The following is a 226588-nucleotide window of genomic DNA, read 5'->3' on the forward strand; positions in this document are numbered from 1 at the left end:
GTTACGGCGGTTATGGCGGGGAGGAAACACCCGGTTACATTCCGAACCCGGAAGTTAAGCTTCTCAGCGCCGATGGTACTGCACTCGGGAGGGTGTGGGAGAGTAGGTCGCCGCCGGACAATCTTTGTGAGGGGGTTCGACACCTTGAGGGTGTCGGACCCCCTCTTTTTTGTTTCCGTTAGAGGTTCTGCAGAAGGGGCTCTATGCGGAAGGGGATCTGGGTGGACAGGGCGATCGTGGTGTCGGTGCGCTGTACCGCCGGGGACGTCAGGATGTGGGCGATGATCTCCTGGAGGTGCTCGGTGGTGCGGGCCACCACTCGGCACAGCAGGTCGTGTTGACCGCTCGTGCCGTGGACCTCCAGGATCTGGGGAACGGCGTTCAGGGCGTCGACCGCCTCCGCGAGCCGGCCCTGGGCGATCTGCAGCCAGACGAAGGCCAGGATGGGGTGGCCGGCGTGGGCGGGGGAGACCGTTGGGCCGAAATTCTCGATCACGCCCCTGGTCGTCAGTTTCTCCACGCGGGCCTGGACGGTGCCCCTGGCCACGCCGAGGAGGCGGGCCAGCTCGGTCAGGCCGATGCGAGGGTGGGCGCGCATGGTCACGAGGAGGCGGGCATCGAGGTCGTCCATCCGAGGTCACTCCGAAGGCTGTGCGATTCGTCCAGAAAATAGCTGTTTGGGAGTACGGAAGCTAGCGTATCGCGCAGTTGAACTGGCCGCTCTTGCCAGAAAAAGCCGCGTTTGGTGTCATTTGAGGCATGTTTGAGGAAGCCCAGTACTTCGCCCCGGTCGCTGCCCAGGAGGATGGGTCGGTGGTGGTGGAGTTGGCCGCGTCCCATCCGGGGTTCGCTGATCCGGTGTACCGGGAGCGGCGGAACGCCATCGCGCAGTTGGCGCTGGACTACGAGCCGGGGACGCCTATCCCCTCGGCCGAGTACAGCGAGCAGGAGCATGCGGTGTGGGAGATGGTCGCCAGGGAGCTGGGGGTCAAGCACCAGACGTACGCCACCGGTGAATACCTTGACGGCGCGGCTCGGCTGGGGCTGCCTCAGGACCGGGTCCCGCAGCTGGAGGAGGTGTCCAAGCTGCTGGAGCCGCTGACCGGGTTCCGGTATCGGCCGGCGGCGGGGCTGGTGCCGTTGCGGGAGTTCTACGGGGTGCTGGCGGACGGGTTCTTCCATTCGACGCAGTACGTCAGGCACCACTCCGTGCCCTTCTACACGCCCGAGCCCGACGTCATCCACGAGGTGATCGGGCACGCCAACGCCCTGGCGCACCCCCGGTACGCCGCCCTCTACCGCCTGGCCGGGCAGGCCGCGCGGCGGGTCGAGGGGGAGGAGGCGCTGGAGTTCGTGTCGAAGGTGTTCTGGTTCACCATGGAGTTCGGGGTGATGGCGGAGGGGCGCGATCTCAAGGCGTACGGGGCGGGGATCCTGTCGTCGTACGGGGAGATCGAGGAGTTCCGTGGCATGGACATCCGGCCGCTGGAGCTGGGGGCCATGGGGGCGACCGAGTACGACATCACGAAATATCAGGATGTGCTGTTCAGAGCCGAGTCGCTGCAGCACCTGGAGGATGTCGTGGGTGGCTTCTGGGACTCGTGTGACGACGATGCAGTCGCGAGACTCCTGGCTACTGGAGTCTAGCGATGTGTCTGGATTTTTCGTGATAATGCTTGGGTGATCGGGGGCTGGGGACGGGCGATACCACGGTTGGTCATCGCGATCGCCCTGGCCCTGCCGCTCATTACGCCGCCCCGGGACGTCTCAGAGGGGTCGCAGGCGGCCGCTTCCGTGCCAGGTGACCTGACACGCATGGCGAAGGTGTCCGGGGCTCAGGAGGCGCTCCTGGGGAAGCTCGAGGAGACCGCGGGGGTGGAGAATCTCCGCCCGGTCCCGGTCAAGGAGATCGACAGGCGACTGAACCGCTATCTGGCGGGCCGGCCGGGGCCGGTCAGCGCGATGGTCAAGGATCTGGCGACCGGGCGGGTCTATCGGTACCACGCGGGTGAGAGCATGATCACGGCGAGTTCGGCCAAGGTGCAGATCCTGCTGGCGCTGTTGCTCAAGACGCCGTGGGAGAAGCTGTCCGGGGATGTCAGGCGCGATGCCGAGCTGATGATCCGCCACAGCGACAATCAGGCGGCCGACCGGCTCTGGCTCCGGATCGGAGGTGCCGCCGGGTTCACCGAGGCGGGCAGGCGGTTCGGACTCAAGCACACGCAGGGCGTGCCCGGCGACTGCGTGGACCTGTATTGCTGGGGCATCACCCGTACGTCCGCGGAAGACCAGGTCCGCCTCATGCAGGCCCTCGTGTCCGGGAAAGGCCCGCTCCGGAGGAAGGAGCGCGACCAGGTGCTCAGGCTCATGGGCGCGGTCGTCGACGGGCAGGACTGGGGCGTCAGCGTCGCGGCGTGCGAGGGCGACCGGGTGGCGCTGAAGAACGGCTGGCTCAAGCGGGTGTCGAACAAGCTCTGGGCGACGATCAGCGTGGGCCTGGTCCGAGGCGAGGGGCGCGACTACGCCATTGCCGTACTCACTGAGGGTAGTCCCGAGGTTGGGTACGGCATGGCGACCGTCGAAGGCGTAGTGCGGAGGATTATGCAGTCGTTCCGGAAATGCTCGGCGTGACGAGACGGTAGCCCACCCCGCGTACGGTCTGGATGAGCTGGTCGTCCTCGTCGCCCAGCCGCGCGCGCAGGCGTTTGACGTGGACGGCGATCGTGTTCGTCGAGGTGGTCGCCGCCGCGTGCCACACGTGGCGCATGATCTGCTCCCGGGTGACCGTACGGTCGGCGTTGCGCATCAGATACTGCAGCAGTTCGAACTCCCGCAGCGGGAGGTGCACGGTCCGGCCGCCGACGCGCACCTGGTAGGCCTGCACGTCCAGCTCGACCCCGCCGACGGCGAGGACCTTGCGGGACTCGGGCGAGGCCGCCTGGATGAACGGCAGCAACTCGGCGACCCGGTAGGGCCGGGCCACGCAGGCCGCCGCACCCGCGGCGAGCGCGCGTACGGCCTGCTCGGCATGGCCCTCGCCGACGCCGAGCAGGACCGGTACGGCTCTGGCCAGGCGCACCGCGCGGACGAACTCCACCGAGTCGATGACCGGAAGCGCGGCCGAGACGAGCACCACGTCCGGTTGCATGGCGCCCGCCTGCAGCAGCCCTTGGGCTCCGTCGGGCACGCCGGTGACGGCCACCCCCTCGCGTTCGAGGGCGGTGGCCAACTCCTCCACCACGGCGCCATCGGGATCGGCGATGAGCAGTACGGGCTTTGTCCTCGTGTCCCCGTTCATCGTGGATGCCGCCTGCTGTTGGGTCATCAGCCGAAGCGCCCCGTGATGTAGTCCTCCGTCGCCTTCTGAGATGGATTGGTAAACATGCGGGACGTTTCGTCCATCTCGATGACCTTGCCGGGCTTGCCCTGCTCGGCCAGGTTGAAGAACGCCGTCCGGTCACTGACCCGAGCGGCCTGCTGCATGTTGTGCGTCACGATGACGATCGTGTACTGGTCCTTCAGCTTGGCCATGAGGTCCTCGATGGCCAGCGTGGAGATCGGGTCGAGCGCTGAGCAGGGCTCGTCCATCAGCAGGACCTGCGGCTTGACCGCGATGGCCCGGGCGATGCAGAGCCGCTGCTGCTGACCGCCGGACAGGCCCGCGCCGGGCTTGTTGAGGCGGTCCTTGACCTCGTTCCATAGGTTGGCGCCCTGCAGCGACTCCTCCACGATCGTGTCGAGCTTCGACTTGCTGATGCGGCCGTTGAGCCGGAGCCCGGCGGCCACGTTCTCGTAGATCGACATCGTGGGGAACGGGTTGGGGCGCTGGAAGACCATGCCGATCAGGCGGCGGACGGAGACGGGCTCCACGGTGGGGCCGTACAGGTCCTCGCCGTCGAGCAGCACCTTGCCATCCACGCGAGCACCAGGGATCACCTCGTGCATGCGGTTGAGCGTGCGCAGGAACGTCGACTTACCGCATCCGGACGGGCCGATGAACGCGGTGATCGAGCGAGGCTCGATGGTCATCGACACGTCCTCGATCGCCTTGTGCGACCCGTAGTACGCGTCGAGACCCGAGACCTGGATCTGCTTGGACATTGTGGCGGTTACCCCCTATCGGCCCCTGGCAGGTGCGCGCCACCAGGCGATCAGGCGCGCTACCAGGTTGAGCAGCATGACGATCAAGATGAGCGTGAGCGCGCCGGTCCACGCCCGGTCGATGGCGGTGTCGTTGGGGCGGGCCGCCTGGTCGAAGACGAAGAGCGGCAGGCCCATCTGCGGCCCCGTGAACGGGTCGTTGTTGATGGAGTTGGTGAAGAACACCGTCATCAGCAGCGGTGCCGTCTCGCCGGCTACCCTGGCGACGGCCAGCATGATACCGGTGACGATGCCGGTGAACGCCGTCGGCAGCACGACCTTGACGATGGTGCGCCACTTGGACACGCCCAGCGCGTATGAGGCCTCGCGCAGGTCGTTGGGCACCAGCCGGAGCATTTCCTCGGCCGATCTGACCACGGTCGGCATCATCAGGATGGACAGCGCGAGCGCGCCCGCCCAGCCGGAGAACTGGAAGCCCAGGAACAGGATCCAGAACGCGAAGACGAACAGGCCGGCAACGACGGAAGGGACGCCGGTCATGACGTCCACGAAGAAGCTGATGGCGCGGCTCAGCCGACCGCCCTCGCCGTATTCGACCAGGTAGATCGCGGTGAGCAGGCCGATCGGGACCGAGATGACGGACGCGAGCAGGACCTGTTCCAGGGTGCCGATGATCGCGTGGTAGGCACCGCCGCCGATGTCCCTGGCGCCGATGCCGCGCATGGAGTGGGTCAGGAACTCCATGTCGAAGCGGGCCAGGCCGTTGGAGATGACCAGCCAGAGCACCGACACGAGCGGCACCACGGCCAGCACGAAGGCGAGGTAGACCAGGCCCTTGACGAAGCGGTCCTTGAACCTGCGGCCCGCCGAGATGTGCCGGATCCCTGTCATTGTCGTCGTCATGCGCCTGCCCTCGCGTATTCCTTGCGGCGGTTGATGATCAGACGGGCGCCCGTGTTGACCAGCAACGTGATGACGAACAGCACCAGGCCGGAGGCGATGAGGGCGCCGCGCCCGACCTCGTTGGCCTCGCCGAAGCCGTTGGCGATGTTGGCGGCGATGCTGTTGGCGTGCGGGGTGAGGATCTGGAAGGAGATGTCGAAGGTCGCGGGGAAGATCAGCGCGACCGCGATGGTCTCGCCCATGGCCCGGCCGAGGCCGAGCATCGCGGCGCTGATGACGCCCGGGCGGCCGAAGGGCAGGACCGCCATCCTGATCATCTCCCAGCGGGTGGCGCCGAGTGCCAGGGCGGCTTCCTCGTTCATTTTCGGCGCCTGCAGGAAGACCTCGCGGGAGATGGCCGCGATGATCGGCAGGATCATGATCGCCAGGACGACCGCGCCCGCGAGCATGGTCTTGCCCCCGATGATGCCCTCGCCGCCGAACAGCGGGAACCAGCCGAGGTTCTCGTTCAGCCACTGTGACGGCGTGCGCAGCAGCGGCACCAGGAACGTCACGCCCCACAGGCCGTAGACCACGCTGGGGACGGCGGCGAGCAGGTCGATCAGGTAGCCGAGCGGCGCGGCCAGCCGGCGGGGGGCGTAGTGGGAGATGAACAGCGCGACGCCGACCGCGATGGGGGTGGCGATGACCAGGGCGAGCGCGGAGCTGAGCACGGTGCCGAAGGCCAGGGCGCCGATGCCGAACACCTTGCTGCTGTTGGGCTCCCAGATCAGGTCGCCGAAGAAGCTGCCCTCGTTCGCCTGCAGGGCGGGGATGGCCTCGCTGATGAGGAACACGGCGATGGCCGCCATGATCGCCAGCAGGACGACGCCCGCCGCGGTGGAGAGGAACCGGAACAGTCCTTCACCGTGGGTGCGCCGCGAGGCGGACCGGCCCATGGCCGGCCCGCCGTCACGGGTTTTGGTGTTGGTCGCCATCGGTCGTTAGGAGATCGCCTCGACCGCGGAACGGACCTTGGTGAGCAGGGTGCCGGCCAGCGGGGCGTAGCCCAGCTCCTTCAGGGCGGCCTGGCCCTCGTCACTGGCGGTGTAGGTGAGGAAGCCCTTCACCAGCTTCGACTCCTCGGCCGACAGGCCCTTCTCGCAGGTGATCTCGTAGGTCACCAGGACGATCGGGTAGGCGCCCGCGGTCTTGGTGGCGTAGTCGATCGACAGGGCCAGGTCGTTGCCGGTGCCCTTGATCTCGGCCGTCTCGACGGTCTTGGCCGCGCTCTCGGCGGTCAGCTCGACGAACTCGCCGGCGCCGTTGGCGACCTTGGCCTTCTGCAGCGAGGAGTTCTCGGCGTAGGAGAGCTCGACGTAGCTGACCGCGCCCTCGGTGTCCTTCACCGAGGCGGCGATCTGGTCGGAGCCCTTGGCACCCTGACCCTTGGCCTCGGCGGGCCACGCCTTGGCGGGCTCGTAGGGCCACTCGGCGGTGGCCTTGAGGAACTTGGTGAAGTTGTCGCTGGTGCCCGACTCGTCAGAGCGGTGGAACGCCTGGATCGGGACGGACGGCAGCGTCGCGTTCGGGTTGTCGGCCTTGATCGCGGCGTCGTCCCACTTGGTGATCGTGCTGTTGAAGATGCCGGCGAGCGTCTTGGGGGACAGCTGCAGGCCGTCGACGCCGGGCAGGTTGTAGACGACCGCGACCGGGCCGGTCACCATCGGGATGTTGATCGCCTTGCCGGTCTTGCACCGGGCGTCGGCCTGGGCGGGCTCGTCGTCCTTGAGCGCCGAGTCGGAGCCGGCGAAGGCGACGGTGCCCTGGATGAACGACTGCACGCCCGCGCCGGAGCCGCTGGGCTGGTAGTTAAGAGTGACGCCCGGGTTGGTGGCCGTGAAGTTCTTCGTCCACTCGGTGATCGCGTTGGCCTGGGCAGAGGAGCCCGCGGCGTTGATCGTGCCACTCAGACCAGCGTCGCTGCCCGCGGAGGCGGTGGCGGAGGTCGTGGTGCCGCTGCCTGCGGGCGTGTTGTCATCAGTGCCGCACGCAGCGAGCGAGAGCGCGCCGACAACGGCGACGGCGGCGAGCCGGCTTGCATACTTCACGGTTGGGTCCTCCCACTTGGTCCTTAGTCGCCATGAAGTTATGCAGCCAAGGTGACCCAGACCCCCTACCCAGGGTGAACGTTCGGTGAACGCGCCAGGTCGCCGCCATGATGGGTGCTATGACGTATCGCGTATGCCTGGTGTGCATGGGAAACATCTGCCGGTCACCGATGGCGGAGATCGTTCTCCGCCACACGCTCAATGAACGTGGCCTGGGCGAACGGGTCACCGTCGAGAGCGCGGGGACGGGCGGCTGGCACGTGGGAGACCCCATGGACGAGCGTGCGCTGGCCATCCTCGCCCAACATGGTTACGACGGAACGGTGCACCGGGCCCGGCAGTTCACCAGGGATTGGTTCGCCCGTTACGATCTGGTTCTCGCGATGGACCGAGACAACCAGGTCACCCTGCGCCGGCTGGCGCCCCCGGACGTGGAGGTGCGGCTGTTCCGCTCGTTCGATCCGGCGGCGCCGCCCGAGGCCGAGGTGCCCGATCCGTACTACGGGGGGCGTGAGGGGTTCGAGGAGGTGCTCGCCCTGGTCGAGGCGGCTTCCGAGGGGGTGGCCAAGCACATTGCCGATGAGATCGGTTAGCGACCTGGGCGCCTCGCACGGGTGGCGGCTCCAGCGGGGGCTGCTCGACGACGGGCGCGAGGTGTTCGCGAAGACGGGGGCGGCATCCGAGGTGTTCGCGTCGGAGGCGGCCGGGCTGCGGTGGCTGGGCGAGGCGATCGCGGTGCCCGAGGTGGTGGAGGTCGGCGCGGACCGGCTCGTCCTGTCCTGGGTACGCCAGGAGCCGCCGTCCCCGGGGGCCGCCGAGCGGTTCGGGCGTGCGCTGGCCGCCATGCACCGGGCCGGGGCGGCGCGTTTCGGGGCGCCGTGGCCGGGGTTCATCGCCGAGTTGCCGATGGACAACTCGGCCGCGCCCGACTGGCCCGCGTTCTACGGCTCGCGGCGGGTGCTGCCGTTCCTGCGGATCGCCCGGTTGCCCGCGGCGGACGTCGCCCTGGTCGAGCGGGCCGTGGAGCGCTTCGCCGAGGTCGCGGGGCCGGCCGAGCCGCCCGCCCGGATCCACGGGGATCTGTGGAGCGGGAACGTGTTGTGGTCCGGGGGGTCGGGGGTGCTGATCGATCCCGCCGCGCACGGGGGGCATCGAGAGACGGATCTGGCCATGCTGGAGCTGTTCGGGTTGCCATACCTGGATCGGGTGCTGGGGGCCTATCGGGAGGAGTGGCCGCCGGCGGAGGGGTGGGTGGAGCGGGTGCCGCTACATCAGCTGCATCCGCTGCTCGTGCACGTGGTTCTGTTCGGCGGAGGCTATCGGGATGCCTTGATGAACGCCGTGCGGCGGGTGCTGGCGCTCTAGCGTGTGCGGTGCCTGGCTCTAGCGTGTGCGGCGTCTGTAGGCGCGCTGGCGGCAGGCCCGGGAGCAGTAGACGCGGGGGCGGCCCGTGGGGGTGGGGTCCAAGGGGCGGCCGCATTCCTGGCAGATTTCGTCACGCTTTTCGTCACGTTCTTGGATGAGGGCTTCGATGCCGTCGAGGAGGCGGCGCAGGCCGAACTCGAAGGAGTCCTCCGGGTGGTGCCAGCCGCCCGACCTCCACAGGCTGCTGAGGGTGGGGTAGCGGTCGAGGTGGGCGTAAAGGGAGTCGCGGGCGCCCCACCACTCCTGCTCGGAGACACCGCTGCGGCGCTCCTCGCGCTGGGTCTCGACCAGGGTCAGCGCCTCGGCGTCCACGAAGCGGCCGACCAGGCCGACGGCGGCGATCACCTCGGACGGCTTGAGTGCGGTGTCGGTCAGGGTGCTGAGCAGGTAGTCGTAGTGGGCGACGGCGTTGGGTCCGGGGAGGTGGCGGGTGCCGCGAATCTCGGCCAGCCAGGGGTGTCTCTTGCGGATCTGCCAGGCTTGATGGACGGCGGTGGCCAGCCGGTCCCGCCAGGTCTCCGTCGCGGGCTTTCCGGCCGTCTGCTCGGTTAGGTCGGTTGTTGGGGTGGTTCGGGCCTCTTCCTCGGTGGTTCGGTCGGGTGTTGGGGTGGCCAGGGCCTCTTCCTCGATGGTTCGGTCGGCTGTTTGCGTGGTTCGGGCCTCTTCCCGGGCGGTTCGCACGGTTGGGTGCTCACCGAGGACGTGGTCGCGCATCAGCTCCACGAGCTGGTCGCGGCCGGGTACGTGGCGGTAGAGCGACATGGTCGTGAAGCCGAGGCGGTCGGCGACCTTGCGCATCGACAGGCCGTCCAGACCCTCGGCGTCGGCCAGTTCGACGGCGGCGCGCACGATCCTGGCCAGGCTCAGGCCGGGGCGCGGCTCGTGCTCCCGCGCCCGCCACAGCAGCTCCACCCTGCGGTCGGGATCGTCCCCGCCCGTTGTCATGTGCGTCCTCCTTGTTTATGGTGTACTACTACGTGTACGGCATAAACTGCAAAGGAGGACGCAGATGTTCCGGTTCCACGTCGCGCCCGACGGCAGCGATTCCTGGCCCGGCTCACTCGACCGCCCGTTCGCCAGCCTCGAACGTGCCCAGGCGGCGGCTCGCGCGGTGGGTGGTGACGCCGTCGTCCAGCTCCGGGGCGGCACCCACCTGCTGACCCGGCCGCTGGAGCTCACCGAGGCGGACTCCGGGGTCGTCTTCCAGGCCCACGGCTACGGGACCGCCGAGCAGGAGGAGCCCACGGTGAGCGGCGGCCGCCCGATCGGCGGGTGGGAGGAGCGGGACGGAGTGTGGACGGCCGAGGTCGGTGGGCTCGACACCCGGCAGCTCTACGTGGACGGGGAGCGGGTTCCGCGGGCCTCCATCTCCGGGCTGCCCGGCTCTCCGAGCACGAATGAGACGGGTTACGTCACGCAGGCGCTCGGATGGCGGAATCCGGAGGACGTCGAGTTCGTCTACCGCGAGGTTTATCCCTGGACCGAGGCGCGATGCGGGGTGGCCGGGGTCGCGGAGGACGGGGAATCGGCCGTGGTGACCATGGCGCAGCCTGGGTTTCGGTGGGCGTACGAGCTGTACAACGCCACCTGGGACGGCAACACCTCTCGCGGGCCGGGGCTGCCGACCCGGATCGAGAACGACGCGAGTTTCCTCACCTCGCCGGGGGCCTTCGTGCTCGATCGTTCGCGTGGCGTGCTGCTCTACCGGCCTCGGCCGGGGGAGGACCCCGTGCGTACGCGGGTGGTGACGCCGGTCCTGGAGACCCTGGTGAGGGTCGCGGGGGCGCGGGATGTGGCGTTCAAGGGGCTGGTGTTCGCCGAGGCCACCTGGACGCGTCCGAGCCGTGCGGAGGGGTTCCTGCACTATCACGGCAGCGGCTACTACGAGGGCGGCGGTGTCGAGACGGCCCACCTGGGCGAGGGGGCGTCGGTGACGTATCCGGTGGCGTCGGCCGTCATCCCCGCCTGCGTGCGGGTCGAGGACGCGGCGGGGGTGCTGGTCGAGGGGTGCCGGTTCACCCGGCTGGGGGCGTCCGGGCTGGGGATCTCCGGTGGGGACGGGGTCGTGGTGCGGGGATGCGACTTCGACTCCTTGTCCGCCTCGGCCATCACGGTGTCCGGAGGGCGGGGGACGGTGGTGGAGGACAACTGGGTTCACCACGTGGCGGTCGAATACAGCGGATCACCGGCGATCACCGTGTCAGGGGTGTCGGGATGTCGCGTGGTGAACAACGAGATCAACGACGTTCCGCACTGTGGCATCGTCGTCGGGCCCGGTGAGGGGGCGCACATCTTGCGCAACCTGACCGTGGACACCATGCAGGTGCTGGCCGACGGGGGTGGGATCTATCTGTCCGGGACCCAAGGGGACTCGTGGGACAACGGGGCCGTAGTGCGGGGGAACGTCATCAAGGACACGCGGACGCCGTACAACTTCGCGCTTTACACCGACTACGGGGCCTCATGGGTGACCGTCGAGGGGAACGTGGTCATGCGGGGCGACAACACCGCCGTTCTGACGGTCGCGCCGCCGCTGCGGAACGTGATCTATCGGGGGAACGCCTGGGACGCCGATCCGGTGGGTCACGACAGCCCGCCGGACGGGGTCACGTACGAGGGGAATGTGACGTACAAGGATGAACGGGAGATGAACGCCGCGACCGCTGCCATCCAGTCCGAGGCCGGGTTGCGGCGGACGCGCGGGCGTTAGCGAACGGTGCCGTTGAGGCGGCCGAGGACCTCGTCGTGCAGGGTGCCGTTGGTGCAGATGAGGCTGCCGCCTTCCAGGCCCCGTACGCCGGCGAGGTCGCTCCACACGCCGCCGGCCTCCTCGACGATCACGGTGAGCGCCGCCATGTCCCACGGCGACAGCTCGGGCTCGGCCGACAGGTCCACCGAGCCCTCGGCGACCATCATGTGGGACCAGAAGTCGCCGTAAGCCCTGGTGCGCCAGCAGGCGCGGCTGAGGTCGAGGAAGTTGTCCAGCCTGCCGGTCTTCTCCCAGCCGCCGAAGCTGGAGTAGGAGAACGACGCGTCCTCCAGGGTGGACACGGAGGACACCTGCATGCGGGAGGCCTTGGTCAGGCTCTTGCCCGTCCACGCGCCGCCCTCGGCCGCCGCCCACCAGCGCCGGCCGAGCGCGGGGGCCGAGACCAGGCCCACGACGACCTTGCCGTACTCCATGAGGGCGATCAGGGTGGCCCAGACGGGGACGCCGCGTACGTAGTTCTTGGTGCCGTCGATGGGATCGATGATCCACGACCTGGCGCCCCAGCCGGTCTTGCCGAACTCCTCGCCCACGACGGCGTCGCGCGGCCGGGCTCGGCGCAGCGTGCCGCGGATGGCCTCCTCCACGGTGCGGTCGGCGTCGCTGACCGGGGTCAGGTCGGGCTTGGTGTCGACCTTGAGATCGACCGCCTTGAACCGTCGCATGGTCAGGTCGTCGGCGGCGTCCGCCATGACGTGGGCCAAGCGGAGATCATCGTTATAACCCTGCACGATGGCCCACGCTACCGTGTCGGGTATACCGAACATCAGTCACCAACGGCCCCTTTCTGGTAACTCTCGTCCCAGTTACTCGTCGGTAGCATGTCGCGTATGTCACTTGATGTCGGAGCTTTGCTGCTGGAAATGGTCCCGTTTGCTAGGACTTTGGGTATTGCGTGGGATTCGGTGGGGGATGGGCGGGCCATTTGCCGGCTGCCCGATCGGGAGGAATTGCACAATCACGTGGCCGGGCCGCACGCGGGCGCACTCTTCACCCTTGCCGAGACGGCGTCGGGGGCCGCGATGCTGTCGGTCTTCGGGGATCAGCTCGAGCGGGCGGTGCCGCTGGCCACGTCCGCGCGGGTCGAATACCGGAAAGTGGCCAAGGGGGAGGTGCGGGCCGAGGCTCGGGTGCTGAGGGCTCGGGAGGGCGTCGTAGGGGCGCTGGATGCGGGGGAGCGGCCGGAGTTCGACGTGGCGGTGGATGTACGGAACGGGGATGGGGAAGTGGTCTGCGTCCTGAACGTGACGTGGACACTGCGCCCCAACCGAGGCTGACCGGGGCGCCCAGGTCTGGGCCCCGGCCCGGCTCCGGTGCCCGGGCCTGGACCGCGGTGCCCAGGTCCGAACTTCGGCCCGACCGGGTGTCCAGGTCCGGGTGTCCAGGTCCGGGTGTCCAGGTCCGGGTGTCCAGGTCCGGGGGTCCAGGTCCGGGGGTCCGGCGTACGGAGTCCGGCCGGGGGCCGGGGGCCGGGGTCAATTCTGGTCTGGGAGTTCGGGCTGGGCCGGGCCTTGGGGTCGGGGAGTGTCGTCGGGGGTGCCTTCGCGGCTGGCCAGGAGGCGGCGGAGGGACTCCAGGCGGGCAGGGTCGGCGTTGCCGGCGGCCACCCAGGCTTCCAGGGCGCAGTCCTCGTCCAGGTGGGTGCAGCCCTTGGGGCACTTGACGGTGCCCTCGATGAGGTCGGGGAACGCGGCCAGGACCGTCTCCACCGACACGTGCGCCAGGCCGAAGCTGCGGACGCCGGGCGTGTCGATGATCCAGCCGCCGTCCGGCAGTTCCAGGGCCACGGCCGAGGTGGAGGTGTGGCGGCCGCGGCCGGTCACGGCGTTGACCTGGGAGACGGCACGGTTGGCGGCCGGCACCAGGGCGTTGACCAGGGTGGACTTGCCGACGCCCGAGTGGCCGACCAGGACGCTGGTGCGGCCGGTCAGTTGGTCGCGAAGCTCCTCCAGTGAGCCGCCTTTCCGCACGACGACATGCGGGACGCCGAGGGGCTCGTACAGGGCCACCAGCTCGTTAGGCGGGGCCAGGTCGGACTTGGTGAGGCACAGCAGCGTGTCGATCTCGGCGTCGAACGCCGCCACCAGGATCCGGTCGATCATGCGGGGCCGGGGCGGCGGGTCCGCCAGGGCGGTCACGATGACGAGCTGGTCGGCGTTGGCCACGACCGGGCGTTCGATGCCGTCGGTGTCTTCGGTGTCGTCGGCCGAGCGGCGCAACATCGAGCTGCGGGGCTCCACGCGTACGACCCTGGCCAGGGTGTCGGGCCGGCCCGACACGTCGCCGACCAGGGCGACCCGGTCGCCCACCACGATGCCCTTGCGGCCCAGCTCGCGCGCCTTCATCGCGACCACCAGGCGTCGCTGCGGCGGCTTGCGCTTCTGGGCCGAACCCCTCGGGCGCTCCGGCTCGACCAGGGTCGTGTAGCGGCCCCGGTCCACGGCCACCACGAAACCCTCGACGGCGTCCTCGTGCGCAGGACGGATCCGCGTCCGTGGCCTGGAGCCCTTGCTCGGCCTGACCCGTACGTCGTCCTCGTCGTATTCCCGCTTCCTCAGCGGTCTGCTCCCATGCGCTCGCGTTCCTTTCATCGGGCTGTGGATGCTGCTCATCGGGGGAAGGGGCTGCGTTCGCCCTGGCGTCATCGGTAGGTTGCGGGAACGAACCGCCCGGAATCGCCTGACCGAGACGGCTCGCCGCCGTGAGCGGCTGGCGCCGCCGGTGGTGATGCTAATGGTGGCCGGTGGTGGAGCCGGTGGAGCCGGTGGTTCGCCACCCGGTGGCGGGTGGTGTTGTCCTGTTGAACGTTTTCGCCCTGCAGAACGTTTCCGTCCCGCTTTACGGTTTCGCCCTGCTCGGCGTGCTCGCTCTGTCGAGGGGGCCTGCCCTGTCGAGGGTGCTTGCCCTGGTAGACATGCCCGTTCTTCGGGGCGTGCCTGCTCTGCGGAGCGTATTTGCTCTGCTGGGTGTGCTTGCTCAGCGGGGGGTTGGTGTCCTGCTGGGCGTGCTCGCTCTGCTGAACGTTGGTGTCCAGCCGAGCGTTCGCGCCCTGAACGTCTTTGTCGCCATGTGGCCGGCGGCTTGTCAGCACAAGCACGCGCCGCCCATTTCCGAAGTGCCCGGCGCTTCCCCTGCGAAACCAGACGGGGCCGCCCGGCAAGCGGGCTCGGTCATCGGGATTCCAGCATCGCCGCCCACATTTGGGTGAACTCCGGGAGGGTCTTGGCGGTGGTCGCGATGTTTTCCACCGCCAGGCCGGGCACCGTCAGGCCGATCACGGCGCCCGCCGTGGCCATGCGGTGGTCGTCGTAGCTGTGGAACACGCCGCCGTGCAGCGGGCGCGGGCGGATGATCAGGCCGTCGTCGGTCTCCTCCGCGTCGCCGCCCAGCTGGTTGATCTCCGTGACCAGCGCCGCCAGGCGGTCGGTCTCGTGGCCGCGCAGATGGCTCACGCCCCGGATGCGGCTCGGTGTGGTGGCGAGCGCGGCCAGGGCGGCGATCGTCGGGGTCAGCTCGCCCACGTCGTGCAGATCGGCATCGATGCCGGAGATCTCACCCGTGCCGGTGACCACGAGGTCGGTGGCGCCGGTGGGGGCGTCGCGGCGGGCGACTGTGGCGCCCATCATCGTCAGTAGGTTGCGCAGGGCGTCGCCCGGCTGGGTGGTCCGCAGGGGCCAGGCGGGGATCGTGACCGAACCGCCGGTCACCAGGGCGGCGGCCAGGAACGGGGCGGCGTTGGACAGGTCGGGCTCCACCGTCGTGTCCCTGGCCGTGATCGGGCCGGGCTCGACCCGCCACACGTCGCGCTCGCTGTCGTCCACCCTGACGCCCACTGCCCTGAGCATCTGCACGGTCATCTCGATGTGCGGCTGTGAGGGCACCGGCGGGCCCACGTGGCGGATCGTGACGCCCTTCTCGAAACGTGCCGCCGTGAGCAGCAACCCCGACACGAACTGCGACGATCCCGACGCGTCCAGGGTGACCTCGCCGCCCGTCAGCGGGCCACTGATCGTGAACGGCAGCGCGTCGTTGTCGATCCGCGCCCCCAGCGAACGCAGGGCGTCGAGGATCGGACCCATCGGACGCTTGCGGGCGTGCGGGTCGCCGTCGAAGGACACCGGCCCGTCGGCCAGGGCGGCCACCGGCGGGACGAAACGCATGACCGTGCCCGCCAGCCCGGCGTCGATGTGCGCGCCGCCGCGGATCGGGCCCGGGGTCACCTGCCAGTCGACCGCCGCGCTCGTCTCGTTGGACGCCACCAGGGTCGTGCCCAGTGCCCTCAGCGCGGACGCCATCAGGTCCGCGTCTCGGCTGCGCAGCGCCCGGCGGACGACTCCGGGGCCGTCGGCGAGGGCGGCGAGCAGGAGCGCGCGGTTGGTCACCGACTTGGAGCCGGGCAACGGGACGGTGGCGGTGACCGGGGCGGTCGCCGTGGGTGCTGGCCAGTGCGGAGCGGGCATGGTCAAAGACTACTGGCCCTGGTGGGGGTGGGTCACAGCCTGTGGATGACGGCCCTGTGGCGCTGGGGGCTTGTGGATGACGAAGCCGATGACGACTCTGCGGGATCGTCGGAAGCCGGAGGAGGAGCAGGAAGCCAGGGGGTGATTTTTAGCGATCCGATGACTTCTGTGGGCGTGCTGGGGAGTTGGGAATTCGGCGGTGCTGGAGGGGCTTCGGCGGTGTCGTAGGGATGAGGGCGGGGGTTTCGGTGCTGAGGGTTCGCTGGAGGTGAGGGACGAGCTCGGGGCATGTCGTGGCTGCGGGGTTCTGGACACCGGGGGTGCGGGGGAGACGACGTCTCCGGGGCCGGAGGGTGGGGGCTTCTGTGGGGAGGCGGAGTGTGTGGGCTGGAACTGGATATGCGGGCGGAACTTCGACGTGGCAATGTGGGGACATGTGCGGTAGATACGCCTCGGCGCGAAAGAAGCATGAGCTGCTGGAGGAGTTCGAGGTCGAGCTCGACGGCGATCCGGAAACGGAACTTGGCGCCGACTACAATGTCGCGCCCACCAAGAATGTCTACGCCGTGCTGAGCCGCGTCCCCAAAGAGGCCCCCAAAGCGGCCGAACGAGCGATACGCCAGCTCAGGACCGTGAAATGGGGCCTGGTGCCCGCCTGGGCAAAAGATCCGTCGATCGGGTCCAGGCTGATCAACGCCAGGATCGAGACGGTGGCGGAGAAGCCGTCGTTCCGTCAGGCGTTCGCCAGGCGCAGGTGCCTGCTCCCGGCCGACGGCTACTTCGAATGGATGCCGGTCGAGGGCGAGAAGAAGAAGCAGCCGTACTTCATCCACCCCGAAGACGGCGGGGTGCTGGCCATGGCCGGGCTGTACGAGTTCTGGAAGGACCCCTCGCGCGACGACGACGACCCGCTCAAGTGGCTGGTCACGTGCACCGTCATCACCACCCAGGCCGAGGACGAGATCGGCCGCATCCATGACCGGATGCCCATGATGATCGAACGCGACCGCTGGGCCGAATGGCTCGATCCCAAGCTGACCGACATCGAGCGGGCCTCGGGACTGCTGGTGCCCGCCGATCAGGGGAGGCTCACCGCGTATCCGGTCTCGACGGACGTCAACAATGTCCGGAACAACGGCCCAGACCTCATCAAACCTCTGATGGACGACGGGGAAACAGCGCTCTTCTAAAGGTGTAAGAAGCGCGGTAATTGGGCATCCGGTGAGGAAAGCGATGCATCCGTTCACTCGGTTTCACCGCCAAAAAAATCCCCCAATTGCACCGGGCGGGACAACCGGGGAGTCCACGCTGCGGGTTGCCCTCATTTCACCCGGAGGTGCGGATTCGTGGACGTCACGACCGCTCGTGAGCGGCTGGAAGACATGCTCGCGGAATTGGACCGCTCGATCGGGGTCCTGCAGGGAGACCCTGTCGCCGTACGCGAGCATTCCGCAGCCGACGCGGGCTCAGACCTGACAGACGCCGATCGCGCGCAGGCCATGCTCACCGTGGCCACCGCACAGCGGCGCGCGGTCATCGAGGCGCTGAAACGCGTCGAAGAAGGCACGTACGGCCAGTGTGTCGACTGCCACAGGCCGGTCCCGGAGGGCCGGCTCGAAGCGCGCCCGGAGGCGGCGCGCTGCGTGCAGTGCCAGGGCAAGAGAGAGCGCCGCCGCTAGTCGCCGAACAGGCCGCCGGCCACGAAGAACGGCGGCTCCGGCAGCGGCGGCTCAACTTTTTGCGCCGAACGGCCAGCCCTCGCGGGCGCCCGTCGTCAGGACGCCTGCCGTCAAGGGCGCCCGCCGTTCAGAGCGCCTGCCATCAAGAGCGCCCGCGGTCAGGCGCTTTTGCGGGCGCTGGCCACCAGGTGGATGCCGACTGTGTCGTCGTCGTCCGGATGGGCCTCGAGTTCGGTGCGGACCAGCCAGGTCAGTGACCGGGTGTCCGACCCGAGCACGTGGTCGACCGTGGACGGCGACAGCACCGTACGCGGCCGCACCCACTCCACTTCCAGCCCGGCGCCCATCAGCAGCTCGCGCAACTGGCCGCTGCTGAAGCACCGGGTGATGCTGCCGTCCGGCCACGGCACCAGCATGACCTCGCCCGTCTGGCGCAGGTGCTGCCACTGCTCCTGCTCGGCCAGGATGGCCATGCCCAGCACCAGCGAGTCGACGCACACCAGCGCCCGCCCGCCCGGCCGCAGCACCCTGGCCACGTCGTTCATCGCCGACTCCGCCATGAGCTCGATCGACATGGCGCGCTCCTCGGCCAGCACCGCGTCCACGCTCGCGTCCGGCAGGAAGGCCAGGTCGTCGGCGCGTATGTGACGCACCCGGTCGGCGTCCCGCAGGCGGGACTGCGCGTCCACCGTCCTGCGGAAGTCAAGCACCTCGATCACGCGGTGCCCCGCCCTGGAGGCCTGGCCGGACCATCGCCCGCGGCCGCCGGAGAGATCGAGGATCACGGAGGGCTCACCGGGGAGCCAGCGGTTCAGTTGCTCGGCGGCGACGGCGCGGTAGAAGGTCCAGTACGGCCCGAGCGTCCCTGAGCCGTTCAGTTCCTCGGCCGGAATGGGCAGCACACGCGACTCCTGAGTTCCGGAAAAAGGGCTACCAGCCGGTACGTATGGACGTTCCCCGCACCGGGTCCTTCGTACCTTCTATCTTGCGGGAACAGACAAGGGCGCGGGTGTGTTGCGACGAGCATGCTCACATTGCTCAGACCCCAGCCCGCCGAACACCAGGTCGGCGGCCAGCGGGTATCCTCCCCTGAGTACGGTGTTCCGCCACAGCCGGCCACCGGTGATCTTAGGGGGGTGGGTCCGGTGCCCGCGACAGGCGCGGAGACGCTGGAGCAGCGAAGCGAGCGATTCGAGCGCGACGTCATGCCGTATCTCGATCAGCTCTACTCCGCGGCGCTCCGGATGACCCGGAATCCCGCGGACGCGGAGGACCTGCTGCAGGAGACCTTCGCCAAGGCGTTCGCGTCCTTCCACCAGTTCCAGCAGGGCACCAACCTCAAGGCGTGGCTCTACCGGATCCTGACCAACACTTTCATCAACAGTTACCGCAAGAAGCAGCGCGAGCCGAAGCAGTCGGGCACCGAGGAGATCGAGGACTGGCAGCTCGCGCGGGCCGAGTCCCACACCTCGAGCGGCCTGAAGTCCGCCGAGGTGGAGGCGCTGGAGCACCTGCCTGACGGGGACATCAAGCAGGCGCTCGCCGTGCTGCCCGAGGAGTTCAGGATCGCGGTCTACCTGGCCGACGTCGAAGGCTTCCCCTACAAGGAGATCGCCGACATCATGAACACTCCGATCGGCACGGTGATGTCGAGGCTGCACAGAGGACGCAGGCAGCTCCGGGGCCTCCTTGAGGATTACGCTCGCGAGCGCGGTCTGGTCCCGGCGGAGGGATCGAAATGAGCTGTGGCAACCCGCACGACACGGACTGTCGCGAGGTGCTCGACAAGGTCTACGCCTATCTCGACGGTGAGCTGACCGAGGGCGATGTGGTCGAGATCCGCGTGCACCTCGACGAGTGCGGCCCGTGCCTGCAGGAATATGACCTGGACAAGGCGATCAAGGCGCTCGTGGCCAAGCACTGCGGTTGCGATCCGGTGCCCGCCGACCTCCGTTCCAAGGTGCTGGCGCGTATCGCGCGGGTGAGGGCCGAGCTGGCGGACTAGGATTCTGCCCATGCGCGTGTTGATCACCGGGGGCGCCGGGTTCATCGGTTCGAATCTTGTCGATCGCCTACTGGCCGACGGCCATGAGGTCGATGTGGTGGACGACCTCTCCACAGGGAGCAGGGACAACCTGGAGCAGGCGGTGGCCGACGACCGGTTCAGGCTGCACGCGCTCGACATCCGCGATCCCGCGCTGGGCGGCCTGTTCGCCGAGCGGCAGCCGGAGGTCGTCTGCCACCTGGCCGCGCAGATCAGCGTGCGAAAGAGTGTCAGCGACCCGGTGCACGACGCCAGGATCAACGTGGAGGGCACCGTGGCCGTGCTGGCCGCCGCCCGGGCGGGGCACACGCGCAAGGTGGTGTTCGCCTCCTCCGTGGCCGTCTACGGCCGGTCGGTGACCATCCCCGTGCCGGGTGACGCCGTGCCCGAGCCGCGATCCCCGTACGCCGCGTCCAAGCTGAGCGGCGAGACCTACCTTGCCACGTTCCGCGCCCTCTACGGCATCGAATACACCACGCTGGTGCTCTCCAACGTCTACGGCCCGCGGCAGTCGCCCGAGGGCGAGGCGGGAGTGGTGGCGATCTTCGCCGACTCCCTGCTCAACGGCACGCCCACGGTCCTCTACGGCGACGGCACGCAGACCCGCGACTACGTCTTCGTCGATGACGTCGTGGACGGCTTCGTCCGGGCGTGCGGCGGCCGGGGCGACGGCCGCCGCTTCAACCTCGGCACCGGCATCCAGACCACCGACCGGCGGCTGCACTCGCTCATCGCCGACGTCGCGGGCGCCCAGGACAAGCCGGGGTTCGCGCCGCCGCGCGTGGGCGACCTGCCTGCGATGGCGGTGGATCCGGTGCCCGCCCACGACGGGCTCGGCTGGGAGCCGCGCACCGACCTGCCGACCGGGTTGAAGAAGACCGTCGAATGGACCAGGAGCCGTCGCGCCAGGTAGTTGCTTGATTACGCTTTGCTTGCGATTTCCCACTCGGCCCATACGACCACCTCGTCTTCTGTAGCGTGAACCCCAGAAATCGACGTGGAGGCATGTGGATGTTGAAGGTTACGGCCGCCCGGGTGCCCGCCGCCATCGCGCTGATCGGCGGAGCGGCGCCTCGCGGGGTGTCCTGGACCTGAACACCGTAGGGGGCCGCAATGCGTGATCTGCCGTGGCCTGCGAGGGTCTATCTGGTCGTCGTGATCGGGGTGGCGACCGCGCTCATCGTAGGCAACGTGATCACTTCCGGCGCGCCCGTGGCGCCGTCGGATCTTGACGTGCTGCTGGTGCTCGCCCTGCTGTTCCTGGTGTGCGAGTCGATGCCGACGCTGCTCAACGTGGAGCAGTTCGCGGTGTCGGTGAGCTTCTCCGCCTCGCTCGCCGCCGTGGTGCTGATCGGCCCCGACGGCGCCGCGCTGGTGGGGCTCACCGCGGTGCTGAGCGTGCGCCCGGGGCTGCCGCTGATCAAACGGCTGTTCAACGGCGCCCAGTTCGCCATCTGCGGCTACGCGGCCGGCTGGGTCTACCAGGCGCTCGACGGCAAGGTCGGAGTGCCGCAGGTCAACGCCTTCGACGACCTCATCGGCCCGTACGCCGCGGCCACCGGCGTCTTCGTGCCGCTCAACATCGTGCTCACGCTGACCATGGTCGCGCTGGCCACCCGGGTCGGGGCGACCGACGTGCCACTGCGCGGGATGGTGCAGTTCCTGCTGTCCTACCTCGGCTACGGCACGTTCGGGCTGCTGGTGGCCGGGCTCTGGGCGACCGTGCAGTCGATCTCGGCGGTGCTGGTGCTGCTGCCGCTGTTCGTGGCCCGGTGGGCGTTCGGCCAGTATCACGCGCAGCAGCGCTCCTACGACGCCACCATCGCCGCGCTCTGCCAGGCCGTGGAGACCAAGGACTACTACACCAGGGGCCACTGCACGCGCGTCTCGCTCGCCTCCTCCATGATCGCCCAGGAGATCGGCATGGGCCTGGAGCGGGTGCGGGCCATCCGCTACGCGGGCATGCTGCACGACGTGGGCAAGCTCGGTGTGCCCACCAAGGTGCTGCAGAAGAACGGGCCGCTCACCGAGGAGGAGTTCGCCGCGATCCAGCTCCATCCGATGCGCGGCCTGGAGATCGTGCGTGGCATCGGCTTCCTCGACGAGGCGTACGCCGGGATCATGCACCACCACGAGCGCCACGACGGCACCGGCTACCCGATGGGGCTCGCCGGTGACGAGATCCCCGAGTTCGCCAAGGTCATCGCCGTGGCCGACGCGTTCGACTCGATGACCTCCGACCGCTCCTACCGTGGTGCCAGGCCCGTCGGCGAGGCGGTGGACGAGCTGCGCAAGAGCGCCGGCACCCACTTCGACCCGGTCATGGTCGCCGCCTTCATCCGAGCGCTCGATCGCGAGCCATGGCAGCCCCCGCGCCGCGTCGACCCGCCGCCGCCGGACGCCGCCGAGGCGCCGATCAAGGACCACGACGACCCGACGATGCCCATCGAGGTCGTGAGCGGGCCATGATCACCACAGAGCGCGTCAGGCGTCCCGAACGCTCGCTGAACACGGTCCTGCGCCGGCTCGACTCCGGCCAGTTGCTGCTCATCTGCGCGGCCGGGCTGGTCGCCGTGGCGGGGATCGCGCACACGACCGCCGTCGGGCTCGACCGCCCGGAGATCGCCGTCGGGTTCGGGGCGCTCATCGCGATCGGCGAGCTGGCCAGGCTGACCATGCCGGGCAACAGGGAGGTCGCGCCCATCGGCGCCGCCGCCGCGCTCGGCTACACGCTGTTGCTCGACCTCAGCCAGAACCAGCTCCACCACACCGCGCTGCAGGTCGTCGCCGTGATCGCGGTCGGCATGCTGGCGGGGGCGCTCCCGCACCTGGCCGTGGGCCGGCCGCCGCGCCTGGACGCGATGGCCCGGCGGCTGCTCACCGGCGCGTTGCTGGCCTTCGCCTTCCGGCCGCTGGCCGATCCGCTCTACAAGCTCACCATGCCGCCGACCAGCACCTGGTGGCCCGCGCTCGCGGTGATGGTCACGCTCATCGCGATCACCTTGCTGATCGACGTGCTGATCGCCGCGCTGCTGCGGGCCGAGCAGGTGCGCACCGCGTTCCGGGTGGCGGTGCGCGACGAGATCAACATGGCGTTCCCGCTGGGCGCCGCCGTGGCCTCCTCCGGCGTGCTGCTCGCGCTGGCCACGCACAGCATGGACCTGGTCGCGCTGCTGGTGTTCGCCGCGCCGCTGCTCGTCACGCAGGTGGCCTTCCGCAAATACGCCGGGATCCGCGCCACCTACCTGCAGACCGTACGCGCCCTGTCGCGGGTCACGGAGGTCGGCGGCTACGTCGAGCCCGGCCACTCGCGCCGGGTGAGCCGCCTGGCCGTGGCCATCGGCAGGGAGCTGGGCATGGCCGAGCCCGAGCTGCTGGAGCTCGAATACGCCGCGCTGATGCACGACATCGGCCAGCTCTCGCTGCGCGACCCGATCCCCGGCGGCGCGACCGTGCTCGCCGAGCCGGAGCAGGCCCGGCGCATCGCCGAGCTGGGTGCCGAGGTGATCAGGCAGACCGGGGTGCTGGACCGGGTGGCCGAGGTGGTCAGGCGGCAGTGCGACCCGATCACCGACGACCCGCCGCTGTCGAGCCGGATCATCAAGGTGGCCAATGCCTACGACGACCTGGTGGGGCCGTCGACCGACCGTGACCGGGCCGGGGCGGCGCTGGAGCGCATCCGGCTGTCCAGCGGCGGCGCGTACGATCCCCATGCGATCGAGGCGCTCACCCGGGTGGTCGACCGCGGCCGCGTCTGAGGGGTACAAGCCGGTTCTCCGGCGACGCGCTCGACGGGCCCGCCGTGCTGGTCGAGCGCTACATCGAGCGGGCCCGCCACGTCGAGGTACAGATACTCGGCCTGCCCGACGGCCGGGTCCTGGCGGTGGGCGAGCGCGGCTGCTCGGTGCGGCGGCGCCACCAGAAGGTCGTCGAGGAGTCGCCGTCCCCCGGCATCACCCCCGAGCTGCGCGAGCGCCTGCTGGCCGCGGCCGTACGCGCCGGCGAGGCCGTCGGCTACCTCGGCGCGGGCACCGTCGAGTGCCTGGTCGACGTCGGCGAGCAGGACTTCGTGTTCCTGGAGATGAACAGGGCAACACGGTCACCCCGTTCTACGACCCGCTGCTGGCCAAGCTCTGCGGCCTCGGGGAGAGCAGGGCCGAGGCGCTGGACGGGGCGGTCGAGGCGGTCGCCGGGTTCAGCGTGGCGGGACCCGAGAGCAATCTGCCATTCTGTGCGGAGCCGCTGGAGAACGCGGAGTTTCGCGGCGGCGACTACGACACGGTCCTGGTCGCGCGGATGCGCTCCTAGGCGGATCGTTGGAACACGGGAAGAGGAGAGCCCTCGATGGCCGAGGTACGCGCGGAGATGGTGGCGAACGTGTGGCAGGTCGTCGTCCGCGAGGGCGACACCGTGTCCGACGGCGACACGCTGGTCATCCTCGAGTCGATGAAGATGGAGATCCCGGTGATCGTCGAGGAGGACGGGGTGGTGGCGCAGCTCAAGGTGACCGAGGGGGACGTGATCAAGGAGGGCGACCTGATCGCCGTCATCGAGTGACGGACGGCGCCCGGGTCGTCAGCGGGTGGCGCGGGCGAGGAACGTGGCACGGTCGACCACCACCCGTTCGATGGTGCCCTTGCCGACGACGGTGCGCCGGTCATGGGCCTCGAAGGCGAAGATCAGCCGTCGGCCGTCCACCTCGGTCAGCTCCACACCCACCTGGACGTGGGTGCCCAGCGGGCTGGCGGCCAGGTGATCGAGCTCGACCCGGGTGCCGACGGAGGTCTGGCCTGGCTCGAGGTGACGCTCGACGGCCCGGACGGTGGCCGTCTCGGCCAGCGCGAGCAACCGGGGCGTGGCGAGGACGGGAACGTCTCCGCTGCCGATCTTCTTCGCGGTGTCCTCCATTTCGACCATGATGAGCAACTGGGCGCGGAGCCCCGGAACGAGCGTCATGGGGATCAGCCTACTAACGCCAGGCTGAGTTCCTGGAAACGCGGACAAGTGCTGAAGGAAGGCCCCAGGATAGGGTGTATACGGCTTGAGGCTTTTGAGTGGCATGTGAGACTAGTGAGTCGTACACTCTCTGGGTTCCGTGACCACTGTGTTACCTCACCGCGACAAAAGTTCGCTTTGTTGGAGAATCGCGGGGTGGGAGAGGTTATCGAGATAGGGGGGTAGCGGGGGAGTCATGGTGGCCCAAGGGACGACGCTGGCGGGGCGGTATCGGCTGGATACCCGCATCGGCGCCGGTGGCATGGGTGAGGTGTGGCGCGGCGAGGACATCGTGCTGGCGCGCACCGTCGCCGTGAAAGTGCTTCTTCCCGGCCGTATGGAGGACCCCGGGTTCGTCGCTCGCTTTCAGGGGGAAGCCAGGGCGATGGCCACGATCAATCACTCCGGCGTCGTCGACGTTTATGACTACGGCGTAAGCGGCGACACCGTCTACCTGGTGATGAAGTTCGTGGACGGCGAACCGCTCGACCGGCTGCTGGCCCGGCTGGGCAGGATCCCGCCGCAGGCCGCCATGGAGTTGATCGCGCAGGCCGCGTCGGCGCTGCAGGCCGTACACGACCGGGGAATCGTGCACCGGGACGTCAAGCCGGGCAACCTGCTCGTGCAGCGCGACGGCACGCTGGTGCTGACCGACTTCGGCATCGCGCGCTCCGACATGGCCAACCGGCTGACCGACGCCGGCATGGTGCTCGGCACCGCGGCGTACTGCGCGCCCGAGCAGGCCGAGGGCGCGCCTGTGACGCCCGCGGTGGACATCTACGCGCTCGGCGTGGTCGCGTACGAGTGCCTGGTGGGTCAGCGGCCCTTCGACGGCGACAGCGCGGTCACGATCGCGCTCAAGCACATCCGTGAGGCTCCGCCGCCGCTGCCCGCCGAGATCCCGCCGGCGGTCCGTACGCTGGTGGAGATCGCGCTGTCGAAGGATCCGGCGCGGCGATACCCGACGGCCAAGGCCATGAGCGAGGCGGCCAGGGCCATCGCCAACGGCCAGGAGGTGCCCGCTCCGCAGATGATGCCCACCACGGGGGCCACGATGGCGCCGCCGGCGGAGGCGTACCGGACGGGGGCGCACCAGCAGCAACGTCCGTCGGAGGAGACCACGGCGGTGGTCGACCGGCGTGGCGGCGGGCGGCGCGGCACCAAGGCGCCGCGCAGGACCGGGCTGGTCGCGGGCATCGCCGCGGTGGTGGTGCTCGGAGTGGGTGCCGGGGCTGTCGCGCTGACGGGCATGACGCCCGCCGCCCCGCCGACGCCCTCGCCCACGGACAAACCCCCCGTGGTCAAGACGACCGAGTCCAAACCCCCGCCCAGGGAGACCGAAGAGCCGACGGTCGAGCCCACGACGCCTGATCCCGAGCCGGCGACCACCAGGCCGCCGCGGCCCAAGCCGACGGAGGAGGACGAGCCGGACAAGCCGGATAAGACGGCCTCCCCATCGCCGACGGTCACGAAGCCCACCAGGACGCCCACCCCCACGGTCACGCCGACCGTCAAGAAGGTGCAGGTGCCCGCGGTGGTCGGAATGCCGTTCCTGGACGGGCAGGACAAGGTCGCGGCGGTCGAGCTCCAGCCGGAGCCCGTCGACCAGACCAGCACCACCAACGGCCTCTCCTGCGGCAAGATCCTGGAGACGGTGCCGGCCGCGGGGAAGTGGTTGGCGAAGGGCTCGACGGTGAAGCTGATCGTCATCGACGGGATGTGCCCCTCGGACACGCCGCCCTCGGACGACCCCACCCCGACCGTTTCGTCCAGGTAATAGGTCAGACCCCCGTCGTGTTGCGGGGGTAGGCGATCTGCGGGTCGGTGGCGATGTTCACCATGTACGGGATGCCGGAGTCGAACGCCCTGCGCAACGCGGGGCCGATCTCCGACGGCTTGGTGACCAGCTCGCCGCCGCCCCCCAGCGCGGTCACGACCTGGTCGTAGCGGCACTGCGGTTGCAGCTCCGCGGCCACGTCGTAGCCGTACAGGAGCTGCATGGGGTGCTTCTCCAGGCCCCAGATGCCGTTGTTGCCGCAGATCATGACGACGGGGAGCCGGTGGCGTACGAGGGTGTCGACGTCCATCAGCGAGAACCCGGCGGCGCCGTCGCCGAGCAGCAGCACCACCTGCGAGGAGGGCCGGGCCAGGCGGGCGGCGACGGAGTAGCCGAGGCCGGTGCCGAGGCAGCCGTACGGGCCCGGGTCGAGCCAGTTGCCCGGCTGCTTCGGCTCGACGTATTTGCCCGCGTAGGAGACGAAGTCTCCGCCGTCGCCGATCACCACGGCGTCGTCGGACAGCACCTTGGCCAGCTCGCCGTAGACGCGCATGGGGTGGATCGGGTCGGAGTCAGCGGCCAGCAGCCCGGCGTCGCCCGCGATGGCCGCCGCGGCCGTCTCGGCGAGCTTCGACACCCACGAGGCGTGTCTCTCCGGCTTGACCCCCGCCTCCCCGCAGGCCGTGCCGAGGCTCCAGAACACCACCGACAGGTCGCCCGCCGCCGACGCGGCCGGCTGCATGTGCGTGGTGAGCTGCGACGGCGCGTCGGCGATGTGCACCACCCGGGCGAGCGGCGCGTCGTCCTTGCCACCGAACCAGCCGTAGCCGAGCCGGAAGTCCAGCGGCGTGCCCACCACGATCACCAGGTCGGCCTGGGCGAAGGCGAGGCCGCGGGCGCGGGTGACCAGCAGCTCGTGTCCCGAGGGCAGGATGCCGCGGCCCTGGCCGTTGGGGATGACCGGCAACCGCCACGTTTCGGCGAAGTCGCGGGCGGCCTCCTCGGCGCGGTCCATCCACACGTCGGAGCCGTAGACCAGCACCGGGCGCTCGGCCTCGGCCAGCAGCCGCGCGATGGCGGCCAGGTCGTCGGGGTCGGGCTCCAGCGGCGAGGGCGTCTGCGTACGCGCCTCGTGCGACGGCGACGGGGCGAACAAGTGGTCCATGTAGAAGTCGAGGAAGACCGGGCCGCGGTGCGGCGCGATGGCCGTGCGGAAGGCCAGCTCCACGTCCTGGCCGATCGAGTCGGCGCCGGTGGCGGTGAACGCCAGCTTGGTGATCGGTTCGAGCAGCGGCGGGTGGTCCAGCTCCTGCAGGGCGCCGCTGCCCCAGCGCGACCTGGGCGCCCGGCCGCCCATGACGACCACCGGCGAGCCGTTGAAGTGCGCCGTGGCCACGCCGCTGACGCCGTTGGTGATGCCCGGGCCCGCGGTCAGCACGGCCAGCCCGGGCCTCCTGGTCAACCTGGCCGTCGCCTCGGCGGCGAAGACCGCGCTCTGCTCGTGGCGTACGTCGAGGATGCGCATGCTCTCGTGCACCGCACCGTCGTAGAGGGGGAAGACATGCCCCCCCGACAGGGTGAACATGGTCTCGACGCCATAGGCCTTGGACACGGTGACGGCGGCGTCACCGGCGTGCTTCGCAGACTCCATGCCGGGAACTTACCAACCGGTCACAAGAGTAAACAGATTTCAAGGGCGGGGTCCCGCGCTCACCGTGACCAGGCCCCTGGGGGCCGCCGCGGTGATCTTCCGGGCCGACCGGCTGTCCCTGTTGACGTCGACGGTGCCGTTGGCGGCCGCCACCGCCACGTCGTAGGGGAGGTCCGGCACGGTCACGTCGACGTTGCCCGACGTCCTGACCACCGCCCTGACCTCCATCGGCGGCTGCCGGAACCGCAACCGCACGTTTCCCGAGCCGACCTCCACGTCGGCCTGGTAGCCGTTGAGCCCCTCGGCCGTGACGTCACCGGTGCCGTTTCTGGCCCAGACGGCGCCGGCGACGTCATGGACGTAGATGTCGCCGGAGAGGGAGGTCAGGCGCAGGCCGCCGAAGAGGCGGTTGACGTTGAGCGCGCCGGAGGTCGTGGCGGCCTCGACGCGGGTCTCCGGCGGCACGAACAACGTGTAGTCGGCCACGCAGAGAGGGCCGTCCGGCTGGTCGGAGTGGTGGCAGACCGCTTCGAGCCGCAGGGTCCCGCTGTGCTCCTCCCAGGTCTCCGTGATCGTCGGCCGGTCCGCCGACCAGCGCAGCGCCCGGAAGACGAGCATCTCACCGGCCTCGCCCGGCTCGACGAACAGATTGACCTGGCCCTGGCCCACCTGGATCCGCACCTCGTCCCTGGTGAAGGGGATGATCCGCCCCCGCCGGTCCACCGGCGGGGTGCCGTCGGCGAACAGGCTCCAGAGCAAGCCCGTGGACAGCACCAGCGCGACCACCGTCGCCACGGCGCCGCCCGCCAGCCACGCGGCCCTCATGGCAGGCTCCTGATCTTGAGGAACTGCAGCACCGCCAGCACCCGCCGGTGATCGCCCTCCGCGGGGGACAGGTCGAGCTTGGCGAAGATGTTGCCGATGTGCTTGCCCACCGCCCCCTCGCTGAGCACGAGTGCCTGGCCGATGCCGGCGTTGGAGCGGCCCTCCGCCATCAGCTTGAGCACCTCGTGCTCGCGGGGGGTCAGGCGTTCGAGCGGGTCGCTGTTGCCGCGCAGCAGGAGCTGGGCGACCACCTCCGGGTCGAGCGCGGTGCCGCCCGAGGCCACCCGGCGCAGCGCGTCGATGAACTCGGCCACGTCCGCCACCCGGTCCTTGAGCAGGTAGCCGACGCCACCGGTCGCGGCGGAGGCCAGGAGCTGGGCCGCGTAGCGCTCCTCGACGTATTGGGAGAGCACCAGGACCGCCAGCGTCGGCTGACGGCGGCGCAGCACGAGCGCGGCCCGCAGGCCCTCGTCGGTGTGCGTGGGCGGCATCCTGACGTCCGTGACGACCAACTCGGGACCGTGCACCTCGACCGCCCGCAGCAGCCCCTCGGCCTCGTCCACGGCCGCCACCACCTCCATGCCGGCCGCGTCCAGGAGCCGGACCAGGCCCTCGCGCAGCAGCACCGAGTCTTCGGCGAGCACTACTCGCACGGCAGCTCCACCTCGATCGTCGTGGGCCCGCCGAGCGGGCTGGACAGCTTGAGCGACCCGTCCACCGAGTCGATGCGCTGGACCAGGCCGCGCAGGCCGGTGCCGCCGTCCAGCCGGGCGCCGCCGCGGCCGTCGTCGTGGACGAGCAAGTGCAGGCGGTCTCGCTCGCGCCGCACGTTCACCTCGGCCCGGCCGGCGGCGGCGTGCTTGGCGATGTTGGTCAGTGCTTCGGACACGATGAAGAACGCCACCGCCTCGATGGTCGGGCTGGCACGCCGCTCCATGTCGACGCGCAGCTTGACGGGAAAGGGGGCCCGGGCGGCGACGCCGGAGAGCGCCGCGTCCAGGCCCTGGTCGTTGAGCACGGCCGGATGCAGCCCGCGTACGAAGTCGCGCAGCTCCTTGAGCGCCTGCTTCGCCTCCTCGTGCGCCTGCTCGATCGCCTCGCGGGCCGGCTCCGGCAGGTCGGTCAGGGTGGCCCTGGCCAGGCCGAGGTTCATGGCGAGGGAGACGAGCCGCTGCTGGGCGCCGTCGTGCAGGTCGCGCTCGATCCTGCGGCGCTCGGCGTCGGCCGCGTCGATCACGCCCGCCCGGCTCTCGGTCAGGGTCTCGATCCGCTGGCCCAGCTCGGAACGGCTGGGCCCGAGCAGTGTGCGGGCCACCGACAGGTCCAGCGCCGCCATGCCGCGGGCCAGGACCGGCGCGAGCATCAGCAGCGCCGCACCGATCACGACGTAGGCGGTCACTATTTTGTTGTTCCGCAGATCGAACATGAACTCCAGCGGCGGCGGCTGGAGCTTCGGCGCCAGGAACGCCAGCAGCCCCACCACCGCCCCGCCCCACGACACCGCCACCAGGAAAGCCCCCACCGCGCTCACCAGCGGGGACAGCAGGTGGTAGCCGATCTGCCGCCACGTGGCCGCCCTGCGCCAGTGGCTCGGGGAGAGCACGGGCGGGATGCGTGCCCCGAGGAACGCCTCGAACCTCGACCGCTGCACCCTGGTGAAGCGCGGCACGCCGCGCCGCAGCAGGGGCGGCGCCACGGCCAGGACGAGCGTCAGCCCGCCGAGCAGCACGGCGACCGGCAGCCCGATCATCAGGTGGGCCGTGTCGAGCCAGGCGCGTGCCGACCACGGGCGGGGGACCCTCATGCTTCAACGGTATTGAGCGGCACGGAGGACGCGAAATGGGTTTGGCGTGCTGATCGGTGGTAGGGCTAGCCCCACCGTCACAGCGCCGCCTTGAACCGGGCGGCATCGAACGCGCCCCCCAGCACGGCCCCCAGCCCCTGGTGCGCCACCTCGGCGAACGCGTCCCTGCCGAGCCCGACCGCCCCCTCGGGCATGACACCGGCCAGCGGTCGCGCGGCCAGCATCTCAAGATCGCACACGCAGCTCCGCTCGACGACGCCGGGCTCGCGGGGCCAGCGTCCGATGACGATCCCCGCCGGCTCCAGCCCTCGGTTCGCCAGCGCCTCAAGGGTGAGCGCGGTGTGATTGACCGTCCCCCGCCCGGCCCCGACCACGACGAGCACCTGTGCACCCAGCGACCGGGCGAGATCGCCGATGGTCCCGCCATCCTCGTCGAACCGTTCCAGCAGCCCGCCGGTCCCCTCCACGACCACCAGCCGGTTGCTCTCGGCCAGCTCCGCCACGAACCGGGCCACCTCGGCCAGGGACACCGGTGGCACCCCGGCGACCCGCGCGGCCGCGGCGGGGGGAAGACCCTCCGCGAACCGGCGCACCTCGAATGTCGTGGTGACGCCGGACAGCCGGATCACCTGGTCCACATCCCCGGCCTCACCGGGCGCCACCCCGGTCTGCGCGGGCTTGACCACGGCGACGCTGGACCCACGCCCCAGGGCCAGCGTGGCGAGCGCCGCCGTCACCACGGTCTTGCCCACCCCGGCATCGGTGCCGGTGACAACGAGGACGCTCATGATCTCAGCCTAGGTCCGCGACGCTCGTGATCTCACTTGAGGCCCGCTCACCCGGCGGAGGTCGCGGTGCCGGCGTCCACGCGGTTCAGCTCCATGCGGATGACCTCGGCCTGCCCGCCGATCGACGTGTGCGCCCGGATCATCGCGATCGGTATGGCCGAGCCGAGCCGGGCCGGTCGGCGCGCGCTACGGCCTGCGCAGGCGGGTGACGAACTTGTAGCGGTCGCCCCGGTAGAGGGACTGGGCCCACTCGACGGGGTTCCCGTCGGCGTCGAAGGCGTGCCGGGTGAGCAGCAGCATCGGCAGGCCGACGTCCACGCCGAGGGCTTTGGCGTCGTACGGGGTGGCGAGGACCGTCTCGATGATCTCCTCGGCGTCCGTGAGCCGCACGTTGTAGGCGTTGTGCAGCGTCTCGTACAGCGACGCGTGCACCTCCAGCTCCCGCCGCAACCGCGGGAAGCGGCGCGCGGACAGGTGGGTGGTGTCGATCGAGACCGGCTCCCCGTTGGCCAGCCGCAGGCGGTGGATGCGCAGCACCCGCCCGCCGGGGTTGATGGCCAGGCGGCGCGCCAGCGCCTCGTCGGCGGTGATGTAGCCGATCTCCAGGATCTTGGTGTCCGGCTCCAGCCCGGCGGTGCGCAGGTCCCCGATGTACGAGGTGAGCTGCAGCACCTGCGCCACCTTCGGCTGGGCCACGAAGGTGCCCTTGCCCTGGATGCGCAGCAGCCGCCCCTCCACCACCAGCTCCGTCAGCGCCTGTCTGACGGTGGTGCGGGAGGTCTCGAAACGTACGGCCAGCGTGCGCTCCGGCGGCAGCGCGGTGCCCGGAGCGAGGGTCTTGGTGAGCTCGAGCACGCTGCGTTTGACGTCGTAGTACTTCGGTACGCGGGGGTTGTCGTCGGTCACGCGCTCACCTTCACTTCTGCCACGGCGGTGAGGGCGTGTCTGATCACCGCGAGATCATCGGAACTCACTTTGGCCCGAGCGGTCAACCGCGGACCCGGGCGAACGGCCGGCACCGAGCGCGTGCGGCCCCTGGCACGCGTGGGTCCGGGCAGCTCAGGTTGATTGTGAAGGATATCGACAGCAGCGCACCCGATCACAACCGAGGCCCCAACGCGCACCGTGTCGCCCGTATGGATCACCTCCGGACTGCCCGGCACAGTCGTACCCGCGGATCTGAGCGCATTCGACTGTGTGATGGTTCTCACAATATGAGATCTCGGGAAAAGACCAGTTGGGCGGACGATGACAAATCCGGCTTCACTGCGCGCCCGCGCGGACGCCCGGCACGTCCGCGCGGGCGCGGGCCGGTTTGGATGTCACGGGGGTAAGCACGCATGATGCAGTCGTGCCGACTCTCAGCGACCTGGTCGCCCGCCACACCGCACTCGACGAAGCCGACCTCGACTGGCTGCACTCGCTCGTCTCCGACTGGCAGCTGCTGGCCGACCTGTCCTTCGCCGATCTCATCCTGTGGGCACCGCTGCTGGGGGAGAACGGCTGGATCGCCATCGCCCAGATGCGTCCGACGACGGGCCCCACGGTCTACCACGACGACATCGTCGGCAGCATCGCCGCCAAGGGCGAGCGCCAGCTCATCGACACCGCGTGGCACGAGCGCCGCATCTGCCGTGAGGGCGACCCCGACTGGTCCACCGGCGTGCCGGTGCGCGAGGAGACGATCCCGGTGCGCCGGGCCGTGGAGGGCGGCGAGGGGCGCTTCCTGGCCGTGATCCAGCGCTCCACCAACCTCTCCTCCGCGCGTACGCCCTCCCGCCTGGAGCTGACCTACCTGCAGAGCGCCTCCGACCTGGCGCAGATGGTGGCCGAGGGCCGCTTCCCGTTCTCCGGTGAGGAGCCGATCCTGGTCCGCTCGCCGCGCGTCGGCGACGGCCTGCTCAGGCTCGACCGGGCCGGTCGCGTCACGTACGCCTCCCCCAACGCCCTGTCCGCCTACCGCAGGCTCGGCCTGCACGCCGACCTGGTGGGGGCCGAGCTGGGCCGGGTCACCGCGACGCTGTGCTATTCCGACGAGCCGATCAACGAAGATCTCATGATCGTGGCCAGCGGCCGGGCGGCCAAGGAGACCGAGGTCGAGTCCGGCGGCACGACCGTGCAGCTCAGGGCCATCCCGCTGATCGTCGGCGGCGGGCGCATCGGCGCGCTGGTGCTCATCAGGGACGTGACGGAGCTGCGCAGGCGCGAGCGCGAGCTGATGACCAAGGACGCCACCATCCGCGAGATCCACCACCGGGTGAAGAACAACCTGCAGACCGTGGCCGCCCTGCTCAGGCTGCAGGCCAGGCGGTTGCAGGTGCCCGAGGGACGGGAGGCGCTGGAGGAGGCGGTACGCCGGGTGGGGTCGATCGCGATCGTGCACGAGACCCTCTCTCATGCACCGGAGGAGTTCGTGGACTTCGACGAGATCGCCGACCGGGTCATCGCGATGGCCGGCGAGGTGTCGGCGGCCGAGGCGGCCGTCATGCCGCGGCGGGTCGGGGAGTTCGGCGTGCTGCCCTCGCTCATCGCCACGCCGCTGGCCATGGCACTGACCGAGCTGCTGCAGAACGCGCTGCAACACGGGCGGCCCAAGCACCTGGAGGTGCTGGTCGAATCGGCGCTCGACCGGCTGAAGGTCATCGTCAGGGACGACGGCCGTGGCCTGCCCCACGGCTTCGACCTCGACAGCTCCACCAGCCTGGGACTGCAGATCGTCCGTACGCTGGTGGAAGGGGAATTGTCCGGCCGGCTGTCCATCGAGCCGCGCCTGGAGGGCGGCACGGAGGTCACCCTGTCGATCCCGCTTCCGCTCCCGGCGACCTGACCAGGCCGGTCGCTCCGGTGGGGTCAGGCAGTGGCGCGGGCTCGGGCACGGGCGGAGCGACGCTTGAGCGCGCGGCGCTCGTCCTCACTCAGGCCGCCCCACACACCGGCGTCCTGGCCGGACTCCAGCGCCCACTTCAGGCACGCCTCGATGGCCGAGCAGGAACGGCAGACCTGCTTGGCCTCCTCGATCTGCATGAGCGCGGGGCCGGAGTTGCCTATCGGGAAGAACAGCTCGGGGTCCACGTCACGGCAGGCAGCTCTGTGGCGCCAGTCCATGCGTCCACTCCTTAGTAGATGGAGCCTCTGGTCGGCTCCGTGCGGCTACTACTTTGTGAAGACTTTCACTAACCTGTGCGAACAAGAACCCGGATCCTGTAAGGACCGGGCCTCCCCGCTGACGTCTGGAGGGACCCTTGGGGTTGTTAAAGGTCCTACGTTCCGACGTCAGTGTTGAGCCTGTCAGCCACGCTGAGTGCACGCAAGAGGGTTGACGGGAAGTTTTGGCTGTTATGGCTGTCGGATGCGTCACACAATGACCGAATGTAACTACCTAGACCAAAACTTGTAATGCGTTCGGTGTAGACCGGAATGTTACGGTTTCGCGTTCGCCCAGGTAGTCGCCGTCCAGTTGGAAGGCCACCGGCCGGTCGGCGGTGAGCGTGAATTCGGCCTCGTCGTGGAGCTGGACCAGGTGCCGGCCGGACGGAAGGGCATCACTCTGCGTGAGAATGTGCCGGATGACCGAAGCGACCTGGATCGCACCCATGCGCCGCAGCCCCAGCAGATCGAGCCCGGTCTCGAAACTGGCCCACGGGGTCGGGGTCACCGGCTTGGTCCCCACATAAGTCCACGGGGATGTGTTGGTGATGATCGCCATGAACACCCCGTCGGCGGCCGGGATCCCCGGGCCCGTCAGGCGCATCGCAGGATGCCGCTTGTCCGTGGCCAGATAGTGCCGTAGAGCGGTGTTCACATACCGCGTGGGGGTAGCCTTACGCCCGCTGCCCCGCAGGCCCTCCACGGCCCGTACGACCTCGGCGTCGTATCCCATTCCCGAGCAGAACGTGAAATAGCGGCTCTCCCCCTCCCAGAGGGCCTGCCCCAGGCCCACGGTCCTGCGCCGGCCCTCCCTGATCGCCTCCAGGACGGCCCCCGTGGACTCCACCGGGTCGTTCGGCAACCCCAGCGCGCGGGCGAAGACGTTGGCGCTGCCACCGGGGATCACGACGAGCGCGGGCCGGCCGGCGCTCGGGTCGTCGCCCGGCGGCGGGGCCTCGCCGCCGTCGACCGGGTTGAGCAGCCCGTTGACGGTCTCGTTGATCGTCCCGTCGCCACCGAGCACCGCGACCACGTCGTATCCCTTGGCGCGCGCGGTGGCGGCCAGCGCCGCCGCGTGGCCCCGGTAGCGGGTCTCCTCGACGGAGAGGTCCACGGCCGCGCCGAGCGCGCGGATCAGCACGTCGCGCGTACGGCCGTTCGTGGTGGTGGCCGTGGGATTGACCAGCAGCATTGCGCGCATAACGCCAGCGTAGCCAATGATCGTTGTCGGCTTATCGGCCGAACGTCCTATTTCCCGCTTCCCGCGCCGAGCGCAGTAGGGTACGGGGCGTGAACCATCGTCCGCTGACTCTGGTCATCGCCGCCGCCGTCGTCGCCCTGGAGGGCCTGACCGCGCTCGGGCTCGGCCTCTTCGTCGGGGTCGAGTCCCTGATGGGATCCCCGGCCGATCTGATGACCGCCCTCGCGGAGGCGGTGTTCGGGATGCTGATCGGCGCCGGACTGCTCTGGGTGGCCCTCGGCGGGCTGTTCAGGGTGGAGCGGTGGGGGAGGTCGCCCGCCGTGCTGGCCCAGATCTTCATGCTGCCCGTCGCCGTCACGCTCATCAACTCGGGCCAGCCACAGCTCGGCATCCCGCTGATCGTGGTCGCCGTGGCCGGCCTGGCGGCCCTGCTGGCGCCCCCCACCACCCACGCCCTCTACGGCGACGGATAGCCGTCCGGCCGCCTCGCTAGTCGTCCGCGGTCAGGCCCTCGCGCAGCTGGGCAAGGGTGCGGGCGAGCAGGCGCGAGACGTGCATCTGCGAGATGCCGAGCTCGGTGGCGATCTGCGACTGCGTCATGTTGCCGAAGAAACGCAGCAACAGGATGCGCTTCTCGCGCGGCGGCAGGCGCTCCAGCAGAGGCTTGAGCGACTCGCGGTATTCGACGCCCTCGAGCGACTCGTCCACGATGCCGAGCGAGTCGGACACCGCGGGGGCGTCGTCGTCGCCGGAGTCGGGCGCGTCGAGCGAGACGGTCGAGTAGGCGTTGGCCGACTCCAGCCCCTCCAGCACCTCCTCCTCGGTCATCTTGAGGTAGGAGGCCAGCTCGGCCACGGTCGGCGCCCGGCCCTCGCGCTGCGACAGATCGCTTATCGCCTTGGTCAGCGAGAGCTTGAGCTCCTGGAGCCGGCGCGGCACGCGCACGGCCCAGCCCTTGTCGCGGAAGTGGCGCTTGATCTCGCCGACGATGGTGGGCGTGGCATAGGTGGAGAACTCCACGCCGCGGTTGAGGTCGAACCGGTCGATGGACTTGATCAGCCCGATGGTGGCGACCTGGGTCAGGTCGTCGAGCCACTCACCCCGGTTGCGAAAGCGGCGGGCCAGATATTCGACCAGGGGAAGGTGGAGCTCGACCAGCTCGTCCCTGATGCGCTGGCGACGCGGCTCCTCGGGGCCCAGCTCGGCCAGCTCGGCGAAGAGCATCCGGGCCCGCACCCGGTCGGGCACGGCGTGTTCGCTGGTGGCCATGGCTCCAGTCCTTTCCGTCACGCCGGCCTCGCCGCGCCTCGGCGCTTACGCAGGACGATCGCCATCGTGTCGGGGGAGCCGGGCGAGGGCGCCACCGCGTCCACCTCATCCGCCAGGGCGGTGAGCACCATCCAGGCGAAGTCGTCTCGCTTGGGCGCGGAACTGCCGACCGTCGCCACCTCCACGCTGACCTGCATCTCGTGCCCGGTCAGCTCGAACTCGGCGGTCAGGTCGGTGCCGGGCACCGCTTCGCTCAGCAGCATGGCGCACGCCTCGTCGACCGCGATCCGCAGATCCTCGATCTCGTCGAGCGTGAAGTCCAGCCGCGCCGCCAGCCCGGCGGTGGCCGTACGCAGCACAGACAGGTAAGCGCTTGCGGCGGGGAGCCTGATGCTCACCACGTCGCGGATGCCCGCCACGCCCTCCGCGCGCGTCTCGGTTTCCTCGGTCACGTTCCTCCTCGCGGTATCCGACGCCAACTGCAACTTACCGCCCCTGAGCGGTGGTTGGACGAATCAGACTCGCCAACAACGGAAAAGGCTCTGTGCGGTCCCTGACCGCACAGAGCCTTTTGTGCCGATTTAGGCGGCCTTGGTCTCCCAGAAGATCTTCGAGATCTCGTCGATCTTGCCCAGCAGATCCTCCGCCTTGGCGACGTCGACCGTGCCCTTGGCGCCCGCGGCGCCGGCGAGCTTTGTGGCGTCCCAGAAGAGCTGGTGGAGCTGCGGGTACTGCTCGAGGTGCGGCGGCTTGAAGTAGTCGGTCCACAGCACCCACAGGTGGTGCTTGACCAGCTCGGCCCGCTCCTCCTTGATGGTCAGCGCGCGGGCGCGGAAGACCGGGTCCTCGTTGCCGGCGTACTTCTCCATGATCGCCTTGACCGACTCCGCCTCGATGCGGGCCTGGGCGGGGTCGTAAACCCCACAGGGCAGGTCGCAGTGTGCGGAAGCGACATGCTTGGGTCGTAGCAGTCGTGCGAGCATCAGAAAGTCCTTCCTTGATGCTGATTCAGCTTGGTCCACAACCGACCTTACTCGGGTCCGAACACCTGCGGAGTGGGGGGTCACAGCCCATGAGAGTGCGTGTCGAGGGCGATTCCATGCGTCCCGCACTGGTTCCGGGGGACTGGCTGCTGGTACGGCGGGGAGCCGTCGTGCATCCGGGCGACCTCGTGGTGGCCCGGCTCCCCGGAGATCCCGATCGGCTCATCGTGAAACGGGCGCAATGGCACGGTGCGGACGGATGGTGGCTGGAGAGCGACAACCAGCGGGCCAGCGGGCGGCGCGACAGCTGGGATTTCGGCCCGGTCCACGACATCGTGGGGCGTGTGGTCCTGCGCTACTGGCCCCTGCTGCGCCGGCGGCGGCGCAAGAACCGGGGCTAGGCGCCCTCGCGCCGGCGGGCGCGGTAGGCGGCGACGTTGGCACGGCTGGCGCAGCGGGCCGAGCAGTAGCGGCGCGAGCGGTTGGAGGAGGTGTCCAGGAAGGCCTGCCCGCAGTGCGGCTCCCGGCACCGGCCCAGCCGGTCCGCGCCCAGCTCGGCGACGACCGCGGCCAGGCCCATCACGGCGCCGGCGGCGACGTCCTCGGCCAGGTGCAGGTGCCAGTGGCCGTCGTGGTCCGTGAGCTGGGGGCGTACGGGATAGAGCACGAGGAGGGCGTTGAGGAGCCCGGCCACGGCCTGGCCGGAGCCGGCCGCGTCGAACACCGCGGCCAGTTCGTCACGCAGCCGCCTGAGCTCGGGCGGCGGGTCGGGATCGTTGGCCAGCCGGACCGCCCACTCGGCGTAAGAGGTCAGGTCCATGCGGATCTATTACACCAGAACGGCGGGGCCGGGGGGTGTCGCGGCGTCGCGGCACGGAGGGGCGGCCCGGCCGAGGCGGGGACGGCTGGTTTTGCGATGGAAGGGCAGCCCCCGCCGAGGCGGGGAGGGCGGCGGCGAGGGCGGCGGCGGGGGCGGCGGCGGGGGTGGTGGCCGGGGCGTGGCCCCCGCCGCCGTGCGGCTATCCCTCGGGGTGGAGGACGCGGTGCAGGAACGCGCGGGTGCGTTCCTGCCGCGGGTCGCCGATCACCTGGTCCGCGTTGCCGTCCTCGACGACGACGCCGCCGTCCATGAACACCACCCGTTCGGCCACCTCGCGGGCGAAGCCCATCTCATGGGTGACCACGAGCATGGTCATCCCCTCCTCGGCCAGCTTGCGCATGACGGCGAGCACGTCGCCGACCAGCTCGGGGTCGAGCGCCGAGGTGGGCTCGTCGAACAGCATCAGGTCCGGGTTCATGGCCAGCGCCCTGGCGATGGCCACCCGCTGCTGCTGACCGCCCGAGAGCTGCCCGGGCAGGGAGTGGCACTTTTCGCCGACGCCGACCTTGTCCAGATTTTCCCTGGCGATGGTCTCGGCTTCGCCCTTGCTCCGCTTCAGCACCCGCTGCTGCGCGATCATCACGTTCTGCAGCGCGCTCATGTGCGGGAACAGGTTGAACTGCTGGAACACCATGCCGATGTGCCGGCGTACGGCGTCGATGTCCACGTCGGGGTGCGTGACCTCGACGCCCTTGACGTAGACCCGGCCCCTGGTGGGTCTCTCCAGCATGTTCACGCAGCGCAGCAGCGTGGACTTGCCCGAGCCCGACGGGCCGATGACGCAGACCACCTGGCCCGGGTCGACCGTCAGGTCGATGCCCCTGAGCACCTCGTTCTTGCCGAAGTGCTTGTGCAGGTCCTGCAGTTCTATCGCGTGCGTCATCATCCGACCCTCCGCTTGCGTCCCTCCAGCCGGGAGGCAAGGTATCCCAGCGGAATCGTGACGATCAGGTACGTCACGCCGGCGACCATGATGGGCGTGGCGTTGGCGTACTGGGAGGCCAGGTCGTTGCCGAACTTGGCCAGCTCGACGTACTCGCCCGAGACGCCGAGGAACAGCACCAGCGAGGAGTCCTTGAGCAGGGCGACGAACTGGTTGGTGGTCGGCGGGATGACCATCCGTACGGCCTGCGGGATCACCACGGTGACCTGGGCCCGGGTGGCGGACATGCCGAGCGACCTGGCCGCCTCGGTCTGCCCCTTGGGCACCGCCTGCAGCCCGGCGCGGAAGACCTCCGCCTGGTAGGCCGCCCCGACCAGGCCCAGCCCCAGGATGCCCTGGCCGTACGTGCCGCCGGGCACCTGGAACCCGGGCAGCGCCAGGGGCAGGAACGTGATCATCAGGAAGATCAGCAGCGCCGGCAGGCCGCGGAAGATCTCGACGTAGACGATCGCGACCCAGCGGTAGGGCCGGACCTGCGAGAGCCGCATGAGAGCGAGCAGCAGGCCCAGCACGAACGAGAAGGCGAACCCGCCGACCGCGTAGATGACCGTGTTCCGCAGTGCGATCGTGAACAGGTCGGGCAGCGCCGCCGAGGCCACGTCGGGCTTGGCGAAGTTCTGCGCCAGGCTGCCCCAGTCGGCGTACAGCACGAGCGCGATGAGCGCGACGGCCAGGACGACGTACTGGACGCCCCGGCTGATCTGCTGCTTCTTCCGAGGGCTGAGCCCGCTGCGGGCGGGCTCGGCCGTCTTCGGCTGGTCGGCCATGGATCAGCCCAGCTCGCCGGGCTTCTTGTCGAACCACTTCATGAAGATCTTCTCGTAGGTGCCGTCGGACTTGGCCTTGGTGATCTCGTCGTTGATCGTCTTGAGCAGCACCGGGTCGGCGCCCTTCTTGAGGCCGATGCCGTACTGCTCGCCGGTGTCCAGGCTGGCGATCATCTCGAACTTGGCTGCGACATCGGGCTTCTTCAGCCAGGTCAGGACGACGGGCAGGTCCTGGACGATCACGTCGGCCTGCCCGGCCTGCAGGGCCAGCAGCTCCTTGGCCGAGTCGGCGTACTCGGTGGGGTCGAAGCCGTTGTCCTGGGCGTACTTCAGGCCGGTGGTGCTGGCCTGGGCCCCGAACTTGAGGTTCTTGGCCTTCACGTCCGCCAGCGACTTGGCGCCCGTGCCCTTCTTGGCCAGCAGGGCCTGCGTGGCGTCGAAGTAGGGGACGGAGAAGTCGATGTTCTGCTGGCGCTCGGGAGTGATGGTCATGCCGGCGGCGGCCACGTCGCACTTGCCCGCGGCCATGGCCGCACCGCTCTTGATCACCGCGAAGTCGATGTCGACGATGTTCTGGGTCACGCCGAGCTTCTTCGCCGCCAGGTCCACGATGTCCACGTCGAACCCGACGATCTTGCCGCTCTGGTCCTTGAACTGGAACGGCTCGTAAGGGATGTTCGTGCAGACCGTGAGCTTGCCGGGCTGGACCAGCTTGACGCCGCCACCGGCCGCGGAGGTGTCGGCACTGGTGGTGCCGGAGCTCGAGCCGGTTTCGCTGCCGCACGCGGTGAGCGTGAGAGCAACGGTCAGGGCGAGCGCGCCGGCGGCGTAGCCACGGCGGCCCTTGGGGCTGAGGGCCATGTACGGCCTCCTCGTTGTGAAAAGCCATGAAACTTGCGTTTTGTGCAGTTTAAATGGGGTTTTGCTCCGGTCCGTCATCGGACATTTAACGATGCGTCAACGGAACGGCGTCGGAGGCGAGACCGACACCATCTCACCATGTGGCAAGATGGCTGGACGGGTGACCCCCGATCCCCCCTCAGAGACGACCGACGAGGGGATCCTGGCAGCTACCGAAGCCAGCCCACTCGCCGCGCTCGTCCCGCCGAAGGTTTCCTACGCTCCCGATGACTACAGGGGTCGCTGTGGCTGCCAAGCCCGCATCTGCTTCCGTCGATTCACTGGATCTCGACCCGGCCTTCGCACTGCACCGTGGCGGCAAGATCGAGATTCGGTCCACCGTTCCCGTCCGCGATGCGGACGATCTCTCACTCGCATACACGCCCGGTGTCGCCCGGGTCTGCACCGCCATAGCCGACAAGCCCGCGCTGGCCCGGGACTACACCTGGGTCTCCAACGTGGTCGCCGTGGTCACCGACGGCACCGCGGTGCTCGGCCTCGGTGACATCGGCCCCGCGGCCGCCATGCCGGTCATGGAGGGCAAGGCACTGCTGTTCAAGGAGTTCGCCAACGTCGACGCCGTGCCCATCTGCCTCGACTGCACCGACGTGGACGCGCTCGTCGAGACCGTCGTGCGCCTCGCGCCGTCGTTCGGCGGCGTCAACCTGGAGGACATCAGCGCCCCGCGCTGCTTCGAGGTCGAGGTCCGGCTGCGCGAGCTGCTCGACATCCCCGTCTTCCACGACGACCAGCACGGCACGGCCATCGTGACGCTCGCCGCCCTGCAGAACGCCGCCCGGCTGATCGGCCGCCCGCTCGGCGACCTGCGCGCCGTCGTGGCCGGCGCCGGCGCGTCGGGCGTCGCGGTCACCCGCATCCTGCTGGAGGCCGGCATCGGCGACATCGCGGTCTCCGACTCCAAGGGCATGATCCACCAGGGCCGGGAGGACCTCAACCCGGTCAAGGCGGCCCTCGCCCGCGACACCAACCGCGCGGGCCACACCGGCTCCACGGAGGAGGCCCTGGCGGGCGCCGACGTGTTCGTGGGGCTGTCCGGATCCACCGTGTCGGAGGAGGCCATCGCCTCCATGGCGCCGGACGCCATCGTGTTCGCGCTGTCCAACCCGACGCCGGAGGTGCACCCCGAGGCGGCCGGCAAGCACGCCAGGGTGGTGGCCACCGGGCGCTCCGACTTCCCCAACCAGATCAACAACGTGCTGGCCTTCCCCGCGGTGTTCCGGGGTGCGCTGGACGTGCGGGCCACCACGATCACCGAGAACATGAAGGTGGCCGCGGCCACCGCGCTGGCGGGCGTGGTCGGTGACGACCTCTCGGCGACCTACATCATCCCCAGCCCGTTCGACGAGCGGGTCGTGCCCGCCGTGACCCGCGCCGTGGCCGACCAGGCCAGGGCGGACGGCGTCGCCCGCGCCTGACTCGCGGTCTCCCGTCGGAGCGAGGGCCCTTTCGGCCCTCGCTCCCCTTTTTTGTGCCCTCCCACCCCAGTCCGGCGCCGCTTTCCGCGTGCCGGAGGGGCCCGGCGTAGGTGAGCTCCCCGTCTTGGACAAGGGGCCGGGCTGATCGTGGCGCAGGCCGGGTGGGGCCGTGGGACGGAGTTGGGATGACCTTTGGGAACTGCCATAAATCCTTTACGCAAGGTGCTATAACTGTAGCTCTCTGTAATGATATAGGCACCGGCTCCTGTGACGAGGAGAGCGATGGAACGCGAGCCTAATCGACTGCTGCAGCAGCTCATCGCGGAGGCGGGGTTTTCCCACAAGGGACTGGCCAGGCGCCTCAACGATCTGGGTGCCGCCCGCGGCACGCCCGGTCTCAAGTACGACCACAGCTCGGTCCTGCGCTGGATCGGTGGTCAGCGGCCGCGTGACCCGGTGCCCTGCCTGCTCACGGAGATCTTCGCGCTGCGCCTGGGCCGACGGGTGACCTCGGAAGATCTCGGCATGCCGGCGATCACCACACCCCTGGATCTCGGACAGGAGTTCACGCACACCTGGCAGGAGGGGGTCTCGACTGTGACGGCGCTGTGGCGGGCCGACGTGGAGAGACGGAGGTTCCTGATCGACTCCACGTTCGCGATAGGAGCAGGCTCCATTGGAGCCGTACGCTGGTTGACGTCCCCGGCTGAGGGACGCACGAGCGGCACGGGCACGCGGCGGGTGGGCCGCGCGGACATCGCCGCTATCCATGAGGTCACCCGCTCGTTCGGCGAGCTCGACAACCGCTTCGGCAGCGGCCGGGTTCGCTCGTCGGTGGTCAAATACCTCGACACCGCCGTTTCACCCCTGCTCAAGGACGGCTCGTACGGCGAGTCCACCGGCCGGCAACTCGCCGCCGCGGCCGCCGAGCTGACCCGCCTGGCTGGGTGGATGGCCTACGACATGGAGCAGCACGGGCTCGCCCAGCGCTACCTGATCCAGGCCCTGCGCCTGGCCAGGGGCGCGGACGACCACACCCTGGGCGGCGAGATCCTGGCCGGCATGGCACACCAGGCCGTCTACATGGGCCAGCCGGCCCACGCCCTCGACCTGGCCAGGGCCGCCCAGTTGGCGGCCCGCCGCGCCGGGGTCCACACCCTGCTGGCCTCCGCGCGCGTCCTGGAGGCCCACGCACACGCGGGACTGGGTGACGGCCGCTCCTGCCATGCCTCCCTGCTGGCGGCCGAGCGGGCCTTCGAGGTCCGCAGGCCCGCCGATGAGCCCAGGTGGCTGAGCTACTTCGACGAGGCCTACCTGTCGGCCAAGTTCGCACACTGTTTCCGGGATCTGGGCGAGGGCGAGCAGGCCGTCCGCATGGCGCGGCGCTCGCTCGACATGGACTCCCGTTACGTCCGCGGGCGCATGTTCAACCTGTCTCTGCTGGCCGCCGGGCTGCTGCAGAGCGGGGAGCTGGAGGAGGCCTGTGTGGCGGCGGGCAGCGCCTTCACGCTGGCCGGTGAGCTGCAGTCGGCCCGGTCGCGGTCCTACGCGGCCGAGCTGCGCCGGCGGCTGGAGCCGTACAAGAACGAGCGCCACGTGCGGGCGCTGCGCGAACGTACGCGGGAGCTCAGCAGCGCGTAAGGCCCGGAGGGCGCGCGAAAGGCCCGGAAGACTCGGTTTCGAGCCTTCCGGGCCGTTTCAGTTGTCCGGAGTTACTGCTGGTACAGCTCGCCGTTGGAGCTCACGATCGACTTCGTGGCGGCGTACTGCGCCTTGCTGTAGACGTCGGCCACCTCTCCGTCGAAGATGGCGGAGCTGATGGTGTCGATCCGGTTGTTCTCGTCGGTGTCGGCGACGATGCTCGTCACGCCGTTGACGTAACCGGTGCGCTTGTTGTTGTCGTACTTCATGAGCCAGGGGCCACCCTCGGAGCCGCCGGTCATGGTGCACTTGAGCGTCTGGTGGGTCTCGACCTTGAACGTGTTGATCTGGGTCGACTTGGTGCCGGTCTTGCCCGCGCACCACTTGGGCGTGAGGCCGGTGAACGCCTTGTCGCCGTCCGGGTGCGGGTCGGCCGGGTAGCCGAAGGCCACCACCTGCTGGCCCAGGGGCTGGTTCCAGGCCACGCCCTGGCCGCCGACGACGTCACCGAGACGGCCGCGGTCCTTGGCGACGCCGATGTAGAAGTCGGCCATGAAGTACTTGCGGGAGTTGCCGGGCTTGACCCACTTCTGCGTGTAGTAGTGGGTGATGGTGTAATTGCCCCGCCTGTCGGGGCCACTGCCCTTCTCGCCGAGGCCCTTGTACGCATTCCACTGCGCCTGGGTGACCTGCTGCACTTCCGGCACGCCGAACTTGAAGCCCTGGCCCTTGCCGAGCTTGGCCGCGTTGTACGTGCTCTTGCCGACCTCCACCTTCTCCAGGACGGCGTCGGGGTGGTCGGGGCCGACCAGGTCAGCCGGCGTGTCCCTACCCTCGGACCAGCACTCGCCGAGGTTCAGCTGGCACCTGCGGAAGGCCGCGGCCGAAATCTCGCGGGGCTTGATCCACTTGTCGCCGCCCCAGGCCTTGAACTCCTTGGGCGACACCCGCTTGTCGTTCTCCAGGGAGAAGCCGTTGTGCACGGCGACGAAGGCGAAGTCGCCGTCGTAGTCGTCGTAGGTGTCGAGGTCGTAGGCGGTGAAGGCGTAGGCGCCGACGTACACGCCCCACGGGGCCCGGCCCTGGTAGTAGCCGGGGACGAAGACCCACTTGTCGTACACGTCGTCCTTGCCGTTGGCGAAGACGCAGTGGCCCGCCGTGGAGACCAGGTTGCGGTTCCTGGACTGGATGGACGTGGCCGAGCACCAGCGGTATCTACCGTCGGGGTCGAGGAAGAAGACCTTGCCGATGGTCTTGGGCAGGTTGATGTTCTTGGAGGCGACCGGCTTGGGGTTGGTGGTGGGGCCTGTCATGCCGGGCTTCCCGTCAGGAGTCCCCTTGCCTCCCGTGCTCACCAGCTTGGGCACGTTCTTGGTGTCCAAGGTGTAGTGCGTGGCCTTGCGCAGCGCGGCTCCGTTGGAGTCGAGCCAGAAGTAGGCGGCGCTGTAGGCGTCGGAGGGCTTGGGGACGAGGTCGTCCTTGGCCCAGCTCGGTGCGGCGGTGGCGGGCTGGGCGAGTACGGCGGCGCTCAGGCCGACGACGGCTAGGGGGATGAGCAGGCGCTTCACTGGAGGCTCCACAGTTGTCAAAACGGGCGTAAAAAACCCTATCGACACTTCAGTCACTCTGGTAACTGAAAGGTATAAATTCCCACTAAAAAAGCCGAATGGGCCCGGCTGGATGCCGAGCCCATCGGATGTAGCTGTCGCTACCGGATCACCACCGGTCGTTGTCCCCTACTAGAAAAGCTTGGGGGACCACGAAGCAGCAGCGGCCTTGTAGACGGTGTTCGTCTCGCCGTCGAAGTACGGCGAGGAGATGTAGTCCACGCGACCGTTCTTGTCCTGGTCGTTGAAGGTGCTGGTGACACCGTTCACGTAACCGAGACGCTTGCTGTTGCTGTAGTTGTACAGCCACGGACCACCGTCGGCGCCCTCGGTCATGGCGCACTTGAGAGCGAGGTGCTCCTCGATCTTCTTCGCGGCCGAGCCGACGAGCTTGGCGGAGGTCTTGCCGTAGCACCACTTCGGCGTGACACCGGTGTAGGCCTTGTTGCCGTCGGGGTGCGGCGCGGCCGGGTAACCGAACACGCGCACGTACTTACCGGTCGGCTGGTTCCACGCGAAGCCCTGACCACCAACGTTGTCGCCCAGGCGGCCCGCGTCCTTCACGGCGCCATCGACGATGAAGAAGACGGTCTTGAAGTACTTCGAGTCCGAGCCGGGCTTGAACCACTGCTGCACGTAGTAGTGCGTGATGGTGGAGTTGCCCCGCCGGTCGAGCTTGACCGTGCCGGGGTACTGCCGGGGGTTCTGACGCTGCTTCTGGAGGTAGTCCCAGGCGTCGTTGTAGGTCACGTTCTCGGTCTCAGGCTCACCGAACTTGCGACCGTTGCCCTGGCCCATCCTGGCGGCCTTCCACACGGCCTCGGCGACCTCAACCTTGGTCACCTCGGCACCGGGGAAGTCCGGGCCGGAGGCCTCAGCGGCCTCGCCCTTCTCCCGCCAGTAGTAGTCAGCCGTCTTGGGGTCGAGCTTGCCCTTGCGGTACTCCTCGCGGCTGACCTCGACGTCCTTGGCGTCCTTGATGCCCTTGTACGCGTCGAACTCGGCCTTGGTGACCCTCTTGGCGGTGCCACCGCCCAGGGCGAGGCCGTTGTACACGGTCACGAACGCGTAGTCGCGGTCGAAGTCCTCGTACACGTCGAAGTCGTAGTGGGTGAACGCCTGGTAACCCACGTAGATGCCCCAAGGCGCGCGGCCCTGGTAGTAGCCCGGGACGAAGACCCACTTGTCCATGACGTCCTTGCCGGCCTCGGTGTCGTAGACACAGTGACCAGCGGTGGAAACCAGGTTGCGGTGGGTCGACTGGATCGAAGTGGCGGAGCACCACTTCTTCTCGCCCTTGCTGTTGACGAAGAACACCTTGCCGATGGTCTTCGGCATGTTGACGTTCTGGACCTTGGCCTCGGTCTTGGTCTCTTCGCCGATCGGAGCGGTGCTGCCCGGCTTGGTGTCCGAGCTGTAGCCGCCCTTGCTCTGCATCTGAGAGACGTCGGTCTTGGTCCAGATGTCAGACGCGGTGGCAGCCTTGAGGGCCGCACCGTTCGTCTTGGCCCAGAAGTCGACGACCGCCTTGGCGATCGCCGCGTCCTTGGCCAGCGTCTTGGTCGCGTGGCCGGGGTCGGCCTGAGCGGTGGTAGCCAGGCCGGCGGCCAGCAGACCGGTGGCCAGCAGGGCACCACCGGCGGGAATGAGGATGCGCTTCACAGTAACTCCTTGCGCTGTCGTGGAACGCCTCTTGCGTCCCATGCGTCAGTAAAGGGATGGCAGGAACATACAGCTTCGATCTTGATCCGGGGTAGCCGCTTTGAAAGGAAATGGGGCGACTCGTCGGCCGTGATCGTTCTGTGATGTTTAAGAGGCTGTTGCGCAGGAGGCGAGGGAGGCTTGCCTCGTCACCGTTTGCCCAGATCAACATAAAGGTGGGATAAGGGTGATCAGGGCGGCTGGGGCATCGGCTGGATCACATCGAGCAAGGTAAATGTGATGCAGATCACATAGGGTTCATGGCACCAGTCGGGCGCGCCGTGCGTCCAACCGCTTCACTTTTTGGCACAGAAAGGCCGAAGGGCCCGGCTGGATGCCGGGCCCTTCGGTTGGAACGCTTGCTCGATCGGCTTGCGGCCGTTCGACCTCGCTACTAGAGGATCTTGCCGGAGTACGTAGCAGCAGCGGCCTTGTAGACGGTGTTCGTCTCGCCGTCGAAGTACGGCGAGGAGATGTAGTCCACGCGACCGTTCTTGTCCTGGTCGTTGAAGGTGCTGGTGACACCGTTCACGTAACCGAGACGCTTGCTGTTGCTGTAGTTGTACAGCCACGGACCACCGTCGGCGCCCTCGGTCATGGCGCACTTGAGGGCGACGTGCTCCTCGATCTTCTTCGCGGCAGAACCAACGAGCTTGGCGGAGGTCTTGCCGTAGCACCACTTCGGCGTAACGCCGGTGTAGGCCTTGTTGCCGTCGGGGTGCGGCGCGGCCGGGTAACCGAACACGCGCACGTACTTACCGGTCGGCTGGTTCCACGCGAAGCCCTGACCACCAACGTTGTCACCGAGGCGGCCCGCGTCCTTCACGGCGCCATCGATGATGAAGAAGACGGTCTTGTAGTACTCCGCGTCGGAGCCGGGCTTGACCCACTGCTGCACGTAGTAGTGCGTGATCGTGGAGTTGCCACGCTTGTCGAGCTTGACCGTGGCGGGAGCCGCGTCGGTCGCGGGCGGGAACGCGTCCCCGACCTTCCAGTCCGGCTTCTGCTTGAGGATGTAGGCGATGGCCTCGTTGTAGGTCACGTTCTCGGTGACAGGGACACCGAACTTGCGCAGGTTGCCCTTGCCCGCCGGAGCGGCCTGGTACTTGGCCTGAGTGACCTCAAGCTTCTCGACCTCGGCGCCGGGGTAGTCCGGGCCGGCCGCCTCGGAGGCGGAGCCCTTCTTACGCCAGTACGAGTCGGCCGTGTTCGGGTCGAGGCGGCCCTTGCGGTACTCCTCGCGGCTGACCCTGACGTCCTTGGCATCCTTGATGCCCTGGTAGGCGTCGAACTCAGACTTGGAGACCTGCTTGGCCTCGCCGCCACCCAGGCTGACACCGTTGTACACGGTCACGAACGCGTAGTCGCGGTCGTAGTCCTCGTACACGTCGAAGTCGTAGTGGGTGAAGGCCTGCTTGCCCACGTAGATGCCCCACGGGGCACGACCCTGGTAGTAGCCAGGAACGAAGACCCACTTGTCCATGAGGTCCGAGTTGGTCGCCGTGTCGTAGACGCAGTGACCAGCGGTCGAAACCAGGTTGCGGTGGGTCGACTGGATCGAAGTGGCGGAGCACCACTTCTTCTCGCCCTTGCTGTTGACGAAGAACACCTTGCCGATGGTCTTCGGCATGTTGACGTTCTGGACCTTGGACTCGGTCTTGGTCTCTTCGCCGATCGGAGCGGTGGAACCCGGCTTGGTGTCCGAGGTGTAGCCGCCCTTGCTCTGCATCTGAGAGACGTCGGTCTTGGTCCAGACGTCGGACTGGGTGGCGGCCTTGAGGGCCGCACCGTTCGTCCTCGCCCAGAAGTTGGCGATCGCCTTGGCAACGGCAGCGTCCTTCGCCATCGCCTTGCTGGCGTAGACGCTGTCAGCCTGAGCGGTGGTAGCCAGGCCGGCAGCCAGGAGGCCGGTGGCCAGGAGGGCACCACCAGCCGGGATGAGGATGCGCTTCAAGGGAACTGCTCCTTGCTCTGTCGTGGGACGCATCTTGCGTCCCATGCGTCAGTAAAGGGATGGCAAGGAACATAGCGTGAGGATCTCTGCAGGTGGAACCCGCTCGGAGGAATCTGGTCGCCGCCATTACCGCCGTTACCTTTCCGTTACCAGTCAAGGTTCGCTGCTGGGAGTAAGGGGAAAGTCACATTTCCGCAGTATGCGGCGGGGTTGTTACTGCTGGGACTTAAGTGCCGTTAGTGGCTCGTCACGAACCGTAGTCGGTCAAACGTGATCTACATCACAGGAACCGGATGAAGGGTTGTTCCGTCTAATCTGCCCGGATCCTCACAGGTGATCTTCAGGTTCGGGGCTGTGACGTTCAGGTTTCACAGATTGCGCTGGATCTGGAACTCCATGAGAGCGGGCGGGAGCCCTGGTGGGGTGGGGATTCCAGGCGGAATCGGGGGGTGGCTGCTTCGTTGCCAGGGTTCGGGTGGTGGGGGAAGCGGAATGCCGGCCCTGTGGGTCGCGTGCGGTTCACCGGGTGTCCACGGGTGCTTCCGGTCCTGGACACGGCACTGCCTGTGGGTGTCCGCCCGGGCAACTGTCCGGAGTGTCGCCCTTTCCTTATATATAGACGTCAATGTCGGCATAGATAGGCCGTCAATCTCCGTCTCGTGGCGGGCGGCGCCCGCTGTCGGGGCGGAGGGCCGCCTGGCGGGGCCGGAGGTGGCCCGCGGGCACCGGCGGGCGTCCTGGGCGCGAGCTCGGGCCCCGCGGCCCTACTGGAGGCGCGCGTGGGGCCGCACGGCCCGGCCGGGCGTCCCGGCTGTCGGCCCGGTGCCGGGGGTGGCGGCTTGGAGTGCGGTCAGCAGTAGCTCCCACGTGCCGTCGGCCGCCCAGCGGCGGTGGTGCCGGTAGATGGCCACCCAGCAGCCGAAGCGGTGGGGGAGGTGGCGCCAGCGCGAACCGGTGCGGGCTTGGTAGAGAGCTCCGTTGATGACCATGCGGTGGTCCTCCCGCCGGCGCCCGCGCACGCGGGCCGGGGGAAGCAGCGGAGCGAGCCGTTTCCACTCGGCGTTCGTCAGATCGCCACGATGCATGCGCTTATCGTGACAAGGCAAACACTCTGTGTCAGGGGAACCAATAAAGATCTCCACAGAGAGCGGAGGGAGGGTGCTGTGCGGGGCCGAGGCCGCGCCTGGGGAGCCGCCGGGCGATGATCACTGTCGAGGACGATCATGATCTCGTGGGCGCTTCCGTGCCCCCTGTGAACGGACAAGGCGAGGGCCCCGGCTCGCGCCGGGGCCCTCGCCTTCCCCTGGTCGGGCTCTACCTGTACAACTCGCCGTTCGGGCCGACGATCTTGTCGGTCCACACGTTCTTGGCGCGGTCGTACACGGCCTCGGTCTCGCCGTCGAAGTACGGGGACGTGATGTAGTCGACGCGGCCGTTCCCGTCCTGGTCGGCGAACGTGCTGGTGGTGCCGTTCACGTAGCCGAGGCGCTTGGAGTTGTCGTAGTTCAGGAGCCAGGGGCCGCCGTCGAAACCGGGGGTCACGGCGCACTTGAGGCCGATGTGCTCCTCGATCTTCAGCCAGGCGGCGCCCAGGGCCTTGGCGGTGGTCCTGCCATAGCAGTGCTTCGGGGTCACGCCGCTGTAGGGCTTGTCGCCGTCGGGGTGCGGGGCCGCCGGGTAGCCGAAGGTGCGTACGTACCTGCCGGTGGGCTGGTTCCAGGCGAAGCCCTGGCCGCCGACGTTGTCGCCGAGGCGGCCCGCGTCCTTCGACAGCAGGAGGTAGTTGCGGCCGCCCCAGGAGCGCTTCGGGCCGGTGAAACGCTGGTAGTCGCCGCGGTTCACCTGCTTGGCGCCGGTCAGGTGGATGCCGTTGTAGACGGTGACGAACGCGTAGTCGCGGTCGTAGTCCTCGTACGCCTCGAAGTCGTAGTGGGTGAACGCCTGCTCGCCCACGTAGATGCCCCAGGGCGCGCGGCCCTGGTAGTAGCCGGGGACGAAGACCCACTTGTCCATGACGGACCGGTCGTTGCTCGTGTCGTACACGCAGTGGCCGGCGGTGGAGACCAGGTTGCGGTAGTTCGACTGGATGGAGGTGCCCGAGCACCAGCGGAACTTGCCGGAGCCGTCGACGAAGAAGACCTTGCCGACGGTCTTGGGAAGGTTCACGTTCTGGGTCGCGGTGGCGGGGGGCCTGGAGTCGCCGATCGGGGCCGTGGTGCCGGGGGCGCCGTCCGCGTTGTGTCCGCCCTTGGAAACGACCTTCCTGATCTCCTTGGCGTCCCACCCGTACTGGGTCGCGGAGCGCAGGGCGGCCCCGTTCGACGCGAGCCAGAAGGAGGCGACCGACACCGCGTCGGCCGTGCGGCGGGCCATGGAGTCCTGGGAGATGTCACCGTCGGCCCGCGCGGTGCCGCTGAGACCGGCGGCGAGCAGGCCGGTCGCCAGGACGGCGGCGCCGGCGGGAAGGAGGATTCGGTTCAAGGTGGCTCCTGGTTGCCCCGACGTGAGGCGCCTCTCGCACCTCCAGAACTCAGCAGATGGACAGCCCGGAACCTACAGCCTTGACTTGGGGAGTGTGTATTTCAGGGAGATCTTGTCAGCCGTTTCACGGCTTGCCGTGACCGTACCGAGATGGGGGTTTCACCTGATCGCTCACGGCGGCCGGACGGCTGCGATGATCTACGTCACATTCGACGGTGTCGTCTGGGAGGCGGCGCGCTGGTAGACCTCTCCGGTGGTGGTGTCGAAGTACGGTGACGACACCGCGTCGTACCAGCCGTTGAGGTCCCTGTCCCAGGTCAGGCTGTTGACGCCGGTCAGGTTGCCGAGCGCGCGGTTCTTGTCGTAGCCGGTGGCCCAGGGGCCGCCGCTCGCGCCGGGGCTGAAGTCGCACCGCTGCAACTGCACGCCCTTCTGCAGATCGAGGTTGGGGGCCGCGGTCCAGCGCGTCACGGTGCCCACGCACATCCGCAGCGACTTGCCGTCGAACGGCCGGGCGTTGCCCGGCTGCGGGCCCGCCGGATAGCCGAGCGCGGTGGCCTGGTAGGTGAGCTGCTTGTTGTTCAGCTCCAGCCCCAGCCCGCCCGCGTTGTCCTGGAGCCGGCCGACGTCCTTCATCACCCAGGCGTTGTTCTTGGCCGTCCAGACGAAGCCCCGGTGCACGGTCACGAACGCGTAGTCGTAGTCGTAGTCGCCCTTGCCCGTCCAGTCCTCGTGCATGCTGATCGAGGCCCCCACGTAGATGCCGTCGGGCGTCTGGCCGTCGGGCCCGGGGTTGGGCACGAAGACCCAGTTCTCGGCGGCCTTGGCCTGGCGCGGGTCGTATACGCAGTGCCCGGCGGTGGCGACCACGCTGCGGTTCTGGGCCGCGACGGAGCTGGCGGAGCACCAGAACTCCTTGCCTCCGAGCGTGAAGAAGACCTTGCCCGTGGTCCTGGCCATCGAGCCCGTACGCGGCATCGTCGGCGTCGGGAGGTGCGTGAGGGCCGGCCGCTTGGTCTGGGCGACGGGCCCGCCGGGGGCCGTGGCGGAGGAGGTGGGGGCGGACTGCGCGCCGGGTGTGGCCGGGATGTAGCTGTCGGTCCGCTGCAGCCGGTCGGGCCGCCAGTATTCGGCCACTCGCTGTACGTCGGCCACGGTCCTCGCCAGTGGCACGGCGTAGACCCGGCTGGAGGGGGCCGCATTCGCGATCCCCGTGAAGGCAGGCAGCACCAGCAGCGCGCTGCTGAGCGCAGCCGCCACCAGTTGCCTGGCCCGGGGGATCATGAAATACCTTTCTTTGGGGTCGTAAGGGTGGATTTTTCCAGATGGACGGACTCTATTGCAGCCAGGATAGAGATTCGTTACCTGATCTAGCATGTACTGTGCACTATAAGGACGCTGTCAGACAGTCTCCACGCAAACCCCTAAATGATCATTAATTCGCTGCTTCTCCGCAGGTCAGCAGGGGTGTTCCGAGCGGGCCACGCGCGCGTAATTTCGCCGCTTTCGGCGCCGCATTCGTGACCGCCACAGTGGCGCACGCCACCCTCATATGCGTTCGCAAGGCCCCGGATCCCCATGCGAGGACCCGGGGCCAGGCGGCCAACTCGTCACGGCATGTTGCCGCTCCACCGGTTGGCGGCGGTCTTGTAGACCTTGTAGGTGTCGCCGTTGAAGTACGGCGACGAGATGTGGTCGTAGCGGTCGTTGCCGTCGGTGTCCCACGCCACGCTGTTGACTCCGGCCAGATAGCCGGTGCGCGACGCGCTCCTGTAGTTGAAGAGGAACGGGCCGCCGCTCGCGCCGGCCGTGAAGGAGCACTTGAGGCCGATGTGCTCCTGCAGGTTGTACTTCGCGGCCTCGGGCATCGGCTTGGTCCTGCCGTAGCAGAACTTCATCGTGCGGCCGGTGAACGCCCTGTCGCCGTCGGGGTGCTCGCCCGCCGGGTAGCCGAAGGCGAACGCGTTGAGCCTCGGGCTCCGGTTCCAGGTGAAGCCCTGGCCGCCGACGTTGTCACCCAGCCGGCCGGCGTCGGTGACCTTCCACCGCCACCTGCCGTGGACCTTCTCCCACCGGACCTCGATGCCGTTGTAGACGTCGACGAACGCGTAGTCCTCCCTCACCACGAAGTCGTCGTGCGCGTTGAACGTCTTGGCGGCGTAAATGCCGTAGGGCGCCTTGCCGTCCCAGACTCCTTTGCCGTCCCAGTACGACGGAATGAAAATCCAGTTGTCGTAGAAAGTGTTCTTCCTGACGTCGTAGACGCAGTGGGCGGAGGTCGCCACGAGGTTGCGGTACTTGCCCTGCACCGAACTCGCCGAGCAGTAACGCCAGTTTCTCGGGTTGCGCGGGTCGGTCCTGGGCAGCGTGAAGAACACGCGGCCGACCGTGTTCGGCAGATTGACGTGCCTGCTCTTTTTGGCGCCGGCCTTCTCCTGGCCGATCGGTGGCACGGATCCGGGCGGGCCGTCGGGGGTGTCGGCGCTGCCCTTGACGCCCTTGGCGGACACGCTGTCGTCATGGTCGGTGGCCTGCTGGATGCGGTCCGGCGTCCAGAACTGGATCGCCTGCTCGGCGGGGATGACCGAGTTTCTCGCCACGACGTCGGGGGGTGCGGTCGCGCTCACGGCGGGACAGCCGGCCGGTCCGATGGCCACCACCCCGGCGAGCGGGATCAAGACGCGCCTTGCTCGGCGAAACATGGAGCTCCTCTCGGCTTTCGGCGGCCCAGCGCGGGGTGCGGCGCCCCGATGGGCCAGGAAAACGATCGGACCGTTAATGAACGGCCTCGACCGGCGGCCAGGTGGCGACCAGAAAAGCATGAGCCGGTTCCGTTCTGTTATGCGGATATCGAATCCGCATGTCTGGCGAATGGGCATCTCCGCAGGTGGCGATGGTTGCTTTATTTCACCGGCAACACCGGTAACGCTGATTGTCAGACGCCACTGCTTATCCACCGAATGTTGTTCTGGTTGAATGGGCGTATGGCTCCTCGCACCCCTTGCCTCATCGGCATCGCGCAACTCACGATTCGCTCGCAGCCAGGTCCTGAGCCGGTGGAGTTGTGGGAGCGGGTGGCGCGGGCGGCCGCCGACGACGCCCGCCTGCCGGTCGGGCGGCTCGACTCGATCCAGATCGTGCACACCGACTCCTGGCAGTACGATTCGCCGGTCGGCCGCCTTGCCGAGCGCCTGGGCGCCGCGCCCCGGCACCGGGCCTACTCCAAGGTCTCCGGCACGGCACCGCAACTGCTCATCGGCGCGGCGGCGGGCCTGATCGCCTCGGGTGAGGTGGACTCCGCGCTGGTCGTGGGGGGTGAGGCGCTGGCGACGCGGCGGGCGTACCGGCTGGCGGGCGAGCACGCGCCGTGGAGTCATCCCGCCGACCCCAAGCCGCCCTACGGGTGGGAGCGCCCGCCGCATCCCGCCGAGCTGGCGCACGGGCTGTTCCTGCCGGTGCACACCTACGCGATCATGGAGACGGCGCGCCGGGCGGCTCTGGGGCTCACGATCGAGGAGGAGATGCGGGACCGGGGCCGGCTGCTGGCGCCGATGACCGAGGTGGCCGCCGCGAACCCGTACGCCTGGCGCAGGACCGCCCGCACCGCCGCCGAGCTCGCGAACGGCGGCCGCTTCGTGGGCTGGCCCTACACCAGGGACACGGTGGCCGTGCTGGAGGTGGATCAGGCGGCGGCCGTCGTGCTGGCCAGCGCGCGGCTGGCCGACCGGCTCGGGGTGCCCGCCGCGGGGCGGGTCCACCTGCGCGGGTGGGCGTACGCGGAGGACACCTGGGAGGTGGCCGCGCGGCCCGCGCTCGGCTCCTCGCAGGCCGTCGGGCACGCCGCGGCGGCCGCCTTCCGGCGGGCGGGGCTGGGGCTCGGCGACATGCACGCGCTGGACCTGTACAGCTGCTTCGCCATCGCGCTGCGGCAGGCGTGCGACGCCATCGGGCTCGACCCGCTGGACCGGCGCGGGCTCACGGTCACCGGCGGGCTGCCGTACGCGGGCGGGCCGGCCAGCGACTATGTGCTGCACTCGACCGCGACCATGGCGGGCCTGTTGCGGGCGCAGCCGGGGCACGGGCTGGTGACGGGGGTGGGGATGCACCTGACGAAGCACACGTACGCGGTGTGGTCGAGCGAGCCCGGCGGGCGGCTGGGGGAGGCGGCGCCGGTGTTCGTGGCGGCTGGGGTGCCGGTCGTGGGGCTCTATGAGGGGCCGGCCGTGGTCGCGGGATACACGGTGGCGCACGGGCGCGACGGCGCCGCGGAGCGGGGGATCCTCGTGGTGGACCTGCCCGGCGGCGGGCGGGCACACGCGGTGGCGGAGCGGGCGGACCTGCTGGCGGACGCCGAGTCCCGGGAGCTGGTGGGCCGGCCGGTGCGGCTCGCGCCCGAGGGTGACAGGAACGTGGCCACCTGGTGATTCGCTAAAGTGTGTGCAAAATCTGTGACCGCGTGATTACATTCCGCTGTTGACATTTTGATGTCAGCAGCGGACGCTGGAGTCATGCGGAGGACTACGGTGCGCATCGACGAGACACTCCTCAACGAGGCGAAGGCGTACGCGGCACGAAACGGACGCAGTCTCAACTCAGTGATGGAGGATGCCTTGAGGCAACTACTCAACCGCTCCACGGAAACGGCCGAGCGGCCGCGTGTGGAGCTGATCACCTCTGGAAGCCGGCTCAAGCCGGGGATCGAGCTCACGCCGGAGTTCATCTACAGCCTGATCGAGCAGGACGACATCGAGCGATACGGGAAGGCGCAGGCCGATGCTGCTCAGTGACATCAACGTCCTCATCAACGCGTTCCGCAGGGAGGCCCCTGATCACGTCGCTTGCCACAAGTTGGTGGATGAGCTGATCAACGGCGACTCTGCCTACGCGGTCACCGATTACGTGATCAACGGTGTCGTCAGAGTTCTCAGCATCAAGGCGCTCCACGATGACCCTCCGGCCATGGAGGAAATCCTCAACTACGTCGACCAGGTCCGCAACCAGCCGCATGCCGTGGTCGTCAATCCGGGGGGCCGGCACTGGGAGATCTTCCGGAGACTCTGCCGTGAGACGAACGCCCGAAGAAAACTCATCCCTGACGCTTACCTCGCCGCGCTCGCCATCGAGCACGGATGTGAATTCGTGACCTGCGACAAGGATTTCGCCCGGTTCCAGGGCTTGCGCTGGAGGTCGCCGCTCAACTGAACTGAGGGCAAGGGCGCAAGCCGCCACCACTCGGCTAGGAACGTCGTGGCTGGACAGTTCGACGTCATCGAGTCAGAAGGGCGCGGCCGTCGCCGCTGGGTCGGGCCGGCGGTGGTCGTGGGGTTGCTGCTGATCCCCGTCGTCGGGCTGCTCACCAGTCGGGAGCCCGAGCCGGAGGCGGCGGTGCCCACGTCGGCGCCCGAGCCCATCCGCTCGCTGAGGCGGGTGGACAATCCGTCCAACGTGCTGAGCGTCCCCTCCACCGCCAAGGGGGACGACGAGGTCATCCAGGTCGTGTTCCCCGACGGGCTGCGGGCCGAGGTGCGTTATCCGGCCGAGCTGGACCTCGACAAGATGGGGTCGCGGCCGTTCCAGGGGCTCACGATCGAGGGCAGGGCCCGGCAGCTCTCCGCCCCGTACAGCGTGATCGGGGTCACCCGCGGTGCGCTGCCGCTCAGAAACTACGCGGACAACGTCACCCTCTGGCCGAGCCAGGCCGGGAGCGGGACCCACGGGCAGGTGCTGCTGTTCGAGTTCGGGAATTGGCGCATGGCGTTGCGCGACCTGGGGACGGGGCTGACGTTCGAGCAGCGGACCGCCCTCGCGCAGGCCGTGCGAGGGAAGGTGACGAAGGAGGGCTATCTGGTCCTGTCGGCGAGCGGGGCGGTGCGGCTGGCCAAACCGGGGGAAACCGTGCGGGGGGAGCCGGTGGGGCCGCAGCTCTGGTTCGGCGGGAGCGCGGGGGCCATGGTGGTGCTCACGCCGACGCCCGGTTGCGACCGGAACGCGCGGGTGCCGGGGGTGATCGACGGGCGGGGGCGGCCCGTCGAGTCGGTGTGCCGGGGGGACGTCCAGGTGGCCGTCATCGGGCCGCCGCCGTTCCGCGAGGCGGCCGTCGAGGGGATCAGGGTCAAGGTGAAGTAAGGCCCGGACTTTCGGGATGTGACGGACGGGCGGTCCGGAGGAACGGGATCACGCTGAAGTAGGGTGCGGCCATGTTCGCCGTAACCGCCACACAGACCGATCCCGACAACCCGCTCGCCGGGCTCACGCTGGGCGAGCGTCCCGAGCCGAAGGTCCCGGACGGATGGACGACCGTATCCGTGCGGGCGGCCGCCCTCAACCACCACGACCTGTGGACGCTCAAAGGCGTCGGCATCAGGCAGGATCGGCTGCCGATCGTGCTCGGCTGCGACGCCGCAGGAGTCGACGAGGACGGCAACGAGGTCATCGTGCACTCCGTGATCGGCACGGGTGCCGACGAGACACTCGATCCCAAGCGGTCGCTCCTGTCGGAGACCTACGACGGCACCTTCGCCGAACGGGTGGCCGTGCCGCGGCGCAACCTCGTGCCCAAGCCGTCCACGCTGAGCTTCGAGCACGCCGCGTGCCTGCCGACGGCGTGGCTGACCGCGTACCGGATGCTGTTCGACAAGGCCGGGCTGCAGCCCGGCTCCACCGTGCTGGTGCAGGGAGCGGGCGGGGGCGTGGCCACCGCGCTGATCGCGCTCGGCCGGGCCGGCGGCTACCGGATCTGGGCGACCAGCCGGTCCGAGAAGAAGCGCGAGCGTGCCCGGGAGCTTGGCGCCGAGCAGGTGTTCGAGCCAGGTGCGCGCCTGCCCGAGCGGGTGGACGCGGTCATGGAGACCGTCGGCCAGGCCACCTGGGAGCACTCGCTCAAGTCGCTCAAGCCGGGCGGGCGCATCGTCGTGTCCGGCGCCACCAGCGGGGCCGTGCCGCCCGCCGACCTGAACCGGGTCTTCTTCCTGCAGCTTTCCGTGGTCGGATCCACGATGGGGACGCGGGAGCAGCTCCGGCGGCTGGCGATCTTCCTGGAGCAGACCGGGGTGCGGCCGGTCGTGGACCGGGTGCTGCCGCTGGCGGAGGCGCGGGACGGGTTCGCCGCCATGGCGGCGGGAGAGCTCTTCGGGAAGATCGTCTTCACCCGGGAATAAGTGACGGGTTACTTGGCGGCATTCCGGGTGATACAAGGGTTTAAGGGTTGTATCACCCGGGAGGCCGCCATGGACGTGGAGCCGTTCGGCCCAGGTTCGATGCACTGGGACACGGCGGGGGAATACCGCAACCTGCTCGTGGCCGGCAGCGCGCTGGTCCTCCAGACGATGCATCCGGCGGTGGGGGCGGGCGCGGGGGAGTGCAACCACTTCGTGACCGTCGGGACGCTGCCGCCGGCGGTGCGGGCGAAGCTGGGGCTGCGGTGGACGGCTCGGGATGAGCGGCGGCTGCGGCGGCTCGGGCACGCGGTGGCGATGTTGACGCCGCGCCTGCCCGAACGCCTGCGCTTCATGCCCATCGCCTACGACGCCCGCAAGGGCGCCCGCGCGGCTCACACCACCTCGAACGGCATCCCCGCTCCGCGTAGCCCCCTTCCTCGGTAGGTGGCGGCTGACGGGCGGCTCAGGGGCGCAGGATGTCGTGGATGCGGTGGCTCGCCTCGGTGATCGCCGTACGGAGGTCGGCCAGCTTTTCCGGTGTCAGGCTGGCCTCCGAGGCGTCCTCGCGGGCCTTGGCGACGAAATCGGCCAGCAGTTCGCCCAACTCGGCGTCGAGGTCGGCCCGGTGCGGCGGCGGGCCGCCCAGGGTGGCCCAGACCTCGGACCAGATCCTGCGCCACTCCCTGCTGATCCGCTCACCCTCGCCCTGCCAGCGGTAGGTGTGCTCCATCCACTGCCGTTTCTGCTGCTCCTTGAGCCGCCGGAAGTCCTCCCGCTGCCTGTCGCGCATCCGGCCGGCGTCCTCGCGGGTCCCGGTGTGCACGTCCCTGGCCATCCGGGTCAGCTCGTCCCGCAGCGACTTGACCGTGTCGCGTACGTCCTCCTTGACCTCGCGGGCGATGTCGCGCACGGAGGCCGAGATCTCCTGCTCCAGGTCGTCGAGTTCGTCGAGCCGGGCGTTCAGCTCCTCGCGGCCCTTGTCGGTGATCGAGAACACCTTCTTGCCCTCGACCACCTCGTGCGTCACCAGCCCCTCCTCCTCCAGACGGGCCAGGCGCGGGTAGATCGTGCCGGGGGAGGGCGAGTAGACGCCCAGGAAGCGGTCCTGGAGCAGCCGGATGACCTCGTAACCGTGGCGCGGACTCTCTTCCAGCAGCTTGAGCAGGTACAGCCGGAGCCGGCCGTGACCGAAGACAGGGCTCATTCCTTCTCCCCCTTGAGCAGCGTGACCTCGCCGGAGACCGTCGTCGCCGACAGTGCGGCCATGCCGCCACCCAGCCGCCCCGACATCGACTTCGAACCGGGGCCGTTCCTGTTGGACAATTTCTCGAACGTGCTGACCAACCTGCCCGAGGTGGACCTGACAGTGACGTCGGCCTCCACGTTTTCCGGCAGTCTGACCAGGATGTCACCGGAGACGCTGTTCAGCGTCACGTGACCCGTGGGTCGCAGCGCGAGATCCGCGGTGATACGGCCGGACACGCTGGACGCCTTCAGCCGCCGGGGGGTGCCGTGAGCCACGGTCAGGTCTCCCGAGACGCTGTTGAACGTCATGTCGCCCTCCAGGGCCCGGCTCTCGACGGCTCCCGAGACGGTCGTGGCCACCACGTCGCCGCTCACGCCGTCCAGCACGATCTCCCCGGACACGCTCTTGACATGCGTGTTCTGCTCGAACCCGGCCACCACGGCGGGCGCCGACACCACACCGGCGCTGACCTGGCAGGTCTTGGGCACGGCGATGGACAGGACCGTCCTGCGCCGGTCTGGCCGCAGCCAGCCGAGGAGGCCGTCCCAGGTGAGGTCCTTGTACGCGATGACGAGCGCCCTGGCGTCCTCGTCGTAGGTCACTATGAGGGGCGACTGCGAGTCGATCTCGGACACCTCGAGCGTGGGCGGGCCGTCACTGGCGAGCACGGCCAGTCGTCCGGCCACGATGCGTACGTCGAGCGAGTCCACCGGACCGAACGTGAGCTGTTCGGGTTCTTCGATCGTCCACCTCTGCATGATCTCGCCCTTCTTGATTACACGTCCCAACACAAAACACGATATGTCGCGTATCTCGAAATCTCAAGATGTATCGCGTCTGGTTCTGGATTGCCCTGGACGTGAGAATCCTGCCGGGCGGGGTGTTGTCCATGTGGATGGAGGTGACCGGAGCGCTCGTGTGACGGGCCGGCTCGTGCGACCGGGCCGGCTCGTGCGACCGGGCGCTCGGATGACGGGCTAGTCGTCCTCGTCGTCGAGTCTGGCCAGCCAGGTGGCCAGGCGCTCGATCGGGGTCTCGAACTCGGGGTTGAGGTCGACGAACTCGCGCAGCCGTTCGCCGAGCCAGAGCAGGCTGACCTCCTCCTCGCCCCGCCGCTCGACCAGCTCCTCGATCCCCCGATCGGTGAAGTACATCGTCGTCCCCTTCTGGTGCCAGGCAAACCGTGAGCCCCCGGCCGCGGCCGGGGGCTCACCATGTGTGCGTCGATCAGCCGAACAGCTCGTGGAGAATTTCCTCGAGCTCCGTGTCGTGCGAGTTGTGCGAGCCCGTCGCCGGCGAGCTGTTGGGCGTGCGCGACACGCGGCGCAGCTCACGGCCGCCCAGCGTCTGCGGCTCCTCGGCCATTCTGAGCGTCAGGTAGGGCCACGGGCCCATGTTGACCGGCTCGTCCTGGGTCCAGATCAGCTCCGCCTGCGTGCCGTAGCGCACCAGCTCGGCCTGCAGCTCCTCCGCCGGGAACGGGTAGAGGCGCTCCAGCCGGACGATGGCCACGTCGTCGCGGCCCGACTTGTCGCGCCGCGCGGCCAGGTCGTAGTAGAGCTTGCCGGAGGTCAGCACGATCTTGGTGACCTTGGCCGGGTCCACGGTCGTGTCGCCGAGGACCGGCTGGAAGGTGCCCGTGGTGAAGTCGGCCGCCTTGGACGTGGCCGCCTTGTGGCGCAGCAGCGACTTGGGCGTGAAGACCACCAGCGGCCGGTGCCGCTCCGACTCCACCTGCCAGCGCAGCAGGTGGAAGTAGTTGGCCGGGGTGCTCGGCTGCGCGACCGTCATGTTGTCGAGCGCGCAGACCTGCAGGAACCGCTCGATGCGGGCCGAGGAGTGGTCGGGGCCCTGGCCCTCGTAGCCGTGCGGCAGCAGCAGCACGACCGAGGACTTCTGCCCCCACTTCTGCTCGCCCGACGAGATGAACTCGTCGATGATCGTCTGGGCGCCGTTGACGAAGTCGCCGAACTGCGCCTCCCAGGCGACCAGGGCGTCGGGCCGGACCACGCTGTAGCCGTATTCGAAGCCGAGCGCCGCGAACTCGCTGAGCAGCGAGTCGTAGACGTAGAACTTCGTGGTGCCCTGGTTGAAGGACTTGAGCGGCGTGTGGTCGGCGCCGGTCATCCGGTCCACCAGGACGGCGTGGCGCTGCGTGAACGTGCCGCGCCGCGAGTCCTGACCGACCAGGCGCACCGGGTGGCCGTCGATGAGCAGCGAGCCGAACGCCAGCGTCTCGCCCATCGACCAGTCGATCGCGTCCTGCTCGACCATCTGACCGCGGCGCTGCAGCACCGGCGCCAGGCGCGGGTGCGGCGTGAAGCCCTCGGGCAGGTTGAGCTGGGTGTCGACGATGCGCTTGAGCGTCTCGTCGGTGATCGCGGTCGGCGTGTCGTCGTGCGACCACTTGACGACCTCGGTCGGCGGCACCCGCATGGCGCCCGCCTCCAGCGGCTTCTTCGAGGCCTCGCGGGTCTCGGTGAACGCCTGCTCCAGCTTGGCCTGGTAGTCGCGCAGGGCCTGCTCGGCCTCCTCGACGGTGATGTCGCCCCGGCCGATCAGCGCCTCGGTGTAGAGCTTGCGGGTCGAGCGCTTGGCGTCGATCAGGTCGTACATCAGCGGCTGGGTGAAGGCCGGGTTGTCGCCCTCGTTGTGGCCGCGGCGGCGGTAGCAGATGAGGTCGATCACGACGTCCTTGCGGAACGCCTGGCGGTATTCGTAGGCCAGTTCGCCCACGCGCACCACGGCCTCGGGGTCGTCGCCGTTGACGTGGAAGATCGGCGCCTGGATCATCCGGGCGACGTCGGTGGCGTAGACCGACGAACGGGACGAGGCGGGCGAGGTGGTGAAGCCGACCTGGTTGTTGACCACCACGTGCACGGTGCCGCCGGTGCGGTAGCCGCGCAGTTGCGACAGGTTGAGCGTCTCGGCCACCACGCCCTGGCCCGCGAAGGCCGCGTCGCCGTGGATGAGGACGGGCAGCACGGTGAAGCCCTCCTCACCGCGCTCCAGGAGGTCCTGCTTGGCGCGGACGACGCCTTCGGTCACGGGGTCGACCGCCTCCAGGTGGGAGGGGTTGGCCACCACGGACGCGGTGATCGTCTTGCCGCTGGGCGCGGTGAACGTGCCGGAGGCGCCCAGATGGTATTTCACGTCGCCGGAACCGTGCGCGGTGCGCGGGTCGATGTTGCCCTCGAACTCGCCGAAGATCTGCGCGTAGGACTTGCCCACGATGTTGGCCAGCACGTTGAGGCGGCCGCGGTGGGCCATGCCGATGACGACCTCGTCGAGGCCCTCGTCGGCGGCGTCGCTGATCACCGAGTCGAGCAGCGGGATCAGGGACTCGCCGCCCTCCAGCGAGAAGCGCTTCTGGCCGACGAACTTCGTCTGCAGGAACGTCTCGAACGCCTCGGCGGTGTTGAGCCTGCTCAGGATGTTGAGCTGCTCGTCGCGGGCGGGGGAGGCGTGCGGCTTCTCCACCCGAGCCTGGATCCAGGCCCGCTCCTCGGGGTTCTGGATGTGCATGTACTCGATGCCGACCGTGCGGCAGTAGGAGTCGCGCAGCACGCCCAGGATCTCGCGCAGCTTCATCAGGGCGCGGCCGCCGAAACCGCCGGTGGCGAACTCGCGCTCCAGGTCCCACAGCGTCAGGCCGTGCGACTGGATGTCCAGGTCGGGGTGCTTGCGCTGCTTGTATTCCAGCGGGTCGGTCTCGGCCATGAGGTGGCCGCGCACGCGGTAGGCGTGGATCAGCTCGATCACCCGGGCGGACTTGGCCACGTCGTCGTCGTGGGAGGCCGAGATGTCCTGGATCCAGCGGACCGGCTCGTACGGAATCCGCAGCGCCTCGAAGATCTCGTCGTAGAAGCCGTCCTCGCCCAGCAGCAGCCGGTGGATCTGGCGCAGGAAGTCGCCCGACTGGGCGCCCTGGATGATCCGGTGGTCGTAGGTGCTGGTCAGCGTCATGACCTTGGAGACGGCCAGGCGCGAGAGCGTGTCCGGGGCGGCGCCCTGGTATTCGGCCGGGTATTCCATCGCGCCCACGCCGATGATCGTGCCCTGGCCGGGCATCAGGCGCGGCACGGAGTGCACGGTGCCGATGGTGCCGGGGTTGGTCAGCGAGATGGTGGTGCCGGCGAAGTCGTCGACGCCCAGCTTGCCCGCCCGCGCCTTGCGGACGACGTCCTCGTAGGCCATCCAGAACTGCCGGAAGTCCATCTCCTCGGCGCCCTTGATCGAGGGCACGAGAAGCTGGCGCTCGCCGTTGCTCTTCTGCACGTCGATCGCCAGGCCGAAGCCCACGTGCTCGGGCTTGACCAGGGTCGGCTTGCCGTCGACCTCCGTGTAGGAGTAGTTCATCTCCGGCATGGCCTTCAGCGCCTTGACGATCGCGAACCCGATCAGGTGCGTGAAGGAGACCTTGCCGCCGCGGCCCCGCTTGAGGTGATTGTTGATCACGATGCGGTTGTCGATGAGCAGCTTGGCCGGGATGGCGCGCACGCTCGTGGCCGTCGGGACCGCCAGCGACAGGTCCATGTTGGCGGCCGTACGGGCGGCGGCACCGCGCAGCTTGATCTCCTCGGCGCCCTTGGGCACCGGGGCGGCGGGCTGCTTCGGCTTCTCGGCCGCGGGCGGCGCCTCAGGGGTTGCCTTTGGCGGCGCCTGCGGGGGTGCGGGGGCGGTCACAGTGCCGTTCGCCGCCTCCCTGGCCGGGGCACGCCCCGGTCCGTAGTCAGGGTTGTAGTCAGCGAAGAAGTTCCACCAGGCCTTGTCTACAGACTCGGGATCTTGGAGGTACTTCTGGTACAGCTCGTCGACAAGCCACTCGTTCTGACCAAAGCTTGCCAGCGGGTTTGTCCGCGACGACTCAGACGACACGGCGGAAATCGCCCTCTTCCGCAGATCGGCGTTGATGTTAAGAGAACCTGTCCAAGGCTACTCGCCCGGACTGGCGGCGCGCGCACAAGAGGGCGTGCCGCCTCGAACGATCCTCTCAGGACCGCGTGAAGAGGTCACGCCTCCCTTGTCAATCCGGGTGGTGCCGCATTTATTACTCTTTGGTATCAACGTCGCGACGGGAGGTTTATTTCCCGTTGATCAGCAATCTGCTACTGATCCGTACCTCTGGGGATATCTCGGACAGGAGCTCCGCCAGCTCCTCACCCGCCTCCTTGAGCTCCTCCAGGCTCATCGGCTCCAGCCGCTCCAGGAGGAAGATCGCGTTGGTGGTCGCCTCGGTGAGCCGGGTGCGCACCCCCTGGCGCCAGTTCCACCGGCGGCACGTGACGCCGATGTCGTCGCGCCAGATGACCTCGCCGGCCTCCGGCTGTCCCAGCGCCTCCTCGGACGTCTCGTCGCCGCCCGCCCTGACCAGCCGGGCGGGGCCCTGGTAGTGGTCGAGGTCCTCGCCGCCGATCGGCAGCGCGTGCTTCACGCTGATCGTGTTGTACGCGTCCACCGCCTGGTTGATCTCCGGCAGCGGCATCCGCCGGGTCAGGGCGTCGACCGACGGCCTGGTCCGCTGCGGCTTGGCCCCGAACGCGCGGTAGGCGTCCTTCCAGGCGTCGATCTTCCCGGTCTGGATCTCCGACTCGGACGCCGCCGCCAGCCACTGCCGTGACCGCTCGTCCGTGGGCCCGTTGCGCAGCCCGTGCGCCGTCATGACCAGCACCGCGAAGTCGGGCCGAAGCGCGTAGACGGAGTCGTCCACCCAGATGTCGTCAAGCATCCGGACAGTCTATGGGCGCCCTCTGAGCGGAAAACCGCAAAAATATATTTGCAAAATCATCTTTGCGGTCTATCGTGAGCCACATGGAGGACCGCTACAAGATCAGTGACCCGCAGGTGCTCAAGGTGGTCGCGCACCCACTGCGGGCCCGCCTGCTCGGCCTGCTGCGCGCCGAGGGTCCCGGCACGGCCAGCGAGCTGGGCCGCAAGGTGAGCGAGAGTTCCGGCTCGACCAGCTACCACCTGCGCGAGCTGTTCAAGCACGGCTTCATCGAGGAGGACCCCGAGCGCCGCGACGGCCGCGAGCGCCGCTGGCGGGCCCGCCACCGCTACACCTCGTGGAACAACCGCGAGCTGGCCGACACGCCCGAGGGCCGGGAGACCGTCAGGGCCATGCGGTTGCTGCAGGCCGGGCTCCTCGCCCAGATCGCCGAGGGCTTCGACGAGTCCGAGTGGTCCCCCGCGTGGGTGGAGGCGGCCGGCCTCAGCGACCACATCTTCGAGCTGTCGCCCGAGGCGCTGCGCGAGTTCGCGGCACGTACCGAGGAGCTGCTGGAGGAGCTGGCCGCGCGGGACGCGGGCGCCCCCGGCGCGCGCCAGGTCCACCTCTGGGTCGGGGGCTTTCCCCGGGTGAGCGCCCCGTGACCGCCCGTTCCGCCTTACGGCGCTACATGCTCGTCAGCTTCCTGACCTGGCTGCCCGTGGGGCTCATGGCGGCCACCATGGTGCTGCTCATGACCGAGCGCGGCCTCGGCCTGGCCCAGATCGGACTGTGCACGACCGTGTTCTCGATCGTCACCGTCGGCCTCGAACTGCCCACCGGCGGGCTGGCCGACGTCCTGGGGCGGCGGGTGGTGCTGGCGCTCTCCGCCGCGTTCACCGTGGTGGCGCTGGCGATGATGAGCGTGTCCACCACGTTCTGGATGTTCGTGGCGAGCGGCGTGCTGAAGGGCGTGGCCAGGGCGCTGTCCAGCGGCCCCGCCGCCTCCTGGTACGTCGACACGCTGCACCAGATCGAGGGCCTCGACGCGGACCTCAAGCCGGGCCTGGCCAGGGGCGGCACGATGGAGTCGGTGGCCCTGTGCGCCGGGGTGCTCGTGGGCGGGGGCCTGCCGCTGCTGGTGCCGCCGGGCCTGATGTTCCCGCTGGCGGCGCCGCCCCTGCTGGGCTCGCTGGCGGCGGCGGTCCTGCTGGTCGTGGTGGTGTTCGCGATGCCCGAGCCGGACCACGCCCGCCGCTCACTGGCCGGTGTGCTGCGCGAGGTGCCCGCCACGGTCGTCTCCGGCGTACGGCTGGCGACCGGCCGCGCGGTGCTACGCCGCCTGATGCTGGCCGCGGCGAGCTCCGGCATGGTGCTCATGACCATCGAACTGCTCACGCCGGGGCGGCTGGCCGAGCTGGTGGGCAGCCCGGAGGAGGGCAGCCTGGTCTACGCCGTCGTCGCGGCCCTGGGGTTCGCGGGCAGCGCGGCGGGCAGCGCGCTCGCGCCCTCCGCGGCCAGGTGGGCGGGCGGCTCGGCCAGGGGCGCCATCGCCGGGACGGCGCTGACCGCGCTGTCCGTCGGGGCGCTCGCCGCCACGGCCGGGCTCGGCGGCGCGGCGGGGCTGGTGAGCGCGGGGCTGGCCTACGTGATGCTGTTCGTCGGCCTCTCCGTGACGGGCCTGCTGTGCCTGGAGCTGACCCACAGGGCAGTGACCGCCGCCGAGCGCACCACCGTCGCCTCGACCTCCTCGCTCTTCCTGCAGTCCGGCGGGGTCGTGGCCAACCTGACGCTCGGCTCCCTGGCCGCCCGGGCGGGCGTGGCGCCCGCCTGGACCGTCGCCGCGACGGTGATGGTCGCCTCGGCCCTGCTGTTCGTCCGGATGCCCGGAGCCGTGGACAGGGCTAGAGGCTCCAGTCCAGTTCAGGCCCCACAGGCACGATCCCTGTCGGATTGATGTTGGTCTGGGTGATGTAGTAATGACGCTTGATCTGGTCGAAGTCGGTGGTTTCGCCGAAGGCCGGGATCGCGTGCAGCCTGCGCGCGTACGCCCACAGCGCCGGATAGTCGGTCAGCCGCCGGACCGAGCACTTGAAGTGCGCATAGTAGACCGCGTCGAACCTGGCCAGGGTCGTGTAGAGGCGCACGTCGCTGTCGGTGAGCGTGTCGAAGAGGTGGTCCGACTCGGCCAGGCGCACCTCCAGGAAGTCGAGCGTGGCGAAGACCCGCGCCACCGCCTCCTCGTACGCCTGCTGGTCACGGGCGAAGCCGGCCTCGTAGACCGCGTTGTTGAGGCCGTGGTACAGGCGGTCGTTCATGATGTCGATGTCGGGACGCAGGCGCTCCGGATAGAGGTCGGGGGCGGTGGCCCATGACGTCTCCAGGTCGAGGGTGATCCGGGGGAAATCGTTGGTGACGATCCGCCGGTCCCTGGCGTCCCAGACGCAGGGGACGGTGTAGCGGCCCGTGTAGCCGGGGTCGGTGGCGTGGTAGAGCTCCGAGAGGTATTCCGGGTCGCCGCCGGGGACGCGCCAGCCCCTCTCGTCGCGGATGGGGTCGACGATCGTGACGTCCAGCAGATCCTCCAGGCCGAGGAGCGCCCGGACGATCAGCACGCGCTGGGCCCACGGGCACGCGTAGGAGGCGTAGAGCCGGTAGCGGCCGGGCTCAGGAGGGCCGAGCGGGTCCGTGAAACGGTTCGCCTGCCGGACGAAGCGGCCATCGTCCGAGATCTCGCGGCTCAGCTTCATGACCCCAGTAGAACATGATTCGGATCCAGAACTATATTCGGGTATATGGCGAAATTCGTGGTGACCCCGGCCAGCGTGGCACAGCGGGACGCGTGGGCCGGCGGGGCCATCCCCGAGGTCGAGAGGGTACGCCCGGGTCTGTGGTCCGTCCCGGTGCCGATCCCGGTCAACCCCCTGCGGTACGTGCTGGTCTACGTCCTGGAGCTGCCCGACGGCGTGGCCATCGTGGACGCCGGGTGGAACACCGACGAGGCGTACGACGCGCTCGTCGCCGGGCTGGGCGTGGCCGGGTACACGATCGCCGACGTCAAGGGCGTGCTCGTCACCCACATCCACCCCGACCACTACGGGCTGGCCGGGCGCGTCCGCGAGATGTCGGGCGCCTGGATCGCGCTGCACCCGGCCGACGCCCGGCTGGTCCGCGAGCGCTACGACGACGACGTGATCGACACCCTCGTACGCCGGGAACGCGCGCTGCTGGCCCGCTGCGGGGTGCCGGCCGCGACGCTCGACGAGCTGGCCGGGGCGTCGATGATGATCAGGCACGTGGTCTCCATGGCCAGGCCCGACCGGCTGGTCGAGGACGGCGACGAACTCGGCCTGCCCGGCTGGGACCTGCGGGCGGTGTGGACCCCCGGGCACTCGCCCGGCCACCTGTGCTTCCTCTCGCCCGCGCGCCGGCTGCTGTTCTCCGGCGACCACGTGCTGGCCAAGATCACCCCGATCGTGGCCGTGCACCCCCAGTCCGGGCCTAATCCGCTGGCCGACTACCTCGACTCGCTGGCCGCCGTGCGCAAGCTGGACGTGGAGGAGGTGCTGCCGGCGCACGAATACCGGTTCATGGAGCTGGCCGGGCGCGTGGACTACGTGATGGCGCACCACGACGAGCGACTGGCCGAGGTCGAGCGGGTCGTCGGCGCCTCCGACGGGGTGACCTGCTGGGCCGTGGCCACCCGGCTGACCTGGTCGCGGCCGTGGGAGACGATCCCGTCGTACATGCGGAGGGCGGCCAACAACGAGACGCTGGCGCATCTGGCCTGGCTGGAGGCCAGGGGGCGGGTGCTGCGCGTGGCCGGCGAGCCGGACCTGTGGCGCCTGCCCTGACGGCGATCCGTGATCCTGGCTCCGGGGCGGGTTATCGTACTCGGTACTAGAACGATGTTCTCCTGCGTGGGAGGTCAGATGCTTCGGTTCGATGACAGGGTCGCGATCATCACGGGGGCCGGGCACGGTCTCGGCAGGTCGCACGCGCTGCTGCTGGCGGAGCGGGGGGCCAAGGTCGTGGTCAACGACCTCGGCGGCGCGCTCGACGGCACCGGCGCGTCCGAGGGGCCCGCCGCCGGGGTGGCCGACCTCATCAAGCAGAACGGCGGCCAGGCCGTGGCCAGCACCGACGACATCTCCACACCGGAGGGCGCCAGGGCGGTGGTGCAGGCGGCCGTGGACGCGTTCGGCAAGGTCGACATCGTCGTCAACAACGCCGGGATCCTGCGGGACAAGTCGTTCGGCAAGATGTCGGTCGAGGAGTTCGACAAGGTGCTGGCCGTGCATGTGCGCGGCTCCTACCTGGTCAGCCAGGCCGCCTACCCGCTGATGAAGGGCGCCGGCTACGGGCGCGTGGTCAACACCTCCAGCCCGGCGGGGCTGTTCGGCAACTTCGGCCAGGCCAACTACTCCACCGCCAAGATGGGGCTGGTCGGGCTGACGAAGACGATCGCGATCGAGGGCGCGCGCAACGGCATCACGGCCAACGCCATCGCGCCCATCGCGTGGACCCGGATGACGGAGGCGCTGCTGCCGGCCGAGTTCGAGGCCAAGTTCACGCCGGAGCGGGTGAGCGCGCTGGTGGCCTACCTGGTGCACGAGTCGTGTGAGGTGAGCGGCGAGGTGTTCACCGTCGGGGGCGGCCGGGTGGCGCGGGTGTTCGTGGCCGAGGGGCCCGGCTGGCGCACCGACGACCTCACGCCGGAGGCCATCGCGGGCAACTGGGACGCGGTGATGGCCGAGCAGCCGTACGTGCTGACGGCGGCCGACTCGATGAAGGCGATGCTCTGAGTCCCGGGGCCTGAGTCCCGGGGTTTGAGCGGCGAGGTTTGAGTCGCGGGGTTTGAGTCGCGGGGTTCGGGTCCTGAGGGCTGGGGGTCCTCGTTGCCGCGTGCGTGCTGCGTGCCGGTGGCGGGGGCCCTCCTCGTTCGGGTGGCGCGTCGCCGGAAGGGTGCGGCGCCGACATGAGCCGAAATGTCGGGAATTTTGGTAACAAACAGGTCTTTGTTCGATCTTCGGCGGAAGTATTGGGGGTTTGGTCGATTCCTACTCTTGATTTGCCGCATCGGTGATCTTATTGTCTCGGCATGACCCCCCACCAGGGCTCGGCCGGTGACGTGCTGACGCTGATCAGCGCGGGCTCGGCCACCACCCGTTCCGATCTCGCGAGGCTCACGGGCCTGGCCAGATCCACGATCTCCCAGCGGGTGGACGCGCTGATCGAGCGTGGCCTGGTCGAGGAGACCGAGAGCGGCGAGTCCACCGGCGGCCGGCCGCCGCGCCAGCTTCGCCTGCACACCGAGGACCACGCCTTCGCGGGTGTGGACCTCGGCGCCACGCACTGCCGGGTCGCGCTGATGGACATCACGGGCAACGTGCTCGCCGAGTGCGAGGACTCGCTGCTCATCGGCGAGGGCCCGGAGAAGGTGCTCGCCCACGTCGACCAGCGGCTCGACAGCCTGCTGGGCGGGGTGGGGCGGCCCAGGGCGGTGCTGCGCGCGGTGGGCATCGGGGTGCCGGGACCGGTGGAGTTCGCCACCGGCCGGCCGAACAACCCGCCGATCATGCCGGGCTGGAACGACTACCCCGTCCCGGAGTTCTTCGGCGACGTCGAGGTGCTGGTCGACAACGACGTCAACGTGATGGCGCTGGGCGAGCACCGCAACGCCTTCCCCGGGACGAGCCACCTGCTGTTCGTCAAGGTCGGCACCGGCATCGGCTGCGGCATCATGGCCGAGGGCAAGCTGCACCGGGGCGCGCAGGGCTCGGCGGGGGACATCGGGCACATCCGGGTCAGCGGCCACGAGGACGCCGGCTGCCGCTGCGGCAACAGCGCCTGCCTGGAGGCCGTGGCCGGCGGGGCCGCGATCGCGCGGCGGCTGACCGAGCTGGGCCTCGCGGCCGAGTCGGGAGCCGACGTGGTGGCGCTCGTACAGGCGGGCAACACGCAGGCGCTGCGCCTGGTCAGGGAGGCCGGCCGGCTCATCGGTGAGGTGCTGGCGAGCCTGGTCAACTTCTTCAACCCCGAGGTCATCGTGATCGGCGGCGCGCTGTCGCGGGTGCACGAGCACCTGCTCGCCGGGATCAGGGAGGCGGTCTACCGCCGCTCGCTCCCGCTGGCCACCCACCACCTGTCCATCACGCCGAGCCGTACCGGGATCAACGCGGCGGCCCTCGGCGCCGGAATTCTCGCCATCGAGCACTATCTGTCACCCGACAACATCAACCGCATCGTCAACGCCTAAATACGAACGCCTAGAACGTACGCACAGAAGAGCGCTGAAAGGGACCTCCCGATGCTGGTCATGAAGGGCATCGTCAAGCAGTTCCCCGGCGTGCGCGCGCTGGACGGGGTTGACCTGGACGTGCGGGCGGGCGAGGTGCACTGCCTGCTCGGCCAGAACGGCGCCGGCAAGTCCACCCTGATCAAGGTGCTGGCCGGCGCACACCAGCCCGACGAGGGCACGATCGTCTTCAACGGCAAAGAAGTGCGCCCCGGCAGCCCGATCGACGCCATCAGGCTCGGCTTCGCCACCATCTACCAGGAACTGGACCTGGTCGACGGGCTCAGCGTGGCCGAGAACATCTACCTCGGCCACGAGCACTCCAGATTCGGCTTCGTGAACAGGGCCGCCGTCCGGGCCGCCGCCCGCGGGGTGCTGGAGCGGCTGGGCCACCCCGAGATCCGCCCGTCCGTCGAGGTCGGGCGGCTGTCGCCGGCGGCCAAGCAGGTCGTGTCGATGGCCCGGGCGCTCTCGCACGACGCCCGCCTGATCATCATGGACGAGCCGTCGGCCGCCCTGGCACACGACGAGGTGGCCAACCTCTTCCGCATCATCCGCGAGCTCACCGCCCAGGGCGTGGCCGTGGTCTACATCTCCCACCGGCTGGAGGAGATCCGCGAGATCGGTGACCGGGTCACCGTGCTGAAGGACGGCCGTACGGTCGCCGTCGGCCTGCCCGCCAGGGAGACCCCCACGGGGCAGATCGTCTCGCTCATGACGGGCCGCAACGTCGAATACGTCTTCCCACCCAGGACCGGCCGCTCGATGGGGGCGGAGGTGCTCAAGGTCGAGAACCTGACCGCGCCGGGCGTCTTCTCCGACGTCTCGTTCTCCGTCCGGGCGGGCGAGATCGTCGGCCTGGCGGGGCTGGTCGGCTCGGGGCGTTCGGAGATCCTGGAAGCGATCTACGGCGCGCGCCCCGCGTCCGGCCGCGTCCTGCTCGACGGCACCCCCGTACGGCGCGGCGTCGTCAGCACCGTACGGCGCGGCATGGGCCTGGCCCCCGAGGAGCGCAAGGCCCAGGCGCTGCTGCTCGACCAGAGCGTCACCGCCAACATCACGCTGGGCAGCCTGCCGGGGTTCGCCAGGTTCGGCTGGCTGGACCGCAAGCGCGAGCGGAGCGAGGCCCGGCGGCTGGCCGAGATGCTGGACATCAGGCCACCCGATCCCGAACGCCCGATCAGGACGTTGTCGGGCGGCAACCAGCAGAAGGCCGTGCTCGCCCGCTGGCTGCTCGGCGGCCGCAAGCTGCTGCTGCTCGACGAGCCGACCAGGGGCGTGGACGTGGGCGCCAGGGCCGAGCTGTACGCCGTGATCCACGATCTGGCCAAGCAGGGCATCGGGGTGCTCCTGGTCTCCAGCGAGGTGCCCGAGGTGCTCGGCCTGGCGGACCGGGTGCTGGTGCTGCGCGAGGGCACGGTCATCCACCAGGGCGAGGCGGCGGAGCTGGACGAGCACCGCGTACTCGACATGATCATGAATGGGAGGGCGGCCTGATGAGCGAGCCCACAACGGACAGGCCCGCGGCCAGGACGGTCGCGCCCGCTCTGTCGATGCGGGGCTTCGGGGAGATGCGCCATCTCGGCCTGCTCGGAGCTCTCGCGATCCTGGTCGTGGTGGGCCTGGTCACCAGACCCGACAACTTCGCCACGGCCTCCAACCTGGTCAGCATCCTGTCGCTGGCCGCCACGATCGGCGTCATCACGGTCGGGGCCACCTTCGTCATCATCGGCGGCGGCATCGACCTGTCGGTGGGCGCGGTGATGGCGCTGGCCAGCGTGTGGGCGACGACGGTGGCCACGCAGGAGTTCGGGCCGGTGGTGATGGCGATCTGCGCCATCCTGGTCGGCACCGGCGCCGGGCTGGTGAACGGATTACTCATCTCCTACGGGCGGATGGTGCCGTTCATCGCGACGCTGGCCATGCTGGTGGCCGCCCGCGGCCTGGCGCAGCGCATGTCCGATCGCAAGACCCAGCTCATCTCGCAGGACAACTCCGCGATCGTGGACCTGTCGACCAGCCGGCTGCTCGGGATCCCGCTGCTGGTCTACATCTTCGCCCTGGTGGTGGTGCTGGGGTGGATCCTGCTCAATCGCACGACGTTCGGGCGGCGGACGTACGCGGTCGGGGGCAACCCCGAGGCGGCCAGGCTCGCCGGGATCAACGTACGCAGGCACACGATGCTGCTCTACGCCCTGTCCGGGCTGTGCTGCGGCATCGCGGCCATTCTGATCATGGCCCGCACCACCACAGGCTCCTCCACCCACGGCGACCTGTACGAGCTCGACGCGATCGCCGCCGTGATCATCGGTGGCACTCTGCTCACCGGCGGCAGGGGCACCATCGTGGGCTCGATCCTGGGCCTGCTGATCTTCACCCTGATTACCAACCTGTTCATCCTCAACGGCCTCAACACCAGCGACCAGCTGATCGCCAAGGGCCTGATCATCGTCGTCGCCGTCCTTCTCCAGCGGCGGAACCTGAAGGAGAGAGCACCATGAGTGAGAACGTCGCGCGCCGGGGATTCCTCATCGGCGGTCTCGGCGGAGCCGCCCTGTTAGCGGCCGGCTGCACCAGCAACGAGCCCGCCGCCGCGCCGACCAGCGCCGCGCCCGCCGCCACCGCCGCCCCGACCGGCGGCAACGACCAGCCGGGCGACAAGGTCGTCATCGGCTTCTCCGCGCCGGCGGCCGACCACGGCTGGATCGCCGCCATCGCCAAGAACGCCGAGGCCACCGCCAAGCAGTACACCGACATCGAGTTCAGGCCGGTCGAGCCGACCAACGACATCAACCAGCAGATCTCGGCGGTCGAGTCGCTGATCGCCGCCAAGGTGAACGCGCTGGTCATCCTGCCCAACGACGGCCAGCAACTGAACCAGATCGCGTTGCAGGCCACCGAGGCGGGCATCCCGGTCATCAACCTGGACCGGGTCTTCCCCGACAAGCTGGCCTACCGGACCTGGATCGGCGGCGACAACTACGGCATGGGCGTGGCCGCCGGGCACTACATCGGCGAGGCGCTCAAGGCCAAGAACGTCTCCAACCCGGTCATCGTGGAGATCCAGGGCATCGCCACGCTGCCACTGACGCAGGACCGCAGCAAGGGGTTCGCCGATGCGCTGAAGTCCTTCGGGTTCAGCGTCACGGCCAAGCAGGACGCCCAGTTCACCGTGGAGACCGGCAACGAGGTGGCCACGTCACTGCTGCAGGCGCACTCCAAGATCGACGCGCTCTGGAACCACGACGACGACCAGGGCGTCGGCGTGCTGGCCGCCATCAAGGAGGCCAACCGCAGCGAGTTCGTCATGGTCGGCGGCGCCGGCTCGGCCAACGCGATGCGCGAAATCCAGTCAGGCTCCTCGGTGTTGCAGGCCACCGTCACCTACAGCCCCACCATGGCCTCCTCGGCCATCAAACTGGCCCGGTTGATCGCCCAGGGCAAGGGCATGAGCGATCTGGTGGAGAACCAGGTGCCGCAGTCCATCACGCTCGCATCCGAGACCATTACCAAGGATAACGTCGGGCAGTACCTTGAGCTCGGCTTCGAATCCTGATCGGGGGTTGCATTGTCAGACAAGACCACCATCGGCGTGGGCATGGTCGGTTATGCCTTCATGGGCCGCGTCCACTCCCAGGCCTGGCGGAGCGTGGGGGCCTTCTTCGACCTGCCGCTGGCGCCGCGGATGGCGGTGCTCGCCGGCAGGTCGAAGGAGCGCACCGAGGCCGCGGCCGCGCAGCTCGGCTGGGCCGACGTGGAGACGGACTGGAGAGAGCTGGTCCGGCGGGACGACGTGCAGATCGTCGACATCTGCACGCCCGGTGACTCCCACGCCGAGATCGCCATCGCCGCGCTTGAGGCCGGCAAGCACGTGATCTGCGAGAAACCGCTGGCCAACACGGTCGCCGAGGCCGAGGCCATGGTCCGGGCCGCGGCCGCCGCGCCGGGCAAGAGCATGGTGGCCTTCAACTACCGGCGGGTGCCCGCGGTCGCGCTCGCCCGCCGGTACGTCGAGGAGGGCCGGATCGGCGAGGTCAGGCACGTACGGGCGGCGTATCTGCAGGACTGGATCGTCGATCCGGAGTTCCCGCTCGTCTGGCGGCTGCAGAAGGACAAGGCCGGGGCCGGCGCGCTCGGCGACATCGGCTCGCACATCGTGGACGCCGCCCAGTTCATCACCGGGGAGCTGGTGATGGGCGTGTCGGCGCTGACGGAGACGTTCATCAAGGAGCGGCCGCTGGCCTCGGACTCGGCGGGGCTGGAGGCCACCGGGTCCGCCACCAAGGGCCCGGTCACCGTGGACGACGCGGCCCTGTTCATCGGGCGGCTGTCCGGCGGCGGGCTGGCCTCGTTCGAGGCCACCCGGTTCGCCAACGGGCGCAAGAACGCGATGCGCATGGAGATCTTCGGCTCGCGCGGCAGCCTGGCCTTCGACTTCGAGGCGATGAACGAGCTGTGGGTCAGCTCCGGCGGCGGCGGGTTCGAGCGGATCCTGGTCACCGAGCCAGACCACCCCTACGCGGGTGCCTGGTGGCCGCCCGGTCACGGGCTCGGCTACGAGCACACCTTCACCCACGAGGTCAGGGACTTCCTGGAGGCGGTCGCCACCGGTGCCGACCCCACGCCGTCGTTCGCCGACGGGCTGCGGGTGCAGCGGGTGCTGGCGGCCGTCGAGCAGAGCGCGGCTGAAGGCAGCCGCTACACGAACGTGGAGGACTGAAACCCATGCGACCAGTCACGCTGTTCACGGGACAGTGGGCCGACCTGCCGTTCGAGGAGGTGTGCCGGCTGGCGGCGGAGTGGGGTTACGACGGCCTGGAGATCGCCTGCTCGGGTGACCACTTCGACGTGGCCCAGGCCGTGAGCGACCCCTCCTACGTCGAGCAGAAGCGCGCCCAGCTCGACAAGCACGGCCTGAAGGTGTGGACCATCTCCAACCACCTCGTCGGCCAGGCCGTCTGCGACCATCCCATCGACGAGCGGCACAAGGCGATCCTGCCGGCCCGCATCTGGGGCTCGGGTGACCCGGAGTCCGTCCGCCAGGCAGCGGCCCAGGAGATGAAGGACACCGCCAGGGCCGCCTCCCTGCTCGGCGTGGACACGGTGGTGGGCTTCACGGGGTCGTCGATCTGGCACATGGTGGCCATGTTCCCGCCCGCCTCCGCCGCCATGATCGAGGCCGGATACCAGGACTTCGCCGACCGCTGGAATCCCATCCTCGACGTCTTCGACGAGGTCGGCGTGCGGTTCGCGCACGAGGTCCACCCGAGCGAGATCGCCTACGACTACCACACGACGGTACGGACCCTGGAGGCCATCGGCCACCGCCCGGCGTTCGGCCTGAACTGGGACCCCTCGCACATGGTCTGGCAGGACCTGGACCCGGTCGGGTTCATCCTGGACTTCAAGGACCGGATCTACCACGTCGACTGCAAGGACACGCGCATGCGCGTCGGCGACGGCCGCCGGGGCCGCCTGTCCTCGCACCTGCCGTGGGCGGACATGCGGCGGGGCTGGGACTTCGTCTCGACCGGCCGGGGCGACGTGCCGTGGGAGGACTGCTTCCGGGCGCTCAACTCGATCGGTTACCAGGGCCCGATCTCCATCGAGTGGGAGGACGCGGGCATGGACCGGCTGGACGGGGCGCGGGAGGCACTCACCTACATCCGCACCCTCAACTCCATCACCCCGCCCTCCACCGCCTTCGACGCCGCCTTCTCCACCACCTGAGGCCGCCGCGGCTGTGTGGGGGCCTCGCCGCTTCCACACAGCCCCGATGTGCTTTTCGATCGTGGCCAGTCGTGGGGCGGTCGCGACGGCGGGTGGCGGTGCGTTCGGCGCAGGTAGCCGTGAAGGCCGGGCACGGGCGGGATCCTTACACGGGAGCTCTGGGGATGTAAGGATACGTCTTATCCTTACATCGAACGGGGGAGCGTGAAAGGATAAGTGGCGCGGTCCCTGGAGGCATCGTGGCCTGCGGCGTGGGACGCCCCGAGCAGGCGGGACAGACGCGGTGGCGTCTTCCGTCCTTATGTGCCCGACCACACGACAAGCCCTGGAGGAGCTTGCGGGGGCCCGCATCCTGTACCCCAAGCAGGTTGAGAGGAACACCACGGGATATCTCGCTCGTGAGGTCTTCGATTTGCTCACGCTGACTGAGCGCCGCTTGGCGAGCACGCGCTGGGACACCCGGGAATCACCGCCCGGACGAATCGTGCCGGCTCGTCCTCAGCGTTGAAGGCTGCCTCGCCGGGCGACCGTCGCTGCTGGGCCACCTATAGAAAGATCATCGGTATATATTGATCAGATGAAGGCCATGCAAGAGCCGACTTTTCTGATCCTCACCGCGCTCGCCTCCGGTCCGCAGCACGGGTACGGCGTCATCGCCGACGTGCACCGCATCTCCGACGGACAGGTACAGCTGCGCGCCGGCACCCTCTAGGCCGCCCTGGACCGCCTGCAGGCGGAAGGTCTCATCGCCCTCGGCGATCTGGGGGATCTGCCGTTCGTGCCCACCTCCACGGCCCTGGCGCAACTCGGCTGCACGGCCCTGGCCTTCGCCACCGGGGTGGCACTGACCCGGCGCCGCCCCGTTCCGACTGCGTGATCATCCTTACCGGGCCCGCCGGGGCGCTGAGGACCATGCCCCGGCGGGTCACCGGCCTGACGGCCTCTCAGTCCATGAGGACGATCTGGCGGAGCACCTCGCCGCGTCGCAGGGCCTCGACCGCGTCGTTGAGGTCGGCCAGGCGGATGCGGCCGCTGATCATCGATTCCAGGTCCAGCTGGCCGGACTTGTGGAGCTTGGCGAAGTAGGGGAAGTCACGGCGTACGTCGGCCTCGCCGTACAGGCTGGACAGGAGTCGCTTGCCCTCGAACAGCAGGCTGAACGCCGAGATCGAGACCATGTCGTCCAGCGCGCCCGCCCCGACCACGATGACGTCACCGCCCGACCGGGTGATCTGCCAGGCGCTCTTGATCGTGGCCGACTTGCCGACCACCTCGAAGCCGTAGTCGAAGCCCGCGCCGCCGGTGAGCTGGTTGAGGGCCTCGGGGACCTGCTCCGGCGTCACCGCGTGCGTCGCGCCGACCTTCTTGGCCAGCTCGTGCTTGGACTCCAGCGGGTCGACCGCGAGGATCGTACGCGCGCCGGAGACGCGGGCGCCCTGGATGACCGACAGGCCCACGCCGCCGCAGCCGATCACCGCGACCGTGGAGCCGGGGCGCACCTTCGCGGTGTTGAGCGCCGCGCCCACGCCCGTCGTGATGCCGCAGCCGATCAGGGCCGCCGCCTCCCACGGCAGCTCCTCGTCGATCTTGATCGCGCCCTGCTGGGGGATGACGATCTCCTCGGCCCAGGTGCCGCAGCCCGCCATCCCGAACGCCGTCGCCCCGTCGCCGCCGAACCGGAAGTTGCCCTTGCTGAAGGACTCGATGATGTATTTCACGCACAGGTATGGCTGGCCGCCCAGGCACAGGTCGCAGGTCTGGCACGCGGGGCGCCAGCTGATCACCACGTGGTCGCCGGGCTTGACGGAGTCGACGTGGTCGCCCACCTCGACCACCTCGCCCGCGCCCTCGTGCCCGGGGACGAGCGGGACGGGCTGCGGCAGCACGCCGGACATGGCCGACAGGTCCGAGTGGCACACCCCGGTCGCCCGGATCCGTACGCGCACGTCCGTCGGGCCGACCGGGGTCAGGGTGACGTCGTCACGGATGTCGAGCTTGTCGTTGCCGACGGCGTGCAGGATGGCGGCGCGCATTGAGGTTCCTCCTCCTCGTGGTCCCTTGGGGGCTAGTCCTCAAGGGATAGGGCGGCCTTGGGGCACGAGCGGACCGCGTGGCGGACGCGGTCGAGCAACTCGGGGGGTGGTTCCGGAAGAAGGATGTGCAACTGGTCGTCGTCGTCCACCTCGAACACCTCGGGCGCCAGCCCCATGCACACGGCGTTGGCCTCGCAGACCAGCTCGTCCACTTTGACTTTCATGTCAGCCTCCTGTGGTCCCATGAGACCACTTTGCTGCGCTCCACCACATAGGCGACCCGTTTGAGCCCGGTCTTCTCCACGTAAGGGCGCAACAGCTCGTCCGGCACGCCTGGCGTCATCCTACGGGCGATCATCATGCCGATGGCCATGACGCGATCCCGGTCGGTCACGAGCTCGGCCCTGCCGTAGACCAGGACGCCGCGCAGCTCGCCGTAGTCCTCGCCGGCCTCGACCAGGCAGCTCACCCGGGGGTCGCGGTCGAGGTTGCGGGCCTTCTGCGCTTTCGCGTAGGTCCAGAAGGCGATCCGCCCCTCGTCCAGAGCGTAGAACATGGTCACCAGATGCGGCATCCCGTCCGGGTTGATGGTCGCGAGCTGCAGCTTGCGCGAGCCCTCCAGGAACGCGGTGACGTCGTCGTCCGGCATCGCGATGCGAGCGCGCTGATTCACGCTGCCAAGTAGAACAGGTTCCAGAAGGGGCCTGCAAGGGCCTCTGGAACGTTATTCGGTTCGGTTAGGGTGCATCTCTATGACTATGTCATCCGATCTGGTCTACGCGGCCAAGCACGCCAAGGGGTTCATGCCGCACGAGGAGGGTTCGGCCCTGTTCGAGGCGGCCTGCCGGTACGGCAAGCTCGGGCCGATCTGCGAGATCGGTACCTACTGTGGCAAGTCCGCCATCTACCTCGGCGCGGCGGCCAGGCACGCCGGGTCCGTGGTCATCACCGTGGACCACCACCGCGGGTCGGAGGAGATCCAGCCGGGATGGGCGCACCACGACCCGACGCTGGTGGACCCGAGGTTCGGGAAGATGGACTCGCTGCAGACGTTCAGGAACACGATCGCGGCCGCCGGGCTGGAGGAAGAGGTGATCGCGATCGTCGGCAGGTCCGAGCGGGTCGCCGAGCTCTGGCGGGCGCCGCTGGGCATGCTGTTCATCGACGGCGGTCACTCGGAGGAGCCGGTGACCCGCGACTACGAGGGCTGGGCGCCGCACGTCGTGGAGGGCGGGGCGCTGGTGTTCCACGACGTCTATCCCGATCCCGCCGCCGGCGGGCAGGCGCCGTACCGGGTCTATCGGCGGGCGCTGGAGTCCGGGGCGTTCGCCGAGGTGTCGGCGCTGGGCTCGGTCCGGGTGCTGGAGCGTGTCGGGCCGGGCATCTGAGCCGGCCCGGCCCTCAACGGCGGTGGCGGCGGGTCCAGGAGCGGCGGGTCTGGGACTGCCAGGTCCGGAAGTCCTCGTGCGTGTGCGCCTGGTGCCCGAGCGCGATGAGGGCCCGGTCCGTCCACGCCGCCGCCTCCTCGGGCTCGGTCCCCGCCAGGATCGGTACGGCCCGCGCCACGTGCTCCGGCAGCGCCCCGGACGGCAGCCGGGCGGCCACGGCGAAGGCGCACCCCTGCGCGAGGTGAGCCCGGAACCCGTCGGACCCCGCGTGCTCGGCCAGCCACCACAGCTCGTCGGCCTCGGCCCCGCCCGCGTAGGTCGCGGCGAACCCGATCCCGCTCCACAGATCGGCGCGCCGCCCGGCCGGATAGCCACTGATCCTGGCCGCGACCTCGTCGGGCGAGGCGGAGTCGTGATACCAGAGCAGCCGGCCCAGCCCCTGGTCGAACACGGCACAGTGGGCCCGGGACAGCAGGTCCGGCATCGTACGCTCGCCGATCATGCGATCGGCCCTGCTCAGGCTCCACTGGAACCCGAACCCGTCCACCGCCAGCCACCTCAGCAGCGGATGGGCCCGCCGCGCGCCCCGGACCGGCCGCAGCCGCACGAGTGCGTAGCCACGGCCGGCGCCGAGGTAGGCGGCGTGGCGGTGATGTTGGGCGGGGCCGGTGAGTAGCTCGTGAAGGCGCCGGCCCCGGGTCAGGGTGAGAAGGTCGAGCACGGTGCAGGCGGCGGCCGCCCCTTCGTAGCCGAAGGTCCGGTGCTCAGCCGTGATTTCCTCGATTTTCTCGACTTCTCGTGACATCACCGCGTTGTAGCCGAATACGTAGGCTTTTTCGGCGTTGATGAAGGCTGTGCGAGAGGTTCCCGCCCTGAGCCGGAACCTTCGCCGACTCAGATCGGACTCCAGCGGATCCTTGGCCAGGAACTTCCGCAGCCCCCTCACCGGAGAGAGCGCCGGATGGATCCCGACCTGATCCATGAACGATGTTGTGCCCGTGTCGCCCACGCTTCCCCCGAAGACGTCTCGTACCGGCCACTCAGAAGCTAGTTAGCCCATTGCGCCTTTCGTCGGCGGCGCACCGGATTTCACCGGCAAAGAACCCGCAAAAGCCCTTGCGGGCGACCAGGTCGGTCAGGCCAGGGCAGGCCAGGTCGGTCAGGCCAGGGCAGGCCAGGTCGGTCAGACGAGGGCAGGTCAGGTAGGTCAACCGAGGGCAGGCCGGGTCAGAGGCCCTCTTCGGCGGCCTGGGGAGGGACGCGCAGTCCCGTGCCGGCGGCGCATCCGCAGACGTCCGGATCGAACACCGACGTCCCCGCCACCTCCCGGAACACCCCCGACCCCGGCGAGAGCCGCAGCAGCGCGTCGGCCGCCAGCACGGTGGCGGCGGCCGTGTAGCCCGAGCGCTCGTGCGGGAAGTGCTTGCGGTTGGCGAACTGCCAGCCCGTCCAGTACGAGCCGTCCTCGTGCCGCAGGTGCTGCATGTCCGCGAACAGCGCGACGGCCCGCTCCCGGTCCCCCAGCGCGTCGAGCGCCAGCGCCAGCTCGCAGGTCTCGGCCCCGGTGACCCACGGCTGGTCGGACACGCACCGGATGCCGAGCCCTGGCACCACGAACGTCGCCCACTCGCGCTCCAGCAGCTCGAACGCCGCCCGCCCGCGCACCGCGCCGCCGAGCACCGGGTAGTACCAGTCCATGGAGAAGCGGCTCTTGTCGGCGAACGCCTCAGGGTGCGCGGCCAGCACGTGCGCCAGCCGGTCGGCGGCCAGCTCCCAGTGCGGTTGCGAGTCCTGCAGGTGCTCGGCGAGCAGCACGCCGCAGCGCAGCCCCTGGTGGATGGAGGAGCAGCCGGTGAGCAGCGCGTACGAGGAGGCCCTGCCCTGCCCGTCGCGTTCCCAGACGATCTCACCGCGCTCGGTCTGGAGCCCCGCCACGTAGTCGAGCGCGGCCTTGACCATGGGCCAGTGCCGCTCGGTGAAGCCCTGGTCGCCGGTGACGAGGTGGTGGTGCCAGACTCCGACGGCCACGTAGGCGGCGTGGTTGGTCTCGCCGCCCGGCTCGGTGGGCACGCCGCCGGCCAGCTTCATCGGCCAGGAGCCGTCGGCGCGCTGGTGGCGGGTCAGCCACTCGTAGCCGCGCCGCACCGGCTCCGTCAGCCCCGCGACGGACATGGCCATCAGACACTCGATGTGGTTCCAGGCGTCCACGTGCCCCTCGGGCCACGGCACTCCGCCGTCGTCCTGCTGTATCGCCGCGATGCTCTCGGCCGTGCGTACGACCTCCTCGGGGGAGATCATGGCTTCCTGACGTAGAGGACGACGCTCTTGCCGATGATCGGGTTGAGCACGGCCTCGGCGAGCTTGGTCGCGGCGGGACGTTTCATGATGTCCCAGACCAGCAACTCGTGATACGCCTTCGCCAGCGGGTGGTCGTCGTTGTTGACGCCGACCGCGCACTTGATCCACCAGTACGGCGCGTGCAGCCCGTGGGCGTGGTGGTGCGGGCCGATCTCGAAGCCGACGGACTTCAGCTTGGCGGACAGCTCGGCCAGCGTGTAGATGCGGATGTGCCCGCCGGGGGCCGTGTGGTAGTCCTCGTCCAGCGCCCAGCAGATGCGTTCGGGCAGGAAACTCGGCACGGTGATCGCGGCCGTACCGCCGGGCTTGAGCACCCGGAAGATCTCGCGCATGGCCGTCATGTCGTCGGGGATGTGCTCCAGCACCTCGGCGGCGATGACCCGGTCGAAGCCGCCGTCCTCGAAGGGCATGTCGAGCGCCGTGCCCTGGACGGTCTGCCCGCTGGCCCCGGGCGGAACCTCGCCCGCCTTGTCCATCGCCACGAACATGCCCGCCACGCCGTCCAGCTCCGACTGGTCCATGTCGAACGCGGTCACGTCCGCGCCCCGGCGCAGCACCTCGAAGGCGTGCCTGCCGCCGCCGCACCCCAGGTCGAGCACGCGCACGCCGGGGCCGACGGGCAGCCGGGCGAAGTCCACGGTCAGCACTTGTCGCTTCTCCTCGTGTGGGGGACGGCCCGTTTCCGGGACGGCCCGTTGGTCAGGGGCGGCCGTTCTCGGGGCGGCGGGCCGCGATGGCCTCGCGGTAGGCCTCGACGGTTCGCTTGGCCACGACGTGCCAGGTGTAGCGCTCCATGACGCGTTCGTATCCGGCCCTGCCCACGCGTTCCCGCTCCTCGGGGGAGTCGTGCAGGCGGCGCAGCACCGCCGCGAGCTCCTCGGGGTCGCCCGGCGGGACCTGGACGGCGGCGTCGCCCACGACCTCGGGCAGGGCGCCGGTACGGCTGGCCACCAGGGGCGTGCCGCAGGCCATGTGCTCGACGGCGGGCAGCGAGAAGCCCTCATAGAGGGAGGGCACGACCGAGATCTCCGAGGTGGCGATCAGCTCGCCCAGCTCGTCGTCGGAGATGCCGTGCACGAAGCGCACGCGGTCCTGCAGTGACAGCTCGTGGACGAGCTGCTCGGTGGGGCCGCCGGGAGTGGGCTTGCTGACCACGGTGAGGTGCACGTCGCGCTCGGTGGCGAGCTTCGCCACGGCTCTGAGCAGGGTCGCCACGCCCTTCATCGGGGAGTCCGCGCTGGCGACGGCGACGATCGAGCCCTTGCGCCGGGGCTTGTCGGGGCGCGGGTGGAAGTAGCGGGTGTCGACGCCGAGCGGGATCAGGCGCATGTTCGCCTGGGGGACGTTGAAGTCGCGGTGGATGTCGGCCAGCGACGACTCGCTGACGGTCAGGATGGGGCTCAGCCGGGGCGCGACGCGGGACTGCATCTTCACGAACCCGTACCAGCGGCGCATGCTCAGCTTCTTGCGGCCGGTGGCCGCCTCCAGCTCGATGCGCCGGTCCACGCTGATCGGGTGGTGGATGGTGCCGACCACGGGGAACAGCTTCTGGATGCCGAGCAGGCCGTACCCGAGGGTCTGGTTGTCCTGCACGACGTCGAAGTCGCCCACCCGCTTCTTCAGCTCGCGGTAGGCGCGCAGGGTGAACGTCAGCGGCTCGGGGAAGCCGGCCGACCACATCGTGCCGACTTCCAGCCAGTCGATCCAGTCGCGGTATTCCGCCAGCTTGGGCGTCCTGAACGGGTCCTCGTCGCGATAGAGGTCGAGACTGGGCACCTTGCGCAGGATCACGCCCTCGTCCAGCTCGGGGTAGGGCTGGCCGGAGAACACCTCGACGTGGTGCCCGAGCGCGACCAGCTCCCGGCTCACGTGGCGGAGGTAGACACCTTGGCCACCGCAGGTCGGTTTGCTGCGGTAGGACAGCAGTGCGATCCGCAGCGCTCGCTCTCGCACGGACACCCCTTTCTCCGCCGGTAGGGCCCAGAGTCGGGCGTGTACCGTGAAAGATGACCTTAGTCCGAGAAAGGCTACCACTCGGTAGTTCGGCTGGAATTGTTAACAATGCCGTGCTTAGGCCGTGCGAACTGCGACGTTGCCGTAACCGAGCGTGGTTCGGTGGAACGTGTTCTAAGGGGCCGGATGCCCCGTTGAGGCGCTTGGCTGTACATTCCCGTCCCAAAGGGATGCGGTCCGGCGGGCCCGCGTCCGGCGGGCCACCGCGGGCAGCGATAGTTGGAGGACTCCTTGGCCAGGCGCGCTCTGATTACCGGCATCACCGGCCAGGACGGTTCCTACTTGGCGGAGCACCTGCTGGAGCAGGGATACGAGGTCTGGGGGCTGGTCCGGGGGCAGGCGAATCCGCGGGCGTCCCGGATGCGCAGGCTGCTGTCCGACGTGCGCGTGGTCCGGGGGGATCTGCTGGACCAGGGGTCGCTGATCTCGGCGGTGGAACGTGTTCAGCCCGATGAGGTGTACAACCTGGGGGCCATCTCGTTCGTGCCCATGTCGTGGGAGCAGGCGGAGCTCACGGCTGAGGTGACCGGGATGGGGGTCCTGCGGATGCTCGAGGCCATCCGGGTGTGTTCGGGGGTGTCGCGAGGGGGTGGCGGGGCCGCTTCCGGGCAGATCCGCTTTTATCAGGCTTCATCATCTGAAATGTTCGGGCAGGTCAGCGAGACGCCGCAGAACGAGGCCACCGCCTTCCACCCGCGGTCGCCGTACGGGGTGGCGAAGGCGTACGGGCACTTTCTCACGCAGAACTACCGGGAGTCGTACGGGATGTTCGCCGTGTCCGGGATCCTGTTCAACCACGAGTCGCCGCGGCGCGGGGCCGAGTTCGTCACCAGGAAGGTGTCGCTGGGGGTGGCGCGCATCAAGCTGGGGCTGGCCTCGGAGCTGCGGCTGGGCAACCTGGAGGCGCGGCGGGACTGGGGGTTCGCGGGGGACTACGTCAAGGCCATGCATCTGATGCTGGCGGCCGACAAGCCCGAGGACTACGTGATCGGGACCGGGCGGATGAAGTCGGTCAGGGAGCTGGTGGAGGCGGCGTTCGCGGCGGCCGGGCTGGACTGGGAGCGGTACGTGGTGACGGACCAGGCGCTGCACCGGCCGGCGGAGGTGGATCTGCTGTGCGCCGATCCCAAGAAGGCGCGGGCGCAGCTGGGGTGGGAACCGCGGGTGTCCTTCGACGAACTGGTGGCCATGATGGTCGACTCCGACCTCCGCCTGCTCACGGCCGGCGGTCCCGACGAAGACTTCTCCTGGCCGTAGATCCGATCCGTCTGTTACGCGTTGCCGTGGTTCGCCTCACGCCGTCGCTGGCGTGCGTCTGTCCAGGGGAACGGCCGCTGACCGGTCAGCAAACCTTTCATCTGTTACGCGTTGCCGTGGTTCGCCTCACGCCGTCGCTGGCGTGCCTCTGTCCAGGGAAACGGCCGCTGACCGGTCAGCGGCGCGGCGCCGTTACGGCGCGCACGGTCACCATGTTCGTAGTGACGGTCACCATGTTCGTGGCGGTGTGTCATGACTGGCGGGGTGTGTGCTTGTTGGTTCGGCGGCCGTGGTTGTGGTTCTCGTGGCTTGGCGGTAGGTGCCTGGGGTCAGGCCGAAGTAGCGGGTGAACCAGCGGGTCAGGTGGCTCTGGTCGGCGAAGCCCGTGGCGGTGGCGGCCTCGGCCAGCGGGGTGCCGGTGGCTATCAGGGTGCGGGCCGTTCGCAGGCGTAGCTGGCGCTGGTAGTCGCTCGGCGGCATGCCGTACTCCGTGCGGAAGGCGCGGTAGACCACGTAGCGGGTGGTGCCCGCCGCTGTCGCCAGGTCGTCGATGGTGAGGTCGTCGGTCAGGTGGGCGTGCAGGAGTTGCCTGGCCTGCCTGGCTATTCGGGTTGACCTGGTGGGTCTGGGGTGCGGGAGCGAAGTCGTGGCGGCCCGGCGTACCAAATGGGTGATCGTCGCCGTGAGGAGTTCGTCGCGGCGGAGGGCGGTCGTGGGGGCGAGCAGCGACGCGTGGAGGGCGCGTAGCGCGCCCGCCAGGGCGGGGTCGTCCAGCACCGGGGTGGTGAAGAGAGGCAGGCCCGCGGGGCGGCCCGTGGCGTCGGCCAGGGCGTCGGCGACCAGGTCGGGGCCTATGTGGACCATTCTGTAGGTGAAGCCCAGCGGGTTGGTGGCGTGGCCGTCGTGGGGGTCCTCCGGGTTGAAGGCCATGACCATGCCCGCCGCGCTGGTGTGCGCCCCGCCCCGGCAGGTGAACGACTGGGCACCGGTCTCCGTCACGCCGAAGGAGTAGGTCTCGTGGCTGTGCCGGTGGTAGACGTGCTGCTCGAAGTGGGCGTGCATGGCCTCGATCGGCCGGTCGGGGGACCGCCAGTATCGGGACCAGTCCTGTCGCATGCCTTCATTGTCGCCGGGTCATTGACAAAAAGTGTTTTTACGTAAAAGATTGTTTTTGCCATGAGGGATGTCCTGTACCTGGAAGAGATCGAGCAGGCCGAGGCCCTGCTCAAGCCGCAGCGCGTGGAGGTGCTGCGGCAACTGGCCGAGCCGCGCACGTGTTCGGAGGTCGCAGAGCGGCTGGGGCAGACACCGCAGCGGGTCTACTACCACGTCAAGCGGCTGGTCGAGGCGGGTCTGGTCGACCAGGTGTCCGAGCGCAGGGTGCGCGGCATCCACGAGGGCATCTACCAGGCCGGAGCCCGCTCCTACTGGCTGTCGCCGCGCCTTGTCGGGCGGATCGGGCTGCGCAGGGCCCGTGACGAGTTGAGCCTGGGCTACCTGCTCGACCTCATGGAGGAGGTCCAGGCCGACATCGCGGCGCTCGACAGGGCGGCGCCCGAGCTGCCGTCCATCGGACTGTCCGGAGAGATCCACGTGCGCCCTGAGGACCGGCAGGAGTTCCTGAGCGAGCTCCAGGGCGCGCTGCGGAGCCTGTTCAGCAAGTACGGGGGAGCGGAGGGCGACGGGTTCAAGCTCGCCGTCGCCTGCTACCCCAAGGCCGCCGAGAGCGGCACCACGGCCTCCGGGGCGGGTGCGGCCCGCGAACCCGGTGACTCAAGCGATCCCAGAGGAGAAGAGCATGACTGAGCCGATGATTCTCCGTGCCCGTGTCCAGGCGCCCATCAAGGAGGTGCGGCACGCGCTGACCGATCCGGCGACGTTGCGGATCTGGCTCGCCGAGCACGCCGAGGTGGAGCTGCCCGACCGATTCGGGTTCTGGGGGCGTACGACGCCCGAGGGGGACGCGCCGCACCAGCGGTTGCTGCACGCCGACGAGCGGACGGTGCGGTTCGCGTGGCTGCTCGACGGTGAGGAGACGACCACCGAGTTCGGGCTGGCGGCGGAGAGCGAGGACAGCACCATTGTGACGGTGTCGCAGTCGCACTTCGACTTCCAGGACGTCATCACGGGCAAGAGCATCCGGGGCGTGCTGGAGACGTACTGGTGTCAGGCGATAACCAACCTGGCCGAGCACTTCGAGGGGCGGGAGCTGTCGCCCAGGGTCGACTACAGCGCCGTGGACCTGCGGGCGGAGGTCACGATCGACGCCTCGGCGTCCGAGGTGTTCGACTCGCTGATCGACTCGGCGAAGGTGACCCGGTGGTTCGGGTTCCCGATCGAGATCGAGCCGCACGTGGGCGGGCGCTTCGCGATGGGCGGCCTCGCGAACGACCCCAGCCCGGCCAAGATCCTCGAGCTCGAGCCCGGCCGCAGGCTCTCCCTGGACTGGGGCGGCCCCGGGGTCGGCACGTGGGAGCTGGAGGGGTCCGGCGGTAAGACGCGGCTGACGCTGGTGCAGAGCGGGTTCGCCGCCGAGCGGCCTCCGCACGCTGCCTGGGGCGGGATCCTGGCCGGGGTGGCGGAGCTGCGGCGCTACCACGAGGTGCCGGACTGGCAGCCGGTCCTGGTGGCCTGATCCGCCGCACGAGCGTTCAAGACGTGGTGAGGGCGGCGCGTTGAGACTGGCGACCATGCGTTTCGACACCAAGATCGGCATCGTGGTACGCGCGGATCTGGCCGCATGGCAGCAGCTCAACGTCACCGCCTTTCTGGCGAGCGCGGTGGCGGGCGGGGTGCCTCAGACCATCGGGGAGCCGTACGAGGACGGGTCCGGCAATGCCTACCTGCCGATGTTCCGCCAGCCCGTGCTGGTGTATGTGGGGGAATTGGGGGACCTGCGGGTCGTCCGGGAGAAGGCGACAGGACGGGGGATGGACGTGGCCGTCTACATCGAGGAGATGTTCAAGACGGGACACGACGCGGACAACCGGGCGGCGGTGCGTGCGGTGGAGGCCGATGAGCTGGGGCTGGTGGGGGTGGCGGTCCATGGGCCCAGGAACGCCGTGGACAAGGTCCTGAAGGGCCTGCCACTGCATCCCTGAGCCGTCGGTCGCCGGAGTCGGAGCCCCCGCCGTGCGGGTCCTTCCATACAGGAGCTACGACAAGCCAGGGTCGTGATGGAGGGTCGCACGCCAGCGGCGGTGCTCAGCTCACGCTCATAGCGGGCGAAAGCACACGTGAGGGACGAAGCCGTAGTTCTGAGTGGGAGTAGCCCACTGGACTGCCTCCCAAAGGCTCGCCCAGCCGTGGTTGCCACACATAGGCGGATAGCTTCCGCCATGCAGTTGGCACTCCGGTGCCTTCTCGGACACGATTGTGCCGCCCGGGATCCAGCCGATGACCTTCGATGAAATGTCGGGTTTTGCGAACAAGTCGATTCGGCGGCCGACGTCGCCGACCCGCATTGGCTTGCCATCGCACCGCCCTGCTTGTAGTGGTGCGGCCAGTGCTGGCGTCGGGGTAGTGGCCATCACCAAAGCACTGGCGATTGCGGCGGTGAGCTTTTTCATGGTTTCTCCCGTGTGTGATTGCCAGGCGGCAGTTGCTTGGCGGCAGGTGGATATGTGGGATGGCGAGATAGAGGCGGCGCGAGCCGTCGGGTGGCGCTAACTCGCTGACCAGGATCAATCACTGATAGTAGTCATGGGCGTCTGAACGGTAAACTGATTTATGGCCGCACCTGCGTTGGCGGTGTGGAGCGTGTCCCCGGAATCGGAGTCAGACGCTGAGCCGTTCTCCGCGTCCTGCTGCACGCCGAACGCCGCCGCCGAGGCACCCGACGCGGCCGCCGGGCACTCGGCTGCTTCGCCCAGATCGGCCACAGATTGTCGGATGCGGATGTTGTCGCACCAGCACAGGATGAGAACGGCCGTACGAAGACGCCGCCGACATCATCCACGTCCCGATCAAGAAGAAGGCCGGCCGGCACAAGCTGAGCGACGATCAGCACACCTGCAACAAGCTCCTGCGTGGCCTGCGCGGAGTCGGTGAACGCGCCAACGCCCCGCTCGCCGTCGCGTTCAAGGCGTCGCGCCGGGTCGGTCTCGACCCCTGGCGCATCGGGAAGATCACTCAGGCGGCGCTGGTTCTGCTCCACCGCGAGAACAAGTGGACCCTCGCCATCACACAACGTGATCTTCGGTTACTGACAACAGCTCAGTGAGCCGAAGGTGGCGGTCAGCCGACGGTGACCGGCAGTTCCTTGATGCCGTTGATGAAGTTCGAGCGGAGGCGGCGGGCCGGGCCCGTTTGGCGGAGGTGGGGGCGGCGGCGGGCCAGGTGTTCGAACAGGACGCGGAGCTCCAGCTTGGCGAGGTGGTTGCCCAGGCAGAAGTGGGCGCCGCCGCCGCCGAACCCGATGTGGGGGTTGGGGGTACGGGCGATGTCGAAGACCTCGGGGTCGGCGAAGACGGCGGAGTCGCGGTTGGCGGAGGAGTAGAAGACCACGACCTTGTCGTCGGCCTGGATCTGACGGTCGCCGAGCAACTGGTCGGTCGTGGACGTGCGGCGGAAGAGGTTCACCGGGGAGATCCAGCGGACGATCTCGTCGGCGGCGGTCGTGGCCAGGGTGGGGTCGGCGACCAGGCGGTTCCACTGGTCGGGGTGCTCGAAGAGGGCGAGCATGCCGCCGGAGGCCGCGTTGCGGGTGGTCTCGTTGCCCGCCACCGACAGCAGGAGGACGAAGAGCTCGAACTCGTTCTCGTCGAGCGTCGCGCCGTTCTCGTCGGGTTGCAGCAGCTTGGTGACGATGTCGTCCTGCGGGTTGGCCCTGCGCTGGGTCGCCAGCTGGTTGGCGTAGGAGTAGACCTCCATGGCGGCGGCCGAGGCGTCCTGGGGAGAGGAGGCGTAATCGGGGTCCTGGGAGCCGATCATGCGGTTGGACCAGGTGAAGAGCTTGTCGCGGTCGGCCACGGGTGTGCCGAGCAGCTCGCAGATCACGTACAGGGGGAGGGGGGCGGCGATCTCGGTGACGAAGTCGATCTCGCCGGTGCACTTGTCGAGGAGGTCATCGCAAATGTCACGGATGTGCTGTTCGAGGGCGCCGATCGTGCGCGGGGTGAATCCGCGGTTGACGAGTGAGCGTCGCTTGGTGTGCTCCGGTGGGTCCTGGTTGAGCATCATGAGCCGCTGGAGTTCGAGCTGCTCCTCGCGTACTTCGTCGAACAGGGCCAGTCTCCGGGCCGAGGAGAACAGGTCGGAGTGGCGCGAGACGTGCACGACGTCCTCGTGCCGGGTGACCGCCCAGAAGCCGGGCTCGCCCTCGTGCCAGTGGACGGGGGAGTTCGCACGGAGCCAGGCAAACTGGTCGTGCGGTGGCCCAGCGGTGGCGTAACGGTCCCGGTCGACGAGGTTGATCTGCACCCGATTCACCCATCCGATCAAGCGCTTGGTTACCGTTCTGAAGCGTGTTCTATTACGTCGCTGTACGGCCGTCAAGGAGAGCGCGGGGGAGTCGATCTGGAAGCGAGCGCGTAAACCTTCGTCTGCAGGCTCTCATGCGGGCTGGGCCCCAGAGGCTCCTGGGGGTGTCGAAGGGCGTGAGCCGGGGGTGTGGGTGAGTGGGGAGGGGTACGTATTTTCCGGTTGGTTGTGCAGTTTTATGGAGGAATGGCGTTACCTCCGATGTCTTGGGTGGTGAGTATTCGGCAGTGTGAACGGAGGCGGCAGAGCGGTGTAGTCGGTTCACGTGTCGGGTGGTTGCTCCGGGGTGTCCTTCGAGGTCGCGGATCGGAGGCAACCGTCCCGGCACCCTTGACACGCTCCACCCCGGCGCACCAGCATCTTGACTCAAGACATCCGATGTATATGTGAAGGATGCGGTGTGAAGCTGCTGCGAGTAGGACCTGTCGGACAGGAAAGAGCGGTTGTGCTGGACTCTGCCGGTGACCTGCGCGACATCGGAGAGCCCGAGATCGACGGGGCTTTCCTCGCTTCCGGGGGAGTGGCGCGCGTCCGCGATGCGCTGGAGCGTGGTGCCCTGCCCCTCGTCGAGGCCGAGGGACTGCGGATCGGCGCCCCCATCGCGCGACCGGGGAAGATCGTCTGCATCGGCCTGAACTACAGTGACCACGCCGCCGAGTCCGGCCAGGCGGTGCCGGAAGAGCCGGTCGTGTTCATGAAGGCCCCCAACACCCTGATCGGCCCCAACGACGAGGTTCTCGTGCCTCGCGGCAGCGTGAAGACCGACTGGGAAGTGGAGCTGGCCATCGTCATCGGCCAGGAGGCCCGTTACCTGGGCAGCCGGGAGGAGGCGCTGGGTGTGATCGCCGGTTACGCGATCTCCAATGACGTCTCCGAGCGCGAGTTCCAGCTCGAACGCGGCGGGCAGTGGGACAAGGGCAAGTCCTGCGAGACCTTCAACCCGATGGGGCCGTGGCTGGTGACCGCCGACGAGGTGGGCGATCCGCAGAACCTGCCGCTGCGCCTGTGGGTGAACGGCGAGCAGCGTCAGGACGGCGACACCAAGAACATGATCTTCGATGTGGCCGAGATCGTGCGGTACCTGAGTCAGTTCATGGTGCTGGAGCCTGGTGACGTGATCAACACCGGTACGCCCGCCGGAGTGGCGATGGGCATGCCGGGGCAGCCCTACCTGCGGGCCGGCGACGTGGTGGAGCTGGAGATCGGAGGGCTCGGCCGGCAGCGCCAGACGGTGGGGCAGGCATGACGGCCCAGGATTCGGCCCCCGGTTCGGCGCAGGATCGAGCTGGGGGAGCGACCTCGGTGGCGGGTCAGGGTGCGGGGGCGGCGTATCGGATCGTGGGGATGGAGACGCATGATGTGCGGTTTCCGACCTCGCGGGAGCTTGACGGCTCCGACGCCATGAACCCCGACCCCGACTACTCCGCCGCCTACGTCGTGCTCACGACCGACGACGGGGTCGAGGGGCACGGGTTCGCGTTCACGATCGGGCGCGGGAACGACGTCCAGACCGCCGCGATCAGCGCGCTGGAGCCGTACGTGGTCGGCAAGGACGTCGAAGACCTGGGCACGCTCTACAAGGACATGGTCAACGACTCGCAACTGCGCTGGCTGGGGCCGGAGAAGGGCGTCATGCACATGGCGATCTCCGCCGTGGTCAACGCCCTGTGGGATCTCAAGGCCAAGCGGGCGGGCAAGCCGTTGTGGCGGTTGCTGTCGGACATGTCGCCCGAGGAGCTGGTCGAGCTCATCGACTTCCGCTATCTGAGCGACGCCCTGACGCGGGACGAAGCCCTTCAGATCCTGAGAAACGCGGAGGCGACCAAGGGCCAGCGGATCAGCGAGCTGATCGAATCCGGCTACCCCGCCTACACCACCTCCCCCGGCTGGCTCGGATACGACGACGACAAGCTGCGCAGGCTCTGCAAGGAGGCCCTCGACCAGGGCTTCACCCAGATCAAGCTCAAGGTCGGCGCCGATCTCGACGACGACAGGCGGCGCTTCCGGGTGGCCCGCGAGGTGTGCGGGGCCGACTTCCCGATCGCCATCGACGCCAACCAGCGCTGGGACGTCGGTTCCGCCATCGAGTGGATCAACGCGCTGCGGGAGTTCAACCCGCACTGGGTCGAGGAGCCGACCAGCCCGGACGACGTGCTCGGCCACGCCGCCATCGCCAGGGGCATCGCTCCCATCCCGGTGGCCACCGGCGAGCACGTACAGAACCGCATCGTCTTCAAGCAGCTCCTGCAGGCCGAGGCGATCTCCTACCTGCAGATCGACTCGGCCCGGGTCGGCGGGGTCAACGAGAACCTGGCGATCCTGCTGCTCGCGGCCAAGTTCGGGATCCCGGTGTGCCCGCACGCGGGCGGCGTCGGGCTGTGCGAGCTGGTGCAGCACCTGTCGATGTTCGACTACGTGGCGGTCACCGGCTCGATGGACAACCGCGTGATCGAGTACGTCGATCACCTCCACGAGCACTTCGTGGACCCGGTGGTCATCCGCGACGGCCGGTACGTCGCCCCGTCCGTGCCCGGGTTCAGCGCGGAGATGCACGCAGAGTCGATCGCCGCCCACACCTTCCCCGGCGGCGCGGTTTGGAGGGACGAGTGAGCCTGAAAGCAGTCGTGACCGGCGGCGGCTCCGGCATCGGCCTGGCCGCCGCCACCCTGCTCGCCGAGCGGGGCATGAAGGTCGCCTGTCTCGACCTCAACCCGCCGGGCGAGCCGTTCATCGGCATCAAGGCCGACGTCACCGACGACGCGAACGTGCGTGCCGCGGTGGCCGAGGCGGCCGAGCGCCTGGGTGGCATCGACGTGCTGGTCAACAACGCGGGCATCGGGGCCCAGGGCACCGTCGAGGACAACCCGGACAGCGAGTGGCACCACGTGTTCGACGTCAACGTGCTCGGCATGGTCCGGGTGGCCCGGGCGGCGCTGCCGCACCTGCGGCGCTCGGAGCACGCCGCCATCGTCAACACCTGCTCGATCGCGGCCACCGCCGGGCTGCCCCAGCGCGCGCTCTACAGCGCGACCAAGGGCGCGGTGCTGTCGCTGACGCTCGCGATGGCCGCGGACCACATCCGCGAGGGCATCCGGGTCAACTGCGTCAACCCGGGCACCGCGGACACCCCGTGGGTCGGCAGGCTGCTCGACGCGGCCCCCGATCCCGAGGCGGAGCGGGCGGCGCTCAACGCCAGGCAGCCGATGGGCCGCCTGGTGAGCGCCGAGGAGGTGGCCGCCGCCATCGCCTACCTCGCCGGCCCCGAGGCGGGGGCCACCACCGGGACCGCGCTCGCGGTCGATGGCGGCATGCAGGGGCTCCGGCTCCGGCCTACCTCATAAAGGGGCCTATGGCCCACCAAGTAAGGAAGGTAACCCCCCAATGAAGCTCGGACCGGCGGTCGCGGTCGCGGCCCTCCTTACGATTGTCACCGCGTGTGGCTCAGGTACCACGACGGGAGGAGGAGGCGGCGGCGCGAAGATCGGCATCGATCATCCCAGGGCCGACTCCGACTTCTGGAACTCCTACATCAAATACGTTCCGCAGATGGCCGGCGAGCTCAAGGTGGACCTCATGCCGGCCACCAACTCGCAGAACGACGTCACCAAGCTGGTCAACAACGTGCAGGCGCTGACCGGTCAGGGTGCCAAGGTGATCGTCATGGCCCCGCAGGACACCGGGGCGGTGGCCACCACGTTGCAGCAGCTCGAGAACAAGAAGATCCCCGTCGTGACCGTCGACACGCGGCCCGACAAGGGCAAGGTCTTCATGGTCGTACGCGCCGACAACCGCGCGTACGGCACCAAGGCCTGCGAGTTCCTCGGCGAGAAGCTCGGCGGCAAGGGCAAGGTCGTGCAGCTCCAGGGCGCGCTCAGCTCGATCAACGGCCGCGACCGGTCCGAGGCGTTCCTGGAGTGCATGAAGGCGAAGTTCCCCGGGATCACGGTGTTCAGCGAGCCGACCGAGTGGGAGGGCAGCAAGGCGGCGTCCATGCTGCAGACCCGCCTGGAGCAGAACCCGGACATCAAGGGCATCTACCTGCACGCCGGCGGCGTTCACCTGGCCCCGACGCTGCAGGTGCTGAAGCAGAAGGGCCTGCTCGTCCCGCCGACCGATGCCAAGCACATCTTCGTGATCTCGAACGACGGCATCCCGCAGGAGTTCGAGGCGATCCGCAAGGGCGACATCGACGCCACGGTGTCGCAGCCGGCCGACCTGTACGCGAAATACGCCCTCTTCTACGCCAAGGCGGCGGCCGAGGGCAAGACGTTCAAGCTCGGCCCCACCGACCACGACAGCACCATCATCCAGCTCCCGAACGGCATGGAGGACCAGCTCCCCGCGCCGCTCGTGACCAAGGACAACGTGGACGACCAGACCCTTTGGGGCAACCAGGTCAAGTGATGAAAAATCACGTTGAGGCCAGAAATATCGTAAAACGCTTTGGTCCAACCACGGCGCTCAACGGCGCGAAGATCGCGATCGCCGAGGGTGAGACCCACGCGCTCGTCGGCAGGAACGGCGCCGGGAAGTCCACCCTGGTGTCGATCCTCACCGGCCTCCAGCGGCCCGACGGGGGCGAGGTGCTGTTCTCGGGAGAGGCGGCGCCCGCCCTCGCCGACCGCGACGCCTGGCGGCAGCGGGTCGCCTGCGTGTACCAGAAGCCGACGATCATCCCGGCGCTGACGGTGGCGGAGAACCTGTTCCTCAACCGCCAGTCCGCCGGGAGCTTGATCAACTGGCGCGGGCTGCGGGCCAGGGCGCGCGCCGTGCTGGACACGTACGAGGTGGACGTCGACGCGCGGGCGCTGGCCGGCGATCTGACCGTCGAGCAGCGCCAGCTCGTGGAGATCGCCCGCGCGCTGTCGTTCGGGGCCAGGTTCATCATCCTCGACGAGCCGACCGCCAGGCTCGACGGGCCGGCCATCGAGCGGCTGTTCACCCGCATGCGGTCGCTGCGCGAACAGGGCGTCACGATGATGTACATCTCCCACCACCTCGACGAGGTCTACGAGATCTGCCAGAGCGTCACGGTCTTCCGCGACGCCCGGCACGTCCTCACCAGGCCGGTGGCCGACCTCCCGCACGACGAGCTGGTCGCCGCGATGACGGGCGAGGCCACGACGGCGTACGAGGCCCGCGCCCGCACCCCCGGCGACACGGTCGTGCTGTCGGGCGAGAGCCTGTCACTGGCCGGCCGCTACCGGGACGTCGACCTCTCCGTCAGGTCCGGCGAGGTCGTCGGCCTGGCCGGATCCGCCAGCAGCGGCAAGGTCGGCCTGGCCGAGACCCTGGTCGGGCTGCGCAGGGCGGACGCGGGCACGGTCACGGTCAACGGTGCCCGGGTCCGGCCGGGTGACGTGCCCGCCGCCATGCGGGCGGGGCTCGGGTTCGTGCCCGAGGACCGGCACCACGAGGGGTTCGTCCCCCTGCTGTCCGTGGGGGAGAACGCCACCTTCCCGATCGCCCGCAAGCTGGGGCGGTACGGCATGGTGTCGCCGGCCCGGCGCCGGGCTAAGTCCGTACAAATGATTGAAAGTCTTGATATCAAGACCGAAGGGCCTGACCAGCCGGTCGGTGACCTGTCCGGGGGGAACGCGCAGAAGGTCGTCTTCGCGCGGGCACTCGTGGACGATCCGACGGTGCTGGTCGTGATCAACCCGACCGCCGGTGTCGACGTCAAAGCCAAGCAGGCCCTGCTCGGCGCGGTCGAGGACGCGGTCGATCGGGGAGCGGGGGCCGTGATCGTCTCCGACGAGCTCGACGATCTGCGCATTTGCGACAGAGTGCTGGTGATGTTCCACGGCAGGGTCGTGCGGGACGTGCCGCGTGGCTGGACCGACCACGAGCTCGTGGCCGTGATGGAGGGCATAGAAGAGTGACCACTGTGACTGTGCCGGCACCCCGGCTGCGGCTGGCCAGGTTCCGCGACCTGACGCTCGTGCCGGTGATCCTGATCCTGCTGGTCGTGGGCGCGTTCCTGGACCCGACCTTCCTGACCCCGGGAAACCTGACGAACGTCCTGCAGCAGCAGGCGGCGATCTCGCTCCTCGTGCTGGCGGAGGCGATGATCCTGATCGCCGGCAAGTTCGACCTGTCGCTGGAGTCGACGGTCGGCACCGCCCCGGCCATCGCGGTGATGCTGATCATCCCGGTGTCGGCGGGCGGGTTCGGCATCGGGCTGCCGGGGACGCTGGTGATCCCGCTGGCGCTGCTGATCGGCGCGGCCATCGGGGCGTTCAACGGATTCCTGATCATCAGGTTCCAGCTGTCGGCGTTCATCGTCACGCTGGCGATGCTGATCATCGTGCACGGCTTCCTGCAGGGGCCGACGGAGGGCAAGACGCTGTTCCAGCTCCCCGACTCGATCCTCTATCTGGGCAGCGCGATGTGGGCGGGCCTGCCGGCGGCCATCTGGATCGCCGGGGTGCTGTTCGCCGCGGGCATGTTCGGGCTGGGCTTCCTCCGGATCGGCCGCTCGCTCTACGCGATCGGCGGCAACTCCGACGCCGCCCGCGCCGCCGGCATCCGGGTGGACCGCGTCCTGTACGGGGTGTTCATCCTCGGCGGTACGCTCGCCGCCCTGGCGGGCATCCTGGAGACCGGCCGCCTCGGCGCGATCGGCAACAGCATGGGGGTCGGCTGGATCTTCATGGTGTTCGCCGCGGCGGTCATCGGCGGCGTCAGCATGGACGGCGGCAAGGGCACGATCCTCGGCGCGCTGACGGGCGTGCTGGTGATCGGCCTGGTGCAGAACATCCTGACCCTCATCGGCGTCTCGGGCTTCTGGCAGCCGGTGATCTACGGCGGCATCATCCTCGTCGCGCTGATGATCAGCCGGATAGCAGGCGGAAAGGCACAAGATTGATGGATGGCGTGATCGAGCTACCACGACACGGCTTCGGTGGCGCGCCGATCGGCAACCTGTACGAAGGGGTCACCGACGAGCAGGCCCGCGCCACCGTCCAGGCCGCTTGGGAGAGCGGGGTGCGGCTGTACGACACCGCCCCCCACTACGGGCTCGGCCTGTCGGAGCGTCGCCTGGGCGCGGCGCTGGCCGGCCGCTCGGACTTCCTCCTGTCCACGAAGGTCGGCCGGCTGCTGGTGCCCGCCGCCGCCGGCCGGGCCGACGCCGAGGGCTTCGACGTCCGGGCCGGCGTGGAGCGGCGCTGGGACTTCTCCGGCGACGGTGTACGCAGGTCGCTGCGGGAGTCCCTGGACCGCCTGGGGCTCCCGGCTGTGGACATCGCCCTCATCCACGACCCGGACGACCACGCGGACCAGGCGATCGAGGAGGCGTACCCGGCCCTGGCGGAGCTGCGGGCCGAGGGCGTGATCCGGGTGATCGGCGTCGGGATGAACCAGTGGCAGGTGCCGCTGCGCTTCGTCCAGGAGACCGACATCGACGTCGTCATGCTCGCCGGCCGCTACACGCTGCTCGACCAGTCGGGCCTGCCGCTGCTGGAGGCGTGCGTGGAGCGCGGCGTGCGGGTGCTGGCGGCGGGCGTCTTCAACAGCGGCATCCTGGCCACGCCCACGCCGGCGGGCACGTACGACTACGCCCCGGCCCCCGCCCCGCTGCTGGAGAAGGCCACCAGGATCGCCAAGGTCTGCGAGCGCCACGGCGTCCCGCTCCCGCAGGCCGCGATGGCCTTCCCGCTGCGCCACCCGGCCATCGCCACGATCGTCGTGGGCGCCCGCACCCCGCGGGAGGTCACCACCAACGCTGCCCTGTGGTCCCGCCCGGTGCCGGAGGAGCTGTGGGCGGAGCTGGAGTCGGAGGGGCTGCTGCCGAGGTGACGCACGCCCGTCAGCCGACCTCCCAGAGCGCGCTGACGGGCATGGCCAGCATCCGGTCCCCGAAGGGCAACGTCTGCCCACCGGTATGCAGGACGACCCCCGCGACCAGGTCATCCCCAAGCCGAGCGGCAAGGTGCCGCAAGCCCCGGAAATCCTCCGCCCGAACCGTGGAGGCGGCCTTCACTTCGACACCCACCACCTGACCTCGCCGATTCTCCAGGACAGCGTCTACTTCGACACCGTCCTTGGTCCGGTAGTGGTACAGGTCCACCTGACTTTCCGCCCAGGTCAGCTGGCGTGCCAGCTCCATCAGAACAAAGCCTTCGAGCAGAGGGCCGAACGATCCGTTGGGGCGGACGAGCCCGCGCGCGTCGACACCAAGCAGGTTGGCCGCGACGCCGGAATCCACGAAGGCCACCTTGGCGGTGCTGATGGCACGGCTCGTGAGGTTACGCGACCAGGCAGGTATGCGCTTGATCAGGTATACCTCTTCAAGGAGGCTGAGATACCTGGCCGCCGTGCTCGCGGGGAGCCCCAGGTCGCGCCCGATCGACTGACGCACCAGGAGCTGACCGGATCTGGCCGCCAGCAGACGGATGAGCGCGTGGACGTCAGGCACCCGTTCGATGCTCGAGAGCTCGTGTACATCGCGGGCGACCAGATCCCCGAGATATGAATCGAAGAAGCGCTGACGCCGTCGAGCGTTCGTGCGGGTGACCGCCTCCGGAAAACCTCCGCGAACCACGCGCTCCGCATAGTCGGCGCGCGAGATCAGGGACATGTGGCGCAGGTCGGCGCCTTGAGTGAAGATCGCGTCGACGAAACCGTCGGGTGTGCTGTCGATCTCTCCTTGGGAGAAGGGCCAGAGCTCAATGGTCTCCATCCGCCCGGCCAAGGTGTCGGGCAACGCGCGCAGGCCCAGTATGCGAGCGGAGCCTGTCAGCAGGTAGCGACCAGGTCTGGGGTCGTCGTCGACTTGTGCCTTGATGGCCAGCAGCAACTCCGGCACTCGCTGGATCTCGTCGATGACCATCATGCCGGGAAAGTCGACGAAGCCTTCCGGATCGCTCTTGGCCCCTTGGCGCATGAACTCCCTGTCCAGGTCACGCCACTCCGCCGTTTCCTCCTTGGCCATCTGTCTGACCAAGGTGCTCTTGCCGCACTGTCGCGCACCGTTGATCAGGACGACGCGGGTGTCTCCGAGGGCTTCTGCCACGGCTTTCTCAGCGTGCCGTGGCACCACCCTGCCGGGCGGAGTGTTGACCATGAACCTAGGATGTCACGTTCCCAGCATCCTCTGTGGTGGTTTGGTCGCAGTGGTCGTGGTGGTTTGGTCGCACCTCACGTGGTGGATTGGTCGCTAGGCTGGTGGTGGTTCGGTCGCTGGGGCGGTCGCCCTTACGATGGGATGAGCAGCCAGGACGTGGACACGCCGGGCTCGTAGGGTGAGTCAAGACGCTTGGCCAGCACCCCCGGCAATCCCTGCTCGCGGGCCGCCTGGCGCACCGGGGCGAAGTCGCCCGGCCAGGCGGGGGCGGTCTGCCAGTGGCCGCCGTTCACCCCGAGCGCCTCCAGGGCGGCCCGCCGGGTGGTGTAGGGCTCGGCGAGCAGGGAGTGGCTGTCGTCGTACAGGAGGTCGTAGAAGACCAGGATCTCCGCGCCGCCGAGGGTGGCCAGCTCCCCGTCCAGCACCGCTGTACGGCTGCCGAACGACTCCGCCAGCGCGCGCAGCCACGGATGCTCGCGGGCGGCCGTGGTGCGCCCGCCCTCGATGGGGACCAGCAGGCGGCGGCCGCCCCAGGCGAACTCGAAGGCGTAGGCCGCGGCGTCCCGAGGGGGCTTGGCCCGCTCGGTGGGGAGCATGGGGTCCACAGCGGGCAACGGGTCCCGGGCCGCGGCGTCCATGCGGTGGATCATCCAGTTCTTGCCCCTGGTCCGGAAGAGCACGAAACGGCCGGCGGCCCGCTCGCCGTGCAGGACGAACTTGACCTCGCGATCCGACCACTTCTCCGTCTCGTACGTGCCGGTGTCCCAGACGGTCATGGTGCCGCCGCCGTACTCGCCCTGGGGGATCTCGCCGTGGAAGGTCAGGTACTCCATCGGGTGGTCCTCGGTCTGCACGGCCAGGTGGTTGGTCCCGGGGTCGGCGGGCAGGCCCTTGGGGACGGCCCAGGAGACCAGGACGCCGTCGCGTTCCAGGCGCAGGTCCCAGTGCAGGGCCCGCGCGTGGTGCTCCTGGATGACGAACGCGTTGCCGTCCGGCGAGGGAGAGAGCGATTCGGGGACGGGCTCGGGGGTACGTTCGGCGTCGCGTTTGCTCCGATATTTCGAGAGTTTGTCGGGCACAAGGACGGTCCTACCCGCTCGTGCCCTCCCGACCACGAGTCCGGCGCTCGTCCGGCGTGCTGTCGGCCGACGAGGGCGGCGCGCACATCGCCCGCCAGGCCACCCTGCCCGACGCCCCGACCGGCGTCTTCCTCAACGAGCAGGGCGGCGTCCACCCCTGGTGACCGGTCCCGCCGGCGGTCAGTCCAGCGCCTTGCGCAGCCACGACTCCACGCCCGCGACGTGCACGGTGGCCCAGGAGCGGGCGACGTCGGCCTGGCGGGCGGCGATGGCCTCGTAGATCGCGGTGTGCTGCTCCCGCGTCTTCTGCATCGCGCCCTCCTGTGTGAGCCCGCGCCAGATCCGCGCCCGAGTGGTCGGACCTGACAGGCTCTCGATGAACGAGCTCAACACGCTGTTGCCCGACCCCTGCGCGATCCGCTGGTGGAACTTCAGGTCGTTGGCGACCAGTTCCTCGACCGTGGGCTCGGCGGGCAGCGACTCCAGGATCACCCGCAGCTCGCCGATCTCGGCGTCGGTCATCAGCTCGGTGGCCATCGCCGTGGCGGCCGGCTCCAGGATGCGCCGCACCTCGAAGAACTGGATCACCGTGTCGTCGCGGTGCAGGTCGAGCACGAACGACATGGTGTCCAGCAGCAGCCGGGGCTCCAGGCTGGTGACATAGGTGCCGTCGCCCTGCCGTACGTCCAGCACGTTGATCAGCGACAGCGCGCGCACGGCCTCGCGCAGCGAGTTGCGTGACAGGCCGAGGCGTTCGGCGAGGTCGGCCTCCTTCGGCAGCCGGTCACCCGGGGCCAGCTCGCCGGAGAGGATCATCTGCTTGATCTTGTCGATGGCCGCGTCGGTGACCGCCACGCTCTTCTCCCTAGACATCGGATGTCTAGGAGTCTAGAGCCTGAAAGCGGACAGGATCGACACCTGAAAGGCGACATATCCGGCCCCTGGCCTCCAGCGTGCGCAAGTGAGCGGCGGCCTCTCCGGCGGCCATGCTCCTGAGCACGGGGGACAGGGCGTCCCACGGCCTGTTCCACGTCATCATCGCGGCGACCTCCCAGATGGTCGGCGGGTGCGGCCGCTCCGTCAGGAGGGCGAGCAACTGGTCGAGCTTCTCCTCGTGATGGTGGCGGATCTGAGCGGCTCGCGCGGCCACATCGGGAAATATCCATTCATGAGCGGGGAGCGCGGCGAGCGGTCCCAGCTCGCCGACCCGAGCCAAGGATTCCAGGAAATCACCCAAGGGATCGACATCATCCCGGTCAAACGGATAAATGCCGACGTGTGGGGTTATCTCGGGAAGTACGTGGTCGCCGGTGAACAGCCGGTCGGCGTCCTCCAGGTGCAGGCAGATGTGCCCGGGAGTGTGGCCGGGTGTGTGCACGGCCCGCAGCTTGCGCCCCGGCAGGTCCACCAGGTCGCCGTCGCGCAGCTCGCGGTCGGGGATCGCGGGCGGCGCGGGCCGGTCGCCCATCGACTGGCCGGCCTCGGCGGGGTCGGCCCCGGCCCGCCGCAGCATGTCCGACTGGAACGCGTCGTGCTCGCTCGCCGCGTACGTCGTCATGAGCCTGACCAGCGCCGCGTCGTTCTCGTGCATGGCGATCCAGGCCCCGGACACGTCCCTGACCTGCCCGGCCAGTCCGGCGTGGTCGGGATGGAAATGGGTGACGACCACCCCGCTCACCGCCGTCACGTCGAGCCCGAGCGCCGCGAGGCCGCCGCTGAGCGCCTCCCAGGCGTCCGGATGGTTCCACCCGGCATCGACCAGCACGGCACCCCTGGGCGACTCGACCGCGTAGACGAGCGTGTAGCCCAGTGGGTTGCCGGGGATCGGCACCGGCACGCTCCACACCCCGCCGCCGAGATCCTGCGGCCGCTGCTCCGCGTACGGCCTGCGCTTGCTCTTCATCTGCCCCCCGCTGGGTGACGAGTGTCGTGAACCACCTGATCGACCGTGCCGATTCACCGCGCCGGGTTCGGTGCGAGCCGCTCCAGGATCGTCGCCGTGGCCAGTGCCCCGCCCGCGCACATCGTGACGAGCGCGGTCGTGGAGTCCGAGCGTTCGAGCTCGTGCAGGGCCGTGGTGATCAGCCGCGCGCCGGTGGCGCCCACCGGGTGCCCGAGGGCTATCGCGCCGCCGTTGACGTTGACCCGGTCGAAGTCGGGCTCGTGCACGCTCGCCCACGAGAGCACGATCGAGGCGAACGCCTCATTCACCTCGAACCTATCGAAATCGCTCATCGTCATCCCGGCCGCCGCCAGCACCTTGGCCGTCGCGTTCACCGGCCCGTCCAGGTGATAGTACGGCTCTGCCCCGACCAGCGCCTGGGCCAGGATCCGCGCCCGAGGGCGCAGCCCGTACCGGCGGGCCGCCCGCTCGCTCATCACCAGCACGGCGGCGGCGCCGTCGGAGATCTGCGAGGACGTGCCGGCGGTGTGCAGGCCGCCCTCGACGATGGGTTTGAGCCCGGCCAGCCCCTCGACGCTCGTCTCCCGTAAGCCCTGGTCCCGGCACACGTCACCGATGGGCACGATCTCCCGCTCGAACCGCCCGTCGGCCCACGTCTTGGCGGCCAGCCGCTGCGAGCGCGCCCCGTACCAGTCGAGCCGCTCCCGCGTCAGCCCGCGCCGCCGCGCGATCCGCTCCGCGGCGGCGAACTGGCTGGGCAGGTCGATGCTCCAGTCGTCCGGCCTCGGGCGCGCGGGCAACACGTTGCTGCCGAGCGGCGCCCGGCTCATGACCTCCACACCGCAGCCGATACCGACCTCGATCACGCCCGCGCTGACCATCGCGGCCGCCAGGTGTACCGCCTGCTGTGAGGAGCCGCACTGCGCGTCCACGGTGGTGACGCCCGCCTGGTAGGGCAGCCCGGCATAGAGCCACGAATGCCGGCCGACGTGTCCGCCCTGCTCGCCCGCCTGGGTCACGCATCCGGCGAAGACCTGCTCGACGGCCGCCGGGTCGATCCCCGCCCGCTCGACGAGCCCGTTGAGCACCGTGGCGAGAACCTGTTGCGGCTTCAGCCCGGCCAGCCAGCCCGCCCGCTTGCCGATCGGAGTCCTCACCGCTTCGACGATCACAGGTGTGCCCACGGTCACCTCCAGAACGATGCTCTGGCGTGACTGTAACGCGTTCTACTTTGGTGCGGAAGCCTCCAGCGTCGCGGGCAGCCCGAACGTCTCGAACAGGCTCTGCTCGAAGAACATCCCCACGTGGCTGATCTGGTCTCCGGTGAACGTCAGCACCATGAGCGCGAACTGCCGGTGCACGTCGCCATCGCGGTGATAGACGGCGAAGGACGGTTGCCCGTTGGCGCCGATGGGGATCAGCCGCAGATCGCCCGCGCGCTCGGCCGGGCAGTGCGACCTGGTGAGCTCCATGATCGTGTCCGGCCCCTGGTACCAGCCGACGAACGGCGGCATCTCCCAGACCGCGTCCTTGGTGAACAGGTGCACCAGGCTGTCGATGTCGTAGTTCTCGAACGCCGCCACATAACGGTCGAGCTGGGCCCGCTGTTCCCGCGACAGCGGCTCCACCGGGTCGTCGAGGCTCGGCGAGACCTCGTTGAGCTGGGCACGGGCGCGCTGCAGGATGCTGTTGACGGCCGCGGTGGAGGAGCCGACCGCCTCGGCCACCTCGGCCGCCCGCCACTTGAGCACGTCACGCAGGATCAGCACCGCCCGCTGCCGGGGCGGCAGATGCTGGAGCGCGGCGATGAGCGCGAGCCGGATGCTCTCCCGGGAGGTCACGATCGAGGCGGGGTCGTCGGCGCCCACGCCCGCCATCGCGTCCGGCACGGGCTCCAGCCACGGCACCTCGGTGTCCTGGACGAGGGGCGCGCTCGCCTCGGTGCTCGGCGCGCCCAGCCCGGTCGGCAGCGGCCGCCGGTTGCGGCTGTCGAGCGCGGTCAGGCACGCGGTGGTGGCGATGCGATAGAGCCACGTACGCAACGAGGAGCGCCCCTCGAAGCCGTCGTACGCCCGCCACGCGCGAAGGTAGGTCTCCTGGACGAGATCCTCGGCGTCGTGCACCGACCCCATCATGCGGTAGCAGTGCGCCAGCAACTCGCGCCGCATCGGATCGGCCGCCTGGAGGAATTCCTCATTTGTCGGCTTGTCGCTCATACCACCTGTATAGACGGCGCCACCGACAGACCGATGAATCCTTTACCTTCGGCTGGTAGATCAGCGCCCCATCACGGCCGGTGTCGCCGTGTGCCACCGGCCGCGGGACCGCCCGGCGGAACCGGCGTCTCAGTGCGGGACCGTGAGGACGATCTTGCCGGTGGTGCGGTTGGTCTCACCGAGCTCGTGGGCCTTGGCCGACTCCGCCAGCGGCAGCACGGCGGCGATCTCCGCCCGCAGCCGGCCGGCCTCCATCAGGGCGGCGAGCGCCCGCATCGCGGCGTGGTCCGGCTCCACCAGCATGGTCTCGGAGCGGATGCCCAGCTCGGCGACGGTCTCGGCGTGGACGCCGCGATCCAGCAGGCTCAGGACGAGCGAGACGATCGTGCCGCCCCGGCGCAGGGTGCGCAGCGAGCGCGGCCCGTACTCGCCGCCGACGGTGTCGATCACCACGTCCACGTCCCGCACCACTTCGGCGAAGTCCTCGGTCCGGTAGTCGACGAGCTCGTCGGCCCCCAGGCCGCGCAGGAAGTCGTGCTTGGCGGCGCTGGCCGTGCCGATCACGTGGGCCCCGCGTGCCTTGGCGATCTGCACCGCCAGGTGGCCCACCCCGCCCGCGGCGGCGTGGATGAGCACCCGCTGGCCCTCCCGCACGTCGGCCACGTCCACGAGCGCCTGCCAGGCGGTCAGCCCGGCCAGCGGGATCGCGGCCGCCTGCACGTGGTCGACGCCCGCGGGCTTGCGCACGAAGTGCCGGGACGGCGCTGTCACGTACTCGGCGAACGAGCCGTGCCCCTGCGGGTACTTCAGCATGCCGAACACCTCGTCGCCCGGCCGGTAGAGGGCCTGCCCGATGCCCGACGCCTCGACGACGCCGGAGACGTCGTACCCGAGAACGAACGGCGGCTGCCCCACCATGCCGCCGGTCGCGCGGGTCTTCCAGTCGGTCGGGTTGAGCGAGGTCGCCTCCACGCGCACCAGCACCTCGGTCGGCCCCGGGGCGGGCTTGTCGGCCTGTATCAGTTTCAGCACTTCCGGGCGGCCGAGGACGTCCTGGCTGACTGCGTTCATCTTCATGCCGTACAGCGTGCTCGGGCCCGACCCGGGGCGCGAGTGGCCCAGAGGCCAGGATGTGCAAGGATTGGGCCATTCAGCCCGTCGTCGCGCATCGCGTGGCCGTGCCGGCCACGGCGGGGATCAGGCGTCGGCGAGCAGCCGCGCGGCCGCGGTCTCGATGCGCCGCTGGATCTGGTCGTACGTACGCCGCCCGCGCAGCATCTCCAGCAGCTCCTGCACCCACACGCTCGCCAGCGACCCCGCCAGGTCGAGCTGCTCCTCGGTGGCCTGGTCGATCGTCAGCCCGTCGGCCGAGACGCGCAGCAGCAGCCCCGTCATGCGGTCGCCGAACGGGGTCTGCACCTCTGCCATGATCAACGACCGGATGAGCGCGTCGGCCAGCTCCGGCTCGCGCATCAGCCCCCGGGTCGCGCGCATCAGCACGTCCACCGCCCGGCTCGACGGGGTGGCCGCGCTGGGCGGCCGGCGCTCGATGCTGCTCTCCAGGAGGTCGATCTCCTCGCCCACCACCGCCACGACCAGGTCCATCTTGGAGGGGAAGTAGCGGTAGAGGGTGCCGAGCGCCACGCCCGCGCGCTCGGCGACCGTGCGCATCTGCATGGCCTCGACCCCGCCGCGCGAGGCCAGCGCCGCGGCGGCCTGGACGATGCGCTTGCGGCGTTGGTGCTGGCTGCGCGTACGGACGCTGTGCCCGCCCGATGGGGTGGGGTGACTCTCCATGGTCCCCTCGGGATCGGTTGAGGGCGTGGCGATCGACGCGTGCGAGGTACGCATGAGAACACGTTATCTGATTTCTCGATAACGCGGCTTGTTACTCGCCAGTCACAAACCAGCCGTATTGGCCCATGTCTGCGGTGTTACTGGCATATATGCCTACTTATCGACATGGGAGGCCACTGGACAGATATTAGAATGTGTTCTAGTTTGCCATTCGACTGACCTAGCGCTTGCTGCAGGGAGGAGCGATGACCGCGGACACCCTCGCGTCCCTGCCTCCCGCCCGGCCCGAGGACGTACCGTACGGCAGGCAACACCTCCTGGAGACGTGATGGATTTCAACCTGGACGAGACCCAGCAGGATCTACGCAAGCTGGCGGCCGAGGTGCTGGCCAGGGACGGGGAGCCCGGCGAGCGGTTGCGGCAGGCCGGGCTCATGAGCGTGTGTGTCCCCGAGGCGGCGGGCGGGGCCGGGCTCGGGCCGGTGGAGATGGCCGTGGTGCTGCGGGAGGTGGGTGCGCGGGCGGCCGCGGCCGGCGCGCTGCCCACCCTGGTGGGCACGCTGGCCCTGGCCCGATATGGCACCCCTGACCAGCAGCGACGCTACGGCGGCGGGCCGGACGACGGGGGAGGCGGGCGGCTCGCGGTCGCGCTGCGCGAGCCCGGCCGGACGCCGGCCGACCCGCCGCTGACGACCGCCCGGCAGACCGCCGGTGGCTGGACGCTGACCGGTCGCAAGGCCTCGGTGCCCTACCCGGGACCGCCGCTGCTGGTCACCGCCGACGCGGGGCTGTTCGTGGTGGATCAGCCCCCTGATGATCAGCCGTCCGCCGGTCAGCCGTCCGTCGATCAGGCGTCCGGTGGGCAGGCGTCCGGCGAGCAGGGGCCTGGCAAGCGGTCGTCCGGTGGGCAGGGGTCCGGTGCTGGGGTGACCGCGCGTCCCGAGTACACCTCCACTGGCGAGCCTGCCGCCACGATCGTGCTGGACGGGGCCCCGGCCGAGTGGGTGGGCGGGGGCGAGGCGGTCGATGGGGTGCGGTGGCTGTTCATGGCCGCCGTCGCCGCCCAGGCCAGTGGCGTGCTGGCCGGGGCGCTGGAGCTGACCACCGCCCACGTCAAGGCCCGCAGGCAGTTCGGCCGCGCACTGGCCGAGTTCCAGGCGGTGACCATGCAGATCGCCGACGTGTACATCGCCGGGCGAGCCCTGGACGTGGCCATGTGGTCGGCGGTGTGGCGGCTGGGCGAGGGGCTGCCCGCCGACCAGGACGTGGCGCTGGCGGCCTATCACGTGAGCGAGGCGGTCAAGGCCCTCTACACCTGCCAGCACCTGCACGGCGGGCTCGGGCTCGACGTGACGTACCCGCTGCACCGCTATTTCGCGCAGGCCAGGCACCTGTCCCAGTTGCTCGGCGGCGCCGACGCCCAGCTCGACCTGATCGGAGCGCTCGTCTGATGCTGATCGACCTGACCGCCGGCCAACGCGCACTTCGCGACGAGCTCCGCGAGTACTTCCGGGGTTGCCTCTCCGACGACGACCGCAGGAAGATCGCCGCGGACCCGTTCGGTGAGGCGTACATGGAGCACTGCCGTCGCCTCGGCCGCGACGGCAAGCTGGGCCTCGGCTGGCCCAAGGAATATGGCGGAGGCGGCTACGGCCCGCTGGAGCAGCAGATCTTCGCCAACGAGATAGCCCGGGCCGGTGTCCCGTACCCGATCATCACGGTGCAGACCGTGGGGCCCACGATCATGCAGTACGGCACCCAGGAGCAGAAGGACCTCTTCCTGCCGCGCATCCTCGCCGGGGAGTGCCACTTCGCGATCGGCTACAGCGAGCCCGAGGCGGGCACGGACCTGGCCTCCCTGCGTACGACGGCGGTGCTCGACGGCGATCACTACGTGGTCAACGGCCAGAAGGTCTTCACCAGCGGCGCGCACTACGCCCAGTACATCTGGCTGGCTGTCCGTACGAATCCGCAGGCCAAGAAGCACAAGGGCATCACCATGATGATCGCCGCCACGGACGACCCCGGCTTCTCCTGGACGCCGATCGTCACCATGGACGGCCGCCACCACACCAACGCCACGTACTACTCCGACGTCCGCGTGCCGGTGAACATGGTGGTCGGCGAGGTGGACCGGGGCTGGGATCTGATCGTCAACCAGCTCAACCACGAACGTGTCACCCTCGGCCCCGCAGGGAACCTCGGCCAGACGTACGACCGCTTCCTGGCCTGGGCGCGCCGCACCGGGCTCGCGGAGCACCCGGACGTGCGCCGGGCGCTGGCCCGGGTGTGGGTGGCCTTCCGCACGAACGAGCTGCTGAACTGGCAGGTCGCCGCGAACATGGACCTCGGCTGGCTGGGCGCCCCGGACGCGTCGGCCACCAAGATCTACGGTTCCGAGCGGATGCAGGAGGCCGGCAGGCTCGTCGGGGACGTGCTGGCCAGGTACGGCGACCCGGCGGACCCGGAGACGGCCGAACTGCTGGAACGTACGGATCTGGGGGTCAAGGGAGGCTTGGTGCTGACCTTCGGCGGCGGGGTGAACGAGGTACAGCGGGAGCTGATCGCGATGCTGGGCCTGGGCCTGCCGAGGCCGCCGCGATGAACCAAAACGCCTGCCGGGCGACGGCGCGAAACGCCTGCCGGGCGACGGCGCAAAACGCTTGCCGGGCGACGGCACACGACGAATTGACTGAACTCGCGGCCAAACAGGTGGCGCTGGGCGAGGTCCGGGGCGCCCCGGCCGCCGACCCGGTGGACGTGCCCATGATCAGGCACTGGCTGGCCGCGATGGGCGACGCCAATCCGGTCTACCTGGAGGAAGGGCTGGCCCCGCCCGCGATGGCGCAGGTGTGGACCATGCAGGGCCTGCGTGCCGAGGCCAAGGGGAGCTCGCCGGTGGACGCCATGATGACCGCGCTCAACGCCCGCGGGTACACGGGCGTGGTGGCGACGAACTGCGAGCAGACCTATCACCGGTACGTGCGCGTGGGCGAGCGGCTCACCGCCGCCACCAGGTTCGCGGACCTGGCGGGACCCAAGCGGACCGCCCTGGGGGTGGGCTACTTCGCCACCTGGAACATCACCTGGTACAGCGAGGACGACGAGCCGGTGGCGGAAATGCTCTTCCGAGTCCTGAAATTTCGCCCACCCGACCGCACATCCGACCACGAGCCGGGGCGCCCACCCGACCGCGAGCCCGACCGCACACCCGGCCGGGAGCCGTATCCGCTGCAGCCCGCGATCAACCAGGACACCGCCTTCTTCTGGGAGGGCACGAGACGCGGCGAGCTACGCATCCAGTCCTGCGCCGACTGCGGCGAGCTCCGCCACCCGCCCGGCCCTCTCTGCCCCCGCTGCCGCTCCACCAACCGCACCCACACGCTCGCGACCGGCACCGGCACCCTCTACAGCTACGTCGTCCACCACCACCCGCCCGTCCCGGGGCGAGCGGTCCCGTTCGTGGTGGGTGTGGTGGAGCTGCCCGAGGGTGTACGCATCGTCGGGAACGTCGTGGACTGCCCGATCGAGGAGGTGACCATCGGCATGCCGCTGCGCGTGACGTACCGTCCGATGGACGACCGGCTCGTCCTGCCGATGTGGACGCCCCGGGAGCAGTGATGCGGACGCTGACGGCACAGGAGGTCACGATCGGCACCGCGCTCCCGCGCTCGTCCCTCGACCTCACCCCCACCATGGTCATCTCGACGGCGCTGGCCACGATGGACTTCACCCCCGTGCACCACGACACCGAGCTCGCCAGGGCCCAGGGCTCGGCGGACATCTTCCTCAACATCCTGACCACCATGGGCCTGGTCGAGCGCTACGTGACGGACTGGGCGGGCCCGGAGGCCGTCATCGGGAGCATCAACGTCAGGCTCGGCGTCCCCGCGTACGCGGGCGACCGCCTGAGCTTCGAGGGCACGGTCGTGTCGGGCGCGGACGGCCGGTTCACGGTCGAGGTACGCGGCCAGGTGAGCCTCGGCGACCACGCCACCGGCACGGTCACCCTCACCCTCCCGGATGACCAGGCCGGATGACCAGGCCGGATGACCAGGAAGGAGACGGGGACGTTGTTGAGGTCGCGGGCGGCCATCGCGGGCATCGGGGCCACCGAGTTCAGCAAGCGGTCAGGGCGTTCCGAGCTGCGACTGGCCGCCGAGGCGGTGCTGGCCGCGCTGGACGATGCCGGGTTGTCGCCCGGCGACGTGGACGGCATGGTCACCTACAGTCAGGACACCAACCAGGAGATCGCCGTGGCCAGGGAGACGGGCGTCGGGGACCTGACGTTCTTCTCGCGGGTCGAGTACGGCGGCGGTGCGGCCTGCGCGACCGTCGCCCACGCGGCCATGGCCGTGGCCACCGGGATGGCCCGGACGGTGGTGTGCTACCGGGCCTTCAACGAGCGCTCCGGACGCCGATTCGGCCAGCCGAACGCCGGCCTGACCGGCGAGCCCACCTCCCAGGGGCTGGAGATGAGCTGGCACGTGCCGTACGGGCTGATGACGCCCGCGGCGTGGGTGGCCATGTTCGCGCGGCGCTACATGCATGCGCACAGCGCGACGTCGGAGGACTTCGGGCGGGTGGCGGTGGCGATGCGCAGGCACGCCGCCACCAACCCGGCCGCCTGGTTCCACGGCCGGCCCATCACGCTGGCCGAGCACCAGGAGTCCCGGTGGATCGTCGAGCCGCTGCACCTGCTCGACTGCTGTCAGGAGAGCGACGGCGCGGTGGCCCTGGTGGTGACCTCCGCCGGACGCGCCCATGACCTGCGCAGATCCCCAGCGGTGATCACGGCGGCGGCCCAGGGGTCGGGCGGCGGCCAGCACATGATGACCAGCTACTACCGCGATGACATGACCGGCCTGCCCGAGATGTCCGTCGTGGGCGGGCGGCTCTGGGAGATGTCGGGATTGTCGCCGCGGGACATCCGGACGGCCATCCTGTACGACCACTTCACCCCGTTCGTCCTGGCCCAGCTCGAAGAGCTCGGCTTCTGCGGCCGGGGCGAGGCGCCGGACTTCATCAAGGACGGCGGCATCGAGCTGGACGGCCACCTCCCCGTCAACCCGCACGGGGGTCAGCTCGGCGAGGCCTACATCCATGGCATGAACGGCATCGCGGAGGCGGTCCGCCAGATCAGGGGCACCGCCGCCAACCAGGTGCCCGACGTCGCGAACGTCCTGGTGACAGCGGGCACCGGCGTGCCGACGAGCGGCCTCATCCTCTCCGCGGACTGACCCCCCCGGCGTGGCGCGTTTCCGGAGGTGGCCTCCCAGGGCAGGAGAAACGGGAGCAATGACCGCCGCCTTTCAGCGCAGCGGGGGAGCACCATGCACTGGCATGCCTACCGGTGGACGAGCGCGGGCGACGAACGGTCCGGCGAGGCCGAACGCCGCCCGGACGCGCCCGGCTTCCGGTCCTCGCCGCTGCCGCCGCTGCGGACCGGCGACTGGCCGATCACGGCCAGGGGTACGGACCACGCCCGGGCGCGGATCACGGCCCGAGGAACTGCGGCACGGAGAAGAACACGATCATCGCGATGGCCACGCACACCAGGAACCCGATCAGCTCCCACGCCCAGTCGTGATGGCGATCCCGGCGCCGCCGCACCTTCGGCGGCCGTGCCGTGACCTCCGGCTTCCGCTTGGCGGGCGGCCGGGCGCGCACCGGACGCGGCGCCAGCAAGGACGACTCCTGACGCGACACCGGCGACGAATCCGACCGCGAGGCGAGGAACGACTCCGGGCGCGAGGCCGACAGCGACTCCGGCACGGCCCCCAGATCCGCGGCGGGCGGCTCCGGCGCGAGGCCCTGACCCGCGCCACGGAGCCCGTCCTCGGGCTCCGGCAGCCGATAGACCGGCTCGACGGGCTTGTTGCCGAACAGCGGCGCCGTGGGATCGGAGTGGAAACGCGGCCCCGCGGGCTTGGCACGCGGCTGGAACAGCGGCGCCGCCTCACGGGGAGCGTCGTCCCGCCGCGGCGACCCCGTCCACCGCGGCAGCCGGCGCCCCGGGCGTTCCGGGCGCGCCGCCGGTGGGTCGACCGGCCGCTCGGGACCCTTGTGCACCAGCACGTCGCCCGTCAGGGACGGCCCCGGCCGGCTTCTCGGCGGCAGCAGCACGTCGCCCGTCGCGAAGGGCTCCTCCGTGTCGTCCGGCAGGAGCACGTCGCCCGTCACGAACGGTTCCGGCCCGTCCGGGGCAGCCAGGAAGAACGGCCGTTCCCCGGGGACCGGCGAGCCCTGGGCGGGCCCGGCGGAGTCCAGCGCGCCCAGCGGGTCGCGGAGCTTGGGCATCGGGGCCGTGGTCGCCTCGTGCGAGCGGGCCCGCGACGGCGACGGCGACGGCGGTGTCATCAGCTCGGAGGGGAAGATCACCGTGCTGGTCGCCGGATCGGCCTCCGCCAGTGGCTGCGGCCAGATCGGCGGCCCGGGCCAGCGTGGCTTGACGAACAGCGGCCCGGGGCTGGCCGAACGGGAGCCCGCGAAGTGGATGCGCAGCCCGCCCGGCGGCTCCGGCCACGGCAGGCGGCACAGCACGTCGCGCAGCGGCGCGATGCCCAGCGCGCCGTAGACGTCCTCACCAGGCCGGTCGACGCGGGCCCCGAGGCCGAGCAGCGCCATGCCGAGCGACTGCCGGAAGCGGTCTCCCGCCCCCACGACCAGCTCTACGGCGGTGTCCGGCGCGACGTCGAGCACCCAAGCCAGTTCGGCCTTGCCCAACCCGCACACCGTGCACAGCACCAGCACCTCGCGCTGGTGCGGCCGCAGCTCGCGCAGGGTGCGCTCGACGAGCGCGGAGGCCGGATCGAGGAGCGGATCGACGGCGGGCGGTGAGTAGACGACATCCCGCCGGTGGATCTCGCGGCGGGCGAACGCGTAGAGAGCGGCACGGGGAGGCTCGTCGCCGGAGACGCCGGTGAGCACGGACACCAGGACGTCGGACGCGGAGCCGGGGTCGCCGAGCTGGTCAGCGCAGTACGCGAACAGCCCGGCGGCATGACGGTCGTAGAGCTCTGCGATCACTTCTGCGCGAGGGCGCTGACCGGTGAGCGGCTGAGACACGGGGCCGGATCCTCTTGCTCCTGGTGCGGACGCGATGATGACTCTTGCTTTATGTGTGGACGCTGAGGGTGAGGGTGGTGGATGCGCTCGTTGTACGACTGTGGGGGTAATCATGCCAACACACCCTGGTCTGGCGCACTACCAGATCCGGATTTCATGTGAATAACCCTGGTCAGTGAAGCGTTTAACCCGGGCCCAAGGGGACAGTGGGGGGCGCATCACCGTAGTCTTGGGGGCCAGCAGATCATGTGGCGGTCGTGGCAGGGGGGCCGCGGCCCTGCCACGAGCGAGAGGTCGCGCGTGATCACATTCGACGCAGTCACCAAACGTTACCCAGACGGCACGGTCGCCGTGGATCGCCTCAGCCTGGAGGCGCCCACCGGCGAGATCACCGTGCTCGTCGGGCCCTCGGGCTGCGGAAAGACGACATCCCTTCGGATGATCAATCGTATGATCGACGCCACGGAGGGGCAGATCCTGCTCGACGGCGTCCCCGTGCGGGGCATCGACCCGCCGACGTTGCGGCGTGGCATCGGCTATGTCATCCAGCAGGCTGGGCTGTTCCCGCACCGGAAGATCGTCGACAACATCGCCACCGTCCCCTACCTGCTCGGCTGGGACCGGAACAAGGCCCGGGGCAGAGCCATGGAGCTGCTCGAACGCGTCGGGCTCGACCCGGCGCTCGCCCGGCGCTACCCGTTCCAGCTCTCCGGGGGTCAGCAGCAGCGGGTCGGCGTGGCCAGGGCGCTGGCCGCCGATCCGCCCGTGCTGCTCATGGACGAGCCGTTCAGCGCGGTGGACCCCGTGGTGCGTACGAGCCTGCAGGACGAGCTGCTCAGGCTCCAGGCGGAGCTGAACAAGACCATCGTCTTCGTCACCCACGACATCGACGAGGCCATCAAGCTCGGCGACCGGGTGGCCGTGCTGCGGGTGGGCGGCCGCCTGGCGCAGCTCGCCGACCCCAAGACGCTGCTGTCGGACCCGGCCGACGACTTCGTCCGCGAGTTCCTCGGGCATGACCGGGGGATCAGGCGGCTGCAGTTCGTCACCACGGAGAGGCTGCGGCTGCGTACCGACCTGACCGTGGCGGAGGGGTACGCGGGCGACGTGGCCGAGCCGTGGTCGCTGGTCGTGAGCGCGGACGGCAGGCCGGTCGGCTGGGTGGCCGGGACGCGGCCGGACGTGCTGGAGCCGTTCGGGACGTTCGTGCACGGCCACGACTCCATGCGGTCCGCGCTGGACGCGGCGCTGTTGTCGCCCTCCGGCTGTGCCGTGGCCGTGGACGAGGGCGGCAAGGTCGTCGGCGTGGCCACCAGGGAGGCGCTCGACGAAGCGCTGGCGGAGGCGGCAGATGGGTGATGGTCCCCCCTCGATCTGGGAGTGGATCGCGCGCAACTGGGACACCGGCCGGGTCGACAGCATCAAGAACCTGCTCACCGACCACCTGATCATGTCGCTCGTGCCGATCCTGCTCTCGCTGGTCGTGGCGTTGCCGCTGGGCCTGGCCTGCGTGCGCTGGCGCTGGCTCTACCAGCCCACCTCCGGCCTGATGAACGTCGTCTACGCGCTCCCCTCGCTGCCCGTCTTCATGCTGCTGATCTCGGTGACCGGGTTGTCGCAGACCACCGTGATCATCCCGCTCACCTTCTACGGCATGGCGGTGCTGATCCCGGCCGTGGTCGACGGGCTGGGCTCGGTGCCCGACCACGTGCGGCAGTCGGCCGTCGCGATGGGGTTCACCCCGCTGCGCCGCCTGCTCGCGGTGGAGCTGCCGATCGCCGTGCCGGTGGTGCTGGCCGGGCTGCGGGTGGTCGCCGTCTCCAGCATCAGCCTGGTCAGCGTGGGCGCCCTGATCGGCCAGGGCGGGCTCGGGAGCCTGTTCACCAGGGCCTACCAGAACCCGTTCATGCCGCCGGTGATCGTCGGCATCGTGCTCATCGTGGCGCTGGCGCTGGTCGCCGACGGGCTGCTGGTGCTCGCACAACGGCTGCTCACCCCGTGGGTACGCGCCAGGAAGGGCACGGGATGAACTGGCTGATCGCGTTCTTCGACTGGCTGGTCGAGTTCTTCGGCGACCCCGCGCGCTGGTCCGGCCCCGACGGCATCCCCGCGCGGCTGCTGGAGCACCTGCAGTTCTCGGCCCTGGCGCTGGTGCTGGCGGTGCTGATCGCCGTGCCGCTCGGGCTGCTGATCGGGCACACGGGCCGGGGCGAGGTGGTCGTGGTCGTGTCCGCGAACCTCGCCAGGGCGCTGCCCACGCTGGGCCTGCTGGTGATGTTCGTGCTGTTGCTCGGTGCGGCCTCGATCTGGCCGGTGATCATTCCGCTGGTGCTGCTGGCGGTGCCGCCGATCCTGGTGAACACCTTCGAGGGCATCAAGGGAGTCGATCCCGAGCTGCGCGACGCGGCGTACGGGATGGGGTTGCGCGGCGGGCAGGTGCTCGGGCGGGTGCTGGTCCCGGTGGCGCTGCCGCTGATCCTGCTGGGCTGCCGGCTTTCCGCCATCCAGGTCGTGGCCACCACGACGGTGGCCGCCTACACCGGGCTGGGCGGGCTGGGGCGCTTCGTCATCGACGGTTTCGCGACGAAGGATTACGCGCGGGTCGTCGGTGGTTCAGTACTCATTGTCCTGTTTGCGCTGGCAGTACAGATCTTGTTCGCGCTCGCGCAGCGGGTGACGGTCTCGCCGGGGGTGAGCCGTCGGCTGAAGGTTCGATAGTCTCCTGTATTACCTCCCGCTTAGAAGGGAAAAGCAAGATGAGACGGAAGTACGGCATCGCTGGAGCGCTGATCTCGGCGATGCTCGCGCTGACCGCCTGCGGTGGCGGCAGCACCGGGGGAAATCCGCTCGACACCACGAGTGCGGCTCCCAGCGGGTCGGCGGCCGCGGCGGGCGGCAAGGCCGTCGTCGGATCGTTCGACTTCCCCGAGAGCGTGCTGCTGGCGTCGATCTACGCCCAGGCCCTGGAGGCCAAGGGCGTGCAAGTGGAGGAGAAGCCGAACATCGGCACCCGCGAGGTCGTGATCGACCAGGTCAAGACCGGCGGCCTGACCGTCGTGCCGGAGTACAACGGCAACCTGCTCGCCTTCCTCGACCAGAAGAACACCGCGGCGACCACCGACGACGTGGACGCGGCGCTGAAGGAGAAGCTGCCCGCCGAGCTGGAGGTGCTCGACTCCTCACCGGCCGAGGACAAGGACAGCCTGTCCATCACCAAGGAAACCCAGACCAAGCAGTCGCTCAACACCATGGAGGACCTGGCCAAGGTCTCCAAGAACATGACCTTCGGCGGGCCGCCCGAGTTCAAGGAGCGGTGGGAGGCCAGGCTGAAGGAGGTCTACGGGCTCGAGTTCAAGGAGTGGAAGTCCACCGGCGCGACCACCGCCGACGCGCTCAAGGACGGCTCGATCCAGGTCGGCAACGTGTTCACCACCGACCCCAAGATGACGGCCAACAACCTGGTCGCCGTGCAGGACACCAAGAACATCTTCCCCGCCCAGAACGTGACGCCGCTGCTCAACAAGGCGGGGGCGACCGACACGATCAGGACCACGCTCAACGACATCTCGGCGAAGCTCTCCACGCAGTCCCTGCTGGACATGATGCGGAGCATCTCCGTCAACAAGGACGAGCCCGCCACGGTGGCCAAGGAATGGCTGACCTCCAACGGCCTCGGCTGACACCCGGCGCGCCGAGGGCTCCCCGATTCCCGGAGCCCTCGGCGTGAGCGAGCTCACGGAGGCGATGGCGCAGCTCGCGGCCGGGGTGGCGGTGGTGACCGCCCGCGACGGGCGCGACGACCTCGGCGTCACGGTGTCCGCGCTGATGTCCGTCTCCCTGGAACCCCCGCTCGTGCTGGTGAGCCTGGCCAGCGGCGGCTACCTCAACGAGGTGCTGCTGCGCCAGGACCGCTGGGCGGCCTCCCTGCTGTCGGCGGACCAGGCCGCCATCGCCAGCCGCTTCGCCGCCGCGGGCCGCCCCAGCGCCCGCCTGCTGGTGGCGGGCACCCCGCACCACCGGGGACCGCACACGGGCGCGCTGGTGGTGGAGGGCGGCGTGGCCGCTCTGGAGGCCGAGACCACCAAGGTGATCCCGGCCGGGGACCACATGCTCTACCTGGCGGCCGTACTCGCCGTCTGCTACGTCAACCCCTCGCTCAACCCACTGGTACGGCTCCGCGGCCGCTACCGCTCGACAGGGTCATGACGCGCAGTTTCCTCTTCGTCCTGGGCAGCTCCCGCCGGGGCGGCAACGCCGAGACCCCGGCCAGGCGTGCCGCCGCCCATCTGGGCTCGGTCACCACGACCGGCGGCAGCGCAACTCCCCCCGGTCTGCGGCACGGAACTGTTGAGGCGGCGACCATGTTCATGGTCGGCGCAGCAGCCCTCGCTCCAGGGCCGTCACGACGGCATGGGTGCGATCGTTGACCTCCAGCTTGGCGAACAGCCGCAGCAGGTAGGTCTTCACCGTGGCTTCCGCGATGGTGAGCCGGCTGCCGATCTCGGCGTTGGTGAGGCCGTCGGCCACCGCGTTGAGCACATCGAGTTCGCGTGGCGTCAGCGCCGCCTGAGCGGGTCGCCGCATCTTGGCGATCAGCTTTTCCGCCACGCGCGGAGCCAGGACGGTCTCGCCGCCTGCCGCCGCGTGGATGGGGTTCGCGCGACCAGCGGATCCACCTGCTTCTGCGCGCCCAGCTCCGGTCCGCGCATGGTCACCCTGACCACGATCGCCCTGCCATCCGGGGACCTCACGGGCGCCGCCGCACTCTCCACCCCGGGCAGTCGCTCCATTCGTGCCTTGACCTCGCCCGCGGCCGCCTGTCCGGCCATACCACCCAGGCGGTCCAGGAGACGCACGTAACGGCGATCAGCCCTGTACGGGTCAGAGGGCGTTTCCTGGAGGCCCCCAGCCATGTGCGGTGAGTGGCGGCCCCCTTGGCTCCGCCGTAACAGATGAAGCCCTTAAAGGCGGTCAGCGGATTACGTACCACGAGGGCAGCAGGAGAGGGCCGGGGGGCAGGCCGAGTTCGGCGGACAGGTGGGCCAGCGGGCCCCAGGCGTCCAGTCGGATCCTGGCCAGGGCGGCCGATCTGTCCTCGCTGGACTCCGGCCCGCGCAGGCGGTCCAGCGGGTTGAGCCGCGGATAGGTGCGCACGGGCGCGTCGTCGGAGAGGCGGGTGCGCTTCCTGGCCAGGGCCAGCGCGTCCTCCAGCCCGCCGAGCTCGTCCACCAGGCCGCCCGCCTGCGCGTCGGCGCCGGTCCAGACGCGGCCGCGGGCCAGCTCGTGGGCGCGTTCGCGGGTGAGGTCGCGGCTCTTGGCCACCTTGCTCACGAAGTCATCGTAAATGCGGTCGAGCCAGGCGTTCACGCGTTCCCACTGCTCGGGGGAGAAGCCGCGGGAGGTGGAGAACATGCCGGCGTTGGCCCCCTCGGCCACCATCTCCGAATTTATCCCGATTTTTTGGAGCATTTCGGAAATGACGGGCTTGCCGCCGTACACGCCGATCGAGCCGGTGAGCGTGCCCGGCTGGGCGACGATCACGTCGGCGGCCATCGACACGTAGTATCCGCCGGACGCCGCCAGGTCTCCCATGGAGACGATCACCGGCTTGACCTTGCGGGTCAGTATCACCTCGCGCCAGACCGTGTCGCTGGCCACGTATGAGCCGCCGGGGCTGTCCACCCGGAACACGACGGCCTTGATGTGGTCGTCGCGCCTGGCCGCGCGGAGTGCGGTGCTGATCGTGTCGGAGCCCATCGCCCCGCCCCCGCCCAGCGGGCTGCGGCCGCTGCGGCCGGACTTGATCATGCCGGTGCCGTGGACGAGCGCGATCCCGTCGGCCATCGGCTGCGGCAGCTTCTTGACGGCCGCGCCCCTGGCGTAGCGGGAGACGTACAGGAGGTGGGCGTCGGCTCCCGCCGAGCGCTTGACCTCGTCGTAGACCTCGTCCCGGTAGGCCAACTCGTCCACCAGCCCGGCCTCCTGCGCCTCCGCGCTGGAGAACGGGCCGCGGTCGATCAGCTCGCGCACCTTGACCGGATCCAGCCGGCGGCCGTCGGCGATGCCCGCGACGAGGGTCTCGGTGACCGACTCCACGATGCGGCTCATGGACTCGCGGTGCGGCTCGGTCATGTGGTCCTGGGTGAAGGTGTTGACGGCGGTCTTGTACTCGTGCCGCTGGGCGGCCTCGTAGCCGACGCCCAGCTTCGTCAGCGCACCCTTGAGGAAGCGCTGCTCCATGGCCACCCCGGTCAGCCCCACGTCGCCGCTCGGCTGCAGGCAGACCCGCTCGAAGGCGCTGGCCAGGTAGTAGGGCACCGTGCCGCCGCCGAACTCCCCGAACGACTCCGCGAACGCCACGGTCAGCTTGCCCGAGGCCCGGAAGTGGATCACGGCCTGGCGCACCTCCTGCACCATGGCCAGGCCCAGCGGGGCGCCCCCCACCTTGACGATCAGCGCCCTGACCCTGGCGTCCTGCCTGGCCCGCTTGAGCCCGGACAGCACGTCGGAAAGACGCGGCTTGCGCATGGACAGGACCGCGGCGAGCGGATCCGTCGGCGGGCCCTCGGTGAGACCCTCGGTGAGATCGAGCTCCAGCACCAGCGGTGCGGTGCGCCGCTGGCGAAGCTTGTCGACGGTTTCGAAAATCGCCCTGCCTGCGTCCATAGAGCCACCCTAAATGGTCGTCTCCGTAAAGTTCTCGGGGATTACGCAGCTTCGTCGAGTACGGCAGGCTGATGCGCGGCGGGCGTCCCGGCCGGTGCCGGTCGCTGCCTGAGCTGCAGCGGTTCGGCCCACTACTGGGGGCTGGCGATCCATACGCCCAGCAACGGCAGATACGAATCCCGGTCAGCGGGACAGTTCCTTGGCGCGTCGTTCGAGAAAGGCTCGGACAGCCGGGACCGTACTGAGGGTGGACGCTTGGGTGTAGGCCGCGACCGCGTCCTGGTGCCGGCCGAGCCGGGCGAGCAGGTCGCCGCGTGCCGCGTGATAGGGCTGGAACCGCTCCCGTTCGACGGGCAATGCCTCCAGCAGCGACATTCCCGTCTGGGGTGAGCGGGTTCGGCCGATGACGGCGGCGTGGGCGACCCGGCTGCCCAGGCTCGGCGCGATCGCGACCAGAGCGGTGTAGAGGGTGCAAAGTGCGTTCCAATCGGTGGCACCGCTGCGGGCCCGATCGCAGTGGACCGCCTGGATCGCCGCCTCCAGCTGAAACCGCCCGGGCGCCTGGCCGGGCCGCTCGGTCCGGCGGAGATAGGCCTCGCCCTCGGCGATGAGGTGGCGGTCCCACTCGTCCGGGTCTTGGTCCTGCAACGGCAGATAGCGATCGCCGGGAGTCATGGCACGCGCCGAAGCCAGGGTGAGCAGCGCCGCCAGCGCCCACGCCTCGGGCTCGTCGCCGAGCAGCCTCGCGATCGTGACGGCCAGGTACCGGGCCTCACCCGCAAGCGACGCCCCCTCGCCCCGCTCCGGAAAGGCCAGCGCGTAGCAGCCGTACACCGCCTCAAGCGCCGACGGCAGCCGCTGGGGTATCGCCTGCCGCCCGGGAACGACGAAGGGAATCTTGGCGTCCCTGATCCGCCGCTTGGCCCGCACCAGCCGTTGCGACATCGCCCCGGCGGGCACGGCGAAGGCCCGCGCGATCTGAGCGGAGTCGAACCCGAGCACGGTCTGCAACATCAGCGGGGTACGGACGTTGGCGGCGATGGCCGGGTGCGCGCAGACGAACAGCAGGGCCAGTCGCCGGTCGGGGATCCGGTCCGGGTCGAGATCGTTCAGTGGCTGGACGGCGTCGGCGCCGATGTCGGTGGCCGCCTCCAGCGACCGGTTGCGGCAGTGGGCGGCGGACTTCCACAGATCCCGCTGCCGGTTGCGTGCGACCGTTAGCAGCCAGCCGTCGGGGTTGTCCGGTACGCCGTCGCGCGGCCACGTGGCCAGAGCCTGCTCGAAGGCCTGCGCCAGGGTGTCCTCGGCGAGTTCGAGGTCGCCGGTCGGAGCGGCCAGCAGGGCGACCAGCCGGCCATAGGACGCCCGTGCGGTGCGCTCGACGACGTGCGCAGCCGTCTCGCCGGTCACGATGAAGCGACCCACGTCCCGCCCTCGATGTGCACGGCACCGGGCCGGACCTCGACGGTGCCCCAGGACAGCGGCGGCGCCTGCCGCGCCCACTCCAGGGCGGCGTCCAGATCCGGCACGTCGATGACGATCACGCCCCCGAGCTGCTCCTTGGTGTCGGCGAACGGCCCGTCCTGGATCCGCGGCTCCCCATCGACCAGCGTGAGCGTGGTCGAACTGGTCGATGGCTGCAGCACCTGGCCGCTCACCAAAATCCCGGCCTGCTCAAGCGTCGCGGCGTAACTGGCCATGGCCCGCATTCCGGCGGCTATCGCCTCGGCCCCGATCGACTCCTCGCTCGCCTCGCTGTAATGGAACAACAACATGTACCGCATGTCCCAATCCTCCCTCGTCACTTGACCCGGTAGCGTGCGATCAGCACACCGGTCGTGGTGGTGATCGCCTCCTGAAGCGTCAGGTCGGTACGTTCCCCCTCGCCGAACAGCCGCGTGCCCGAACCGAGCACGATCGGGTGGGTCAGCAGGACATACTCCTCGACCAGGCCCGCCGTATGCAGTGAGCGCACCAGCTCACCGCTGCCGATCACCCTGATCACGCCGTCGATCTGGTCCTTCAGCCGTGCGACGGTGTCGGCCGCCTCCCCCACCAGCAGCGTGGAGTTGGGGTAGGCGAGTTTAGCGCCCGCCTGGCGGGAGGCGACGTACTTACGCGAGTTCACCAGCACCTCGGTGAACGGGTTGGGGTCGGTCACCGATGTCCAGTGGCCCAGCAGGTCGTCGTACGACCGGTGCCCGAAGAGCATCGCCGTGGCCCTGCCCATCCCCCCGACGAACTTCCCGATCACCTCGTCGGCGTACCCGATGCCCCAACCGCCGTGACGGAATCCACCCCTGGTGTCCTCGTCCGCCCGGCCCGGCCCCTGCATGACGCCATCTACACAGACGTTCGCGAAAACGCTGATCGTGCCCACCTCGAACTCCTCATCTCGTGATCGTCCAGGCAGCGGTCGTGCCCGGCATAGTGATGACGAGGTCGAGAGGGCCAGACAGACACCCGCCAGTCCACACGTGGACACTATGGAAGCTCTCTGGTTCGTCGGGACCCCGCAGGAAGCCCTCGAACTGGTCTGCGACCTCTACGTGATCACTCTCACGGAGTGAACGCACCAGATCCGAAAGTCAACCCCCGAGAGATTTACGGAGACGGCCACTAAGCGACGCAATTCCAATTGCGCCGGGGAGTGGGAATCGTTCACGGGGCGAGGGCACAATGCGCTCACCGGGCACAGAGTTTCTTCATGATTCTTGGGGAACCCTGCTGACGGGTGGTCACTCTCGGCGTAGCGTCGACTACACCGCGATACCTCACGTGAGAGGTTGACCCCCCATGACCAGTCAAGACAAGATCATGGAAGCCAGGCAAGCGCTTGCCGACCGGCTCAGGGAACTGCGCGTCAACCGCATCGTGGCCGGTCGGCGCATGACGGGAGACCGGCTCGCCGAGGCGATGGGCTGGTCGGGGCACAAGGCCCGGATCTACAAGATCGAAAATGCCGCTCAACTGCCCAGCGTCGACGACGTCCGTACCTGGGCCATCGCGTGCGGCGCCGAGGACCAGATCCCCGAGCTGATCGCCCAGACCCGGTACATCGACGCCATGTACGCCCAGTGGCGCCGGATCGAGCGCACCGGCCTGGGCGAGATCCAGCAGGCCTTCAAGAGCCTGTACGAGCGCACCAAGGAGCTGCGCGTCTGGCAGCACTCGGCGATCCCGGGCCTGCTGCAGACCGAGGACTACGCCCGCGCCCACCTGGCCACGATCATCGACTTCCGCGGCATCCCCGACAACCTGGACCGGGCCGTGGACGCCCGCCTGGAGCAGCAGGAGAGCCTGGCCGGGGCCCGCCGGTTCATGTTCCTGCTCGGCGAGCAGGCGCTGCGCACGCCCGTGGTGCCGCCGGAGGCGATGGACGCGCAGCTCGACCGGCTGGCCGGGTTCACCCATGACAGCCCCAACGTCAGCCTCGGCATCCTGCCCGGCACGGCCCGCCCGCCGGTGATGCCGCCGGAGAACTTCTGGGTCTACGACGGGAGCGAGGTCCGCGTGGACGGGGTGGCCGCCCAGTTCCGCCTGAGGAAGCCTGATGACATCGCGATCTATGAGCGGACGTTCGGCGAGCTGGCCGACGTGTGCGTGTACGGGGCGGCCGCGCGGGCGCTCCTGAGCGACGCCCGCCGGGCCCTGCGGGTGGACGCCTGAAGGATAGGCCCGCCGGTCCTGTCGGCGTCGGGCGGGCCCGCCGGTCCTGCTGGTTCTTGGCCCCGATGCTGCTAGTGCTTGGCGCGAAGGGCCGCGTGGACGTCGATGCGCGGCGTGGTGACCTCGGTGTCCGCACTCGCGTACGTGATGGGCTTGCCGGTGCGCCGCAACGCGTCCAGCAACTGCTCCGCCGGCGCGCGCTCACGCTTCTGGCGCAGCAGCGCGAAGACGCCCGTCACGTGCGGGGCGGCCATCGAAGTGCCGTTCAGCGTCGCGTACGTGTCGCCGGTGATCGCCGCCGTGATCGCCACGCCCGGCGCGTACAGGTCCAGCAGCGGCCCCCGGTTCGAGAAGGGCGCCACCGCGTCCTGCTTGTCCGTGGCGCCCACGGTCACCGCGTTCGAGACGCAGGCCGGCCACGACACCGCCGCGTCGAAGCCGTAGTTGCCCGAGGCCACGACCGTGGCCGTGCCCTTGTCCAGGAGCCTGTCCACCTCGGCCTTGAAGTCGGCCCCGTCGCCCGCGTCGCAGGCCGTGGCGTACTGGCCGCTGCCCAGGCTCAGGTTCACCGAGGCGATGTTGTACTGGTCGGCCAGCAGGCCCGCGTACGCCATGCCGGTCAGGATGGAGGAGTCGTAGGCCAGGACGCAGGCCGGCTGACCCTGGCAGTACGGGGAGTCGTCGAAGCGGCTGAAGACCTGGATCGGGATGATCTTCGCCTTGGGTGCCACCCCGTTCGCCGGGAACTCTGTGGTGGCCTGGCCCGCGGTGATGCCGGCCACGTGGGTGCCGTGGTAGCACAGGCCGTACTGCGGTTGCGGGGCGCCGGTCATGCACGCGGGGTTCTCGGCGTCGGCGGCGCCTTCGCCGAGCTGGAACTGGCCGCCGTTCGGGCACAGCGAGGAGGAGCCGTCCACCGGGTCGGTGGCGGAGAAGCACGCCTGGGCCACGATGCGCCCGCCGAAGGCCGGGTGGTCGTTGTCGATGCCGGAGTCCAGGATCGCCACGGCCGTGCCCTTGCCGGTGTAACCCTGCCGGTGCGCGCGGTCCGCGCCGATCAGCGGGATGCTCTGCGCCAGCGTCGGCTCGTTGAGCTTGTCCTTGCGGATGGACACCACGTCGGACTGCCCGGCGATCTGCTCGATCTGCTCGCGGGTGCCGCGGTAGACGAAGAAGTCGAGCTTGGCCGCCATGCCGGCGGGCGGTTCCGCGTAGACGTTCTTCCTGTTCCGTTCGACGTTCTCGGCGCCCGCCAGCACGGACCGCACGAGGGCCGGCTGCCGTACGCGGACGATGACGCGGTGCTCGCCGCTCGTGGTGATGGCTGGGTCGATCTTGGCGTCGGGATCGGCGAACGCGGGTGTGGCGATCAGCGTTGCCGAGGTGGCGGCTAACGCGATGGCGCCGGCCAGCAGAGACGGAAGTCTCAACTGCTCCTCCGGGGGGTCGGGGGGGAATGTCGTAAGGAGTGTATAAATCAGATAACTGGGGTTTGTGGGGTGGCGGGTTCGTTATCCGTTCTTGATCTGGGGTGCAGGGCCGGGCCGGACGCGCCGCTTGTTGGTACCCAAGTACGGGAGAAAGGGACAGTGGGCTGCTGAACTGCTGGTCAGAGGTGTGATCCTTGGACGATGTGACGCTCCGCTTGGATTTGATTGCGGTTTGAGGCGTCTATAAGGATCTTGTCAGTGCGCCATGGAAAGCGCTGTTTGTTCGAATGGAGGTGAAAGGCCACCGTCGCCCGGCCGTCGTAGCGGTGGGGTGAAGCTGGAGGCAGCCTGATCCGGGGATCACCGGGGAGGGTGGGAGCAGCCTCGACAAAGTCGGGTCGGTTCAGCACTACCGGATGGGCCGGGCCCGGTGAGCGAGACGGGAAGGTATACGCGAGGAACCGGTGTCTTACGCCTCTTGAATTCTTGCCAGCTCCAACCCGGTGGATGTGGGCTGGTCAGCGGTGCGCACCTGCCCCTCATCGCGGGCGGGGAACTCCTGGTCGGGTATTGGCAGTCTGGGCTGGGAGGCCACGGTGAAGGACTACGGCGTAGCCGTGGCGAGGCCGCAGGGGTAGAGCCGGGTGCCTAACCCGTTGATCGGACAGCAGTGAACATGGGAACCGCTCGGGTTCGTTCTCCCACTGCCCCCTTACCAGGCGGGCAGCGGAGATAGGTGTGATGCCCGCCGAAGGCGCGAGTGGGGCGGAGCCGCCGTCCAAGAGGGCGATCCAAGCGATCAAGGACAAGGTGAAAGACCGAACACGCAGGGCCTACCAGGACATGCGCCCGGACGAGCTGCTGATCAGCTTGAACCGGACGCTGCGCGGATGGGCGAACTACTTCCGGCACGGAGTGTCCAAGGCGATCTTCGGCGCGATCGATAACCACGCGTGGCGTCGCATCGTCAGCTGGATCTTCCGCAAACACTCCCGGATCAGCTGGCAACAGCTGATCCGCCGGTTCTGCCTGCCCGGCACCTGGAAACTGGCCTGCAACGGCGTCGAGTTCACCGGCGCATCCAGCGTCAAAGTGACCCGCTACCGCTATCGCGGCAGCAAGATTCCGACGCCATGGTCATCACAACCGGCATCCGCCGTCGCGGTCGGTGGATGACCACCGGGCAAGACACGTGGAGAGCCCGGTGCATGGAGACATGCACGCCGGGTTCGGCGGGCGGGTCAGGGAGACGGGCTGGCCGCAAGACCAGCACCGCGCCCTGACCCGACCCAACCGCGGTATACGCGCGGCCCTGACCGGACAGAACGTCAATTCTGTCCGGTCCTCGGAACGGCATATCCACAGGTCAGTGCATCGGCCTTGTTTCCCGCACCAATTCGGCCGCATGCTCAGCACCGCCACCCGGCGCCGAAACCTGGTCTCCGCGGCGCTCGGCACAGACCTCGTGACCTGCGCCGATCGATCCACTTTGGGGCTGGGACAGTTTCGAAAGAAGGACGCCCTGGCGCACCGTCCGATCCCGAGACCGCTCCGCAGGCTGAGGACGTGCAGGTGCCGTGACAAGGCGTGAGCGGCATCCGAACAGCCAGTGGCGTTAGTGGGTGCGGTTTACTCCCGCGCCGCCATGGGCTAGTCGGCGGGGTTCAGGCTGAAAGCACGGTTGGTGGCCTCGACGATGAGCTTCGCCCGCTGGTTGTCCAGATAATTCCAATTGTCCTCATTAGCGATGAATGCGGCCCATTCGAGGACTATGTACGCGATCTCGTTGCCCCCCAACTTGAACGGGACCGTGTCAAGCTCTTTCTTTACAGCGATCCAATCGATGTGCGCCACATCGCCGTCGTCGTCAATGCACGTGTCGATGAAGTCCTGTTTATCGAGCCATGCGCTTTCGGTGTCTGCGATGAGGAGTTCGAGGCCGGCTTGCCGCTGGGCGGGATAGTACTCGCTGGCTTCTCCGGCGCGCAGTCGCTCAATCAGGGTGCTCATGCCAGGATTGTTTCACCCTGTTCGGGGGCTGGGATAGCGTCGGGCGCACATTGCGCCTGTCGATGAGGCCGCCAACAGTAAGCCCTGCGTGCCCGTACCGATGCCCTGACCAGCCGTTAAGACGTCACCTCGGGATAGTGGGCGGACGGCTTGTCCAGCAAGGGCTGCGGCTTCCCGGTGAGGTGGCGGGCGAAGAAGGCGGCGACGTAGGCGCGGGTGATCTCCACGGAGCGGGCTCCGGTCATGGCGAACCCGAGGTCGAGGCCGATCTGTTCGGCCAGTAGCGGGACATCGGTGAAGGACGCGTGCTCCGCACCGGTCACTACCAGCCACCGCTTCCAGCCGGTCAGTTCCTTCCAGTCGCGGCTCCAGCTCCCGTCCTTGCCGCCAGGGCTGTGCATCGTCGGCGACCCCAGGAACAGGCACGGGGCCATGAAGAATGAGGTCACAGAGAACGGGCCGCCCGGTCCGCAGGGCGGGCTCGCGCCGCAGCCCGGGCTCGATCAGCTCGACGCGCTGGTCACCCGGGTCCGGGTCGCCGGGATCCGGGTCGGCGTCGAGCTGTCGTTGCCGCCCGGCCCGTTGCCCGCCGGGGTCGATCTGGCCGCCTATCGCGTCGTCCAGGAGGCCCTGACGAACACGATCAGGCACGCGACGGGCGCGGCGGCGTCCGTCTCGATCCGCTACGAGGGCGACCGGCTGGAGATCGAGGTCACCGACACCGGCGGCACGCGGCGCGGCCCGTCGCACACGGGCGGGCGCGGGCTGATCGGGCTGCGCGAGCGGCTGGCCGTCTACGGTGGCACCCTGGACGCGGGACGTACCCCCACGGGCGGCTACCGGATCTTGGCCCGAGTACCATGGCGATCCTCATGAGTCGCCCTCTCCGCGTGATCATCGCCGACGATCAGGCCCTGGTACGCACCGGGTTCCGAATGATCCTGGCCGCCGACGGCATCGAGGTGTCGGCCGAGGCGGCAGACGGCGTCGAAGCGGTGGAGGCGGCCCGGCGCACCAGGCCGGACGTCGTCCTCATGGACATCAGGATGCCGCGCATGGACGGCATCGAGGCGACCCGGCGCATCCTCGCCGACAACGCGGCCGGCGGCACTCGCGTGCTCATCCTGACCACCTACGACCTCGACCACTACGTCTACACCGCGCTCGCCGCCGGGGCCAGCGGCTTCCTGCTCAAGGACGTCACCCCCGAGCACCTGGTGGCCGCGGTGACCCTGGTGCGCACCGGCGACGCCCTGCTCGCCCCGACCATCACCCGGCGCCTGGTCGAGCGGTTCGCCCGCCGGGGCGACGCCGGCCCTCCTGCCCCTCACCGTGACCTGTCGGAGCTGACCGCGCGGGAGTTGGAGGTGCTGCGGCTGCTGGCCACCGGGCTGAGCAACGTCGAGCTCGCCGAACGGCTGAACCTCAGCCCTGCGACGGTGAAGACCCACGTGGCCCGCGTCCTGGCCAAGCTCGGGCTCAGGGACCGGGTGCAGGCCGTCGTGCTCTCCTACGAGACCGGGCTGGTCTCCCCGGGCGCGACGTGACCGTGCATGGTGGAGGACCACCAACTCCAAGCATGCTCCTGATCACGGATGCGACACTGCCGGACGCGCCGCTCCGGCCCGTTGCCACGGCCACGGGACCCGTCAGGCCCGGGTTCGCGGTCGCCAGGGCCGTCAGACCCGAGTCCGGCGGTCGCGTGGGCCGTCAGACCCGGGGGTCCGCGGTCGCCCGGGCCGGCGCCGTCGCGCGTTCCGCGTCGATCCGGGTCGTGGTCACCCGCGTGCCCGCCGCGTCGTACCGGATGCCGGGGCCGCTGGCCTGCAGCCGTTGCAGGCTCTGCGCGACCGTCAGGCTCGGGTAGGCCTGTTTCATCAGCGCGAACATCCCGGTCACGTGCGGAGCGGCCATCGAGGTGCCGCTCTTGACGCCGTACGTGTCGTCAGGCACCGAGGAGTTGACGTTCACCCCCGGCGCGAGCAGGTCGAGCATCGGGCCCCGGTTGGTGAACGGGGCCAGCCGGTCACCGTCGGTGGTGGCGCCCACCGCGACGGCCGCCGATATGCACGCGGGGAAGGACACGCCGTTCTGGAAGCCGTTGTTGCCGGCGGACACCACCGGCGCCACGCCCAGCGCCACCAGGGCGTCGAACTCCGGCTTGACCGCGCCGGCGGTGGCGTCGGTGTCGCAGGCCGCGTTGAACGGGCCGCCACCGCCGAAGCTCATGTTCACCGCGGCCACGTTATGGCTCCTGGCCACCCTGGCCACGTATTCGAGCGCCAGTTTCTGGTCCGAGGTGTAGGTGAGGAAACAGGGGGTCGAGGCGCCAGTGCCCGAGCAGGTCGTGCTGTTTTCCACACGGCTGAACACCTGGATGGGGAGGATGCCGGCGGCCGGGGCGACCCCGTCGGAGGGCGCTCCGGCGGCCATGCGGCCCGCCGCGATGCCGGCCACGTGCGTGCCGTGGGAGCAGGCGTTCATGGCGTTGATCAGGCACTGCCGGGTCTCGGCGTCGGCCGAGCCGGGGCCGATCTGGCTGGGCTGGTTGTTCGGGCAGAGCGAGACGGCGCCGTCGCTGGTGTCGGAGGAGGAGAAGCACGCCTCGTCCACCAACCGGCCGGCGAAGAACGGATGGTCGCGGTCGATGCCCGTGTCCAGGATCGCGACCGTCGCGCCGCGGCCGGTCCAGCCGGCGTCGTTCGCCCGGTTCGAGCGGATCAGGTTGGTGGTGACGTCGAGGGTGGGCATGCTCAGCTCGTCCTTGTAGACGGACTGGACGCGGGCGTCCCTCTTGAGTTTGGCCAGCAGCGGGCGGTCCACCTCGGCGACGAAGAAGCGCTGCGACTGGGTCGCCTCCAGGACCCGGCTGCCCGAGGAGTCATGTTCGAGGTCCCTGGCCACGTCCGTCACGTTGTGACCCGGTTTGAGCTGGACGATGGCGCGGACCTTGGACTTCTCCTGGATCTCCGCGATGAGTGCGGGGCTGATGATCGGGTCGCCCCTGTCCCGACTGTCGGCTTGGAGTTCCGGGGTCGCGGAGAGCGTGGCGAATGTCACGGCCAGTGCCGCGCAGGCCAGAAGAGACCGTAGCCTCACGTATTCCTCCGAGCGTTGGGGCTGGAGCCGTGAAGCTCGTCCGGCTCCCGGCTGCGTACAGCCGCTTCATCCCCTGAGTGACACATGTGATGCCAGTTACGTATGTAGCCAAGAGAAACGTTGGTTGCCTTTTTGCGGTGACGCGGGGAGGTGACGCGGGGAAAGGAGAAAGGCCGGTCGGGAAGCGACCGGCCTTTCATGAAATCTAGTTATTTAACGCCTTTGAGGACGTTTTTGGCGGACTTCTTCAGCGACGCCGTGGAGGGCTTGCTGCTCATCCGCACCTTTTCCGCGGCGGCCAGCGCGGTGGTGCCGTTCGTGCCATGCGCCCAGTTCAGCCAGGCCGTGAGCACCGCGCTGTCGAGCGCGGCCTTGCTGGTCTTGGTGTTCTTCAGCACCCGGTACGCCTTGCCCAGCGACGAGGCCTTGGTCAACTCGGGGAACACCTTGCTCGCCTTGGCGATCAGCTTCAGGTAGCAGTTGAGCGTGGTGTCGGGGATCTTGCCGCTGCTGCGGTGGATCTCGACGGCCCACGACTTGGCCGCCATCTTCTTGGCGGTCGTGCCGCGCGTGCACACCGTGGCCGGGGCGATCGGGCTCGGCGTGACGGTCACCGTGACCGTGACGGTGGGCAGCGGCACCGGCGCGCTGGACGGCGCTGGGTCCGGCTCCGGCTCGGCCGGGACGTCGGGGCCGGAGTCCGGGCCGCCGTCGTCGCCGGGGTCGGAGTCGGGCGCCGGGTCCGGGCTCTGCGTGATCGGCGGTTGCGGCGCCGCTCCCGCCAGGGCCGCGGCCAGGTCCAGGCGCGGCGTGGTGACCTGGGAGCCGTTGGCCTCGTACACGTACGGCCTGCCGGTCGTCTTCAGCGTGTTGATCAGGTCGGCCATCGGGGTCGCCGGCGAGGCCTGCTTCATCAGCGCCAGCGCGCCGGTCACGTGCGGGGTCGCCATCGACGTGCCGCTGTAGACGGCTGTGGCGTTGTCCGGCACCGCGGACTCGATGTCCACACCCGGCGCGAACAGGTCCACCAGCGACCCGCGGTTGGAGAAGTCCGCGATGGCGTCCCCGCCGTCGTTCGCCCCGACGGCCACCGCCGTCGAGATGCAGGCCGGGTACGACGTCCCCTCGAAATACTCGTTCCCCGCCGCCACCACGGTCGCGATGCCCTTGGCCAGCAGGGCGTCGATCTTCGGCTTGAAGATCTCCCCCTCCTCGCCGGTGTCGCAGTCGGTCTCGGTCAGCGCGCCGCCGAGGCTGAGGTTCACGGCGGCGACCGGCTCGCTCAGCCCGGCCACGTAGTCCATGGCCTGCCGCAACGACGACTCGTAGGCCAGCAGGCACGACGGCTCGCCGCAGATGTCCTCGTCGTCGAGCCGGCTGAACACCTGCACCGCCACGATTTTCGCGTCCGGCGCGACGCCGCCGCTGCCGGCCGCGATGCCCGCGACGTGGGTGCCGTGATCGCACAGGTTCACGCCGCCGGCCAGGCACTTGGGCGTGGTCGCGTCCGCCGCTCCCGGGCCGATCTCCTCGGGCTTGCCGCTCGGGCAGAGCGACTCGACGCCCGGCTCGACGGCGGAGAAGCACGCCTGGGCCACGACGCGTCCGCCGAAGGCCGGGTGGTCGACGTCGATGCCGGTGTCGAGGATGGCCACCGCCTGGCCGGTCCCGGTGACGCCCTTGGCGTGGGCCTGGTCGGCGCCGATCTGCGTGAGGTTCGGGCCCAGGTCGGCCGGCGTGTAGGTCCTGTCCCGGTGGATCGAGCTGACCCGCGGGTCCTCGGCGAGCCTGGCCAGCTCCTCCGCGGTGCCCTCCACGACCATGAACGACTGGCCCGTCGGCTGCAGCACCACGTCCACGTCCTTGGCCGCCGCCTGGGTCGCCACGGGCGCGTGCTGCGCGGGGTCGGTCAGCTCGACGATGGCCCGCTCGGAGCCGCCGTCCACCCCTAACCCGTCCTCGACCTTCTCCTCCGGGGTGCTGGGGGTGGGTGAGGGGCTGTCCTCGGGAGCGCCGGGGGTGGGGGAGGCGCTCGGTGAGGGGGCCGGGGTCGCGGTGGCGGGGGGCGGTGTCAGCGTCGGTGCGGGATCGTCGGCGTGGGCCGGGCCGGACAGCGGTAGCAGGGCCAGCACGATCGAGCACACGATGAGAGGGCGAAGTCGCACGCGTCCTCCGAGAGGGGGATGATCTCGGAGTTTATGGGGATTTTCCGGACAGGCACAGGCCCCCGGCAGGGTTTCTCACCGAACTTTCAGCTCCAGCGCCCCCACGACCGCACACCCAAATCAGGCGAGCGCCCACGACCGCACGCTCACCTCGGACGGCCCGCGACCGTGCTCACTCCTCCCCGGGCTGCCCCTCGTGGGCGAGCCAGACCGCGCCGAGCGGTGGCACCCGCAACGTCGTGGAGTACGGCAGCCCGTGCCACGGGTTCGGGCTCGCCTCGACCGCCCCCATGTTGCCCACGCCGCTACCCCAGTAGTCGTAGGCGTCGGTGTTGACGACCTCCGACCACCGCCCCGCGTACGGCAGGCCGAGCTGGTAGTTCTCGTGCGGCCCGCCGCTGAAGTTGACCACGCAGGCCACCGCGGACCCGTTGGACGCGTAGCGGACGAAGGAGAACGTGTTACCCGAGGCGTCGTCGGCGTCGATCCACCGGAACCCGTCGGGCGTGTGGTCCTGCTCCCACAACGCCGGGGTCTCCCGGTAGATCCGGTTGAGGTCGCGTACCATCCGCTGCACGCCCTGGTGCCCGTCGAACTCCAGCACCCACCAGTCCAGCCCGCGCTCCTCCGACCACTCCGAGCCCTGCCCGAACTCGCCGCCCATGAAGAGCAACTGCTTGCCCGGGTGCGCCCACATGAACGCCAGCAAGGCCCTGAGCTGAGCGAACCGCTGCCATTCGTCGCCCGGCATCTTGCCCAGCAGCGACCCCTTGCCGTGCACGACCTCGTCGTGGGACAGCGGCAGCACGTAGTTCTCGGAGTAGGCGTACAGCAGCGAGAACGTCATCTGATGGTGGTGATACTGGCGGAAGATCGGCTCATGGCGGAGATATTCCAGCGTGTCGTGCATCCAGCCCATGTTCCACTTGAACCCGAACCCGAGCCCGCCGAGATAGACCGGGCGCGACACCCCCGGCCAGGCCGTCGACTCCTCGGCCATGGTGGAGATGCCGGGTGCCTCCCGGTAGCAGACGGAGTTCATCTCCTTGAGGAAGTCGACCGCGTCGAGGTTCTCCCTGCCGCCGTAGACGTTGGGCGTCCACTCGCCCTCCCGCCGCGAGTAGTCCAGGTAGAGCATCGAGGCCACCGCGTCCACCCGCAGCCCGTCCACGTGGAACTCCTTCAGCCAGAAGAGCGCGTTGGCCACCAGGAAGTTCCGCACCTCCTTGCGCCCGAAGTCGAACACGTAGGTGCCCCAGTCCGGGTGCTCGCCCCTGGCCGGGTCGGCGTGCTCATAGAGCGGGGTGCCGTCGAAGCGCGCCAGCGCCCACTCGTCCATCGGGAAGTGCGCCGGCACCCAGTCCAGCAGCACCCCGATGCCGCGCTGGTGCATCAGGTCCACGAAGTGGCGGAACTCGTCGGGCGTGCCGAACCTGGCCGTCGGCGCGTAGTAGGAGGTCACCTGGTAACCCCACGACCCGCCGAACGGGTGCTCGGCCACCGGCAGCAGCTCCACGTGCGTGAATCCCAGGTCGGCCACATAGTCGGACAACTGCTCGGCCAGCTCCAGGTATGACAGGCCGGGCCGCCACGATCCCAGGTGGACCTCGTAGACGCTCATCGGCCCGTGCTGTGGCGGCCGCTCCCGCCGGCCGGCCATCCAGGTGTCGTCCTCCCAGGCGTAGTCCGACTTGTCCACCACGGAGGCCGTCATCGGCGGCACCTCGGTCCGCCTGGCCATCGGGTCGGCCTTCTCCCGCCACACCCCGTCGGCGCCCAGGATCCGGTACTTGTACCGCTCGCCCGCCCCGAGCCCGGGCACGAACAGCTCCCACACCCCCGAACGCCCCAGCGACCGCATCGGGTGCGCGGTGCCGTTCCAGTGGTTGAAGTCGCCGACGACCCTGATGCCGCGCGCGTTCGGCGCCCAGACGGCGAACGCGGTGCCCTCGACGTCCTCGTGCTCCAGCACGCGGGCGCCGAGCACCTCCCACAGCCGCTCGTGCCGGCCCTCGCCGATGAGGTGCAGGTCCACCTCACCGAGCGTGGGCCAGTGCCGGTACGGGTCACGCGACCGGGTCGGCTCCGTGCCGGCGTATTTGACGCTCAGCGTGTAGCCGGGGACCTTGTCCAGGCCGGGGACCGTGACCTCGAACACCCCATGGGCCTGGTGCTTCATGTCGTGGGCCGTGCCGTCGTCCAGCACCACGCTCACCCGTTCGGCCATCGGGCGCAGGGCACGGAAGACGACCCCGCCGGACACGGGATGCGCTCCCAGCACGGAATGCGGATCGTGATGCGCCCCGCCCGCGAGGCGGTCGAGCTCTGTCCTCATCGGCATGCTCCAAACCTTGCCCTACGATGACCGTCCATCCCAGGCACTGCCCGCTTTCACCTAGACAATCACCGGAAGTGCAAATTCCGGGTTCCTCCCAAGAGGATTCTTGGCTCGATTCCGTCCAGAACGGCCTCCAGCGACAGCTCCGCGCCCCGTGACAGGGCCGCCTCGAACGCCTCCCGTCCCAGCGCGTCCGTCACCCCGGCGCTGATCCTGTCAATGTCGCCCCGCTCGCCCGGTGGCAGCGGCGCGCCCACGGACGTCCGCATCGCCGCCGCCTTGCCCAGCAACCGCCCGGCCTCCGGGTGCCGCCCGCCCGCCGCCAGCGCGCCCGCCAGCCCTTCCAGCGCCAGCGCGGTCGCCCGGGGGTCGCCGGCCAGGCGCGCCGCCGCCAGACCTTCGAGCTGCAGCCCGAGGGCGGCCGCCGGATCGCCCCGCTGCTCGGCGACGAACCCCAGCTCGGCCAGGACCAGCGCCGCCCCGGGCGCGCCGGTCACCTCCTTGACCCACTCCAGCCAGGCCCGCAGCCGCCGCTCGGCCTCGTCGAGCCGCCCCTGCCGCCGGGCCCCGAGCGCGAGGCCGATCTCGGCGAAGTGCTCGGCGGGGCGGTTCGACTGAGTGGCCGCCAGCCGCCTGGCCCGCTCGTGGTAGTCGTCGGCCCGCGCGTGGTCGCCCGTCAGCAGGGCGATCCGGCCCAGCCGGGACAGCGCGTCGGACACCGAGCTCCACAACCCGAGGTCCTCGGCCATGCGCAGGCCCTCCGAGCGCAGCGCGGCGGCCCGTTCGTAGTCGCCGGTGATCTCGGCCAGCGTGCCGAGGCCCTCGTCCGCCCGCATCTCGCCCCACCGGTCGCCGACCTCCCTGAACAGCGCCCGCGCCCGCTCCCCGGCCTCCCGCAGCGCCGCCAGGTCGCCGCGCATGACGGCGTGCCGGGCCAGTACGTTGAGTGCCGCGGCCGTGCCCCACCTGTCGTCCAGCTCGCGGAAGGCCGCCAGCGCCGTCTCGACCAGCGCGCGGCTGACCGCCGCATCGCCGTACCCGACCAGCGCGAAGCCCACGAACCACCGCGCCCTGGCCCTCTCCAGACGCCCGGGTACGGCCTCGAACAGCGCGGCGTCGGGCACCTGCAACCGCCCGGCCAGCAACCGCAGCCCGGCCAACCACACCCTTGCCTGCGCGGCGCCAGACGCCTCCCGGATCTGTGCGATGCCGGGAGCCTCCTGGATCGACAGGGCCGCCTCCAGCGCCCGCTGCCCCTCGCCCAGCCTTCCGCGCAGCACCCAGTACCAGGCCAGGGCGTTGACCAGCCGCAGCGCCTCGTCCGCCGCACCGAGCCGCACCGCCGTCTCCAGCGCCGCCCGCAGGTCGGCGCCCTCGGCGTCGAGCTCCGCGAGCGCACGCCGCTGCCCGTGACCCCGCAGGTGCGGCTCGGCCCGCTCCGTCCTGCCGACGTGGTGCCGCAGGTGCCTGAGCCGCACCTCGTCCGCCTCACCAGCCTCCTCCAGCCGCTCCTGACAGTAGGCCGCCACAGACTCCAACAACCGATACCTCGGCCCCACCCCGAGCTGGTGGGGTCCTGCCGGGGGTGCGGATCCCACAGCGAGATCGAGGCCCGCGCGAACCTCAAGCCCTGCGCCACGAGCCGGTCCTGTGCCGGGTTCGGGTCCTGTGGCGGGTTGCGGTGTTGGGTGGGTCGGGGTGGGGACCCTGGTCACCAGGGATCGGTCCACCAGCCTGGCCAGCGCGTCGAGTACGTCCACGCCGGGCTCGGCGCACACCTCCTCGGCCGCCTCCAGCGTGCAGCCGTCGGCGTGCACGGCCAGCCGCCGCAGCACCACGCGCTCACCGTCGGTCAGCAGCTCCCAGCTCCAGTCGATCATCGCCCGCAACGTCTGCTGCCTGGCCGGAGCCCCGCGCCGGCCGGTGGCCAGCAGCCTGAACCGGTCGTCCAGCCGCTCGGCGAGCTGGCGCGGGGTCAGCGCCCGCATCCTGGTGGCGGCCAGTTCCAGCGCCAGCGGCAGCCCGTCGAGCCGGGCGCAGATCTCCGCCACGTGGGCGTCGGGTTCGACCCCCGCCCGCGCCGCGAACAGCGCCACGGCGGCCTCCCGCGCCAGCGGCGGCACGCTCCACAGGGTCTCGCCCTCGATCCGCAACGGCTCCTGCCCGGTCGCGAGGATCCGCAGTCCCGCAACCGCCCGCAGCAGCCGCCTGGCAAGGGTGGCGACCTGGTCGACGACGTGCTCACAGTTGTCCAGTACGAGCAACGTCTCCTTGCCGTCGAGTGCGGCGGCCAGCCGGTCGAGCACGGGCGCGGCCAGCCGGTCCCGCGTGGACGGGTCTGAGGCCCAGGAGGCGGGCGCGGCCAGCGGGTCCCGGGCTGCGGTGTCCGGCATGCCAGGCGCAAGCGCGGGCGATGGGGCGGGCGTGTCGTCCCGCAGCCCCAGCACGGTCGCGACCGCCTCCGCGACCTCGACCATGGGCGCCCCCGGCCGCAGCGCCGCCAGCTCCACCAGCCACACCCCGCCGTCGAACCCACCCCCGCCCGAACCCTCCAGGGCAGCACCGGAGGCGTTGCCCGCCGTTGTGCGGGGCAGGGTCGAGGCGGCGGCCAGGGCGAGGCGGGTCTTGCCGACTCCGCCCGGGCCCGTGAGGGTGACCAGCCGGTTCGTGTGGAGGAGCGCGCGTATCTCGGCCACCGCCGCGTCCCGGCCCACCAGGCTCGTCAGCGGGGCCGGCAGGTTGGTGGGCGGGCGGGCAGGGGCCCCCAGGGCGGGGTCGCGCCGGAGGATGGCCTGGTGCAGCGACACCAGCTCAGGCCCGGGATCGAGCCCCAGGTCGTCGGCCAGGTGCCGGCGTAGGTCCGCGTAACTGGTCAGGGCCTCGCTCTGGCGCCCCGACCGGTACAGGGCACGCACGTGCACGGACCGCAACCGTTCCCGCAGGGGATGCTCGGCCACCAGATCGCCCAGCTCGGCGGCGAGCAGCCCGTGCTCGCCCAGCGCCAGCCGCGCCTCGGCCAGCTCCTCCACCGCCGCCAGCCGCTGCTCCGCCAGCCGGGCGACCGTGCCCCTGGCGAACGGCTCGTCGGCGAACTCGGCGTAGGCCGTGCCGCCGCGCCACAGGTCCAGCGCCCGGCGCAGCAGCGAAGCGCGTACCCGCGGATCGCCGGAGTGCTGCGCGCGGCCGAGCAGCGTCTCGAACAGGGCCGCGTCCACGGACTCCGGCTCGGCCCGCAGCACGTAGCCCGGCGGCCGGTACGCCACCAGCTCCCGCTCGCCCAGCCCCCGGCGCAGTTGGGACACCTTCACCCGCAGCGCCGCCCCGGCGTTCGCGGGCGGGCGGCCGGACCAGAGGTCCTCGATGAGGCGGTCGGCGGAGACCGGCCGGCCGGCGTGGATCAGCAGATCGGCGAGGAGGGCGCGGACCTTGACCTCCGGCACCCGGACCGGCTCTCCGTCCGGTGCCCACACCGCGAGCGGACCCAGCACCCCGAACCGCATCCGTTCCCCCCATAACCAACTCCGAACCAGGCCATAACCCACGACCGGCAGGCTGAACGCGTCACCCCACAGGAGGGAACACTGAAATGTCGGAAAATATATCCGTGCTTGGCCTCGGCCTCATGGGCGCCGCCCTGGCGAAGAGCCTGCTGGCCGCCGGGCACCACGTCACCGTGTGGAACCGCTCGCCGGAGAAGGCGGCGCCCCTGGTCGCCCAGGGAGCCCAGAGCGCGGCCACCCCGGCGGAGGCGGTTCAGGCGAGCCCGCTCGTGATCGCCTGCGTGCTCGACTACCCCGCCGTCGAGGAGGTGCTGGCGGAGGCCCCGCTGGCGGGCCGCGTCATCGCGAACCTCACCACCGGCCGTCCCGCCGAGGCCCGCGAGATGGCGGCCTGGGTGGCCGGGCGCGGCGGCGACTACCTGGACGGCGGCGTCATGGCCGTGCCCCAGATGATCGCCACGCCCGGCGCGCTGATCCTCTACAGCGGATCTCAGCAGGCCTACGACCGCTACGAGCAGGCCCTCAGCGCCATGGCACGCCCCCGCTACGTGGGCGATGACCCCGGCCTGGCGCCGCTGCTGGACCTGGCCATGCTGACCGGCATGTACGGCCAGATCGCCGGTTTCCTGGAAGCCATGACGCTTGTCAGGTCGGTGAAGTACCCGTTGCCGGAGTTCACGTCGGAACTGCTGGTTCCATGGCTCAACGCGATGGCCGCCGCCCAGCCGCGCTGGGCGGCGGCGATCGAGGTGGGCGACCACCGCACGGAGGTCTCCAACCTGGAGGTCAACAGGGCGGGCATGGAGAACCTGGTCCGGGCCTTCGAGGAGCAGGGCGTCACGCTGGAGCTGCTGCTGCCGATCAAGACCCTCATCGACCGGCGGGTCGCCCGCGGGCTCGGCCACGAGGGCCTGTCCGGCCTGGCCGAAGAGCTCTGAGCGGGCCCTCGACGGCCGCAGCCCGCGCCGGAACGTGACGGGCGAGAAGCTACAGGTCGCGGGGGCGGAAGGCGGCCAGCGGGATCGACACCCACGAGGGCCGGTTGCGAGCCTCGTAGACCACCTCGTACACGGCCTTCGACAGCTCGAACGCGCGCAGCAGTGCCGCGTCCGCCCGCGTGATGACCCCGCCGCCGTCCCGGTAGCCCTCCAGGAACGCCGCCCGGTTGCGGTCCGCCCACTCCTGGGCCCGCGGCTCCAGCTCGGCGGCCCGGGGCCGGTCGGCCAGCAGGTGCCTGGCCGCGTAGTCGAACGAGCGCAGCATGCCCGCCACGTCCCGCAGCGGCGAGTACAGCGCCCGGCGCTCGGCCAGCGGCTGCCCCGGCTCGCCCTCGAAGTCCAGCACCACCCAGTCCGTCGGCGTGCGCATCACCTGGCCGAGGTGGTAGTCGCCGTGAACCCGCTGCACGGGCACCGCGTTGGTGAGCAACTCGACCTGGTGGTAGATCTCCTCGACGGTATTCACGTGCTCGCGCAGCTCGGGCACCTCGGCCACGGCCCGGCCCAGCCTGCGCCTGAAGGTCTCGGCCATGCGCTTGACCTCGGGGATCTCCACCGTCTCGGTGGGGAAGGCCTGGGCCAGCTCGTGGTGCACCCGGGCGGTGGCGACGCCCAGCCGCAGCGACTCGGCGGCGAAGTCGCCTCCCGCCTCGGCCGCCGTGATCTCGGGCAGCGACGCGTACAGGTCGCGGACGCTGGTCAGCGCCAGGTCCCAGCCGTCGTTCGCGGTGCTCAGGAACTCCTGCATGAAGGCGAGAGTCGTCTTCGTGCCGTCGAGGTCGGCCTCGATCCACCCGTACGGCTGCGCGATGTGCGGCGCGCCCCTGGCCGCCAGCGCCGTGACGACCTCCAGCTCCGGATTGACCCCGGGGATGAGGCGGCGGAAGAGCTTGCAGATGTAGGCGTCCCCGTACACCAGGGAGGTGTTGGACTGCTCGGCCCCGAGCACCAGGCTGCGCTGGGAGGTGTCGATGGTGACGCCGGGCACGTGGCGCATGCGCAGGCCCCCGGAGCTCTCGTCGCGGGCCATGCCCTCCAGCAGCCAGCTCATGCGTTCGGAGTCGTGTACGGCGTCGTACAGGAATCGGTCTCCCGCCGTGCCGATCAGGGCGTGGGACAGCCGGTCGCAAGGGGAGTCGCGCTCGCCGAGCAGCACCTGGTAGCGGTCACGCGAGCCCTCCTGCCAGACGGCGATGATCAGATGTCGCAGGCCGGGCGTCAGTTCGACGTCCGAGTCGATCGACAGCTCGTCGATCGGGCGCCCCTTGCCACCGAACCAACGTTGGCGGCTGATCCATGCGGCAAGGAGCTCGTCAAGCACGTCCTACTCCTCCTGGATGACGGCCGGCGGGAGTGTGAACCAGTAGAACCCATGCCCTGGAAGCGTCAAAAGATACGGAAGTTCGCCAATTGCCGGAAATGGTACGCCCCCCATCGTCTCCACGGGAGAGACGCCGACGAACCGGCGCAGGTCCAGCTCGACCGGTTGCGGGAAGCGTGAGAGGTTGTTCACGCAGAGCATGCGGTCGTCACCCAGCTCCCGGACGAACGCGAGCACGCTGGGGTTGGAGGAGTTGAGCTCGGCGTAACCGCCCAGGCCGAACACCGGGTGGCGCTTGCGGATCTCGATCATGCGCTTGGTCCAGTGCAGCAGCGAGCCGGCGCTCTTCTGCTGGGCTTCGACGTTGATGCCCTGGTAGCCGTAGATCGGGTCCATGATCACCGGCAGGTAGAGCCGGCCGGGGTCGCAGTCGGAGAAACCGGCGTTGCGGTCGGGGTCCCACTGCATGGGCGTACGCACGCCGTCGCGGTCGCCGAGCCAGATGTTGTCGCCCATGCCGATCTCGTCGCCGTAATAGAGCACCGGGGAGCCGGGCAGCGACAGGAGCAGAGCGGTGAACAGCTCGATCTGGTTGCGGTCGTTCTCCAGCAGCGGCGCCAGGCGGCGGCGGATGCCGACGTTCGCCCGCATGCGGGGATCCTTGGCGTATTCGGTGTACATGTAGTCGCGTTCCTCGTCCGTGACCATCTCGAGCGTCAGCTCGTCATGGTTGCGGAGGAAGATCCCCCATTGGCAGTGCTCCGGAATTTTCGGCGTTTGTGCCAAAATTTCGGAAATGGGGTAGCGGGACTCCCGGCGTACGGCCATGAAGATGCGGGGCATGAGCGGAAAGTGGAAGGCCATGTGGCACTCGTCGCCGCCGCCCACCGGGTCGCCGAAGTATTCCACCACGTCCGACGGCCACTGGTTCGCCTCGGCGAGCAGCACCCGGTCCGGGAACAGCCGGTCCACCTCGGACCTGATCAGCTTGAGGTACTGGTGGGTCCTGGGCAGGTTCTCGCAGTTGGTGCCCTCCTCCTCGAAGAGGTAGGGCACCGCGTCCAGCCGGAACCCGTCGATGCCCAGGTCCAGCCAGAACCGCAGCACCTCCAGCATCGCGTCCTGAACGGCCGGGTTCTCGTAGTTGAGGTCCGGCTGGTGGTGGAAGAAGCGGTGCCAGTAGTACTGGCCGCGCACCGGGTCGTAGGTCCAGTTGGAGGTCTCGCTGTCGATGAAGATGATCCGGGCGTCCTGGTAACTCTCGTCGTTGTCGGACCACACGTAGAAGTCGCCGAAGGGGCCCTCCGGATCGTGCCGCGAGGCCTGGAACCAGGGGTGGGCGTCGCTGGTGTGGTTCATGACCAGGTCGGCGATGACGCGCATGCCGCGCTTGTGAGCCTCGTCCACCAGTTTCACGAAGTCTCCCAGGTCCCCGAACTCGGGCAGGATCTTCATGAAGTCCGCGATGTCGTAACCGCCGTCGCGCAGCGGCGACTCGAAGAGCGGCAGCAGCCAGAGGCAGTCCACCCCGAGCCACTGCAGGTAGTCGAGCTTGCTGATGAGGCCCTTGATATCGCCGGTGCCGTCGCCGTTGGAGTCGGCGAAGCCCCTGATCAGGACCTCGTAGAAGACCGCGCGCTTGTACCAGTAGGGATCGCGCGGCTTTTCCTCGTCAAAGGTGTTAGGAATGGGTGTGGTGGAGCTCATGAGCCACCCCACGAGGGGCTCACGAGGGAGGCGCTTTCACACACGTCGAAGACTCCCCGCTGAATTCAGTTTCTACCGTGGCGCGGCTCGTACGGTGAGAATGTGGGCTGGGTGGATGTGGGGGTCGAGGCGCACATAGTTACGCTGCCGCCAGCGGTACGACTCGCCCGACAACTCGTCGTCGACGACGAACTCGGCGTTCCAGTCGAGGCCTATCGCCGGCAGGTCCAGATCCACGGTCGCCTCGTGGGTGTGGTGTGGATCCAGGTTGATGACCGCCAAGACGACGTCGCCCAGTCCGTGCCTTCGTGTGGCCGTGTCATAGGCGCCGGGAAGCCGCTTCGAGAAGCAGACGATGTCCGGTTGGTCGACCCGGTGGAATCGTAGGTTACGCAATTCCTGTAGCGCCGGATGAGCTCTTCGAAACAAATTCAGGTGTGTGATGAAAGGAGCCAGACTCCGGCCCTCGCGTTCGGCCGTGACCCAATCGCGAGGTTTGTACTGATATTTCTCGCTATCCAGATATTCCTCGCTACCCGGCCGTACCGGGACATTCTCCCCGAGCTCGTATCCGGAATAGACGCCCCAGGACGGTGAGGCCAGCGCGGCCAGCACCGCCCTGATCTTGAACGCCGGGATCCCCCCGTGCTGCAGGAACTCGTGCAGGATGTCCGGCGTGTTCACGAACAGGTTGGGCCGCAGGTAGCCGGAGGTCTCGTGGGCCAGCTCCGCGAGATAGGACTCCACGTCCGGCTTGGAGTTCTTCCACGTGTAGTACGTGTACGACTGGTGGAAGCCGGTCTTGGCCAGCATGCGCATCATCGCCGGCCTGGTGAACGCCTCCGACAGGAAGATCACGTCGGGATCGGTCGTGTGGATGTCGGCCAGCAGCCGCTCCCAGAACGCCACCGGCTTGGTGTGCGGGTTGTCCACCCGGAAGATCCGCACCCCGTGGTCCATCCAGTGCCGCAGCACCCGCTTGACCTCGGTGTAGACGCCCTCGGGATCCTTGTCGAAGTTGACCGGGTAGATGTCCTGATATTTCTTCGGCGGGTTCTCCGCGTACGCGATCGAGCCGTCCGCCCTGATCGTGAACCACTCGGGGTGCTCCTTCACCCACGGGTGGTCGGGCGAGCACTGCAACGCGAAGTCGAGCGCGACCTCCATGCCCAGCTCACGGGAGCGCGCCACGAACTCCTGGAAGTCCGCGAGCGTGCCGAGGTCGGGGTGGACGGCGTCGTGGCCGCCGTCGTCCGAGCCGATCGCCCACGGGGAGCCGGGGTCGTCGGGCTCGGGGCTCAGCGTGTTGTTGCGCCCCTTGCGGAACGTCGTGCCGATCGGGTGGATGGGCGGCAGGTAGACGACGTCGAAGCCCATCTTGGCGATGGCGGGCAGGCGCTTGGCAGCAGTCTGGAAATTTCCGGACTTGGAGATGCCGAACTCGTCCACGACCGCGCCCTCGGACCTGGGGAAGAACTCATACCACGAGCCGTACAGCGCCCGGCGCCGGTCCACCCGGATCTTGTTGGACTTGGACCTGGCCACCAGCTCCCGGAACGGGTGCGCCTCCAGCAGCGAGGCGGTCTCCGGGAGCTGCGCGATCGACAACCGGGCCCGCGGGTCCAGGTCCTCGTTGCGCAGCGTGGCCGAGACCGACAGCAGGGCCGCCCGGTGTCCGCAGGAGGTGTCGCCGTTGCCGTTCTGGCGCGTCCCGCCGTTGACCTTCTCGCCGGCCGGCGCGTTGGGGCAGTCCGCGGGGCGTACGGCCGCGGCGGCCCGCTCGTACAGGCGGGCGCCCTCCTCGCACATGAGATCGACGTCCATGCCACGCGGGATCTTGATCTCGGCGTCGTGCAGCCACGTGCGGATCGGGTCGCTCCAGGCCTCCACCCGGAACACCCAGTCGCCTTCCGCGGACAGGCACACGTCCACGCCCCAGCGGTCCGTGCCGGGGGCGAGCTCACGCATGGGTTTGAGGCGACAGCGCCGGCCGTCGGGCGCGGTGAGCACCACGCCCGCCGCGACAGCGTCGTGGCCCTCCCGGAACACGGTCGCCGAGACCTCGAAGGTCTCGCCGGCGACCGCCTTGGCGGGCCACTGCCCGCAGTCGACGACGGGGGAGATGTCCGTGATGGGAATTCGTCCGATCATCGCATTCAAGGGTTTGCGGCGGCACGCTCGGTGCAGCCGGAGGCTTTCCGTGTAAGAACGATCCTTGCATGTAAATTGTGGACAGCAACGGATGGACCTCCCGAGTGTGTCCGCAGGAGACCCAACAAAGAGGAAAGTTGCCCCAATCGCCCAGCTTCATGCTTGTTCCCGGAAGGGGTTTGAACGGCTCTCTTGGGGGTGAAGGACTGAGAGGTCCCTCCTAGCCCGTAGGGTGCAGAATCGTGAGAGCTATCCGCCGGTTTACCGTCCGCACCGTCCTGCCTGCGGAGCTGGCCGCCCTGGGCGAGCTCGTGCATAATCTCCGCTGGTCCTGGCACCCGGAGACGATGGACCTCTTCGCCGATGTCGACTCGGCGTTGTGGGAGCAGGTCGGACATGATCCCGTGGCGCTGCTCGGCGCCGTCTCCCCGGCGCGGCTGGCCGAGTTGGCCGCCGACCGCCGGTTCCTGCGCCGCCTCGCCGACGCCGCCGACGACCTGCGCGAGTACATGACCTCCCCGCGCTGGTACCAGACGTTGCCCGAGGCCGCGCGCGCCATCGCCTACTTCTCCCCCGAATACGGCATCGCCGCCGCGCTGCCGCAATATTCGGGCGGTCTCGGCATCCTCGCCGGAGACCACCTCAAGGCCGCCAGCGACCTGGGCGTGCCCATCCTGGCCGTCGGCCTGCTCTACAGGCACGGCTACTTCACCCAGTCACTCTCGCCCGAGGGCTGGCAACTGGAGCACTATCCCTCGCTCGACGCGGGCGGCCTGCCGCTGAGCCTGCTGAAGGACGCGGACGGCGCCCCGGTCAAGGTCCGCGTCGCCCTGCCCGCGGAGCGCGTGCTGCACGCGCAGGTGTGGGTGGCGCAGGTGGGGCGGGTGCCGCTGCTGCTGCTCGACTCCGACGTGGCCGACAACGACACCGCCGCCCGCGACATCACCGACCGCCTGTACGGCGGCGGCACGGACCACCGGCTCATGCAGGAACTGCTGCTGGGCGTGGGCGGCGTCCGCGCGATCCGGGCCTACTGCAAGATCACCGGACATGCCGACCCGGAGGTGTTCCACACCAACGAGGGGCATGCCGGATTCCTCGGACTCGAGCGGATCCGGGAGCTGACCGAGGCCCGGCTCTCGTTCGACGAGGCGCTGGAGGCCGTACGCGCCGGCACCGTGTTCACCACCCACACGCCCGTGCCCGCGGGCATCGACCGATTCCCGGTGGACATGATCGAGCGGCACTTCGGCGGCGCCAACGCCTGGCCGACCGTGCCCGTCGAGCGGATCCTGGCCCTCGGGGCGGAGTCCGACCCCGGCCGGTTCAATATGGCGATCATGGGGATGCGGCTGGCCCAGCGCGTCAACGGGGTGTCCCTGCTGCACGGCGAGGTCAGCCGGGAGATGTTCAAGGCGCTCTGGCCCGGGTTCGACCTGGACGAGGTGCCGATCGGGTCGATCACGAACGGCGTGCACGCCCCCACCTGGGTCGGGCGCGAGTTCATGGAGCTGGCCGGGCGCGAGTTGCCCTCGCTCATCGAGCGGGCCCGCGGCTGGGACGGCATCGAGAAGATCCCCGACACCGAGATCTGGCAGATCCGGCGTACGCTGCGGCGCCGGCTGGTCGAGGGTGCCCGGCTGCGGCTGCGCAGGTCATGGCGCGAGCGCGGGGCCTCCGACGCCGAGCTCGGGTGGATCGACGACGCCCTCGACCCCGAGGTGCTGACGATCGGCTTCGCCCGGCGGGTGCCGTCGTACAAGCGGCTCACGCTCATGTTGCGCGACCCGAAACGGCTGGCCGGCCTGCTGCTCGACCCGGACAAGCCGGTGCAGATCGTGATCGCGGGCAAGGCCCACCCGGCCGACGAGGGCGGCAAGAAGCTGATCCAGCAGATCGTCAAGTTCGCCGACCAGCAGAAAGTACGCCACCGCATCGTCTTCCTGCCCGACTACGACATGGCCCTCGGCCAGCTCATGGTCCAGGGTTGCGACGTCTGGCTGAACAACCCGCTGCGCCCGCTGGAGGCCTCCGGCACCTCCGGGATGAAGTCCGCCCTCAACGGCGGGCTCAACCTGTCGATCCGCGACGGCTGGTGGGACGAGTGGTACGACGGAACCAACGGCTGGGCGATCCCCACCGCCGACGGGGTGACCGACCCCGACCGGCGCGACGAGCTGGAGGCCGCCGCCCTCTACGACCTGATCGAGCATGAGGTGTCCGACCGGTTCTACGACCGGACCGCCGGCGGGCCGCCCCGGCGCTGGATGGAGATGGTCAAGCACACGCTGACCTCGCTCGGGCCGAAGGTGCTGGCCGGGCGCATGCTGCGGGACTACGTGGTCGACCTGTACAACCCGGCCGCCGGCTCGGCCCGCGCCCTGTCGGCCGACTCCTACACGCCGGCCAAGGCGTTCGCCGCCTGGCGGGTCCGGGTCACGCGGGCCTGGCCCGGGGTCCGGGTGGAGCACATCGAGGCGTCCGGCGTGGGAGACGCTCCGGAGGTCGGGGCCGCCATCGAGCTGCACGCCACCATCGCCCTCGGTGACCTGGAGGCCGATGACGTGCTGGTGCAGGCCGCCTACGGCAAGGTCGGGCCGCACGACGAGCTGGTGCGGCCGGCGTACGCGAAGATGGAGGTGGGGGCGGTGGACGACGACGGGCGCGCCCACTACAAGGGCGTCGTGCCGCTCGACCGGACCGGGGCCTTCGGCTACACCGTGCGGGTCGTCCCGCATCACGCGCTGCTCGTCAAGTCCAGCGAGCTCGGGCTGATCGCCATGCCCGAGGAGCCCGCGGGGATGACCAACGGCACCTTGCGTTAGCCGTCCCCGGTGCGTTCCGGGACGCTCCCCGGCGAGGACGTCGCGGTGTGTCCCGGAGCGCTCACCGGCAATCGCACGCAGGGCATAATCGTGAGGTGGACGACAGCGGGAACGGCCTGCGGGCCGACACTCTGGTGGCCACGGTCCGCGGTGTGCTGCCGTCCTTGACGCCCGCCGCCCAGACCGTGGCCCGCCTCATTCTGGAAGACCCGGCGACGGTGGCCAGGAGCACCATCACGGAGCTTTCCGCCGCCTCCGGCACCAGCGAGGCCACGATCGTGCGCACCGCCCGGCTGCTCGGGTTCGCCGGCTACCCGCAGTTGCGGCTGGCCTTAGCCGCGGCGGCGGCCCAGCCGGACCGGCTGGTGCCCGGTGACCTCGCGCCCGACGACCCGCTGTCCGAGGTCATCCAGAAGGTGGCCAGGGCCGAGTCCGAGGCCATCAACGACACCGTGGCCCAGCTCACCTCCGAGCGGCTCGGGCTCGTGGTCGACGCCATCGTCGGCGCGCGGCGCATCGACGCGTACGGGGTCGGCGCCTCCGGGCTGGTCGCCGAGGACGTCGCGCAGAAGCTGCTGCGGATCGGGTTGCCCAGCCACGCCTTCCAGGACGCCCACCTGGCCCTCACCAGCGCGGTGCTGCTGAAGCCTGGGGACGTGGCGATCGGGATCAGCACCTCGGGCGAGACCCCCGACGTGATCGAGCCGCTGACCCGGGCCGCGGAGGCCGGGGCCACGACCGTGGCGATCACCAACAACCCCCGTTCCTCCATCGCGGAGCTGGCCGAACACGTGCTGATCTCGGCCGGGCGCGAGACGGAGTTCCGTCCCGGCGCCCTGGCCAGCAGGATCAGCCAGCTCCTCGTCGTGGACTGCGTCTTCGTCGGCGTCGCCCAGCGGACGTTCGACTCCTCTCAGGAGGCGCTCGCCAGCACCAGGCGGGCCGTCAAGGAGTTCACCCGGCGGACATCACCCGCACGTCGTCAGCCTTGACGTACATCACCCGGTGGCCGAACTGGATCTGCAGATACTTCGTCCGGCCCCGTACCACCTGGTGGTCCGCCAGGTCGAAGGTGACCGCCCGGTAATACTCGGCTGCCGCCGGGCCCGCCAGGGTGTACTTCTCGCCCGCCGAGAACGTGTACTGCAGCGGGGTGACCGCCTGGTACGGGACGTCCGCCGGATACGCCTCCTGCTCCGGGTACGCCCGGCCGTACACCGGGACGGTGGCCCTGCCCGGCTTCGGGGTCACCACCAGGCCCCTGGACGGGACGGCCGTGGGCGCGGCGGCCGGGTTGTGGAACCAGGACTTCTGGCCGAGATACCAGATGGCCGTCCAGTCACCCCGGCGCTCGGCCACCGCGAACCGCTGGCCGGTGCTGGCCCGGGCGCTGTGGTCGTAGACGCTGTAGAGGGACTCGCCCGTCGGGTGCTTGCCGATGTCCTTGACCAGCGGCGCGTCGTCGCGGGGCTCGGTGCGGAGCCAGACGGTCTGCGCGGGGAGCGGCGGGCAGGCGGCCTGGGGGTTCGCGCGGTCGCAGCCGTAGAAGTACGGCTTGTTGGTGGCGAAGTCCGGCTTGATCATGATCGACCCGGAGCGGGGGCCGCCGGACTGGTGCAGCGGGGCGCCCATGAGGTCGAAGTAGTGCGCCCAGTCCCAGAACGGGCCCGGGTCCTCGTGCATCCCCTGGACCGTCGTGGGCAGGGTGCCGGGCACGTTGTCGTGGCCCAGGATGTGGGCGCGGTCCAGCGGCACGCCGTGCTGGCGGGCCAGGTAGCGGACCAGGCGGGCCGAGCTGCGGTACATCGCCTCCGTGTACCAGGTGCCGCCCTCGGCCAGGAAGCCCTCGTGCTCGATGCCGATGGACTTGGCGTTGACGTACCAGTTGCCGGCCTGCCAGCCGACGTCCTTGGTCCTGATGTGCTGGGCGATGTGGCCGTCGGTGGCGCGTACGGAGTAGTGCCAGCTCGCGCCGTATTTCGGGTCCTGGTTGAGGCCGATGGAGGGTAGGAAATATCCCTCCATGTCGTGGATGACGATGTATTCGACCTTCTGGCTGGCCGGGCGGTTCGCCAGGTCGTAGTGGCCGTAGTCGTCCGGTGGCAGCTCCTGGTAGGCGGCCGGGATCCACTCGCAGGAGATGGAGGCCGGGCACTCCACGCCGTCGGGGCGGGGGTGGCGCAGGCGGAGCAGGTCGAGCCACTTCTCGATCTTCGCCAGGCCCGGCACGGGCGCCAGCTCGACCCGCTGCCCGTCGTCCGTGGTCCGCTCCGCGCCGCCCTTGATCGTCGCGAACACCTCGTCGGCGAAGAACCTGGCCGCGCCGGCCTCCTCGGCGCCGGAGTATCTGGCGACGGCCCCGTACCACTCTCCGGGATCGTCGCTCAGCGGCGCGCCGAGCGCCTTCTGGTAGTCGGCCAGCAGTGCCGCGCCGCCGCGGATGTTGGCGGCGGCGTCCGTGCGCAGGCGCTCGTGACTCTCGCCGGTGAGGGCGGCGGCGCGCTCCATGGTGCGCAGGGAGAGCGGGAGGCCGGCGGGGGCGGGCGGGGCGGCGGGCGCGGGCAGCGGCCTGCTGTCGTCGCCGCGGGCGTCCTCCGCGCCCTCGCTGTGATGGTTGGCGGTGGTGAAGGCGGCGGCGTCGGTGAGGTGCATGGGGCCGAACCCGGCGTCGCTGGACGGCCGGCCGGCGTGGGCGTCCCAGCGGGACTCCAGGTAGGAGACGCCGAGCAGCACGCTCGCGGGGACCTGGAACTCCGCGGCGGCGGCCGCGAAGTCCTGTTGCCGGGTCTCGGGCTCCTGGGCGCGGGCCGCGGTCGCGTTTGTTAAGGGCAGGACGGCGACGAGGGAGATCGCCAGTAGTCGGCGCATGGGCCGCTCCTTGGGGCTGGGGGTAAGTGCAGTCCAGGGTCTCAATATTTTCCTTCGCAGGCGAGATCATTGCGAAGGTTTTCTTCACCCTTTGACGTCCGGGTGAACGAGGGGTGGACGGCGGGAGCGGACATTCCGCCTGGTCGATGGCATAGCGGACGACTTCTGGTGGGTTGTCGGCCTCTCCGGAACCCGGCGGGAGCGCTGATCGTTGGGGCGGACGGCACTACAACCAGATCTTCGACAGGGAGAGCAAAGCCGTGGTCTTCAAACGCATGCTGGGTGCCCTCGGCGTCGGTGGCCCCTCGGTGGACACCGTGCTGGCAACGCCGCGGACCCAGCCGGGCGGGACGCTGGCCGGCGAGGTCCGTCTCAAGGGTGGCGACTTCGACGCCCAGATCGAGCACATCACCCTCGGGCTGGTGGCCCGGGTGGAGATGGAGCACGGCGACGGGGAGGGGTCCGGGGTCGGGGAGTTCACCCGTTCCCAGGTCTCCGGGCCGTTCACGCTGCGCGAGGGCGAGGAGCGGGCGATCGCCTTCCAGATCCCGGTGCCGTGGGAGACGCCGATCAGCGAGATCGGCGGCCAGCACCTGGACGGGATGGCGCTGGGCGTACGCACCGAGCTCGCCGTCGCCAAGGCCGTCGACAAGGGCGACCTGGACATGGTGGGAGTCGAGCCGCTGCCCTCCCAACTGCGCATCCTGCAGTCGTTCCTGCAGCTCGGCTTCCACTTCAAGGCCGCGGACCTGGAGCTCGGCCACCTGTACGGGGTGCACCAGGAGCTGCCGTTCTACCAGGAGATCGAGTTCTACCCGGCCGCCCAGTACGCCGGCGGGGTGGGGGAGATCGAGGTCACCTTCGTGGCCGGCCCCGCCGGGCTGGAGGTGATCCTGGAGGCCGACAAGCGGTCCGGCCGCTACTCCGGAGATGCCATCGGGCGCTTCCAGGTCAGCCACGAGGACGCTCTGCGTACGGACTGGCCGAGCGAGATCGACCGCTGGATGACCGGCCTGGCCCAGCACGGCCACCACGCGCCGCACCACGGCGACCACTATGCCCACCACGAGTCGCACCACGGCGGGCACTACGGCCACCATGAGTCGCACCACGGTGGGATGGGCCTCGGCGCGGTGGCCGCCGGCTCCGCCGCAGGGGTGGTCGGCGGGCTCGTGGCCGGTGAGATCATCGAGGAGGTCTTCGAGGGCGACGAGGGCGGGGGCGAGGAGTGGTGACCAGCGCGGCCGCATAACTACCGGCCCGCATAACTACCGGCCCGCGCGACCAGAGGCGCCACCGCCCAGCCGAAGCGAACACCACGGGCGGCGGCGCGGTCACCGTGGCGCGGCGGGCGTCGTCGTCCCCGGAAGGATGGGCGGCGGCACCGACTCCCCGGGCGTGGCCGGTGGCGAGCCCTCCGGCGTGGGGACCATCGACGGAGACCCCGCAGGCGCGGGCGTCAGACTCGCGAACTGCCCGATCCTCGCCTTGACCGGCACGATCAGCCGCAGGGGCTCGGCCCCGCCGAAGGTGAACGTCATCGGCACCGTGTCGCCCCGCACCCCACTGACCGTCCCGAGGGGCTGGTTGCCGGTGCCGACGGGCTGATCGGGCGGCAACGTGAGGGGCCCTGCCAACTGCACGGAGCCACCCCCCTCGACGGTGACCTGTTCGAGCCGCACCGGCCGGTCACCACTGTTGATCAGGACCCCGTACAGAACCTGCCGCGGCACGGGCGACCCCGACTCCGCCCCACCCAGCAGGAAGATGTTGCGCAGGTACAGCCCTCCGCGCAGATCGGCATTGGCCCCGTCGTTCTGCGGCGCGAGCTGCGTGGTGTCCAACCCCGCCTGTGAGCACCCCGTGGCGGCCGCGGCCGTCATGTACGCGGCAAGGACGATCCGGCGCATCCCCCGCCTCCTCTCGACGTTGCCACCCCCGCTACCCCCGAACGCCCCACCGAACCCCCGCACCCGGGCAGCGGACCTGTTCGGGCGGCGCCGGGTGTTCATGGTGGGGGTGGCGCTCTTCACGGTGTCCTCGCTGTTGTGCGGGCTGGCCTGGGCGGACTGGGTGCTGGTCGCAGCCCGCGTGGCGCAGGGGGCCGCGGCGGCGATCATGAGCCCGGCCGCGCTGTCCATCGTGATGACGACCTTCGCCGATGGTCCCGAGCGCAACAAGGCACTCGGGTTTTGGGGCGGGATCGCCGGGGTCGGCGGCACCGCGGGGGCGCTGGCCGGCGGGCCTCTCACCGACGGGCTCGGCTGGGAGTGGATCTTCTTCGTCAACGTTCCGGTGGGGCTGGCGCTGCTGGCGCTGAGCCCGGTGCTGTTGCGCGAGAGCCGCGACCGTACCGGCGGCCCGCTCGACCCGGCCGGGGCGCTGACGGTCGCCGCGGCGCTCGTGCTGCTCGTCTACGCGGTGGCCGAGGTGCCGGAGAGCGGCTGGCTGAGCCCGCCGGCGGTGGGGGCGGTGGTGCTGCTCGGCCTGTTCGTGGCCGTCGAGTCACGGGTACGCGCCCCGCTGCTGCCCCTGCGGATCTTCCGGTCCGGCACGCTGGTGGGCGGTAACCTCGTCACGCTCGCCGCCGGGATGGCCGCGTTCGGGCAGTCGTTCGTGCTCACCCAGTACGCGCAGGACGTGCTCGGCTACTCGGCCGTCCAGTTCGGGCTCATGACGGCGGTGCTGCCGATCATGGCGGTGGCCGGGTCCTTCGCGGGGCAGCACCTGGTGACGCGGATGGGGGCACGGCGGGTGGCCGCCGTGAGCATGGGCCTGCTCGGGATCGCCTGCCTGCTGCTGACCGGGGTGTCGGCGGACGGCGGCTATGTGACCGACATGCTGCCGGGGTGGCCGCTGTCGGATTCGCCCTGCTCGGCCTGCTGGCCGCGCTGACCCGCTGGACAGGCGACGCTGAGGCCCCGGGCTCACGGGACGAGCCGGAGCGAGGGGCGCTGGTCGGGCAGGCCGATGAGCTCGCGTACGCGGCCGATCGGCCAGGCCAGCTCCCTGGCCAGGGTGGCGGCGGTCAGGCCGCTCTCCCGGGAGGCCAGGTCGAAGGCCCGGGCGAGCAGGACGGGCTGCTCACCGGGATTGCCGGAGACCGGCTCGTTGGCGAAGCCCGGCTGGTCACGCAGGGCGTTGAGGCGCTGGTAGGCGCGGCCGGCGGCGGAGTCGGACAGCAACCCGGTCTCCCGGCACCGGTAGAGCAGCGAGTCGACCGACACCCCCCACGTCTGCCGCAGCTCGGCGAGTTTGCGCAGGTCGGCACGCGTCGGCAGGTGCGGCAGGATGCTGTCGCGCGGGGTGAGGAACTCGGCCGCGAACGCGTCGGCCTCGCGCTCCTGGTGGCTGTCGCCCGCGGCGGTGTCGCCGTGCAGGACCAGATGGCCGAGCTCGTGGGCGGCGGTGAAACGGTGACGATAGATGTCGTCGAACCGGTTGGGGGTCAGCACGACGATCGGCCGGGGCAGGCTGGAGGTGGAGAAGGCGTCCACGGTGACCGCGTCGGGGTCGTGGCGGGGGAAGGCGACCACGATGCCGTGCGCCTCCATGTGCCGTACGAGGTGGCTGACCGGGCCGGCGCCCAGCCCCCAGTGGGCCCGCAGCGCCCTCGCCGCGCCCGCCGGGTCGCGCGGCAGCGCCGGGTGCATCTCGCCGCCGGCGAAGCCGGGCAGGTCGACCAGGGGGAGCTGGATCCGCTTCTCCAGGGCGTAGGTCAGCTCCCACACCTGCTCGACGAAGGCCACGGCCTTGGCCCGCTGGTAGGCGCGGGTGGAGCGCAGGCTGCGGAAGTGGGCCATGGAGCCGTCCAGCTTGCCGTGCGGGCGGCCGGGCAGGAAGAACGCCGTCGGCACGGCCAGCACCTCGGCCAGCCGCGGGATCAGGTCGGGCCGGGGGCGGGTGACGCCCGATTCGTACTGGCCGACGGCGGCGGGGGAGACGCCCAGATGCTCGGCCACCTCCTTCTTGGTGAGCGCGGCCAGGTGGCGGGCCTGGGTGAGGCGGGTGGCGTCGAAGGCGTCGGCGACGGCCTGCGGCGACGGCCCGCCCGTCCTGAGATCACTCACCGGCGGCGGCTTCTGACCCGGCCGGGGTGGCCTCGCTGACCGGCGGGGCGAGCCGCTCGGCAGCGGTGCGCGGGTTGAGCGCCGGCGTGGGCATGTCGCCCGCGTCGAAGGTGAGCGACAGCGTCGAGGAGTAGGCGGTGGGCTCGTCCCGCGCCAGCGGGATCTCCTCGCAGTGGTGCCAGCGCAGGTTGCCGGTGCGGTCGAGCAGCTCGGCCTCGCCCCACCAGACGTCGAGCAGCCCGGCGTGCGCGTTGCAGGCGTAGGCGATCAGCACCAGGCCGGTCCCCTCCGGCAGGTCGCCCAGCGCCTCGGCGATCGGGGCGGCCTGCGGCGCGACGTCGTGCAGCGCGAGCTGCCGCATCCGCGGCTCGGGGCCGAACCGGTTGAACAGCGCCTGCACCAGCGCGGACGGCTTGCCGTCGCCGATGCGCGCGCTCATCACGCTCAGGGAGCGGTCTCTGGCGTAGCGGAACGGGAACAGCAGCTTGCCGTCCAGCAGCACCAGCTCGTGCTGCGACCCCGCGGGCTTGACGATCCGCACGTCTCCCATGTCCTCGAACGCCTCGGCCAGCGCCTCGAACTTGCGTGACATGAGCGTGAACCCGAACGGGTGCAGGTGGTCGGTCTGGGCCATCCGCTGCGCGTCGCGGGCGTTTTCCAGCGCGACCGACAGAGCCTCCGCGACGGCCTGCCTGATGGCGGGCGCCCGCTGCCCGAACGCGTCATGAGCCCATTGCGACACCGGAGACCTCCGCAGACCGGCGGCGGCCGGGGAGCGGCGCCGCTTCATTTTTCAACATCATAGACCCGCCACGGCTTCACGAAGCCGCTCCGCCACGCCGAGCCTTCCGGCCTCGCAGGCAGATGTCTTGTCATGCTTGCTCGCTTGTATGACAATATTTCGCGTCTGACAACAAGCCTGACGTTAGGGTGTGTCATGGTGCGGACTTCCGATTGGCCCAGAACCGCGACCCGCTGGACCCAGCTCACGCTGGCCGAGGACGACCCGGCCCATCTCGATGTCGACTTCTGGACCTCGGTGATGCGTGACAGCAGGTCGAACGCGATCTGCATCAGCGCGGGCGGCTACATCGCCTACTACCCGACCCGGATCCCGTACCACCATCGCAGCACCTACCTGGGGGACACCGACCCCTTCGGCACCCTCGTGGAGCGAGCCAGGGGATTGGGCATGCACGTCATGGCGCGGGTGGACCCGCACGCGGTGCACGCCGACGCCGCCGGGGCACATCCGGAATGGCTGGCACGCGATGAGCAGGGGAGGCCGATCAAGCACTGGTCGTACCCGGACATCTGGTTGACGTGCGCCTTCACCGGCTACCACCGCGAGTTCATCACCGAGGTGGCTCGGGAGATCGTGCGCGAGTACGACGTGGACGCGATCTTCGCCAACCGCTGGGAGGGCTACGGCGGCATCTCCCACAGCGAGGCCGCGCAGCGCTCCTTCCGCGACGACACCGGGTTCGAGCTGCCGAAACGCGAGGGGGACGGCACCGACCCGGCCTGGGCCGCGTACGTGCCCTGGCGCCGGCGCAAGCTCAGCGAGCTGGTCGCGATCTGGGACGCGGCGGTCAAGGACGTGCGGCCGCACGCGCGTTTCATCCCCAACCTCGGCGCGTTCGCCGCCCGCGACCTGGAGCCGGAGCTGGTACGCCGGGTCTATCCGATGTTCGTGGTGGACAAGCAGGGCCGCTCGGGCACCGAGGCGCCGTGGGCGGCCGGCCGGGTGGCCAAGCGCAGCCGCGGCCTGTTCCCGGACCGGCCGGTCGGGCTGATCACCTCCGTCGGGCCCGAGCACCACCAGCACCGGTGGAAGGACGCGGTGGCCCCGCCGGAGGAGGTCAAGACGTGGATCGTGGACGGGTTCGCGCAGGGGGCGTTCCCGTGGTTCACGAAGTTCAACGCCACGATCTCGGACCCCCGGTGGGTGCCGGCGGTCGTGGAGGCGTTCAACCTGCACGCGCGGCTGGAGCCGGTGCTGGCGGGGCTGCCGGTGAGCGCCGAGGTCGCGCTGCTCGACCCGCACCGGGTGGGCCGGCTGCGCACCGGGGCGGCGCACACCTTCCCCGACGAGGACGGGTTCTACCAGGCGCTGGTCGAGGCGCGCGTCCCGTTCGACCTGCTGGCCGACCAGGCGCTGTCCGCGGAGCGGCTGCGGCCGTACAAGGTGCTGGTGCTGGCCGACGCCGAGCAGCTCAGCGACGCGCAGTGCCAGGTGATCAGCGAGTACGTCGCCGCGGGCGGCAGCCTGGTGGCCGCCCACCAGTCCTCCCTGTACGACGAGCGAGGCGAGCCGCGCGACGCCTTCGGCCTGGCGGACGTGCTGGGCGTGGACCTGGTCGAGCCCGTCAGGGGCCCGGTGAAGAACAACTACATCGCGCTGACCGGTGAGCATCCCGTGAACGCGGGCTTCGGCGGCGCCAAGCGGATCATCGGCGGCACCCGCCTGCTGCGGGTCGCGGCCCGTCCAGGCACGCAGGTGCCGTTCCGGTTCATACCCGATTTTCCCGACCTGCCGATGGAGGAGCTGTACGCCCGGGAGCAGCCGGACGCGCCCGCCGCCGTCACGAGGGCCGCCGAGGCCGGCCGCGGCCGGGTCGTGTACTTCCCGTTCGACCTCGGCGCGGTCTACTGGGAGGCGCTCCAGGCCGACCACGGCCGGCTGATCGCCAACGCCGTGCGGTGGGCGCTCGGCGGTGAGCCCGAGGCGACAGTGCGCGGACCCGGCCTGGCCGACCTCGCCGTGCGCCGGGACGCGGGCGGGGTCGCGGTGGCCGTGGTGAACCTCACCAACCCGATGGCCATGCGCGGCGCCATCAGGGAGACGATCCCGCTGCCCGCCCAGACGGTGACCGTCGCCCTGCCGCCCGGCGTGCGGGGCGCCACTGCCAGGCTGCTGGTCGCCGGCACCGACGCCACCACCGAGATCCGCGACGGCCGGGCCGAGGTCGAGCTGACGGGCGTGGACCTCATCGAGGTCGTGCACCTCACCTGGGACCGCGCATGACACGCGAGGGAGTGCCGTCGCCTGGAGGAGCGGCGGGAGCGGAGCGACCAGAGCGGGGGAAGGCGGCGGCGTCTGGCGACCGAGCCGCCGAACGGAGTGAGGCCATCCAACGCTGGTGGTGGGAGCCGTTCCGGATGTTCCAGACCAATCTTCGTGAGGTGGACGCGGGGCTGGACGTGGAGCGGGTGCTCGACCACCTGACGGAGTACGGCGCCGACACCTGGCTGCTCAGCGTCGGCGGCATCCTGTCCAACTACCCGACCGACCTGGACTTCCAGACACGCAACCCGTGGCTGGCCGAACGCCCCTCCGGGGATCTGGTCGGCGACGCGGTCACCGCGGCCCGCCGCAGGGGCGTGCGGGTGCTCGCCCGCATGGACTTCTCCAAGATCGACCAGCGGCGGGCCGAGCGGCACCCCGAGTGGTGCTTCGTGGCCCCCGACGGCGCCTCCCAGGTCTACAACGGGCTGACCAGCGTGTGCCCGAGCGGCGACTACTACCAGGTCAAGCTGTTCGAGGTGATCGGCGAGGTGCTCGACCGGTACGAGATCGACGGCTTCTTCCTCAACTGGATGTCGTACAACGAGGTCGACTACAGCCGGCGCTACTGGGGCGTGTGCCACTGCCTGGCGTGCACCCGCCGCTTCGGCGACCCGCTGCCCACGGACCGGGACTCGCCCGGCCACCCGCGCTGGCGGCGGCTCGCGAACGAGGCCCTGGAGGATCTCAACGCCCGGATCAGGGCCGAGATCGCCGGTCGGCGGCCCGGGGCGGCGCTGATCCTGGGCGAGCGCGCCGACATCGTCTTCCACGAGGCCAACAACGCCGTCGGCCGGCCGCTCTGGCACCACCGGACCAGCGAGCACGTCAGCGCGGCCAAGTCGTTCCGGCCGGAGGTTCCCGTGCTGGTCAACTCGGTGGGGTTCGTGGACATGCCGTACCGGATGGCGGGGGAGGAGCCCTACCACTTCGCCCAGTATCTGATCCAGGCGACCGCGCGGGGGGCGATCCCGTCCACGTACATCATGGGGACGCCCGACGACAGCCCGTACGAGTGCCTGCGGCTCGGGGGCGAGATCACCCGCTTCCACCGCGACCACGCGGACGTCTACCGGGATCTCGTCTCCGCGGCCCGCACGCTGCTGGTCAGGCCCGACCCGTCGCGGGGTGCCGTCAGCGGGGCGACCGGCGAGTTCCAGGGACTTTACCTGGCCCTGCTGGAGCGGCACATCCCGTTCGACGTGCTGCCGGAGGACAAGCTGGCCGCGAGCGACCTGTCCCGGTACCGGCTGGTCGTGCTGCCCGACCTCGGGCCGTTGCGGGAGCCCGAGGCGCTGGACGCGTACGCGCGGGCGGGCGGGACGGTGCTGGCGACCGGTTCGACCGGGTTCGAGGCGGATCGGGCGCAGCTCGAATGCCTGCCCGCGGCCCGCCGCCTGGCCGGCCGGGAGAGCGAGGAGTCGGTGCGCTCGCTGCACCTGCGCGGCGACCGCGGCATGCTGCCGGTGATCGGCGCGTTCCACGTGGTCGAGGCGCGCGAGGGGGCGCGGACGGGCGTGCTCGCGCTGTCCAGGGCCAGGTACGGCCCGCCGGAGAAGTGCCACGGCCACCAGGAGACCGGCCACCCCGGCTGGCTGAGCGCCCGCTACGGGCAGGGCACCGGCGTGCTGATGCCGTGGACGGTCGGCCGCGGCTACCGGGAGACCGGGCTGAGCGCGCATCGCGACCTGTTCGCGGACCGCGCGCTCGCCGCCGCCGGTGCGGACCTGGCGGTGGAGACCGATCTGCCGGAGCAGGTGGAGGTCGTGCTCGGCCGGTCCGCACAGGGCGGGGTGATCCACCTGCTCAACCGCTCCGGTGACGCGGACCAGCGCTTCCGCCGCCCGCTCGGGATCCCGGAGTCCCGGCTCACCGTGCCCTGGCCCGGCGAGGTGCGCGCCCTGCGCGCCGGCCGCGTCCTGCCGCGGGACGACCGCGGCCAGGTGCTCCTGCCCCCGATCGGCCTCTACGAGGTCCTCACGGTCAGATTGTCAAACAAGTATTCATGACCTATTGACGGTCTAGTCTGACAAATGAACACTAAGTCATCACCGGGGTAGCCGGTCCCCTGTGAGAGCGACGGGAGAAGAGTGATGAGCGGACTCGATCGGCGGGGATTCCTGAAGCTGGCCGCGGCCGGTGCGCTGGGCGCCGGGCTCACCGCGTGCGGCGGCTCCGAGGGCGGCGCGGGCGGCGTCTCACTGAGATACGCCTGGTGGGGCAACAACATCCGGCAGCAGAACTACATGAAGGCGCTCAAAGAGTTCACCGCCCAGAACCAGGGCATCCAGATCGAGCCCGAGTTCGCCGAATACAGCGCCTTCCAGGAGCGCATGACCACGCAGATGGCCGCCCGCGACGTGGCCGACATCTTCTGGATCGCCTCCCCGCAGGTGCTGACCTACCACAAGAGCAAGCTCTACCGCCGCCTCGACGACATCCCGACCCTCGACCTGTCCGCCTACTCCAAGGCCGACCTGGACTCCTTCAAGCTCAGCGGTGAGCTCAACACGATGCCGTTCGGCATCTTCGTCCCCGTCATCCGTTACAACGAGACCTGGGCCAAGGAGGACGACGTCGAGCTCCCGGCCACCGACACCGACTGGGACGCCTGGGCGGCCTTCCTCATCGACTACTCCAGGAACAACCCCGGCAAGCGCAAGGGCATGGCGTACGAGGCCGACGCCGACCTGCCGTTCGAGTCCTGGCTGCGGCAGCGCGGCGAGCAGTTGTGGACCGAGGACGGCAGGACCGGCTTCACCGTGGACAGCACGCGCGCCTGGTTCGACTGGTGGGACAAGCTGCTCAAGGCCGGGGCCGTGCTGACGCTCAGCGAGCAGGAGGGCATGTCCCCCGACTGGGCCCTGGTCGGCAAGAAGGTGCTGGCCAAGGTGGGCAACTCCAACCACATCATCGACGACGCCAAGATGTTCCCCGAGCAGCGCTTCAAGCTGCGCCCCATGCCGGTCGCCGCCGGGGCCCAGGCCGGGCACCCGTTCCTGTACTTCCCGCGGATGGCGATATATCAGGGCATCGACGATGAGAAGCTGCAGGCCGCTGGCAAGGTCGTCAACTACAACACCAACAACGTGGCGATGCTCAAGACCGTCGGCCTGACCATGGGGGCGCCGGTCAACCCCAAGGTGTTCGAGCAGTCGAAGGAGTTCGCGGGCCAGGACGAGAAGGAGATGCTCGCCGTCGTACAGGCTGCCCGCGAGGCCGAGCGCAAGCCCCGCTTCGAGGCGCCGCCCGGCACGAACACCTGGCGCACGGCCATGGCCAGGGTCGCCGAGGAGATCTCGCTCGGCCGGGTGAGCACGGCCGACGGCTCCAAACGCTTCCTGGACGAGGTCCAGGCCGGCATCGAGCGGACCCGCAAGTGAGCCGCGTCTCAAAACCGCACCGCCAGGGCGGGGCCGCGCACGTCCTCCTCATCCCCTGGTGGCTCGGGCTCGTGCTGGTCACCGCCGTGCCCCTGGTCGCCTCGCTCTATCTGGCCTTCACCGACTACGACATCCTGTCCGCGCCGGAGTTCAACGGCCTGGAGAACTTCCACCGCATGTTCCAGGACGAATACTTCTGGGCCGCCGTCAAGGTGACCGTGATCTACGTCCTGGTCTCCATCCCGCTGCAACTCGGCTTCGCGCTGCTCCTGGCCCTGATCCTGGACCGGGGGCTGCGCGGCCTGGCCTTCTACCGCAGCGCGTTCTACCTTCCCTCGCTGCTCGGCACGAGCGTGGCCGTGGCCATCCTGTGGCGGCAGATCTTCGGCGACGACGGCCTGATCGATCGGGCGTTGTCGGTCTTCGGACTGGAGCTCGGCAGTTGGCTGCAGAACCCGAGCCTGTCCCTCTCCACGCTGATCGTGCTGAACGTCTGGACGTTCGGCTCCCCGATGGTCATCTTCCTGGCCGGGCTCCGCCAGATCCCCGAGGAGCTCTACGAGGCCGCCAAGGTGGACGGCGCCGGGATCGTCCGCCAGTTCACCCGCGTCACCATCCCGCTGCTCACCCCGATCATCTTCTTCAACCTGATCCTGCAGACGATCGGCGCGTTCCAGACCTTCACCCAGGCCCACGTCGTCAGCGGCGGCACCGGCGGCCCGGCCAACTCGACGCTGTTCTACACGCTCTACATCTACCAGCAGGGATTCACGAACTTCGACATGGGCTACGCCTCCGCGCTGGCCTGGGTGCTGATGATCGCGATCGGCCTGGTGACGGCCGTGCACTTCGTCCTGTCGAAGTACTGGGTCTTCTACGGAGACGACTGATGACGACCGCCACCCTCGAAACCACCCGCAGGAGCGCCCGGGCGGCCGTGCGCCGGCGTGGCCGCCGTGACCTGCTCAAGCACGTCGGGCTCGGCGCCTTCGTCCTGCTGATGCTCTATCCGCTGATCTGGATGATCGTCAGCGCGTTCAAGCCCGACCACCTGATCCTCACCGAGCCGGGCCTCATCCCCAGCGAGATTACCTTCGACAACTTCGCCGAGGGCTGGAACGCGCTGAACCGCCCCTTCTCCGTGTTCTTCGCCAACTCCCTGATCGTCACCGTCGGCGCCATCGTCGGGAACCTCTTCTCCTGCTCGCTGACCGCGTTCGCGCTGGCCAGGCTGGAGTTCAGGATGCGCAAGGTGTATCTCGCCATCACACTCGTGTCGGTGATGCTGCCGATGCACGTGCTGGTGATCCCCCAGTACATCTTCTTCTCGCAGCTCGGCCTGGTGAACACCTACTATCCGCTGCTCATCCCGAAGTTCCTGGCCACCGACGCGTTCTTCGTCTACCTGATGGTGCAGTTCATCAGGACCATCCCGCGCGATCTCGACCGTGCGGCCTGGATCGACGGCTCGGGCCCCTTCCGCACCTTCTGGTATGTGATCCTGCCGCTCATGCGGCCCGCGCTCGTCACCACCACGATCTTCACCTTCATCTGGACCTGGAACGACTTCTTCGTGCCGCTGATCTACCTGACCTCGCCCAAGATGTTCACGGTGCCGGTGGCGCTGAGCTCCATGGTGGACTCCGAGACGCAGAGCGGGGTGGGCATGCTGTTCGCGATGTCGCTCCTGTCGCTGCTGCCGGTGCTGATCTTCTTCGTGATCGCCCAGAAGCACCTCATCCGCGGCATCGCCACCACGGGGCTCAAATGAGGATCATCATCACCGGAGACCACGACGAGAACGCCCGCCGCCGGATCCGCGCGGCGGCCCCGGCGGCGACCGTCGAGTTCACGCCGGACCTGGCCGGCATCGAGTACGCGGACGCGGTCGTCGGCCACGTGCCCGAGGCGCTGCTGGACAGGGCTTCCCGGCTGCGGTGGGTGCACAGCCCGGCCGCGGGCGTGGACGCCATCCTGTCGGACGGCCTGCTGGCCGGCGACATCACGCTCACCTCGGCCACCGGCAACGGCGCGATCCCGCTGGCCGAGCACGCGATGCTGCTCACGCTCATGCTGAACAGGAACGTGCCGCGCTGGTCGCGCGCCCAGGCGCAGCGCCGCTGGGACCGCTTCACGCACGGCGAACTGGCCGGAAGGACCATCGGCCTGTACGGGCTGGGCCACGCCGGGCTGGACCTGGCGGCCAAGGCCCGGGCGTTCCACATGCGGGTGCTCGGCATGCGCAGGAAGGCGGTGCCCGCGCCGGGCGTGGACGAGTTGTTCGGGCCGGAGGACTTCCCGCGCTTCCTGGCCGAGTCCGACTTCGTGGTCGTCACCGCGCCGCTCACCGCGGCCACCGCGGGGCGGTTCGGCCGGGAGGCGTTCGCCGCGATGAAGCCCACGGCCTGCTTCGTCTGTGTCTCGCGGGGCGGCATCGCCGACGACGACGCCCTGCTCGACGCCCTGCGGCGGGGCGAGATCGCGGGTGCCGGGCTGGACGCGCACGGCGTCGAGCCGCTGCCCGCCGACAGCCCCTTCTGGACGTTGCCGAACGTGATCGTCACCCCGCACAACGGCGCCACCACCAGGGAGACCGCACGCAGGGGGCTCGACATCCTGGTGGACAACCTGGATAGATTCGCCCGTGGTGCGCCGCTACGGAACGTCGTCGACAAGGCGGCCGGGTACTGAGGACGACCAGTATACTTGTCTGACGATTTGGGCGATGTGTGGGAGGAGTTCTGTGGACGGCCAGCCCAGTTTTTCCCTCGGACCGTCATCCCTGACGGAAGCGCTCTACGAGTCGGTCCGCAAGCGCATCGTCAACGGTGAGATCGCCCCCGGGGAGAAGCTCACCGAGATCCGCATCGCCAACGAATACAGCGTGGCGCGTCCCACCGCCAAAGCCTGTCTCGAACGGCTCACGGCGCTCGGACTGCTGCGCCGCACCACGCACAAGACCGCCGTCGTGCCCAAGCTGGACGAGGGCGAGATCCGCGACCTCTACTTCAGCCGCGAGACCGTCGAGCGGGCCGCGGTCGCGGTGCTGGCCCGCACGGCCACCGTGCCGGCCGCCGCCGTGCGCGCCCAGGCGGCGATGAAGGCGGCGGCCACCGACATGGCGTTCGCCAACCAGGTGGAGGCCGACATCGCCTTCCACTCCGCGCTGGTCGCCGCCGTGGGCAGCCGCCGCCTGTCACGCATGCACGAGGTGATCCTCGGGGAGGTGCATCTCACGATGGGCCAGTTCCAGGCCCACCGCACCACCCACCCGATGAACGTGGTGCACGAGCACGACGACATCCTCAAGGCGATCGGCGACGGCGACCCGGAGCGGGCGCAGCAGCGCCTCACCCACCATCTCGACCAGGCCCAGGGCCGCCTGGTCGGCCAACTACGCCGCGAACAGACAGAAGAGGCGCACACGTGACCACCAGGTGGACCGTCAACTGCTCGATCCTCTACACCGACCTGCCGCTGCTGGAGCGCCCCGCCGCGGCGGCGGCCGACGGGTTCACGGCGGTGGAGTTCTGGTGGCCGTGGCCGGTCGCGGTGCCCGCCGACCGGGAGGTGGACGCGTTCGTACGCGCCGTCCAGGACGCCGGGGTCCGGTTGACCGGGCTCAACTTCTTCGCCGGCGACATGCCGGCCGGCGACCGCGGCCTGGTGTCGTGGCCCGCGCGGGCACAGGAGCTGCGTGACAACATCCCCGTGGTGGCGGCCATCGGCGAGCGGCTCGGCTGCCGGGCCTTCAACGCCCTCTACGGCAACCGCGTCGACGGGGTCGAGGCCAAGGAGCAGGACGAGCTGGCCGCCGAGTCGCTGACGGCCTGTGCCCGGGGGGTGGCGGGGACCGTGCTGCTGGAGCCGGTCAGCGGCGCGCCCCGCTACCCGCTGCTGACGGCCGACGACGCCGTGGCCGTGCTCGACCGGCTGGGCGACGTGCCCAACCTGGGGCTGCTGGCCGACTTCTACCACCTGGCGACCAACGGAGACGACGTGCCGTCCGTCATCGGGCGGCACGCCGCGCGCGTCGCCCACGTACAGATCGCCGACGCCCCCGGCAGGGGCGCGCCGGGGGAGGGCGCGCTGCCGCTCCGCCAGTGGATCGACGACATCCACGCAGCCGGATATGACGGATATATCAGCCTTGAATACCGCTCCGAGGGCCCGGCCGCGTTCGCCTGGCTGCCCCGCGAGCAGCGGGCCGCGGACTCGGGAGGATCATCGTGACCAGCATCGCCTTCATCGGCCTCGGCATCATGGGCAGCCCCATGGCCGTGCACCTGGTCAAGGCAGGACACAGCGTGACCGGCTACAACCGCTCGCCGGCCAAGGCCAGGCCGCTGGCCGAGGCCGGTGGCCGGGTGGCCGGCTCGATCGCCGAGGCGGTGCGGGGGGCCGAGGTGGTGGCGCTCATGGTCCCGGACTCCCCGGATGTGCGTGACGTGCTGACCGGCGACGCCGGGGTGTTCGCGCACGCCGCGCCCGGCACGCTGATCATCGACTTCTCCTCGATCCGCCCCGACGTCACCCGCGAGCTGGCGGAGGAGGCCGCCAAGCACGGCCTGCGCCACCTCGACGCCCCGGTCTCCGGCGGCGAGGCGGGTGCCAGGAACGCCGCCCTGTCGATCATGGTGGGCGGCGGGAGCGACGACTTCGAGGCCGCCAGGCCGATCTTCGACGCGGTGGGCAGGACGGTCGTGCACGTGGGGCCGAGCGGCGCCGGCCAGACGGTCAAGGCGGCCAACCAGCTCATCGTGGCCGCCAACATCGAGGCGCTGGCCGAGGCCGTGGTGTTCCTGCGGGCCTACGGGGTGGACCTGGAGGCCGCGCTGGAGGTGCTCGGCGGCGGCCTGGCAGGCTCGGCCGTGCTGACGCAGAAGCGCGCCAACATGCTGAACCACTCCTTCGAGCCGGGCTTCCGCATCGAGCTGCACCACAAGGACATGGGCATCGTCACGTCGGCGGCCCGCGAGGCCGGCGTCGTGCTGCCGCTGGGCGCGCTGGTCGCCCAGCTCGTCGCGGCGGCGAACGCCGCCGGCGACGGCGGGCTGGACCACTCCGCGCTGCTGCGCGGCGTCGAGCGCCTCTCCGGCACCTCGTAACACCCGCTCCAAGATTGTCACTCGAAGTGACAACGGGTCGTGGGCGCGGCTACTCGGAGTGATCTTCGTTGTTAGTCGTTGCCCATGCTCTCATTGCGATCATGGCAATCCGCGGCGGTTGCGACCGCCGCCGCCGCGTCCTTCGTCGTGCTGGCGCCGGCCACGTCGGTCGCGGCCCCCACCGAACTCCCGACCCCGCTCTCCCCGCTGGCCGCCTACCAGCGGCTGACGGAGCTCACCGTGGCCGACCCGCGCCCGATGCGGGGCTACAGCCGCGCCCGCTTCCCGCACTGGACCCAGCAGGGCCAGGAGTGTGACACCCGTGAGGTGGTGCTGGCCCGCGACGGCGTGGACGTCAAGCAGGACGAGAGGTGCCGCGCGGTCTCCGGGGCCTGGTTCAGCGAGTACGACGGCAGGGCCTTCACCAGCGGCTCCGACCTCGACATCGACCACATGGTCCCGCTGGCCCAGGCCTGGCGTTCGGGCGCCGACGCCTGGACCGACGCGCAGCGCAGGCGGTTCGCCAACGACCTGGACGCGCCGCAGCTCATCGCGGTCTCGGCCGCCTCGAACCGGTCCAAGGGCGACCAGTCGCCCGACCAGTGGCGGCCGCCGCGGCGGAGCTACTGGTGCACGTACAGCAGGGCGTGGATCGACGTCAAGTCCCGCTACGAGCTGACCGTCACCGAGCCCGAGCGGGACGCGCTGGCGGACATGATCTCGACCTGTGACGTGGCCGACGGTGGTTGAACGCCTGCCGGGCGACGGCACCAGCCGCTACGAGAGCCACGCCGTCGCCGGGCCCGGCGGGGTCATGACCGATGAGGTGGGCGTCATCACCGGCGAGGTGACCGTACGCACCGAGATCGCCGGCGGGCGGGCGACCGTCCGTATCCAGTATTTCGAGGCCGACGAGTGGTACGAGATCGAGGGCAGCCCGCTGGGCCTGACCGCCGATCCCGGCCCGCGCCTGCACCAGGAGATCGTCCAGGCCGTGCAACGGGGCCTGCCCGAGGGCCTGAAAGACTTCCACCCCTGACCTCCCGGCCGGTCCTGACCCCGGGAACCGGGCGGGACCGGCCGGCATTCAGCGCCGGGAGAACCGGGCCTGGAACGCGGCCCGCTAGGGGAGTCGTTTGCGGTAGACGGCCCTGGCCCGCTCATAAAGGTCCAGATGATCGGCGAGCTGCTCGGCGGTCTCGAACGTGCCCAGCTCCCGCAACAGCACCTCCAGCCGGTCCAGCCAGGCCAGGCACCACCGTACGTCCGCCTCCCTGGCCACGGGGGAGCCCGCGACGTTCACGTATACCGGGCTGGTGTGGGCGTAGGCGCCGGAGCGGTGGAAGGAGCGCGGGTGAGGGCCGCCGGAGGCGACGGCGACCACGTAGGTGGGCTCGCCGGCCACCAGCGACGCGGTGAGCCGCCCCGGCGGGCCCTGCGCCAGGACGCCCTCCGCGGTGCGGATCTCCAGGGTCTCGACCTCGGGGCCGATCGACGAGACCACGATCTCCATCCGCTGCCCCGGGGCCAGCTGCAGGGTGTCGCCGGGGCCGTGGCCGTTCACGGTGAGCTCCAGCCACGGGCCCGTGGTGGCGAACGTGCGGCCGAGCAGGATCGCCTCGGCGTAGGACTCGGCGGTGAGCGGGCCGGCGACGTTGGCGTACACGCGTTCCCAGCCGGGGGGACTGGAGGCGGTGCCGCGGCGGCAGAAGGACAGCACCGCGTCGGTGCCGGCGGTGACCGCGAGCCTGTTGCCCGCGCCGATCAGGCGGCGGTAGACGGCGGCGGTGGCGGTGATCGAGGAGTGGTTGAGCACGTCGAGGGTGTCGATCAGGCCCAGTGCGGCGTCGGCGACGATCTCCCTGGCCGAGCAGTCCCGCCCGCGGTCGAGCACCACGTCCGGCCCGTCGTCGTCGGCGAACGGCACGTGGAACGGATGCCCGTAACTCGTCACCGCGCCGAGGGCCCGCAACTCCTCGCAGGCCACCGCGTTGGGCGGCCAGTCGGCCGTGTCCAGGAAGCCCGTGTGGTAGCGGCCCGGCGGCTCCCGCAGGCCGAACGCGGTGAGGTGCCCGACGACGTCGTTGCGGTACTCCACGCCCAGCCTGGCCAGGTGACGGCCGTCCGACCAGGGCAGGTCCTCGCCCGCCCAGTGCGCCAGCGCCTCCACGTCGTAGACGCGCCCGCTCGCGACGTTGCCCGCCACGAGGTTGAGCACGTGCAGGTCCTCGCCGTGTTGCGCGGCGGCGGCCAGCGCGGGAGCGGCGGGCTCCTCGCCCATCCAGTTGAGGTGGACGTGCAGGTCACCGCCGTACCAGCCGCGGGCGGCCGCGTCGTAGAGCCGCTCGGGTGCCAGCTCGACCAGCGCCTCCGCGCCCGCCTCCGGCGTCAGCGCGACCTCCGCCGAGGTGTACTCCATCCCCCGGCCGACCGTCACCGTGATCGGCTCCGCGGGCACGGCCAGCACCAGGTCGTCGCCGTGGAAGTACGGCCTGCGGTGCCCGTCCACCTTGGGCGGGGCGCCCTCGGGATACCAGCCCTGGCCGTTCGCTCCCGTCACGCTCCACCGGCACGGGAACCCCGCCCGCACCCTGAGCGTGGCCGCCTCGGCCCTCCTGGCCAGCGGGGACAGATCGACCGCCCGGCCTGCGACGCTGACCTCCCGCGTCACCTCCACCACCTTGGCACCGCCCGCGGGCACCTCGTACGCCGTCCCGTCCACCACGACCGTGACCGCCTCGTCCCTGCTGGAGTCCAGCAGCAACGCCGTGCGGAGGAGCCCGTCGGTCAGCACGACCCGCGGCACGGCCGCCAGCGCGCAGCCTTCGGGGGTGAGGCGCAGGGCGGGCAGGTTGTCCGGTACGTCGCCGTCCAGCGCGTCACGCACGACCCGGTCGGGGTCGATCTCGGCGAGGTGGCCCTCCAGCTCGGCGGGGGGCAGGCCGGGGAACCGTTCGGTGAGTTGCCGCAGGGCGTGCTTCCAGTAGTTGTGGCGGTTGTCGAGGAACACGGTGGCCCAGGCCTGGACGACGTATCCCAGGGGCGGCTCGCCCCAGCGGACGTCATGCGCGTCGCGTAGCGAACGGTAGTCGGAGAGCGCACGGGCCACGCTGTCGGGAAGCAGCGGATCGTCACACATGGGACACTCCCTGAATCGGACGCGTCGTCATCGTGACATGAATCCGGGCCCGGATGGGGGCGGAGCCCGGACTCTTCGGTCCGGAAGTCCCGGGCCCCGGCGGTGTTCTCGGGTCGGCCGGTGCCTCAGGCCCGCCGGTCCAGGCGGAACGTCGGCTGTCCCGGGATGCCCGGGTGGGCGTCCAGCGCCTTGTCGTCGAGGATCGGCACGGCGTCCTCGGCGACGAACACCCGTACGTCCTCCTTCTCGACGACCTGGTCGCCCTCCTCCGGCACCCTGGCCAGGAAGAGCTCGAGCGTACCCGCTTCATCGACCTTCGGGGCGATCCGCAGGCCCGCCTCGGCGGGGACGTCCTCCCCGACCATCAGATCCCTGATCGCGACAACGGCGTTGTCAGTGAGAGTCAGCACGATGAGCTCCTTTGCCACGAAGACCCTCCGCCTCCCCTACGGCCCAGGTCCCAAACCCGGGCATGCGCCCGTCGACGCCGGGTAGCGGGCAGCCATGGGGAAAACCGGCAAAAACGACAAAGCGGTCATGGATGCGCTGCTCGATCGCTTCGGCCGTACCTATGCCCGGGAGGCCGAGATCAAGCTCGCGGACCGGCCCAAGCCGCTCTACCAGCTCCTCGTGCTGGCCATGCTGCTCAGCGCGCGCATCTCCGCGGAGATCGCGGTGGCGGCCGCGCGGGAGCTGTTCGCGGCCGGGTACGGCACCCCGGCGGGCATGCGCGACGCGAGCTGGCAGGACCGGGTGGACGCGCTGGGCCGCGGGCACTACCGCCGCTACGACGAGCGCACCTCGACGATGCTCGGTCGGGGGGCCGAGCTGCTCATCGACCGCTGGAAGGGCGACCTGCGCCGCCTGCGGGACGACGCCGAGGGCGATCCGCGGCGGATCGCGTCACTGCTGACGGAGTTCCCCGGCATCGGCCCGACCGGCGCGGACATCTTCCTGCGCGAGGTCCAGGCCGTGTGGCCGCAGGTCGCTCCCCATCTGGACAAGCGGGTGCTGGAAGGCGCGGGCAAGCTCGGCCTGCCGCGCCAGGAACGCCCGCTGGCCGAGCTGGCCGGGTCCAACGACGACCTGGCCCGCCTGTCCGCGGCGCTGGTCCGGGTGTCACGCAGCAAAAAGGGCGTGGACGAGGTGAGGGCCGCCGCCGCCCGGTGACGAGACGGGATCATGAGCCCCGGCTCTGTTAGGTTCGAGCCATGGGTGAGTTTGTGAGCGTCGAGGTGGCCGACCAGATCGCCACGATCCGTCTTGACCGTCCGAAGATGAACGCCCTCAACGGCCAGGTCCAGCGAGAGCTCGACGAGGCGGCCCGCTTGGTGGACGCCGACAGCCAGGTGCAGGCCGTCATCCTCTACGGCGGGAAGAAGGTCTTCGCGGCGGGCGTGGACATCAAAGAGATGGCCGACATGTCCTACTCCGACATGTCCACCCATTCCCGTGCGCTGCAGGGCTGCTTCACCACGGTCGCCCAGATCGGCAAGCCGGTCATCGCCGCCATCACCGGATACGCCCTGGGCGGCGGCTGCGAGCTCGCCCTCTGCGCCGACTTCAGGGTCGCGGGGGAGTCGGCCAAGCTGGGCCAGCCGGAGATCCTGCTCGGCCTCATCCCCGGCGCGGGCGGCAGCCAGCGCCTGCCGCGCCTGATCGGCCCGGCGCGGGCCAAGGACCTGATCTTCACGGGCCGCCACGTCCCCGCCGCCGAGGCGCTGGAGCTGGGCCTGGTGGACCGGGTGGTCCCCGACGAGCAGGTCTACACGGCCGCCCTGGAATGGGCCGCCACTTTCGTCGGCGGCCCGGCGGTCGCCCTGCGCGCCGCCAAGCAGGCCGTGGACCGGGGCCTGGAGGCGGACCTGGACACCGGCCTGGAGATCGAGCGCCTGCAGTTCTCCGGCCTCTTCGCCACGGAGGACGCCAGGATCGGCATGCGGGCCTTCATGGACAAGTCCAAGCCCAAGTTCACCGGCGAATAGCGGCCCGCCGCCCGAAGCCCGGACGCGCGCTCCAACAGCGGCCCGTCGCCCGAAGAGTGAACGCTGGGCCGCCGGGTCGCTAGTCGAAGAGCTCGCCGACGGTCAGCGCGGTGGCCGCCCGGTGCGCCCACTGGTCCAGCCGCTCCTGGTCCGTGCACGACGTGATGGCCGTGAGGGCCTCGTCGGTGATGGCCACGCCCCGCGCCCTGAGCACGGTGAGCACGGCCCGGGCCTTGCCCTCTGACAGCCCGGCGGCACGGCCCTTCGTGAAGTGCTCGCGGGCGAACGGGCTGTAGACCGGCCACGTGGCGGACGACATGATCTCCTCCATGACCTGCCGGACGTCGGCTGACGACAGGCAATAGGCGTATTCGTGATATTGGGCGCCGTGGTCCTCGTCGACCTTGGACAGCGCCGACAGGAACGTCTCGACGACCTCCCGATCTTCTCCGTGCGCCATGACGGACATGACCGCCAGTTCCAGGCAGTCGGCGGCCTCGGACGGGTCCGAGAGGATCGCGATCCGGTCGGGGCCGACGACCAGCGGGTGCAGCACGTACCCCGGCAGGCTGGTGACGACCGGCTGCGCGGCCCAGGCGGCGACCCGCGGGTCGGGGGCGAGGACGAGCAGCAGCACGGGCCGGTTCAGCCGGAGCCAGAGCCCGGCGGCCCGCCGCCCCCAGATCTGCCGCTCCTCCTCGCGCAGGGCCCGCTGCAGCTCGACGATGACGCCGTGCGAGGGCCCGACGGAGAGGAACGGGTGGATCTCGTGTTCGAGCACGGGGAGGTCACTCAAGTCGCCGGGGTTGACCTCGACCAGTGTGTCCGCCGGGAGATCGATGTCGAAGACGTCTCTCAGAAGCTCGACGGCGAGCGCCGGCCGGTTCCGAAACAGGGCGTTCAAGGCGTCATGAACGGCGGTGGGCATGTCGCGGAACGTTAGCAGCCGTGCACGGAATGTGCGGGATCTTTCGCCGATTCGATCATCGACCTGCCCTTCGTCACGCCCGGCGCCGCCGAACTTTACTAACTCTTCGGACGGATCCTGACAAACCGGGCGCACAACACCAACCCATTCGGTGAGGCCGTCCTTTTGCATGCTGGTTTGCCACTATGGTGGCGTTTCATGATGCGCGTCCTGGTCCCTGTCCGGCTCCGGAAGGCCGTACGTACGTGGTTCGACTCCCGTTACATCTCGATAGCCGATCACCGTCAGGACATCAGGGACGCGCTCTGGGAAGTCAGGACCCTCCGGCGCGAGATGGCGACCCTCCAGAGCGAGGTCGAACGACTCAGGACCGCCCGCCCGCAGGTTGCCGACAAGGCCAAGATCGACGATGCCCGCAGGCTCGCCCAGGAGACGGCCAAGGCCCTCGACGGCGTGCTGCAGAACGAGGTCCTCGTCTGGCAGGCCATCGACGACCTGCGCTCCCGCCACCACGCGGCCACCGCTGGGGCCGCCGCTGCGCCCACCGCCGGGGCCGCTGAGCCCGCTGGGACGGAAGGCCAGTAGTCGTGCGTGTGACCTGGAGCGGTACGACCGGCGCCACCGGTATGGAGCTGAGTTTCCGGCTCGATCCGGAAGACGAGATCACCGGAAAGGCCAGCGACGACTATCCCGTCAAGCTGGCCACGAACTCCTGCTCCATCGGCGGCACCCCGGCCGACGCCCATCCGGACCTGTTCGCCCTCGCCGCCTGGACGATCGTGGCGCCGTGGACCAGGAAGCAGATCACGTTCGACCGCGCCATATCCCCTGGACTCGCCCAGGCCCTCCATGACGGCTGGGGCATCGAGGCGGGCCCGGTGGGAGCGGAGCCGCGGCCGGCGGGGAGCACGCTCGCGATCTCGTACAGCGGCGGCGCGGACTCCGTGGCGGCGGCCACCATGTACGCGGAGGCGCCGTTCGTGCACTTCCGTCGCGTGGCCCACCCGCGCATCCCCAACCGCTGGACGCACTACCGCTCCGACGTGCTGGCCGAGCTCGCCGCGCAGACCGGGCGCGAGCTGGCCATGGTCACGTCGGACTTGGAGTTCACCCTGGCCGAGCCCCGCCCCGGCTACCCCGAGCACCACGCGGTGGCGGCGGGCGCGTTACTCCTCGCCGACCGGCTGAACCTCGGTGCCCTGGGATTCGGCTATGAACTCGGTTCACGCTGGCTGGGCGGTGACCGCTACCTGGGCCACTTCACGCCCGACAACCGGATGTGGGCGGCGCACGGCGCGTGGGGCAGGTTGTTCGCCGCCGTGGGCGTGCACATCGTGCTCCCCGTGGGCGGCGTGAGCGAGGCGGTCACCATGCGCCTGGCGCTGGAGTCCGGCCTCAAGGACCAGGTGCGATGGTGCCTGCGCGGCACCGACGGCCCGTGCCGCGTCTGCGGCAAGTGCCTGTACAAGGAGCTCATCCAGGCCGCCGTCGAACGCCGCCCGCTCGACACACCCCTCACCGCCAAGAGCAAGCCCGCCCAGAAGTGGCTGGAGAGGCCGCCCTACGGCGGCCAGGAGATGGTCGAGTACGGGCTGGCGCGCATCCCCGACATCGAACACACGCTGTTCGCCAAGGCCCTCGACTACTTCGACGCCACGGAGGAGTCCACGAGCTGGCTCGACCACTGCTACCCCCCGGCCATCGACGAGATCCCGCCGCGGTGGCGTGACCAGGCGAACGCGTTCATCACCGCCAACGTCGGCTACATGACGCCGGACGAGATACGCCGGGTGGAGACATGGGGCCTCTGACCGCCCGGCGCCCGGCTGCGGGCGGCGAGTCCTGGGTCGATGGCCACGAGCCCTCTGACCGGCGGGTCGAACCCGCACGGCCCGGACACGGCGGGGCCGAGCCCGGGCCGGCCGGTCGGAGCGGGTCCGGGCGCGAGCGTCGTGGGGGTCCCCTATGGTTGCCCTCAGCGGTGCGGGTCGGAGGCCGGAGCCGGGCTCCGATCGCGTGGGGGCCTGGAGCCCGGCGGCACGGCGTGGCGGGTGGCCGGCGGGTTCGCGTTGGTTGAGGAGGGTGCGTGAAGGTTTATCTGTCGGTGGACATGGAGGGCGTGACGGGGTTGACCGACCCCGAGGAGATGCACGCCGGTAAGCGCGGCTACGAGCGTGGTTGCGAGCTGATGACCGCCGACGCCAACGCCGCCGTCGAGGGCGCCTTCGCCGCCGGGGCGACCGGCGTGCTGGTCAACGACGCCCACGGGTCCACCAAGAACCTCCGGATCGACCTGCTCGACCCCCGGGCCAGCCTCATCCGGGGCCCGGGCAAGGCGCAGCGGATGGCGCAGGGGCTGGACGGGTCGTTCCAGGCCGCCTGTTTCGTGGGATACCACGCGCGGGCGGGCGTGCCGCACGGCGTCCTCAACCACACCTGGATGGGCAAGGAGATCCAGAACGTCTACCTCAACGGCGACCTGTGCGGCGAGACCCGGCTCGTCGCCGCGTGCGCCGGGTTCCACGGGGTGCCGGTCGTGGTGGTGACCGGGGACGAGGCCGTCGGCGAAGAGGCGCGCGAGCTGCTCGGCGACGTCGAGACGGTCGCGGTGAAGAAGGGGATCGACAAGTTCTCGGCCGAGTTGCTGCCGCCCAGCGTCGCCCAGGAACGCATCCGTGAGGCCACCGCGCGCGGCCTCCGCCGGTTGAGCGACTTCACACCCTATGAGGTGGCGGCGCCGTACACGCTTGGGGTGGAGTGGAACTCGACCGCCATCGCCGCGGCCGTGTCACTCATCCCCGGCGTGAAGGCGGTGGGGTCGCGCCACACGGAGTTCACCACGGACGACTTCACCCAGATCATGGCCCTGTTCGGCGTCTTCGCCACCATCGGCGGACAGATCGCCTGCGGCAGCGGCCCCTACGGCTGAGAGCTCGCGGGCGGCGAGACGAAGCGGAGCAAGGCGGAGAGCGGCTCGCCGCGGGGCGGGCCGAGGACTGGCGGTAGGGAGCGGTTGGACGTGGAAGGCGCGGCACTGACCCGGCGGGGACTGCTCGTCGGGATCGGGGCGGTGGGTGGCGCGGGCGCCATGTACGCCGCCATGGGCGCCCTCGGCCTGGCGCCGGCCGAGCAGAACAAGGAGTTCGTGGCCCCCAGGCCGGGCGACTTCACCCTGCGCGGCAAGGGCGCGGCCTCGGTGGTGATCCTCGGCGCGGGCGTGGCCGGGCTGACGGCCGCGTACGAGCTCGGCAAGGCCGGCTACGACTGCACGATCCTCGAGGCCAGGAGCAAGGCGGGCGGCCGGAACCTGACGCTGCGCGGCGGCGACCGCCTGGCGGAGCTGAACGGCCCCGCGCAGGACGTGAAGTTCGGCGAGGGCATGTACTTCAACGCGGGCCCCGGCCGGATCGCCCAGTGGATGGTGACCCTCGACTACTGCCGCGAACTGGGCATCCCCATCGAGACGTTCGTCAACAACAACGCCTCCGCGTACGTGCACACCAACGGCCGGACCGTCCGGGCGCGCACCGCCCGAGCCGACCTGTACGGATCCGTCGCCGAATTACTCGCCAAGGCCACCAACCTCGGCGCCCTGGACAAGGTCGTCACCAAGAACGATCAGGAGCGCCTGCTCGAGTTCCTCAAGAGGTTCGGCGACCTCGGCCCCAAGCTGGACTACACCGACTCCACTCGGCGCGGTTTCACGAAATTTCCGGCACTCGACACCGGCACCCCCATCCCGCCCCCCGGCACCCTGCACCAGATCCTCGCCGCCGGCACCGGCCACTCCATCACCAACGACTTCGGCTACGACCAGGCCTCCCCGATGTTCCAGCCGGTCGGCGGCATGGACGCGATCGTCACCAGGCTCACCGAGGCGGTGGGCCAGGACCGCATCAGAACGGGCACCAAGGTCACCAAGATCACGTCGATGGCGGACGGCGTGGAGGTCGTCTGGAACGGCGGCAGCCTCAAGGCCGACTACTGCGTCGCCGCCCTCCCGCCGCACGTCCTCGCCAAGATCCCGCACAACCTCGGCGCCCAGATCACCTCCGCGCTCGCCACCCCGGTCCCGGTGGCCGCCGGCAAGATCGGCCTGGAGTACTCCAGGCGCTGGTGGGAGCTGGAGGATCGCATCTACGGCGGCGTCACCGAGACGGACCTGGACATCACCCACATCTGGTATCCCTCCCACGGCTACCACTCCGAACGCGGCCTCGTCGTCGGCTACTACAACTCCGAACGCGAAGCCGAGCTGTACGGCGCCCTCACCCCGGAGGACAGAAGGAGGAGGGCGCTCACCCAGGGCAAGAAGATCCACGGTGAGAAGTACCGCCAGAACCTCCTCTCCAGCGTCTCCATCGCCTGGGAGCGGCAGGAGCACATCCAGGGAGGCTGGGTGCGCTGGCCGGACTTTGATTCGTCCTTCACTCTTCTGCAACGCCCCGCCGGAAGGGTTTACTTCGCGGGCGACTGGCTCACCCATCTGATCGCTTGGCAGGCCGGGGCCATGGAGTCCGCCCGTGCCGCCGTCACGCAGTTGCACCAGCGAGTGTTGCAATCCCCGTGACACCGCCCCCTCCAGGCCGGCGCTAGGGTCCTGGGAGGAGCGATCGAGGAGATGGGATGACGTTGCACTGGGTGCCCGCGACCGAGCGGACCGACCTGCTGGCTGATCCGGTGGCCCTGGTGGTGCCGGACATCGCGGGTGCCGAGGTGGCCGAGATCGACCCGGAGCTGGCCGACACGGCGGCGTTCTGCGAGCGCTACGGCGTACGGCTCGACGAGTCGGCCAACTGCGTGGTCGTGGCGGCCAAGCGGGGCGGCGAGACGCGTTACGCGGCGTGCATGGTGCTCGCGACGATGCGGGTGGACGTGAACGGCGTGGTGCGCAAGCACCTCGACGCCCGCAAGGCGAGCTTCGCCTCGATGGCCGACGCGGTGGAGCTGACCGGCATGGAATACGGCGGCATCACCCCGCTGGGCCTGCCGGGCGACTGGCCGGTCCTGGTGGACACGCACGTGGCCGAGCACGCGCGCGTGGTGATCGGAAGTGGCATACGCGGATCGAAGCTCGCCGTATCAGGGGCCGCGCTCGCGGGTCTGAAGAGTGCAGAGGTGCTTTCCCTGGCCGGTTGACGGCCTGCCGGGCGCCTCGACGGAAAACTGAAGCCGATTCGAGACCGTTGGATGGGAAACCGATGGCCCCTTTCTGGACGTTGTACGAGTGGGAATGTGGCCTCATGGTTCATCTCGTGGGCGGGGATTAAGCCGGTATGGTGCTTCATGCCATGAACGATGACCGACTAGGCCCTTACCGGCTGCTCAGGCGGCTCGGTGAAGGCGGAATGGGTGTTGTCCACCTGGCCGTCGACCCGCAGGGGCGGCAGGTGGCCGTCAAGGTCCTGCGCGCGGAGGTCGCAGGTGACGAGGTCGCCAGGCGACGGCTCTCGCGTGAGGTCGAGACGATGCGCCGGGTGCGGAGCAAATTCATCGCCGAGGTGCTCGACGCCGATGTGACGGGTCATCGTCCGTACATCGTCACCCGCTACGTCCCGGGCCGCGGGCTGGACGAGATCGTCAAGGACGACGGGCCGCTCGACCTGCCCGCGCTGGTCAGGGTCGCGCACGGGGTGGCCGAGGCGCTGGCCGTGGTGCACTCGGTGGGCGTGATCCACCGCGACCTCAAGCCGGGCAACGTGCTGATCCTCGACGGCGAGCCCGTCCTGATCGACTTCGGCATCGCGCAGGCGGTCGACGCGACCAGACTGACGCAGACCGGCATGTTCATCGGCACGCCGGGCTACCTCGCGCCCGAGATCATCGAGGGGCGGGAGGCCGGCCCCGAGGTGGACATCCACGCCTGGGCGGGCACGCTGCTGTTCGCGTCCACCGGCCAGCCGCCCTTCGGCAAGGGCACGCTGGAGATGATCTTCTACAACATCACCGCGGGCAAGGCCGACGTCAGCGCCGCTCCGGCGACGTTGCAGCCGCTGCTCAAGGCGGCCTTCCAGCGCAATCCGAACAAGCGTCCGAAGGCGGCCGAGCTGGCCGAGCAGACCGCCAGGATGCTGCCCATGCCGCCGCCGAGCGGCCGGCCGGACGAGATCTCGACCGTGCCGCGCCCCGAGCCGCGGCCGGTGGACCGCGGGACTTCGCCGCCCTTCCGGCAGCGCATCGACCTCGGCGCCCCGCCTGCCCACCAGCAGCCCGGCGAGCCCACGGCCCCGGCCGCCCACCAGTCGGGCGACTTCGCGGCCCCGGCCGCCCACCAGCAGCCTGGCGACCTCGGCACCCCGCCCGGTCACTCGCAACCGGGTGGCTTCGGCACCCCGCCCGGTCGCCAGCAGCCGGGTGACTTCGGGGCCCCGCCCGGTCACCCGCAGTCCGGTGACTTCGCGGCGCAGCCGCCGCGGGCGGCCGACCGGCCCTCCTACGACATGTCCACGCCGCCGGTGACGCCGAAGCGGCTGCTGGAAAGCCAGGAGCAGCAGCAGGCCGCGGCACCGCCACCGGACCAGCCCTACATCTCGCTCCTGCCCAACCAGGCCGACCCGTGGCCGACCCGCCGGGTGTCGCCGGAGGAGTTGCGGCAGATCCAGCGCGAGGCCTCGGCGCCGTCGCAGCCGTGGCAGCAGCAGGGGCCGCCGCCCAACAACCACGGCCGCCCGGCCTCCGAGACTGACCTGCCCACCAGGCGGGTGCGCCCCGACTCGGCGGAATTCGGCAGGCGCGACCCGGGCCAGATGTCCGGCCCCGAGGGGCCCGACTACAGGCGCGGCCCGAGCCCGGCGCAGCCGCCGCCCTACATCCCGGCGCAGCCGCAATACCCGCAGGACCCGGTGACCAAGCGAGAGCCGTACATCCCGTCCGTCCCGCCGGGCAGGATGTTGCAGCGCTCCAAGGCGTACGGGGTGGCCGGCGGCATGCTGCTGATCATCATGATCGTGGCGGCCGTCTACGCGCCCGTGCTGGTGGCGGTCGTGGCGCTCCCGGTCGCGATCCTGCTGCGCGCGGCCGACCTGGCCCAGCCCCAGCTCGCGTCGCGCAGGGCGGCGGGCGCGGCGGCGCTCGACGTGATCAGGGTGCTCGCCGTGCCGCGGGCACTGGCCAAGTCCGTCGGCATCACGCTCGCCCTCGTGCTCTACGCGCTCATCCTGGGCCTGCCGGTGACGCTGCTGCTCGCGGTGGTCGCCAAGATGGGCCCCGCCAACGCCCTGGCATGGGGCGCGGCGGTCGCGCTGTGGACGTTGTGCGCGGGCCCCGGAGTCGAAGGCCCTGGCAAACAGATGCGCAGAACGCTCTCATCGCTCGTACCCTCAAGAACAGCGGCGATGGTGATGGCGGGAGTCCTTGCGGCAGGTGCCGCGCTCTCGCTGATCCTGGCCGCAGGCACGTTCGGGGACACGCCAAGGGGGGCTGTATGGACTCCGGTGGACGTCAGTGGAGTAACGCAACTGCTCGACGACCTGAAGGGCGGCTGATGCTGGGAAGGCGGCGATGAGCATCCAAGCACCAGAGCGCCTCGGGCCCTACCGGCTGGTCAGGAAGATCGGCGAGGGCGGCATGGGAGTCGTCCATCTGGGCATCGATGACGAGGGCCGCGAGGTCGCGATCAAGGTGCTGCATCCGCACGTGGCCGCCGACCTCAAGGCACGCGACCGGCTGACCCGCGAGGTCGAGACCATGCGCCGGGTGCGCAGCCCGCACGTGGCCGAGGTGATCGACGCCGAGCTCGTCGGCGGCCAGCCGTACGTGGTGACGCGTTTCGCTGCCGGCCGCACCCTGGAGGACACCGTCCTGTCCGAGGGGACCCTGGAGGCGCGCGAGGTCATCAGGCTCACCCAGGGGCTCTGCCAGGCGCTGGTGGCCATCCACGCGGCAGACGTCATCCACCGCGACTTCAAGCCGTCCAACGTCATGCTGGTCGACGGCGAGCCGCTGGTCATCGACTTCGGCATCGCCCACCTGGTCAACGCGACCAGGCTGACGCAGACGGGCATGTTCGTCGGCACGCCGGGCTATCTGGCGCCCGAGATCATCCGCGACTCGGAGATCACCCAGGCGGCCGACGTGCACTCGCTGGCCTCGACGGTGTTCTTCGCCGCGACCGGGGTGCCGCCGTTCGGCACGGGAACGTTCGAAGCGGTCTGCTACAACATCATGGAAGGGCGGGCGCAGATCGACAAGGCGCCCGTCTGGCTGCGCGGCTGGCTCACCCGGGCGCTCCACGTCGATCCGGAGGCCCGGCCCAGCGCCCAGGAGTTGCTGCGGCTGGCCAGGACGCTCGATCCGAGCGTGACCACGTTCAACGAGGCGTCCTTCGAAGGGCCCACCGGCACCAAGCGGATGGGCAACCGGACGCGGACCATGGACTCCTACGCCGACCTGCTGCCGCCGGTCGACTACCGCAAGGCCGAGCCGCCGCCGCGGCGCGAGGAGGAGCGCCCGCCGCCCTACCGCGAGGAACGCCCGCCTCCCTACGTGCCCGCGCCGGTCTCGGCCAGGCCGCTGCCGCGGACCGACCAGCGCGTGGCGGGCTACCCCGCGCCCCCGCAGGATCCCCGGCCCTACCAGCCACCGCCCGCGCCGCGCCCGCAGACGCAGCCCGCCGAGCGCCGGAGATACCTGTTCGGCAGCCAGGTCGTGGGCCTGTTGCTGCTGGTCACGCTGGTGGCGCTGACCGTCATGATGCCGGTCGTGATGGGCGCGGTGGCCGTCGCGCTGGCGCTGGTGCTGCGCATCGGCGAATACCTCTTCGGCGACCTGGTCAAGCGCCGCCAGGTGCGCGGCAGCAGCGCGGCCGATCCGCTGCTCGTGCTGGTCGGCACCCCGTGGGCGCTGGTCAAGTCCGCGCTCGTGACGCTCGTGCACGTGCCGCTGGCGCTGCTGTTCGGCGTCTGCGTCTGGGGCGTGCTGCACTGGGCGGGCGGGATGGGCGTCAACGAGGCGGCCGCCTACGCCGCGGGCGCCTTCGCCGCGGGCCTGTTCGTGCTGCCCGGCGGCGGTGCGCCGCGCCAGGCCGTCACCCGCACGCTCACCGGCGTGCTGCGCAGCCCGGGCGCCGCGCTGGTGGCGGTCGTGCTGGTCGGCACGGCGGCGTTGTTCGCGGTGCTCTTCGCGATGGGCCAGGACCCGTCGTGGGAGCCGTGGCGGGCGCCGCAGTCGGTGATCAACGATCTCGCCACCGATGCCAGGCAGAGCACGGTGGGTCTGATCACCGGCCTGATCGACAGCCTGCTGGACGGGCTGGGGCTGGGGTTCCTGACACCCTGGAACTGAGTGTCCCCGTGGGCTCTCGGGGGGAGAGAAGAGATATGAGCGAGCACCTCGGCCCGTATGAGCTACTCTCCCGGCTCGGGTCCGGCGGGTTCGGTGAGGTGCACCTCGCGCTGGACGCCGAAGGGCGCACGGTCGCGGTCAAGGTGCTGCACCCGCACGTCGCGGCCGACGGCGGCGCGCTGGCCAGGTTGGCGCGCGAGGTGGAGACCATGCGGAGGGTCGGCGGGCCGCACGTCGCCGAGGTGCTGGACGCGTCGCTGGAGGGCGCCAGGCCCTACCTCGTGACCCGCTACGTCCAGGGCCGGCCGCTCAGTGCCGTGCCCGTGCCGGTGGCCGACCTGCGGTTGCTGGCCGCCGGCCTGGCCGACGCGCTGCTGGCCATGCACGAGGCCGGGGTGGTTCACCGCGATCTCAAACCGGCCAACGTGATGATGACCGAGGGCGAGCCGGTGGTGATCGACTTCGGCATCGCCAGCGCGCTCGACACGCTGTCCGTGACGGCCTCCGGCGCGGTGGTGGGCACGCCCGGCTATCTGGCCCCCGAGGTGCTCGAAGGGCGGAGCGCGGGCGTGGAGGCCGACGTGTTCTCGTTCGGGGCCACGCTGGCTTATGCGGCGACCGGGCGGCAGCCGTACGGGCAGGGGCCCGCCTCCGCGGTCGCCTACCGCGTCGTGCACCACGCGCCCGATCTGGAGGGCGCGCCCGAGTGGCTGGCGCCGCTGTTAGCGGAGTGCCTGACCACCGATCCGGCAGCGCGGCCGACGGCCGCGCAGATCTGCGCCCGGCTGGGCGTCGCGCCGGTCTCCCACGTCCGCCAGGTCGCTCCCGGCGCGTCCGGAGCATCTGTACGCCCCCGGTCCGCCGGCGACGACGTGAGCACCCGGGAGTGGCGGCCGGGTGACGAGCGCCATCGCAGGTCGGTGGAGGAGTCCAGGGCCCGGCACCGGGAGAAGGTGCGCAGGCGCTGGTTGATCGGCTCGGGCCTGTTCGTGTCGCTGCTGGCGGCCGCCGCCCGCCGGCCGCTGCCGGAGGTGGCGCTCTTCCTGCTGGCCGCCTACACGCTGGGGGTGATGTCCGACGCGGGGGTGGCGCTGTTCTCGCGCGGGCTCTTCCGGCGCAGCCGGCTCGTCACGGACCTGGTCAGCGTGGCCGGCGCGGTCGGGCTGTGCTTCGGGCTGTCGGCGTTCTTCAGCACGTTCACGCTGGTGTTGTTCGCGGGTACGGCACTGGTCATGGGAATCGTCTTCCTGGTGTCGGCGTGAGGCCCCGGCCGAACTAACAGAATGAAGTTCGGTATGGTGGGTGGCGATAGTGTTTTTCGAATCCAGCGGGTTTCACGTAACGTACCCACGAGTAACATAATGGGGAAAGCCACGGCGCACCCTCTGTCAGCGGCCCGGCGGGCACCTGGCAGTCTGGACAGCATTGCATTCCGCGCCCACCGCAACGACGCGGTGGCGCACGCGAAACGGGAGGTCGGCCACCGGCCATGAACATCGTCGTCTGCGTGAAGCAGGTCCCCGACACGGCGACCGAGCGCAAGCTGCGGTCCGATGACAAGACGCTCGACCGCGACGCCGCCGACGGCGTGGTCAACGAGCTTGACGAATACGCCGTCGAGGAGGCACTGAAGCTCAAGGAAGCCCACGGGGGCGAGGTGACCGTGCTCACCATGGGCCCCGGCAAGGCCACCGACACCATCCGCAAGGCGCTGGCCATGGGCGCCGACAAGGCCGTCCACCTCAGCGACGACGCGCTGCACGGCTCCGACGCGCTGTCGACCTCGTACGCGATGGCGCAGGTGCTCAACAAGATCGGGTTCGACCTGGTCATCCTGGGCTCGGAGTCCACCGACGCGCGCACCGGCATGCTGGCCGCCATGCTGGCCGAGCGCCTGGGCACGCCGCAGCTCACGCTGGCCAACAAGGTCGAGGTCGACGGCACCTCGATCGCGATCCAGCGCATCACCGACTACGGCTTCGACAAGGTGTCGGCCACGCTGCCGGCCGTCGTGTCCGTGGTCGAGAAGATCAACGAGCCGCGTTACCCGTCGTTCAAGGGGATCATGGCGGCCAAGAAGAAGCCGGTCGAGACGCTGGCCATCGCCGATGCCTCGATCGATGCCAACCTCGTGGGGCTGGGCGCCGCCTGGTCCTCGGTGGTCGACTTCGCGGCGGCGCCGCCGCGGGCGGCCGGCACGATCGTCAAGGACGAGGGCGACGGCGGTGCGAAGGCCGCCGACTTCCTCGCGTCCAAGAAGTTCATCTGAGCACGGGAGTTTGTACTGATATGTCGGAGATTCTCGTTCTCGTCGAGCAGGTCGAAGGCGAGGTCAAGAAGGTCACGCTGGAGCTGCTGACCCTGGCCCGCTCGCTCGGCACGCCCGCGGCCGTCTGGGCCGGGCCCGGCATCACCGCCGAGGCCAAGGCCCGGCTCGCCGAATACGGCGCCGACAAGGTCTACGTCGCCGATTCCAGCGACATCGTCGACCACGTGGTCGCGCCCAAGGCCGAGCTGCTCGCCCAGCTCGTGTCCGCCAAGTCGCCGGCCGCCGTGCTCGTGGCAGCCACGGCGGAGGGCAAGGAGGTCGCCGGCCGGCTGGCCGTCAAGACGGACTCCGGGGTCATCACCGACGCCGTGGGCCTGGGCGAGGGCTTCGTGGCCGACCAGTCCATCTTCGGTGGCGGCATCAACGTGCGGTCGAAGGTGAGCAAGGGCACGCCGATCGTCGCCGTACGCCCCAACTCGACCGCCCCCGTGGCCGCCGCGGGCGCGGGAGCCGAGGAGGAGGTGCCGGTCACGCTGTCCGACTCCGCCAAGTCCGCGCGCATCGTCGAGCGGGTCAAGCAGGAGAAGGGCGCCCGGCCGGAGCTGACCGAGGCCGCGATCGTGGTCTCGGGCGGCCGCGGGGTCGGCTCGGCCGAGAACTTCTCGGTCATCGAGGGACTCGCCGACGCCCTGGGCGCGGCCGTGGGCGCCTCCCGCGCCGCCACGGACGCGGGCTGGTATCCGCACCAGTTCCAGGTGGGCCAGACGGGCAAGACCGTCTCACCGCAGCTCTACATCGCGGCCGGGATCTCGGGGGCCATCCAGCACCGGGCCGGCATGCAGACGGCCAAGACGATCGTGGCCATCAACAAGGACCCCGAGGCCCCGATCTTCGAGCTGGCCGACTACGGGATCGTGGGCGACCTCCACCAGGTCGTCCCGCAACTCACCGAAGAGGTCAACAAGCGCAAGTAACGCTTGCGGGGTTAAGGCCCAAAGCATGACCTTCCGCTTGGGGGCGCTGCGCGCATTCATTGCTCCAGGCAGCGCCTCCCAAGAGGGCCGGATGGGTGCCGTCAGCCCGCCTCTGCGCGATCGGCGGTCACGCCCGTGCCGATCGGCATCGCTCCGGTTGCTGTGCTCAGATCCTTCGGTTCGGCCCCCGCGGCAGCATCACACCTCCACCCCGCAGGCCGGCGAACCCTGAGCAACGCCCGCCCCCTCGTCCCTCGTCATGTCGTCTTCCGTTGTGAACACTTCGGCCCACACCGTGGTGCCGAGGGGTTGTGGCCGAACGCCCCACCGCGCCGACAACCGCTCCACCAGTGCCAGCCCCCGCCCGTGGCAATCGCCATCGCCGGCCTGGCGGGGACGCGGGACGGTCGCCGCCCCCTCGTCGCTCACCTCGATACGCGCCAGCGCATCACCGATCGCCGTCACCTCCACGGTGACCAATCCGCCCATCCAGGCCGAACGAGTATGAACAATGGCGTTGCCCACCAGCTCGGTCACCACAAGCTGAACGCCATCCAGGTTGTGGTGCCCTGCCGCCGCGAGGACGCGCCCCGCGAAGTGCCGGATGAGCGGGACCGAGGCCTCGACCCCTGGAAGGCATATCTCGGCAAGGAACTGCTTTGTCACTGCGTCGCCTCCCAGATACGCCGGAAGCCGGACTCGCCGGCATCGGCCCACTGCTCCCGCCCCCCGACCCCAGGTGAAGATCCACCGAGCTCCCCGCAACGCGGCCATCAACCGCAATCCGCCCTCCCCACCGGGCACGAAAACTGATGGTTCATCGCCCTTCGCCGTCGTCACATAACCGCTGCGTAACTGCACCATGACTCAGCGAAGCGGCCGTGACAAGCAAAACTGCAAATTTGCTGATCGGATTGCTCCGTGACTTTGGTGCGCACGCCTGTCACGTGCGGGACACTGAAGGTCACTCAGCTGAAGGTCACTCAGCGGAAGGAAGCCCAGAAATGGCGGGGGAGCGAGGCCCCACACTCCGTCGGCGCAGGCTTGCAGCGGAGCTGCGTGTCCTTCGCGAGCGTGCCGACTTCACCGGAGAGCAGGCAGCCAAACGGCTCAATTGGTCCGTCAGTAAGGTCAGCCGGATCGAAACCTGTCAGGTCGGTGTCAAAGCGCGGGACCTGTCCGCTCTGCTTGATCTCTATGGAGCGTCCGCCGTCAAGCAAGAGGAGCTCCGCCAGTTGGCGCGGACGGCCACTCGCCGTGGGTGGTGGGACACCTACGAGTCGATCCCCACCGAATATGCCAACTACATCAGCCTGGAGTCCGAGGCGAGCTCCATCAGGTGCTTCTCGCAAGGTCTCATCCACGGCCTGTTGCAAACCGAGGACTATGCGCGTGCCGTCATCAAGGCGGCCTTGGCTCCGTTCGCGCCCTCGACTGAGATCGATCGCCGGGTTGAGATCCGCCTGACACGACAGAAGGTCCTTGATCGGGACAACGTGTTCAACATCTGGATGGTGCTGGACGAGGCGGCCCTTCATCGTGTGGTCGGAGGTCCAGAGGTCATGAAGCGACAGTGCGAGTTCTTGATCCAGCAGAGTCAGCTGCCGAACGTGACCATCCAGGTGCTCACAAGCGCGGTCGGCGCACATCCCGCAGCGACTACTCCGTTCTCGATTCTGGCCTTTCCCGAGGTCTACGATCCCGACGTGGTCTACATCGAAACCCTGACAAGTAACCTGTGGATCGAGGATGACGGTGATGTTCACCGCCATAGCGTCGCCTTTGACCAACTACGTGCAGTTGCCGTAAGCCCCGATGAGTCGGCAGAGTTGATCTCACAGGCGGCCAGACGGCTGTAGAGGGAAAGAGGATCCGCAGGATATGCACACCAACCCAATCGACCTCCCTGCCATTGCTTGGCGTAAGAGTCAGCAAAGTGACGGGGGAAACGGCTGTGTGGAGGTCGCAGTTGTCGAGGGCGCACCGCCGGGCGCTTCTCACAAAGCCAACCGGGGGCCTTTGGTGCTTTTCCGCGACAGTGAGAACCCGAACGGTCCCGTCCTGGCCTTCACCGCCCCTGAACTTCAGGCGTTCTTCGGCGGCGTCAAGGATGGCGAGTTCGACGACCTGATCTGACTTCACCTGGCGGTCTCTCCATCGAGCCAAGTCCTCGGCCTGCTCCCGCGTCCATGGGAGCAGGCCGTTGTCGGACGTGGGCGCGTGATGGCCGACGGACCGGGCTGACGCTCAGGTCGGCATGGCGGCTCAGCACCAGGAACCTCCGCGGACGACCGGGAAGTCCACGGGGAACTCCCAGGCCCGCCCGCAACGCCCGCCTGATCCGTGTGGCTATGACTCGGCCGTCGCCTGGGTCGGCTTGCTACGATCGTAGCAAGCCGACTACGATCGTGGCATGGCAGCCATCCCAGCCCGAGAGCTGCGCAACAACACCGCCGAGGTGCTGCGGCGCGTCGAATCCGGTGAGGAGATCGAAGTTCTCCGAGACAATCGGCCGGTTGCGAAGATCATCCCGTTTTCTCGTCGCCGCCGATGGATTTCCGCTGTCGAAGTCGGCATCGAGCTGACCCGCATTGGTGCGGACACCACCGGCCTTGCGGACGAGTTGCGGGAAACCCTCACCGAGACGACGGACGATCTTCCGTGGTAGAGCGCCGGCGTGCGTTGGCGGACACATCGGTTTTCATCGGACTAGAAGCGGAGCGCTTCGATGCCGACCGGTTCGCGGACTATGAGTGGGGCGTCTCGGTGGTGACGTTGGGTGAGCTGAGGCGTGGTGTGCTTCAGGCTCGTGATCCCGATGCATCCGCCCGACGACTCTCCACTTACCAACTTGCCGAACGATTCGAGCCCATCGCGATCGATGAGGCTGTCTCCGACGCATGGGCCCTGCTGGTCTCCCGTCTGCGCGTGGCTGGACGTAAGGCGCCCATCAATGACAGCTGGATCGCCGCTACGGCCATCGCCTTGCGGGTGCCTGTCGTCACGCAGGATTCGGACTACGACGACATGCCAGGCGTCGAGATTATAAAACTGTGATCCCCACGCATCTGGGATACTCGTGACGATCAAGAGTTTGGTGCGTGCTGCTCGCGGGCGGTCACGGGTCGTCGGGCCTCTGGTCGAGGGCGGGAAGCCGGATCAGGAAGGTCGCCCCGGCTCTGTGAGCCGGCCGCCGTCCGGGCGGGGGAGTGCCGGGGCGGCCGGGAAATCCACAGGGAACTCCCAGGCCGGCCTACAGCGCTCGCCTGACCCGCGCGGCCAGGTCGTCGGCCTGCTCCTGCGTCCAGGGGATCAGGCCGTTCTCGGACATGAGCGCGTGATACTGCTGCCTGTCGTACGGGGTGCCCGGCGGCAGCGGGGCGATGTGCCAGTGCAGGTGGGAGTTGCCCTGCTGGCTGCCGAGCGAGAGCATGTACGTGCGCTCCGACGGCACGACCGACTCCACGGCCAGCGCCACCTTCCTGACCACGCGCATGAGGTCGAGGTAGGCGTCCTCATCGAGGTCGCGTACGACGTGCTCGATGTGCTGCTTGGGGCTGACCAGGAGGTAGCCGGGCAGAGTGGGGTAGCGGGCCAGGAAGGCGAGGTGCCGGTCGTCCTCATAGACGATCCGCTCCAGTGTGTAGTCGGGGTGGCGCGCCACGACGGCGCAGATGAAGCAGGGTAGGGATTTCACCCGAGCCTCGTACGCCTGGACGTCGAAGGGCACGTTCCGCTCAAGATCCATCTCCCGATGATGCCATCGCTCAGGCCGCGATCTCCGCGGGTTCCGCGACCGGGAGCGGCGTGACCGTGGCCGGCTCGCGGCCCGGGAGCAGGCGCGAGGCCAGCGCGATGAGCACGCCGAGGAGGATCCCGATGCCCAGCGCCGTGCGCAGCGAGGTGGCGTCCGACAGGAAGCCGATCACCACCGGGCCCAGCAACAGCCCGGCGTACCCCATGGCCCCCGCCTGGGCGATCGCCGGGCCGGGGGCGTCGGTCGCGGTCCCCGCCAGCGACAGCGTCAGCGGCGAGATCGTCGCCACGCCGAGCCCGACGAAGAACATCGCCGGCACCGCCATCCCCGCCGTCGGAGCGAGCAGCACCACCACGAAGAACCCGGCCGTGGCCGCCCCGGACACGGTCAGCATGCCCCGCACTCCGAACCTGACCCGCAGTCGGTCACCGGTGAGCCGGGCGATCAGCATGCCCGCCTCGAAGACCGGGTAGCCGAGCGCGGCCAGGGCCTCGGTGGCGCCGAGCTCGTCGCGCATGTAGAGGCCGTTCCAGTCGGCGACCGTGCCCTCGACCATGAAGGCGAAGAACATGATCGCGCCCAGCAGGTAGACGATCGGCGGCATCCGCCGGCGCGTCGCCGCCTCGGCCCGGGTCGCCGGGGACTCGGCCAGGTACGTACGGCCGATCAGGACCATGACCGGCAGCGACACCAGGCCCACGAGCGCCACGTGGGTGGCGAACGGCAGGCCCAGGGCGATGGACAGGCTGCCCAGGCCGCCCGCGGAGATGGCGCCCACGCACCAGCCCGCGTGCATGCCGTTCATCAGCGGGCGCCCGTACGCCTGCTCGACCGTGGAACCCTGGGCGTTCATGGCCACGTCGACCGTGCCGAAGGCCATGCCGAAGAACGCCACGGCCGCCAGCAGCGTCGGGAGGTTCGGGGCGAACGCCACGGCCGGCAGGCCCAGGGCGGTGAGCGGGCCGCCCACCCGCAGGATCGCGCGGCTGCCGGTGCGGGCCATGACCGGGCGCATGATCTGCATCGTCACCAGCGCGCCCAGGCCCCACACCAGCAGGATCGAGCCGACCTCGGCCTCGGACAGGCCGAGCTTGTCGGCCAGTGCGGGGATGCGGACGGTCATGGTGCCGACCATCAACCCGCCAAGAACAAAGGTGAGGATCGCCCCGTTGCGTGCGTTCCTCAGCTCGCTCGTCATGTGTTCATACCTCGCATAAATTCATAAGATTTGGTGATATTTGCGCACGTCGCGGGGCGCGCGCACGCGGCGTTGGCCGGGGGCTCGCAGGGGTCAGAAGGACGCGGGTCTCAGGGCCCGGAGGGTCAGGAGGGCTTGGAGGGGTTCAGGAGGGCAAGTGAGGGCCGTGTGGGCAGGAAGGCCGCACGGGTGACTCGCCGGAGGCGATTCTGGGGCGATTTCCGGGGGCGTCGTGGCGGCCGGCCTCGGGCGGCGCGCGGGTGACGGCCGGCCTCGGGCCGCGCGCGAGGGCGGCAGACCGGAAGCGGCCGGGTCGTCGGATGCGGGCCTGGGATCAGGCGGTGGGGCCGAGCAGCGCTTTCAGCCGGGTCTCCAGGGCTTGGAGGTCGTCCTCGCTGTTGAGCTCCGGGTCATGGCTGGCCACGTCCCAGAGCCCCTCACACGCGAGCCGTACGATCTGCGACCCCAGCGGGTCGGGCTCCTCGCTCAGCCCCTCGCGATGCCATCGGGCCATCGCCTCCCGGAGCGGTGCGAGCAGGAAAAGGTTTCCCGACGCTCCCGTGACGACCGCCCATCGTCGCAACCTGCCCGAGCGGACCGCGGCCATGGTCGCGCCGACATATCGCTCGGTGTAAATTTTTCCGGGCTGGGCGGCCACGAGCTCGTCGAATTCCTCGATCAATCGCTCCACCATGCCCTTGATCAGGGCTTCTTTGGAGCCGTAGTGATAGAGCAGGCCGCCCTTGCTGACGCCCGCCCGATCGGCCACTGCGGCCAGGGTGAGCGCGGCCGAGCCCTGGTCGCAGAGGAGCTCCTCCGCCGCGTCCAAAAGCTCATCCCTGCGCATGCCTCAACTGTACCGTCCGGACGGTACAGTCGCAAACGAGATACCCTGAGCACGTGACCAGACCGTCGGCCTATCTTGATCATGCGGCTACCACTCCCATGCTGCCCGAGGCGATCGAGGCCATGACGGGGCAGCTCAAACGCGTTGGCAACGCGTCCTCGCTGCACGCCGCCGGCCGCCAGGTGCGCCGGGTGGTGGAGGAGTCACGCGAGACGATCGCCGACGCGCTCGGCGCCCGGCCCAGCGAGGTCGTGTTCACCTCGGGTGGCACCGAGGCCGACAACCTCGCCATCAAGGGCCTCTACTGGGCACGCCGGCCGCGGCGGCGCGTCCTGATCAGCTCGGTGGAGCACCATGCCGCGCTCGACCCGGCCCACTGGCTGGCCGACAGCCAGGGCGCCGAGGTGGAGCTGCTGCCGGTCGACGGGGCGGGCCGGGTGCACGCCGACACGCTGCGGGCCGCCATCGAGCGCGATCCCGACGGCGTGGCCATGATCAGCGTCATGTGGGCCAACAACGAGGTCGGCACGGTCCAGCCCGTCACCGAGTTGGCCGCCGTCGCGCACGAGCACGGCATCCCCTTCCACACCGACGCCGTCCAGGCGGTGGGGCAGGTGCCCGTGTCGTTCGCCGCCTCGCGGGCCGACGCGCTCACGCTGACCGGCCACAAGATCGGCGGTCCGATAGGCGCCGGCGCGCTGCTGCTGACCAGAGGGCTGACGCCGGTCTCCGTGCAGCACGGCGGTGGTCAGGAGCGCGACGTGCGCTCGGGCACGCTCGACGCGCCCGCCATCGCCGGGTTCGCCGCCGCCGTCAGCACCGCCGTTCAGGAGCAGGAGGCCCTGAGCGCCCGCCTCACGTCGCTGCGCGACGACCTCATCCAGCGCGTACGCGCGGCGATCCCGGACGTCGTGCTCAACGGCGACCCGGCCGACCGGCTGCCCGGCAACGCCCACTTCTGCTTCCCCGGCTGCGAGGGCGACGCGCTGCTCATGCTGCTCGACGCCAAGGGCGTGGAGTGCTCGACGGGCTCGGCCTGCTCGGCGGGTGTGGCACAACCGTCGCACGTGCTGCTCGCCATGGGGGCGGAGCCGGCGGCGGCGCGGGGCTCGCTCAGGTTCACGCTGGGCCACACCTCGACCCCCGACGACGTCGACCGCCTGATCGAGGTGCTCCCGGCAGCCGTCGAGCGGGCCCGCCGAGCCGGCCTCAGCTGAGGCCGTCCGGGGCGGCTGGGGTCTGTCCAGACTGGGGCCGTTCGGGCGGGTCGGCTGAGGTTCGTCCGGGCCGGCTGGGGCCGTTCGGGCGGGTCAGGTGAGGAAGGCCGCCACGGCGGACCACGCCGGGTCGGCGGACACGTCCGCCCTCGGCTCGCCCTCCTCCCAGCTCACGATCAGCTCCTTGGCGTGGATGGCGGCATCGCCGGTCGGGTCGGCGTACATGTGGATGATGCGATGCCCCTCCGCGCTCAGGTGCGCCGCCAGCACGGCGTCGCCGTGCGGCTTGAGCAGGCGGGCGGCCAGGCGCTCCTCGAAGTCGCGCAACGCCACCAGTGACTCGCCGACCGGCAGGCCGTTCTCGTCGCGGTGGGTGTACGGGAGGGTGATCGCGATGTGCTGGTCGAACAGCGGATGGTCGACCGGGCGCAGCGGGTGGCGGGTGGTGGCGACGAGCGCCGCGCCGCTCGCGGTCTGACCTTCGAGCAGCACCCACTCCTCACCGCTGTAGCCAGAGGCCAGGTCGGCGACCACCGAGGGCAGGTGCACGGCGCCCACGGCGTCGATCGGCTCGAACGTCGCCGGCGCGATCTCCCCCACCCACCTGGCCACGTCGTCCTCGCCGAGCAGCCAGTCGAGGGCCAGCAGGGTGGCCTCCAGCCGGGTGTCCTCGTCCAGCTCGCCGAAGATCGGATGGTAGGCGGACACGTCCACCCGCGGCTGGTTGCGCGGCACGCGCAGGCCCAGCATCAGCTTGTCGAGCGCGAACTCGTAGCCGCCCACGTCCAGCGTGAGCTCCAGCGCCTGCGGATTGACCTGCCGCGACGGGTGGAACTCCCACAGCAGGTCCGACGGCGGCGCCGCCCTGGCCCAGCGGTGCGCGAGCGAGCGCAACTCGGCGTCGCCCGCCGCGGTCACCACCAGCGCGTGCGCGGCGTTCCTGCCGGGGGCCACCTCCCACACCAGGCCCGGATGGATCGCGGCCACGGCCGGGGCGAGCAACTCCTCCAGCCCCTCCGCGGCGTTGCCTGCCGCCGAGCCCGTCACCGGACCCGCCGCCAGGCCCGCGGCCACCAGCGAGTCGAGCCGTGGCCTGGACTCCTGCCACCACGTCCAGAACTCGGCGACGCCGTCGCCCTTTTCTTCCGCATCCTTGCGCCCGAACAGTCGCATGGGCTGAATACTCCCAGACCGAGCCCATGGTCGCGCACTCCCGCGCGGACAGTACGCTGGAATGGTCATGGGACTTCGCGTGCTTGCCGCCATGTCGGGCGGCGTCGACTCCGCCGTGGCCGCGGCCAGGATCGCCGAGGCCGGTCACGACGTCACTGGTGTGCACCTGGCCTTGTCGGCCAACCCCCAGTCGCACCGCACGGGTGCCAGGGGCTGCTGCACGATCGAGGACTCCCGCGACGCGCGGCGCGCGGCCGACGTCATAGGGATCCCCTTCTACATCTGGGACATGGCCGAGCGCTTCCAGCGCGACGTGGTGGAGGACTTCGTGTCCGAATACGCCGCGGGCCGCACGCCCAACCCGTGCCTGCGCTGCAACGAGAAGATCAAGTTCGCGGCGGTGCTCGACCGGGCGCTGGCCCTGGGCTTCGACGCGGTCGCCACTGGCCACCACGCCAAGCTGGCCGACGGCGTGCTGTCCAGGAGCGTCGACCAGGGCAAGGACCAGTCCTACGTGCTCGGCGTGCTCACCCGCGAGCAGCTCAGCCACGCGATCTTCCCGCTGGGCCATTCGACCAAGGCCGAGGTGCGCGAGGAGGCCGCGAGGCGCGGGCTGACCGTGGCCGACAAGCCCGACAGCCACGACATCTGCTTCATCGCCGACGGCGACACGCGGGGCTTCCTGGCCGGGCGGCTCGGCGCGGCCGAGGGGCCGATCGTCGACCAGGGCGGCGAGGTCGTCGGCAGCCACCAGGGGGCGCACGGGTTCACGGTGGGGCAGCGCAAGGGTCTGCGCATCGACCGGCCCGCCGCCGACGGCAGGCCCCGTTATGTGCTGTCGATCGAGCCGGTGTCCAACACGGTGACGGTGGGGCCGCGCTCCGCGCTGGAGGTGACCACGATCACCTGCGGGCGGCCGGTCTGGAACGGCCCGTCCCGTCACGACGACCTCACGGTGCAGTTGCGGGCACACGGTGAGGTCTACGGGTGCCGGTTCGAGGAGGTCGACGGCGGTCTCCGCATCGACCTCGACCGGCCCGCCACGGGTGTCGCGGCCGGACAGGCCGCGGTCCTCTACTCCGGCGCCACGGTCATCGGCTCGGCGACCATCGTCTCCGCCGTCCGGGCCTGACCGGCCGCCGGGCAGCGAGCCCGCACCTGACCGCCGGGTGTGACCGGTTTCGCGGTCGTCGGGTGGGTCAGCCGAGCGTGACCGACTCGCCGATTTCGAGGCGGCGCATGTCGGCGTGCTGCTTGTCCGCCTCCATCCGCAGCCAGCCGTCCACCAGCGCCAGGCCGATGTCGCTGAGCAGGATGTCGTGGGTGGAGAACGCCCTCGCCGGACGTACGGCGCGCAGGTATTCGATCATTTCCGACAGCTTCAGCCAGGGAGCGTTGGTCGGGACCAGGAGGGTCGCCACCTCCACGGCCGGCACGGTGAGGGAGTCGCCGGGGTAGAACACCTCGTCGTCGAGCATGAATCCGACGTTTTGGACGATGGGCACGTCCGGGTGGTTCTTGGCATGCCACTCCCCGAACACCCGCACCCGGAAACCGGCCGTCTCGAAGGCGTCGCCGTCGCGTACCACCTGGACCTCGGCCGGGACCTCGGTGAGCTGCGCGGCGACGGCCTCGCAGGTCCAGATCTCCAGGTCGGGCGAGGCGGCCTTGAGCCGGTCGACGTCCACGTGGTCGGGGTGCTCGTGGGTGATGAGGACCGCGTCCGCGCCGTCGAGGACCGGGCCCTCGGTGAACGTGCCCGGATCGACGACCAGGACCTTGCCGTTCTTCTCGACGCGTACGCACGCGTGGCCGTACTTGGTGAGCTCCATTCGGCAGAGCCTACGCTTGTGCCATGTTGACGTGGGAAGCCACCGGGGTGGGGTCGCACCCGGGCGAGGATCATCTTGAGGCGACGAGGGTCGTGTTCGGCGAGGTGCCCGGGCTGCCGTACCTGCCCGAGCTGCCCGCGCGGGGGGTCGGCGCCGACCTGATCGGCCGGACGGCGGGGTTGCTCGTCGACCTGCCCGTCGAGGTGCGGCCGTCCGGGTGGCGGCTGAGCGATCGGCCGGGGCGCGACCACCAGCGGGCCGTCGATCATCTGCGGCGGGACCTCGACGGGCTGGAGGAGATCGGCGACGGCTACTCCGGGCCGTTGAAGCTGCAGGTGTGCGGGCCGTGGACGCTGGCCGGGGCGATCGAGCTCAAATACGGGGACAAGATGCTGGCCGACGCGGGGGCCGTACGCGATCTGACGGCCTCGCTGGCGCAGGGGGTCGCCGATCACTGCGCCGAGGTGCGGCGGCGGCTGCCCGGGGTGACGGAGATCGTTCTGCAGCTCGACGAGCCGGGGCTGCCGGGGGTGCTGGCGGGGACGGTGCCGACCGCTTCCGGGTTCGGGCGGCTGGCCGCCGTGGAGGGGTGGCGGGTGGAGGAGTCGCTGCGGCTGTTCGAGGCTCCCGTCGTGCATTGTTGCGCGCCCGCCGTGCCCTTCGGCCTGCTGCGTTCGGCCGGCGTACGGGGGGTCTCGGTGGACGCGTCCCTGCTGCGGCGGCGGGACGAGGACGAGCTGGGGGAGGCCGTCGAGGCGGGGATCGTCTTCTTCCTGGGGGTCGTGCCGGGGACGGACACGCGTATCGCCGACGTGGGAGTGGTGGCCAAGCCGGTGACGGAGTTGTGGCGGCGGCTGGGCTTCCCGGCCGAGCGGCTGGCCGGGCAGGTCGTGCTGACGCCCGCGTGCGGGCTGGCCGGGGCGTCGCCTCGCTATGCTCGGGAGGCCCTGGCGGCCTGCCGGAAGGCGGCCCAGGTGCTCAGGGACGATCCGGAGAGCCAGGACGGCTGAGGCGTGTTCCTGTCGGTGGCCGGCGGTAGCGTTTGCTCAGGGTGTTGAAGGAAGGGGGCCCTTCGTGTCCGAGGTCGGTGGCGTGCCTGTTGACGCGCTCAAGCGGCATGCCGAGCTGAGCGAGCTGGTCGAAGAGGCCCGCTGGCGCTACTACGTGCTCGACGATCCGACGGCGAGCGACGCCCAGTTCGACGCGTGGTTCCGGGAGCTGCTCGAGCTGGAGGAGGCGCACCCGTCGCTTCAGACGCCCGACTCGCCCACACAGAAGGTGGGCGCGCCGGTCTCGGGCGACTTCGCGAAGGTCCAGCACCTCAACAGGATGGACAGCCTGGACAACGCCTTCAATGACGCCGACATGGCCGCCTGGCAGGCGCGGGTCGAGCGGCTGGCCGAGCGCGACCCCGGCCCCTACCTGTGCGAGCTCAAGATCGACGGGCTGGCCGTGGCGCTGGTCTACCGCGACGGCAAGCTGGAGCGCGGCGCGACCAGGGGCGACGGGCGCACGGGCGACGACGTGACGGCCAACGTGCGCACGATCAAGGGGGTCCCGCACCGGCTCATCGGCGAGGGCGTGCCGAGCCTGGTCGAGGTGCGCGGCGAGGTCTACATCCCGGTCCAGGACTTCGCCCTGCTCAACGAGCAGCTCATCGAGCAGGGCAAACAGCCGTTCGCCAACCCGCGCAACGCGGCGGCGGGCACGCTGCGGCAGAAGGACGCGCGCATCACGGCGCAGCGGCCGCTGCGCATGCTGGTGCACGGCATCGGGCTGTGGGAGGGCTCGCCCGAGCCGCGGGCGCAGTCCGACGTCTACGACCGGCTGCGGGAGTTCGGGCTGCCGGTGAGCGATCTCTACCGGGTGCTGCCCGGGCTCACCGAGGTCAACGAGTTCATCGACCACTACCGCGTGCACCGGCACGACCCGGCCTACGAGATCGACGGCGTGGTCGTGAAGGTCGACGACTTCCGCATGCAGCGCGAGCTGGGCTCGACGTCGCGGGCCCCGCGGTGGGCGATCGCCTTCAAATATCCGCCTGAGGAGGTCAACACCAAGCTGCTCGACATCCAGGTGGGCATCGGGCGCACCGGGCGCGTGACACCGTACGCGGTGATGGAGCCGGTCTCGGTGGCCGGCTCGACGGTCGAGCGGGCCACCCTGCACAACGCCGCGATCGTGGTGAAGAAGGGCGTGCTCATCGGCGACACCGTGGTGCTGCGCAAGGCGGGCGACGTCATCCCGGAGATCGTCAAGCCGGTGGAGGCGCTGCGTGACGGATCCGAGCGGGAGTTCGTCATGCCCACGCACTGCCCGGAGTGCGGGACCTTGCTGGCCTACGAGCGGGAGGGCGATGCCGACCTGCGCTGCCCCAACGCGCGCAGTTGCCCCGCGCAGTTGCGCGAGCGCATCTACTTCGCGGCCGGGCGGACGGCGCTCGACATCGACGGCCTCGGCTACGTCGCGGCCACCGCGCTCACCCAGCCGCTGCCGCCGCAGCAGCCGGTGGTGCGCTCGGAGGCCGACCTGTTCGACCTGACGCTGGAGCAGCTCATCCCCATCAAGTCGGTGGTCCGCGACCAGGACAACGGCCTGCCGAAGATCGACCCCAAGACCGGCGAGCAGAAGGTCGTCACGTTCTTCTCCAACCTCAACGGCGAGCCCAGCCAGAATGCGCTGAAGCTCATCGAGGAGGTGCGGCGGGCCAAGAAGTCGCCGCTGGCCAGGGTGCTCGTCGCGCTGTCGATCCGGCACGTCGGCCCGCCCACGGCGCGCGACCTGGCCAACGAGCTGCGCTCGATCGACGCCGTCATGAACGCCTCGGAGGAGGAGCTGGCCCAGGTCGAGGGCATCGGGCCGCGAGTGGCCGCCACCATCAAGGAGTGGTTCGAGGTCGACTGGCACCGGGAGATCATCGACCGGTGGAAGGCCGCCGGGGTGCTGATGGAGGACGAGCCCGCCCCCGACAAGGGGCCCCAGATCCTTGAGGGGCTGACCTTCGTGGTGACCGGGACGTTGGAGGGCTACACGCGGGATTCGGCGTCCGAGGCCCTGACCAGCCGGGGCGGCAAGGTCTCCGGGTCGGTGTCGAAGAAGACCTCGTTCCTGGTGGCGGGGGAGAACGCGGGATCGAAGTATGACAAGGCGGTCGGGTTTGGGGTGCCGATCCTTGACGGGGCCGGGTTCGAGGTGCTGCTGAAGGAAGGGCCGGAGGCGGCTGCCGAGGCCGCTGCCACACCCGAGACCTGACGGTGTTCGGCGAGGCGGCTGTCACACCCGAGGCTCGATGGTGTTTGACGAGGCGGACGGGTCCTGTGAGATGGCTCTGCCTCGCGTGATGGCCGTCGTGGGCATCGTCACCCGCCGGCACGCCTGATCCGGCCCGCCCGGTCACAGGCGGCGGGGTTGGCAGGACGATCGCTCTCCCGGGCATCCCCACTTTCGAAACCCGGCGGCTTGGCGCGTGGGGTCCGCTGGGGGCGTACGTGTGCGAGCGTGAACGGTTTGCTACCTAGGGTGGTTTTTGGGTATATGTCGGAAAGGAGAAGTGACGGAACGTACGCGCTTGGTTTCGCGAAGTGGGGTGAAGGTCGTACCCTCCCATAGTGACCTAATGGGGGTTCTGTTACCGATGACTGACCCAACCGACACCCGCGACACTGGACCACGCGCCGGCACACCGCTGTGGGCGTTCCTCGCGGGCATAACCGTGATCGGCTTCACCGCGCTCGTGGTGGCCATGCTCAGGCTCGATGCCGCCGAGCTGGTGGAGCTGGCCCGCACGCCGTTGTTCTGGGTGCTGGCGGTGCTGGTGGTCCTGGGCGAGCTGAGGCCCGTGATGGTGTCCTCCGCGGCCGCCGTGGGCGGCACCTATCCGTCCGCCATGTTCACCTTCGCCGTGTTGCTGCACTTCGGGTTGTCGGTCGCGGTGTTGATGCAGGCGGTCGCCGTGGCCATGAACGGGGTGGTGACGCGGAAGTCGTGGCATCGGGTCATGTTCAACATCGCCCAGTCGACCCTGGCGCTGACCGCGGCGGCCGTGGTGCTGGGGATGTTCGGCATCGTGCCGACCCCGGCCGTGCCGTGGGTTCCCGGGGGCGATGACCTGCTGGCCATCGGTCTGGCCGGGTTCGCGTACTTCGCCACCAGGGCCGCCCTGGTGAGCGGCGCGGTCGCGCTGCACGAGCGGCGTTCGATCACGCGCGTGTTGAAGGCCACGGTCGGCCCGCAGAGCCTCGTGTACACCGGGCTGCTCGGCCTGGCGCCCCTGGTCGTCGTCGTGATGAACCATTCGCCCGGACTCGTACCGCTGTTCGTGGCCCCCCTGCTCGCCGTCTACTTCACCGCCACCCTCTCCATGCGCCGCGACCACCAGGCCATGCACGACGAGCTGACCGGCCTGCCCAACCGCAAGCTGCTCATCGTCAGCACGGAGGAGGCGCTGGCCGAGGCCCGCCATGACGAGCGGGTAGGCCTGTTCCTGCTCGACCTCGACCGGTTCAAGGAGGTCAACGACACGATGGGACACCCGGTGGGCGACCGGCTGCTGCAGATGGTCGCGCACCGGCTCACCCACTCCGTACGCCCCGGAGACGTCGTGGCGCGGCTGGGCGGCGACGAGTTCGCCGTGCTGCTGCCCTCGATCAGGGACACGCAGGCGGCCAGGGAGGTCGCGGCCAGGCTGCGGGCGGCGCTGTCCGAGCCGGTGCGGCTGGAGGGCATGACCTTCGACGTTGACGGATCCGTCGGGATCGCCCTTTATCCGGATCACGCCCCCGACTTCGAGCTGCTGTTCCAGCGGGCCGACGTGGCCATGTACCTCGCCAAGGAGGCCCGTACCGGCGTGGAGCTCTACCAGCCGGACAAGGACCGCAACTCGCCCGAACGCCTCAACCTGCTCGGTGACCTGCGCCGGGCCATCGACAGCCACGAGTTGCGGCTGCACTACCAGCCCAAGGTCAGCCTCGGCACCGGCACCGTCCAGGGGGTGGAGGCCCTGCTGCGCTGGCACCACCAGACGCACGGGCCGATCGCGCCCTCGGAGTTCGTCCCGCTGGCCGAGCAGTCCTACCTGATGCGGCAGCTCACCGCGTACGTCATCGAGGCCGCTCTGGAGCAGGCCGCCCGCTGGTGGCACTCGGGGCTGCGGGTGCAGATCTCGGTCAACATCTCCGCCCGCGACCTGCTCGACTCGGCCCTGCCGGAGCAACTGGAGGTGGGCCTGGCCAAGTACGGGCTGCCGCCGGCGGCCATCCAACTGGAGGTCACCGAGCGCATCCTGACGGGCGACCAGGCCTACACCCATGAGACGATCAAGGCCCTGGCCACCCTCGGCGTGCCCCTGGCACTGGACGACTTCGGCACCGGCTACTCCTCGCTGATCAGGCTCCAGGGCCTGGCGGTGTCGGAGGTGAAGATCGACGCCTCGTTCGTACGCCGGATCGCCGAGTCGGAGGGCGACGACCGGATCGTACGCTCGATCGTGGACCTGGTGCGTTCGCTCGGGCTGCGCTCGGTCGCGGAGGGCGTGGAGTCCGATGAGGTGGCGATACGCCTGGCGGAGATGGGCTGCGACGTGGGCCAGGGCTGGCTCTTCGGCCGGCCCATGCCGTCCGCCGACGCCACGGCCTGGCTCCAGGAGCACTTCGAGACGGGCGCGGAGATCGGATACGAGTACCCGGCGGAAGTCAGTCGCTCAGCGTGAACAAACCGATACCGAAGTAGAGTTCTTAGAAGAATACTTTGTCGAAGTGTACTTCTACCTATGGGGCGACGATGATCGACAAGCCTGAGCGGATCTTCGCCCGAGACCGGGAGTGGAGGGCTCTGGCCAAGTTCGTGGACCGAATCGACCAGCGTGCGCGGTTGGGGGTTGTCAGTGGGAGGCGTCGGCAAGGAAAACCTTCCTCGTCGATGCTCTCGCCAGAGAGACGGGCGGCTTCTATTTCGGAGCGACAGAAGCCACCGACGTCGAGTCGCTGCACATGTTCGCTGAGGCACTCGCTGAGCACGTTGGGGCGGCGGCCCCGTTCTACTTTGAGAACTGGGACAAGGCGATCAGGCAGCTCTTCGCGATCAGCGCCGAGCGGCGCGACCTCATGGTGATCGACGAGTTCCCCTATCTGAGCAAGGTCGCGCCCGCTATTCCGTCCATTATTCAGCGAGAGATCGATCGGGCGGTCTCCAGGGACGCTCCCGTATCCCTGCTCTTGTGGATCGGCGATGTCTGTGATGGGCCGCCTGCTGGCGGGCAACGCGCCGCTGCGTGGGAGGGCAGTGCTGGAACTCGTGGTGCGTTCCTTCGACTACCGCCTCGCCGCGGCGTACTGGGGAATCACGGACCCGCGGCTGGCCGTAATGACTCACGCTGTGGTGGGAGGGACCCCCGCATACCTCTCCTTCGCAAATCGCGACAGGCCGCGGGGGCCGGAGGACTTCGACGACTGGGTGCAGCGGACCGCGCTCAACCCTGAGACCCCCCTGTTCAGAGAAGCGCGCTATCTCCTTGAAGAGGAGGCGGAAGTACGCGACTCAGCGATGTATCACTCAGTGCTGGCTGCGGTTGCGGTGGGTAACGGCACAAGGAGCCGGATCGCAGCCTACGTCGGGCGGAAGATGACTGATATCGGTCATCATCTCAATGTGCTCGAAGACTGTGGCATCCTGCGCCGAGAACCCGACGTCTTCCGGCCCTCGCGGTCCGTTTATCACCTCGCCGAGCCATTGCTGACCTTCTACCAAGCGGTGATGCGCCCACGTTGGGGCCAACTGGAGAGCGGCCATGCGGATGTCGTGTGGAAGGATGCTCAGACCAGATTCCGCGACCAGGTGTTGGGGCCGCACTTCGAGGAGATGTGCCGTCAGTTCGTCCTGCTGCACGATGACTCGTACGAAGATCCCGGCGAGATCGGCGCGGGAGTGGTCGTCGACCCGGTGCGGCATGAGCAGATCCGGATCGACGTGGCGGTCTTCGCGGCCGCCATGCCCGGCGAGCGCAAACGCGTGCTCTCGCTCGGCGAGGTGAAATGGGGCAAGACCCTAGGCTCTGGACATGTGGACCGGCTCCGAAGGGCCAAGGATCTGCTCGACGCCAAGGGCTACGACGTGAGGGACACCGTTCTGGTCTGTTACAGCGGCGTGGGATTCGACAGCGCGCTGGCAGGGGAGCGTGGCGTGCGGACCGTTGGGTTGGGTGAGCTCTACGGGTGACTGGTCCACGCATGGGGACTGTGTTGCCAGGGTGTTAATGGTTCGGGGCTGCGGCGTCAAGGCCCCTAGGATGGCAGTGTCCAAAGATTCCATCCACGAAACGGGTTCAACGACTCATGTCCGCCATAACCCGCGACGAGGTCGCACACCTGGCCCGGTTGTCCAGGCTGGCGCTCACCGACGACGAGCTCGACCACTACGCCACCCAGCTCGATGCCATCATCGAGGCGGTTGCGAAGGTGTCCGAGGTCGCCGCGGAAGATGTGCCGCCTTCGTCGCACGCGCTTCCGCTGACCAATGTCTTCCGAGCCGACGAGGTGCGGCAGTGCCTGACGCCTGACCAGGCCCTCTCCGGCGCTCCCGCCGTCGAGGACGATCGCTTCCGGGTGCCGCGCATCCTCGGGGAGGAGGCATGAGTTTGATTCGTAAGACCGCCGCCGAGCTGGGGGCGATGATCGCTGGTGGCGAGGTTTCGGCCGTTGAGGTGGCCGAGGCGCATCTCGACCGCATGGCCGAGGTGGAGCCCAAGGTCCAGGCGTTCCTGCACGTCGATCGCGAGACTACGCTCGATCAGGCGCGCGATGTGGACGCCCGGCTCCGGGCGGGCGAGAAGCTCGGGCCGCTGGCCGGGGTCCCGGTGGCGCACAAGGACATCTTCGTCACGCGTGACATGCCGACGACGGCCGGCTCCAAGATCCTTGAGGGCTGGCGGCCGCCTTACGACGCGACCGTCACCGCGCGGCTGCGCGCGGCCGGGCTGGTCATCCTGGGCAAGACCAACCTCGACGAGTTCGCCATGGGCTCCTCGACGGAAAACTCCTCCTTCGGCGTCTCACACAACCCGTGGGACCTGACGAGGGTGCCGGGCGGGTCGTCGGGTGGTTCGAGCGCGGCGGTGGCTGCGTACGAGGCGCCGCTGTCGACCGGCACCGACACCGGCGGGTCCATCCGGCAGCCGGCCTCGGTGACCGGGATCGTGGGCATGAAGCCGACCTATGGTGGCTCGTCCCGGTACGGGCTGATCGCGTTCGCCAGCTCGCTCGATACCCCGGGCCCGTTCGCGCGTAACGTGCTCGACGCGGCGCTGCTGCAGGAGGCGTTCTCCGGATACGACCCGATGGACTCCACCTCGGTCAACGAGCCCGTGCCCGCCGTGGTCGAAGCCGCGCGCAACCCCGACGTCGCCGGCATGCGGATCGGCGTCGTCAGGGAGTTCGCCGGCGAGGGCTACCAGCCGGGCGTGCTGGCCCGCTACAACGAGGCCGTCCAGCTCCTGGAGTCGCTCGGGGCCAAGGTCGTCGAGATCTCGTGCCCGTCGTTCAGGACCGCGCTGCCCGCGTACTACCTGATCGCGCCGTCGGAGTGCTCCTCCAACCTGGCCCGCTTCGACGCCATGCGGTACGGCCTGCGCGTCGGCGACGACGGCACCCGCAGCGCCGAGGAGGTCATGGCGCTGACCAGGGCCGCCGGTTTCGGCCCGGAGGTCAAGCGGCGCATCATGCTCGGCACGTACGCGCTGTCGAGCGGCTACTACGACGCCTACTACGGCCAGGCGCAGAAGGTGCGTACGGTCATCTCGCGCGAGTTCGAGGCCGCCTACCAGCAGGTGGACGTGCTGGTGTCGCCGACCACGCCGACCACGGCGTTCCCGATCGGCGAGCGCGCGGACGACCCGATGGCGATGTACCTCGCCGACCTGTGCACCATCCCGTCCAACCTGGCGGGCAACGCGGCCATCTCGGTGCCGTGCGGCCTGGCCGACGAGGACGACCTGCCGGTGGGCCTGCAGATCATGGCCCCGGTGCTGGCCGATGACCGCTGCTACCGCGTCGGCGCCGCCGTCGAGAAGGCCCTGGAGGGCCGCTGGGGCGGCCCGCTGCTGGCCAAGGCGCCCGCGCTGTAGACGAGGGAGGGACGGTGGCATGCTCACACGGATCGAGATCGACGGGTTCAGGTCCTTCCTGGACTTCACCCTCGACGTGCCGCCGTTCCTTGCCCTGGTCGGTCCAAATTCGAGCGGAAAGTCCAATCTGCTGGACGCGCTGGCGTTCGCCCGGTCGGCCGTCCTAGCCCGTGATCCGGCTCGGTTCTCGGAGGACGACCCGCTGCTCAACGCACGCAGGGGCAAGCCGCAAGAGGTGTTCCACCAGCCGGTCGGGCACGGTCCGGTCGATCATTTCAAGATCGACCTGTCGGCCGATACGGGCAGTGATGGCAACTGGCGAAAGATCGACGCTCGTGTCGAGGCCAGTCGTGAGCAGGCCAGGTGGGGCGTAACAGTCAGGCCGGCCCGTGCCGATCAGAAGGTCTGGCCCGGAGAGTGACCATGTGGACCTCGGAGTACTGGCCCGCCTGCCCGCCTACACCGAATGGGTGGACGCGACCTCGAAGGCCTTGAGGAGTCATGGCTTCCTCTGACGGCCGAAGCGATAGCTTGAAAACGTAACGATCTGAACTAAGGACCTCACCATGACTGCCGGTACGCTCATGCCGTACGACGAAGCGCTCGATCGGTTCGAGCCGGTGCTCGGGCTGGAGACGCACGTCGAGCTGGGCACCAGGTCGAAGATGTTCTGCGGCTGCAAGACGACCTTCGGCGCCCCGCCCAACACGCAGGTCTGCCCGACCTGCCTCGCGCTGCCCGGGGCGTTGCCGGTGGCCAACGCCGTGGCCATCGAGTCGACGATCCGCATCGGGCTGGCGCTCAACTGCTCGATCGCCGAGTGGTGCCGCTTCGCCCGGAAAAACTACTTCTATCCGGACATGCCGAAGAACTACCAGATCTCGCAGTATGACGAGCCGCTCTGCTTCGACGGCTACGTCGACGTCGAGGTCGAGGGGCAGACCGTGCGGATCGAGATCGAGCGGGTGCACCTGGAGGAGGACACCGGCAAGTCCACGCACGTGGGCGGCGCGACCGGGCGCATCCACGGGGCCGACTACTCGATCGTCGACTACAACCGGGCCGGCATCCCGCTGGTCGAGATCGTGACCAAGCCGATCCCGGGCACCGACCGGATGGCGCCCGAGGTCGCCAAGTCCTACGTGACCGAGCTGCGCGAGATCATGCGCTCCCTCGGCGTCTCCGACGTGCGCATGGAGGAGGGCTCGCTGCGCTGCGACGTCAACGTGTCGCTCATGCCGCGCGGCTCCGCCGAGTGGGGCACCCGTACGGAGACCAAGAACGTAAACTCGCTGCGCAGCGTCGAGCGGGCCGTGCGGAGTGAGATCGAGCGGCAGGCGGCCCTCCTGGCCGAGGGCGGGAAGATCGTTCAGGAGACCCGGCACTTCCACGAGGACACCGGCACCACCACCTCCGGCAGGTCCAAGGAGGAGGCGCAGGACTATCGCTACTTCCCCGAGCCCGACCTGGTGCCGATCGCGCCCGACCCGGCGTGGGTGGCCGAGCTGAAGGCGGCCCTGCCGGAGCTGCCGTCCGTGCGGCGCAAGCGGCTGCAGGCCGAGTGGGGGCTGTCCGACCTCGACATGCAGGCCATGCACAACGCCGACGCGATCGACCTGGTCGAGGCCACGGTCGCGGCCGGCGCGCCGGCGGCCGACGCGCGCAAGTGGTGGATGGGCGAGCTCGCGCGGCGGGCCAACGAGACCGGCACCACGCTGGCCGATCTGCCCATCACGCCCGCGCAGATCGCCAGGGTGACCGAGCTGGTGGCCTCGGGGTCGCTCAACGACAAGCTCGCTCGCGAGGTGCTCGAAGGCGTGCTGGCCGGTGAGGGCACGCCCGACGAGGTGGTCGAGCGGCGCGGGCTGCAGATCGTCAACGACGAGGGCGAGCTGTCGGCCATCATCGACCAGGTCCTGGCCGACAACGCCGACGCGGCGGAGAAGGTCAAGGCCGGGAAGGTCGCGGCGGCGGGTGCGCTGGTGGGCGGGGTGATGCGGGCCAGCAAGGGCAAGGCCGACGCGGCCCGGGCCCGGCAGCTCATCCTGGAGAAGCTGGGAGTGAGCGAGTAGCACTCAGGCGATGGGCTCCTGTGAGCGGTCTCGCCGATCCGGACATGCGGGTGCGGGCTCCTGTGAGCGGCTCCGCCGATCCGGACATATCGGCGGGGCCGCCCCAAGAACCAATGGCTGGGATTCCCGCAAGGGGCCGTGGCTAGTCGGCGCGTGACGAAGCTGTGACCTGGCGCCGTGTCGCGAGCCGCCGGAACAGGGGCATGAGCAGGGCCAGGAACGCGAGCACCAGCAGCACCACCGCCACCGGGCTGCGCACCAGGACGCTCACGTCGCCCGCGCCGATGGCCAGCGCCCGGCGGAGCTGGATCTCCGCCATCGGCCCGAGGATCATGCCGATCACCGCCGGGGCGACCGGCAGGCCGAAGCGGCGCATGGCGTACCCGAGCAGGCCGAGCACATAGAGCACGAACAGGTCGACGACGGTGCCGTTCAGGGCGTAGACGCCGAGGGCGGCGAACACGACGATCCCGGCATACAGGTACGGGCGGGGGATCCGCAGCACGCGTGCCCAGAGGGGCGCCATCGGCAGGTTGAGCACGAGCAGCATCGTGTTGCCGATGAACAGCGAGGCGATCATGCCCCACACCAGCGCCGGGTTGTGATCGAAGAGCTGGGGGCCGGGCTGCAGGCCGTACTGCTGGAAGGCGGCCAGCAGGATCGCGGCCGTGGCCGACGTGGGCAGGCCCAGCGTGAGCAGCGGGACCAGGGTGCCGGCCGCCGAGGCGTTGTTGGCGGCCTCAGGGCCGGCCACGCCCTCGATGGCGCCCTTGCCGTACTCCTCGCGCGCCACGCCGCGCGCCAGCCGCTTCTCGGCCGCGTACGACAGGAACGTGGGGATCTCGGCCCCGCCGCCGGGCAGGGCGCCGAACGGGAAGCCCAGCGCGGTGCCGCGCAGCCAGGCCGGCCACGATCGGCGCCAGTCCGCCCGCCCCATCCACGCCCGCCCCACGGGCACCACCTCGGGCGCCGCGTGGCGCAGCCGGGAGGCCACGTAGAGCGCCTCGCCGAGCGCGAACAGGCCGACCGCGACGATCACCACGTCGATGCCGTCGAGCAGTTGCGGGATGCCCAGGGTGAGCCGCGCCTGGCCGGTCTGCTGGTCGATGCCGACGAGCCCGATCACCAGGCCGAGCCCCAGGGAGGCCAGGCCGCGCACGACCGAGCGGGAGAGCACCGAGGACACGGCGGTGAAGGCCAGGATCGCCAGCGCGAAGTAGTCCTCGGGGCCGAAGGAGATCGCGAAGCTCACCACGGCCGGCGCGGCCACCACGAGCAGCGCGGTGGCCAGCGTCCCGGCCACGAACGAGCCGATGGCGGCCGTGGCCAGCGCCTGGGCCGCCCGCCCGCGCCGGGCCATCTTGTTGCCCTCCAGCGCGGTGATCATCGAAGCCGACTCGCCGGGCGTGTTGAGCAGGATGGAGGTGGTCGAGCCGCCGTACATGCCGCCGTAGTAGATGCCCGCGAACATGATGAACGCGCTGGCCGGCGGCACCGTGAAGGTGATCGGCAGCAGCAGCGCCACGGTCATCGCCGGCCCGATGCCCGGCAGCACGCCGACCAGGGTGCCGAGCGTGACGCCGACGAGCGCGTACAGCAGGTTGACCGGGGTGAGCGCGGCGGCGAAGCCGTCGAGCAGGAGCTGGAACGAATCCACTCAGATCACCCCCGCCAGCGGCCCGCCCGGCAGGGACACGCCCAGGCCTTTGACGAACAGCAGGTACGTCGCCACTCCCATGACCACCGAGATCCCGGCCGCGCGCAGCTTGTGCTCGGCCCCGAGGACCACCGACAAACCGAAGAACAGCAGGGCGGAGCCGATGATCCAGCCGAGCACGTTCAGGAGCGCCGCGAATGCCAGGAAGATCCCGCTGACCAGCCCGACGCTCCGCCAGTCCGTGGGCGCGTCCGCGTCCACGTCCTCGCTCTCCTCGGGGTCGGCCCGACCGCCGCGTACGACGTCGATCACGTAGCACAGGCCGACCACCACCATGGCCCCGCCCACCAGCATGGGGAAGAACCGCGGTCCGAGGCCGAGCTGGGAGGCCGCCGCCGAGACGTCCAGCGTCCCGACCACGACGAGCGCCCCCAGCACCAGCACCACGACCGCCAGCCCGAGCTCGGGCCGCCACCATCGAGTCATCAGGAGACGAGCCCCATCTCGGCGATGATGGCCTTAACCCGGGTCTGCTCGGCCGCCAGGTAGTCGGCGAACGGCTGCCCGGTCTGGAAGGAGTCGATCCAGCCGTTCTTGGCCACCGCGTCCTTCCATGGCTGCGAGCCGTGCATCTTGGTGACCAGGTTCGTCAGCGCCGTCTTGTCGGCGTCGGAGAGCCCGGCGGGGGCGACGAAGCCGCGCCAGTTGGCCAGCTCCACCTCCAGCCCGCCCTCCTTGAGGGTGGGCACGTCCAGTCCGGCGATGCGCTCACCGGACGTCACGCCGAGCGCGCGCAGCTTGCCCGACTTCACGTGCTCCGCGAACTCGGCCACGCCCGAGATGCCCGCGCTGACCTTGTTGCCGAGCAGCTCGTTCAGCGCCTCGCCGCCGCCGGAGTGGGCGATGTAGTTGACCTGCTTGGGGTCCACACCCGCGGCCTTGGCCATCAGCCCGGCCACGATGTGGTCGGTGCCGCCCGCCGAACCGCCCGAGATGGACACCTTCGCCGGGTCTGCCTTCCAGGCCGCCACCATGTCGGCCAGCGTCTTGAACGGCGAGGCGGCGGGCACGACGACGATCTCGTACTCCTCGGTCAGCTTGGCGATGGGCGTCGTCTCGGTCAGCGTGACCTTCGACTTGTTCTGCTCGATGGCCCCCACCATGACCAGGCCCATGGTCATCAGCAGGTTGCCGTTGCCCTGCTCGCCCGCGAGCTGAGCCAGGCCGATCGTGCCGCCCGCGCCGGGTACGTTGTACACCTCGACCTTGCGGCTGGGGTCTCCGGCCTTGAAGGCCTGCTCCGCGACGCGCGAGGTCTGGTCCCATCCGCCGCCCGGCGCGGCCGGAGCCATGATCCGCAGCGTGGAGCTCGCGGAGGTCCCCGACCCGCCGCCGCATCCGGTCAGCGCGCCGAGGGAGAGCGCCGCGAGCGTGGCCAGTATGCGCAGGCGCGTTCCAAGGGGGGATTTCACCGTCATAAAACTGGGATGGTGAACCTTCCTCTCCCGCGCGTCGAGCCTTTGCGCGGTTGCCGTCATAGTGGTCGTATTGGTCGCGACCTGGCCGTGACCTGGCTTTGTTTCCATGTGGACCGTGAGAAGGCTGCGTGAGGCCTCCCTCGGGACCCAGCTGTTCGCGCTCCAGATGGTGATCGTGATCCTCGCCGTCGGGGGCACCGCGGGCGTGTGGGCCGGGCGCACCCGTGACCAGCTCGACGCGCTTCACCAGCAGCGGGCGCTGGCCATCGCCCAGTCCGTGGCCGCGCTCCCGCAGGTGCGGGAGGCGTTCGAGCTGGAGAAGCCCGAGACGGTGCTGCAGCCGCTGGCGATGAGCGTCCAGCACGAGACCGGCGCCGACTACGTCGTGATCGCCAACACCGACCAGAAGCGTTACGCCCACCCCAACGCCGCGCTGATCGGCCGGAAGCTGTCCACCGACGGCAGCGTGGTCCTGCGTACGGGCCGGAGCTGGGTCGGCACCGAGACCGGCACGATCGGCACCACGGTCCGGGGCAAGACCCCCATCCGCGACGAATACGGCAACATCGTCGGCCTCGTCTCCGTCGGCGTGCTGGAGACCACGGTCGTCGGGCAACTCGGCGCCGCGCTGCCGCCGCTCGTCTGGACGGCGCTGGCGGTGCTGCTGGCCGGTCTCGCGCTGGCCGCGCTGATCACCGCGCGGGTGCGCAGGCAGACCTTCGGCCTGGAGCCGCGCGAGATCGCCGCGCTGCTGGAGCAGCGTGAGGGCGTGCTGCACGGCGTCAAGGAGGGTGTGCTCGCGCTCGACCTCGCCGGCCACGTCACCCTGGTCAACGACGCCGCCCGCGAGTTGCTCGGCGACGTGCCGATCGGCGCGGAGCTCACCCGGCTGCCGGTCTCCGACCGCATGCGCGACGTGCTCGGCGGCGCCGACCCGGGTGTGGACCGGGTGGTGCTGCACGGCGAGCGCGTGCTGGTGCTCAACCGCACCCCGGTGTCCGTACGCGGCCAGCACCGCGGCTGGGTGGTCACCCTGCGGGACCGCACCGAGCTGGTCCACCTGGCCCGTGAGCTCGACGACACCAGCAGCGCGACGGAGGCGCTGCGGGCCCAGGCGCACGAGTTCGCCAACCGCATGCACACCGTCGTCGGCCTGCTGGAGCTGGGCGAGCACGAGGCGGCCGTGGGCTACATCACCCGCACCACGGGCGGGGCCTACGCCGCCGACCTGCGCGAACGCGTCCAGGACCCGACCCTGGCCGCCCTGTTGCTGGCCAAGTCCGCCGAGGCGGCCGAGCGTGGTGCCAGGCTCGTGCTGTCCGACGACTCGGCCGTGCCCGAGGGCCTGCTCGGCGATCCGCGGGACGCGGTCCTGGTGGTCGGCAACCTGGTCGCGAACGCCATCGACGCCCTGGACGGGGCGGAGGGCACGATCGAGGTGTCGGTGCAGGCCGACGCGGGCGGGCTGCGCGTGCGGGTCGGCGACTCGGGTCCCGGCATCGCGCCTGACCTGGTGGAAGAGGTGTTCAGGGAGGGGTTCACCACCAAGGCCGCCCAGTCGGGGCCGCGCGGGCTGGGCCTCGCCCTCACCCGGCAGGCGTGCCTGCGCAGAGGCGGCTGGGTACGGGTACGCAACTCGGGCGGCGCGGTCTTCACGGCCCTCCTCCCGGCCAGGACGCGGCCATGAGGCGGTGCGGGAGGGCGTGGTCATGAGAGACATGCGGGTGCTGGTGGTGGACGACGACTTCATGGTCGCCCGCATCCACAGCGGCTACGTGGCCCGCGTGCCCGGCTTCCACGTCGTCTCGGTCGCCCACAACGGCGCCGACGCGCTCGCCGCGGTCGCCGAGTCGCGGCCCGACCTCGTGCTGCTGGACATCTACCTGCCCGACATGTCGGGCCTGGAGGTGCTCAAGGCCCTCACCGACGTGGACGTCCTCATGATCAGCGCCGCCCGCGACGTGCCCACGGTGCGGGAGGCCATGCGCGGCGGCGCGGTCAACTATCTCATCAAACCCTTCACCGCCGCCGCGCTGACCGAGCGGCTCCGCCAGTACGCCGACACCCGCAGGCGGCTGACCGCCATCGGCCCCGAAGCACGCCAGGACGACGTGGACCGGCTCTTTGGCACCAAAACCGCCGCATCCATGCCGAAAGGGTTGTCCGCGGCCACCTGCGCACTGGTCGCCGATACCCTGCGGGAGGCGGGTGGAGACCTGTCGGCGGCCGAGGCGGCCCAGCTCACGGGGCTGTCGAGGGTGAGCGCCCGCCGCTATCTCGAATACCTGTGCGCGGCCGGGCAGGCCGAACTCCGGCCGCGCTACGGCACGGCCGGACGACCTGAACATCGCTACCGGTGGCTAGGTTGACACATTTCCGTAGCCATATTCCGTGACATATGTGGATGCGCGTGCCTTACTGTTGCCTGAGACTTTGGCTGCGGACCGGGAGGAGATTGAGGCGTGCGAAACGCCGGACCGATCGAATCACCGACCGACCCGTTCGCTTCGGTGCCACTCCCCACGTCGGGCGTCTCCAGAAAGCCGCGGATCGAAGGCCTCCCCCCGGGCGTCTCCCGGGACATCTTCGGCCCGCAGGACAGGCAGGAGTCCCGGCCGGCCCAAGGCGGCCCGAGCGCCTCGGGCGGTCCCTCAGGCGGCGCGCTGCCCCCGGCGGCGCAGCCGGCGCAGCCGTGGCCGATGACCGACAAAGAGCCACAGACACCGGTGTTCGGCGCGGCGGGGCAGCCTGAGCGGCCGCCCGCCTTCGAGCCCGAGCCGCCCCGGCGGCGCCGGCTCGTCACGACCCTGGTCTCGTTTCTGGTGATCCTGGCGGCTCTGGCCTACATCGTGCCCGCTGTGCTCATGTCGGGCTCGGTGCTGCGCGGCACCTACGTGGCCGGCGTGGACATCGGCGGCCTGACCGTGACCCAGGCGGCCGACAAGCTGCGCGCCGAGCTGGCCACCAAGCTGAGCAGGCCGGTCGTGATCGACCTCGGCGGCCGGAAGGAGACCGTCCAGGCCGACGAGGCCGGGCTGGAGCTCGACGTGGTCGGCACGATCGGGCAGGCGCCCAGCGGGTTCCCGAGCCCGCAGGAGGTGTGGCGGGGGCTGACCGGCACGACCGAGCTGCAGCCCAAGGTCACCATTGACACCTCCCAGCTCACCCGGACCATCGAGGGCCTCGCGGAGGCCGCGGACAAGCCCGCGCACGAGGGCCGGGTGGCCTTCAGCGGGCTGGTGCCCAAGGCCCGCATGCCCCAGGACGGCGTGCTGCTCGACCGGGACGACGCCGTGCGCCGGGTCGGCGACGCCTTCCTGCGCGGAGGTGGCACCGTGGTCCTCACGCTGCGGCCGGCCAAGCCCGTCACCACCCCGGAGGCCGTGGAGGCGGCGATGGCCAAGGCCAGGCAGGCCGTCTCCGCTCCCATCACGCTGACCCTGGGCGACAAGCAGACGCAGGTCTCCCCGGTTCTGATCGCCGAGAACCTGACCTACAACTCCGACGGCGGCGGCGGGCTCGCGCCGCAGTTCGACGCCAAGGCCGTGCTGGCCGCCGCGGAGAGCAGCCTGGTCGACGCCGCGCAGCAGCCACGCGACGCCACGTACGACATCGTGGGCGGCCGGCCGGTGCTGGTGCCCGCCCGCACCGGGCGGGGCATCAACGACAAGCTGCTGGCCAGGGACGCCGAGAGGGTGTTCGACCAGGGCGGGGACCGCACCATCCCGGTCAAGCTGGGCGTCGTCACCCCGACCGTCGCCACCGAGCAGGTGCGCGACCTCGGCATCAAGGAGGTCGTGGCCTCCTTCACCACGATGTACGAATGCTGCGTGTCGCGCGTGAAGAACATCCAGCGCATGGCCCAGGAGCTCGACGGCCATCTGGTGAAGCCGGGGGAGACGTTCTCGATCAACGAGACCATCGGCCCGCGTACCGTCGAGGACGGCTACGTCGAGGCCGGGCAGATCGTCGGCGGCCGGACGGTGAACATCGTCGGCGGCGGCACCTCCCAGTTCGCCACCACCATGTACAACGCGGCGTTCTTCGGCGGGTTCGAGGACGTCGAGCACCAGCCGATGGACTTCTACGCCTCCCGCTACCCGGCCGGGCGCGACGCCGCGCTGCTCTACCCCTCCATCGACCTGAAGTGGCGCAACGACTCCGACACCGGCGTGCTGATCAAGACCGCCTTCACCGACACCTCGGTCACGGTCACGCTGTGGGGCACCAAGCGCTACAAGATCGAGGCGATCGAGTCGCAGCGGCGCGACTTCACCCCGTTCCGGAGCGAGACCGGCATCGCGACCGGCTGCGTGCCCACGAACGGCCAGCAGGGCTTCACCATCGACGTCACCCGGGTGTTCCACCAGGACGGCAAGGTCGTCAAGAAGGACAAGAAGCTCACCACGGAATACCGGCCGCAGGCCCAGGTGACCTGCGGCGGCACCGGCTGAACGGCTGACGGCGGGGCGCGGGACGGCCGGTGGCGGATCCCGCGTCGCCCGGGCCGCGACGACGAGGCGACCCGGTCGTCGCCCGGGTTATGACGACGGGGTCACGGTCATGATCCGATCGTCGCCCGGGCGCGGTGAGCCCCGGCCGTCCTTGTTGCTGGTGCCCACCCACAGCCTGCCGCCGGGGGCCGCGGTGACCGCGCGCAGGCGGCCGTACCGGTCGGTGAAATGGGCGACCGGCTTGCCCGCCGCGCCGTCCTGGGCCAGCGGGATCTGCCACAGGCGCTCGCCGCGCAGCGCGGCCATCCACAGGGAGCCGTCGGCGTACGCCAGGCCCGACGGGGACGCCTCGGCGGTGGACCAGGTGACGATCGGGTTCACGAACCGCCGGTCGTCGCCGCGGCCCTCGACCTCGGGCCAGCCGTAGTTGGCGCCCGGCCTGATGAGGTTGAGCTCGTCGTAGGTGTCGGCGCCGAACTCCGAGGCGTACAGGCGGCCGGCGGGGTCCCAGGCCAGGCCCTGGACGTTGCGGTGGCCGTAGCTGTAGACGAGGGTGCCGAACGGGTTGCCGGGGGCGGGCGCGCCGTCCACGGTCATGCGCAGGATCTTGCCGCCGAGGGAGTCGCGCCGCTGGGCGAGGTCGCGGTCGCCGGTCTCGCCGGTGGTCGCGTACAGGTGGCCGTCCGGGCCGAAGGCGAGCCGGCCGCCGTTGTGGATGGTGCCCTTCGGGATGCCCTGGACGAGCACGCGCTGGTCGGTGAGCCGGTCGCCGGCCAGCCGGTAGCGCACGATCCGGTTGTCCTGTTCCGCGGTGTAGTAAAGGAAGATTTGGTCGCCCTTGACCGCCACGCCCATCAGGCCGCCCTCGCCGTCCGGTCGCACTCCCTCGATCGTGGCCAGTTGCCGCACCTGGCCCGCCGGGCTCACCCGTAGCAACCGGGCGGTGTCCCGCTCGGTGACCAGGGCGTCTCCGCCGGGGAGGAAGGCGATGCCCCACGGCACGGCCAGGTCGGTCGCCACGTCCTGCGGATCGCCGGGGGCGCCGCCCGCCGAGACGGCGGCCGTCGGGGCGACCTCGCCCGCGCTGGAACAGGCGGCGAGCGCGACCACCAGCATGATCGTCCAGAGCTTCCTCATGTGTTCCATACTTCCCCGGCAGTCGTAAGGTTCTCCGCATGAAGACCTGGGTTCCGTCTGATTCGGTGGTTGATGTTCTGTCCGACCTCCCTGGCGTCGAATGCGCTGTCTATGACGGCATGTCCCCGATGCCGGACGGGATCGAGGAGGTGGAGGTCTGGATCCCGCCGCTGGTCACGGTGCCCGACATGGCGGGGACGCTGGCCCGGATGAGCTCGTTGCGGCTGGTGCAGACCGTGAGCGCGGGGGTGGAGCAGTACCTGCCGCACATTCCGCGGGGAGTGACGCTGTGCAACGCCCGCGGCGTGCACGACGCGGGCACCGCCGAGTGGGCGGTCGGGGCGATGGTGGCGGTGCTGCGGGAGTTCCCCGGATTCGTGGACGCGCAGCGCAGGGGCGAGTGGACCTACCACCACACCGGCGTGCTGGCCGACTCGACCGTGCTCATCGTCGGGTACGGCTCCATCGGCACGGCGCTGGAAAGGCGGCTCGCCGGGTTCGAGGTGGAGGTCGTACGCGTGGCCAGGAGCGCCCGCGACGGCGTGCACGGCATGGACGAGCTGACCACGCTGCTGCCCGCGGCCGATGTCGTGGTGCTGCTGGTGCCCGCCACGCCCGACACCGCGGGCATGGTCGACGCCGCGTTCCTGGCGCGGATGAAGGACGGCGCCCTCCTGGTGAACGCCGCCAGGGGCGGAGTCGTCGACACCGACGCACTGATCGCGGAGCTCAAAACCGGTAGGCTACGCGCCGCGCTGGACGTGACCGCGCCCGAGCCACTGCCCGAGGGTCACCCCCTCTGGAGCGCACCGGGTCTCCTGATAACTCCGCATGTCGCGGGCAGCACACCCGCTTCGGGGCGGCGCACCCTGCGCCTGCTTCGTGCTCAGCTCGAGCGCTACCGCGCTGCCGAGCCCCTGGTCAACGTCATAACCGACGCGTACTGAGAGGATCCCGGACCGTGGCTGGTCCGTGACCTTCGCTGCGTACGGTGGCGTTTGCAAGGCGTTCCTGACTAGCTGTCAAGGAATCCTTGGCGGCAATTGGTCTGTGTGGTTATCAGATCGGTGACGACATCGGCGTTGTCACCACCCGCGCCCCCAGGACCGCACACACTGGCGAAGAGATCCGCCGGGCTTCGGCGGACAAGGGAGCAGAGCACGAGACGGGATGGGCAACGACTGTGATCCGCTGGCGTGATCCACGGGTGCCGCTGACCGCCGCCGTGGCGGTGGGTGTGGTGGCCTTCGCCGCCGCGCTTCTCACGGGTGGTTCGGGCTTGCTCACCGGCGCGGTCGCCGGCGGACTGGCGGCGTTGCTCGCCGCCGCCTCCCTGCTGGGCGCCTCGGTGAAGTCGGCCGCGCACCGCCCCACGGCGCTGGGCGCGCGCTGGATGGGCGGCGGTGCCGTCATCTGGGCGGCCGGCGTCGCCCTGCGCCCGTTCGCCGACAGCGTCGTGGTCAGCTTCGCCGACCTGTTCATGCTGCTGGGCACCGTCGTCACGGCCGGGGGCGCGCTGATCGCCGCCGACCGCAGGTTCCCGGCGGGCGTCGCTTTACGGCACATCACCGACTCCTACCTGTGTGCCGCCTCGCTGTTCCTGATCGGCTGGGTGGTGACGCTGCGTCACGTCTACGCCGAGACGGCCGACCCGCCCGCGTTCACGCTGATCATGCTGCCACCGATGATCGCGCTGCTGGTGACCTGCGCGGTGATCCCGTCCGTGCTCACCAGCAAGGCGCCCTCCTGGCTGCTCGGCCTGGCCGGGGTCGGCGCGCTGGCCACCATGACCGTGGCCGGCCTGGCGGCCGCGGTGGCCCGGCTCGACGGCGTCGACCCGCAGGTGTGGAGCGTCATGCTCACGCCGGTCGCGCTGCTGCTGCTGGCCGCCGTCCCGTGGGGGCCGCGCGGCGGGGAGGCGGGCGGTCGCGCGGTCGGCGACGTGATCGCGATCATGCCGCTGGCGCTGGTCGCCGCGGCGGCCTGCACGCTGCTGGCCCACCTGACCAGTGGCCCGCAGGGGGCACCGGTCGTCGGCGTGGTGGCGGTCGCGGTGTCGGTGGTGCTGCTCCTGCTGATGCGCCTGTTCGTGGTGTCGGCGGCCAACGTACGGCTGCGCGGCCTGGTCAAGCGTGGCGAGCGGCAGTTGCGGGAGCTGGCCGAGAGCACCGGCGACGTGGTGCTGCTGTGCGACTACGAGGGCGTGGTGCACGAGATCGGCACCGGGGTGGAGGCCACCTACGGCTACCGCCCCGAGGAGCTGGTCGGCGGGTCGATCTTCGACTACATCCATCCGGAGGACGTGCCCGGCATCCAGCTCGCGCTGCGCGCCATGGGCCTCGACGAGGACACCGCCACGCCCGGTGCGTGCCTGATCGCCTGCCGGGTGCGCGCGTCCGACGGCACCTGGCGGCCCACCGAGTCGGTCGCCACCCGCCATGTCGGGCGCGACGAGCTGATGCTGGTGACGACCAGGGACATCAGCGACGAGGAGGCGCTGCGCAACCAGGTGGCCCACCTGACCTTCCACGACGGCGTCACCGGGCTGCCCAACCGCGCCTACTTCGAGGAGCGCACCCGCGAGGTGCTGTCCGGGCGCACGTCCGGCCACGTCGCGGTCATCTTCCTCGATCTCGACGGGTTCACCTCGGTCAACGACTCGGTCGGCCACGCCAGCGGCGACTACCTGCTCGGGCAGGCGGCCCGGCGACTGCGCGGCGCCGTACGCGCCGACGACACCCTGGCCCGTTGGGGCGGCGACGAGTTCGCGGTGCTCGTGGAGACGGGCGGCGACGCGCAGGTGGCGGTCGACCTCGCCGAGCGGCTGGTACGCGCGGTCTCGCAGGAGCCCTTCCGGGTCGCCGACCGCGACGTGGCGCTGACCGCGAGCGTGGGCGTGGCCTTCACCGAGGACGACCTGCCCGCGGCCGACCTGATCCGCAACGCCGACGTGGCCATGGCGCGCTCGAAGGAGCTGGGCGGGCGGCGGGTCGAGGTGTTCGCCGCGCAGATGCACGCCGACGTGGTGCGCCGCCTGGAGCTGGCCGCCGACCTGCAGCGGGCGCTGATCGAGCAGCAGTTCGCGATCGAATACCAGCCGGTGGTCGATCTGGCCACCTCACGGGTGACCGCCGTCGAGGCGCTGGTGCGGTGGTGGCGGGGCTCGGTGTTCGTGCCGCCGGAGCAGTTTCTCGGCCCGGCGGAGGACACCGGGCTGATCGTGCCGCTGAGTGAGTGGATCCTGCGCGAGGCGTGCCGCGAGGTGGCCGCCTGGCGGGCCTCGTCCTGGGACATCGGGCTGTCGCTCAACCTGTCGGCCCGGCAGATCACCGCGCCGCGTTTCGTCGAGACGGTGCGAGAGGCTCTGGAGGAGAGCGGGCTGCCCGCCTCCGCGCTCACGCTCGAAGTGATCGAGGAGATGCTGGTCGAGGACGCCGAGGAGACGATCAAGCGGCTGTCAGAGCTGCGCGCCCTCGGTGTACGCCTGGCGATTGACGATTTCGGCACAGGCTACGCGTCGCTGGCGTTTCTCCGGCAACTCCCCGTTGACATGATCAAAATTGACCCGTCCTTCGTGTCAGGGCTGGGCAAGGACGACACCCTGACGCTGCTCACCCGGACGATCGTGCGGCTCGGCCACGACCTCGGGCTGATCGTGGTGGCCGAGGGCATCGAGCGCCCCGAGCAACTGGAGTTGCTGAAGCGGATGGGGTGCACAAGAGGGCAGGGATTCCTGGTGGCGCGTCCCATGGCGGCGCGCGGGGTGGACTCACTGATGCGGACGAGTCTCACTGTTTGAGACTTGTGTCCACGAAGTTGACACTGGGGCATTCGGAGCGGCTATCGTGTAGGCCATGCTTCGCAGTGAGATTCTCGTAGTACTTCGCCGGCGCGCAGGCCGATAGCGAAGCACGACGACCTGCGCGCCGCCCCAACCCCGCTACACCGGTGGGAAGGGGCATTTTTTATGTCCTTAAGCCTTGAGAGCAGCCACGCAAGGAACGAGCCGATGACCGAACGGATGACAGGTGCACAGGCCCTCGTGCGGGCCTTGGAGCACATGGGAGTCGACACCGTGTTCGGGATCCCGGGCGGTGCCATTCTGCCGGCCTACGACCCCCTCTACGACTCGACCAAGGTCCGGCACGTGCTCGTACGGCACGAGCAGGGCGCGGGGCACGCGGCCGAGGGTTACGCACAGGCGACCGGCCGGGTCGGGGTGTGCATGGCGACCAGCGGCCCGGGGGCCACCAACCTGGTGACGCCGATCGCGGACGCGTACATGGACTCGGTGCCGATCGTGGCCATCACCGGCCAGGTGGCCAGCGGGGCAATCGGCACCGACGCCTTCCAGGAAGCCGACATCTCCGGCATCACCATGCCGATCACCAAGCACAACTTCCTGATCACCAACCCGGCGGACATCGCCCGTACGATCATGGAAGCCTTCCACATCGCCTCCACGGGCCGCCCCGGCCCGGTGCTCGTGGACATCTCGAAGGACGCGCTGCAGGCGGAGACCACCTTCCACTGGCCGCCCACCATGCAGCTCCCGGGCTACCGCCCGGTCACCAAGCCCCACTCCAAGCAGATCCGCGAGGCCGCCAAGCTGATCGCCGAGTCCAGGCGCCCGGTCCTGTACGTCGGCGGCGGCGTGCACAAGGCGGGCGCCGCGGCCGAGCTGCGGCAACTGGCCGAGCTGACGAACATCCCGGTCATCACCACGCTGATGGCGCGGGGGACGTTCCCCGACAGCCACCCCCAGCACATGGGGATGCCCGGCATGCACGGGAGCGTCTCGGCCGTCGGGGCCCTGCAGCAGTCCGACCTGATCATCGGACTCGGCGTCCGGTTCGACGACCGGGTGACCGGCCACCTGGCGTCGTTCGCCCCGCACGCGAAGGTCGTGCACGCGGACATCGACCCGGCGGAGATCTCCAAGAACCGGCATGCCGACGTGCCGATCGTGGGCGACTGCAAGGAGGTCATCAGCGACCTCATCGGTGTGATCCAGGCCTCCGAGGCCCGGGGTGACTACGCCGACTGGTGGACGATCCTGAACGGGTACAAGAAGACCTACCCGCTGGGCTACGAGACGTTCGCGGACGGCTCGCTGGCGCCGCAATACGTCATGGAGCGGCTGAGCTCCATCGCCGGCCCCGAGGCGTACTACGTGGCCGGGGTCGGGCAGCACCAGATGTGGGCCGCGCAGTTCGTCGGCTACGAGAACCCCGGGACGTTCATCAACTCCGGCGGCCTGGGCACGATGGGCTTCGCCATCCCGGCCGCGATGGGCGCCAAGATGGGCCGCCCCGAGTCCACCGTGTGGGCCATCGACGGTGACGGCTGCTTCCAGATGACCAACCAGGAGCTGGCGACGTGCGCCCTGGAGGGCGTGCCGATCAAGATCGCGCTGATCAACAACGGCAACCTCGGCATGGTCCGCCAGTGGCAGACGCTCTTCTACGACCAGCGTTACTCCAACACCGACCTGCAGACCACCCGCCGCATCCCGGACTTCGTCAAGCTGGCCGAGGCCTACGGCTGCGTGGGCCTGCGATGCGAGCGTCCGGAGGACGTGGACGCCGTGATCAAGAAGGCCATGGAGATCAACGACGTGCCCGTCGTGGTCGATTTCGTCGTCCATCAGGACGCCATGGTCTGGCCCATGGTGGCGGCAGGCACCAGCAACGACGACATCAAGATTGCCCGTGACATGGCGCCCAAGTGGGAGAACGAGGATGACTAGGTCCGAGGCAGCCGGAAGAGCGGTGGCGCAGGAGCGCCCGTGGAGCGAACGAGGAGCGGTGAGCGACCGATGAGCCGTCACACGCTGTCTGTGCTGGTCGAGAACAAGCCGGGTGTCCTCGCGCGGGTGTCGGCGCTGTTCAGCCGGCGCGGCTTCAACATCGACTCGCTCGCCGTCGGGCCCACCGAGCACGACGACATCTCACGGATGACGATCGTCGTCAGCGTCGAGGAACTCCCGCTGGAGCAGGTCACCAAGCAGCTCAACAAGCTGGTGAACGTCCTGAAGATCGTCGAGCTCGACCCCTCGCAGTCGGTGCAGCGCGAGCTGATGCTGATCAAGGTCAGGGCCGACTCCGAGAGCCGCTCCCACGTGCTGGAGCTCGTCAACCTCTTCCGGGCCCGCTGCATCGACGTGGCGGCCGACGCCGTGACCATCGAGGTCACCGGCACTCCCGACAAGCTCGACGCCTTCATCAAGGTGCTGGAGCCGTTCGGGATCAAAGAACTCGTCCAGTCGGGCATGGTGGCCATCGGCCGCGGCGCCCGTTCCATCACCGACCGGTCCCTCAGGGCACTGGACCGTACCGCCTGAAAGGTAATAGCAAGTGACCGAGATCTACTACGACGACCAGGCCGACCTGTCGATCATCCAGGGACGTCACGTGGCCGTGCTGGGGTACGGCAGCCAGGGCCACGCCCACGCGCTCTCCCTGCGGGATTCGGGCGTGGACGTGCGCGTCGGCCTGCCGGAGGGCTCCAAGAGCCGCGAGAAGGCGGAGAACGACGGCCTGCGGGTCGTCACTCCGGCCGAGGCGGTCGAGGAGGCCAACCTCACGATGATCCTGGCGCCGGACCACATCCAGCGCCACCTGTACGCCGAGCACGTCGCGCCCAACCTGGTAGAGGGCGACGCGCTGTTCTTCGGCCACGGCCTGAACATCCGCTACGGCCTCATCGAGGCCCCGGAGGGCGTGGACGTGTGCATGGTCGCGCCCAAGGGCCCCGGCCACCTCGTCCGCCGCCAGTTCGAGGCCGGGCGGGGCGTTCCCTGCCTGGTGGCCGTCGAGAAGGACGCCTCGGGCAAGGCGCTGGACCTGGCGCTGTCGTACGCCAAGGGCATCGGCGGCACCCGGGCCGGGGCGCTGAAGACGACCTTCACCGAGGAGACGGAGACCGACCTGTTCGGCGAGCAGGCCGTGCTGTGCGGCGGCGTGTCCGAGCTGATCAAGGCCGGCTTCGAGACGCTCATCGAGGCCGGCTACCAGCCGGAGGTCGCCTACTTCGAGTGCCTGCACGAGATGAAGCTGATCGTCGACCTCATGTACGAGGGCGGCATCTCGAAGATGTACTGGTCGGTCTCCGACACGGCCGAATACGGCGGCTACACCCGCGGCCCGCGCATCATCACCGAGGAGACGCGGCAGGAGATGCGCCGCATTCTCGGCGAGATCCAGGACGGGACCTTCGCCCGGCAGCTCGTCGAGGAGTTCGACGGCGGGCAGAAGGAGTTCAAGCGGCACCGTGAGGAGCTCGCCGCCAACCCGATCGAGACGACGGGCGCCAAGCTCCGCCCGATGATGAGCTGGCTCAAGGCCTGATTGGGGGGCACGGGTGGGGCCTGCGCCGACGGCCCCACCCGCTGCCCGCGCCTGACCCGCCGTGTTCGTTGATCGCTGACGCGGGTCAGCCGCGCAGCTCGGGGGTGTGCTCCGCCAGCACCTCCAGGAAGTCCGCGGCCGGCCGGCTCTGGTAGCCGCGCCTGCGGCGGACCACGACCACGGGCAGAGCCGCGTCCAGGCTCTCGACCTCGATCGTCCGCAGGCTGCCGATGCGCAGCTCCTCCCGGATGCTGCTGACGGGCATGAGGGCGATGCCGAGACCGGCCTGGACCAGCCGTTTCTGCGCCGTGAGGCTGTCGACCCGGGTGATCGGCGGGCCCGTCCGCCCGGAGGGCAGTTCGCGTTCGAGGAGATGGCCGAAGGAGTCGGGCTGGCCCCGCTCGGGCGGGAAGCCGATCCAGCGCTCGTTCCGCAGCGCCTCCAGGCCGGGCAGGCGGTGCGCGGTGACCGGGTGCGAGGCGGGCACGACGACCAGGAGTTGCTCGGTGCCGAGCGGGATCGACTCCAGCCGGGGGTCGGCGTCGGGGAAGTAGCGCAGGCCGAGGGTGGCCTCGCCGCCGCGCACGAGGGCGCTCACCTCGCGGCTCGTCGCGGTGCGCAATTCGACCGAGGCCCGCGGGAACCGCGCCTCGAACGTCCGCAGCACGTCCACGAGGTGCGAGTCGGCCAGGGTGCCGACGATGGCCAGGCTCAGGGTCAGCGTGCTGCCGGGTTGCCGCGCCTGGTCCCGTACGGCTCGCTCGCCGTCGCGGACGGTGGCGAGCGCGGCCTCCGCGAACGGCAGCAGCGCCCGCCCCGCGTCGGTGAGCACCACCCGCCGGCCGGATCGCTCGAACAATGCCGCGCCCAGCGACTGCTCCAGCTCACGGATCCGGCGGCTGATCGCGGGCTGGGACCGGTTGAGCCTCCTGGACGCCTCCGTGAACCCGCCCAGCTCGGCAATGCATACGAACGCCTCGATCTCCTCCAACGTCATATCCATCAGAATTCCTGATAAATCGCATTATTGCTATGCATTTGACGTATCGATGAGGAGACGGCGAAAGTGAGCGAGTAACGGCAGTTCCACGGACGGAGCAACCCCATGACCGATCAACTGGCCGCCGCGACCCGCTTCCGGGCCCTGCACGAGCGACCGGAGCCTCTTCTGCTGCCCAACCCGTGGGACGCCGGAACCGCGCTGATCCTGGCCTCGCTGGGCTTCGAGGCCCTGGCCTCCACCAGCTTCGGCGTGGCCAACCAGCTCGGCCGCACCCGGGCCGACCGGCAGGACGTCCTCGACAACTGCCGCGTCATCAGCGCGGCGACCCCGCTCCCGGTCAACGCCGACCTGGAGAACGGTTACGCCGACGAGCCGGCGGCGGCGGCCAGGATGATCGCGGACGCCTGCGCGTACGGCGCGGTGGGAGCCTCCATCGAGGACGCGACGGGCGACCGCCGCAATCCGATCTACGACTTCGGGCTCGCTGTCGAGCGTGTGCGGGCGGCCGTCGAGGTCGCCCGCGGCCTGCCCGTCCCCCTCGTGCTGACCGCCAGGGCGGAGAACCTGCTGTACGGCGTCGCCGACCTCGACGAGGCCATCAGGCGCCTGCAGGCGTTCGAGGCGGCGGGCGCCGACGTCCTGTACGCGCCGGGCCTGCGCACCCTCGACCAGATGCGCGCGGTCGTCTCCTCCGTCGGCAAGCCGGTCAACGTGGTGATGGGCTTCGCGGACCCGGCGATCACGCTGGAGCAACTGGCCGAGATCGGTGTGCGGCGGGTGAGCATCGGAGGCGCGCTCTCCCGGTACGCGCTGAGCGCCTTCCTGGACGGCGCCCGGCAGATGCGTGCCGGCCGGTTCGGGTTCGTCGCGGAGATGGCCCCGGTCGCCGAGCTGCACCAGGCGTTCCGCGCGGCGGCCCGGCGGGAGGGTTGAGGCGCGGTGGGTGTGTCTTCTGCGCGATCGTCGCCGGGGTCGAGCCCGCGCAGAAGGTCTATGAGGACGACCACGCGGTGGCCTTCCTCAACATCGGCCCGGCCACCGAGGGCCACGCACTGGTCGTAGATCGAGTGCCCCGTCGAATCGTTCGCCGCCCTGGCGGAGCGAATCCGTTTCTGGGCTCCGGGCAAACGCGGCCTCGACCAACCTCTCCCATGTCGTGATAATAATACCGGTATAGTTATCGACAAGGAGGGACTGTGATCGAGCTCAAGACAGCCGGCGAGATCGACGCGATGCGGGCGGCGGGGCGGGTGGTGGCCGCCGTTCAGGCCGCGGTGCGGGAGCGGGCCGCCGTCGGGGTCTCGTTGCGGCAGCTCGACGAGCTGGCCAGG

Annotated in this window: 211 protein-coding genes, 1 rRNA gene and 1 pseudogene (1 of these 213 cut by a window edge); 121 read left to right on the forward strand and 92 right to left on the reverse strand. The window is 69.9% G+C overall.

All coding sequences use genetic code 11. The features are described 5' to 3' along the window. The first annotated feature begins 2 nt into the window (after positions 1-2). Positions 3-119: ribosomal RNA gene (gene rrf, locus ABGB18_RS15840) — 5S ribosomal RNA — on the forward strand. 59 nt (positions 120-178) lie between these two features. Here rrf and ABGB18_RS15845 read toward each other — a convergent pair. After that, positions 179-631 carry an Lrp/AsnC family transcriptional regulator gene (locus ABGB18_RS15845; RefSeq protein ID WP_347696249.1) on the reverse strand — a complete coding sequence of 151 codons (453 nt, stop codon included), beginning with the start codon at positions 629-631 and terminating at the stop codon, positions 179-181. 128 nt (positions 632-759) lie between these two features. Here ABGB18_RS15845 and ABGB18_RS15850 point away from each other — a divergent pair, with 128 nt between their 5' ends. Next, entirely contained in the window at positions 760-1647 is an 888-nt protein-coding gene (locus ABGB18_RS15850; RefSeq protein WP_347696250.1) for a phenylalanine 4-monooxygenase, read from the forward strand. 168 nt (positions 1648-1815) lie between these two features. Next, positions 1816-2631 (forward strand): serine hydrolase, encoded by an 816-nt coding sequence (locus tag ABGB18_RS15855; protein WP_347696251.1) that lies wholly within the window; start codon positions 1816-1818, stop codon positions 2629-2631. On the opposite strand, the gene ABGB18_RS15860 is transcribed toward ABGB18_RS15855, so the two are convergent. From ABGB18_RS15860 to pstS, 5 genes are read right to left on the reverse strand one after another with little or no spacing between them, the layout of a single operon-like run. Then, positions 2600-3298, reverse strand: a complete 699-nt coding sequence (locus ABGB18_RS15860; protein ID WP_347696252.1) for a response regulator transcription factor — start codon at positions 3296-3298, stop codon at positions 2600-2602. The genes ABGB18_RS15855 and ABGB18_RS15860 overlap by 32 nt on opposite strands. A gap of 26 nt (positions 3299-3324) precedes the next feature. Next, the gene (gene pstB, locus ABGB18_RS15865; protein WP_347696253.1) at positions 3325-4101 is read right to left on the reverse strand and encodes a phosphate ABC transporter ATP-binding protein PstB; all 777 of its coding nucleotides are present in this window, start codon (positions 4099-4101) and stop codon (positions 3325-3327) included. A gap of 15 nt (positions 4102-4116) precedes the next feature. Then, entirely contained in the window at positions 4117-5004 is an 888-nt protein-coding gene (gene pstA, locus ABGB18_RS15870) for a phosphate ABC transporter permease PstA (protein ID WP_347696254.1), read from the reverse strand. Then, entirely contained in the window at positions 5001-5981 is a 981-nt protein-coding gene (pstC, locus tag ABGB18_RS15875; protein WP_347696255.1) for a phosphate ABC transporter permease subunit PstC, read from the reverse strand. The genes pstA and pstC overlap by 4 nt, the downstream gene beginning before the upstream one ends. 6 nt (positions 5982-5987) lie before the next feature. Then, the gene (gene pstS / locus ABGB18_RS15880) at positions 5988-7094 is read right to left on the reverse strand and encodes a phosphate ABC transporter substrate-binding protein PstS (protein WP_347696256.1); all 1107 of its coding nucleotides are present in this window, start codon (positions 7092-7094) and stop codon (positions 5988-5990) included. A gap of 119 nt (positions 7095-7213) precedes the next feature. Between pstS and ABGB18_RS15885 the strand changes: the two genes are divergently transcribed. Both ABGB18_RS15885 and ABGB18_RS15890 read left to right on the forward strand, forming a co-directional pair. Next, entirely contained in the window at positions 7214-7687 is a 474-nt protein-coding gene (locus ABGB18_RS15885; protein ID WP_347696257.1) for a low molecular weight protein-tyrosine-phosphatase, read from the forward strand. Then, on the forward strand, positions 7674-8459 hold the full coding sequence (locus tag ABGB18_RS15890; protein ID WP_347696258.1) for a fructosamine kinase family protein: 786 nt from the start codon (positions 7674-7676) through the stop codon (positions 8457-8459). The genes ABGB18_RS15885 and ABGB18_RS15890 overlap by 14 nt, the downstream gene beginning before the upstream one ends. Before the next feature lie 18 nt (positions 8460-8477). Here the strand turns inward: ABGB18_RS15890 and ABGB18_RS15895 are convergent, their stop codons facing one another. Further along, positions 8478-9464: a TetR/AcrR family transcriptional regulator gene (locus tag ABGB18_RS15895; protein WP_347696259.1), complete on the reverse strand. Its 987-nt coding sequence runs from the start codon at positions 9462-9464 to the stop codon at positions 8478-8480. 64 nt (positions 9465-9528) lie between these two features. Here ABGB18_RS15895 and ABGB18_RS15900 point away from each other — a divergent pair, with 64 nt between their 5' ends. Next, positions 9529-11229 (forward strand): right-handed parallel beta-helix repeat-containing protein, encoded by a 1701-nt coding sequence (locus ABGB18_RS15900; protein ID WP_347696260.1) that lies wholly within the window; start codon positions 9529-9531, stop codon positions 11227-11229. Here the strand turns inward: ABGB18_RS15900 and hisN are convergent. After that, entirely contained in the window at positions 11226-12017 is a 792-nt protein-coding gene (gene hisN / locus ABGB18_RS15905; RefSeq protein ID WP_347696261.1) for a histidinol-phosphatase, read from the reverse strand. The two genes, ABGB18_RS15900 and hisN, sit on opposite strands and share 4 nt — an antisense overlap. A gap of 90 nt (positions 12018-12107) precedes the next feature. On the opposite strand from hisN, the gene ABGB18_RS15910 reads away from it, so the two are divergent. After that, the gene (locus tag ABGB18_RS15910) at positions 12108-12563 is read left to right on the forward strand and encodes a DUF4442 domain-containing protein (RefSeq protein ID WP_347696262.1); all 456 of its coding nucleotides are present in this window, start codon (positions 12108-12110) and stop codon (positions 12561-12563) included. Positions 12564-12761: 198 nt separating this feature from the next. On the opposite strand, the gene rsgA is transcribed toward ABGB18_RS15910, so the two are convergent. Beyond that, positions 12762-13877 carry a ribosome small subunit-dependent GTPase A gene (gene rsgA / locus ABGB18_RS15915; protein ID WP_347696263.1) on the reverse strand — a complete coding sequence of 372 codons (1116 nt, stop codon included), beginning with the start codon at positions 13875-13877 and terminating at the stop codon, positions 12762-12764. A 155-nt stretch (positions 13878-14032) separates the two neighbouring features. On the opposite strand from rsgA, the gene ABGB18_RS15920 reads away from it, so the two are divergent. Further along, complete coding sequence (locus tag ABGB18_RS15920; protein ID WP_347696264.1) at positions 14033-14494, forward strand: hypothetical protein; 462 nt, start codon at positions 14033-14035, stop codon at positions 14492-14494. Here the strand turns inward: ABGB18_RS15920 and aroA are convergent. Next, positions 14457-15746 carry a 3-phosphoshikimate 1-carboxyvinyltransferase gene (gene aroA, locus ABGB18_RS15925; RefSeq protein WP_347696265.1) on the reverse strand — a complete coding sequence of 430 codons (1290 nt, stop codon included), beginning with the start codon at positions 15744-15746 and terminating at the stop codon, positions 14457-14459. The two genes, ABGB18_RS15920 and aroA, sit on opposite strands and share 38 nt — an antisense overlap. 434 nt (positions 15747-16180) lie before the next feature. On the opposite strand from aroA, the gene ABGB18_RS15930 reads away from it, so the two are divergent. Both ABGB18_RS15930 and ABGB18_RS15935 read left to right on the forward strand, forming a co-directional pair. After that, entirely contained in the window at positions 16181-16936 is a 756-nt protein-coding gene (locus ABGB18_RS15930) for an SOS response-associated peptidase (protein WP_347696266.1), read from the forward strand. Between the two features lie 156 nt (positions 16937-17092). Then, positions 17093-17425, forward strand: coding sequence for a TraR/DksA C4-type zinc finger protein (locus ABGB18_RS15935; RefSeq protein WP_347696267.1), 333 nt, complete (start codon positions 17093-17095; stop codon positions 17423-17425). A 158-nt stretch (positions 17426-17583) separates the two neighbouring features. Here ABGB18_RS15935 and ABGB18_RS15940 read toward each other — a convergent pair whose 3' ends face one another. After that, positions 17584-18327, reverse strand: coding sequence for a methyltransferase domain-containing protein (locus ABGB18_RS15940; RefSeq protein ID WP_347696268.1), 744 nt, complete (start codon positions 18325-18327; stop codon positions 17584-17586). Between the two features lie 234 nt (positions 18328-18561). On the opposite strand from ABGB18_RS15940, the gene ABGB18_RS15945 reads away from it, so the two are divergent. The 8 genes and pseudogenes from ABGB18_RS15945 (at position 18562) to ABGB18_RS15980 (ending at position 24026) form a co-directional block, all read left to right on the forward strand. Continuing rightward, on the forward strand, positions 18562-19167 hold the full coding sequence (locus ABGB18_RS15945; protein ID WP_347696269.1) for a sigma-70 family RNA polymerase sigma factor: 606 nt from the start codon (positions 18562-18564) through the stop codon (positions 19165-19167). Next, positions 19164-19430 (forward strand): mycothiol system anti-sigma-R factor, encoded by a 267-nt coding sequence (gene rsrA / locus ABGB18_RS15950; RefSeq protein WP_347696270.1) that lies wholly within the window; start codon positions 19164-19166, stop codon positions 19428-19430. The genes ABGB18_RS15945 and rsrA overlap by 4 nt, the downstream gene beginning before the upstream one ends. A 10-nt stretch (positions 19431-19440) precedes the next feature. Next, entirely contained in the window at positions 19441-20382 is a 942-nt protein-coding gene (locus ABGB18_RS15955) for an NAD-dependent epimerase/dehydratase family protein (RefSeq protein ID WP_347696271.1), read from the forward strand. A gap of 200 nt (positions 20383-20582) precedes the next feature. Beyond that, positions 20583-21938, forward strand: coding sequence for an HD-GYP domain-containing protein (locus ABGB18_RS15960; RefSeq protein ID WP_347696272.1), 1356 nt, complete (start codon positions 20583-20585; stop codon positions 21936-21938). After that, positions 21935-23227, forward strand: coding sequence for an HD domain-containing phosphohydrolase (locus ABGB18_RS15965; RefSeq protein ID WP_347696273.1), 1293 nt, complete (start codon positions 21935-21937; stop codon positions 23225-23227). Before ABGB18_RS15960 ends, ABGB18_RS15965 begins: the two co-directional genes overlap by 4 nt. 44 nt (positions 23228-23271) lie before the next feature. Continuing rightward, positions 23272-23499: pseudogene (locus ABGB18_RS15970) on the forward strand (biotin carboxylase); the annotation flags it as partial. 8 nt (positions 23500-23507) lie between these two features. After that, positions 23508-23777: a hypothetical protein gene (locus ABGB18_RS15975; protein WP_347696274.1), complete on the forward strand. Its 270-nt coding sequence runs from the start codon at positions 23508-23510 to the stop codon at positions 23775-23777. Between the two features lie 36 nt (positions 23778-23813). Continuing rightward, entirely contained in the window at positions 23814-24026 is a 213-nt protein-coding gene (locus ABGB18_RS15980; RefSeq protein ID WP_347696275.1) for a biotin/lipoyl-binding carrier protein, read from the forward strand. An 18-nt stretch (positions 24027-24044) separates the two neighbouring features. On the opposite strand, the gene ABGB18_RS15985 is transcribed toward ABGB18_RS15980, so the two are convergent. Then, positions 24045-24425, reverse strand: coding sequence for a thioesterase family protein (locus ABGB18_RS15985; protein ID WP_347696276.1), 381 nt, complete (start codon positions 24423-24425; stop codon positions 24045-24047). Positions 24426-24660: 235 nt separating this feature from the next. Between ABGB18_RS15985 and ABGB18_RS15990 the strand changes: the two genes are divergently transcribed. Next, positions 24661-26241 (forward strand): protein kinase, encoded by a 1581-nt coding sequence (locus ABGB18_RS15990; protein ID WP_347696277.1) that lies wholly within the window; start codon positions 24661-24663, stop codon positions 26239-26241. A 4-nt stretch (positions 26242-26245) separates the two neighbouring features. Here the strand turns inward: ABGB18_RS15990 and ABGB18_RS15995 are convergent, their stop codons facing one another. The 6 genes from ABGB18_RS15995 to ABGB18_RS16020 form a co-directional block, all read right to left on the reverse strand. Next, entirely contained in the window at positions 26246-27892 is a 1647-nt protein-coding gene (locus ABGB18_RS15995; protein ID WP_347696278.1) for an acetolactate synthase, read from the reverse strand. A gap of 39 nt (positions 27893-27931) precedes the next feature. After that, the gene (locus ABGB18_RS16000; RefSeq protein WP_347696279.1) at positions 27932-28717 is read right to left on the reverse strand and encodes a DUF4097 family beta strand repeat-containing protein; all 786 of its coding nucleotides are present in this window, start codon (positions 28715-28717) and stop codon (positions 27932-27934) included. Further along, positions 28714-29370 (reverse strand): response regulator transcription factor, encoded by a 657-nt coding sequence (locus tag ABGB18_RS16005; protein WP_347696280.1) that lies wholly within the window; start codon positions 29368-29370, stop codon positions 28714-28716. Before ABGB18_RS16005 ends, ABGB18_RS16000 begins: the two co-directional genes overlap by 4 nt. Next, positions 29361-30521 carry a sensor histidine kinase gene (locus ABGB18_RS16010; RefSeq protein WP_347696281.1) on the reverse strand — a complete coding sequence of 387 codons (1161 nt, stop codon included), beginning with the start codon at positions 30519-30521 and terminating at the stop codon, positions 29361-29363. Before ABGB18_RS16010 ends, ABGB18_RS16005 begins: the two co-directional genes overlap by 10 nt. A 77-nt stretch (positions 30522-30598) precedes the next feature. Continuing rightward, on the reverse strand, positions 30599-31309 hold the full coding sequence (bioD, locus tag ABGB18_RS16015; RefSeq protein WP_347696282.1) for a dethiobiotin synthase: 711 nt from the start codon (positions 31307-31309) through the stop codon (positions 30599-30601). Positions 31310-31495: 186 nt separating this feature from the next. Further along, positions 31496-32215, reverse strand: coding sequence for a GntR family transcriptional regulator (locus ABGB18_RS16020; RefSeq protein WP_347696283.1), 720 nt, complete (start codon positions 32213-32215; stop codon positions 31496-31498). Between the two features lie 445 nt (positions 32216-32660). Here ABGB18_RS16020 and ABGB18_RS16025 point away from each other — a divergent pair, with 445 nt between their 5' ends. Further along, positions 32661-34136, forward strand: coding sequence for a histidine kinase N-terminal domain-containing protein (locus ABGB18_RS16025; RefSeq protein WP_347696284.1), 1476 nt, complete (start codon positions 32661-32663; stop codon positions 34134-34136). 23 nt (positions 34137-34159) lie between these two features. Here the strand turns inward: ABGB18_RS16025 and ABGB18_RS16030 are convergent, their stop codons facing one another. After that, entirely contained in the window at positions 34160-34414 is a 255-nt protein-coding gene (locus tag ABGB18_RS16030; protein WP_347696285.1) for a WhiB family transcriptional regulator, read from the reverse strand. A gap of 274 nt (positions 34415-34688) precedes the next feature. Then, complete coding sequence (locus ABGB18_RS16035; protein WP_347696286.1) at positions 34689-35657, reverse strand: diacylglycerol kinase family protein; 969 nt, start codon at positions 35655-35657, stop codon at positions 34689-34691. Positions 35658-35746: 89 nt separating this feature from the next. Between ABGB18_RS16035 and ABGB18_RS16040 the strand changes: the two genes are divergently transcribed. Then, complete coding sequence (locus ABGB18_RS16040; protein WP_347696287.1) at positions 35747-36130, forward strand: hypothetical protein; 384 nt, start codon at positions 35747-35749, stop codon at positions 36128-36130. A 16-nt stretch (positions 36131-36146) separates the two neighbouring features. Here ABGB18_RS16040 and ABGB18_RS16045 read toward each other — a convergent pair whose 3' ends face one another. The 3 genes from ABGB18_RS16045 to sodN all read right to left on the reverse strand — a co-directional run bounded on the left by ABGB18_RS16045 (position 36147) and on the right by sodN (position 37909). Further along, the gene (locus ABGB18_RS16045) at positions 36147-36926 is read right to left on the reverse strand and encodes an RNA polymerase sigma factor SigF (protein ID WP_171074665.1); all 780 of its coding nucleotides are present in this window, start codon (positions 36924-36926) and stop codon (positions 36147-36149) included. A 17-nt stretch (positions 36927-36943) separates the two neighbouring features. Next, positions 36944-37378, reverse strand: coding sequence for an anti-sigma factor (locus ABGB18_RS16050; protein ID WP_347696288.1), 435 nt, complete (start codon positions 37376-37378; stop codon positions 36944-36946). Positions 37379-37507: 129 nt separating this feature from the next. Beyond that, a complete protein-coding gene (sodN, locus tag ABGB18_RS16055) occupies positions 37508-37909 on the reverse strand; it encodes a superoxide dismutase, Ni (protein ID WP_217370137.1) in 402 nt (133 codons plus the stop codon). An 89-nt stretch (positions 37910-37998) separates the two neighbouring features. On the opposite strand from sodN, the gene ABGB18_RS16060 reads away from it, so the two are divergent. Continuing rightward, on the forward strand, positions 37999-38310 hold the full coding sequence (locus ABGB18_RS16060) for a S24 family peptidase (protein WP_347696289.1): 312 nt from the start codon (positions 37999-38001) through the stop codon (positions 38308-38310). On the opposite strand, the gene ABGB18_RS16065 is transcribed toward ABGB18_RS16060, so the two are convergent. From ABGB18_RS16065 to ABGB18_RS16080, 4 genes are all read right to left on the reverse strand, one after another. Next, positions 38307-38729 (reverse strand): CGNR zinc finger domain-containing protein, encoded by a 423-nt coding sequence (locus ABGB18_RS16065; RefSeq protein WP_347696290.1) that lies wholly within the window; start codon positions 38727-38729, stop codon positions 38307-38309. The two genes, ABGB18_RS16060 and ABGB18_RS16065, sit on opposite strands and share 4 nt — an antisense overlap. A 199-nt stretch (positions 38730-38928) precedes the next feature. Then, complete coding sequence (locus ABGB18_RS16070; RefSeq protein ID WP_347696602.1) at positions 38929-39672, reverse strand: amino acid ABC transporter ATP-binding protein; 744 nt, start codon at positions 39670-39672, stop codon at positions 38929-38931. Then, positions 39672-40499, reverse strand: a complete 828-nt coding sequence (locus ABGB18_RS16075) for an amino acid ABC transporter permease (RefSeq protein ID WP_347696291.1) — start codon at positions 40497-40499, stop codon at positions 39672-39674. Before ABGB18_RS16075 ends, ABGB18_RS16070 begins: the two co-directional genes overlap by 1 nt. Before the next feature lie 3 nt (positions 40500-40502). Beyond that, complete coding sequence (locus tag ABGB18_RS16080) at positions 40503-41360, reverse strand: ABC transporter substrate-binding protein (RefSeq protein ID WP_347696292.1); 858 nt, start codon at positions 41358-41360, stop codon at positions 40503-40505. A 266-nt stretch (positions 41361-41626) separates the two neighbouring features. Between ABGB18_RS16080 and ABGB18_RS16085 the strand changes: the two genes are divergently transcribed. Further along, positions 41627-42835 (forward strand): NADP-dependent malic enzyme, encoded by a 1209-nt coding sequence (locus ABGB18_RS16085; protein ID WP_347696293.1) that lies wholly within the window; start codon positions 41627-41629, stop codon positions 42833-42835. A 282-nt stretch (positions 42836-43117) separates the two neighbouring features. Then, complete coding sequence (locus tag ABGB18_RS16090; RefSeq protein WP_347696294.1) at positions 43118-44476, forward strand: hypothetical protein; 1359 nt, start codon at positions 43118-43120, stop codon at positions 44474-44476. Positions 44477-44547: 71 nt separating this feature from the next. Here the strand turns inward: ABGB18_RS16090 and ABGB18_RS16095 are convergent, their stop codons facing one another. The 7 genes from ABGB18_RS16095 to ABGB18_RS16125 form a co-directional block, all read right to left on the reverse strand. Then, positions 44548-46044 (reverse strand): hypothetical protein, encoded by a 1497-nt coding sequence (locus tag ABGB18_RS16095; RefSeq protein WP_347696295.1) that lies wholly within the window; start codon positions 46042-46044, stop codon positions 44548-44550. A gap of 171 nt (positions 46045-46215) precedes the next feature. Beyond that, positions 46216-47745 (reverse strand): hypothetical protein, encoded by a 1530-nt coding sequence (locus ABGB18_RS16100; protein ID WP_347696296.1) that lies wholly within the window; start codon positions 47743-47745, stop codon positions 46216-46218. A 433-nt stretch (positions 47746-48178) separates the two neighbouring features. Continuing rightward, a complete protein-coding gene (locus ABGB18_RS16105) occupies positions 48179-49738 on the reverse strand; it encodes a hypothetical protein (protein WP_347696297.1) in 1560 nt (519 codons plus the stop codon). A 764-nt stretch (positions 49739-50502) separates the two neighbouring features. Continuing rightward, the gene (locus ABGB18_RS16110; RefSeq protein WP_347696298.1) at positions 50503-50823 is read right to left on the reverse strand and encodes a transposase; all 321 of its coding nucleotides are present in this window, start codon (positions 50821-50823) and stop codon (positions 50503-50505) included. A 229-nt stretch (positions 50824-51052) separates the two neighbouring features. Then, positions 51053-52219, reverse strand: coding sequence for a hypothetical protein (locus tag ABGB18_RS16115; protein WP_347696299.1), 1167 nt, complete (start codon positions 52217-52219; stop codon positions 51053-51055). A 198-nt stretch (positions 52220-52417) separates the two neighbouring features. After that, positions 52418-53503: a hypothetical protein gene (locus tag ABGB18_RS16120; protein WP_347696300.1), complete on the reverse strand. Its 1086-nt coding sequence runs from the start codon at positions 53501-53503 to the stop codon at positions 52418-52420. A gap of 326 nt (positions 53504-53829) precedes the next feature. Next, positions 53830-54897 (reverse strand): serine protease, encoded by a 1068-nt coding sequence (locus tag ABGB18_RS16125; RefSeq protein WP_347696301.1) that lies wholly within the window; start codon positions 54895-54897, stop codon positions 53830-53832. Positions 54898-55203: 306 nt separating this feature from the next. Between ABGB18_RS16125 and ABGB18_RS16130 the strand changes: the two genes are divergently transcribed. The 6 genes from ABGB18_RS16130 (at position 55204) to ABGB18_RS16155 (ending at position 59820) form a co-directional block, all read left to right on the forward strand. Then, the gene (locus ABGB18_RS16130) at positions 55204-56643 is read left to right on the forward strand and encodes an acetyl-CoA synthetase (RefSeq protein WP_347696302.1); all 1440 of its coding nucleotides are present in this window, start codon (positions 55204-55206) and stop codon (positions 56641-56643) included. A 99-nt stretch (positions 56644-56742) separates the two neighbouring features. Beyond that, on the forward strand, positions 56743-57006 hold the full coding sequence (locus ABGB18_RS16135) for a hypothetical protein (protein ID WP_347696303.1): 264 nt from the start codon (positions 56743-56745) through the stop codon (positions 57004-57006). Continuing rightward, complete coding sequence (locus tag ABGB18_RS16140; RefSeq protein WP_347696304.1) at positions 56993-57421, forward strand: type II toxin-antitoxin system VapC family toxin; 429 nt, start codon at positions 56993-56995, stop codon at positions 57419-57421. The genes ABGB18_RS16135 and ABGB18_RS16140 overlap by 14 nt, the downstream gene beginning before the upstream one ends. Before the next feature lie 45 nt (positions 57422-57466). Further along, positions 57467-58345: a hypothetical protein gene (locus ABGB18_RS16145; protein WP_347696305.1), complete on the forward strand. Its 879-nt coding sequence runs from the start codon at positions 57467-57469 to the stop codon at positions 58343-58345. A 71-nt stretch (positions 58346-58416) separates the two neighbouring features. Beyond that, positions 58417-59376: a zinc-binding dehydrogenase gene (locus ABGB18_RS16150; protein WP_347696306.1), complete on the forward strand. Its 960-nt coding sequence runs from the start codon at positions 58417-58419 to the stop codon at positions 59374-59376. Positions 59377-59445: 69 nt separating this feature from the next. Beyond that, positions 59446-59820, forward strand: a complete 375-nt coding sequence (locus ABGB18_RS16155; RefSeq protein WP_347696307.1) for an oxygenase MpaB family protein — start codon at positions 59446-59448, stop codon at positions 59818-59820. A 19-nt stretch (positions 59821-59839) separates the two neighbouring features. Here ABGB18_RS16155 and ABGB18_RS16160 read toward each other — a convergent pair whose 3' ends face one another. The 5 genes from ABGB18_RS16160 to ABGB18_RS16180 form a co-directional block, all read right to left on the reverse strand. After that, positions 59840-60580: a PadR family transcriptional regulator gene (locus ABGB18_RS16160; protein WP_347696308.1), complete on the reverse strand. Its 741-nt coding sequence runs from the start codon at positions 60578-60580 to the stop codon at positions 59840-59842. Then, positions 60577-61410 carry a DUF4097 family beta strand repeat-containing protein gene (locus ABGB18_RS16165; protein WP_347696309.1) on the reverse strand — a complete coding sequence of 278 codons (834 nt, stop codon included), beginning with the start codon at positions 61408-61410 and terminating at the stop codon, positions 60577-60579. The genes ABGB18_RS16160 and ABGB18_RS16165 overlap by 4 nt, the downstream gene beginning before the upstream one ends. A gap of 189 nt (positions 61411-61599) precedes the next feature. Next, entirely contained in the window at positions 61600-61776 is a 177-nt protein-coding gene (locus tag ABGB18_RS16170) for a DUF6104 family protein (RefSeq protein WP_181308704.1), read from the reverse strand. A 73-nt stretch (positions 61777-61849) separates the two neighbouring features. After that, the gene (locus ABGB18_RS16175; protein WP_347696310.1) at positions 61850-65500 is read right to left on the reverse strand and encodes a multifunctional oxoglutarate decarboxylase/oxoglutarate dehydrogenase thiamine pyrophosphate-binding subunit/dihydrolipoyllysine-residue succinyltransferase subunit; all 3651 of its coding nucleotides are present in this window, start codon (positions 65498-65500) and stop codon (positions 61850-61852) included. A 205-nt stretch (positions 65501-65705) separates the two neighbouring features. Further along, entirely contained in the window at positions 65706-66350 is a 645-nt protein-coding gene (locus ABGB18_RS16180) for a phenylalanine--tRNA ligase beta subunit-related protein (RefSeq protein ID WP_347696311.1), read from the reverse strand. Between the two features lie 83 nt (positions 66351-66433). On the opposite strand from ABGB18_RS16180, the gene ABGB18_RS16185 reads away from it, so the two are divergent. Both ABGB18_RS16185 and ABGB18_RS16190 read left to right on the forward strand, forming a co-directional pair. Further along, entirely contained in the window at positions 66434-66994 is a 561-nt protein-coding gene (locus tag ABGB18_RS16185) for a helix-turn-helix domain-containing protein (protein WP_347696312.1), read from the forward strand. Beyond that, positions 66991-68286 (forward strand): MFS transporter, encoded by a 1296-nt coding sequence (locus ABGB18_RS16190; protein WP_347696313.1) that lies wholly within the window; start codon positions 66991-66993, stop codon positions 68284-68286. The genes ABGB18_RS16185 and ABGB18_RS16190 overlap by 4 nt, the downstream gene beginning before the upstream one ends. Here ABGB18_RS16190 and ABGB18_RS16195 read toward each other — a convergent pair. Further along, positions 68234-69079, reverse strand: coding sequence for a glutathione S-transferase C-terminal domain-containing protein (locus ABGB18_RS16195; protein ID WP_347696314.1), 846 nt, complete (start codon positions 69077-69079; stop codon positions 68234-68236). The two genes, ABGB18_RS16190 and ABGB18_RS16195, sit on opposite strands and share 53 nt — an antisense overlap. Positions 69080-69124: 45 nt before the next feature. On the opposite strand from ABGB18_RS16195, the gene ABGB18_RS16200 reads away from it, so the two are divergent. From ABGB18_RS16200 to ABGB18_RS16240, 9 genes are all read left to right on the forward strand, one after another. Beyond that, the gene (locus ABGB18_RS16200) at positions 69125-70183 is read left to right on the forward strand and encodes an MBL fold metallo-hydrolase (RefSeq protein ID WP_347696315.1); all 1059 of its coding nucleotides are present in this window, start codon (positions 69125-69127) and stop codon (positions 70181-70183) included. 78 nt (positions 70184-70261) lie between these two features. Next, entirely contained in the window at positions 70262-71134 is an 873-nt protein-coding gene (locus tag ABGB18_RS16205; protein ID WP_347696316.1) for an SDR family oxidoreductase, read from the forward strand. A 296-nt stretch (positions 71135-71430) separates the two neighbouring features. Then, entirely contained in the window at positions 71431-72588 is a 1158-nt protein-coding gene (locus ABGB18_RS16210; protein WP_347696317.1) for an ROK family transcriptional regulator, read from the forward strand. A gap of 51 nt (positions 72589-72639) precedes the next feature. Then, on the forward strand, positions 72640-74124 hold the full coding sequence (locus tag ABGB18_RS16215; RefSeq protein WP_347696318.1) for a sugar ABC transporter ATP-binding protein: 1485 nt from the start codon (positions 72640-72642) through the stop codon (positions 74122-74124). Continuing rightward, a complete protein-coding gene (locus tag ABGB18_RS16220; RefSeq protein ID WP_347696319.1) occupies positions 74124-75128 on the forward strand; it encodes an ABC transporter permease in 1005 nt (334 codons plus the stop codon). Before ABGB18_RS16215 ends, ABGB18_RS16220 begins: the two co-directional genes overlap by 1 nt. Continuing rightward, positions 75125-76183 (forward strand): ABC transporter substrate-binding protein, encoded by a 1059-nt coding sequence (locus ABGB18_RS16225; RefSeq protein ID WP_347696320.1) that lies wholly within the window; start codon positions 75125-75127, stop codon positions 76181-76183. Before ABGB18_RS16220 ends, ABGB18_RS16225 begins: the two co-directional genes overlap by 4 nt. 12 nt (positions 76184-76195) lie before the next feature. After that, positions 76196-77347, forward strand: coding sequence for a Gfo/Idh/MocA family oxidoreductase (locus ABGB18_RS16230; protein ID WP_347696321.1), 1152 nt, complete (start codon positions 76196-76198; stop codon positions 77345-77347). A gap of 5 nt (positions 77348-77352) precedes the next feature. After that, positions 77353-78357, forward strand: coding sequence for a sugar phosphate isomerase/epimerase family protein (locus ABGB18_RS16235; RefSeq protein ID WP_347696322.1), 1005 nt, complete (start codon positions 77353-77355; stop codon positions 78355-78357). Positions 78358-78934: 577 nt separating this feature from the next. After that, positions 78935-79069: a hypothetical protein gene (locus ABGB18_RS16240; RefSeq protein ID WP_347696323.1), complete on the forward strand. Its 135-nt coding sequence runs from the start codon at positions 78935-78937 to the stop codon at positions 79067-79069. Between the two features lie 232 nt (positions 79070-79301). Here the strand turns inward: ABGB18_RS16240 and ABGB18_RS16245 are convergent, their stop codons facing one another. The 3 genes from ABGB18_RS16245 to ABGB18_RS16255 are packed head-to-tail and all read right to left on the reverse strand — an operon-like array spanning position 79302 to position 81063. Continuing rightward, positions 79302-80390, reverse strand: coding sequence for a Zn-dependent alcohol dehydrogenase (locus ABGB18_RS16245; RefSeq protein ID WP_347696324.1), 1089 nt, complete (start codon positions 80388-80390; stop codon positions 79302-79304). A 32-nt stretch (positions 80391-80422) separates the two neighbouring features. Continuing rightward, the gene (locus ABGB18_RS16250) at positions 80423-80614 is read right to left on the reverse strand and encodes a ferredoxin (protein WP_347696325.1); all 192 of its coding nucleotides are present in this window, start codon (positions 80612-80614) and stop codon (positions 80423-80425) included. Beyond that, positions 80611-81063 carry a pyridoxamine 5'-phosphate oxidase family protein gene (locus ABGB18_RS16255; RefSeq protein WP_347696326.1) on the reverse strand — a complete coding sequence of 151 codons (453 nt, stop codon included), beginning with the start codon at positions 81061-81063 and terminating at the stop codon, positions 80611-80613. The genes ABGB18_RS16250 and ABGB18_RS16255 overlap by 4 nt, the downstream gene beginning before the upstream one ends. A gap of 85 nt (positions 81064-81148) precedes the next feature. Here ABGB18_RS16255 and ABGB18_RS16260 point away from each other — a divergent pair, with 85 nt between their 5' ends. Then, positions 81149-81778 (forward strand): class I SAM-dependent methyltransferase, encoded by a 630-nt coding sequence (locus tag ABGB18_RS16260; RefSeq protein WP_347696603.1) that lies wholly within the window; start codon positions 81149-81151, stop codon positions 81776-81778. Between the two features lie 13 nt (positions 81779-81791). Here the strand turns inward: ABGB18_RS16260 and ABGB18_RS16265 are convergent, their stop codons facing one another. From ABGB18_RS16265 to ABGB18_RS16285, 5 genes are read right to left on the reverse strand one after another with little or no spacing between them, the layout of a single operon-like run. Beyond that, a complete protein-coding gene (locus ABGB18_RS16265) occupies positions 81792-82760 on the reverse strand; it encodes a DUF1702 family protein (protein ID WP_347696327.1) in 969 nt (322 codons plus the stop codon). A 58-nt stretch (positions 82761-82818) separates the two neighbouring features. Beyond that, positions 82819-82989, reverse strand: a complete 171-nt coding sequence (locus tag ABGB18_RS16270) for a hypothetical protein (protein WP_347696328.1) — start codon at positions 82987-82989, stop codon at positions 82819-82821. A gap of 16 nt (positions 82990-83005) precedes the next feature. After that, complete coding sequence (locus tag ABGB18_RS16275) at positions 83006-84076, reverse strand: prenyltransferase (RefSeq protein WP_347696329.1); 1071 nt, start codon at positions 84074-84076, stop codon at positions 83006-83008. Further along, on the reverse strand, positions 84073-84783 hold the full coding sequence (locus ABGB18_RS16280) for a methyltransferase domain-containing protein (protein WP_347696330.1): 711 nt from the start codon (positions 84781-84783) through the stop codon (positions 84073-84075). Before ABGB18_RS16280 ends, ABGB18_RS16275 begins: the two co-directional genes overlap by 4 nt. 52 nt (positions 84784-84835) lie before the next feature. Then, entirely contained in the window at positions 84836-86095 is a 1260-nt protein-coding gene (locus ABGB18_RS16285; RefSeq protein WP_347696331.1) for a glycosyltransferase family 4 protein, read from the reverse strand. 285 nt (positions 86096-86380) lie between these two features. Between ABGB18_RS16285 and ABGB18_RS16290 the strand changes: the two genes are divergently transcribed. After that, entirely contained in the window at positions 86381-87406 is a 1026-nt protein-coding gene (locus ABGB18_RS16290; RefSeq protein ID WP_347696332.1) for a GDP-mannose 4,6-dehydratase, read from the forward strand. A 228-nt stretch (positions 87407-87634) separates the two neighbouring features. Here the strand turns inward: ABGB18_RS16290 and ABGB18_RS16295 are convergent, their stop codons facing one another. Beyond that, entirely contained in the window at positions 87635-88522 is an 888-nt protein-coding gene (locus ABGB18_RS16295; protein WP_347696333.1) for an AraC family transcriptional regulator, read from the reverse strand. Positions 88523-88582: 60 nt separating this feature from the next. Between ABGB18_RS16295 and ABGB18_RS16300 the strand changes: the two genes are divergently transcribed. The 4 genes from ABGB18_RS16300 (at position 88583) to ABGB18_RS16315 (ending at position 91075) form a co-directional block, all read left to right on the forward strand. Further along, a complete protein-coding gene (locus ABGB18_RS16300; protein ID WP_347696334.1) occupies positions 88583-89212 on the forward strand; it encodes a helix-turn-helix domain-containing protein in 630 nt (209 codons plus the stop codon). After that, positions 89205-90041, forward strand: a complete 837-nt coding sequence (locus ABGB18_RS16305; protein WP_347696335.1) for an SRPBCC family protein — start codon at positions 89205-89207, stop codon at positions 90039-90041. Before ABGB18_RS16300 ends, ABGB18_RS16305 begins: the two co-directional genes overlap by 8 nt. 55 nt (positions 90042-90096) lie before the next feature. Continuing rightward, positions 90097-90507 (forward strand): DUF2000 domain-containing protein, encoded by a 411-nt coding sequence (locus tag ABGB18_RS16310; RefSeq protein WP_347696336.1) that lies wholly within the window; start codon positions 90097-90099, stop codon positions 90505-90507. A 295-nt stretch (positions 90508-90802) separates the two neighbouring features. Further along, on the forward strand, positions 90803-91075 hold the full coding sequence (locus ABGB18_RS16315; RefSeq protein WP_347696337.1) for a hypothetical protein: 273 nt from the start codon (positions 90803-90805) through the stop codon (positions 91073-91075). 567 nt (positions 91076-91642) lie between these two features. On the opposite strand, the gene ABGB18_RS16320 is transcribed toward ABGB18_RS16315, so the two are convergent. After that, positions 91643-92827, reverse strand: coding sequence for a cytochrome P450 (locus ABGB18_RS16320; RefSeq protein ID WP_347696338.1), 1185 nt, complete (start codon positions 92825-92827; stop codon positions 91643-91645). Positions 92828-93287: 460 nt separating this feature from the next. Between ABGB18_RS16320 and ABGB18_RS16325 the strand changes: the two genes are divergently transcribed. From ABGB18_RS16325 to ABGB18_RS16355, 7 genes are all read left to right on the forward strand, one after another. Continuing rightward, positions 93288-94133, forward strand: a complete 846-nt coding sequence (locus ABGB18_RS16325) for a fumarylacetoacetate hydrolase family protein (protein WP_347696339.1) — start codon at positions 93288-93290, stop codon at positions 94131-94133. A gap of 98 nt (positions 94134-94231) precedes the next feature. Further along, a complete protein-coding gene (locus ABGB18_RS16330; RefSeq protein ID WP_347696340.1) occupies positions 94232-95497 on the forward strand; it encodes an enolase C-terminal domain-like protein in 1266 nt (421 codons plus the stop codon). Beyond that, a complete protein-coding gene (locus tag ABGB18_RS16335; protein WP_347696341.1) occupies positions 95494-96228 on the forward strand; it encodes an SDR family oxidoreductase in 735 nt (244 codons plus the stop codon). The genes ABGB18_RS16330 and ABGB18_RS16335 overlap by 4 nt, the downstream gene beginning before the upstream one ends. 40 nt (positions 96229-96268) lie before the next feature. Next, positions 96269-97291, forward strand: a complete 1023-nt coding sequence (locus tag ABGB18_RS16340) for a sugar ABC transporter substrate-binding protein (RefSeq protein WP_347696342.1) — start codon at positions 96269-96271, stop codon at positions 97289-97291. Further along, entirely contained in the window at positions 97291-98769 is a 1479-nt protein-coding gene (locus ABGB18_RS16345; protein ID WP_347696343.1) for a sugar ABC transporter ATP-binding protein, read from the forward strand. Before ABGB18_RS16340 ends, ABGB18_RS16345 begins: the two co-directional genes overlap by 1 nt. Then, positions 98766-99755: an ABC transporter permease gene (locus ABGB18_RS16350; protein WP_347696344.1), complete on the forward strand. Its 990-nt coding sequence runs from the start codon at positions 98766-98768 to the stop codon at positions 99753-99755. Before ABGB18_RS16345 ends, ABGB18_RS16350 begins: the two co-directional genes overlap by 4 nt. Continuing rightward, a complete protein-coding gene (locus tag ABGB18_RS16355) occupies positions 99755-100687 on the forward strand; it encodes an aldo/keto reductase (RefSeq protein ID WP_347696345.1) in 933 nt (310 codons plus the stop codon). The genes ABGB18_RS16350 and ABGB18_RS16355 overlap by 1 nt, the downstream gene beginning before the upstream one ends. Positions 100688-100697: 10 nt before the next feature. Here the strand turns inward: ABGB18_RS16355 and ABGB18_RS16360 are convergent, their stop codons facing one another. Together ABGB18_RS16360 and ABGB18_RS16365 are read right to left on the reverse strand one after the other, a co-directional pair. Continuing rightward, positions 100698-101954, reverse strand: a complete 1257-nt coding sequence (locus ABGB18_RS16360) for an ATP-binding protein (RefSeq protein ID WP_347696346.1) — start codon at positions 101952-101954, stop codon at positions 100698-100700. Between the two features lie 131 nt (positions 101955-102085). After that, positions 102086-103033 carry a DNA polymerase ligase N-terminal domain-containing protein gene (locus ABGB18_RS16365; protein ID WP_347696347.1) on the reverse strand — a complete coding sequence of 316 codons (948 nt, stop codon included), beginning with the start codon at positions 103031-103033 and terminating at the stop codon, positions 102086-102088. Positions 103034-103053: 20 nt separating this feature from the next. Here ABGB18_RS16365 and ABGB18_RS16370 point away from each other — a divergent pair, with 20 nt between their 5' ends. Beyond that, a complete protein-coding gene (locus tag ABGB18_RS16370) occupies positions 103054-103197 on the forward strand; it encodes a hypothetical protein (RefSeq protein WP_347696348.1) in 144 nt (47 codons plus the stop codon). Between the two features lie 16 nt (positions 103198-103213). Here ABGB18_RS16370 and ABGB18_RS16375 read toward each other — a convergent pair whose 3' ends face one another. From ABGB18_RS16375 to ABGB18_RS16400, 6 genes are all read right to left on the reverse strand, one after another. Next, on the reverse strand, positions 103214-103888 hold the full coding sequence (locus ABGB18_RS16375) for a FadR/GntR family transcriptional regulator (protein WP_347696349.1): 675 nt from the start codon (positions 103886-103888) through the stop codon (positions 103214-103216). Positions 103889-103913: 25 nt separating this feature from the next. Then, entirely contained in the window at positions 103914-104936 is a 1023-nt protein-coding gene (locus tag ABGB18_RS16380; protein ID WP_347696350.1) for an MBL fold metallo-hydrolase, read from the reverse strand. A 53-nt stretch (positions 104937-104989) separates the two neighbouring features. After that, positions 104990-106120, reverse strand: coding sequence for a steroid 3-ketoacyl-CoA thiolase (locus tag ABGB18_RS16385; RefSeq protein ID WP_347696351.1), 1131 nt, complete (start codon positions 106118-106120; stop codon positions 104990-104992). 42 nt (positions 106121-106162) lie between these two features. Further along, positions 106163-107152: a sigma-70 family RNA polymerase sigma factor gene (locus tag ABGB18_RS16390; RefSeq protein WP_347696352.1), complete on the reverse strand. Its 990-nt coding sequence runs from the start codon at positions 107150-107152 to the stop codon at positions 106163-106165. A gap of 129 nt (positions 107153-107281) precedes the next feature. Continuing rightward, positions 107282-108223: an NADP-dependent oxidoreductase gene (locus tag ABGB18_RS16395; RefSeq protein WP_347696604.1), complete on the reverse strand. Its 942-nt coding sequence runs from the start codon at positions 108221-108223 to the stop codon at positions 107282-107284. Positions 108224-108349: 126 nt separating this feature from the next. Further along, the gene (locus ABGB18_RS16400; RefSeq protein ID WP_347696605.1) at positions 108350-108949 is read right to left on the reverse strand and encodes a TetR family transcriptional regulator; all 600 of its coding nucleotides are present in this window, start codon (positions 108947-108949) and stop codon (positions 108350-108352) included. A 328-nt stretch (positions 108950-109277) separates the two neighbouring features. On the opposite strand from ABGB18_RS16400, the gene ABGB18_RS16405 reads away from it, so the two are divergent. From ABGB18_RS16405 to ABGB18_RS16425, 5 genes are all read left to right on the forward strand, one after another. Continuing rightward, complete coding sequence (locus ABGB18_RS16405) at positions 109278-110399, forward strand: acyl-CoA dehydrogenase family protein (RefSeq protein ID WP_347696353.1); 1122 nt, start codon at positions 109278-109280, stop codon at positions 110397-110399. Beyond that, positions 110399-111553, forward strand: coding sequence for an acyl-CoA dehydrogenase family protein (locus ABGB18_RS16410; protein ID WP_347696354.1), 1155 nt, complete (start codon positions 110399-110401; stop codon positions 111551-111553). Before ABGB18_RS16405 ends, ABGB18_RS16410 begins: the two co-directional genes overlap by 1 nt. An 83-nt stretch (positions 111554-111636) precedes the next feature. Next, positions 111637-112569 carry an OB-fold domain-containing protein gene (locus ABGB18_RS16415; RefSeq protein WP_347696355.1) on the forward strand — a complete coding sequence of 311 codons (933 nt, stop codon included), beginning with the start codon at positions 111637-111639 and terminating at the stop codon, positions 112567-112569. Further along, positions 112569-112988, forward strand: a complete 420-nt coding sequence (locus ABGB18_RS16420; protein ID WP_347696356.1) for a MaoC/PaaZ C-terminal domain-containing protein — start codon at positions 112569-112571, stop codon at positions 112986-112988. Before ABGB18_RS16415 ends, ABGB18_RS16420 begins: the two co-directional genes overlap by 1 nt. 9 nt (positions 112989-112997) lie before the next feature. Continuing rightward, entirely contained in the window at positions 112998-114188 is a 1191-nt protein-coding gene (locus ABGB18_RS16425) for a lipid-transfer protein (RefSeq protein WP_347696357.1), read from the forward strand. Positions 114189-114444: 256 nt separating this feature from the next. Here ABGB18_RS16425 and ABGB18_RS16430 read toward each other — a convergent pair whose 3' ends face one another. Next, on the reverse strand, positions 114445-116016 hold the full coding sequence (locus ABGB18_RS16430; protein ID WP_347696358.1) for a hypothetical protein: 1572 nt from the start codon (positions 116014-116016) through the stop codon (positions 114445-114447). A 300-nt stretch (positions 116017-116316) separates the two neighbouring features. Between ABGB18_RS16430 and ABGB18_RS16435 the strand changes: the two genes are divergently transcribed. From ABGB18_RS16435 to ABGB18_RS16455, 5 genes are read left to right on the forward strand one after another with little or no spacing between them, the layout of a single operon-like run. Next, a complete protein-coding gene (locus ABGB18_RS16435; protein WP_347696359.1) occupies positions 116317-117375 on the forward strand; it encodes an ATP-binding cassette domain-containing protein in 1059 nt (352 codons plus the stop codon). Then, entirely contained in the window at positions 117368-118045 is a 678-nt protein-coding gene (locus ABGB18_RS16440) for an ABC transporter permease (protein WP_347696360.1), read from the forward strand. The genes ABGB18_RS16435 and ABGB18_RS16440 overlap by 8 nt, the downstream gene beginning before the upstream one ends. Next, positions 118042-118734, forward strand: coding sequence for an ABC transporter permease (locus ABGB18_RS16445; RefSeq protein WP_347696361.1), 693 nt, complete (start codon positions 118042-118044; stop codon positions 118732-118734). The genes ABGB18_RS16440 and ABGB18_RS16445 overlap by 4 nt, the downstream gene beginning before the upstream one ends. A gap of 38 nt (positions 118735-118772) precedes the next feature. Next, entirely contained in the window at positions 118773-119696 is a 924-nt protein-coding gene (locus ABGB18_RS16450; RefSeq protein WP_347696362.1) for an ABC transporter substrate-binding protein, read from the forward strand. Between the two features lie 43 nt (positions 119697-119739). Next, positions 119740-120222 (forward strand): flavin reductase family protein, encoded by a 483-nt coding sequence (locus tag ABGB18_RS16455; protein WP_347696363.1) that lies wholly within the window; start codon positions 119740-119742, stop codon positions 120220-120222. A 159-nt stretch (positions 120223-120381) separates the two neighbouring features. Here ABGB18_RS16455 and ABGB18_RS16460 read toward each other — a convergent pair whose 3' ends face one another. The 5 genes from ABGB18_RS16460 to ABGB18_RS16480 form a co-directional block, all read right to left on the reverse strand. After that, positions 120382-120624: a LuxR C-terminal-related transcriptional regulator gene (locus ABGB18_RS16460; protein WP_347696364.1), complete on the reverse strand. Its 243-nt coding sequence runs from the start codon at positions 120622-120624 to the stop codon at positions 120382-120384. A 363-nt stretch (positions 120625-120987) separates the two neighbouring features. Continuing rightward, the gene (gene sppA / locus ABGB18_RS16465; protein ID WP_347696365.1) at positions 120988-122682 is read right to left on the reverse strand and encodes a signal peptide peptidase SppA; all 1695 of its coding nucleotides are present in this window, start codon (positions 122680-122682) and stop codon (positions 120988-120990) included. 183 nt (positions 122683-122865) lie between these two features. Then, positions 122866-124107: a DUF6596 domain-containing protein gene (locus tag ABGB18_RS16470; protein ID WP_347696366.1), complete on the reverse strand. Its 1242-nt coding sequence runs from the start codon at positions 124105-124107 to the stop codon at positions 122866-122868. Further along, positions 124089-124466 carry a YciI family protein gene (locus ABGB18_RS16475; RefSeq protein ID WP_347696367.1) on the reverse strand — a complete coding sequence of 126 codons (378 nt, stop codon included), beginning with the start codon at positions 124464-124466 and terminating at the stop codon, positions 124089-124091. The genes ABGB18_RS16470 and ABGB18_RS16475 overlap by 19 nt, the downstream gene beginning before the upstream one ends. A 17-nt stretch (positions 124467-124483) precedes the next feature. After that, positions 124484-125062, reverse strand: a complete 579-nt coding sequence (locus ABGB18_RS16480; RefSeq protein WP_347696368.1) for a dihydrofolate reductase family protein — start codon at positions 125060-125062, stop codon at positions 124484-124486. 416 nt (positions 125063-125478) lie between these two features. On the opposite strand from ABGB18_RS16480, the gene ABGB18_RS16485 reads away from it, so the two are divergent. Further along, a complete protein-coding gene (locus ABGB18_RS16485) occupies positions 125479-126351 on the forward strand; it encodes a helix-turn-helix transcriptional regulator (RefSeq protein ID WP_347696369.1) in 873 nt (290 codons plus the stop codon). A gap of 71 nt (positions 126352-126422) precedes the next feature. On the opposite strand, the gene ABGB18_RS16490 is transcribed toward ABGB18_RS16485, so the two are convergent. After that, on the reverse strand, positions 126423-127781 hold the full coding sequence (locus ABGB18_RS16490; RefSeq protein WP_347696370.1) for a S8 family serine peptidase: 1359 nt from the start codon (positions 127779-127781) through the stop codon (positions 126423-126425). Between the two features lie 741 nt (positions 127782-128522). Here ABGB18_RS16490 and ABGB18_RS16495 point away from each other — a divergent pair. Beyond that, positions 128523-128957 carry a group II intron maturase-specific domain-containing protein gene (locus tag ABGB18_RS16495; protein WP_347696371.1) on the forward strand — a complete coding sequence of 145 codons (435 nt, stop codon included), beginning with the start codon at positions 128523-128525 and terminating at the stop codon, positions 128955-128957. Between the two features lie 474 nt (positions 128958-129431). Here ABGB18_RS16495 and ABGB18_RS16500 read toward each other — a convergent pair whose 3' ends face one another. Beyond that, positions 129432-129791 (reverse strand): hypothetical protein, encoded by a 360-nt coding sequence (locus tag ABGB18_RS16500; RefSeq protein WP_347696372.1) that lies wholly within the window; start codon positions 129789-129791, stop codon positions 129432-129434. A gap of 116 nt (positions 129792-129907) precedes the next feature. Beyond that, positions 129908-130192 carry a hypothetical protein gene (locus ABGB18_RS16505; protein WP_347696373.1) on the reverse strand — a complete coding sequence of 95 codons (285 nt, stop codon included), beginning with the start codon at positions 130190-130192 and terminating at the stop codon, positions 129908-129910. A 31-nt stretch (positions 130193-130223) separates the two neighbouring features. On the opposite strand from ABGB18_RS16505, the gene ABGB18_RS16510 reads away from it, so the two are divergent. Then, positions 130224-130667: an ATP-binding protein gene (locus ABGB18_RS16510; RefSeq protein ID WP_347696374.1), complete on the forward strand. Its 444-nt coding sequence runs from the start codon at positions 130224-130226 to the stop codon at positions 130665-130667. Continuing rightward, positions 130664-131338 (forward strand): response regulator transcription factor, encoded by a 675-nt coding sequence (locus tag ABGB18_RS16515; RefSeq protein ID WP_347696375.1) that lies wholly within the window; start codon positions 130664-130666, stop codon positions 131336-131338. Before ABGB18_RS16510 ends, ABGB18_RS16515 begins: the two co-directional genes overlap by 4 nt. 163 nt (positions 131339-131501) lie before the next feature. On the opposite strand, the gene ABGB18_RS16520 is transcribed toward ABGB18_RS16515, so the two are convergent. The 4 genes from ABGB18_RS16520 to ABGB18_RS16535 all read right to left on the reverse strand — a co-directional run bounded on the left by ABGB18_RS16520 (position 131502) and on the right by ABGB18_RS16535 (position 140893). Continuing rightward, a complete protein-coding gene (locus ABGB18_RS16520) occupies positions 131502-132890 on the reverse strand; it encodes a S8 family serine peptidase (RefSeq protein ID WP_347696376.1) in 1389 nt (462 codons plus the stop codon). Positions 132891-133099: 209 nt separating this feature from the next. Next, a complete protein-coding gene (locus ABGB18_RS16525; protein WP_347696377.1) occupies positions 133100-135055 on the reverse strand; it encodes a S8 family serine peptidase in 1956 nt (651 codons plus the stop codon). Between the two features lie 172 nt (positions 135056-135227). Next, positions 135228-137390 carry a 1,4-alpha-glucan branching protein GlgB gene (gene glgB, locus ABGB18_RS16530; protein ID WP_347696606.1) on the reverse strand — a complete coding sequence of 721 codons (2163 nt, stop codon included), beginning with the start codon at positions 137388-137390 and terminating at the stop codon, positions 135228-135230. Between the two features lie 68 nt (positions 137391-137458). Then, positions 137459-140893, reverse strand: a complete 3435-nt coding sequence (locus ABGB18_RS16535; protein WP_347696378.1) for a BTAD domain-containing putative transcriptional regulator — start codon at positions 140891-140893, stop codon at positions 137459-137461. An 86-nt stretch (positions 140894-140979) separates the two neighbouring features. Between ABGB18_RS16535 and ABGB18_RS16540 the strand changes: the two genes are divergently transcribed. Further along, the gene (locus tag ABGB18_RS16540; protein WP_347696379.1) at positions 140980-141831 is read left to right on the forward strand and encodes an NAD(P)-binding domain-containing protein; all 852 of its coding nucleotides are present in this window, start codon (positions 140980-140982) and stop codon (positions 141829-141831) included. A gap of 49 nt (positions 141832-141880) precedes the next feature. Here the strand turns inward: ABGB18_RS16540 and ABGB18_RS16545 are convergent, their stop codons facing one another. From ABGB18_RS16545 to ABGB18_RS16555, 3 genes are all read right to left on the reverse strand, one after another. Then, on the reverse strand, positions 141881-143212 hold the full coding sequence (locus tag ABGB18_RS16545) for a phosphotransferase (RefSeq protein WP_347696380.1): 1332 nt from the start codon (positions 143210-143212) through the stop codon (positions 141881-141883). A 3-nt stretch (positions 143213-143215) separates the two neighbouring features. Next, positions 143216-144919, reverse strand: coding sequence for a maltose alpha-D-glucosyltransferase (gene treS / locus ABGB18_RS16550; protein ID WP_347696381.1), 1704 nt, complete (start codon positions 144917-144919; stop codon positions 143216-143218). Positions 144920-144991: 72 nt separating this feature from the next. Continuing rightward, entirely contained in the window at positions 144992-147070 is a 2079-nt protein-coding gene (locus ABGB18_RS16555) for an alpha-1,4-glucan--maltose-1-phosphate maltosyltransferase (protein WP_347696382.1), read from the reverse strand. A gap of 242 nt (positions 147071-147312) precedes the next feature. Between ABGB18_RS16555 and glgP the strand changes: the two genes are divergently transcribed. Together glgP and ABGB18_RS16565 are read left to right on the forward strand one after the other, a co-directional pair. Beyond that, positions 147313-149895: an alpha-glucan family phosphorylase gene (gene glgP, locus ABGB18_RS16560; protein ID WP_347696383.1), complete on the forward strand. Its 2583-nt coding sequence runs from the start codon at positions 147313-147315 to the stop codon at positions 149893-149895. A 95-nt stretch (positions 149896-149990) separates the two neighbouring features. Beyond that, positions 149991-150887: a MurR/RpiR family transcriptional regulator gene (locus tag ABGB18_RS16565; protein WP_347696384.1), complete on the forward strand. Its 897-nt coding sequence runs from the start codon at positions 149991-149993 to the stop codon at positions 150885-150887. On the opposite strand, the gene ABGB18_RS16570 is transcribed toward ABGB18_RS16565, so the two are convergent. After that, entirely contained in the window at positions 150850-152763 is a 1914-nt protein-coding gene (locus ABGB18_RS16570; RefSeq protein WP_347696385.1) for an N-acetylmuramoyl-L-alanine amidase, read from the reverse strand. The two genes, ABGB18_RS16565 and ABGB18_RS16570, sit on opposite strands and share 38 nt — an antisense overlap. Before the next feature lie 260 nt (positions 152764-153023). Between ABGB18_RS16570 and ABGB18_RS16575 the strand changes: the two genes are divergently transcribed. Next, the gene (locus tag ABGB18_RS16575; RefSeq protein WP_347696386.1) at positions 153024-153998 is read left to right on the forward strand and encodes a sporulation protein; all 975 of its coding nucleotides are present in this window, start codon (positions 153024-153026) and stop codon (positions 153996-153998) included. Between the two features lie 99 nt (positions 153999-154097). Here the strand turns inward: ABGB18_RS16575 and ABGB18_RS16580 are convergent, their stop codons facing one another. Beyond that, positions 154098-154673 (reverse strand): hypothetical protein, encoded by a 576-nt coding sequence (locus ABGB18_RS16580; RefSeq protein WP_347696387.1) that lies wholly within the window; start codon positions 154671-154673, stop codon positions 154098-154100. A 19-nt stretch (positions 154674-154692) separates the two neighbouring features. On the opposite strand from ABGB18_RS16580, the gene ABGB18_RS16585 reads away from it, so the two are divergent. Beyond that, a complete protein-coding gene (locus tag ABGB18_RS16585; RefSeq protein ID WP_347696388.1) occupies positions 154693-155658 on the forward strand; it encodes an MFS transporter in 966 nt (321 codons plus the stop codon). 32 nt (positions 155659-155690) lie between these two features. Here ABGB18_RS16585 and ABGB18_RS16590 read toward each other — a convergent pair whose 3' ends face one another. Together ABGB18_RS16590 and ABGB18_RS16595 are read right to left on the reverse strand one after the other, a co-directional pair. Then, the gene (locus ABGB18_RS16590; protein WP_347696389.1) at positions 155691-156833 is read right to left on the reverse strand and encodes an XRE family transcriptional regulator; all 1143 of its coding nucleotides are present in this window, start codon (positions 156831-156833) and stop codon (positions 155691-155693) included. Beyond that, complete coding sequence (locus ABGB18_RS16595; protein ID WP_347696390.1) at positions 156826-157623, reverse strand: hypothetical protein; 798 nt, start codon at positions 157621-157623, stop codon at positions 156826-156828. The genes ABGB18_RS16590 and ABGB18_RS16595 overlap by 8 nt, the downstream gene beginning before the upstream one ends. A 147-nt stretch (positions 157624-157770) precedes the next feature. Between ABGB18_RS16595 and ABGB18_RS16600 the strand changes: the two genes are divergently transcribed. From ABGB18_RS16600 to ABGB18_RS16650, 11 genes are all read left to right on the forward strand, one after another. Further along, positions 157771-159861, forward strand: coding sequence for a family 10 glycosylhydrolase (locus tag ABGB18_RS16600; RefSeq protein WP_347696391.1), 2091 nt, complete (start codon positions 157771-157773; stop codon positions 159859-159861). Between the two features lie 134 nt (positions 159862-159995). Further along, on the forward strand, positions 159996-161909 hold the full coding sequence (locus tag ABGB18_RS16605) for an alpha-amylase family protein (protein ID WP_347696392.1): 1914 nt from the start codon (positions 159996-159998) through the stop codon (positions 161907-161909). Between the two features lie 84 nt (positions 161910-161993). Continuing rightward, on the forward strand, positions 161994-163283 hold the full coding sequence (locus ABGB18_RS16610) for an ABC transporter substrate-binding protein (protein WP_347696393.1): 1290 nt from the start codon (positions 161994-161996) through the stop codon (positions 163281-163283). Continuing rightward, a complete protein-coding gene (locus tag ABGB18_RS16615) occupies positions 163280-164173 on the forward strand; it encodes a sugar ABC transporter permease (RefSeq protein WP_347696394.1) in 894 nt (297 codons plus the stop codon). The genes ABGB18_RS16610 and ABGB18_RS16615 overlap by 4 nt, the downstream gene beginning before the upstream one ends. After that, the gene (locus tag ABGB18_RS16620) at positions 164173-165054 is read left to right on the forward strand and encodes a carbohydrate ABC transporter permease (RefSeq protein WP_347696395.1); all 882 of its coding nucleotides are present in this window, start codon (positions 164173-164175) and stop codon (positions 165052-165054) included. The genes ABGB18_RS16615 and ABGB18_RS16620 overlap by 1 nt, the downstream gene beginning before the upstream one ends. Beyond that, the gene (locus ABGB18_RS16625; protein ID WP_347696396.1) at positions 165051-165974 is read left to right on the forward strand and encodes a D-2-hydroxyacid dehydrogenase; all 924 of its coding nucleotides are present in this window, start codon (positions 165051-165053) and stop codon (positions 165972-165974) included. Before ABGB18_RS16620 ends, ABGB18_RS16625 begins: the two co-directional genes overlap by 4 nt. A gap of 52 nt (positions 165975-166026) precedes the next feature. Beyond that, entirely contained in the window at positions 166027-166713 is a 687-nt protein-coding gene (locus tag ABGB18_RS16630; RefSeq protein ID WP_347696397.1) for a GntR family transcriptional regulator, read from the forward strand. Then, positions 166710-167516 carry a TIM barrel protein gene (locus tag ABGB18_RS16635; RefSeq protein ID WP_347696398.1) on the forward strand — a complete coding sequence of 269 codons (807 nt, stop codon included), beginning with the start codon at positions 166710-166712 and terminating at the stop codon, positions 167514-167516. Before ABGB18_RS16630 ends, ABGB18_RS16635 begins: the two co-directional genes overlap by 4 nt. Then, the gene (locus ABGB18_RS16640) at positions 167513-168391 is read left to right on the forward strand and encodes a 2-hydroxy-3-oxopropionate reductase (RefSeq protein ID WP_347696399.1); all 879 of its coding nucleotides are present in this window, start codon (positions 167513-167515) and stop codon (positions 168389-168391) included. The genes ABGB18_RS16635 and ABGB18_RS16640 overlap by 4 nt, the downstream gene beginning before the upstream one ends. Positions 168392-168475: 84 nt before the next feature. Then, complete coding sequence (locus ABGB18_RS16645) at positions 168476-169141, forward strand: HNH endonuclease family protein (RefSeq protein WP_347696400.1); 666 nt, start codon at positions 168476-168478, stop codon at positions 169139-169141. Next, positions 169119-169430 (forward strand): hypothetical protein, encoded by a 312-nt coding sequence (locus ABGB18_RS16650; RefSeq protein ID WP_347696401.1) that lies wholly within the window; start codon positions 169119-169121, stop codon positions 169428-169430. Before ABGB18_RS16645 ends, ABGB18_RS16650 begins: the two co-directional genes overlap by 23 nt. 84 nt (positions 169431-169514) lie before the next feature. Here ABGB18_RS16650 and ABGB18_RS16655 read toward each other — a convergent pair whose 3' ends face one another. Both ABGB18_RS16655 and ABGB18_RS16660 read right to left on the reverse strand, forming a co-directional pair. Continuing rightward, a complete protein-coding gene (locus ABGB18_RS16655; RefSeq protein WP_347696402.1) occupies positions 169515-171530 on the reverse strand; it encodes a CehA/McbA family metallohydrolase in 2016 nt (671 codons plus the stop codon). 125 nt (positions 171531-171655) lie between these two features. Next, positions 171656-171940: a Fe-S cluster assembly protein HesB gene (locus ABGB18_RS16660; protein ID WP_347696403.1), complete on the reverse strand. Its 285-nt coding sequence runs from the start codon at positions 171938-171940 to the stop codon at positions 171656-171658. Positions 171941-172067: 127 nt separating this feature from the next. On the opposite strand from ABGB18_RS16660, the gene ABGB18_RS16665 reads away from it, so the two are divergent. Continuing rightward, positions 172068-172700, forward strand: coding sequence for an endonuclease (locus ABGB18_RS16665; protein WP_347696404.1), 633 nt, complete (start codon positions 172068-172070; stop codon positions 172698-172700). A 41-nt stretch (positions 172701-172741) separates the two neighbouring features. Next, entirely contained in the window at positions 172742-173515 is a 774-nt protein-coding gene (locus ABGB18_RS16670; RefSeq protein WP_347696405.1) for an enoyl-CoA hydratase-related protein, read from the forward strand. Between the two features lie 79 nt (positions 173516-173594). On the opposite strand, the gene ABGB18_RS16675 is transcribed toward ABGB18_RS16670, so the two are convergent. Then, complete coding sequence (locus ABGB18_RS16675) at positions 173595-174443, reverse strand: hypothetical protein (RefSeq protein ID WP_347696406.1); 849 nt, start codon at positions 174441-174443, stop codon at positions 173595-173597. Between the two features lie 198 nt (positions 174444-174641). Here ABGB18_RS16675 and ABGB18_RS16680 point away from each other — a divergent pair, with 198 nt between their 5' ends. From ABGB18_RS16680 to ABGB18_RS16725, 10 genes are all read left to right on the forward strand, one after another. Continuing rightward, the gene (locus ABGB18_RS16680) at positions 174642-175028 is read left to right on the forward strand and encodes a hypothetical protein (RefSeq protein ID WP_347696407.1); all 387 of its coding nucleotides are present in this window, start codon (positions 174642-174644) and stop codon (positions 175026-175028) included. 2 nt (positions 175029-175030) lie between these two features. Then, positions 175031-176254: a DUF6395 domain-containing protein gene (locus ABGB18_RS16685; RefSeq protein WP_347696408.1), complete on the forward strand. Its 1224-nt coding sequence runs from the start codon at positions 175031-175033 to the stop codon at positions 176252-176254. Positions 176255-176529: 275 nt separating this feature from the next. Continuing rightward, on the forward strand, positions 176530-177372 hold the full coding sequence (locus ABGB18_RS16690) for a M55 family metallopeptidase (protein WP_347696409.1): 843 nt from the start codon (positions 176530-176532) through the stop codon (positions 177370-177372). Positions 177373-177462: 90 nt separating this feature from the next. Beyond that, the gene (locus ABGB18_RS16695) at positions 177463-179013 is read left to right on the forward strand and encodes an FAD-dependent oxidoreductase (protein WP_347696410.1); all 1551 of its coding nucleotides are present in this window, start codon (positions 177463-177465) and stop codon (positions 179011-179013) included. 56 nt (positions 179014-179069) lie between these two features. Beyond that, positions 179070-179582, forward strand: a complete 513-nt coding sequence (locus ABGB18_RS16700; protein WP_347696411.1) for a YbaK/EbsC family protein — start codon at positions 179070-179072, stop codon at positions 179580-179582. A gap of 152 nt (positions 179583-179734) precedes the next feature. After that, a complete protein-coding gene (locus ABGB18_RS16705; RefSeq protein ID WP_347696412.1) occupies positions 179735-181927 on the forward strand; it encodes a protein kinase in 2193 nt (730 codons plus the stop codon). Between the two features lie 16 nt (positions 181928-181943). Next, positions 181944-183725 (forward strand): serine/threonine-protein kinase, encoded by a 1782-nt coding sequence (locus ABGB18_RS16710; RefSeq protein ID WP_347696413.1) that lies wholly within the window; start codon positions 181944-181946, stop codon positions 183723-183725. 35 nt (positions 183726-183760) lie between these two features. Continuing rightward, positions 183761-184987, forward strand: coding sequence for a serine/threonine-protein kinase (locus ABGB18_RS16715; protein WP_347696414.1), 1227 nt, complete (start codon positions 183761-183763; stop codon positions 184985-184987). Between the two features lie 227 nt (positions 184988-185214). Next, entirely contained in the window at positions 185215-185994 is a 780-nt protein-coding gene (locus ABGB18_RS16720; protein WP_347696415.1) for an electron transfer flavoprotein subunit beta/FixA family protein, read from the forward strand. 20 nt (positions 185995-186014) lie between these two features. Then, on the forward strand, positions 186015-186968 hold the full coding sequence (locus ABGB18_RS16725) for an electron transfer flavoprotein subunit alpha/FixB family protein (RefSeq protein WP_347696416.1): 954 nt from the start codon (positions 186015-186017) through the stop codon (positions 186966-186968). A 198-nt stretch (positions 186969-187166) separates the two neighbouring features. On the opposite strand, the gene ABGB18_RS16730 is transcribed toward ABGB18_RS16725, so the two are convergent. Further along, positions 187167-187634 carry an ATP-binding protein gene (locus ABGB18_RS16730; RefSeq protein ID WP_347696417.1) on the reverse strand — a complete coding sequence of 156 codons (468 nt, stop codon included), beginning with the start codon at positions 187632-187634 and terminating at the stop codon, positions 187167-187169. A 338-nt stretch (positions 187635-187972) separates the two neighbouring features. Between ABGB18_RS16730 and ABGB18_RS16735 the strand changes: the two genes are divergently transcribed. The 4 genes from ABGB18_RS16735 (at position 187973) to ABGB18_RS16750 (ending at position 190025) form a co-directional block, all read left to right on the forward strand. Continuing rightward, the gene (locus tag ABGB18_RS16735) at positions 187973-188827 is read left to right on the forward strand and encodes a helix-turn-helix transcriptional regulator (RefSeq protein WP_347696418.1); all 855 of its coding nucleotides are present in this window, start codon (positions 187973-187975) and stop codon (positions 188825-188827) included. Positions 188828-188849: 22 nt separating this feature from the next. Continuing rightward, positions 188850-189104: a DUF397 domain-containing protein gene (locus tag ABGB18_RS16740; RefSeq protein WP_347696419.1), complete on the forward strand. Its 255-nt coding sequence runs from the start codon at positions 188850-188852 to the stop codon at positions 189102-189104. Positions 189105-189381: 277 nt separating this feature from the next. Further along, on the forward strand, positions 189382-189636 hold the full coding sequence (locus ABGB18_RS16745; RefSeq protein ID WP_347696420.1) for a type II toxin-antitoxin system prevent-host-death family antitoxin: 255 nt from the start codon (positions 189382-189384) through the stop codon (positions 189634-189636). Further along, positions 189630-190025 (forward strand): type II toxin-antitoxin system VapC family toxin, encoded by a 396-nt coding sequence (locus ABGB18_RS16750; RefSeq protein ID WP_347696421.1) that lies wholly within the window; start codon positions 189630-189632, stop codon positions 190023-190025. The genes ABGB18_RS16745 and ABGB18_RS16750 overlap by 7 nt, the downstream gene beginning before the upstream one ends. 196 nt (positions 190026-190221) lie before the next feature. Here the strand turns inward: ABGB18_RS16750 and ABGB18_RS16755 are convergent, their stop codons facing one another. From ABGB18_RS16755 to ABGB18_RS16765, 3 genes are all read right to left on the reverse strand, one after another. After that, positions 190222-190716 (reverse strand): HIT family protein, encoded by a 495-nt coding sequence (locus ABGB18_RS16755; RefSeq protein WP_347696422.1) that lies wholly within the window; start codon positions 190714-190716, stop codon positions 190222-190224. A 19-nt stretch (positions 190717-190735) separates the two neighbouring features. Further along, complete coding sequence (locus ABGB18_RS16760; protein WP_347696423.1) at positions 190736-191923, reverse strand: MFS transporter; 1188 nt, start codon at positions 191921-191923, stop codon at positions 190736-190738. A gap of 334 nt (positions 191924-192257) precedes the next feature. Then, positions 192258-192770: a TetR/AcrR family transcriptional regulator gene (locus tag ABGB18_RS16765; protein WP_347696424.1), complete on the reverse strand. Its 513-nt coding sequence runs from the start codon at positions 192768-192770 to the stop codon at positions 192258-192260. A gap of 53 nt (positions 192771-192823) precedes the next feature. Between ABGB18_RS16765 and ABGB18_RS16770 the strand changes: the two genes are divergently transcribed. Beyond that, positions 192824-193987 carry a cysteine desulfurase family protein gene (locus ABGB18_RS16770; RefSeq protein ID WP_347696425.1) on the forward strand — a complete coding sequence of 388 codons (1164 nt, stop codon included), beginning with the start codon at positions 192824-192826 and terminating at the stop codon, positions 193985-193987. Positions 193988-194080: 93 nt separating this feature from the next. Here ABGB18_RS16770 and ABGB18_RS16775 read toward each other — a convergent pair whose 3' ends face one another. After that, positions 194081-195160, reverse strand: a complete 1080-nt coding sequence (locus ABGB18_RS16775; RefSeq protein ID WP_347696426.1) for a DUF695 domain-containing protein — start codon at positions 195158-195160, stop codon at positions 194081-194083. A 67-nt stretch (positions 195161-195227) separates the two neighbouring features. On the opposite strand from ABGB18_RS16775, the gene mnmA reads away from it, so the two are divergent. Further along, positions 195228-196292, forward strand: coding sequence for a tRNA 2-thiouridine(34) synthase MnmA (gene mnmA, locus ABGB18_RS16780; protein ID WP_347696427.1), 1065 nt, complete (start codon positions 195228-195230; stop codon positions 196290-196292). A gap of 67 nt (positions 196293-196359) precedes the next feature. Here mnmA and ABGB18_RS16785 read toward each other — a convergent pair whose 3' ends face one another. Then, entirely contained in the window at positions 196360-196992 is a 633-nt protein-coding gene (locus ABGB18_RS16785) for an MBL fold metallo-hydrolase (protein WP_347696428.1), read from the reverse strand. A 23-nt stretch (positions 196993-197015) separates the two neighbouring features. Here ABGB18_RS16785 and ABGB18_RS16790 point away from each other — a divergent pair, with 23 nt between their 5' ends. The 8 genes from ABGB18_RS16790 to gatB all read left to right on the forward strand — a co-directional run bounded on the left by ABGB18_RS16790 (position 197016) and on the right by gatB (position 208179). After that, positions 197016-198002, forward strand: coding sequence for a methionine synthase (locus tag ABGB18_RS16790; protein WP_347696429.1), 987 nt, complete (start codon positions 197016-197018; stop codon positions 198000-198002). Between the two features lie 64 nt (positions 198003-198066). Next, on the forward strand, positions 198067-200244 hold the full coding sequence (gene ligA / locus ABGB18_RS16795; RefSeq protein ID WP_347696430.1) for an NAD-dependent DNA ligase LigA: 2178 nt from the start codon (positions 198067-198069) through the stop codon (positions 200242-200244). A gap of 382 nt (positions 200245-200626) precedes the next feature. After that, positions 200627-202699 (forward strand): EAL domain-containing protein, encoded by a 2073-nt coding sequence (locus tag ABGB18_RS16800; RefSeq protein WP_347696431.1) that lies wholly within the window; start codon positions 200627-200629, stop codon positions 202697-202699. Between the two features lie 518 nt (positions 202700-203217). Continuing rightward, the gene (locus ABGB18_RS16805) at positions 203218-204204 is read left to right on the forward strand and encodes a hypothetical protein (RefSeq protein ID WP_347696432.1); all 987 of its coding nucleotides are present in this window, start codon (positions 203218-203220) and stop codon (positions 204202-204204) included. Between the two features lie 116 nt (positions 204205-204320). Beyond that, a complete protein-coding gene (gene gatC, locus ABGB18_RS16810) occupies positions 204321-204620 on the forward strand; it encodes an Asp-tRNA(Asn)/Glu-tRNA(Gln) amidotransferase subunit GatC (RefSeq protein ID WP_347696433.1) in 300 nt (99 codons plus the stop codon). Continuing rightward, positions 204617-206107, forward strand: coding sequence for an Asp-tRNA(Asn)/Glu-tRNA(Gln) amidotransferase subunit GatA (gatA, locus tag ABGB18_RS16815; protein ID WP_347696434.1), 1491 nt, complete (start codon positions 204617-204619; stop codon positions 206105-206107). The genes gatC and gatA overlap by 4 nt, the downstream gene beginning before the upstream one ends. Before the next feature lie 19 nt (positions 206108-206126). Then, complete coding sequence (locus ABGB18_RS16820; RefSeq protein WP_347696435.1) at positions 206127-206528, forward strand: AAA family ATPase; 402 nt, start codon at positions 206127-206129, stop codon at positions 206526-206528. A 145-nt stretch (positions 206529-206673) separates the two neighbouring features. Continuing rightward, positions 206674-208179 (forward strand): Asp-tRNA(Asn)/Glu-tRNA(Gln) amidotransferase subunit GatB, encoded by a 1506-nt coding sequence (gatB, locus tag ABGB18_RS16825; protein WP_347696436.1) that lies wholly within the window; start codon positions 206674-206676, stop codon positions 208177-208179. A gap of 142 nt (positions 208180-208321) precedes the next feature. Here gatB and ABGB18_RS16830 read toward each other — a convergent pair whose 3' ends face one another. The 3 genes from ABGB18_RS16830 to ABGB18_RS16840 are packed head-to-tail and all read right to left on the reverse strand — an operon-like array spanning position 208322 to position 211308. Next, on the reverse strand, positions 208322-209836 hold the full coding sequence (locus ABGB18_RS16830; protein WP_347696437.1) for a tripartite tricarboxylate transporter permease: 1515 nt from the start codon (positions 209834-209836) through the stop codon (positions 208322-208324). Next, positions 209837-210322, reverse strand: coding sequence for a tripartite tricarboxylate transporter TctB family protein (locus ABGB18_RS16835; RefSeq protein ID WP_347696438.1), 486 nt, complete (start codon positions 210320-210322; stop codon positions 209837-209839). Continuing rightward, positions 210322-211308, reverse strand: coding sequence for a tripartite tricarboxylate transporter substrate binding protein (locus ABGB18_RS16840; RefSeq protein WP_347696439.1), 987 nt, complete (start codon positions 211306-211308; stop codon positions 210322-210324). Before ABGB18_RS16840 ends, ABGB18_RS16835 begins: the two co-directional genes overlap by 1 nt. Before the next feature lie 112 nt (positions 211309-211420). Here ABGB18_RS16840 and ABGB18_RS16845 point away from each other — a divergent pair, with 112 nt between their 5' ends. From ABGB18_RS16845 to ABGB18_RS16855, 3 genes are all read left to right on the forward strand, one after another. After that, positions 211421-213001, forward strand: coding sequence for a sensor histidine kinase (locus ABGB18_RS16845; RefSeq protein ID WP_347696440.1), 1581 nt, complete (start codon positions 211421-211423; stop codon positions 212999-213001). 22 nt (positions 213002-213023) lie between these two features. After that, positions 213024-213683 carry a response regulator gene (locus ABGB18_RS16850; RefSeq protein ID WP_347696441.1) on the forward strand — a complete coding sequence of 220 codons (660 nt, stop codon included), beginning with the start codon at positions 213024-213026 and terminating at the stop codon, positions 213681-213683. Positions 213684-214013: 330 nt separating this feature from the next. After that, positions 214014-215768, forward strand: a complete 1755-nt coding sequence (locus ABGB18_RS16855; RefSeq protein WP_347696442.1) for a VanW family protein — start codon at positions 214014-214016, stop codon at positions 215766-215768. Between the two features lie 87 nt (positions 215769-215855). On the opposite strand, the gene ABGB18_RS16860 is transcribed toward ABGB18_RS16855, so the two are convergent. After that, entirely contained in the window at positions 215856-216905 is a 1050-nt protein-coding gene (locus ABGB18_RS16860; RefSeq protein ID WP_347696443.1) for a PQQ-dependent sugar dehydrogenase, read from the reverse strand. 119 nt (positions 216906-217024) lie between these two features. Here ABGB18_RS16860 and ABGB18_RS16865 point away from each other — a divergent pair, with 119 nt between their 5' ends. The 5 genes from ABGB18_RS16865 to ilvC all read left to right on the forward strand — a co-directional run bounded on the left by ABGB18_RS16865 (position 217025) and on the right by ilvC (position 224254). Further along, the gene (locus ABGB18_RS16865; protein ID WP_347696444.1) at positions 217025-217852 is read left to right on the forward strand and encodes a 2-hydroxyacid dehydrogenase; all 828 of its coding nucleotides are present in this window, start codon (positions 217025-217027) and stop codon (positions 217850-217852) included. A gap of 236 nt (positions 217853-218088) precedes the next feature. After that, on the forward strand, positions 218089-220704 hold the full coding sequence (locus ABGB18_RS16870; RefSeq protein WP_347696445.1) for an EAL domain-containing protein: 2616 nt from the start codon (positions 218089-218091) through the stop codon (positions 220702-220704). Between the two features lie 168 nt (positions 220705-220872). Next, complete coding sequence (locus ABGB18_RS16875; RefSeq protein WP_347696446.1) at positions 220873-222654, forward strand: acetolactate synthase large subunit; 1782 nt, start codon at positions 220873-220875, stop codon at positions 222652-222654. Positions 222655-222723: 69 nt separating this feature from the next. After that, the gene (gene ilvN / locus ABGB18_RS16880; RefSeq protein WP_347696447.1) at positions 222724-223248 is read left to right on the forward strand and encodes an acetolactate synthase small subunit; all 525 of its coding nucleotides are present in this window, start codon (positions 222724-222726) and stop codon (positions 223246-223248) included. A gap of 22 nt (positions 223249-223270) precedes the next feature. Further along, complete coding sequence (gene ilvC, locus ABGB18_RS16885; protein ID WP_347696607.1) at positions 223271-224254, forward strand: ketol-acid reductoisomerase; 984 nt, start codon at positions 223271-223273, stop codon at positions 224252-224254. Between the two features lie 85 nt (positions 224255-224339). On the opposite strand, the gene ABGB18_RS16890 is transcribed toward ilvC, so the two are convergent. Then, on the reverse strand, positions 224340-225257 hold the full coding sequence (locus tag ABGB18_RS16890) for a LysR family transcriptional regulator (RefSeq protein WP_347696448.1): 918 nt from the start codon (positions 225255-225257) through the stop codon (positions 224340-224342). A 102-nt stretch (positions 225258-225359) separates the two neighbouring features. Here ABGB18_RS16890 and ABGB18_RS16895 point away from each other — a divergent pair, with 102 nt between their 5' ends. After that, positions 225360-226190, forward strand: coding sequence for an isocitrate lyase/phosphoenolpyruvate mutase family protein (locus ABGB18_RS16895; RefSeq protein WP_347696449.1), 831 nt, complete (start codon positions 225360-225362; stop codon positions 226188-226190). Positions 226191-226453: 263 nt separating this feature from the next. Then, a protein-coding gene (gene map / locus ABGB18_RS16900; RefSeq protein WP_347696450.1) for a type I methionyl aminopeptidase crosses the window boundary here: on the forward strand, positions 226454-226588 show its 5' end (the start). 633 nt of this gene lie beyond the right edge of the window; the window shows 135 of its 768 coding nt (coding positions 1-135); it begins with the start codon at positions 226454-226456; the stop codon falls past the right edge of the window.

The sequence above is a fragment of the Nonomuraea sp. B12E4 genome, assembly GCF_039871825.1.
In the GTDB taxonomy this organism is placed as follows: Bacteria; Actinomycetota; Actinomycetes; order Streptosporangiales; family Streptosporangiaceae; genus Nonomuraea.

Bases quoted from the DNA above. Each gene is read 5' to 3' on its own strand.
- ABGB18_RS15845 (WP_347696249.1), bottom strand. From the start codon at position 631: ATGGACGACCTCGATGCCCGCCTCCTCGTGACCATGCGCGCCCACCCT.
- ABGB18_RS15850 (WP_347696250.1), top strand. From the start codon at position 760: ATGTTTGAGGAAGCCCAGTACTTCGCCCCGGTCGCTGCCCAGGAGGAT.
- ABGB18_RS15855 (WP_347696251.1), top strand. From the start codon at position 1,816: ATGGCGAAGGTGTCCGGGGCTCAGGAGGCGCTCCTGGGGAAGCTCGAG.
- ABGB18_RS15860 (WP_347696252.1), bottom strand. From the start codon at position 3,298: ATGAACGGGGACACGAGGACAAAGCCCGTACTGCTCATCGCCGATCCC.
- pstB (WP_347696253.1), bottom strand. From the start codon at position 4,101: ATGTCCAAGCAGATCCAGGTCTCGGGTCTCGACGCGTACTACGGGTCG.
- pstA (WP_347696254.1), bottom strand. From the start codon at position 5,004: ATGACGACGACAATGACAGGGATCCGGCACATCTCGGCGGGCCGCAGG.
- pstC (WP_347696255.1), bottom strand. From the start codon at position 5,981: ATGGCGACCAACACCAAAACCCGTGACGGCGGGCCGGCCATGGGCCGG.
- ABGB18_RS15885 (WP_347696257.1), top strand. From the start codon at position 7,214: ATGACGTATCGCGTATGCCTGGTGTGCATGGGAAACATCTGCCGGTCA.
- ABGB18_RS15890 (WP_347696258.1), top strand. From the start codon at position 7,674: ATGAGATCGGTTAGCGACCTGGGCGCCTCGCACGGGTGGCGGCTCCAG.
- ABGB18_RS15895 (WP_347696259.1), bottom strand. From the start codon at position 9,464: ATGACAACGGGCGGGGACGATCCCGACCGCAGGGTGGAGCTGCTGTGG.
- ABGB18_RS15900 (WP_347696260.1), top strand. From the start codon at position 9,529: ATGTTCCGGTTCCACGTCGCGCCCGACGGCAGCGATTCCTGGCCCGGC.
- ABGB18_RS15910 (WP_347696262.1), top strand. From the start codon at position 12,108: ATGTCGCGTATGTCACTTGATGTCGGAGCTTTGCTGCTGGAAATGGTC.
- rsgA (WP_347696263.1), bottom strand. From the start codon at position 13,877: ATGAAAGGAACGCGAGCGCATGGGAGCAGACCGCTGAGGAAGCGGGAA.
- aroA (WP_347696265.1), bottom strand. From the start codon at position 15,746: ATGCCCGCTCCGCACTGGCCAGCACCCACGGCGACCGCCCCGGTCACC.
- ABGB18_RS15930 (WP_347696266.1), top strand. From the start codon at position 16,181: ATGTGCGGTAGATACGCCTCGGCGCGAAAGAAGCATGAGCTGCTGGAG.
- rsrA (WP_347696270.1), top strand. From the start codon at position 19,164: ATGAGCTGTGGCAACCCGCACGACACGGACTGTCGCGAGGTGCTCGAC.
- ABGB18_RS15955 (WP_347696271.1), top strand. From the start codon at position 19,441: ATGCGCGTGTTGATCACCGGGGGCGCCGGGTTCATCGGTTCGAATCTT.
- ABGB18_RS15960 (WP_347696272.1), top strand. From the start codon at position 20,583: ATGCGTGATCTGCCGTGGCCTGCGAGGGTCTATCTGGTCGTCGTGATC.
- ABGB18_RS15965 (WP_347696273.1), top strand. From the start codon at position 21,935: ATGATCACCACAGAGCGCGTCAGGCGTCCCGAACGCTCGCTGAACACG.
- ABGB18_RS15980 (WP_347696275.1), top strand. From the start codon at position 23,814: ATGGCCGAGGTACGCGCGGAGATGGTGGCGAACGTGTGGCAGGTCGTC.
- ABGB18_RS15985 (WP_347696276.1), bottom strand. From the start codon at position 24,425: ATGACGCTCGTTCCGGGGCTCCGCGCCCAGTTGCTCATCATGGTCGAA.
- ABGB18_RS15990 (WP_347696277.1), top strand. From the start codon at position 24,661: ATGGTGGCCCAAGGGACGACGCTGGCGGGGCGGTATCGGCTGGATACC.
- ABGB18_RS15995 (WP_347696278.1), bottom strand. From the start codon at position 27,892: ATGGAGTCTGCGAAGCACGCCGGTGACGCCGCCGTCACCGTGTCCAAG.
- ABGB18_RS16000 (WP_347696279.1), bottom strand. From the start codon at position 28,717: ATGAGGGCCGCGTGGCTGGCGGGCGGCGCCGTGGCGACGGTGGTCGCG.
- ABGB18_RS16010 (WP_347696281.1), bottom strand. From the start codon at position 30,521: ATGAGGGTCCCCCGCCCGTGGTCGGCACGCGCCTGGCTCGACACGGCC.
- bioD (WP_347696282.1), bottom strand. From the start codon at position 31,309: ATGAGCGTCCTCGTTGTCACCGGCACCGATGCCGGGGTGGGCAAGACC.
- ABGB18_RS16030 (WP_347696285.1), bottom strand. From the start codon at position 34,414: ATGGACTGGCGCCACAGAGCTGCCTGCCGTGACGTGGACCCCGAGCTG.
- ABGB18_RS16035 (WP_347696286.1), bottom strand. From the start codon at position 35,657: ATGCGCGCAATGCTGCTGGTCAATCCCACGGCCACCACCACGAACGGC.
- ABGB18_RS16045 (WP_171074665.1), bottom strand. From the start codon at position 36,926: ATGGCCACCAGCGAACACGCCGTGCCCGACCGGGTGCGGGCCCGGATG.
- sodN (WP_217370137.1), bottom strand. From the start codon at position 37,909: ATGCTCGCACGACTGCTACGACCCAAGCATGTCGCTTCCGCACACTGC.
- ABGB18_RS16060 (WP_347696289.1), top strand. From the start codon at position 37,999: ATGAGAGTGCGTGTCGAGGGCGATTCCATGCGTCCCGCACTGGTTCCG.
- ABGB18_RS16065 (WP_347696290.1), bottom strand. From the start codon at position 38,729: ATGGACCTGACCTCTTACGCCGAGTGGGCGGTCCGGCTGGCCAACGAT.
- ABGB18_RS16070 (WP_347696602.1), bottom strand. From the start codon at position 39,672: ATGACGCACGCGATAGAACTGCAGGACCTGCACAAGCACTTCGGCAAG.
- ABGB18_RS16075 (WP_347696291.1), bottom strand. From the start codon at position 40,499: ATGGCCGACCAGCCGAAGACGGCCGAGCCCGCCCGCAGCGGGCTCAGC.
- ABGB18_RS16080 (WP_347696292.1), bottom strand. From the start codon at position 41,360: ATGGCCCTCAGCCCCAAGGGCCGCCGTGGCTACGCCGCCGGCGCGCTC.
- ABGB18_RS16085 (WP_347696293.1), top strand. From the start codon at position 41,627: ATGACTACAGGGGTCGCTGTGGCTGCCAAGCCCGCATCTGCTTCCGTC.
- ABGB18_RS16090 (WP_347696294.1), top strand. From the start codon at position 43,118: ATGGAACGCGAGCCTAATCGACTGCTGCAGCAGCTCATCGCGGAGGCG.
- ABGB18_RS16110 (WP_347696298.1), bottom strand. From the start codon at position 50,823: ATGCATCGTGGCGATCTGACGAACGCCGAGTGGAAACGGCTCGCTCCG.
- ABGB18_RS16120 (WP_347696300.1), bottom strand. From the start codon at position 53,503: ATGATCCCCCGGGCCAGGCAACTGGTGGCGGCTGCGCTCAGCAGCGCG.
- ABGB18_RS16130 (WP_347696302.1), top strand. From the start codon at position 55,204: ATGGCTCCTCGCACCCCTTGCCTCATCGGCATCGCGCAACTCACGATT.
- ABGB18_RS16140 (WP_347696304.1), top strand. From the start codon at position 56,993: ATGCTGCTCAGTGACATCAACGTCCTCATCAACGCGTTCCGCAGGGAG.
- ABGB18_RS16150 (WP_347696306.1), top strand. From the start codon at position 58,417: ATGTTCGCCGTAACCGCCACACAGACCGATCCCGACAACCCGCTCGCC.
- ABGB18_RS16155 (WP_347696307.1), top strand. From the start codon at position 59,446: ATGGACGTGGAGCCGTTCGGCCCAGGTTCGATGCACTGGGACACGGCG.
- ABGB18_RS16160 (WP_347696308.1), bottom strand. From the start codon at position 60,580: ATGAGCCCTGTCTTCGGTCACGGCCGGCTCCGGCTGTACCTGCTCAAG.
- ABGB18_RS16170 (WP_181308704.1), bottom strand. From the start codon at position 61,776: ATGTACTTCACCGATCGGGGGATCGAGGAGCTGGTCGAGCGGCGGGGC.
- ABGB18_RS16180 (WP_347696311.1), bottom strand. From the start codon at position 66,350: ATGCTTGACGACATCTGGGTGGACGACTCCGTCTACGCGCTTCGGCCC.
- ABGB18_RS16185 (WP_347696312.1), top strand. From the start codon at position 66,434: ATGGAGGACCGCTACAAGATCAGTGACCCGCAGGTGCTCAAGGTGGTC.
- ABGB18_RS16195 (WP_347696314.1), bottom strand. From the start codon at position 69,079: ATGAAGCTGAGCCGCGAGATCTCGGACGATGGCCGCTTCGTCCGGCAG.
- ABGB18_RS16200 (WP_347696315.1), top strand. From the start codon at position 69,125: ATGGCGAAATTCGTGGTGACCCCGGCCAGCGTGGCACAGCGGGACGCG.
- ABGB18_RS16205 (WP_347696316.1), top strand. From the start codon at position 70,262: ATGCTTCGGTTCGATGACAGGGTCGCGATCATCACGGGGGCCGGGCAC.
- ABGB18_RS16210 (WP_347696317.1), top strand. From the start codon at position 71,431: ATGACCCCCCACCAGGGCTCGGCCGGTGACGTGCTGACGCTGATCAGC.
- ABGB18_RS16215 (WP_347696318.1), top strand. From the start codon at position 72,640: ATGCTGGTCATGAAGGGCATCGTCAAGCAGTTCCCCGGCGTGCGCGCG.
- ABGB18_RS16220 (WP_347696319.1), top strand. From the start codon at position 74,124: ATGAGCGAGCCCACAACGGACAGGCCCGCGGCCAGGACGGTCGCGCCC.
- ABGB18_RS16225 (WP_347696320.1), top strand. From the start codon at position 75,125: ATGAGTGAGAACGTCGCGCGCCGGGGATTCCTCATCGGCGGTCTCGGC.
- ABGB18_RS16235 (WP_347696322.1), top strand. From the start codon at position 77,353: ATGCGACCAGTCACGCTGTTCACGGGACAGTGGGCCGACCTGCCGTTC.
- ABGB18_RS16240 (WP_347696323.1), top strand. From the start codon at position 78,935: ATGAAGGCCATGCAAGAGCCGACTTTTCTGATCCTCACCGCGCTCGCC.
- ABGB18_RS16245 (WP_347696324.1), bottom strand. From the start codon at position 80,390: ATGCGCGCCGCCATCCTGCACGCCGTCGGCAACGACAAGCTCGACATC.
- ABGB18_RS16250 (WP_347696325.1), bottom strand. From the start codon at position 80,614: ATGAAAGTCAAAGTGGACGAGCTGGTCTGCGAGGCCAACGCCGTGTGC.
- ABGB18_RS16260 (WP_347696603.1), top strand. From the start codon at position 81,149: ATGTCATCCGATCTGGTCTACGCGGCCAAGCACGCCAAGGGGTTCATG.
- ABGB18_RS16265 (WP_347696327.1), bottom strand. From the start codon at position 82,760: ATGGATCAGGTCGGGATCCATCCGGCGCTCTCTCCGGTGAGGGGGCTG.
- ABGB18_RS16275 (WP_347696329.1), bottom strand. From the start codon at position 84,076: ATGATCTCCCCCGAGGAGGTCGTACGCACGGCCGAGAGCATCGCGGCG.
- ABGB18_RS16295 (WP_347696333.1), bottom strand. From the start codon at position 88,522: ATGCGACAGGACTGGTCCCGATACTGGCGGTCCCCCGACCGGCCGATC.
- ABGB18_RS16300 (WP_347696334.1), top strand. From the start codon at position 88,583: ATGAGGGATGTCCTGTACCTGGAAGAGATCGAGCAGGCCGAGGCCCTG.
- ABGB18_RS16305 (WP_347696335.1), top strand. From the start codon at position 89,205: ATGACTGAGCCGATGATTCTCCGTGCCCGTGTCCAGGCGCCCATCAAG.
- ABGB18_RS16310 (WP_347696336.1), top strand. From the start codon at position 90,097: ATGCGTTTCGACACCAAGATCGGCATCGTGGTACGCGCGGATCTGGCC.
- ABGB18_RS16315 (WP_347696337.1), top strand. From the start codon at position 90,803: ATGACCTTCGATGAAATGTCGGGTTTTGCGAACAAGTCGATTCGGCGG.
- ABGB18_RS16330 (WP_347696340.1), top strand. From the start codon at position 94,232: ATGGAGACGCATGATGTGCGGTTTCCGACCTCGCGGGAGCTTGACGGC.
- ABGB18_RS16340 (WP_347696342.1), top strand. From the start codon at position 96,269: ATGAAGCTCGGACCGGCGGTCGCGGTCGCGGCCCTCCTTACGATTGTC.
- ABGB18_RS16345 (WP_347696343.1), top strand. From the start codon at position 97,291: ATGAAAAATCACGTTGAGGCCAGAAATATCGTAAAACGCTTTGGTCCA.
- ABGB18_RS16355 (WP_347696345.1), top strand. From the start codon at position 99,755: ATGGATGGCGTGATCGAGCTACCACGACACGGCTTCGGTGGCGCGCCG.
- ABGB18_RS16360 (WP_347696346.1), bottom strand. From the start codon at position 101,954: ATGGTCAACACTCCGCCCGGCAGGGTGGTGCCACGGCACGCTGAGAAA.
- ABGB18_RS16380 (WP_347696350.1), bottom strand. From the start codon at position 104,936: ATGAAGAGCAAGCGCAGGCCGTACGCGGAGCAGCGGCCGCAGGATCTC.
- ABGB18_RS16390 (WP_347696352.1), bottom strand. From the start codon at position 107,152: ATGAGCGACAAGCCGACAAATGAGGAATTCCTCCAGGCGGCCGATCCG.
- ABGB18_RS16395 (WP_347696604.1), bottom strand. From the start codon at position 108,223: ATGAACGCAGTCAGCCAGGACGTCCTCGGCCGCCCGGAAGTGCTGAAA.
- ABGB18_RS16400 (WP_347696605.1), bottom strand. From the start codon at position 108,949: ATGGAGAGTCACCCCACCCCATCGGGCGGGCACAGCGTCCGTACGCGC.
- ABGB18_RS16405 (WP_347696353.1), top strand. From the start codon at position 109,278: ATGGATTTCAACCTGGACGAGACCCAGCAGGATCTACGCAAGCTGGCG.
- ABGB18_RS16410 (WP_347696354.1), top strand. From the start codon at position 110,399: ATGCTGATCGACCTGACCGCCGGCCAACGCGCACTTCGCGACGAGCTC.
- ABGB18_RS16420 (WP_347696356.1), top strand. From the start codon at position 112,569: ATGCGGACGCTGACGGCACAGGAGGTCACGATCGGCACCGCGCTCCCG.
- ABGB18_RS16425 (WP_347696357.1), top strand. From the start codon at position 112,998: ATGACCAGGAAGGAGACGGGGACGTTGTTGAGGTCGCGGGCGGCCATC.
- ABGB18_RS16440 (WP_347696360.1), top strand. From the start codon at position 117,368: ATGGGTGATGGTCCCCCCTCGATCTGGGAGTGGATCGCGCGCAACTGG.
- ABGB18_RS16445 (WP_347696361.1), top strand. From the start codon at position 118,042: ATGAACTGGCTGATCGCGTTCTTCGACTGGCTGGTCGAGTTCTTCGGC.
- ABGB18_RS16450 (WP_347696362.1), top strand. From the start codon at position 118,773: ATGAGACGGAAGTACGGCATCGCTGGAGCGCTGATCTCGGCGATGCTC.
- sppA (WP_347696365.1), bottom strand. From the start codon at position 122,682: ATGGACGCAGGCAGGGCGATTTTCGAAACCGTCGACAAGCTTCGCCAG.
- ABGB18_RS16475 (WP_347696367.1), bottom strand. From the start codon at position 124,466: ATGCGGTACATGTTGTTGTTCCATTACAGCGAGGCGAGCGAGGAGTCG.
- ABGB18_RS16485 (WP_347696369.1), top strand. From the start codon at position 125,479: ATGACCAGTCAAGACAAGATCATGGAAGCCAGGCAAGCGCTTGCCGAC.
- ABGB18_RS16495 (WP_347696371.1), top strand. From the start codon at position 128,523: ATGCCCGCCGAAGGCGCGAGTGGGGCGGAGCCGCCGTCCAAGAGGGCG.
- ABGB18_RS16500 (WP_347696372.1), bottom strand. From the start codon at position 129,791: ATGAGCACCCTGATTGAGCGACTGCGCGCCGGAGAAGCCAGCGAGTAC.
- ABGB18_RS16505 (WP_347696373.1), bottom strand. From the start codon at position 130,192: ATGCACAGCCCTGGCGGCAAGGACGGGAGCTGGAGCCGCGACTGGAAG.
- ABGB18_RS16510 (WP_347696374.1), top strand. From the start codon at position 130,224: ATGAAGAATGAGGTCACAGAGAACGGGCCGCCCGGTCCGCAGGGCGGG.
- ABGB18_RS16515 (WP_347696375.1), top strand. From the start codon at position 130,664: ATGAGTCGCCCTCTCCGCGTGATCATCGCCGACGATCAGGCCCTGGTA.
- glgB (WP_347696606.1), bottom strand. From the start codon at position 137,390: ATGAGGACAGAGCTCGACCGCCTCGCGGGCGGGGCGCATCACGATCCG.
- ABGB18_RS16535 (WP_347696378.1), bottom strand. From the start codon at position 140,893: ATGCGGTTCGGGGTGCTGGGTCCGCTCGCGGTGTGGGCACCGGACGGA.
- ABGB18_RS16540 (WP_347696379.1), top strand. From the start codon at position 140,980: ATGTCGGAAAATATATCCGTGCTTGGCCTCGGCCTCATGGGCGCCGCC.
- treS (WP_347696381.1), bottom strand. From the start codon at position 144,919: ATGAGCTCCACCACACCCATTCCTAACACCTTTGACGAGGAAAAGCCG.
- ABGB18_RS16555 (WP_347696382.1), bottom strand. From the start codon at position 147,070: ATGATCGGACGAATTCCCATCACGGACATCTCCCCCGTCGTCGACTGC.
- ABGB18_RS16570 (WP_347696385.1), bottom strand. From the start codon at position 152,763: ATGCGCCGACTACTGGCGATCTCCCTCGTCGCCGTCCTGCCCTTAACA.
- ABGB18_RS16580 (WP_347696387.1), bottom strand. From the start codon at position 154,673: ATGCGCCGGATCGTCCTTGCCGCGTACATGACGGCCGCGGCCGCCACG.
- ABGB18_RS16595 (WP_347696390.1), bottom strand. From the start codon at position 157,623: ATGAAGCGGCGCCGCTCCCCGGCCGCCGCCGGTCTGCGGAGGTCTCCG.
- ABGB18_RS16600 (WP_347696391.1), top strand. From the start codon at position 157,771: ATGGTGCGGACTTCCGATTGGCCCAGAACCGCGACCCGCTGGACCCAG.
- ABGB18_RS16605 (WP_347696392.1), top strand. From the start codon at position 159,996: ATGTTCCAGACCAATCTTCGTGAGGTGGACGCGGGGCTGGACGTGGAG.
- ABGB18_RS16610 (WP_347696393.1), top strand. From the start codon at position 161,994: ATGAGCGGACTCGATCGGCGGGGATTCCTGAAGCTGGCCGCGGCCGGT.
- ABGB18_RS16620 (WP_347696395.1), top strand. From the start codon at position 164,173: ATGACGACCGCCACCCTCGAAACCACCCGCAGGAGCGCCCGGGCGGCC.
- ABGB18_RS16625 (WP_347696396.1), top strand. From the start codon at position 165,051: ATGAGGATCATCATCACCGGAGACCACGACGAGAACGCCCGCCGCCGG.
- ABGB18_RS16645 (WP_347696400.1), top strand. From the start codon at position 168,476: ATGCTCTCATTGCGATCATGGCAATCCGCGGCGGTTGCGACCGCCGCC.
- ABGB18_RS16655 (WP_347696402.1), bottom strand. From the start codon at position 171,530: ATGTGTGACGATCCGCTGCTTCCCGACAGCGTGGCCCGTGCGCTCTCC.
- ABGB18_RS16665 (WP_347696404.1), top strand. From the start codon at position 172,068: ATGGATGCGCTGCTCGATCGCTTCGGCCGTACCTATGCCCGGGAGGCC.
- ABGB18_RS16670 (WP_347696405.1), top strand. From the start codon at position 172,742: ATGGGTGAGTTTGTGAGCGTCGAGGTGGCCGACCAGATCGCCACGATC.
- ABGB18_RS16675 (WP_347696406.1), bottom strand. From the start codon at position 174,443: ATGCCCACCGCCGTTCATGACGCCTTGAACGCCCTGTTTCGGAACCGG.
- ABGB18_RS16680 (WP_347696407.1), top strand. From the start codon at position 174,642: ATGATGCGCGTCCTGGTCCCTGTCCGGCTCCGGAAGGCCGTACGTACG.
- ABGB18_RS16700 (WP_347696411.1), top strand. From the start codon at position 179,070: ATGACGTTGCACTGGGTGCCCGCGACCGAGCGGACCGACCTGCTGGCT.
- ABGB18_RS16705 (WP_347696412.1), top strand. From the start codon at position 179,735: ATGAACGATGACCGACTAGGCCCTTACCGGCTGCTCAGGCGGCTCGGT.
- ABGB18_RS16710 (WP_347696413.1), top strand. From the start codon at position 181,944: ATGAGCATCCAAGCACCAGAGCGCCTCGGGCCCTACCGGCTGGTCAGG.
- ABGB18_RS16715 (WP_347696414.1), top strand. From the start codon at position 183,761: ATGAGCGAGCACCTCGGCCCGTATGAGCTACTCTCCCGGCTCGGGTCC.
- ABGB18_RS16720 (WP_347696415.1), top strand. From the start codon at position 185,215: ATGAACATCGTCGTCTGCGTGAAGCAGGTCCCCGACACGGCGACCGAG.
- ABGB18_RS16725 (WP_347696416.1), top strand. From the start codon at position 186,015: ATGTCGGAGATTCTCGTTCTCGTCGAGCAGGTCGAAGGCGAGGTCAAG.
- ABGB18_RS16735 (WP_347696418.1), top strand. From the start codon at position 187,973: ATGGCGGGGGAGCGAGGCCCCACACTCCGTCGGCGCAGGCTTGCAGCG.
- ABGB18_RS16740 (WP_347696419.1), top strand. From the start codon at position 188,850: ATGCACACCAACCCAATCGACCTCCCTGCCATTGCTTGGCGTAAGAGT.
- ABGB18_RS16745 (WP_347696420.1), top strand. From the start codon at position 189,382: ATGGCAGCCATCCCAGCCCGAGAGCTGCGCAACAACACCGCCGAGGTG.
- ABGB18_RS16755 (WP_347696422.1), bottom strand. From the start codon at position 190,716: ATGGATCTTGAGCGGAACGTGCCCTTCGACGTCCAGGCGTACGAGGCT.
- ABGB18_RS16760 (WP_347696423.1), bottom strand. From the start codon at position 191,923: ATGACGAGCGAGCTGAGGAACGCACGCAACGGGGCGATCCTCACCTTT.
- ABGB18_RS16765 (WP_347696424.1), bottom strand. From the start codon at position 192,770: ATGCGCAGGGATGAGCTTTTGGACGCGGCGGAGGAGCTCCTCTGCGAC.
- ABGB18_RS16775 (WP_347696426.1), bottom strand. From the start codon at position 195,160: ATGCGACTGTTCGGGCGCAAGGATGCGGAAGAAAAGGGCGACGGCGTC.
- mnmA (WP_347696427.1), top strand. From the start codon at position 195,228: ATGGGACTTCGCGTGCTTGCCGCCATGTCGGGCGGCGTCGACTCCGCC.
- ABGB18_RS16785 (WP_347696428.1), bottom strand. From the start codon at position 196,992: ATGGAGCTCACCAAGTACGGCCACGCGTGCGTACGCGTCGAGAAGAAC.
- ABGB18_RS16790 (WP_347696429.1), top strand. From the start codon at position 197,016: ATGTTGACGTGGGAAGCCACCGGGGTGGGGTCGCACCCGGGCGAGGAT.
- ABGB18_RS16800 (WP_347696431.1), top strand. From the start codon at position 200,627: ATGACTGACCCAACCGACACCCGCGACACTGGACCACGCGCCGGCACA.
- ABGB18_RS16805 (WP_347696432.1), top strand. From the start codon at position 203,218: ATGTCTGTGATGGGCCGCCTGCTGGCGGGCAACGCGCCGCTGCGTGGG.
- gatC (WP_347696433.1), top strand. From the start codon at position 204,321: ATGTCCGCCATAACCCGCGACGAGGTCGCACACCTGGCCCGGTTGTCC.
- gatA (WP_347696434.1), top strand. From the start codon at position 204,617: ATGAGTTTGATTCGTAAGACCGCCGCCGAGCTGGGGGCGATGATCGCT.
- ABGB18_RS16820 (WP_347696435.1), top strand. From the start codon at position 206,127: ATGCTCACACGGATCGAGATCGACGGGTTCAGGTCCTTCCTGGACTTC.
- gatB (WP_347696436.1), top strand. From the start codon at position 206,674: ATGACTGCCGGTACGCTCATGCCGTACGACGAAGCGCTCGATCGGTTC.
- ABGB18_RS16835 (WP_347696438.1), bottom strand. From the start codon at position 210,322: ATGACTCGATGGTGGCGGCCCGAGCTCGGGCTGGCGGTCGTGGTGCTG.
- ABGB18_RS16845 (WP_347696440.1), top strand. From the start codon at position 211,421: ATGTGGACCGTGAGAAGGCTGCGTGAGGCCTCCCTCGGGACCCAGCTG.
- ABGB18_RS16850 (WP_347696441.1), top strand. From the start codon at position 213,024: ATGAGAGACATGCGGGTGCTGGTGGTGGACGACGACTTCATGGTCGCC.
- ABGB18_RS16855 (WP_347696442.1), top strand. From the start codon at position 214,014: ATGACCGACAAAGAGCCACAGACACCGGTGTTCGGCGCGGCGGGGCAG.
- ABGB18_RS16860 (WP_347696443.1), bottom strand. From the start codon at position 216,905: ATGAGGAAGCTCTGGACGATCATGCTGGTGGTCGCGCTCGCCGCCTGT.
- ABGB18_RS16865 (WP_347696444.1), top strand. From the start codon at position 217,025: ATGTCCCCGATGCCGGACGGGATCGAGGAGGTGGAGGTCTGGATCCCG.
- ABGB18_RS16875 (WP_347696446.1), top strand. From the start codon at position 220,873: ATGTCCTTAAGCCTTGAGAGCAGCCACGCAAGGAACGAGCCGATGACC.
- ilvN (WP_347696447.1), top strand. From the start codon at position 222,724: ATGAGCCGTCACACGCTGTCTGTGCTGGTCGAGAACAAGCCGGGTGTC.
- ABGB18_RS16890 (WP_347696448.1), bottom strand. From the start codon at position 225,257: ATGGATATGACGTTGGAGGAGATCGAGGCGTTCGTATGCATTGCCGAG.
- ABGB18_RS16895 (WP_347696449.1), top strand. From the start codon at position 225,360: ATGACCGATCAACTGGCCGCCGCGACCCGCTTCCGGGCCCTGCACGAG.